Genomic DNA, 230,686 nt, shown 5'->3' on the forward strand with positions numbered 1-230,686 from the left:
GTCGAGGCCGCCGGGTTGCGCTGCCCGGTCCCGCCCGCACCCTCGTCGAACAAGGTCGACCCCGACCCCGCCGCACCCGCCCTCGTCCGCATGCGAGAAGTCCACCACCGGCCACTGACACGACGACCGGGAGCGCCCTGACGAGCCCTGACGTCCGAGCACGACCGGTCGGCGTCGCGCCGCGTGCTACTGGAGGCACGGTCACGCCGATCGAGCCGACCGTCGGACCCGTCGGACCCGTCGGACCCGTCGGACCCGGTCAGCCCGCGCCGAACCCCGTCGTCCGCGCCCCGCCCGCCCGCGCGCGCAGCCGCTCGCCCTTCTGCTCGGCCTGCTCGCGCAGCCCGTCCTGGAAGGTGGCCATGGCCGCGGACAGACGACGCGCGTCCTCGTCCACACCCGATGCCAGGATCCGGACCGCCAGCAGCCCGGCGTTCCGCGCCCCGCCGACCGAGACCGTCGCCACGGGCACGCCCGCCGGCATCTGCACGATCGACAGCAGCGAGTCGAGGCCGTCCAGGTGCGTCAGCGGCACCGGCACCCCGACGACGGGCAGCGTCGTCACCGCGGCCAGCATCCCGGGCAGGTGCGCCGCACCCCCCGCACCGGCGACGACCACGCGCAACCCCCGGCCGCCGGCCTCACGCCCGTACGCGACCATCTTGTCGGGCTGCCGGTGCGCCGACACGACGTCGACCTCCACCGGCACGTCGAACTCCGCGAGGACGTCGGCGGCGGCCTGCATCACCGGCCAGTCCGAGTCCGACCCCATGACGATCCCGACGAGGGGCTGTGCTGCCATCGCTCTCTCTCCTCCGCATGGCTGTGGACCTCCGACGGCCCCCGTCGGCGGCGCTCGACGACGACCGACGACGAACCGACGACTACCCGTCCGCCACGACCTCGCCGCGCAGCAGGGCGGCCGCCGCACGGCCCCGCCGCAGCAGGTCCGGCAGGTCGTCGCCGACCACGTTCACGTGGCCGAGCTTGCGCCCCGGCCGCACGTCCTTGCCGTACAGGTGCACCTTGACCCCGGGGTCGGCCAGCACGTCCGGCAGGGCCGCCGCGAGGTCCGGCAGCGTGCTGCCCAGCACGTTCACCATGACGGTCCACGGTGCGCGCACATCCGTGGCGCCGAGCGGCAGGTCCAGCACGGCCCGCAGGTGCTGCTCGAACTGGCTCGTCACGGAGCCGTCGAGCGTCCAGTGCCCGGAGTTGTGCGGCCGCATCGCCAGCTCGTTGACGAGCACGCGCGGGGCGCCGCCGTCCGGATCGGCGACCTCGAACAGCTCCACCGCCAGCACGCCCGTGACGCCGAGCCCCTCGGCCACCTGCACCGCGAGCGCCTCCGCCGCGGCCCCGGTCTCGGGGTGCAGGTCCGGGGCCGGCGCCACGACCTCGGCGCACACGCCATCCACCTGCGTGGACGCGACGACCGGCCACACCCGCACCTCCCCGGAGGGCCGCCGTGCGACGAGCACCGCCAGCTCCCGGGTGAACGGCACCTTCTCCTCGACGAGGAGCGCGGCGCCGCTGCCGTCGGCCGCCGCGGCGAGCCAGTCCGCGACGTCCGACGAGCGGCCGACGACCCGCACGCCCTTGCCGTCGTAGCCGCCGCGCGCGGTCTTGACGACGGCCGTGCCACCGTGCGCCGCCAGGAACGCGTCCAGCGCGGCGGCGTCCGGCACCGGCGCCCAGTCCGGGCACGGGACCCCGAGGGCACCCAGCCGGCGCCGCATGACGACCTTGTCCTGCGCGTGCGCCAGCGCCGCCCGGCCCGGGTGCACCGGGAGGCCCTCGTCGGCCAGGGCGTCCAGCAGCGCCCCCGGCACGTGCTCGTGCTCCACGGTGAGCACGTCGGCCCCGGCGACGAGGGACCGCACCGCCGCCTCGTCCGCGGCGGCACCCACCGGGGCGTCGGCGACGGCCTGCGCCGCGCTCGAGCCGGGTGCCTCGACGAGCACCCGCAGGTGCACCCCCAGGCCCACCGCGGCCGGCGCCATCATCCGGGCCAGCTGTCCTCCGCCGACCACCGCCACCACGGGCTGGGCGCTCCTCGTCACGGCGCAGGAGCCTAACCCGGTCGCCTACGATCCTCGGGTGCCGTCCGACCCCACGACGCGGGCCACGTCCGGACCCGACAGGGCCGGCGCCGCCCCCACCGCCACGCAGCCCCCCGCGCACGCCCACGCCCCGCACGACCACCCCGAGCACCTGCGCACGGCGCCGGTGCCGTGGCGGGTCCGGCTCGCGGAGCTCGCGCGCTTCGGGGCTGTCGGGGCGCTCGCGTTCGTGGTCGACCTCGGCCTGTTCAACCTGCTCCGCTTCGGCCCGGGCGAGCTGCTGATCCACAAGCCCCTGAGCGCGAAGATCATCTCCGTGCTCGCGGCGACCGCGGTCTCCTGGGTGGGCAACCGCTGGTGGACCTTCGCCGAGCACAAGACGGAGCGGCACGGGCGGGAGCTGCTCGCGTTCGTCGCGATCAACGTCGTCGGCATGCTCGTGCCGGTGCTGACGCTCGCGTTCTCGCACTACGTGCTGCACCGCACGTCGCCGCTGGCCGACAACGTCGCCACGGTCGTCGGCATCGGCCTCGCGACGATCGTGCGCTACCTCGGCTACAAGCGCTTCGTCTTCACCGGCAGCCGCTGACGCCGCACGAGGCGCGCCGCCACCGCGCGGCGTCGGCCCACGCCCTGCCCGTCCGGGCCGGGCGCCGGCAGACCAGGCGCGACGAGGTCGGACGCGACCAGGCCGGGTCCGACCAGGCCGGGTCCGACCAGGCCGGGTCCGACCAGGCCGGGTCCGACCGGGCCGAGGTCGGCGAGACCCGGCCGGTCGGGCCCCCGGCGGACGTCAGGGCACGTCCGCCTGGACGAGCACCCCGGCGCCCTGCGCGCACAGCATCCCGGCCGACGCCGGCACGAACGCCGACTGCCCGCGCACGAGCTCGAGCACGTGCCCGTCCCCCGTGGACACGACGACGTCGCCCTCGAGGCACAGCAGCACGCGCGGCCCGCGGCCCGGCACGCGGACCTGGCCCTCGTCGGTCAGCCGCGTCACCGACAGCTCGAAGTCGTCGACGGGCGCGTAGAAGATCTCCGTCGAGGTGAACACGCGCTCCGGGGCGATCCGGATGGGCGGCGCGGCGACGCAGTCGACGTTGTGCAGCAGCTCCACCGTGTCGACGTGCTTGGCGGTGAGCCCCGCGCGCAGCACGTTGTCCGAGTTGGCCATGAGCTCGACGCCGAGGCCCGACAGGTAGGCGTGCACCGCGCCCGCCGGCACGAACAGCGCCTCGCCCGGCTCGAGCGTCACGGGGTTGAGCAGCACCGACGTCACGGCACCGGGGTCCCCGGGGTACGCCTGCGCCAGGCGGAGCACGGTGCGGTCCGTGCGCGGCGACGGCGACCCATCGGCCAGGCGGCGGCCGCACGCCTCGACGAACGCGCTCACGTCGTCGGCACCCGGGCGCGTCGTCGGGGACAGCAGCCACTCGAAGGCCGCGCGCACGCCCGTGGGGTTCGGGTCGGCGACGAGGATCCGGTGCAGGTCGCGGGCGAGGTCGCAGTCGAGGTCGGCGAGCAGCTCGGCGACGCGGCGCGGCGCGCGGAACCCGACCATCGCCTCGAACCGCGTGAGGGCGTACACGAGCTCGGGCTTGTGGTTCTCGTCCCGGTAGCTGCGGTCGGGGGCGTCGCGCGCGACGCCGCGCGCGTCCTCCTCCGCGAAGCCCTCGCGCGCCCGCTCGATGGAGGGGTGCACCTGCAGCGACAGCGGCGCGTCGGCGGCGATGAGCTTGAGCAGGTAGGGCAGGCGCGCGCCGAAGCGCTGCACGACGTCCTGCCCGAGGTGGCCCGTCGGGTCCTGCTCCAGCAGCGCGTCCAGTGCCACGCCGCCGGCGCCGTCCTCGACGACCGCCGGGGCCGACGGGTGCGCACCCAGCCACAGCTCGGCGACCGGGCGCCCGTCCGGGACCGTGCCCAGGACGCTCGGGATCGCCGTCGTCGAGCCCCAGGCGTAGTGCTGCACGGCCGGGGTCAGACGGAACATGGGGGCGCCTCCGGTGTCGGTCCTGCCCGCATCGGCGGGGGCCGCACCCGGACGGGCGGCCGCGCGCGGGGTCGTGGTCGTCATCGTGGTCGTCCTCCTGCCGGTCGTCGAGCACCCGACGGGCGGACACGCCGGGGTGGGCCGGTCGTGGCACCGTGCCCGTCCCGGGACCCTGCCGGGCGCCGCGACGGACAGGTCCTACCGTAGAGGTCATTCGTCCGGTTCCTCCGGTGAGTCCCCTCACGTTCCCCCGGACGGCCGTCCCCCGACGACGAACGAGCCGCGACTCCCGGCCGGCTCAGCCCCGCCGCTTCCAGGGCGCGACCGCCGCACCGCGCGGCAGCACCACGTCCGGCCGCAGCGACGCCGGCACCCCCGCGAGGAACACCGCGAACACCGCCGGCCGTCGCTGCGCCAGCTCCAGCCGGCCCCCGTCGGCCGCCGCGAGGTCCCGCGCGAGCGCCAGCCCCAGGCCCGTCCCGCGCCCCGAGGTCACCTCCCGCTCGAAGATCCTCCCGGCGAGCTCGTCGGGCACGCCGGCACCCTCGTCGCCCACCTCCAGCACGACGGTCCTGCCCTGCCCCGCCCGCGAGCGCACGGTCGTCGTCCCCGCGCCGTGCCGCAGGGAGTTCTCGATGAGCGTGGCCAGCACCTGCGCGAGCGCTCCCGGCGTCGCCAGCACCTGCCGGGTGGGCTCCACCTCGACGACGAGGCGCCGGCCCGCCGCGGCGAACGTCGGCCCCCACTCCTCCTCCTGCTGGTGCACGACGTCGACGAGCCGGATCGCCTCCGTCGTCCCGCCCTGCGCCCGGCGGGAGCGCGACAGCAGGTCGTCCACGACGCCCACCAGCCGCTCCACCTGCTCGAGGCTGATCCGCGCCTCCTCGCGCACCGTCTCCTCGCCGGAGGTGAGCATGATCTCCTCCAGCCGCATCGACAGCGCCGTCAGCGGCGTGCGGAGCTGGTGGGAGGCGTCGGACGCGAACTGCCGCTCCGCCGCCAGCCGCCCTGCCATGCGGTCCGCGCTGCGCGCCAGCTCGGAGGTGACGAGGTCGATCTCCTCCACGCCCGACGGCTCCAGGCTCGGCCGCACCTGGCCCGAGCCGAGCTGCTCGGCCGACGCCGCGAGGTAGACGAGCGGGGCCGCGAGCCGGTTCGCCTGCCAGATGGCCATCGCGATGCCCGCGGCGAAGGCCACGACCGCCGCCCCGACGACCAGCAGGATCAGCCGCGCCCCCGCGAAGAACACGTCCCACCACGAGACCTGCAGGACGACGCCCGCCCCGTTGTCGGACACCGTCCGGACGGACTCCACGCGCCCGCCCGGCAGCTCCCCCGCCGTGTGCACGGTGCCGTCGACGTCGACCACCTGCACGTACGCGTCGAGCCCGCCCCCGCGCGTGTAGAACTCGAGCATCTCGTCGGTGATGGGCACGCCCTGGTCGATGCGGAAGTCGACGGCCCGGGCCAGGGACTCGGCCCGCGTCGAGAGCCCCTGCAGCGCGCCCTCGCGCACGAGCTGCGCGCCGAGGAACGCCAGGGGGAAGCCCAGGAGCACCACCGCCACCGTGACGGCGGCGACGGTGGCCTGCAGGACGCGGCGCCGCACGGGGTGGGCCGGTGGTGCACCGGGACGCGGGTCAGACCCGCGCCGGCCCCGTCTCGAAGCGGAAGCCCATGCCGCGCACGGTGGAGATGTAGCGCGGGGCGTTGGCGTCGTCGCCGAGCTTGCGGCGCAGCCACGACACGTGCATGTCGAGCGTCTTCGTCGAGCTCACGGGCTCGGAGCCCCACACCTCGCGCATGAGCACCTCGCGCCCGACGACGGTGCCGGCCGCGCCGACCAGCGTCCGCAGCAGGTCGAACTCCTTGGCGGTCAGGTGCAGCTCGCGCTCGCCCTGGAAGGCCCGGTGGGCCGCCACGTCGACGCGCACGTTCTGGGCGGCCAGCTCGTCCTCGTCGCCCGCCTCCCCGACGGACCGCCGCAGCAGGGCCCGCACGCGCGCCAGCAGCTCGGCCAGGCGGAAGGGCTTGGTCACGTAGTCGTCCGCCCCCGCGTCGAGCCCGACGACGAGGTCCACCTCGTCCGCGCGCGCGGTCAGCACGAGCACCGGCGTGGTCAGCCCCTGCGCGCGGATGGCGCGCGCCACGTCGAGGCCGTCCATGTCCGGCAGCCCGAGGTCGAGGACGACGAGGTCGGCGGCACCCGCGGCGGCGATGGCGCCCGCCCCGGTGCCTTGCACCTGCACCTCGTACCCCTCGCGGCCGAACGCCCGGGCCAGCGGTTCGGCGATGGCCGGGTCGTCCTCGGCGAGCAGCACCTGCGTCATGGCGGTCATGGTAGGGGATCCGCGCCACCATGGGAGACCCTCCCGTCACCCTCAGCGGACCAACAGCGGGTAAAGGTCCGCCCGGCCAGCGGGGGCGTGCGGACCTCGCGATGCACCACCACCGGCGAACCGGCGTGCCGCCGTCCTCCCCCGGTCGGGCACGCCGGCCGCCGACGTCGTCCCCCGGGCGGACGCCCCCGGGCGGTGCGGCGACCTAGCCTCGCGGCGTGAGGACCTCCGACGACCGCGGCACGACGACCCGGTGGCGTCGCTCCGCCGTGGACGCCGCCGTCGCGGCGGTCCTCCTGCTCGTGAGCCTGGCCACCGCCGCCCTGCCCTACGGCGGCTCCACCTGGCCCGTCCCCGTGGCGACCGTCGGGCTCGTGGCGCCGCTGGCCTGGCGCCGGACCCGCCCGGTGGCCTCCGCGGTCACCGTCTACGCGGTGGCGCTGCTGCACGTGCTGGTCGGGGTGCCCGTCCTCGTCCCGGCGGACTTCGCGGTGCTCGTGGCCCTGTACTCGGTGACGGCGCACGGCCCCGTGTGGGCGCACCGGACGGCGGCCGGCGGCGCGCTCGTCGGCGCCGTGGTGCTCGGCGGCGGGACCTACGGCTCGACCGACCCGTTCGGGGCGCTCATCGCGATGACGTTCACGGCGACGGTCGTGCTCGGGACCTGGGCGTTCGGCCTCGTGCGGCGCTCGCGCCGCGAGACCCTCGCCGCGCTCGTCGACCGCGCGGAGCGGCTGGAGGTGGAACGCGACCAGCAGGGCCGCATCGCCGCCGCCGCCGAGCGCGCCCGCATCGCCCGGGAGATGCACGACATCGTCGCCCACTCCCTCACCGTCATCATCGCCCAGGCCGACGGCGGCCGGTACGCCGCGGCCGCCGACCCGCCGGCCGCCACCCGCGCGCTCGAGACCGTCGCGGAGACCGGTCGCGCGGCCCTCGCGGACATGCGGCGCCTGCTCGGCGTGCTGCGGACCGACGACGAGGAGCCCGCGCCCGGGCCGGCCGTCCCGGGGACGGGCGCCGGCGCGACGAGCGCCGGCGCGACGGGCCCCGGCTCGACGGGGGCGCGTCCCGGCACCGCGCAGCCCGCCTCCGGCGACCCGGTCGGCCCCGGCCGGCGCAGCACGGGCGCACCCGGGGCCGCCGCGTTCTCCCCCGTCGCCCCCGTCGCGCCGCTGCCCGGCACGGAGGACCTCGAGGCGCTCGTCGGCCGCGTCCGCGCCGGCGGCCTGCGCGTGTCGCTCGCGCGCGTCGGGACGCCGCGCGCCCTGCCGCCGGGCGCCGGACTCACCGTCCACCGGATCGTGCAGGAGGCGCTGACCAACGTCCTCAAGCACGCCGGCCCCGACCCCCGCGTCACCGTGCAGCTGGCCTGGCGGCCCGCCGAGGTCCTCGTCGAGGTCAGCGATGACGGCCGGGGCGCGGCGGCCGACCTCGCCGACGCGGTCGTCGGCGACCCGACGACGAGCACCGCGTCCGGCGGCCCCGCCACCCCCGACGCCCCCGCCGAGCTCCCCGTCGCCGCCGACGGGCGCGGCCTGGGGCTGCGGGGCATGCAGGAACGCGCCGCCATGTTCGGCGGCACGGTCACCGCCGGCCCCCGCCCGGGCGGCGGCTTCCGCGTCGTCGCCGTCCTGCCCGCCCCGCCGATCGGGGGCGGCGCGGCCTGAGCGGGGGCTCGCGCCGGGCAGCGCGAGGACCCGACCTGCGCGGACGGTGCCGCTCGCGGTGGCACCCTGGTGCCCGTGAGCCAGCCCCCCGCCGACGGCCTCCCCCCGGTCCGCGTCGCCCTCGTCGACGACCAGGCGCTCGTGCGCGCCGGGTTCCGCATGGTCATCGACTCCCAGCCGGACCTGACGGTGGTGCTCGAGGCCGGCGACGGCGCACAGGCGGTGCGCGCGCTCGCGCCCGGGACCGGCCCGGCCGTCGACGTCGTCCTCATGGACGTGCGCATGCCCGTCCTCGACGGCATCGCCGCCACCGCGCAGGTCGTCGCCGCCGGCACGGAGGCCCACCCCGCCCCGCGCGTGGTCGTCCTGACGACCTTCGACCTCGACGAGTACGTCGTCGCCGCCATCCGCGCCGGCGCGAGCGGCTTCCTCCTGAAGGACGCACCGCCGGAGGTCATGCTCGACGCCATCCGCACCGTCCACCACGGCGACGCCGTCATCGCGCCGTCCAGCACGCGCCGGCTGCTGGAGCACCTCGTCCACGCCCTGCCGGAGGACGCCCCCGAGGCCGGTCCGGCCCACGCCGCGGTCGGCACCCTCACCGACCGCGAGCGCGAGGTGCTCGTCCTCATGGCCCGGGGCCGGTCCAACACGGAGATCGGCCAGGACCTCTTCGTCGCCGAGGCGACGGTGAAGACGCACGTCGGCCGCGTGCTGGCCAAGCTCGGCGCCCGCGACCGGGTGCAGGCCGTCGTGACGGCCTACGAGACGGGCCTCGTCCGGCCCGGCTCCTGAGCCCGGCCGGGCCTCACGAGCCCTGCCTCGTCCCGCGGCCGCACGACCTCGGGCCGCGGGTCCTCCCGGGGGATGACACAGCCGACGCACGGTCGGCACCGGGGACCGACGCGGCCCGGCACGGTGCCTCCGTAGCGTCGTCGACGTCCCGCCGACCTCGAGGAGAGCCACCGTGCACCCCACCGCCGCCGTCACCGACGGCCCCGCCCCGCAGCCGCCCGCCCCCGGCACGACCGCCGGCCCCGCCGCCTCCGCCCGGGCCCTGACGAAGGTCTACGGCCAGGGCGCGGGTGAGGTCCGCGCGCTCGACGGCGTCGACGTCGACTTCGCCGCCGGCCGCTTCACCGCGATCATGGGCCCCTCGGGCTCCGGCAAGTCCACGCTCCTGCACCTGCTGGCCGGCCTGGACCAGGCCACCTCGGGCTCGGTGCGCCTGGGCGGCACGGAGCTGACCGGCCTCGACGACGACGCCCTCACGCTCCTGCGCCGCGAGCGCCTCGGCTTCGTCTTCCAGTCCTTCAATCTGCTGCCCATGTTCACGGCGGAGCAGAACATCGTCCTGCCGCTGGGCCTCGCCGGCGCCCGACCGGACCCGGCGTGGCTCGACACCCTCGTGCGCACCCTGGGCATCGCCGAGCGCCTCGGGCACCGGCCGAGCGAGATGTCCGGCGGCCAGCAGCAGCGCGTGGCGATCGCCCGCGCCCTCGTCGCGCGGCCCGAGATCGTGTTCGCCGACGAGCCCACCGGCAACCTCGACTCGCGCTCGGGGGCGCAGGTGCTCAGCTTCCTGCGCCGCTCCGTGCGCGAGCTGGGCGGCACGGTCGTGATGGTGACGCACGACCCCGCGGCCGCCGCCTACGCCGACCGCGTCGTGCTGCTCGCCGACGGCAGGGTCGCCGGCGAGATCGCGGACCCGACGCCGGACTCCGTGCTGTCGGCGCTCGACGCCCTGCGCCAGCTCGACGGGTCGCCCGCGCTGCCGACGGGCGGTGCCCGCTGATGCTGCGCCTCACCTTCGCGCAGATGCGCCGCAGCCTGCCGCGGCTCGTGGCCGCGGGCCTGGCGGTCGCGCTCGGCACGGCCTTCGTCGCCGCGACGCTGCTCGCGGGCGACGTCCTCACCCGCACCACCTACGACTCCGTCACCGCCTCCTTCGGGCGGGCGGACCTCGTCGTCACGCGGGCGGAGCTGGAGCCGGCCGCCGTCGACGCCGCCGGCGACGTCCCGGGCGTGGACGCCGTCGCACCCCTGGACCAGGCGGTGCTCTCGGTCGCGGCGGGCGGCCGGACCGCCTACCCGCTCGTCCTGCCCGCCCCCGGCGACGAGCGCCTCGCCTCCGTCCGGGCCACCGCGGGCGTCCTGCCGCAGGCGCCCGGGCAGATCGCCCTGCCGGCGACCACGGCGACGCAGCTCGACGTCGGCGTCGGCGACCGCGTGCAGGTCGCCTTCTCCACGCCCGGCCCGGACGACACCTGGGTGGAGAGCACCGCCGACGTGGCCGTCACCGGCATCACCGCCGACGTGGCAGGCGCCTGGCAGCGCTACGGCGGCGCCGGTCTCGCGGACCCCGCCGACCTCGCGACGTGGGTCGGTGTCGGCACGGTGCCGACCCTGCTCGTCGCGGTCGACCCCGGCGCCGACGTCACCGCCGTCCAGGCCGCACTCCGGTCCGAGGTCGCCCCGGCCACGGGGGCCACGCCCCAGGTGCTCACCCGCGACGAGGCCGCCCGCGCCGCGGTGGCCGAGCTGTCCGGCGACGCCGACGTGCTCGTCGCCGTCGCGCTGGCCTTCGCCGCCGTGGCCCTCGTGGTCGCCGCGCTCGTCATCGCCAACACGTTCGCCGTGCTCGTCGCGCAGCGGACCCGGACCCTGGCGCTGCTGCGCTGCGTCGGCGCACGCCGCTCGCAGCTGGCCGCGTCGGTCGTCACCGAGGCGGCCGTCCTCGGCCTGGCCGCGTCCGTCGCCGGGCTGCTGGGCGGCACGGCGCTCGTGCAGGTCGTGCTGCTCGTGCTGGCCCGCACCTCCCCCGACGTGCCGCTGCCGACCACCGTCGCGCCGGGCCTCGCGGCGGTCGTCGCGCCGCTCGTCGTCGGGACGGTCGTCACGGTGCTCGCCGCGCTCGTCCCGGCGCGCGAGGCGACCCGCGTCAGCCCCGTCGCCGCGCTGCGCCCGCTCGACGCGCCCGTGCTCGGCGCGGCGGCCGGCCGCGTGCGCGCCGCCGTGTCGCTCGTCTCCGTCGTGCTGGGCGGACTGACCCTGGCCGCCGCCGTCGCCACGGGCCTCGTGCTCGGCGGCGGGGCGCTGCCGGCCCTCGCCCTGGGGATCCTGGGCGGCACGGTGTCGTTCGTCGGCGTGCTCGTCGGCGCCGTGCTGTGGGTGCCGCGCCTCGTCGCCGGGGTCGGTGCGCTCCTGGCGCGGACAGGCCCGTCGGCCCGGCTCGCCGCCGCCAACACGCTGCGCAACCCGCGACGCACCACGGCCACCTCGGCCGCGCTGCTCATCGGCGTCACCCTCGTGGCGATGATGAGCACGGGCGCCGCCACGGCCCGCACGACGCTGGCCGCGGAGCTCGACGAGCAGTACGCCGTCGACCTCGCGGTCACCTCCCTCGCCGGTCCCGGCGAGGCGGCGCTGCCGGCGTCCGCCGCCGACGACGTCGACCGCGTCGACGGCGTGGCCCGGGTCGCCGCCCTGGCCGGTGCGCCCGTGCTCGAGCTCGGCGGGCAGGAGCTCGGCGGCGGCACGACGGTCCTCGGCCTCGACCCGGCCGACGCCGGGGTCCTGCGGGCGCCGGACCTCGTCGCCCCGCTCGAGGACGGCACCGTGCTCGTGCCGGAGCGGCTCACGGAGAGCTACCTCGTCGTGCGTGACGGCGACACGGTCACCCTCACCGCCGGCAGCACGGCGGCCGGCAGCACCGCGGAGGACGGATCGGTCGTCGACCCCGCCGTGGGCGGCCAGACGCTCACGCTGCGCGCGGTGGTCGGCGACGTGCCGTCCGACGGCCTCCTCGTCACGGCGGCGACGCTCGCGCGCCTCGCCCCGGAGGCGGGCACGACGTCGGTCTGGGCGGCCCTGTCGGACGACGCGACGCCCTCCGCCGTCCTCGCGGCGGTCCAGGAGGCCCTGCCGACCGACGTCCCGCTGCAGGCCGTGTCCGGCGCGGCCGAGCGGGAGTCCTACGACCAGGTCATCGACACGATGCTGCTCGTCGTCGTCGGGCTGCTGGCCGTCGCGGTGGTCATCGCCCTCGTCGGCGTGGCCAACACGCTCAGCCTCTCGGTCATCGAGCGGCGACGGGAGTCGGCGACCCTGCGGGCCATCGGCCTCACCCGGGGCCAGCTCCGCCGGACGCTCGCGGTGGAGGGGGTGCTCGTCGCCGGGGTCGGCACGCTGGCCGGGACCGTGCTGGGCCTGCTCTACGGCTGGGCCGGGGCGGCGGCCGTGCTCGGCCCGGCCGGGCAGGTGCGGCTCGGGTGGCCCCTGCGGGACCTGGCGATCGTGCTGGTCGTGGCCCTCGTCGCCGGGCTGGCCGCCTCGGTGCTGCCGGCGCGCTCCGCGACGCGCACGCCCCCCGTCGCGGCGCTCGCCGTCGACTGACGGCGGTCCGCGGACCCTGTCACGGGCGCGGCCGGGCGACGAGGGGTCGGTGCCCCTCAGCGCCCGCCGCGCCCGTCGTCGTCGGTGGTCGCCGCGACCACCGACGGCGTGAGCAGGCCGGCGCCGACCACGAGGGCGAGCGCCGTCAGCAGCAGGACGGCCGGCGGGGCGCCGCTCGTCGCCCAGCCGGTGCTGACGATCACGAGCAGCACCTGGATCATCAGGACGGGACCGCGCGGCCACCGCTGCCCGTCCGCGAGGGCGAGCGAGCCCCGCCACAGCAGCGCCGCCACCCCCAGCGCCAGCACGACGAGGAACACCACAGCACCGATCGACCCCTGCCCCTGCCCCGCCGCCAGGCCGCGCCCGAGGTCGACGACGAGCAGCACCGCCAGCCCGGCGAGCAGCACGGCCTCGAGCAGCACCCCCGTGGCCACGACGGCCAGCGCTCGCGGGCGCACCTGGCGGAGGTCGACGAGGAGCCGGCGCCCCGGCGCGCGGTCTGCACCACCCGGACCGCTCGGACCGCCCGGCGCGGCGGGCGGCGGGGGCGGCGGCGCGGCGCGAGGAGGCACGCGGGCAGCCTACGGCGGGACACGACGAGCGGATCGTCGCATCGACCCGGCCCGGCCCGGCTCCGCCCGGTGACTTGTGCTCCTCCTGGACGGATCCCGAGAGGGACCGGTGGTGTACCACGCCGGGCTGCGTGCTCGTGACAGCCGTGCGACGATGGACGGGCCGTCCCCGACCGGGACGGCGTGCAGCACCCCCGTCGCCGGGGCCGCGCCACCGGGCCGGCCCCGCCCCGGGCAGCCCCTGACCACCCAGCTGACCAGCAGCTCCACCGGACGTCCCCGACAGACGGGACGTGCGGAACGGTCCGGCGCGGCGACAGCGACCGGTGTGACGCAGTCCTCACTCGTCATCGGCTCGAAACCTCCGCGTAACCCTTGTGCCGCGGCCCCGCGGGTGTGAACCTAGTACCAGCAAGTCATCCCACCCCTCGGCCCTCGGGCCGCCGCACGCCCTGGACCGGGCGTTGCCCCAGCATGCTGTGAGGAGATGTCCCATGGATTGGCGCCACCGCGCAGCCTGTCTCGACGAGGACCCGGAGCTCTTCTTCCCGATCGGGAACACGGGCCCCGCGCTGTCCCAGATCGAGGAGGCGAAGGCCGTCTGCCGTCGGTGCGACGTCGCCGACACGTGCCTGAAGTGGGCGCTCGAGACCGGGCAGGACGCCGGCGTCTGGGGCGGCCTCTCCGAGGACGAGCGCCGCGCGCTCAAGCGCCGCACGGCGCGCCAGCGCCGCGCGAGCTGACCTCGCCGCCAGGACCGCCGGCACGCACGACCAGCAGGACCTCACGGGAGGGCCGGTGCCCAGGGCACCGGCCCTCCTGTCGTCCCCGCCGACGAGGGCCCGGGGACGAGCGGCTCAGCAGACGGACCGCTGGGGGCGCGCGCCGCTCAGGAGACGAGCGACCCCGTCTCACGCCCCTGCCGCAGCACGGCGTCCATGGCGACGAGCGTGCCGCCGTCGGGCCGCGGCGACCACGCGATGGCCCCGCGCAGCTCGTTGACGACGAGCGTCGAGACGATCTGCGTCCCGAGCCCGGTGCCGGCGCCCTTGCCCTCCGGCAGGCCGGCGCCGTCGTCGGCCACCTCCACGTGCAGGGCGTCGCCGGACCGCTCGGCCGTGACCGTGACGCTCCCCGTCTCCCGCCCCTCGAACCCGTGCTCGACGGCGTTCGTCACGAGCTCGGTGAGCACGAGCGCGAGGGCCGTCGCGTCGGCCGCCGGCACGGACCCGAAGGTCCCCTGCACGACCGTGCGCACGTGCGCGCCACGGCTGGCCACGTCCGCCGCCAGGCGCAGGCTCCGCCCGACGAGGTCGTCGAACGGGACCGCCTCGTCGATCGTCTGCGACAGCGTCTCGTGCACGAGCGCGATCGTCGCCACCCGGCGCGTGGCCTCCCCCAGCGCCTCGCGCGCCTCGGGGCTGCCCACCCGCCGCGCCTGCAGCCGCAGCAGCGCGGCCACGGTCTGCAGGTTGTTCTTCACGCGGTGGTGGATCTCGCGGATCGTCGCGTCCTTCGTGATGAGCTCGCGCTCCCGGCGCCGCAGCTCGGTCACGTCGCGGCACAGCAGCACCGCGCCGAGCCGCTCCCCCGCCTCGAGCAGCGGCACCGACCGCACCGACAGCGCGACGCCGTGCGCCTCGATGTCCGTGCGCCAGGGCGCGCGCCCCATGAGGACGAGCGGCATGGCCTCGTCGAGCGCCTCGGCCTGCGCGAGCAGCTCCGTGACCGTCTCGACGAGGGACCGCCCGACGAGGTCGCCCAGCGCGCCGAGCCGGTGGAAGCACGACAGCGCGTTGGGGCTGGCGTAGAGGACGTCGCCCTCGCCGTTGAGCCGCAGCAGGCCGTCGCCGACGCGCGGGGCGCCCCGGCGCGGGCCGCTCGTGCCGTCCGGCGCGGGGAACTCGCCCCGGCTGATCATCCCGACGAGGTCGTCGGCCGCCTCGACGTAGTTCAGCTCGAGCCGGCTGGGGGTGCGCGCGCCGCCGAGGTTCGTCTGCCGCGCCAGCACGGCCAACGGCCGGCCGTTGCGCACCACCGGCACCGCCTCCTCGCGCACCGCGTAGGGCCCGTACCAGCGCGGCTCGCGCGAGCGCAGCGGGCGCAGCTCGGCGAGGCTGCGCTGGAGCTGGGCGCGCTGCCCCTCGGCCGGGTGCGTGCCGACGACGTCGTCGTAGTGCACCGTGGCGCCCGTCGAGGGGCGGCAGTGCGCCAGCGCGACGAAGTCCCCGTCCCGCGTCGGCAGCCACAGCACGAGGTCGGCGAACGCGAGGTCGGACACGAGCTGCCAGTCCCCGACCAGCAGGTGCAGCCACTCGAGGTCCGAGGGGTCCACCTCGGCGTGCCGGGCGGCCAGGGCGCTCATCGTGGACACGGGCCCAGCGTAGGGCTCGGGGCCGTGCGTCCCGGGCGGCGGCGGTCGCGGTGGCGGTGGCGGTACGGTCGGCTGCGACGGCGACCGGTCGGGACCACGACGGGCCCGTCGAGGCGAGAGGGAGTCCGATGCACCTGACCGTGGCGCTCGACGTGCCGGCCGACGCGCACCGCGCGGGCCGCATGCTCGCCGACCCCTCCTACGTCGCCGCCAAGGTCGCCGCGACGGGTGCGACGGAGCAGCACGTCGACGTGACCGGCTCGGCCGCGGGCTCCTTCACGGTCACCACCCGCCGCTCCCTGCCCACCGACCAGATCCCCGCGCAGATGCGGTCGCTCGTCGGGAACGCCCTCGACGTGCGCCAGGCCGAGGCGTGGGAGGCGGCGGCCGACGACGGCACCCGCACCGGCACCGTCGCGCTCGAGATCCACGGCGCACCGCTGCGCCTGACGGGCACCGTCCGGCTGGAGCCGACCGGCCCGGCGGCGAGCCGGCTCGTCTACGACGGGGAGCTCAAGGCCTCGGTGCCGCTCTTCGCCGCGGCCGTGGAGCAGGCGGCGTCCGGTGCGGTGCGCCAGGCGCTGTCCGTCGAGCGCGGCGTGGCCGCCCGCTGGCTCGCGGAGAACCCCGAGCCCTGAGGACGGATCGCCCATCCGAACACCGATCGGACGGTCGGTTTCACCCTGCGGCGCGCTGACCTGCGACGACGTGCGGCAGGCCGCGCCGCCCCGCATAACGATGACGTCACGGTCCGCGGGAGGCTTGACAGTCCCGACGGGCGGAGGGAACAGTTCCACCCAGCGCGTGGGAGCGCTCCCGCAGAACCGCGGGAGCGCTCCCAGGACCGGTACCCGGTCCCCGTCGCCCGGCCGGTGGAGTGCCCGGACGGCGGTGCCGACCACGGGTGGGGGCGAGGACGCCCCCACGAGACGAAGGAGTCAACAGTGCGCACCAGGACACGGACCAGTGCTCGGACCGCGTGGCAGGTCACGGCCGGCGCGGCCGGCCTCAGCCTCCTCGTGGCGGCGTGCTCCAGCGGCGGCTCCGGCAGCTCGGACGACGCGACGAGCGAGGGCACGGACGGCGAGCAGATCACGCTGACCGTCGCCACGTTCAACGACTTCGGCTACACCGACGAGCTGCTGGCGGAGTACACGGCGGAGAACCCGAACATCACGGTCGAGCACGTGAAGGCCGCCCGCTCGGAGGACGCCCGCGCCAACCTCACGACGAAGCTCGCCGCGGGCGGCGCCGGCCTCGCCGACATCGAGGGCGTCGAGGTCGACTGGCTGCCCGAGCTCATGCAGAGCTCCAACCTGTTCCTCGACATGTCCGACCCGGCGGTCGAGGGCCGCTGGTCCGACTGGAAGGTCAAGCAGGCCACGACGCCCGAGGGCACGCTCTTCGGCTACGCGACCGACACCGGCCCCGAGGCCATCTGCTACCGCTCGGACCTGTTCGAGGCCGCCGGCCTGCCGACGGACCGCGAGGAGGTCGCCGAGCTCCTCGGTGGCGACGACGCGACGTGGGAGGACTACTTCGAGGTCGGCCGCACGTTCACCGCGGCGTCCGACTCGGCGTGGTTCGACTCGGCCAACGCCATCTACCAGGGCCTCGTCAACCAGATGGAGGCGGCGTACGAGGACACGGACGGCACGCCGAAGGACCTCGCCGAGAACGAGGAGGTCAAGGCGATCTACGAGCAGACGCTCGCCGCCGCCGTCGACGACGACCTCTCGGCGCACGTCAACCAGTGGACCCCCGACTGGGAGGCCGCGTTCCAGGCCGACGGCTTCGCCACGATGCTGTGCCCGGCGTGGATGACCGGCCCCATCGAGGAGCGCGCCGGCGGCGTCACCGGCTGGGACGTCGCGGACGTCTTCCCCGGCGGCGGCGGCAACTGGGGCGGGTCGTTCCTGTCGGTGCCCGCCTCCGGTGAGCACACGGAGGAGGCCAAGAAGCTGGCCGAGTGGCTGAGCCGCCCGGAGACGCAGATCAAGGCCTTCACCAACGCGGGCACCTTCCCGAGCCAGGTCGAGGCGTACGAGGACGAGACCCTCCTGTCGTCGACCAACGAGTTCTTCAACGACGCGCCCGTGGGTCAGATCTTCTCGGAGCGCGCGCTGAACATCGACGTCGCGCCGTACAAGGGCCCGAACTACTTCGCCATCCACACGACGGTGAACGACGCCATCACCAAGGTGGACGTCGAGCAGTCGGCCGACGCGGACTCCGCGTGGGACGGCGCCGTCCAGGCCGCCAAGGACCTCGGCATCTACTGACCGGACCGGCCGGGCGGCGGGGCTCCTCCCCCGCCGCCCGGCACCCCGGGGCGCGACCGCCGCGCACCCGCACCCCGCCCGGCTCCTGCCACGCCCGCCCCGGCCCCGACGACGCGAGGACCCCATGGCCGTCCAGACCCCCGCCCGCCCCGCCCGCCCGCAGGACGACGGGGCCCCGGCGCCCCGGCCCGCGCGCCGCGTCGGGTTCTCCCAGACCCTGTCCCGCTGGGACGTGAAGGTCTCGCCCTACCTCTACATCTCCCCGTTCTTCATCCTGTTCGCCATCACCGGGCTGTTCCCGCTGCTCTACACGGCCTACGTGTCGGTGCACCGGTGGAACCTGCTCGGCGGCCAGGGTGAGTACGTCGGCTTCCAGAACTACCTCGACGTCTTCGCGCAGCCCAACTTCTGGCTCTCGCTGCGCAACACGTTCTCGATCTTCGTCCTGTCGTCCGTGCCGCAGGTGCTCATGGCGATCGTCATCGCCGCCCTGCTGGACCAGAACCTGCGCGCGAAGACGTTCTGGCGCATGGGCGTGCTGCTGCCCTACGTCGTGGCCCCCGTCGCCGTGGGTCTCATCTTCGGCCGGCTCTTCGCCGACAAGTCCGGCCTCATCAACGCGATGCTCGGCGTCGTGGGGATGGACCCCGTGCGGTGGCACGTCGACGCGCTGGCCAGCCACATCGCCATCGCGTCGATGGTGAACTTCCGCTGGACCGGCTACAACGCGCTCATCTTCCTCGCGGCCATGCAGGCCGTCCCGCGCGAGCTCTACGAGGCCGCGATCATGGACGGCGCCTCGCGCGTGCGGCAGTTCTTCTCCATCACCGTCCCGCAGATCCGCGCGACGATCATCTTCGTCGTCATCACCGCCACCATCGGCGGCCTGCAGATCTTCGACGAGGCGCGGGTGTTCGACGAGCAGGGCCTCGGTGGCGCGTCGCGCCAGTGGATGACCACGACGCTGTACCTGTACGACGTCGGCTGGGGCAACCAGAAGAACTTCGGCCGTGCGGCCGCGGTCGCCTGGCTGCTGTTCATCCTCGTCCTGGTGATCGGGATGGTGAACTTCCTCATCACGCAGCGGATCGCCTCCGACGGCTCCGGCGGGCCCACCCGCCGCGAGCGCCGCGCGGCCCACCGTCGGGCTCGTGCCGCCCTCGCGACGTCCACGGGGGCCCCGACGATCGCCGCCGGCCCCTCCACCCCCGCGCCGACCACGGCCGGCGTGTCCGGGCCGGTCGCCCTGCCCCACGCCGGCGTGAGCACCCTGCTCGCGGACCCCGCGGACCCGACGGCGGCGCCGCACCCCGCCGGCACCGACGCCACCGGCACCACCGGCATCCACGACCCCGGCACCGACTCCCCCGACACCACCGACAGGAGGCCGTGATGAGCTCCGTGCCCGTCGTCGCCCAGACCGCCGGCCCCGGTGCCGCGAAGGCCGCCCAGCGCCGTGGCGGCGCGTCCCGCCCCGGCAGCAGCAGCCGACGCCGCGGCGGGGGCGACGGCAGCGCCGCCCTGCGTCCCGGCCCGATCACGTACGCGCTGCTCGGGCTGGCGGTGCTGGTCGGGCTCGCGCCGCTGTACTACACGCTCGTCATCGGGTCCTCCGACCCGACCTCGATCGCGCAGAGCCCGCTGCCGCAGCTGATCCCGGACGGGTCCCTGCTCGACCAGATCAACGCCGTCATCACGTCCACGGCGTTCTCGTTCTGGAAGGCCTTCGCCAACTCGGTCATCATCTCGACCGTCTGCGCCATCGCGACCGTGCTGTTCTCGACGATGGCCGGCTTCTCCTTCGCCAAGCTGCGGTTCCGCGGCCGCCGCGGGCTGCTGCTGTTCGTCGTCGCGACGATGGCCGTGCCCACCCAGCTCGGCGTCGTGCCGCTCTACATCGTCATGACGGACCTGGGCTGGATCGGCAGCCTCAAGGCCGTCATCGTGCCGGCGCTCGTGACCGCCTTCGGCGTGTTCTGGATGACCCAGTACCTGTCCGAGGCCCTGCCCTACGAGCTCATCGAGGCCGCCCGCGTCGACGGCGCCTCCATGCTGCGCACGTTCTGGTCCATCGCGATGCCGGCCGCCCGGCCCGCGGCGGCGATGCTCGCGCTGTTCACGTTCGTCTCCCAGTGGACCAACTTCTTCTGGCCCTCGATCGTGCTCAACCAGAACAACCCGACGCTGCCGCTGGCGGTGCGGCTGCTGCAGGCGAACTACTTCGTGGACTACTCGCTCGTGATGGCCGGCGTGTTCCTCGTGACCCTGCCGCTGCTGATCCTGTTCTTCCTCGCCGGCCGGCACCTCGTCGCCGGGATCATGGCGGGCGCGGTCAAGGGCTGACAGCCCCCGCGGTGCAGAACGCGGCACAGGACGCGGTGCAGACCGCGGTGCAGACCGCGGCGGGACGGCCGGGCCCAGGGGGCGGCCGTCCCGTCGCGCTCCCCGCGCGCCGCAGCAGGACCCCGAGGGACCCCGTGCGGGCCACCGTGCGCCCGCCCCGACCGGCGGAACCCGGTCCCCGCCCGTGCGTGTAGCGTCCGGCGCCAGGCCGGCAGGAGGAGGTGGACCGTGACGAGCGAGCTGAGCGCACCACGGACGGTGCCGACGCTGGAGTCCGTGGCGGAGCGTGCCGGGGTGTCCCGGTCCACCGCCTCCCGGGCGATCAACGGGGACGCGCGCGTGTCGCCCCAGGCGCGCAGCGCGGTCGAGGAGGCGGTGGCCGCCCTCGGCTACTCCCCCAACCGCGCGGCCCGCTCGCTCGTGCTGCGGCGGACGGACTCCGTGGCGCTCGTCATCCCGGAGCCCGACGAGCGCGTCCTCAACGACCCGTTCTTCGCGGGGACCCTGCGCGGCCTGACGGCGGCCCTCGAGGACGACGACATCCAGCTCGTCCTCATGATCACCCGCCCCGGGCAGGCCGACCGCAGCATGCGGTACCTGCGCAACGGCCACGTGGACGGCGCGGTCGTCGTGTCCCACCACCTCGAGGACGCGCTCGACCGCGCCCTCGTGGACTCCCACGTGCCGAACGTCTTCGTCGGGCGTCCGCTGTCCGCGGTCGCCACCGGGCTGCAGTACGTCGACATCGACAACGTCGCCGGCGGGCGCCTGGCGACGGAGCACCTCGTCGCCCGCGGGTGCCGGCGGATCGGGACCATCGCCGGCCCCGCGGACATGTCGGCGGGCATCGACCGCCTCGCCGGCTTCCGCCGCGCGCTGGCGGCCGCCGGGCTGCCGGTCGACGCGGTGGAGCACGGCGACTTCACGCTGGACTCCGGCGCCGCCGCCGCGCGCCGGCTGCTGGCGGCGCACCCCGACCTCGACGGCATCTTCGTCGCCTCGGACCTCATGGCCGCCGGTGCCCTGCCCGTCCTGGCCGCGGCGGGCCGGCGCGTGCCGGACGACGTCGCGGTCGTCGGGTACGACAACCTCGGCGTCTCCGCGTCCACGCAGCCGCCGCTGACCACCGTCGTGCAGCCCGTGCCCGCCATGGCGCAGGCCGCGGGGCGCCGCCTGCTCGACCTGCTGCGCGGCGGCCCGGCGCAGGAGCCGCTCATCTTCTCCCCCGAGCTCGTCGTCCGCGCCTCCGCCTGACCCCGGGTGCTCGTCGGGCTCTCGTCGCGTGCCCGACGAGCGCCGGCTCCCGTCGAGCACCCGCCCACCGCGACCCGTCCGGGGGACACGCCGCCGGCACGGATGCCCGTCGTCGCGGGCGGTGGCACAGTGGGCGCGGCCGCCCACCGGCGGCACCTGACCCCCTCGCGGAAGGGCACCCCCGGCATGGTCGACGACGTCGTCACCGGCCCGGGTGCGGCGGGCGACCCCCGCCGTCCCGGCACCGGCAGCGCACCGGCACCCACCCAACCCCTCACGCCGCCGACCCCGCTGACGGCACCGCCGCCGCACGCCGGGCCGCTGGAGACGGCCCGCGCACAGCTCGCGTCGGCCGTGCAGATCCTCGGGCTGTCGGACGGGGTGGCCGAGATGCTGGCCTCCCCCCGTCGGGAGATCAACGTGTCGGTGCCCCTGCGCCGGGACGACGGCACGGTCCAGCTCTTCCGCGGCTACCGCGTCCAGCACAACATCTCCCGCGGCCCGGGCAAGGGCGGCCTGCGGTACGCGCCGTCCGTCGACCTCGACGAGGTGCGTGCACTCGCCATGTGGATGACGTGGAAGTGCGCCGTCGTCGAGCTGCCCTACGGCGGTGCCAAGGGCGGCGTCACCATCGACCCGCGGCACTACTCGTCGGCCGAGCTCGAGCGCGTCACGCGCCGCTACACCAGCGAGATCATGCCGGTCATCGGGCCGGAGCGGGACATCATGGCGCCCGACGTCGGCACGGACGCGCAGACCATGGCGTGGATCATGGACACGTACTCCGTCAACCAGGGGTACACGATCCCGGCGGTCGTCACGGGCAAGCCCATCGACATCGGCGGCTCCCTCGGCCGCCCGACGGCCACGTCCCGCGGCGTCGTGCACGCCGCGCGCGCGGCGCTGGCCGACGCCGGCACGGACCTGCGGGAGGTGAGCGCGGTCGTGCAGGGCTTCGGCAAGGTCGGCTCGCACGCGGCCCGGTTCCTCGCGGAGGCCGGCACTCGCGTCGTCGCCGTCTCCGACCAGTACGGCGGCGTGCGCTCCGACGACGGCCTCGACGTGCCGGCGCTCCTGCGGCACGCGCAGGCCACGGGCTCGGTCGTCGGCTTCGAGGGTGGCGAGCCCCTCGGGGACACGGACATCCTCACCCTCGACGCGGACCTGCTGGTCCCCGCCGCCGTGGAGGGCGTGCTCGACGAGGCCACGGCCCGCCAGGTCAAGGCCCGCTGGGTGGTCGAGGGCGCCAACGGCCCGACGACGGCCGGCGGCGACCGCGTCCTCGCGGAGCGGGGCATCACCGTCGTGCCGGACATCCTCGCCAACGCCGGCGGGGTCGTCGTCTCCTACTTCGAGTGGGTGCAGGCGAACCAGGCGTACTGGTGGACGGAGAACGAGATCGAGGAGCGCCTCGAGCGCCGGATGCTGGAGGCCTACGCCGCCGTCGCGCGCACGGCCCGTGCCGAGGGCATCACGCTGCGCGACGCGGCGCTGACCATCGGGGTCCGGCGCGTGGCGGAGGCGCACCAGATCCGCGGGCTGTACCCCTGACGGTCGGGCGGCTCGGGCCGCTCAGGTCCGGGCCGGCCCCAGGTCCGGCCCGGGCAGGCCGCTACGCCCCGACCTCGCGCACCAGCTCCGCCTCGGTCCCGTCGACGCCGTGCAGCACCGCGTGGTCGGGGCCGCCCTGCAGGGTGAGCCGCGCCGGCCGCGCGAGCAGGGCCAGGAGGGCGGTCTCCGTCGCGGTCACGTCGTCCGGACCGGCCATCCGCGTGGCCACGACCGGGCCGAACGCCAGCCGGTCGACGTCCAGGGTCCACGTGCCCCGCAGCCGGTTGACGCCGCCGTAGCCGAACACCTGGCCGTCGCCCTCGAACGTCAGGGACGGCCGGCCCTGCGCACCCTCCGCGGTGGCGGCCGTGCCGATCCGCACGACGGTCCAGGTCCCCGCGAGGCCGCTCATGCGACCGATCGTGGCAGCCCTGCCCGCGGGACGTCCATCCCGCGGGCAGGGGCGCCGGGCAGGGGCGGGACAGGAGGCCGGGCCCACCCGCCGCCGCTTCCGCGCGTCACGCGCGCGGACGGGCCTCCAGCCAGTCGGCCAGCTCCACGCGCGGGCCGGTGTAGAACGGCACCTCCTCGCGGACGTGCCGGCGCGCCTGCGTCGCCCGCAGCTCGCGCATGAGGTCGACGATGCGGTACAGCTCCCCGGCCTCGAACGCGAGGATGAACTCGTAGTCCGACAGCGCGAACGAGGCGACCGTGTTGGCGCGCACGTCCTTGTAGTCGCGGGCGGCGGCGCCGTGCTCGCGCAGCATCTCCCGCCGCTCGTCCTCGGGGAGGATGTACCACTCGTAGGAGCGGACGAACGGGTAGACGCAGACGTACGCGCCGGGGTCCTCCCCCGCCAGGAACGCCGGGACGTGGCTGCGGTTGAACTCCGCGGGCCGGTGCAGGCCCACCACGGACCAGACGGGCTCGAGCTGGGCGCCGAGCTCCGTGGACCGCAGCCGGGCGTAGGCGCCCTGCACCTCCTCGACCGTCTCCGCGTGCCACCAGACCATGAGGTCGGCGTCGGCGCGCAGGCCGGACACGTCGTACCAGCCGCGGACCGTCAGCCCGGGGTCGGCGACCGCCGCGAGCGCGTCCGCCGCCTCCGCCCGCCGGGCCAACGCGTCCTCGGGCGCGGCGCCGGTGAAGGAGAAGACGGACCACATCGTGTAGGCGATGCGGGCGTTGATGGCCTCGTGGTCGGGCGCGTGCTCGGCGGTGTGCTCGGTGGCGTGCTCGGCGGGGGTGGCGGTGGTCACGGGTGCTCCCTGGGGTCGTGCGGCTGGGTGCTCACTGCAGCGGGTCCACAGAGCAGGCGGCGGGCCGGCCCGACGGCTCCCCGTCGCGCATGAGGCAGCAGCCCGGCGCGCAGATCTCGCGGAACGGCGGCAGCCCGCCCACGGTGACGCCCGGCCCGGGCTCGCCGCCGGCGTCGCGCACGCGCGCGTGCTCCGCCCGCTCGAGGATGAGGTCCACCAGGCCCTCGACGAAGGGCGCCCGCGTCCCGACCGTCCCCGCGCGGACCGCGGTCATGCCGAGCTCGGCCGCCGTCTCCAGCGCCTCGGTGTCGAGGTCGTAGACGACCTCCATGTGGTCCGAGACGAACCCGATCGGCGCGATGACGACGTTCGTCGTGCCCGCGGCCTTGAGCGCCTCGAGGTGGTCGTTGACGTCGGGCTCCAGCCACGGCTGGCTGGGCGGGCCCGAGCGCGAGCAGTACGCGAGGTCCCACTCCGGCGCGGTGCCGGTCCGCTCCCCCACGGCCTGCGCGACGAGGCGCGCGACCTCGAGGTGCTGCTCGGAGTAGCGCGCCTGCGACACGACGGAGGCGGCCTCCATCGTCGTCGGGATGGAGTGCGTGACAAAGACGATGCGGTAGGGCGCGCCGCCGGTGCGCGCGGTGAGCTCGGCCACCGCGTCGGTCACCGCGTCGACATTGCCCTGGACGAAGCCGGGGGTGTTGAAGTACGAGCGGATCTTGTCCACGGCGAGCGGGTGCTCGGCCGTGCCCACGGACGCCGCGACCTGCTCCAGCGAGGCCCACAGGTCCTCGCGGTACTGGCGGCAGCCCGAGTAGGAGGAGTAGGCGCTGGTGACGAGGGCGACCACCCGGCGCGCGCCCCGCTCGTACGCCTCTGTCAGCGCGTCACGCGTGTAGGGCGTCCAGTTGCGGTTGCCCCACAGCACGGGGACCTCGACCCCGCGGCGGCGCAGCTCGTCGGACAGCGCGGCCTGCAGGGCGAGGTTCTGCCCGTTGATGGGGCTGGCGCCGCCGAAGTGCATGTAGTGCTCGCCGACCTGCGCGAGCCGCTCGTCCGGGATGTTCTTGCCCGCGGTGACGTTGCGCAGGAACGGCAGCACGTCGTCGGGGCCGTCGGGGCCGCCGAAGGAGTAGAGCATGACGGCGTCGTAGGGCCGCACGTCGGGGGGCGTCGTGGGCGCCTCGGCGCCCGTCGGGAGCACGTCGGTGGACATGGCCACCATGGTCCCATCCCCGCCGACGCGGCCCCCGCCCGGGAGCGGGCGTCCTCTCAGTGACGTCGATCCGGACCGGGCGTCAGGTCCCGTGGCCTCGGCGCGGGCAGGCGCCGACGCCCGTGACCGGGCCCGTGAGACGGCCGGTCAGAGCGCCGCGTGCGAACGCGCGCCCACGCCAGCGGCGTGCCGCCGGCGCTCCAGGTCCGACAGCTCGTCGGCGATCCCGGCCGCCCACGCCTCCACCGCCGCGAAGTCGCGGTGGTCGCCCTCCCGGGCCCGGCCGCCGGCGATGACGGCGCGCTCGGCGAAGCTCAGCAGCGAGCGGTCCAGCCGCCCCCGGAAGGACCGGTGCCCGCGGGCGCCGATGCGCTCCCGCAGCTCGGCCAGCTCGTGCGGGGAGTTGGCGGACGCCGCCGGCTGCGTGGCCAGCCCGGACGAGAACAGCCACACGGGCCGCTCCCGCAGCTCGTCGGCCAGCCGTGCCGCGAGCTCGCGCGCCACCGGCACCCAGTGCGCCAGGTACACAGCCGACCCGAGCACGACGGCGTCGTACCCCTCGAGCGTGCCGACGGCTCCCGGCTCGACGACCTCGGCCTCGTGCCCCGCACGTCCCAGGACGCGCGCGACGGCCTCCCCGATCTCCCACGTCGCCCCGTGCCTCGACGCGACCGCAACCAGCACCCTCATGACGCCCTCCTCGCGCGGCCCGGTGCCGCACCCCCTCAGTCGACCAGCGACCCGGGGTGCGCTCATGGGCCCGAGGTCCCGACAGGTTGTCAGCAACCTCCCGACGAGCGTGGCGACGGCCACATCGAGCCGGCCCGGGCGCCCGCGGCCACGCTCAGGCGTCCGGCAGGTCCGCCTGCGCCGCCCGCAGCCGCTGGGTGAGGTCCTGGAGCTGCAGGAGCTCGTCGCGGTCCAGCGCGCCGCCGACGAGCCGCTGGATCGAGCGCACGTGCCGCCGGCCGACCTCCCGCTGCAGCTCGAGCCCGGCGTCCGTGAGCGTCACCGCCACGCCGCGCGCATCGCCGGCGACGGGGCCCCGCGTCACCCACCCGCGCCGCTCCAGCCGGTCGACGAGCCGCGACACCGACGGCTGCGTCAGCAGGCCGTGCTCGTGGATGTCGCGCAGCCGCAGCGTCCGGCCCTCCGCCCGGGACAGCGCGAAGAGCACGTCGTACTCCTGCACGGACAGCGGCCCCCACACGTCCTCGCGGGTGAACCGCCGCATGAGCGCCACCTGCGCGCGGAACAGCGACTCCCACGCGGCGGCCGCGACCGCGGCGGACGGCGCCGCCGGCGAGCCACCCTCCGACCCCGGCGTCGTCGCCGCGCTCTGCTCGCTCACGGCGACACCTTCTCACCCCCGCCCCTGATCTCCGCCACGCATCACCGCTTTCCTCCCGTGCAGGTCCGCCCGCTGCCCGGTGTCACTAGGCTCGCGGCATGAGCACCGGGGCCGTGGACACGCGCCAGACCTACGTCCTCGTCGACGGGGAGAACATCGACGCCACGCTGGGCAGCTCGATCCTCAACGCCCGGCCGACGCCGGACCAGCGCCCGCGCTGGGAGCGCGTCCTGGGCTTCGCCGAGCAGCGCTGGGGCCAGCCCGCGCGCGGCCTGTTCTTCCTCAACGCCTCGAGCGGGTCGCTGCCCATGCCGTTCGTGCAGGCGCTCATGGCCATCGGCTTCCGGCCCATCCCGCTCGCCGGCTCCTCGACGGAGAAGGTCGTCGACATCGGCATCAAGCGCACCCTGGCCGCGCTGGCCGAGCGCGACGGCGACGTGCTGCTGGCCAGCCACGACGGCGACTTCTTCCCGGAGATGGAGCGGCTCGTCGACGAGGGCGGGCGCCGGGTCGGGCTGCTGGCCTTCCGCGAGTTCACGAATCACTCGCTGTCCGGCCTGGTGACGCGCGGGCTGCAGACGTTCGACCTCGAGCACGACGTGGCGGCGTTCAACGTCGTCCTGCCGCGCATCCGGATCATCCCGGTCGACGAGTTCGACCCGGCCGCCTACCTCTGACCGGCGTCGCGGGCGTGGTCGCGCAGGAGCGGGCGGCGCGCGTCGTCGGGCTGCTGCGGGCGGTCAACGTCGGGGGTCGGACCGTGCGCTCCGCCGACCTGCGGCGGATCACCGAGGCAGCGGGCCACACCGACGTGCGCACGTACGCGGCCAGCGGGAACGTCGTGCTGACGACGGCCGACCCCGAGGCGGCGCCGGCTGACGTGGCGGCGGGCCTGTCCGCCGCGCTGGCCGCGGACCTCGGCCTCGACGTCCCCGTCGTCGTCCGGACCGCGACGGAGCTCGACGCCCTCGTCCAGGGCTGCCCCTTCCCGGACGTGGCGAGGCAGGAACCCACGCACCTCGCGGTCGCGTTCTGGGACGGCGACGTCGTCCCCGGCGCGGCGGGGACCGACCTGTCCCGCTACGGCGGCGAGGCCGTGGTGTGGACCGCGCGCGAGGCCTACCTGCACTACCCGGACGGCCAGGGCCGATCGCGGCTCACGCTCGACGTGCTGTCGCGGGTCGCGGGGCGGATCGGGACGGCGCGGAACTGGCGGACCGTGCTGGCGCTGCAGGAGCTCGCGCGCACCTGAGGGCGTCGCGGGCACCGGGCGACGGTCGTAGGTTGGCGGCCATGGCCACCCTGTTCACGCGCATCATCGACGGCGAGATCCCGGGCCGGTTCGTCTGGTCCGACGACCGCTGCGTCGCCTTCCTCACCATCGCGCCGATCACGGACGGGCACGTGCTCGTCGTGCCGCACGAGGAGGTGGAGCAGCTCACGGACGCCGACGACGACCTGCTCGCGCACCTCGTCGTCGTCGCCAAGCGCATCGGCGCCGCCCAGCAGCGGGCGTTCGGGGCACCGCGGGCGGCGCTGCTCGTCGCGGGCTTCGAGGTCCCGCACCTCCACCTGCACGTGCTGCCCGCCTGGGACGAGAGCAGCCTGACGTTCGCGAACGCCCGCACCGACGAGCCCGCGGAGCGCCTCGACGCGGCGGCCGAGCGACTCCGCGCGCACCTGCCCCAGGTTCAGCCCCCGCTCCCGGGCTGACCTGCGGACGCACGAGGACCCGGCCAGGTCCGCCCGGCCGGGTCCTCGTCGTGCGTGCGGCCCGAGGGCCGGGTGGGGTCAGCGGGCGCCGTCCCCCGTCACCATGACCTTGGCGGTCCGGGCGAGGATCGCCAGGTCGCCGAACATGGTCCAGTTCTCCGCGTAGGTCACGTCGAGGCGGATGGCCTCGTCGGCCTCGAGCGCGGAGCGCCCGGACACCTGCCACAGACCGGTCAGGCCGGGCTTGACCAGGAGGCGGCGGGCAGCCTGCTCGTCGTACAGCGCGACCTCGGCGTGGATCTGCGGGCGCGGGCCCACGAGGCTCATCTCGCCGCGCAGCACGTTGAACAGCTGCGGCAGCTCGTCGAGCGAGTACTTGCGGATGACCTTGCCCACCGGCGTGATGCGGGGGTCGTTCTTGGGCTTGTAGAACATGCCCGTCTCGGTGATGCCCTCGGCGGCCAGCACCTCGGCGAGGCGCTCGTGCGCGTTGGGGTACATCGAGCGGAACTTGATCATCCCGAACGGCATGCCGTGCCGGCCGATGCGCTCCTGCCGGTAGAAGACCGGGCCGGGGCTGGTGAACTTCACCAGCAGGCCGACGACGAGCATCACCGGGGACAGCGCGATCGTGATGAGCAGCGCCGCGACCCAGTCGAAGACCGACTTCACGACGTAGCGGGCCCCGCGGAACGTGGGCTCGTCGACGTAGAGCAACGGCAGGCCGTTGACCGGCTTGAGCATCATGCGCGGGCCGGCCACGTCGAGCAGGCCGGGCGAGAGCGCCAGGTCGATGCCCGTGCCCTCGAGCTCCCAGCCCAGGCGCCGGACCGTCGACATGGTGATCGCGTCCGCGCCGGTCACGGCGACGGCATCGACGGCGAGCATCTGCGCGACCTCGGCCGCGTCCGCCATCGAGCCCAGGACGGGCACGCCGCGGACCGACTCGTCCTCGCGCACCTCGCCCGAGGGGATGCACACCCCGACGACGGCGTAGCCGGCGCGCGGGTTGTGGTGCAGGACGTCGATGAGCTCCGCGGCCCGCTCCCGGTGGCCGACGACCACGACGGAGGACACGGCGGTCCCGGCGGCGCGCTGGCGGTGCAGCGCCTGGCGCCGGGCGAACCGGCCGACGAGCAGGAGCAGCACGCCGAGCGGGAACGTGATGGCGAGGTACCCGCGCGCCATGTCGATGCCGCCCATGAAGGCGACGACGGCCATCGCGGCGAAGAGCCGCCACGACACGGCGAAGACCCGCGTGTACTCCGCGGGGCCGGTGCCGATGAGGCGGCGGTCGCGGGTGCGACCGGCGGCCAGGGCGGTGAGCCAGGCGACGAGCAGGACCGCGGAGAACGCGGCCTGCGGGGCCGCGAAGCCACCCGAGAGCACCGGCGTGGCGCCTTCGAGGTGGAAGAAGTAGCCCGCGGCTGCGGCGGCCGCGACGGCCACCGTGTCGCTGATCCAGAGGAGCACCCGGTAGTCGGTGCTCCACTGCTCGGGGGAGCGGGTGCTGCCCCACTCCCGTCGCCGTTGTCCCTGAGCCTGCTGCAGGCCCTTCACGTCATGCTCGATCGTCAAGCGTCACCTCCGTGCGTCGTGCCCCCGCCGGACTGGCGCCTCGTTGCGTCGGCGCTGTGTGCGCCTCACCGACGGTAACGAGGTACCCCGGAGGAACGCACCCTTTCGACGGATCGTCCGATTCGACCAGATGTGTCCCCCGTCGCTCTGACGGAGCGTTGGCGCAGGTGGCGGCGTCGCGCAGCCGCACAGAGGCCGAACGTGGCGAGCATCACGTTGACGTAGGGAGAGGGGGTCAGTCGCCGCAGGTGCGACGCGCGTCACCCCTCCGGGGTCGCGACGGGCAGGTCGCTCGCAGGCGGCTCGTGCACCATGGACGGCGATGTCGACGACCCTTCCGCCCGCCCCGGCCCCTGCTGAGCACCGGCCGACCCGCACCCGGTGGGGACGCATGGTCGGTCTGGTGCTGGCGGCGCTCGCCGTCGTCGCCCTGCTGACGACCCTGGTGCCGCGCACTCCCGCTCCGGCCCCCGAGGACCTGGCCGCGGCCGCGACGCCCTCGCCCCCGGGTGACGAGGCAGGCGGGGCCGGCGAGGCGGAGCCCGAGGTCCTCTCGGGCGTGTACGGGCGGGGCGGGCGGACGGACACGGTTGAGTCCTTCGCCGCCTGGCGCGGACGGGACGTGCCGGTCGTGGCCGACTTCCTCGCCGACGCGACCTGGGAGGACATCACCGACTCCTGGGTGGTCGAGCAGTGGGCGGGCACGGGCTACCGGATGGCGTGGTCCGTCCCCCTGCTGCCCCGGTCGGGCGGCACGCTCGCGGACGGCGCCACCGGCGCGTACGACGAGCACTTCGTCGCGCTCGGGGAGCACCTCGTCGAGAACGACCAGGCCGACGCGGTGCTGCGCCTGGGCTGGGAGATGAACGGGCCCTGGTTCCGCTGGTCGGCGGTGGAGGACCCGGAGGCGTACGTGTCGTTCTGGCGCCACGCCGTCGACGCCCTGCGCTCGGTGCCCGGCGCCGACTTCCTCGTCGAGTGGGCGCCGCAGCCCGGCCGCGGCGCCGCCGGCTTCGACCCGCTGTCCGCCTACCCGGGCGACGCCTGGGTCGACGTCGTCGGCATGTCGCTGCACGACCAGAGCTGGCAGCACGACGAGGACGAGGCCGTCTCGCGGTGGGAGGACGTCGTCGGGCGGGACTACGGCCTGGCGTGGAACGTCGCCTTCGCGGCCGAGCGCGGGAAGCGCAGCAGCCTGCCGGAGTGGAGCCTGGCGTACCGCTGCGACGGCAACGGCGGCGGCGACAACGCGTTCTTCATCGACGCGGTCGCCGACTGGGTCGACGCGCACGACTACCTCTACGAGGCCTACTTCGACTACACGGGCGAGGACTCCTGCGACCAGGTCCACCGGGTGTCCGGGGACGTCGGGGAGAGGCAGTTCCCGGAGGCGGCGGAGGCGTACCGCGACCGGTTCGGCGGCGACGGGGGGACCGACGCCGCCGCCGGCGCGGACGACGCCTCCGGCGACGACTCCGGTGACGCCTCCGACGAGGGCACGCCCCTGCGCGTGAGCTGGTCGCCGTCACGGGCCGGGGCGCGCGAGCTCGCGTGGGCGGGCCTCGAGGGGGACGTGTACGTCTTCGCCCGGGTGGGCGCCGACGCAGTCCGGGTGCGCTGGTACCTCGACGACCCCGACGCGTCCTCCCCGCCGCTCGCCGTGCGCGACGAGGCGCCCTTCGACCTCGGCGGCCGGGACGGGCAGAGGCCGCTGCCGTGGACCGTCCCCGACCTCGAGCCGGGCGAGCACACCCTCACCGTGGTCGTCGAGACCGCGAGCGGCGAGGAGCGCACCGAGACGGTCCCGTTCCTGTTCTGACCAGGCGCGACGCCCCCGACGGACGCCCTGGCCGGGCCACCGCCGACCCGTCCCCCATCGCCGTCGGCGCTTGTACCACAGAGTGCTGAATGTTGCGCGCGTCACGTCCCAGGACCCTGGGTGAATCGAAATTTCACCCGTACTGTCGTCGCCGGGCACCGCCGTCGCAGGTGGTGCACCGGGCGCATTGGGGGCAGTGCAGCCCCTGTCCTGATGCCGGCGCGGCCCTCCTGCCGTGGGTCGTGCCGGTGCGCCCTGCCCCGGGTCCGCCCGGCATGGCACCCGAAGAACAACCAAGGAGAGCCGATGCGACGCACCTCCATGCCCGCAGCAGCCCGACGGTGGAGGCCCCGCGCCCTCGCCGCCACCCTGACGACAGTCGCCCTGCTGGCGGTCGGCCTGGCGGTGCCCGCCGCCGCCTCGGCCGCGGACGACGGACCCCTGTCCGGCGTCTACGGTCGCGGCGGACGCGTCGCCAGCGTCACCGAGTTCGGCGACTGGCGCGGCCGCGACGTCGACGTGGTCCAGGACTTCGTCGACGGCACGTCGTGGCGGACGCTCAGCGACCCGTGGATCGTCGAGCAGTGGGCCGGCCGCGGCTACGAGATGTCGTACTCCGTGCCGATGCTGCCCGCCAGCGGCGGTTCCATGAGCCGCGGCGCGGCCGGCGAGTACAACACCTACTTCCGCCAGCTCGCCCAGCACCTCGTGGACAACGGCCAGCGCGACGCGATCCTGCGCCTGGGCTGGGAGATGAACGGCGACTGGTTCCGCTGGTCGGCCGTGCCGGACGCCGACACCTACGTCGCCTACTGGCGCCAGATCGTGCGCGCCATGCGGTCCGTCGACGGCGAGGCCTTCCGCTTCGAGTGGGCGCCGAACCCCGGCGCCGGTACCTCGGGCTTCGACAAGGTGAGCGCCTACCCCGGCGACTCGTACGTCGACCTCATCGGCACCTCCCTGTACAACCAGAGCTGGTCGTACAGCCCCGACCAGCGCGAGGAGCGCTGGAACCGCTTCGTCACCATGCCCTACGGCCTGCAGTGGAGCGTCGACTTCGCCAAGGCGCACGGCAAGCGCAACTCCATGCCGGAGTGGGGCCTGACCTACCGGTGCGACGGCAACGGCGGCAACGACGACCCGTACTTCATCGAGCAGCTCTCGAAGTGGTTCACGACGCACGACTACTACTACGAGACCTACTTCAACTACACCGGTGGCACGCTCTGCGAGCAGACGCACTCCCTCTACAGCTCGCGGTTCCCGAAGGCGGCGGCGGCGTACAAGACAATCTTCGGCACAGGCGCGACGAACACCCCCGACGAGTCCGACCCCGTTACGGATCCGGACCCGGCGCCGTCGGCCGGCGGCACGGTCGACGGCCGCGTGCTGAAGGTCTCCTGGCTCTCGACCCGCCTCGGCGCCCTGCCGCTGTCCTGGATGGGCGTGTCCTCCTCGCGGGTGTACATCCACGCCAAGCCGACCTTCGACGTCGAGCGCGTCCGCTTCTACCTCGACGACACCGACGCCAGCGGCACCCCGATCGGCACGGACTCCACCGCGCCGTACGACATGCGCGGCGGGACGTCCACGAACGCCGTCCCGTGGGACGCCCGGCCCCTGTCCCCCGGCAAGCACACGATGACCGCGGTCTTCGACCTGCCCGGCGGCGGGACGCGCACCGCCACGGTGACGTTCCTCAGCAGCTGATCCGCTGACTCCAGCGCGGCCCCCGACCACCAGCGGTCGGGGGCCGCGCTGCGTGAGTCCCGCCACCATCGACCCCGCGGGGGTGACGCGCGGGCCCCCGGCACGCCACGCTGGTGCCGCACCTCCCCCCGCCGGACCACCGCCCGCCGGCGGTCCCCCAGCCCGAGAGGTCCCATGGCCCAGCAGACCGGCCGACCCGCGCCCGATGTCGCGGGCCCCTCCGCCCCCGCCTCGAGCGGCTCGTCGGGCGCGGCGCGTCCGAAGCCGCGGCTGCTGTGGGTCGACGCCGCCCGCGGCTACGCCGTGCTGGCCGTGGTCCTCTTCCACTTCGTCCAGTGGTCCTTCCAGCACTGGAGCATCGACGGCCCGCTGGGCCAGGGGTGGGAGCTCGTCGGCTTCGTGCTGTCCGCGGTGCGGATGCCGCTGCTCCTGGGCGTGTCCGGCCTCCTGCTCGCACGGCAGGTGCGCGAGGGGCTGCACCGCTCGACGACGGTCTACCGCTCGGTGACCACGTACTGGCTCTTCGCGGTCTGGACGGGGGTCTACCTCCTCGTCGCCGTGCTGACCCCCGCGAGCACGTGGCGTCCGCGCTGGGCGCTCGAGGCGTCGCCGGAGCAGCTCGTCGTGCCGGACAGCCCGCTGTGGTACCTGCTCGCGCTCGCGCTGTACGTGCTGGTGCTGGCGGCGCTGCGCCGCGTCCCGCCGGCGGTGGTGCTCGGCGTGCTGGCGGTGGTCTCCGTGGTGTGCGCCGCCGTGCAGGTCGACACGTTCCGCACGTGGGTGAGCATCCCGCAGTACGCGCTCTTCTTCGCGCTGGGCGTGTACGGCCGGGACACCATCATGCGCTGGACGTCGACGGCCCGGTGGCTGCCCGTGCTCGGTCTCGGCGCCGGCGCGATGGTCCTGCTGGCCGCCTCGCGCATCCCGACCGTGCACCCCGTGCGCGGCCTGCTGCTCACCCTCAGCAGTGCGGTGGCCCTCGCCTTCGCGGCGGGCTTCGTCGCCAGGGCGGTCGCGTGGCGGCCGTTCGCGGCGGTGGGGCGGTACGTGGGCCAGCGCACCCTGGCCGTGTACGTCACGCACCCCATCGTCTTCCAGCTCGTGCTGTGGGGCGGCGACGAGGCGCCGGCCCTGCGGCACGCGGCCGTGGCGGCGGTGGTGGTCCTGCCGCTGCTGGCCGTGGCGCTCGCGGTGGGGGTCGGCCTCGTCGTCGACGCCGTCGCCCGGCGTGTCGGGCTGTCGTTCCTGCTCGAGCTGCCGCGCCCCCTGCGCACGCGCTTCGGGCGCTGACGCCGCGGCACCCACGACCGAGGGCACGGCGTGCGCCGCAGGCGTGGCACGAACCGCGTCAGCGGCCGTGGACCTCGCGGTAGTCGTCGTAGGTGACACCGACGAGCCCCAGCACCAGCCCGACGCCCGAGGCGACGACCCGCGCGGCGGCGACGCGCCGGACGGGGTCGGCGACCCCGACGACGAGGCGTGCGAGGCCCCAGGCCGCCGTCCCGGCCCCGGCGAGGGCGCGGCGCACGTGCCGCGCGCGCGAGGGCACCGTCGCGCGCAGCACCGCGCTGCGCACGAGGCCGTAGCGGTACTGGCGCAGCACCAGCCACCGCGCGGACACCCGCTCCGCCGGCACCTCCTCGTACGCGACGGCCTCGTCGCACCAGACGATCCGCCGGCCGCGCAGCCGCGCCCGCTCGAAGAAGAAGGTGTCCGACCCGCCAGGCATGCCGACGGAGGCGAAGCGCAGGCCGTCGGCGGTGAAGACGCGCCCGTCGACGAGCACGTTGCTCGTGCGGGCGTAGTCCAGCGACGTGCCCGTCGGGTAGCGGTCGCGCTCGTAGAACCTGCCCGCGACGGCCCAGGCGGGCGGCGTCCCGACGAACACGGGCTCCACCGTCGCCGTCACCACGTCGGCCCCGGTCGCGGCGCGGGTGCCCAGGAGCTCCCGCAGCCACCCGGGCACGACCCACTCGTCGTCGTCGACGACGCACACCGCGTCGAGGGGGTGCTCGGGGTCGGCGCCCGGCTGGGCACGCGCCCAGGACAGCGACGCCCGCAGCGCCGCGTTGCGGGCCGCGGGGATGCCGGGCCGCGGGGCGTGCGTGTAGACGAGGGCGTGCGGGAACCCGTCCGCCCGCGCCTCGACCATCGCGCGTGCGGACGCCTCGGGGTCGTTGTCCGCGACCACGACGACGACGCGGACGTCCGCGCCCGGGCTCTCGAGCGCCGCGAGGCTGTCGAGGAGACGGGCCAGACCGACCGGCCGGCGCTTGGTGCAGACGTCGACGGCGACGAGGCGCGCGGGTGCGGCAGCTGCGTTCAGCCCGTCACCTCGTCGCTCCGCCGCCCGGTCAGCACCGCGAGGACCTTGGCCTCGAACCGCTCGGCCGTGGGCAGCACGGGTCGCGGCGCCGGCAGCGGCTCGGTGAGGGCGCGCGTGATCGCGTCCGCGAGGGCGGCGGCGTCGCCGGGAGGTGCGGTCAGCACCCAGCCAGGGTAGAGGTCGGCGAAGCCCGCCATGGCCCGGGTGGCGGTCATGACCACCCGGCTGCCGCTGGCCAGCGCCTCCACCAGCGCGGTGGAGCCGTTGAGGCTCGGGTCCTCGACGAGCGGCAGCACGAGCACGCGGGCGTCGCGGTACAGCGCGAGCACCTCGTCGAGCGGCAGGGCCTCCCCCGTGCCCGGGGACGGCTGGTGCACCGCGACGCGCGGCGACGGCTCGACCTCGCACCGCGGACCGGCGACGACGACGAGCGGGAAACCGGCCAGCCGCTGGGCGGCGGCGAGGGTGGCCCAGTCCCGCTTGCTCTTGCCGATGGCGAAGACGAAGGGCTCGTCGGGCGCGCCGGACGGGCGCAGGTGGGCCGAGGAGACGTCCGCGTCCACGTGCCCCCACTCCTCGCTCGGCCCCCAGGGGGCGAGGAACGCATCCTGGCCGGGACGCAGGCCGGGCCGCACCGCGGCGAGGTCGGTGGGGCTGAGGAACACGAGCGCGTCGTGCGCACCGAACACCTGGCCGAACAGGCCCGGCCGCGACCGCACGGACCCGGGCAGCCCGTGGACGATGGTGACGAGCCGGCGCGGCCGGCCGGTGAGGCGCTTGACCAGCCCCGGCAGCACGGCGGTCCAGGTGTGGGTCGCATAGACGACGTCCGCCCGGCCCGGCCCCGGCAGGCACGCCGCGAGCGCGCGGAGGTTCGTCGCGAGCGCGCGCAGGCGGCGGTCCGCGCCGAGCCGTCCCGGCAGGCGCTCGCCGACGAACCGCACGGCGAACTCCGGCCCGACGAGGCGCTGGACGCCGAACAGCAGGTGGCGCGCGTACCGCCCCTCGTGGAAGCGCGGCACGTTGTCGCGCAGGTTGTACTCGTTGGCGACGGCGACCTTGATCACGCGACCCCCTCCGCCCGCCCGGCGACGATCGCGTCGCGCATCGGCCGCAGCGTCGCCTCCCAGGACCACGACTCCTGCACGGCCGCACGGCCCTCACGGCCCAGGCGGGCCAGCTCGGCCGGGTCGGCCAGCAGGTCCGCGACGGCCCGGGCGAAGGCGGCGGGCTCGTCGGCGATGACGACCCCGCGGCCCCACAGGTCCTCCATGCCCTCGGCCCCGAGGGACGTGCTGACCACGGGCCGGCCGTGCGCGAGCGCCTCGACGATCTTCAGGCGCGAGCCGCCGCCGGTGAGCAGCGGGCAGATCGCCAGCGCAGCCTCGGAGTAGACGGGCGCGACGGCGGGCACGTCCCCGGCCACGCGCACGCCCGTCACGTCCAGCGACGTCAGCTCCGGGCCGGGCGACCGGCCCGCGACCGTCACCGTGACCGCCGGGTCCGCCGCGCGCAGCGCCGGCCACACCTGCCGGGTGAACCACAGCACGCCCTCGACGTTGGGCTCCCAGTCCAGGGAGCCGACGAAGGCCAGGCCGTGCCCGGTCGGCGGCGTCACGTCGGCCGGCAGGGTCGTGCCGTTGGGGGCGACGACGGCCGGCACCCCGAGGGTCGCCAGGCGCTGCCGGTCGTTCTCGGAGACGCAGGTGATGACGGGGACGCCGGCCAGCGACCGCTCCCAGGCGCGCATGCGCACGACCTCGGCGGCCAGGAGGCGGCGCTGGACGGCCCCGCGGCGCGCCGCCCGCTGGGCCAGCAGGTCGCTCTCGACGTTGTGCAGGTCGAGGGAGTCGATCCGGGCGGGCGAGGGCGCGGCCACCGCCATGTGCGGGAAGCCGACGTGCAGGTGCGCGCCCGGCAGCAGCAGCGACGTGATGCGCTTGGCCATGGCGGCCGAGTACCAGCGGCCGATCACCAGGGAGCGCGCCGCGAGCACGCCGCGGGCGTCGTCGGAGCCCTCGAAGGCGTGCACGGTGACGCCGTCAGGGACGAGCGCCGGGTCCGGCTCGGGGCCGAAGCCGACCACGTGCACGTCGTCGAAGACGGTGCGCAGCATCGCCGCGACGCCGGCCTCGCGCAGCGCGCCGCCGCTCGTCGACGGGTAGGGCACGTGCTTGCTCACCAGGACCGCGCGGTTCATCCCGCCACCTCCGCCCACCACTGGCGCGTGACCGTCGCGGGGTCGCAGAGCGCCCCGAGCTCGGCCCGCGCGGCCGCTCCCATGCTCGTCAGCGCCGCCCGGTCGGCCGCCGCGCGGGCCAGGCCCGCGGCGACCTCGTCCGGGCCGGTGCCGGTGGCCAGCAGGCCGGTCCGGCCGTCGCGCACGTTCTCCGCCGGTCCTCCGCCGACGACGAGGGACGGCACGCCCAGCAGCGCCGCCTCGACGACGGTCCGGCCGAAGGCCTCCCCGGTGGCGGTACTGACCAGCAGGTCCGCGCCGGTGAGCTCCGTCAGCACGGCATCGTGCGGGAGGCGCCCGGTGAAGCGCGCGTCGGGCCAGCGCGCGCGCAGGTGGTCCAGGCCCGGCTCGCCGTTGTGCGGCGCCCCGACGACGGTCAGCTCGACCGGCACGCCGGCCGCCCGCGCCCGGCGCTGCGCCTCGAGGGCCACGTCCACGCGCTTCTCGGGGTCGAGCCGCCCGACGATGACGGCCCGCAGCGGCGTCGTGCCGTCCGCGACGGTCTCGTCGCCCGTGGTCTCCCCGGCAGCCCCGAGCCCCGCCGGCAGCTCCACGGGCCGCGGGACGACCGCGGCCCTCCGATGAGGCCAGCGCCCCACGTGGTCCAGCGCCGTCCGGCTGGTGGCGACCACGCGCGTCGCCGCGAACGCCGCCGCCGACTGCACCGCCGCGCCCGCGGCGGTGAACGGCCCGTCGTGCAGGTCCAGGACGACGCGCGCCCCGCGCGCCCGCCCGGCGAGCGCGAGCGGCAGGTGCAGCCACATGGAGAAGCTCACGACCGGGCCCTTCCCCCACAGCGGCTGCCCCGCGAGCGCCGCAGCCGCCCCGAGCAGCGCGGGCCCCGTCCCGGCGGCCCCGATGCCCTTGCCGATGTCCCCGAGCCGCCGGACGGCGGGGTCCGTGAGCGTGAGCGTCGCGTGCCCGGCGGCGCGGGCCGCGTCGACGAGCTCCCCCGCCGGGGCGGCCACCCGCGCGGGGACGTCGAGGTGGCCGAGCAGCGTGAGCATGCTCTCCTCCGCCCCCCAGCAGGACGTGCTCAACGAGACGACGGTCAGCGGGGTGGGCACCCGGTTCCTTCCGGTGGGGGGCGGGGGGACGGCTCGCGTCACCCTAGCGAGGGCATCCGCGGCCGCGGGCGGGCGCCGGGTGTGACGTCCCGTACGCGCTCAGCGCGCGATCTTCTCCCACCCGGTGGTGGCCGGGGCGGGGCGTGGGCGCAGCCGGCGGACGAGCGTGGTCCACAGGGCCGCCGGCGGGACGGCCTGCATGCCCAGCGCCGCGACGGGCGCCGGGAGCGTGGCGTCGGGCGCGAGCCGGCCGGCGTACGCCGCGCCCGCTGCGACGGCGGCCGGCAGCGCGACGAGCGTCACGGGCGGAGCCACGACCGAGGCCGCGGCGGCGCCGACCCAGAAGCCGGCGGCACCGACCGTCGCCCGGTAGAGCTTGTGCGCGACGAACATCCGGCCGGCGGGCCGGGTCACGAGCTCGGGAACGCGGGGCACCATCTCCTCGAGCAGGCCGCGCATGATGCGCAGGCGCCGACCCCACTGCTCCCGGTTGCCCGCGCTGTCCTCGAGCGTGTGGAGCTCCGGATCGACGAGGACGACGCGGTCGCGCAGCAGGTACTCGACCGCGAGCCAGAGGTCGTCGAGGATCGCGCCGGCGGGGGCGGGCAGGAAGTCGGTGCGGCGGGTGGCGATGAACTCGCCCACGACGCTGATGCTGCCGCCGCCGGCGACGAGCTGCTCCTTCGCGCGCTGCTCGTAGCGCCAGAAGGCGCCCTCCCCGCGACCCCGCTCCTGCTTGTTGGCGGACACCAGGTGCGCGCGGCGCAGGTCGTCGACGACCCGCTGCGGCCAGTCGGCGGGGCCGACGACGCAGTTCGCGTCGGTGAAGACGAGGACGTCGGCGGTCGAGCGCGCGGCCCCGAGGTTGGCGGCGGCCGGCTTGCCGGTGCGCCCGGTCTCGACGACCTCGTCCGCCCCCGCCTCGCGCGCCGCGGCGGCGGTGCCCGGGTCGCTCGCGACGACGGTCACCGACGACGGCCCCTCGTAGCCCTTGAGCGCCTCGTGGAGCGTGCGCACGCACTCCCCCACCGTCGACGCCTCCAGGTAGGCAGGCACGACGACCTCGATCGACGGACGCGCGCCGAGGTCCGTCAGCGGGGCGGCCGGGGCCGGGGCCGCCAGGCGCCGCTCGAGCGCGGCCGCGAGGGTCGGCATGACCAGACCGGCCAGGAAGGTGGCTCCTCCGGCGGCCGCGACGACCAGGGCGGGCTTGTGCATCGGGACCTCGCACGGCTCGGGGGACGGGGTGGGGGACGCCCGAACCTACCCGGACCTCGCATCGGGCCGTGCCCACGATGCGGTCACCTCGCGGGCGCCGCCGGCCGGCCGGGAGCGCCCGGCGCCGGGGACCGCGTCGCGTGCCACGGCTCCGACCAGGGGTGGGACGCCTCGCGCGCGTGGTCGTCATCGTCCCGGACCTCATGAGCTGTGCGCCTCATGGCCTTCCTCACACCCGGCCGGGCTCAGGACGACCGCGAATTCACCCGTACCCAGGTTGACAGGCTCGACATCGGAGGTCGGGCCCGACGCCCGCCGGCCCGCAGGGATACCGGCAGGCACGAGGAGAACCCGCCATGCAGACCCTCCCGAGCACGAGGCTCCGGGCGGCCCTGACCAGGCTCGCGCCCCCCGTCGCCCTCACCATCGCCCTCGCGGCCGGCCTCACCGGGGTCGTCACCGGCCCCGCCGCCGTCACCGCCGAGGCGGCCTCCACCCCCGTGCTGTCGGGTGCGTACCGCGGCTCCGGCGTCCCGGACCTCGTCCAGCAGTTCGGCACCTGGCGCGGGCGCCCAGCCGGCGTCGTCACCGACTTCGTCGACGGCTCGAGCTGGGAGGCGATGGAGAACGCGAGCTGGGTGGCCGGCAAGTACAAGGGCCTGAACCTGCCCGTGGCGCTCGGCGTCCCGATGCTGCCCGCCACCGGCGGCACCCTGCAGCAGGGCGCGACCGGCGCCTTCGACGGCCACTTCGCCGCGCTGGGCCGCTCGCTCGTCGCCAACGGCGCCGAGGACGCGATCCTGCGCGTGGGCTGGGAGATGAACGGCACGTGGTTCCGCTGGTCCGCCGTGCCGGACCCGGCCGCGTACCGCAACTACTGGATCAAGATCGTCAAGGCCATGCGCGCCGTGCCCGGCCAGGCGTTCCGGTTCGAGTGGGCGCCGCAGCCCGGCGCCGGCACGAAGGGCTTCGACAAGACGCTGGCCTACCCCGGTGACGCGTACGTCGACGTCATCGGCATGAGCCTCTACGACCAGAGCTGGGGCGTGACCTCCGCCCAGCACGTCGAGCGCTGGAACGGCATGGTCACCATGGCCGGCGGCCTGCAGTGGAGCGTCGACTTCGCCGCCGCGCACGGCAAGCGCAACAGCCTGCCCGAGTGGGGCCTGAGCAAGCGCTGCGACGGCCGCGGCGGCAACGACAACCCCTACTTCGTCGCCAAGGTCTCGGAGTGGGTCAACACCCACGACTACCTGTACGAGAGCTACTTCGACAAGGACATGGGCTCCTGCGAGGTGCACAAGCTCGTGACGGGTCCGTTCACGGCGGCCAAGGCCGAGTACATCAAGCACTTCGGCCCGACCCACCCGGTCTACCCCAGCCCCGACGCGTCGGTGGTCAAGGTCTCGACGAAGGCCGACCGCTCCGGTGCCGTCGCCCTGTCGGGCCGCACGGTCACGGGCAAGGTCTACGTCTTCGCCCAGCCGACGTTCGCCACGACGAAGGTCCGCTTCTACCTCGACGACCTCATGGGCGTCCGCACCCCGCTCCAGGTCGAGGGCCAGGCGCCGTACGACCTGCGGGGCGGCACGGCGACGGCCGCGACGGCCTGGGACGTGACGGCGCTGCCGGCCGGCCCGCACACGATGACCGTCGTCTTCGAGACGAGCACGGGCACGCGCAGCGTGGCGGTCGCCTTCAGGCGCTGACCGAGGGCCGGGCCCGCCCGGCACGGAGCGCCCGCCCGACGACGACGGCGCCGGTCCCCCGCAGCGGGGGCCGGCGCCGTCGTCGTGCGCGTCAGACGTCGGTCTGCTTGCGGACCATCTGGGTGCCGATGCTCGTCACCGCGCGGAAGGTGCGCGGGAAGAGGAACCGCACGAGGGCGGCGTAGAACGCGAGGGCGGCGAGCGTCACGCCGAGGACCGGCAGGAGGCCGTGCGCCTCGTCGCCGGAGGGGCGGAAGGGCAGGTACGCCAGCCACCACAGCCCCACGGCCAGCAGCGTGCACACCACGGGCGGCACGAGCTTGGTCACGTACGGCCCGAGCCCCAGGCCCGTCGACCGCCGCAGCACCTGCGCCACGTTGGGCAGCCAGGTGAGGTAGGTGACGATCGCGACCGAGGCGGCGACGCCGACGATCCCGGCGACCTGCAGGCCGACGACCATCCCGGCGATGCCGAGCGTCACGTTGATGAGCGTCCAGCGCAGCACCAGGCCGGCGTGCCCGCGGGCGGTGGCCAGCGCGGGCAGCAGCATCCGGACGATCATGGGCGCGCCGGCCAGCGCCAGGAGCTGCAGCGGCACCACGGCCCCGTCCCACTCCGTCCCGAAGCCCACCTCGACGCCCGCCTCGGCGGCGATCACCATGAGGCCGAACAGCGGGAACGCGACGACGGCGACGGCCTGCGTGGCGACGAGGAGCCAGGAGGCGGTGCGCTCGTCGTCGTCCTGCAGCCGGGAGAAGATCGGCAGGGCCACGCCGTTGACCACGGAGCCGATCATCTGCAGCGGCATGCGCAGCAGCCGGTAGGACAGCGCGTAGAACGCGAGCTGCGTGGGGTTGAGGAACCGGCCGATGAGGATGTTGTCCGCGTTGCCGCCCACGTAGAGCAGCAGGTTCGACGCCAGCATCTTGCTGGAGAAGCCGGCCATGGAGCGCAACGAGGCCCAGGAGGCGGCCCAGCTCACGGAGCGGAACATCACCAGCAGCGAGACGAGGATGACGAGGTCGTTGACCAGCGTCTGCACCACCAGCGCCCAGTACTCCGCGCCGAGCAGCGCGGCGACGATGCCCGCCACCCCGCCGCCGATCACGGCGCCGGTCTGGATGAGCGCGAACTGCCGGAAGCGCAGGTAGCGGCGGACCAGGTTCTCGCGGACCAGCGTCAGGCCGCGGATCAGCAGCGTGATCGACAGCACCTGCAGCACGCCCTCGAGCTCCGGGGTGCTGAAGAAGTCGGCCATCGCCGGGGCCAGGAGGATCGTCGCCACGCACAGCAGCGCGCCCATCGCCAGGTTGAGCCAGGCCACCGAGCCGATGTCCTTGGGGCCCAGCTCCTTGCGCTGCACGAGCGCGAGCCCGAACCCCTGGTCGAGCACGACGACGGCGAAGGTCGTGTAGAGCGTCGCCAGCGACACGATGCCGAAGTTCTCCGGCCCGATGAGGCGGGCCAGCGCGAAGGTGAAGACGAGACGGCCGACGAGCGAGGCCAGCGTCGACAGGAAGTTCCACTTCACGCCGCTGATGGCGGAGGTCTTGAGCCGGGCGGCGTTGGCGGCGCCGTCGGCCGCGGCCGTTGCCGGCCCGGCCGCCCCGGGGTCGGCACCCGGGCTCGCGTCGGTGGTCACGTCCGCGGCGGGATCACTCTGCCCGGGTCGGGCCGCGGCCGCGTCGGATGCGCCGGGAGGGGGGGTGGGCATGCAGGCAGGGTACGTGCGCGGTGTCGGCGGGCCGAGGGGCGGCTGCGCAGGTCACGCTGTGACGCTCGCCTCCCGGGCCGCTGACCTGCGCCTCCGCCGACGACGACGGCGCCCGCCCCGGTGCGGGGACGGGCGCCGTCGTCATCGGGCGGTCGCGGGGGTCAGCGCGTGAACGTGACCTGCGTGAGCTGCGACGGGGCGTTCGCGTAGTCCAGGCGGACGGTCAGCGTGTGGGTCCCGGCGGTCAGGGTGCTGGTGTCGAAGGGGTTGGCGGCCCAGGACGCCCCGCCCATGAGGTCCCACGGCGCGCCCTTCTCGACGATCTTCGGCGCGCCGGCCATCGTCGGGTCGTCGAGCCAGAAGGTCACGACGGTGGGCGTGGTGGGCGGCGCGACGAAGATGTAGGCCTTGCCGGTCCTGACGGTCTGGCCCTGGAGCTGCACCGCGTTCGAGCGGTTGGACGAGTAGCTGAGCTTGACGATCGGGCAGAGCGTGGAGTCGACGGTCAGGACGGGCTCGGGGGCCGGGGGCGTCCAGACGACGACGGGACGCGGCTGGTACATGCCCTGGTAGGCGGTGCGCGCGGCCTCGAACGGGCCGTTCGTGATCTGGTGCACCTCGCACTCGCTCATGTTCCGGTTGAAGTACGACTCGTAGTAGTAGTCGTTGGCGTCGGCGAACTTGAGGATCTGCTCGACGAAGTACGGGTCGTCGCCGCCGCCGTTGCCGTCGCACCGCTGAGACAGGCCCCACTCGGACAGGGACGCGCGCTTGCCGTGGGCGCGGGCGAAGTCGGCCTGCCACTGCATGCCGCCGCTCATCGTCACCATGGACGTCCAGCGCTTGACCTCGTCGCCGGGCTTGTTGAGCGACCAGCTCTGGTCGTAGACGCTGGCGCCGACGAGGTCGACGTAGGCGTCGCCCGGGTAGGCCGACTCCTTGTTGAAGCCGGCGGCGCCCTGGCCGAGGTTCGGCGCCCACTCGAAGACGAAGTCCTGGCCAGGCACCGAGCGCATCGTGTCGACGATCTGGCGCCAGTAGGCGACGTAGGCGGCCGGGTCGTCGACGGCGGACCAGCGCATCCACGTGCCGTTCATCTCCCAGCCGATGCGGACGATGGCGTCCTGCTCGGAGTAGGCGACGAGGTTGGTGGCCAGCGTCTTCCACGAGGCGTTGTAGGCGCCGGTCGCGCCCTCCTGGATGGAGCCGCCGGTGGCCGGCAGCATCGGGACGGCGTAGGCCACGTGGTAGCCCGTGTTGCGCCAACCGCTCATGAGCCACGTCGGGTTGGCGATGGTGCTCCACGTGGAGCCGTCTACGAAGTCCGTCGCGATGGAGGCGGTGGCCCCGCGGAAGGTCTCGAAGTTCTTCAGACCGGTGAGGTTGCGGGCGCCGACGTAGGCACCGGACAGGGTCCGCGTGGCGATGGGCTCGGCGTCGTTCGCGGACGCCGCCGGGCTGGTGGCGACGGCCAGGCCGCCGAAGGCGACGGTGGCGGCCAGCCACGCGCCGATGCCGCGGCGGAGGGTGGACGGCAGTGCACGGAGGGTACGCACGGCGGGCTCCCGGGGGTGGGTGGGGTGGGCGACGACCCCGCGTCCTCCCTGGTCAGAGCCCCTCGTCGGGGTCCTGCGCACCGGGTGGGCCGCGTGGCCTGATGCCCGGTACGTCGTCGCACCCCGCCCCCGCCTTGACCGCGGGCGCGGCCCATCGGGTGACCGGAGGTACCGCTTTCCCGCGTTCGGGGGCCCGCGTCCACCCGCCGGTAACCCGATAGGACCGCCGCTCTCACCCGCTCTTCACCCGGTCCTCACCCGGTTCTCACCCGCCCTGCTCGCTCACGTCCGACGACCTCCGGACGCACGGACGCCGCCGCCCCCGGGTGGGGACGACGGCGTCGGGACCGGCGGTCGGCGTTCTACAGGACCGTCTGGTCCGTCAGGCCCGCCCGGCGCGCCCGGCCGGCCGCGGCCACGTTCGGCGCCAGGAACAGCACGAGCGCCAGCACGGGCGCGCCCAGGAGCGCCTCGGACGGGATGAGCCACACGCCGAGCGCGGCCAGGGTGAGGCCGAGGCAGCGCGGCCCGCCGACGAACGCCCGCAGCAGGGCCACGCCCAGCAGCGCGACGACGAACGGCCAGCCGTACTCGAGCGCCGCCTTGACGATCGTCGTCGTCTGCAGGCCCGAGAGCCCGAACTGCCCCGCGAGCCGGTCGGCCGTGCCCGGCCCGTGCCCCCACAGCGGCGAGTCCGCCGTGAGCGGGGCCAGGAGCTGGTACGGCGCGACGAGCCGCAGGTTCGTCGAGGTGTCCCCCGACGTGCCCTCGAGCAGCTTCGCGGTGATCGGCCCGAGGAACCCGGACGCGAACGCCCCGGCGATGACGACCGCGGCGCCGAGGATGACCAGGGGCCGGTCGCGGTAGCGCCACAGCAGCGGCAGGGCCGCCACGCCGAGGACGACGAAGCCGCTGGCGCTGATGGAGACGGCGACGGCCGCGGCGAGCACGAGGACCCACACCAGCCGGCCGAGCCCGGCGCCGCCGGTGCTGCGCCGCTCGTGCCACCGGTACGCCTCGAGCACGAGCCCGAAGCAGCACCACAGGGACACGAACGAGGGCTCGAGGAAGATCACGCCGTTCGGCTTCGTCTCGAAGCCGAAGTTCGACGCCACGTACGTGGTGTCGTACGCCGAGTTGAAGTTCGAGGCGACGATCGCGTCCGGGAGCGAGGCGAACGGGTCCCAGAACCCGAGGCCGGACCACATGAGCACGGCCTGGACGAGCGCGAGCGCCGCGCCGATCCGCACGGCCCACAGCAGCCCGCGGGCGTACACCCGCCCGGCCCCCTCGACCCCCGACGGCCGCACCACCAGCAGCAGCGGCAGGTACGCCGTGACGATGAGCAGCAGGCTCGGCACCGAGATCGGCAGCGACGGGTCGGAGCCCGCGTTGAGCACGGCGGTCGTCGCCGCGATGGCCAGGATGAGGAAGTACCCGACGAGCCCGCCGGCGGAGACCGGCCAGCGGAAGACCGCCAGCAGCACCACCCAGGTCAGCAGCAGCACGAGGCTGGCGGCCGAGATCTGGCCGCCGCCGATCGTGAAGGAGATGCGCTGGAGCGCGATGCTGGCGAAGCCGGCGACGGCCAGCCAGACCAGCGCGCCCGGGGCGACCCGGGGCAGGGCCGGCGCGCTGGGCGCCGGCGCCTGCGTCCCCAGGACGGTGGCCATCAGGCCTGCTCCGCCACCCGGCGGCCTGCCACGCGGCCCACGGCCGAGACGGCGACGAGCAGCAGGCCGACGACGAGGCCGGCCAGCGCGCCGAGCGCGAGGTTGAGCTCCCAGTTGGGCGTCACGGGCGAGCCCGAGGACTGGCCCGGCTGGATCACCGTGAACTGCAGCGCGGCGGCGCTGGTGGGCGCGGTGCCCGCGAGCTCCTGCGCGGTGGCGATGAGGTTCTCGGTCGTGAGGTCCACGACCTGCACCGCCTCGTCGGCGGAGGGCGCCAGGGCCGAGACGACGATGATGGGGCTGCCGTCGGAGGCGGAGCCGGCGACGGTGCCGCGCAGCTCGTCCGCCGTGCGCGACCCGCCGAGCCCGGCCGAGACGCCCTCGAGCACCGCGGTGCTGCCGACGAGCGACGCGAACGCCGGCGCCTGCTGGCGGGCGTACGTGCTCGCGGTGGCCAGCTCCGACGCGGTGGTCGCGCCGCTGACCGACACGTACAGCTGCGAGGACGCGCGGTAGCGCTGCGGCGTCGTGGCGGCCAGGATGCTGGCGACGACGAGGCCTACCACCAGGCAGGCCGCCACGACCCACCAGCGTCGCCTCACGGCCTGGAAGAAGTCCTGCAGGGTCACTCGGAGTCCTCGATTCGCTGTCGGTCGCGGGCGCCCGCGGTCGTCGCAGGCCCTCCCCCGGCAGCGCCGGGAGCACGGACCCGGCGACGGACATACCGGGGCAACCCGGCGGCGGGTGCGAGGTCAGCGTAGCGGCGGCCGTTCTAGGACTTGTCGGCTGGCTACGTGACCTTGCTCGCTGAACTCGTGCGAAGCCACGCCGTTGCGGTTGTCAGGACCAGCACCGCACTCCCGGAGGTCTCAAGCGCCTCCTCCACGAGCATCATGGCCGCGTAGTGCGGCATCTGGACCGCACCGCGCCACTCGAAGGCCTCCAGAACCTGCGAGAACAGCCAACAACTCCCGACCGCCAGGAGACCTGGCAGCGTCCGCCGGTCGCGTCGCCACAGGGTCGTAACGAGTCGAAGCGCGAGAACGAGCGCGCCAAGGGCGAGTGGCGCGTACAGGACTTGCCAATCGACGCCCAGCGCCCGCTCGATCCCCTCGTGCACCGCCAGCGTCTCGTCGATCGCCATGACCAGAAGCCCAACCGCAAGCCAGACGTACAGACGCGTCACTCGCCGGCTCAGCAGCGCTGAGAACCCTGCCGCGACGATCAACAGGAGTGCGTTCCAGGCCGCGGGCACAGCGAACTCGGCGTCCGGGTTTAGCAAGCGTGAATAATGGCCCCAACGGCCGTCAGCTGCCACGTACATCGCCGAGGATGCACCCACGACGATCGCTGTGCCGACGAGAACGCCCGGTCTCAGCCACCTGGTGACCGGGCCTCGACGGCCCTGCGACCTCGTTGTGGACAGCTCCGGCACCGAAATCATGGCGGATGATAGCGCGGCGCACTCAGCCAGCAACGCTCTCAACCCAAATTCACCCGATAGGGTGGCCCTGACGTCGACCTGTGCCGATACGCCGTGGCGTCGAGCACACCACCGCCTGCAATCCTCCCCCACATCTTCACGTATCATACCGCTACACGGTCTTAAGGGGGCGGGAGTATGGTGCGGGTTGCGCTGGCGCACGACTATTTGACCCAACGGGGAGGCGCTGAGCGAGTCGCGCTAGCCCTCACTTCCGCGTTTCCGGGGTCTCCCCTATATACCAGCGTCTACGCCCCCGAGCAGACTTTTGACGGATTCCAAGATGTCCAGGTCCGCACTTCATTCCTGCAGCATTTTGGCCACTTCCGACGCGATCCTCGCCTGGCCTTGCCGCTTTTGCCGCTCGCGTGGAGCCAGACAAAAATTCGCGGCGCCGACGTAGTCATCGCTAGCAGCACAGGATGGGCACACGCCGTTGATGCCGGTGGCGCGAAAACAATCGTGTACTGCCACAACCCCGCTAGGTGGCTTTACCAGCCCGCGGATTACCACGCTTCGAAACTCCAGCGGGCCGCACTATCCCCGTTTATGCACGGCCTACGACGGTGGGATGCGAGAGCCGCGAAAAATGCTACATGCTATGTAGCAAATTCCACCGTCGTAGCTGCGAGGATCAAGCGAACATACGGCATTCATGCAGAGGTCGTGCACCCTCCCGTCGCCGTTGATACCGCGGCGAGAGCGGAAGCCATTGAAGGGCTCGAGCCAGGCTTTTGGTTGACCATCGCCAGGGGGCGCGGTTACAAGAACACGCAATCCATCATTGACGCAGTGGAACGTCTTCCCGGACACGAACTCGTCGTTGTCGGGGCGACTTCGGATACACCGCGCCGCTCGGGGAGCGTTCGCGCTCTGGGAGTAGTCTCCGATGCGCAGCTCCGCTGGTTGTACAAGAACGCACGCGCCCTCGTCTCGGTCTCCTACGAGGACTTCGGGTTGACGCCGATCGAGGCAAACGCCTTCGGTACACCAGTGGCGGTGCTTCGCGCTGGAGGCTTCCTCGACTCGACGGCGGAAGGCTCCTCAGGCGTCTTCATTGAAGACGAGTCGCCCATCGCTATCGTACAGGCACTCACGCGCTTCCCGGAGTTCGATCGGGAGCAAGTCGCACAGAACGCGCAGCGATTCTCAGTCTCAAAATACAACGCCACTATGAGAGACTTCGCGCAAGCTGTGGCATCTTCCAAGAGCCTCGATTGCGCATCAAAACATCGACGCTTGGTGCGGTGAACGCCACGACCGAACCGACAGGCGGCGGAAGAAACCCTCAAGACATTCAACGCCTAAGTGGGCGGAAAGAGGCTATAAGCGTTCGACTTAGGCGTCGAAGGACCCGAAGACTGCCTCGGGTGCCTTGCACCAACCGGTAGCAGTCGAGCAGCGTCGGCACTACCGCCTCAGGTTGGAACCGAGCTGCTTGTAGAGGACCCGCCGCCCCGATTCTCGTACGAAGGTCATCTGCGCTTGCCACAAGTTCGAGACATCGCCGCAATTCTTCGACATTCCCTGTCGCATAAAGCAGGCCATTCACGCCGTGCTCGATGTTTTCCGCGGGCCCTCCGCTGTCCGCAGCGACGACAGCAAGACCCGCCGACATTCCCTCAATGACCACTTGCCCGAAGGGCTCGGGCAGGATCGACGAATGAACCAGGACGTCGAGGGAGCCGAGAACAGACCCCACATCCTGGACGAAACCCAGAAATTGCACCTGGTCGGCGACACCGAGCTCGACGGCTAGTAGCTTGATACTCTCGAAGTACGCGTCTTCCCCAAACAAGGGCGCTCCGCAGATCACGAGCCGCTCCCCGCCTCCTCGGAACGCTCCTGCGAACGCCTCAATGAGCTCAGCCTGCCCCTTCCAAGGCGCTATCCGACCGATGCAGCCGAAATGTAGATCGTGATCGATACCATCAACACGTTGACCGACGCCGACCGCCGGCACAGCCGGTGGCACCACCCTGACGCGGGTCGAGGGCAAGAGCGTCGAGGCTGAAGACTGCGAGTTTGCCACGACCAAGTCCGGGACGACAGCACACCAAAAGCGCATCGTGCGAGCAAACACGCGTGCGAAATACCGCTCATCGACGCGATCGTGGAGTCTCAAGATCAGCGGACGGCCAACGAGAATGGCGGCGATTCCGCCATACACGTGCGACTTCATGGAACCCGTCTCTACGACGTCCACCCGCAACCGCCGAAACAAGACCGCATGTCGCCAGACCATGCGAACGATCCCACTCGAAGATTGAAGCACCGAGACGAAGCCGCCCTCCCGGCGCAATTGCGAGAGTGCTCGAAGTGAATCGACGATTATGACGTCGACGCCCCGCACCCTCAATGCGTCGGCTAATGGCCCGTCTTCGCCCAGCATGACCACGACGTCGACATCGTTCGTCAACCACGGCACGATGTTGGCGAGCGCGATCTCCGCGCCGCTGAGTTTTGCTGAGTGCGTAAGGAACGCAATCTTCCCCTTGCTGCCCCGACGACGGACCGCCGTGGGACTGTGCGGGCGAACAGGCATGCTACCGACCATCTGAATCCAACCCCCGCACCGAAGTCGGGACGGAAATTCCCCACACTTGCTCGGCCAGGATGCGCGCCTCCGTGGCAACATTGAAGCGTTCCTGCACCATCGCTCTGCCTCGACGAGCCGCCTCTGCGCGCAGCGCTGCCTCTTGAGTTAGAGCAGCTCTGATTGCGCGAGAGAGCTCCTGCTTGTCGAACGGAGGCACCAGATACCCCACGTCGGGTGTCACCAACTCGGGGATACCCGCGAACGCGGTAGAGACAACGGCAGTCTCCAACGCCAGGGCCTCCATCAGCACCACTGGGAGGCCATCGCCGTGGTGATCATCGGACGGTAGCGCAGGCAGTACAAAACAGGAGGATCTAGCAATCGCCGACAGCACGGCTTCGTTAGTCACCGACCCATGAAGGATCACGCGATCCCTGAAGGCGGTCGACGAAAAGAAGTTTTGGACCTGGGTGTAGAGGGGGCCGTCACCATAGATGTGCCACTCGAGCGTTGGGTGCTCATCCATCACGGCTGGAAGTACGTCCAACAACTCAAGGTAGCCCTTGGTGGGAACCATCCGTCCTACCGTGATGAGCCCTCGCCTCTCCTTCTGCGGCACGACCGACGGGAGCTCCCTGAAATCTATGCCACAGTGCACTACCGCAACCCTCTTGTCCGCGTGCCTGGCGAGAAGCGTAGCGGCAACATGCCCGCTGGCGGCGACTATCGCGGATGCCGACGCGATTCGTTCGCTATAGAGAAGCGGTTCCCAGGGCATGTACGCGTCGCCGGCATGGGCGGTTACGCTGAAGTTGGCGCCGGTAGCACGCGCGATGATGCGCCCGACATCTGCTGGTCTAGCCAGAAAATGCGCGTGCACATGCGTAGGCGGGTGTTTCGCCAGCGCCGCCATCGCTCCACCGGCCCGAAGAACAGCATAAGCCAGCCGGGACAACTCCCTCCATGACCTATTCCTGAGGAGTTCTGTCGTAAGGCGTATCTCGCCGGCACCAAGGCGCAGAGCCCACGCAAGACCCTTCACTGCGGCCTTCTTGGGTATGACAGCTGCAATCGCAGGCCGATCGCGCGCTGGCTCACCAAGGGGAAATACGCGCACATTGACACCCATAGCTATCATGGCCGCAATTTCTCGGGTTACGAAGGTCTCCGACACGCTCGGATAGTTGCTGACTACATACAGCACCCGCGAGCCCGCTCGTTTAGTGCGATCCGTTAGGTTTTTGTTCTCGCTACGCAATGACTGTCCCCTCCGGTCGCTCCTGTCGCAGCGCTGCACCGCGACGGACCACAAGATCACTGAACAGGTATCCTACCGAGGGCCAAAAGAAGTAGCCTATGCTACCGCTGACTGCCGCTCCACTGAGCTCGAACACCGCGCCGAGTACGACGACAGAAAGAGCCAAACCGGCCGCTGCGTCGGTGGGAGCGGCACGCAAACCCTCCCTAACAGCGAGTAGTACAATCGCCAGGAAGATCACGAGCCCGAACATGCCGAGCTCAAGGCCTCTTGCAAGGTATCCGTTATCGAGCGGCGTCACGGTCCCCGGACCAGAACCAAAGGGCGAGCGCAACACGCTGGCGAATTGCGCGAGCAACTCAGTACGTTCCTGGAAACTTCCGTCCTCACCGAGGGCGGACAACGAGTAGCGAGCTGCGGAGACGGACGACTCGCTCCCGCCGCGGTCCAACCACACCGGTAAGGTCGACACGATTGCGACGCTCGCGCCTGCCAGGACGACGGCCCCCGGAGCGCCCAATCTGCGCGAAGCGACCAGCGCTACGATCAATGCGATCGGAACGGCAAATATTGCGGCGCGGACAGATGACAGACACATCGCCACGAACAAGATGAGTGCGACTGCGACGAATATGGCGCGTCGACCGTCGCTGTACGCCGCCCTGACGGCGCAGAGGGTCACTGCGATCGCCAGGAAGAGCGCGTATGGCCCAGGACTCTCCATGGTACTGAAGACACGGAATTGACCCTGTATCGGTGGTCCGATGCTCACAAGGACTTCCTGGCGATCGCGAAGCCACGCCAAGTCCCACGACGGTGCATAAAATCGTTGCATGATGCCATACACGGCGACCACGACGCCTGTCGCGACCGCAACCCGTAGTACCTTCAGGTGCAGGCCGACGAACAGGCCGCATGCAATCCCGACACCGGCGACCAAGGGCACCAACTGAAGGATTGCACCGTAGAGCACTGCCGATTGCCCTTGGACTAGCCCGACAGCTGCACTGACGAGGATCGAACCACAACAAGCGAGCAGCAGTAGTGCTCCCCCGCGCCGAACCGCGACGCGGGACCTGAGGATCGAGATCAGGACCGGGGCCGCCACCATCACCGGCAGCAGCACGAGTGGGTCATTCTCGACGTACCCGCGTTCGCCAGCGGATATCCGACGAATGCCTGCTATAAAAGGCACAAGCGCGATCGCGGCAAGGTATACGCGTTCCTCGTCAGCGATGTAGACGATTGACGAAATACATGCGAAGACCACCACCGCTGCCCACCGCCCACCAACACTCACGGCAACAAGTGACGCGGGCAGTGCAGCGAACAGCGGCAGAAAGTAAGCCGCCTTGAGACGGCGCACGGACCGGTGACGTCTCATGCCTGCTGGGATCGACGCCACAAGAGGTAGCAGATCGCCGCCGCGATCGAGCCCGCTGCGACTCCGCCATAGAGCACCGTGATCGCGGCGGATCGGGTAGTTCGGGGCTCGCCAGCGGGCTCCGCTACCGTCAGCACGTATGGCAGCGGAGACGCAGGAGCACCGCCGAGCGATGTTTGAAGCTGCCCGTTCACTGCGTCTTCCAATGCCGCAATAACTTCCGCGGCCGAGTCGATCGTCCGCGCCTCGACCTCTACATCGATCAATGTCGTGTCGGGGACCCACTGCGCTGATATCTCGGCCGCGGAACCCTCCCCGACGTCGCTCTCGAGTGCCGACCGCATGGCTCGCCCAGAAATGATCTGCGCGTAGGTCTGGCCCCAGACCTCGAGCGAGTCGCGTGACAGCGTGGTAGCGGTCGTAGGCTCCGAAGGGACGGCCACAAGATTGAACGTCGTGCTCGCACTCACCGCACTAGGCACGACAGCTGCAAAGCCCGCTCCAGTTAGGGCCCCCAGGGCTGCCGCCGCAGCTACCAGCAAACACGCGATGCGAAGCCTCATGCTCGTACTTTATCCGACTGCGGACCAGCGGTGTGTAGGGGGGACGAGACGTCGACCACTCAGTACGGCAACGAGGGCGGCCACAGATGTCAGCTCTTGGGCGCCACGGATCTCTCCGTCCTTGAGAAGTAACCGCCCTCGGTCGAGCCTTTGAGGCGCGCCGGCACGCCAGCGTAAAGCCCTGCGGGCACAACCGCTCGGTCCGACACGCGGACCAGGACGGCCCCTGCGGCCAGAACACTGCGTGCGGGGAGCGCTGCGCCCGCGAGTATCGTGCAGTTGCTGCCGACCAGGCAGTAGTCACCGATCGTCACGGGGAGCGCGCGCTGCTCGTTCTCTGTGACGTCGATTCCGTGGCTCAGAATGGTGGAGCGCAGCCCCGCAATTGTGCTGAAGGCACCGATCGAGACGCCACCTGAGCAGTCGAAATAGTGACGCCCAGTGATGGACGCCGATGCGCGGACCGTCAACTTGGCGGGCCCGCACGTCGAGGCAAACTCGGCACCCGCTGTGAAGAAGTTCCAACTGCCGATATACGCGTGCTCGCCGATCGACAACTGGTCGACGCCTTTGAAGACATTACCCGAGCGAATCACAGATCCGCGCGCCACCGTCATCTGCGAGCACCGAAGGACTAGATTGGGCCCAAAGACGGCGTCCTTCGCAACGGCTGCGCCGGCTGCCCGGAGCAACCGATTCTTCGTCGTACTGGCCGGGAGAAGGCAAAGGACAGCCCAGACCATTTGGCGTGCCGTCACGCCGCTTTCTCCTCAACTGTCAATGAGCTCGATACGCGTAGCTCGTTCTCTAGCAGTTTGGCGTACCGGATGAAGTCGCTCAGTGCTTTAATTCCCGCATGAGCCGCTCCGCGGCGCCCCAACCGCCACTCACCCTTGATCAAGAAGTGCCAGACGAAGCGAGCAATGGGTCGAGCGGTCAGGTCTAATACCGTCGCCCGGCGGCCAGCGGCCACTAGTGCTGCGGCCTCGGCTGTCGCATACCGGTTGAATAGCGCCACCAATCCGTCAACAGATAAGTCATTGATGTGCAAGAGTTGCCCACGGATCGGTTGCGGCTTCTCCGGTGTTTTGACGAGTTCGTGCACCTCAACCGACTCATCCCAAGACGCCGTAGTCCGGTTGTATACCCGGACGTAATTCAATCGATTTGCGCTTCTCGCACTATTTGGAAGCATCTTGCCCAGGAAGTCGTTGCGTCGATCAACCGAGAAGGACTGAGTGCTTCGAGGAACTCCGTCGATGACCTCCCGAATAGCTCCCGCCAACTGAGGAGTGACAACTTCGTCGGCGTCGATGCTGAGGATCCAGTCGTTGCGAGCCAAAGAGGCTGCGAAATTCTTCTGTGCGGAGAACCCTAGCCACTCGTGCTCAAAGACGCGTGCGCCCGCGCCGCGCGCAATCTCCACAGTCCCGTCCGTGCTGCCAGAATCTACGACCACTACCTCAGCCGTCCAGGCGAGTGAACGTAGAGCCCGACCAATTTTCTCGGCTTCATTCAACGTGCAGATCACCGCAGAGATTGGGACCAATTCGTCCGTCATTTCGATTCACCGCCTCCTCTTCTCTTGCATGGCAAACGCACGTGTCAACTCCTGCGCAGACGACCTGCCGACGGCGTCAGGTGCATATGTCGACGACCACGCCCTTAGGCATTGCTCGTGAAGACCCTGACCGTATCCCTGCGCATGAAGACCCTCGACCGGCAGCAGGTAGTCGATGATCCGTGGGAGTTCCGCCCAGTTCTTCAGGCGAACATGAGGCCCAGAACTATAGTATCTGTGGCGCGGGAGCGGCTCAACAATCGGTACTGCTCCTGCCCCGATCGCCTCGAAGAAGCGAAATGTCTCAAGATGAGTACCCCTGGGGACCAGCGCCACTCGCGCGTTTCCCATCGCGCGGCTATAGGCGTTTTGATCGCTCGCGATCGACTCGACGAAACCTCCCGTCTCCCCGAGACGGAATTTCAGGTCAGGTCTCCGTAGTTTCACATCATTGACAGCTGCGAGCATGTCCCGGCGGGCGTACTCCTTCGGTCCGGCGACACGACGCGAGCCTTCTTGCCCGTGAGCGATGCTGCCTAAGAAGATTACATCGACGGTCCGCTCTTCCCAAGGCACCGCCTGCGTTGGAGGCGGACTCAAGGCGCCAAGGGGAATCACGATCACCGGTGTCCGCGCGCACATCCGTGTGAGCCGCCAGCGAAGGTGGCGGGGACGTCCCGGCAAGGTTTTGAGTGTCACGCGAATCCACTGCAGGACGCTCATGGCCTGTAGACCGACCGATGCACGGACACCGGGCCAGCCAAGCGCAGGGAACGTCCCGTTGGTCTTGAGCACGGCAGCTACATCGTCGACGTACCTCGGCCACCGACACCATTCGTCGGCTACCTGCAGGACGATCACATCCTTGCCGGAGAACGGCAACGTGTCTGTCGACCAAGTAAGGACGAACCGAAACCTTGGTTCGCATAGTTCCGCGTCCAAGGCCGAGAGGAGAGCTCCGTAATACGCGCAGTCCTTCGGCAAGCCGGCGGTGTCGTCGAGATCCGTCCATGGCATGATGCGGCCATCCGGCAGGACCACCGTGAACCTGCTCGCCATCACTCACCCCTGGGTCTCGCCTGTGGTCGCGGTACTTACCGCGGGGAGGATCTCACGCGAGCAAGGCGGACGACGGGGCACACGAGCTGTCCAGGCACAACTCCGTTGTGTCGTCGCCCACACTGCGGAGGGTTGAGCACCATGGTCAAGCGCGAGATGAGCGCGGGACGCGCGATGCTTGCCACAGGCGCGTCTTCGCTCGTGTTGCCCATGGCAGCTCTCATCACATCCCCACTTCTCGCTAGGGCTCTCAACCCCGAAGGCCGGGGGTCGATGTCCGCCGTGCTGAGTCCTGCCATGTTAGTCGCCGGCTTAGCTGGCCTAGGGCTGCCCGCGGCCACACTGTTTCACACGGCACGTGGCGGCATGTCGCACAGGGCGTTCTTGCGAGTTTGCGCAGCGGCGGTAGCTGCAGGTGTCGTGGCAGCGCTTCTGCTGACGCTCTTTCGGCCGCCCGCTATAGACGCCCAAGGAGGGATCCGCTCAGTCTACGAATGTGTCGCATGGACGCTGCCGGCAGTACTTCTTGTCGACGTCCTTCGAGCGCGAGCACTCGGCTATGGCAAGTATGGCGTCGCCGTGGCCGAGCGATGGACGGCCGGTATAGTGAGATTCATAGCGGTGGTCGTGTGCTTTCTCGCAGGTTGGCTCGAGAGCGTAGTAGTGGCCGTTCTCGCATCGTGGCTTCCGGGACTCGTCGTGGGGCTTGTTCTACATCTCGCATCTGGGCGGCGCTCAACGGACGGCGCCGCACTCGCCGAGGCTGACGCTGGCAAAATTGCTTCGTACGCAGCACGGTCCTGGGCGAGCAGCGTCGTCGGCCTGGCCCTCATTCGCGCGACCGAGGTATACATGGCCGCGAACTCGACCGCGACGCAACTCGGACTGTTTGTCATTGCAGCCGCAGTCGCGGACGTTCCGATACTCGCACTGAGTGCCGTAAGAGACATCGTCGTCCGGACACTTTCGCGACCCGAGGTCGACTTCGCCGCTCGCCTTGGTTTGATGCTTCGCGTCGTTGGCGGCCTTAGCGTCGGATCTTCCATCGCCATCGTCCTGGCGGCACCCGTACTGGTTCCGCTTGTCTTCGGTCGCGATTACGGCCCTGCCGTTGCGGTAGTTCAGGTCCTGGTGGTCGCGACCATCGGGAACTCGTTGTCATCGGTCCTCTTTGCAGGACTCGCCGCACGGGACCGCCCACAAGCGCAGGTCGTCGCGCAACTTTTCGGTCTCGCCGCCATGATTCCCGGCCTCGTGCTATCCGTCCCAACATTCGGTGCGCTGGGGGCTGCGGCTACCGTAGCCGTGGCCCAGTTGGTGACAGCGTTTGCAGCGTTCGTCATCACCGCGAGGTCGATGGCGTTCCCTATGATGGCGCTGCTGGTCCCCAATCGAGGAGACGTACGAGCTGTCATCTACGTGCTGAAACCGGGCAAAACAACCTAAAGCCGTGAAGCTCCATACCAGTGGCGGCGCCCGAGCCCTCAAGGGCGTCCGTTCCCATGCCGACATAGCGGAGCATGGGCATCCCTCATCGGAGCTTCCGCGGACTCGTCGCTCTCGCACTCACGGCTGCAACCGCTGCCGCTGGTGTCGTATGCGTCGCTACCAGCTCGGCGGCCAATGCGGCTGACACGGTCTGGGCGGCACCAACGGGCGACCAGCTCGTGGATTCGATTGGCGTCGGAACCCACTGGGACTACCTGGATACGCCCTACGGGGCGGCATATCCCTCGATAAGGAGACTCCTGGTAGCGAGCGGAGTTCGCCACGTCCGTGGGGACGCTTCGAGGGCCCCCGATCTGTTCTCGTCCGGGATCAAGACGACCGTGGGTGTCGATTCGGCGATGGACGGGTCCGGCGATCCTGCACTTCAGATCGCCCAACTCGCACCTCTGGCCGCCTCTGGCGCTATCGCGGGCTTTGAGGGCCCTAACGAGCCTGATCTGTACTGGACTCAAGGTCACCGCGTGTACAAGGGACGCACCTTTCCTGATGCCGCGATGGAGTGGCAGAAGGACCTGTACCGCGCCGCAAAGGCCGACAGTCGTACGGCCGGCATTCCAGTCATCGGCCCCAGCCTGGGAGGCACGTACTGGGGCGGTGGAAATCCCTTCCCAGCGAATAGCCTCGCGCCATACGTCGATTGGGGGAATTTTCATCCATACCCTGGGGGCAACTCGTTTTCCTACCCGTCCGACTATGCGGGGATCTCGCGGTACTACTGGAATGCAGATTTCCCAAGTGTCGCTCTTGATCGCTACCCAACGAATTTCGACACGTACCGCCCGCCATTTGGCTTGCGGCCCATGGCGGCGACGGAGACGGGATATTCGACGTTTCGATTCGGGCAGTCTGAGAAGATGCAGGGGCGGTACGTGCCGCGCATCTTCCTAGAAAACTTCCGCCTCGGCATTCGCCGGACTTTCCTGTACGAGTTGGTAGACTCCTTCGACGACCCGACAGGCTATAACCGCGAAGCGCATTTTGGTCTCCTACGGCACGATCTCACGCCGAAGCCAGCGTTCTACGCGCTCCAGTCTCTAATCTCGGCGGTAAGCGCTCCGAAGCCGTCCGCATTGACTAAGCCAAACCCACCCTCGCCACAGCTGACGCTACAGGTGAATGCACCTGCTGGATACGATGCCTCAGGGCTGCATCACCTCCAATTCGCGAGAGCGGACGGCTCGACTGTGTTAGCGCTGTGGCATGAAATTAGCGGAGACGACCTCTCGCCATTGCAGTCGACACCGCAGCAGCCGATCCGGGAGGTCTACCACCCCTGTCTCGCGGTTACGGTCTCGGGAGTGGACCTGTCTGCTGCCAGGACGACAGCGATCGGGGACGATGGCCGATTGGTTCCCATACCCAGCCGAGCCGCCACCACTGGCCTTAAAGTCCAAGTGGGAGAGCAAGTCACGTTCGTCACCGTGCCGTGACAACCGTCTTCGTTCATCTCCCACCTCGACCGCAAGCGAGCGATAGCTCGATCGTTCGCCTACCCCTGTGCCCAGCGCATCCCAAGTTTCAGTACCGAGGCACAGAGAGAACCCCTTGCAACGTGGCGAGGACGGCGGGGTTGCTGGTCGCGCGCCAGTCGACGACGCCGTAGCCCTCCTGCTCCGACTTCAGGTGCTCGAACCAGTTGACCATCTTCAGGCGGGGGAACTCGTCGCCCAGGCCGAGGACCTGGTCCATCCATGCGCTCTTGATGCTCAGCTCGTCGGCGCCGCCCGTGGCGTCGGTGTTGTAGAGCGCGCCGGTCTCGGACAGGGCCATCGGCTTGCGGGTGGCGTAGGTGGCGTAGAAGTCGGGGACGGCGGTCTCGTCGGGCGCGAAGCCCATGGTCGGGTCCGTGCCGCCGGCGTAGGTGCCGGTGAGCTGGGCGGCGAAGCGGCCGGCGTCGGGGACCTCGTTCTCGCCCCACGGCCAGGTGTAGCCGAACCAGTAGAGGGTCAGGCCCACCCAGTCCACGGCGTCGTCGCCCGGGTAGAACGGGGCGTACATGTCGTCGGCCATCGTCAGCGCGCCGTCGCCGTCGGTGTCCATCGCGGACCAGTCGGCCGTGCCCGGCTTCGCGGTCCAGCCGCCGCCGTCGAAGGGGAAGCCGCCGCCGTAGTTCGGCGACCACACCATGGCGTTGCCGGGGGCGTCGGTGTGCACGGCCTGCGCGACGACGCGGAACGCCGCGACGTAGGCCGCCGGCTGCTGGCCCCACGGGTACCAGCCGCCGTTCATCTCGTGCGCGAACCGCACGTAGACCTGCGGGCCGATCGCGTTGACCTGCCGCAGGACGCCGGCCAGCGCCTCGGCCGCCGCGGTGTCGCTGGTCAGGCCGTCCATGGGCTCGAGCGTGAGGAAGACGTCGCCGTCCTGCGCCTGCGCGCCGCGCGCGGCGGACAGGAGCTGATCCGTGCGCTCCGCGGTGAGCGGGTAGTCGAGGAAGATGCCGTACTGCGCGGGCTGCAGGCCCAGCCGCCCGACGAGCGAGGTCGGGTCGTCCTCGGTCCACGCGAGCTGCACGCCGAAGCGGGTGGTGCCGTCGGCGGGCTCGAGGTCCGCCAGGTCGGGGGCGTCGGCCGCGGCCGGGACGGGCGGGGCGTCGGCGGCGGACGTGCCGGCCGACGCCGGGCCGGCGCCCGGCCCCACCGCGCCGACGTACACGGCGACGACGGCGACCAGTGCGAGGACGGCGGCCAGCGCGGCGACGAGGGTGACGCCCGCGCGCCGGGCGGTGGTGGACCGGGTCATCGGTGCCTCAGCGCCCCTCGGGGCCGACGGCGTCGAGGCGGACCGCGCGGTCGGCCTCCGCCGCGAGGGTCCGGGTGGCCGCTCCCCCGCCGGTGCCCGCGGTGCGGCGGGCGCCACGGCGGCGGCCGCTCGTCGGGAGGGCGGGGTGGTGGGTGCCGTGCAGGATCCGCACGACGAGCGCGGCGAACGCCACGGCGACGACCAGCGCGAGCGCCGCGGCGGCGGCCAGGCCGCCGGTGAGGAACCGCGCGGCGTGGACCAGGGGGATGCCGATGTAGACGGCCAGGACCGTGAGGGCGGCCAGGCCCAGCCCGAAGGCGACCACGGGCGAGCCGCGGCGGGCGGACGTCGCGGCGAGCGTCGGCATGAGGGCCGGCTGCGGGGCGTCCGGCGCGGGACGCAGGGCGGTCGGGGCGACGGTCGTGCTGACGGCCGGGGTGGTGCCGGCGGCGGTGGTGCTGGTGGTCGTGCTCTCGGACAGGGGCATGGCGGTGTCACCTCGGGGCGTGGGGCCGGCGTCGGCCGGCGGGAGGAGCGGGAGGGGTGCGGCGCGGGCGGGCCGCGCTGCCGGGGGCTCAGTCCGCGAGCGCGGCGAGCTCCTCCTCGGCGGACCAGACGGCGGTCGCGTCGGCGGACTTCGTCTTGGGGGTGGGCTGCCAGAACACCTCGCGGCGGCCCATGCCCCACTCGGTGACGGCCCACAGGCCGGCGGCGCTCTCGATGAGGCCTGCCACCGGGGCGATGGCCACGGCGCGGGCGATCTCCGTCAGGCGGTGCCCGCGGCTCATGCCGGCCTCGGCCACGTTGTACCAGGCGCCGATGCCGACGGACCCGAGCCACAGGGCGCCGAGCACGGCCAGCCACGTCATGGCGGGCCACGGCAGCGGCGACGTCTCGTCGTGCAGCAGGGCGGCCACGGACCGGGTGAGCAGGACGGGCAGGAGCAGCAGCGACAGGGAGCCGACGACCGCGCCGAGCGCGAACGTGCCGATGCGGAAGCGGGTGCCCCACACGATGCCGGCGCGGGTGCGGGCGGGCAGCGCGCGGAACTCCGGCAGGCGGCGGTTGAGCGCCATGCCCTGCAGGACGCCGAAGATCCAGCGGTGGCGCTGCTTGAAGGCGCTGCGCACGGAGAACGGCGGCTGCTCGAGCATCGCGCAGCCGTGCCAGCCGAAGACCTCGCTGCCGGCGGCGGTGAACGCCTTCATGCCGAAGACGTAGTCCTCCGCGATGAGCGGCTGGCCGTCCAGCGCCCCGATGTCCCAGCCGATCTCGTTCTCGAAGGCCTCGTCGACCACGAGGTTGGAGCCGTGCAGGTGCAGCGGGACGCCGTCCTCCATGACCTGACGGCACTCGAAGCAGCCGACGGGGCGGTTGGCCTCCATCGCACGGCACAGGGCGCTCGCGTCCAGGTACTCCAGCGGGTAGTAGATGGGCCCCTCGAGGACCTTCTTGTCCGTCGTCGCCAGGTGCGCCAGCAGCTTGCGGAACTCCGAGGGCGTCAGGACGCTCTCCTCGTCGTAGTGCACGACGAAGGTGCGGCCCGGCTTGGCGTTCCAGCCGGCCCGGCGGCGCTCCACGGCGTAGTGCAGGCCGCGCGCCTTGAGCTGGGTGCCGCCCGGCGTCTGGTAGTCGGCGGGCAGGAGCAGCACGGACACGTCGACCGGGGCCGGCGCGTAGCGGTCGTGCAGCAGCGTGGCCTGGTCGAGGGACTCCGTGACCACCTCGACGGACAGGATCTCGCCGTAGAACTCGGGGTCCTCCGCCGCGAGCGCCATGACGTTGTCGATGCCGCGCTGGATGACCTCGCTGCTGCCGGCCGAGCCGCGCGTGGTGATCTGCACCTTCACGAACGGCACCGGTGTCAGGCGCAGCTGGGCGGTCGAGACGACGTCGCGGTGGCGGTAGCGCCGCCAGGAGAACAGGAAGCTGCGCCAGTAGGACAGCATGCGGACGCCGATGACGGAGATGCCGACGAACAGCACCCAGCCGAGGGCGGTGGTGGCGTGCGCGAGCACGGCGGACATGGGGACTCCTGACGGTCGAGGGAGGGGTCTCACGCCGTCGTGAGGCAGCACGGTGGTTCGTCCGGAACCGTAGGGATGTCCGTTTCGCCCGGGCAGGGCCGGGCGGGTGAGGTCGGTGTGCAGGTCAGGAGCAGGTCACACCGTCGGCTGACGTCGCCACCCGATCGCGCGAGGCCGCCGCCCGGTGGTCGATGGGGCGGGCGTGGTGGAATCGGGTCGCCGGCGGTGGACGGCGCTCGTCGTCGGGGTGCTGGTGACGGGGCTCGTCGGACCTGTCGGGGTGGCGCAGGCGGGGGTGGACGTGACGGCGGCGGGGACGACGAGCGGTGCGGCCGGCGCCATCGTCGCGGAGGGGTCGCTGTGCCCGCCCGGGACCGTGGCCGTGCGCACGGCGGCGCGGCCGGCGTTTGGCACGACCGTGCCGTGGGGGCCGCTCGACGCGCGGGCGCTAGGAGCGACGGAGACCCTCGTCGGGCGGCACGTGCAGTACGTGCACTGGTACACCGGCCTCGGTGAGCTGCCGGACCCCGCGAAGCTGCAGGCGGTCGTCGACCACGGCTCGGTGCCCGTCATCACCTGGGAGCCGTGGGTGTGGACGGGCGGCGTCGACCAGCCGGCGTACCGGCTGACGGAGATCGCCGGCGGGCGCTGGGACGCGCAGCTCGCCGCGTTCGCGGACGTGCTGGCGCGGTGGGGCGGACCGGTGCAGGTGCGCTGGGGGCACGAGATGAACGGCGACTGGTACCCGTGGGGCACGGGCGTCAACGCCAACGCGGCCGGGGACTACGTGCGCGCCTACCGGCACGTGCACGACGTCCTGACCGCCCGGGGCGCGCGGCAGGTGACGTGGGTGTGGTCGCCGAACGTCGTCTACCCCGGCTCGACACCGCTGGCCGGCCTGTACCCCGGGGACGCGTACGTCGACGTCGTGGCCGTGGACGGCTACAACTGGGGCACGAGCGCGCCCGGCAAGCGCTGGCAGACGCCGGCGGAGGTCTTCGACGAGACGCTCGCGCAGGTCCGGGCCGTGGCGCCGACGAAGCCGCTCATGATCGCCGAGACCGCCTCGACCGAGCTCGGCGGGGACAAGGCCGCCTGGGTGCGGGCGCTGTTCGCCTGGGCGGACGCGCAGCCCGGCCTGCTCGCCGTCGCGTGGTTCGACGAGGACAAGGAGACGGACTGGCGGATCGCCAGCTCACGGGCGTCCGTGGCCGCCTTCCGGGAGGCGCTCGCGCCGCGGTGACGCCCACGGCTGCAGCAGGCCCAGCGGTCGGACCTGGCGCGGTTCCGGCATTGGGTCTTTCGTCCGGATATGACCAGTGCCACAGTGGACCGGGCCCGCCGGCCCCGCCACTTCGGCAGCATGGGAGGCGGGCGGCCGCGCGGCAACCCGGGGGGAGAGCAGCGATGCCGACCGACGGGAGCACGCTCCTCGAGCGACCCGTGCTGGACAAGGCGCTCGGCGCGCTGTCCGACGCACGTCGTCGCGGGCTCGTCGTCGTCGGGGCGCCCGGGGTGGGCACCTCGACGCTCGCGCACCAGGTGCTCGAGCGAGCGGCAGGGGTCGCGCTCACGCTGCGCGCGTCCGCCGCCTCGCGCGACGTCCCCTACGCGGCCCTGCTGCCGTTGCTGCACGAGGAGCCCGAGGCGTTGCAGGGACCGGCGCACGCCCTGGGTGCGGTCGCGCGCCGGCTCCACGCGCTCGGCGCGGGGCAGGCCGTCGTGCTCGCCGTGCACGCCGCCCAGCACCTGGACTCTGCCAGCAGCCTGCTCCTGCTCGCCCTGACGGCCGAGGACGCGTGCCGGCTGGTGCTGCTCACCGACGAGGTGGAGCACCTGCCCCCCGACCTGCGCGCAGCCGCTCTCGACGGGGTGCTCGGCGTCGTGCGGGTCCGGCCGCTCGGACGTGCGGCCCTGGGGCGGCTGGTCGAGGCCCGGTGGGGCCAGGTGCTGCCCGCACGGTCCCTGCAGACGTTGCACCGGGTGACCCGGGGGCACCTGCGCTCGGTGGCCGCCGTCCTCGACATGGCCGACGACGCCGCCCCGGGCGCCGACCCGGCGGTCCGCCTCGAGACCGCACTGGACTCGCTGGTGTGGGGCGCCCGTCCGCTGCCGGCGCTGCTCTCGGCCGTTCCCACGGCGGTGGCCTCCCTGTCCTTGACCGAGCGGTCGCTGCTGGACGCGCTCGCCCTGTCCGGTGGGCTCGCCGTGGGCACGCTGCGGCGAGCCGTCGACCAGGACGCCCTGGACGTCCTGCTGCGGAGCGGCCTCGTGCGCCTCGTCGAGCAGGACGACACCGTGGTCGCACCGATGGACGAGGTCGTCGCCGCCGCGGTACGCGCGCAGGCGGGGCCCACCCGGCGCTCCCGACTGCTGGAGGCGTGCTACCCCGACGGCCCGCCGGCACCGGGGACCGCGTGCGGTGCGGGCTGGACCCGCTGGGCTGCGGCGTGCCGCGTCCCCGTCCCCGTGCGCCTGGCGGCGTCCGCCGTCGTCGCCGCCGTCGAGGCGGGCAACCTCGTGGCGGCACGGGCGACGCTGGCAGCCGCTGCACCCCACGAGAGCCCGGAGGTGCTCTCCCTGCTGCGTGCCGTGGTGCTGGCGCGCGAAGAGGGGTGGACCGCGGCCGCGCTGGAGGCGCTGGTGCAGCTCCCCGCGCTCGACCTCGCGGACGCGGACCTGTGCCACCTGGTCGCCTGGTCGTTGCAGCAGACGCTCGACGTCGTGCCCGAGGGCGGCGGGCAGTCCTGGGCGGAGCACCTCTTCGAGTCGCTGACCACCGGGGACCGCCTCCGCACGGGTGCCACTCCCCACGGGCTCCGGGCCTGCCGCGAGCTGCACCAGGGCCGAGCCCTCGGAGCGGTCGCGCTGCTGCGCGAGGAGCTCGTCCGACCGGCCGACGGGACGGCGGACCCTGCGCTGGTCGCCCGGTGGCGGCGGCTGCTCGCCGCCCGCCTCGACGTCGCCGCGGCGCTGAGCGGCGGGGCCACGGGCATGACGGAGCCCGACCCGCACCACGACGCGGGCGACCAGTACCTGGTCCCGCTCCTGCTGCGCTTCCTCACCGGCGAGGCGGTCGCGGCGGCCACCGTGGAGGACGGGGTGCCGCAGCCCGCGCCCGCGCCGTGGCCGCTGCTCGGCGACCTGCGGCCTGCCACGGCGACGTACCACCACGACCTCGTCGTAGGGCTCGGCCTGCTGGTGCGCGGTGACGTCGAGGCGGCCCGGCGATGGCTCCGACCGGTCGCCGCGGCCCAGCGACCGTCCGAGCTGCTCGCGTCCCGCCTGGCGTCCGTCGCCCTGGTCGCCGCGGACGCGCTCGAGGGGACTCGCCCTCCGGTGGCGGAGGCCGAGCCCGTGATGGCACGCGCGCCGTGGGTGGTACGCCGGTGCTGGACCCTGCTGCACCTGTGGGCGCGTGGCGCCGCGGGCGACACGGGGGCGACGGAGCTCCTGCTCGACGAGGGGACGGCGGACCTCGCCGCGGGACGGCACCTGACAGCCCTGCGGTTCCTGCTCGCCGCGCTCGTCCTCGGCCGGGAGGGTGCAGCGGCTCCCCTGCTCGGCGCGGCCCGGCAGGTGCGGGGGCCCGTGGCCGCTGGCGCCCTGCCCCTCGCGACGGCCGTCCGGGACGGGGACGGGGACGCCCTCGCGCGGATCGCGCTCATGGCGGAGGACGAGGGCCATCGGATCCTCGCCCTCGGGGTCGCCCGCCTGGCGCACGTCCACCACGCCGTCCCAGCCGACGTCGAGCACGCTCGACGCATGCGCTCCATCCGCGCCCGCAGCGTCCGCGTCCCGGGCGTCGGCGAGCCGGCACGGGTCCGCGGTCTCACGCCACGGGAGGGCGAGATCGCGGCCCTCGTCGCGCGCGGGCTGCCCAACGCGGAGGTGGCGCGGCTGCTCCAGCTCTCCGTGCGGACCGTCGAGGGTCACGTCTCCAACGTCTTCGCGAAGCTCGCCGTCTCCACGCGCGGTGAGCTGGCGGACGTGCTACGCACCATGGGGACGGTCGCCGAAGGCGGTACGCAGGTGGCACTTCGCTCCATCGGGTGACACCTGGTGCAGCTGTACGCGGGTGAAAACGGACGAAACGGGTAGTCCTCGCTCTGCCGTCACCGGCCTCCCCCCTCCTAGCGTCCAGGCATCCGGACGGCGACCGCCCCGCGGCCGCCCCCCTCCCACCAGCCGAGGACTGCTGATGCCGTTCACCGCGCAGCTCCTGCCCGACCAGTGGTTCGTGGTCGGCGAGATCACCCCTCAGGACCTGTGGAAGGCGTTCCCCCTCGCCTTCGCCGGCCTGGTCGTCTGGGGCCTGTGGCTCTACCGGGTCGTCTTGTCGCGTCGCGCTCGGCCCGTCGTCAACGACTTCCGCACGAGCACATCAGTCGTCGTGCCTTCGTTCCACGAGGACCCCGACATCCTCATGGAGTGCCTGGCGACGTGGCTCGAGCAGAACCCCACCGAGATCATCATCGTGCTCGACGTCGCGGACACCGAGGCGGAGCAGCGCATCCTCGCCCTCGGCGACCCCCGGGTCGTGCCGGTCATGTTCAAGCACGCCGGCAAGCGGTCCGCACTCGGTGTCGGGATGAGGCTGGCCACGAGCGAGCTGCTCGTGCTGGTCGACTCCGACACCCAGTGGCGGCCGGGGCTCCTGGACGCGGTGCAGATGCCATTCGTCGATTCTGCCGTTGGAGGCGTCGGCACGCAGCAAAACGTCTTCGCGCGCGAGACGAGCGTCTGGCGGCGTATCGCGGACTGGCTCGTCAACCTCCGCTACTACGACTACGTCCCGGCGATGGGAGCCGCAGGCGCGGTCGCGTGCCTCTCGGGACGGACCGCTGCCTACCGCAGGGCCGCGGTCGTCCCCGTGCTCGACAACCTAGAGAACGAGTTCTTCATGGGTCGCCGCTGCATCGCGGGGGACGACGGCCGGCTGACGTGGCTCGTGCTGGCCTCCGGCTACCGCACGGTCCACCAGTCGAGCGCCCTGGCTCTGTCAATGTTCCCGTCGTCATTCCGGGCGTTCGTCAAGCAGCGCATCCGGTGGAGCCGCAACTCCTACCGCTGCTACCTGACCGCCGCAGGGAAGGGATGGTTGTGGAGGACGCCGTTCGTGACGAAGGTGACCGTCCTGCAGATCCTGCTGACACCAGTGACCATGGGCATCACGCTCGGCTACCTCTTCTTCGCCCGCATCGAGGGAACCGTCGTGAGCGTGCTGCTCGCGATCGCATGGGTGCTGCTGGGCCGCGGCATCCGGGGGTTCTCCCACCTGCGCAGGCACCCCCGCGACCTCGTCCTGCTGCCGCTGCTCACCCTGGTCGTCATCCTCGTCGCCCTGCCCATCAAGCTGTACGCCTTCGTGACCATGAACAAGCAGGGATGGCTGACGCGTCACGCGGACCAGACGGGTGGCGACGGGCAGACATCGGCGTCCCTGCAGGGTCGCGAAGCACCGGCGCCACGCCCCGCCGACGTGCTCGTCGAGGCCGGCGCCGCTCTGGCCCCGGCACCGACCCGCCGCAGCGGGCGCACCGGAACGGACGTGCTCGCGTGAGCCGGCAGACGACGCGTGCGGTGGTCGCGACGGCGGCCCTTGTGGTGGGTGCCCTCCTCAGCCCAGCAGGTCCGGCGCACGCGCACGCCGGCGAGGCACCCGACGAGGTGACGAGCGAGGTCGCCTACCCCGGCAACACGATCACCGAACCGGCACTCGTCGCGGACGAGGAAGCCCGGCTGTCCGAGGTGCGCACGGTCGGCAGCATGATCCGGTGGCGAGATCTGGACGTCCCTGGGCCGTACCGCCTGAGCACCGGTTCGACGTACACGTTGGTGCTCGCCAAGCGCGAAGAGCCGTACACACTCGCCGACCTCCTCACGCTCGCGCCGCAGACGTTCGTCCGCGAGCCCGACGGCGCGTACCTGCTCAGCGAGAACATCGTCATCCAGACGGGCGCCACGCTCGACCTGAGCGCCGCCGGTCCCTTGGAGGTGAGGCTGGCGAGCGATGCGGACCGGTTCGTCTCGATCGTCAACCTTGGCGGCAACCTCTTGACGCGTGGCACGGAGGCAGCGCCGGTGAGCATCACGAGCTGGGACCGCGATGCCGGTGCCCCCGACGTGGAGACGGCCGACGGCCGCGCATACATCCGCTCGATCGGTGGCCAGGTCGAGCTGACGGGGACCGAGTTCCGGTACCTCGGCTTCTGGAGCGGCAGGACCGGTGGCGTCGCCCTGACCGGCACCGACCTGCCGGTGAACGGCACCCTGGACGCGTACGGCAGGTTGCTGCGCGACGCCGTCAAGGCGCAGCAGGAGGCGACCGAGCCGGGGGAGACCGACGCAGCGGGCGCGGGTGCCGCAGGCGAGGAGGTCGCTGATCCCGTCGACCCGGTCGACGGCCTGCTACCCGCCGGCGAGCTCCCCGTGCCGGAGCAGGACGACGAGGACCTCGGCTACAGCTACGTCTCCGCGAAGATCGACGACTGCACCTTCGAGGGCAACGCGTTCGGCCTGTTCGTCTCGAGCGCCAACGGCGTCGACATCGACCGTTCCGTCATCAGCGGCAGCCTCGTCGACGGTCTCGTCATGCACCGCTTCGTCGTGAACGCAGCTGTAAGCCGCACGCGCGCAGTCGACAACGCGGGCGACGGCATCGTCCTCGCACGCGCCACGACGGGCATCGTTCTGACCGAGGACCACAGCAGCGGGAACGGCGGCAGCGGCATCGTCGTCCGGGGCACACCACTGGCGGACGGTCCGAACGCGAGTGGCATGCCTGTCGGGGATTACGGCAACAACTCCGTGTCGAACAGCGTGTCGTCGGACAACGGTCGCTACGGGATCGAGATCGTCGGCGGGAGGAACGTCGACGTCAACGCGAACGATGTCATCGGCAACGACATGGGCATCGTGGTGCGAGAGGCGGCGCACAAGGTCACGCTCGTCGGGAACCGCCTGGAGCAGAACGAGCGGCACGCGATCGCCGTCCGAGACGGGGTCACGGGCACGGTGCTAACCGGCAACATCATCGCCGGCGGTCCCGACGGCATCTACGTGCGCGACTCGGCTGCCACCATCCAGCGCAACACCTTCAGCGAGCACTCCCTGCACGCGGTGACGCTGGTGGGGACGGTGGCCGGGACGGTCGTCTCGGAGAACACGATGGGCGGCCGGGGGCCGAGCGCGATCGACCGCAAGCGCAGCGAGGGTGCGGAGATCGGGGAGAACGACACGTCCGGATGGGCGAGCACCAAGCCGTTCTGGACGGTCGTGCGCAACGCGATGCAGCCTCTTACTGTCATGTGGACCCTGCTGGCGTTGCTGCTGGTCGGCACCGCGGTCGCCGGCAGCCGCAAGCGACGGCAGCGCGGTTTCCGCCACCCCTACGAGTCGCAGCGGCGCCTGGCCGAGCTGGTCGAGCCGCCGGTGCGGGTGGGCGTCGTCCCGTCCCGCGACCTCGTCGGCGCAGGGCGGCACGCCGGTGACGAGGGCCAGGGGTGAGCCGTGCACCCGCGCGGCGCGCGCTCGCGCTCCTCGCCCTCGTGGTCGTCCTGACGGCCTGCTCCGAGGGGGGGCCGGACGCCGCACCGGCCGTGACGACCGCGGCCGGCGAGGTGCCCGGCGAGGTGGTGGCGACGACGACCGGGGCACCGAGCGGCGCACCGCTGGTGTCCGGCTCGGGAGCCGCAGACGACCAGCCGTCCGGTGACGACGACGAACAAGCCGAGGACGACGACGAGAAGGAGGAGGACGAGGACGGCATGTCGCTCAGCTCCCCGTCGCCGCTCCCGGGCTGGATGGTCGCCCCGAAGCCGGACACCGGTCTCTGCAGGGCCGCGACGACCGAGGTGGCGGACGGCGACGAGCTGCGCGCCGCGCTGTCCGCCGCCGGACCGGGCAGCACGATCCGGCTGCGCCCGGGCCTGTACGAGGGGCGCTTCGTCATCACCGCATCGGGCACGTCGGAGGCGCCCGCGACCCTGTGCGGCCCTGCGGACGCCGTCCTGGACGGCGGCGGGGTAGAGGGCGGCTACGTCCTGCACCTGGACGGCGCGCAGCACTGGCTGCTGCACGGCTTCACCGTCCGCAACGGGCAGAAGGGCGTCATGGCCGACGGCACGGTCGGCACGACGATCAGCGGCCTGACCGTCTACGGGATCGGCGACGAGGCGGTCCACCTGCGCCGGCACAGCACGGACAACCGCGTCGTGGACAACGTCATCAGCGACACGGGCCACCGCCGGGGCAAGTTCGGCGAGGGGGTCTACATCGGCACCGCCACCAGCAACTGGGAGAGCATCACCGACGGCGAGCCGGACCGCAGCGACCGCAACGAGGTCGCCCGCAACGCGATCTACGCCACCACCAGCGAGGCGGTCGACATCAAGGAGGGCACCTCCGAGGGGGTGCTGCACGACAACCAGTTCGACGGCTCCGGCATCACCGACGCCGACTCCTGGGTCGACGTCAAGGGCAACGACTGGGAGATCCGGGACAACGTCGGCCGGTTCAGCCCGCTGGACGGGTTCCAGACGCACGACGTCGCCGACGGCTGGGGCACGCGCAACGTCTTCACCGGCAACAGCGGCGCCATCGACGCGGACGAGGGGCACCTCGTCGCCCTGCGGCCGGTGAACGAGAACGTCGTGCGCTGCGACAACCGCCTCGAGGGCGACGGCCGCTCCGCCGGTCTCAGCAACGTCGACTGCCGTTGACCGTCGCCCCGCCTCGCACGCCCGCACCGGCGCCACGGCACCACCGCACCTGCACCACCGCACCTGCACGGCAGCACCGCACCGTCCCCTATCCGCTCGGGCCCGAGGAGCACCGATGAACAACCAGACCCACAGCACCGTCCGGCTCGTGGAGCCCGTGGTGGACCGACCTCGCATGACCGTCATCGGCACCGGCTACCTCGGCGCGACGCACGCCGTGTGCATGGCGGCGCTGGGCTTCGAGGTGCTCGGCGTGGACGTGGACGCCCGCAAGATCGAGGCGCTCGCGGCCGGCCGCGTGCCCTTCTTCGAGCCCGGGCTGGAGGACCTGCTGCGCGAGACGCTCGCGACCGGGCGTCTGCGGTTCACGCAGGACTTCGCGCAGGCGGCGGCGTTCGGCGACGTCCACTTCGTCTGCGTCGGGACGCCCCAGACGAAGGGCTCGCAGGCCGCCGACCTCACGTACGTGCACGCGGCGGTCGACGCCCTCGCGCGGCACCTCACGCGCAAGTCCCTCGTCGTCGGGAAGTCGACCGTGCCGATCGGGACGGCGGCCGCCCTCACCCAGCGCCTGCAGGCCGCGGCGCCGGCGGGCGCGGCGGTAGAGCTCGCCTGGAACCCCGAGTTCCTGCGCGAGGGCTACGCGGTGGCCGACACGCTGACGCCGGACCGCCTCGTGTTCGGCGTGACATCGGCGTGGGCGTCCGCCCAGCTCCGGGCGGCGTTCGCGCCCGTGCTCGACAAGGGCACGCCGCTCGTGGAGTGCGACCTGCCCACGGCAGAGCTGGTCAAGGTCGCCGCCAACTCGTTCCTCGCCACGAAGATCTCGTACATCAACGCCATGGCGGAGGTGTGCGAGGCGACCGGCGCCGACGTCAACCTGTTGGCCAGGGCGCTGTCCTACGACGCACGCATCGGCGGGCGCTTCCTCAAGCCGGGCCTCGGCTTCGGCGGCGGCTGCCTGCCCAAGGACATCCGCGCCTTCGCCGCGCGGGCCGACGAGCTCGGTGTGGGTCAGGCCGTGGCGTTCCTGCACGAGGTCGACGCGATCAACAACCGGCGGCGGCGGCGCACGGTCGACCTGGTGCGCGAGCTGGCGGGCGGCGCCCTGCAGGGGGTCCGCGTCGCGGCTCTCGGCGCCGCGTTCAAGCCGAACTCCGACGACGTGCGCGACGCGCCGGCGCTCGACGTCGCACGCATGCTGCACGAGGAGGGCGCGGTCGTGCGGGTGTACGACCCGCAGGCCATGGGCAACGCACGGCGTGCCTACCCCGAGCTGGCCTACGTCGACTCCCTGCCGGCGGCGGTGCACTTGGCGGACGTGGTCGTGCTGCTCACCGAGTGGGACCAGTTCCGGCACGCCGACCCGGAGATGATGGGCTGGCTCGTCGCCCAGCGGAAGGTGGTCGACGGGCGCCACGCGCTGGACGCGGACGCCTACCGCGCGGCCGGCTGGGACTACCGGGCGCTCGGCCGCCCGCTCATGTCGAGCACCGTCGACCTCGGCACCGCTGACGCGGACTCGCTCGAATTCGCCCTCCGTCAGGTGGGGGCCGCCCCCGCTCCCGCCTGACGCGCACGCGGCGCCGGCCCGGACCTGCGATCCGTGCCGGCGCCGCCTGCTGCCGGTCCGTCAGCTCGTGGGGCTGATGGCCCGGCCGTTGGAGCCGACGAGGCCCATCACCGCGCCGGCGGCGCTGTTCGTGGCGTCGGCGACGTTGCCTGAGACCGGGTAGAGGCCGATGCCGAAGCCCTTCACGGTGCCCTCGACGACGTTGCCGCGGAACACGTTGCCCGTCCCGTAGCCGCTGTAGACGGTGTGGGTCTGGAAGCCGTCGAGGAACGCGCCCGAGGCGCCGCGCACCACGTTGCCCTCGATGAGCCAGCCGTTGCCCTTGGCGTCGACCGCGGAATCCGCGGAGTTCTCGCCCGAGAAGCCCACGTTGACGAACACGTTGCCGCGCAGCGTGCCGGACTCCGTGCCCTCCTTGAGGTCAGCCCCCTCGGCCGGGACGTCCGTGAAGACGTTGTTCTCGACGAGGACGCGCTCGGAGTTGTCGCGACCGTCCGTGCAGCTGTACTTCGACCAGTTCGAGTTGGCCGAGCCGACGTACACGCCCTCGCCGTAGCGCGGCGCGCGCAGGCCGGTGTCGTGCACCGACGAGTTCCGCAGCACGCCGTCGGAGGAGCAGGCGCGGAAGTGCACGCCCTCGTCGCCGATGGTGCCGACGTCGACGCCGTCGAGCACCGTGCCCACGCTGCCGTCCAGCACGATGCCCTTCGTCGCGTCCCGGACCGAGAGGCCGAGCACCCGCCAGTGGTCACCCGTGATGTGCAGGCCGTAGTCGCCGGTCACACCGCTGGAGGTCAGCACGGCGGTGCGGGGACCGCGCAGCGTGATCGGCTGCGCCGACGTGCCGTTCGCCGCCGCCACCCACCGGGAACCGCCGGCGCGCACGTACCGGCCCGGCGCGAGGTCGATGACGCTGCCGGGCCCGGCGGTGGCGAGCGCGCGCTCGAGCTGGGCGACGGTGCTCACCGTGACGGCGGCGCCGGGGGTCGGGGCCGGTGTCGTCGGCTGCGGGGTGGGGGTCGGGGTCGGCGCGGGGGTCGTGGGGGTGGGCGTCGGGGTGGGCGTGGGCGTGGGGATCGGGGTGGGGGTCGCCGTCGGCGGGGTGGTCGGGGCCGCCGCGGTCGCGCTGACCGTGAAGGACACCTCCACGCGGCCGAGCGAGGCCTTCTGGCCGTCGTAGAGCCGCACCTCGAGCTCGTGCGCGCCAGGCGCCAGCGAGAGGGGCCAGGTGAAGGGCGCCGTGGAGTCCGCACCGAGGTAGGTGCCGTCGACGACGAACTTCGCCTTGGCCGTCCCGGCGACGGGCGGCGCGCTGACCGTGGTCTGCGGCGCGACGACCGCACCCGCGAGCGGGAGCCCGTCGACGGTCGGCCCGAGGGGGGCGGCACCGGCGCTCGGTGCCAGGAGCAGGGCGAGGGGCAGCACGGCCGCCGCCGTGACGCACCGTCGGAGCGTGGTCGTGGTCATGCCCTTTCGTCGGCTGGTGCCGTCCCTCACTTGACACGTGCGGCACCGGGAGCACACGCGTGGCCCGTCCCCGCAGGTGGCGCGGGTAACGTCCGTCGGGTGAGCGAGCACCCGACCGCCGCACCGGTCCGCTGGGGGATCCTCGGTGCCGGCGCCGTGACGGAGCGCAAGAGCGGTCCCGCGTTCCAGCAGGCGCGTGGCTCCCAGCTCGTCGCCGTCATGCGACGCGACGGCGCGAAGGCAGCAGACTACGCGAGGCGCCACGGCGTCCCGTCCTGGTACGACGACGCCGACGCGCTCCTCGCCGACCCCGCGGTCGACGCCGTGTACGTGGCGACCCCGCCCGACACGCACGCCGAGCTCACCCTGCGCGCCGCCGCCGCGGGCAAGCCGGTGTACGTCGAGAAGCCCATGGCGCGGACGGCCCAGGAGTGCGAGGGCATGCTCGCGGCGTGCGCGGCCGCGGGTGTCCCGCTGTTCGTCGCCTACTACCGCCGCGCCCTCCCCCGCTTCCTGGCCGTGCGCGACCTGCTCGCGGACGGGACCATCGGCGAGGCGCGGACGGTGGTCGTCCGGACCCAGAAGCCGACGGGGCACTGGCCGACCGACCCGCCGCCGTGGCGGGTGCGTCCCGAGGTGGCCGGTGGCGGGCTGTTCGTCGACCTGGGGTCGCACACGCTGGACGTGCTGGACATGCTGCTCGGCCCTGTCACGGGCGTCGCCTCCCACGTCGCCAACCTCGGGGGCAGGTTCGCCGCCGAGGACACCGTGGCGGCGTCCTTCACCTTCGCCTCCGGCGTGCACGGCGTCGGCCTGTGGTCCTACGACGTGCAGGAGTCCCTCGACGTGGTGGAGATCGCCGGGACGGCCGGCACCCTCCGGTTCCCCTGCTTCGAGGACGGCTCGGTCACCGTGGTGACGGCCCATGGCACGCGCGAGGTCCTGGCGCCGGACCCCGAGGCCGTGCAGCTCCCGCTCGTGCAGGCCGTCGTCGACGCACTCCGCGGCACGGGGACGTGCCCGAGCACGGGCGAGAGCGCACTCCGGACGGCGCGGGTCGTGGACGCCGTGCTCGAGGGGTACCGGGCGCGTCGGTAGCGGTGCGTACCCCTGCGGGTCCGACTGGTGACGGGAACGGCCCGGACCGAGGCTCTCACTCAGCTCCGCGGCGGCCGCGTCGGATGCGCTCGCGCCGCGGTGACGCCCACGGCTGCAGCAGGCCCGCCGGCCGCAGCAGCGCGATGGCCAGGACGAGGCTGCCCGTCGTCTCGAGCGCCTCCTCCACCAGCATCTTGCCGACGTAGCCGGCACGCTGGACGTCGCCGTCCCACTCGAAGGCCTCGAGCACCTGGGACGTACCCCACAGCGCGGCGACGACGACGAGCAGCGCGAGCGTGCGCCGGTCCGTGCGCCACAGCCGCCGCAGCAGCAGCACGGCGAGCACCACGGCGACCACCCCGAGCGGCGCGTAGAGCACCTGCCAGTCGACGCCGAGGTCCCGCTCGAGGGTCTCGTGCAGCGCGGCCCACTCGTCGGCGGCCATGAGCAGCGCCCCCGCCGCGACCCACGCGTACAGCCGGCTGGACCGGACCGCGGCCGGCACGGCCACCGCCGCGGCGGCCAGCAGCATCATCGCGCTCCACGCCGCCGGGATGGTCCGCTCGTCGTCGGGCGACAGGCGGTACGGGACCGTCCACGGGCCCGAGGCGGTCAGGTACGCGACGGTCGAGGCGGCGATGACGGCCATCGTGCCCGCCACGGCCGCGAGGACGAGCAGCCCGACGAGCGCCTGCCGGCGCGAGGACGCGGCGGCCAGGCCACGGGCGCCGTCCGGGTCACGGGCGTCGGTGCGGGCGGGGGCGTGCGCGTGCGCGTGAGCATGGGCGTCGGCGGCCATGCCCGACCGTAGCGGGCGCGGGCGCCCCTACGGCAGGCTCGCGCGCAGGGCCCACCCGTCCGGGGTGTTCTTCAGCGGGTGCACGGCGAACGGGCGGCGCACCGCGACCTCGTCGGGCGTCAGCGGGACGGGCGGCTTGTACTGCACCCACCAGGAGTCCAGGACGTCCCACAGCTCGTGCAGCTCGTGCCCGACGGACTTCGTCCCCAGCGCCAGCAGGTAGTCCTCCTCGTAGGTGAGGAACGGGTAGGGCGCGTCCATCCCGGCCAGGAAGCCGGAGTCGCGCAGCGCGCGGACGGTGTCGAGGGACATGGCGAAGACGCCGGCCTGCACGCCGGTGCCGGGGCGGTAGCCGTTCGCGACGGCCGCGCGGTACGCGCCGCGCCACCAGGGGTAGCCGACGCGCAGGCCCTTCTCCGTCTTCTTCGGGCCGATCGGCCAGCGGACGTCCTGGAGCATGCGCTCGCGGGACCACCGGTGGTCGCGCGGCTGGCCGCTGGGCGCCACGTCGACCGCGCCGACGATGCCCGGGCGCGCTGCAAGGTGCGCCGCGAGGCGGTGGGCGTCGGCGGTGGCGACGACCCCGTCCGGGTCGCACTTGACGACGATGCCGGGGCCCGTGGTGGCGTCCGCGACCTCGCGCAGGACGGAGAACAGCGTGCGGCTGATGCCGTGGTAGCCGTTCTTGGTCGGGTTGCTGCTGAGGTCGAGGCCCAGCTCGTCGCGCACCGCCTCCAGCTCCTCGCGCGTGCCGTCGGTGGTCGCGTCCTCGCGCAGGAAGATCCGGCTGTCGGGGTACAGCCGGCGGATGCGCCGGAGGCTGTCGATCGCCATGGCCGCCTCCCCCGGGCCGGCCACCATCGCGAAGTGCACCTGCTGCTCGCTCACGCTGCTCCTGCCGGTCGTCGGGATCTACGCCCATCGTCCCGGCTGGGCCCGGCCCGTGGTGCCCGACGAGGTGTGCCGTCGACCACGGCCGGCGACGGCCGCCGGGACGCTCGTGCGGCGGCCGGTCGGCGGAAGCGCGTGGATCGGGCGGCGTTACGGCAGGCGGAGGGTCCGCAGGTCCTGGGCGACGATCTCGTCGACCTGCGCGAGCAGCGTGTCGGGGGTGTCCGCGCCGGCGCGGACGAAGCGGCCGGACAGCGCGTCGAGCTGCCCGTCCGCGAACGCGACGACGAGCGCCGACACCTCGTCGAGCGAGGTCCACTCCGTGCGGTCGTCGTGCACGGGCATGCCCGCCGTCATGTCCGTGCGGACGACGCCGGGGGCCAGGTCCAGGGCGCGGATGCCGCGGTCGCGGAGCTGGTGGTCGAGCATCGTCGTGAGGCGGGCGAGCGCGCCCTTGCTGATGCCGTAGCCCGTGTACGCGCTCATGGGGCGGTGGCCCGAGCCGGAGTTGATGTTGAGCACCCGGCCGGCGCCGCGGGCGAGCATGGCCGGCAGCACCGCGTGGGTGACGAGGACGGGGCCGCGGACGTTCGTCTCGACGACGCGCCAGACGTCCTCGACGTCGTCCTGGTCGAAGGGCAGCTCCGCCGCCTCGATGACGCCCGCGTTGTTGACGAGCAGGCCGATGCCGCCCTGCTCGGCCAGGCCGACCTCGGCGCGGGCCACCGCGTCCGCGACGGCCGTGCCGTCGACGAGGTCCGCCGCCGCGACGACCGCTCGTCGCCCGGCCGCCCGGACCTCCTCCGCCACCGCCTCGAGGTGCGCGCGCGTGCGCCCGACGAGCGCCAGGTCGTAGCCGGCGGCCGCCAGCCCGAGCGCGATGCCGCGGCCGATGCCCCGGCCGGCGCCGGTGACGAGGGCTGTGCGGGGGGTCGTGCGGGGGGTGGTGACGTCGCTCATGCGCCGCAGGCTGTCACAGCTCGGCGCTCAGAGCTTGCGCGGGCGCAGCGGCGGGGAGGCGTGGCCGGCGCCGTCGGCCATGCCCTGCAGCGCCTCAGTCACCGCCTCGAGGCCGGTGTGCGCCGGGCGGAAGTCGAGCTCGCGGACGGCGCGGGTCGTGTCCATGAGCGGCACCCCGAGCGCCATGTCGAGCCAGCCGGGGCCGGCGGGGACGACGCGCGCGTGCCAGCCCAGCGACATGGCCGTGCGGGCGACGTGCGGCTCGACGTCCCTGAGCTCGCCCTTCGACACGACCGCGGCGACGTCCTTGCCGTGCACGATGCCCGAGCCGGCGATGTTGAACGCCCCGCGCGCCTGCCGGACGACCGCCTCGCGCAGCGCGTCGGCGAGGTCGTCGGCGTGCACGGCCTGCAGGCGCAGCCCCGTCGGCCACGGCAGCACCGGCGCCTTGCCGGCCAGCCAGCGCTTCGGCACGAACGGGCCCAGGAAGTAGCGCACCTGCTCGTGCGCGGCCGCCCGCTGGAACACCAGCGCCGGCCGCACCCGCGCCACGCGCAGCCAGGGGTGGGCGGCCTCCGCCTCGTCGAGCAGCCGCTCCACGGCCGCCTTGTCCACGCTGTACGACGACGAGCGGATGCCGTCGGTGGGCCACTGCTCGTCGCGCAGCACGTCCCCGGGACCAGGGCTGTACGCGCCGACGGACGAGGCCACCACGAGGTGCGGGACGCGTGCGGCCGCGACCGCGGCGATGACCCGGCGCGTGCCGACGACGTTGACGCGGCGCAGGTAGCCGCGGTCGTGGCTCGGCTGGATGGCCCAGGCGAGGTGCACGACGGCGTCGGCCCCGCGGATGACGCGGGCGAGGTCCTCGACGACGGGCGCGTCGGCACCGTCGGCGGCGAGGTCGAGCGCCGTCCAGCGGACCGTGTCGTAGGGGCGCGGGACCCGGCCGCGCGGGACGCGTCGGACGACGCCGTCCACCACGGGGACCGAGGCGTCGTCGCGCAGGCGCCGCAGGAGCGCCGTGCCGACGTTGCCGCTTGCTCCGACCACGACGACTCTCATGGCGCACACGCTGGCATCCCGCGGGCGTCGGCGCATCCGTTCGGGGGCGGAAGGCCTGGTAGTCCCGTCACAGGCGGCGCGGCGGTGCCGATGGTGGCCGTGTGCCTGCTCTCACCGTCCCTCGCCGCCGGACCGGGCCCGTGGCGGCGCCGGCACCTGGGATGATTCCGGCCGTGACTGCCGGAGGTGGCGCGCGCGTCGGATGGGTCGACGTGGCGAAGGGTGCGTCGGTGGTGCTCGTCGTGCTGCACCACGTGCTGGCGCAGCTCGTCGCGCTCGGGCTGGCGCCGGCGGTGCTCGTCGAGACGAGCCGGCTGCTCGGCACCGTGCGGATGCCGTTGTTCTTCCTGGCGTCGGGGCTGTTCGTCGGGCGGGCGCTGGCGGGGCCCTGGGGCCGGCTGCTGCGGCGGCGGGTGGCGCCGCTGCTGTGGATCTACGTCGTGTGGGTGCTCGTGCGGTACGTGGTGTTCTCGCTGCTGGCGCACGGGGTCGGCGTGGCGGCGTGGCCGCCGGTGGGCGTGGTGGCGGCGCAGCTGGTGCAGCCGGCGTCGGCGCTGTGGTTCGTGTACGCGCTGGCGCTGTTCACGGTGGTGGCGCGGGCGCTGCGGCGGGTGCCGGCGGGGGTGCGGCTGGCGCTGGCGGCGGGGCTGTCCGCGGTGGTGGGTAGCGGCGTGGTGGAGGTGGAGTCGTACGCGTGGCGGTCGATGGCGACCTACGCGGTGTTCTTCCTGGTGGGGGCGGACCTGTCCGAGGGCGTGCGGCGGGCCGCCGCCGCACTCGACGCCCGCGGCACGGTGGTGGCGGCCGCGGTGGGGGCGGTCCTCGGCGGGGGTGCGCTGGTGCTGGCGGACCTCGTGCGGGACTCCGACCTCGCGCTCGACGAGGTGCCGGGCGTGCGGCTGGGCGTCTCCGTGCTGGCGGTCGCCGGCGGCGTGGCGCTCGCGGTGGCGGCGGCGCGGACGCGCGCGGGCGGGCGGCTGCAGGCCTTCGGGACGCGGACCCTCGACGTGTACCTCGTGCACGGGCTGGTCGTCGGGGTCGTGCTGCACGCGGCGGGTCCGTGGCTGGGTCAGGTGGTGTCCGGAGGATCGGTGGCTGCCGGGCTGGCGCTCGCGGTGCTGGTGACGGCGGGGGCGGTGCTGGCGTCGCTGTCCGCCGGGCGCGGCCTGCGGCGATGCGGTGCGGGGTGGCTGTTCCGGCTGCCGGAGCACGTGGCGGTGCCCGCGGTGCTGCGGGTGCGGCGCGGTGCCGGGCGCGTGGCGGCGGCCGGTAGCGCGGAGGTGTCGCTCGCGACGATCCGGTGATCGCGCGGCCCGTCCGTCGCTCCTGGTGACTCGTCGGCCTTCGTGTTGGGCGTGTCCACAACGAGAGCCGGCCAGCGGTGGCTGCTGGAGAAGCGGGCGTGTCGGTGGGCTGCGGCACGCTGTCCCGGAGCAGGCGTGCGCACTGTCGGCACTTCTCTTTCTGTCGGGTGACCTGCGAGAACACCCGATCGTGGCATCGCGGTCGGAGCACGCATCCCTCTAGGCTCTAGTACAAGAGTTCTACCGCCGCCGCTGAGGGAGGTGCCCGCTCGTGTATCAAGACCTGCTGTCGTCCTTCGAGGCGGTGCGTGCCGCCCTGGGTGCGGTGAGTGCGCAAGCCGGTCAGGCGGGGGCGTTGAGCGGCCCGCAGCGGGCGCACGTGCTCTCGCTGTTCCAGGCGGTGTCCGGTGCGGTGGCGGGGGCGCGGTCGGCGTGGATCGCCGCGGACTCCAGGCTGCGCGTGCCGCGCGACGGGGACAAGGGCCCGGCGGAGGGCATCGCCGGGCGTGACGGGGTCGGGCTGCCCGAGGCGCGCCGACAGGTGCGGCAGGCCGAGGCCGTGGAGGTGGTGTCCTCCTTCGCGGAGGCGGTGGCGGCGGGGTCGCGGTCCGAGGCGCACCTGGACGCGCTGGCCGGGGTGCTGGCCGAATCCTCGGCCAAGGTGCGGAACGAGTTCGGGTCGCCTCTGGTCCAGGCCGAGCTGACCGATCTGGCCGGGCGGGTCGACCCTGGCACGTTCCGCACCAAGGTGCGGCAGAAGGCCGCCGAGATCGACCCGCCCGCGGTGGAGTCCCGGTTCGAGGCCCAGCGGCGGGGCCGGCACCTGCACCTGAGCGACACCGAGATGGGCACGCGGATCCAGGGATGCCTGGACCCCTCGGCGGGGGTGGCGCTGCGGCGGGCGTTGGAGCTGACCCGGCAGATCCCGGGCGAGGACCGCACCCCCGGGCAGGCGCAGGCCGACGCCCTCGAAGCCCTCGCGCGGGGCGCGCTGGCGGAGAAGAAGGGCGGGGTGACCGGTGCGTCGGTACGCCCGCACCTGACCCTGGTGACGGACCTGGACACGTACACGTCGATCGTCGACGCCCTGTGCGAGCACGAGACCGCGCGCCTCGACGTCGACTGCGTCCCGAAGGGCGACGAGCACGCCTCGGCCGGCGCCAGCACCGACACCCACGCCGCCTCTGTTGGTGGTGGGTCGGCTTCCGCGGTCGCCTGCACCGAGGACCTGCCCGACGTGGACGTCCTCGGCGCGGCGCTGACCGGGCGCACGCCCGTGGTCGACGAGGACGGCCACGTGCTCGCCGCCACCGCGGTCGCACGGACGCTGTGCGACGTGGGCACCGCCGCCCTGGTGATCGGGCCGGACGGGCAGCCCACCGACCTGGGGCGCGAGGAGCGGCTGTTCACCGGGCACCAGCGCCGCGCGGTCATCCTGCGCGACCAGGGGTGCGCGTTCCCCGGGTGCGAGACACCGGCCCGCTGGTCCGAGGTCCACCACATCCGCTGGTGGGCTCGCGACGACGGGGAGACCAGCGTCGACAACGGCGTCGTCCTCTGCGGACGGCACCACCACGAGGTGCACCGCGCCGACCTGACCATCCGACGACTCGTCAACCCCCACAGGCGACCACGGTCAGGACGCGTGAGGGCGACCGAGCTGCAACCGGCCCGGTACGAGTTCCGCGCACCCGACGGACGGATCGTCGGCCACCAGCGGAGCCATGTCAGGCCGACGCTCGTCGCGCCGCCGCCTGTCGCGGGCGTGCTCCACGTCGCCGCGTCAGGGGACGAGGAGGCGGACCTCGACGGCTCGTGGGCACCCGCACGAGCGCACGCCGTCGGTTAGCGGCCGGACCGCCACCTCGAGGCCGCTACGTGTGTCCCGGCTCCGGCGTCACCAGATGAGGAGCGCGCCGGCGAGGGCCATGCACAGGCCGAGGACGCCGACGCCGGCCGTGACCCAGAGCGGTGGGCGGAGGGCGACGTCCTCGTCGTGCACCAGCTCGGGACGGGCGAGCCGGAACAGCAGCGTCAGCGCCGTCACGAACGCCACGGCGCCGCTGCCGAGCAGGAGCCATCCCAGGACCGTCACGCACCCCAGCCTGCCGGATCGACCGACCTGCCCGGAACACCCGTGGCCGGGACCGGACGGGGGCCGTGCCGGTCGGTCGACGCGCTCGTCAGGCAGGGGGGCAGGCGACGACCAGGGGGAAGGGGGCCGGGTCGCGGCCGGCGGCGGTGGCGACGAGGTCGCGGGCCTGGTCCGGCCACCAGGTGCCGGCCGGGGGGCCGCCGTTGCAGGTGCCGTCGGAGTGGCCCGGGTGCTTGATCCAGAGGAGGGCGTCGAGGGCGACGTCGGGGACCCGCTGCGTGGGGGCGCCGATCGCGCGGCCCGGCGGGTTGCACCACTGGCCGTTGTGGCCGGCGCCGTTGCGGGAGGTGTCGACGACGAAGTGCCCGCCGCCGAGCAGCTCGACGACGCGACGGCCGTAGGTGACGTTGTCGGCCGTCGGGTAGAAGTTCGAGGTGTTGAGGGCGAATCCGGCCAGGTTCTCGACGCCGACCGCGCGCAGGCGGGCGGCGGCCGTGGCCGCCGGCATCCAGCGCGCGTGGCCGGCGTCGACGTAGACGCGGGCGCCGGCGGCGGTGAGGTCGGCGGCGGCCTGGCGGAGCAGGCGGAGGCGGGTCTCGCCGTCGCCGCAGCGGTCGACCATGGCCAGGGCGTCCGGCTCGAGGACCACCCACACGTCGCCGACGAGGCCGGTCGCGACGGTGCGCACCCACGCGCCGTAGGCCTCCGCGCTCGTGCCGCCGGCGGAGTAGGACCCGCAGTCGCGGTCGGGGATGGCGTAGAGGACGACGAGGGCGGTGCGACCCGCGTCGCGGGCGGCGGTGGTGTAGCGGAGGGCGTCGGCGCGGGCGACGGCGGGGTCCTTCTGCGTGAGCCAGCGCGCGGTCGGGGTGAGCGCGAGGGGCGCGAGCTGCTCCTTGGCGGCCCCCGTCGCGGCGCGCCAGGCGGCGTAGGCGCTCGTGGCGGTGTCGACGGCGAAGGTGCCGTCGTCCTGCGCGCGGGGGCGGACCTCCACGGTGACCTGCCGGGCGGCCACGGACCCGTCCGTCACGGAAGTGCCGGTCGACGTGCGGGCTGACGCGCCGGTCGCGGCGGCGGCGGGGGCGACGAGCGTCGTCGAGGCCGCCACGAGCGCGGCGGCGAGGGCCACTCCCCCGCGTCCGGGCCGGGACCGGCCGGCCAGGGGTCGGGTGCGTCGCACCGGGCGACCGGGTCGGGCGAGGCGCACGGGGGACCACCGTCGTCGAGGGCTGCGGGCGGCGTCGTCGGGACGCCGGGGACGCCCCTCCCGATCGTCCGGCGCCCGGTCGGGGTGAGGTGCGGAGGTCGCCGGACCGCTGACGGCAGGACGGGGGGCGACGAGCGGCGGACGTCCGGCACGCCGTGACCCCGTCAGGGGGCCGTGGCGGCGGTGACGGCCTCGTCGGACGGCGGGACGAGCGGCGTGAGCAGCGGCGCGAGCCACCGGCTCCACGCCGCCGTGATGTGCGAGGCGTCGCGGTAGACCAGGAGGTTGCCGACCACCGCGGGGCAGGTGCGGTCGGTGCAGAGCCACTCGAGGGGGTCGACCGTGGGCACCCCGAGGCCCGCCGCGGCCGCGGCGACGGCCTCGCGGCGCTGCTCGTAGGGCACGACGTCCTCGCGCGGGACCGCGCACGCGCCGACGTCCGCCAGGTGCCCCGCCAGGCACTCGGGGACGTCGATGCCCGGGTACGGGGTGTCGAGGAGGAGGACGACGGGCAGGCCGGCGTCGGTGAGCCGCGCGAGGGTGCGACCGGTCGCCTCGCCCCACTGGCCGGAGCCGACCTGGTCGCCGGGGACGGTGTCGGACTGGGAGACGACGACGAGGTCGGGCGCCAGGGCCACCACCCGGTCGACGGTGGCCTGCCGCCACGCGTCGCACTCGGTGTAGTCGCGGCGCAGGTCGGTGTTGAACAGGGGCACGTCGGCGACCGGGCACGCGGCCTTCGTCCACGCGCGGACCTGCCAGCCCGAGCCGGCGGCGGCGGTGTCGAGGGCGGGCAGCCACTGCTGGGCGTGGGAGTCGCCGAGCAGCACGACCGTGCGGTCGCCCACGACGGCGCCGTACACGCAGGCGGGCTGGTCGACCTGGTCGTAGGCGGCGTGGCAGCCGTCGGACGACGAGACCGGCTGGTCACCGCGCGCGACCGCGAGCGCCGGCGTGAGGTTGGAGGGCAGGTCGGTGACGCCGGTCGCGGTGGCGATCGTCGCGCGGACGGCCCGGACGTCGGCCGCCGCGACGGGTGCGGCCTGCGCGGCGGCTCCGCGACCGACGACGGTGGGCAGGGTGAGGTGCACGGCCAGCCCGGCGACGAGGGTCGTCGCCAGCAGCGCGGCCCCCGCGGCCAGCCAGCGGCGCGGGCTCACGTGCAGGGTGCGCAGCGGACGCTCGACGAGCCAGTACGACAGCACCGCGAGCCAGAGCGTGAGGACCGCGAGCTGCAGGTTCGTCGTCCAGCCGAGGGTGCGGCTGAAGAGCTGCGGCACGAGGACGAGGGCCGGCCAGTGCCACAGGTACCAGCCGTAGGACACGGCCCCGATCCCCTGCAGCGGCCGCAGCGCGAGCAGACGCTCGACGGCGAGCCGGGGACCGGTCCCCCGCACGCCGACCGTGCCGGCGGCGATGACCGCCGCGGTGGCGAGGACCGGCAGGAGGGCGGCGGTGCCCGGGAAGGGCGTGCGGTCGGTGTAGGTGACGCCCGCGGCGACCACGCCGACGAGGCCCGCCCAGCCGAGGACGGTCGACGCGAGCGCGGTCGCCGCCGCGACGCGGCCGTCGGACGTCCCGGCGCGGGTGCCGGCGCGGGCCAGGGCCCCGGCGCCCAGCGCGAGGAGGCCGCCGACGCCGAGCTCCCACGCGCGAGTGTGGAGGGAGAAGTAGGCCAACGGGCTGCCCGACCCGACCGCGCGGACGGACGCCAGGAACGAGGCGACGACCACCGCGGCGAGGACGACCCCGAGCGCCAGGGGGAAGACCGTGCGGCGTGCCGACGTCGCGCGGGCGGACCTCGTCGCGAGGAGGGCGCAGGCCGCGACGAGCAGCGGCCACAGGACGTAGAACTGCTCCTCCACGCCGAGGGACCAGTAGTGCTGCAGCGGCGACTCGGGGCTGCCCACCTGGCCGTAGTCGACGCCGTCGGCGGCGAGCGCGTAGTTGAGCACGTGCACGCCCGCGAGCGCCGCGTACCGGGCGAGCTCCGGCAGGCCGAACACCGGCCCCCACAGGCGCGCGACGACGAGCGTGACCAGCACGACGAGGGTCGCCATCGGCGCCAGCCGTCGCACCCGCCCTGTCCAGAAGCGCGCGAACCGCACGCGGCCGTGCGTCCGCACGTCGCGCAGGAGGTGACCGGTGATGAGGAAGCCCGAGACGACGAAGAAGACGTCGACGCCGACGTAGCCGCCCGCGAAGCCCGGCACGCCCGCGTGATAGAGCACGACGAGCAGCACCGCGACGGCGCGCAGCCCCTGCACGTCCCGGCGCCACGTGCCCGCGGGGGTGGGGGCGGTGCGACCGGCGGTGGCGGGGGTGGGAGCGGTCGTCGGCGCCGGGCCGGTCCTGCTGGTGGCCGCGCGGGCGAGCGGCGGGGTGAGCGTCTCGGCGGGGGCGGTCACGCGGTCTCCTCCAGGCGGGTGTCGACGACCTCGCCGAGGACGGGGGCGAGCAGCGCGCTGTAGGTGGCGGTGACGTGCGAGGAGTCGCGGTAGGTCATGACGTCGCCGACGACGGGCGGGCAGGCGACGTCGGTGCAGAGCCAGGGCGTCGGGTCGACGGTGGCGACGCCGCCCGTCGCCAGGGCCTGCGCGAGGGCGCCGTGGCGGTCGCCGAACGGCGTGGAGCCCTTGACCGTCTGGATGCAGGCGCGGGCGTCGTCGAGGTGGCGGCCGAGGCAGTCCGGCACGGACTGGGCGCGGTAGGGGGTGTCGAGCACGTAGAGGACGCGCTCACGCTCGACGCCGATCGCGGCGAGCCCGGCCAGGGTCCGCTCGGACCACGTGTCGTTGTCGACGTCGTCGCCGACGACCGCGTCGCTCTGGGAGACGACGACGAGGTCGGGGTCGAGCGCCGCGACGCGGGCGCGGGTCTCGTCGCGCCAGGTCGTGCACTCGGTGTAGGCGCGGCCGAGCGGTCCGGCCCACGCGTCGAGCTCGGCCACGGGGCACGCGGACTTCGTCCAGGCGACGAGGCGCCAGCCGCGCTCCTGCGCGCTGCGGTCCAGCGCCGGCAGCCACTGCTGGGCGTGCGAGTCGCCGATGAGCACGACCGTCCGGTAGCCCGCCGGGTCGCCGTACCGGCAGTCGGGCTGGTCGACGACGAGCCAGTCCGCGTGGCACCCGTCGGTGGTCGACGCCGGCTGGTCGGTGACGGCCTCCGCGAGCGTGGGCGTGAGGTTGGCGGGCACGGCCCGGGTGTCCAGGGCCTGCTCCAACGTGGCGGCCAGGCCGCCGGCAGCGGCCTCGTCGAGCCGCAGGGGCGCCACGGGAATCCCGGGCCCGACGAGGGACGGCAGCGTCACGAGCGCGACGCCGGCGGCTGCCACGGAGGACGCGACGAGCGCGCCGCCCGTGGCGAGCCACCGGCGCACGGGCCAGCGGGTGCGCTGCAGCGGGCGCTCGACCAGCCAGTACGTCATCGTCGCGAGCCAGAGCGTCACGGCCGCGAGCTCGAGCAGCACCCACCACGGCAGGTCCCGGCCGTAGACGGTGGGGACGAGGACCATCGCCGGCCAGTGCCACAGGTACCAGCCGTAGGAGGCGGCGCCCAGGCCCTGCAGGGGGCGCAGGCCGAGGAGGCGGCCGGCGCCGTGCCCGCCGGCGGCGATGACCGCGGCCGCACCGAGCACGGGGACGAGCGCGGCCGAGCCCGGGAAGGGGGTCGTCGCGTCGAAGAGCAGCGCGCCGGCGAGCACCGCCGCGAGCCCCGCCCACGCCAGCACGCGCGCCGCCGCCACCGGCAGGCGCGCGACCCGCCCGGCGCCGACCGCCAGCAGCGCGCCGACGCCCAGCTCCCACGCCCGGGTCTGCAGGGAGAAGTAGGCCAGCGGCGCGTTCGTCGCCGTCGTGCGGACGGAGACCAGCAGGGACACCGCGACCACGAGGACGAGCCCCACGGCGGCCGCGCGCCGGCGGTGGCGGCGCGGCACGAGCGCGAGCAGCCCCAGCAGCAGCGGCCACACGAGGTAGAACTGCTCCTCCACCGCCAGCGACCAGAAGTGCTGCAGCGGCGACTCCGGGCCGTCGACGTGCTGGTAGTCCACGCCCTGCGCGGCCAGCCGGTAGTTGAGCCCGTTGACCCCGGCCAGCAGCGCGTCCCACGCGATGGACGCGATGCGGAACGGCGAGCCCCACAGCCGGGCGACGACGAGCGTCGTCACCACGACGAGCGTCGCCAGCGGCAGCAGGCGGCGGGCGCGGGCCGCCCAGAACCGCGCGAACCGGATGCGGCCGTGCTCGTCGAGGTCGCGCAGCAGGTGGCCGGTGATGAGGAAGCCGGAGATGACGAAGAAGACGTCGACGCCGACGTAGCCGCCCTCCAGCCCCGGCACGCCCGCGTGGTAGAGCACGACGACGAGCACCGCCAGCGCGCGCAGGCCCTGGACGTCCGTGCGCCAGCCGGGGCGGGTGCGGCGGTGCGGGGTCGGGTCCGCCGGTCCTGCGGGGTCGGCGTCCGCGCCGGGGGGCGCGGGGGCGCCGGCCGGGCGCTCGCCGGCGGGGGCGCGGGTGTCGAGCGCGAGCGTCACGCCGGGCTCACGGGGTCACCGCGACGGGTGCGGCCGCCGGGACCGCCGGGGTGACCGGCTCGGCGAGCGTGACCGGCGCGGCGAGCGTGACCGGCTCGGCGCCGGCGGCCGTCAGGGCCGTGACGGGTGCGGGCGCGAGCGCTGGGGCTGCTCGTCGGGCGGCGCCGTCGCGGAGGCCCGCAGCGACGAGCGGCCACTGGACGTACGCGCTCAGCGCGGCGAGCAGCAGCATCGCCCACAGCGGGCCGAGGCCGTAGGTGAGCACGCCGTGCACGAGGCCCGTCCAGAGCAGCGCCTGCGTGACGGCGACGGTGAGGGTGGCGGTGCGCACGATCGTCGTCGCCAGGGGCGTGCGCCGGCCGACGCCGCCCGCGGTGCCGGTCGCCACCCACTCCTTCGTGCGGCCGCTGAGCACGTGCGCGATCGCGACGGCGTGCGCGAAGGAGTACAGGATCTGCACGCGCAGCACGTCGATGCGCCAGCGCCCGCGCATGACCAGCGGGTTCACGACGAGCCAGAGCGCGACCGCGCCCAGGAGCCAGACGGAGTTCATCGGCTCGATCCAGGCGGGGAACGCCCAGAGCATGACGAGCGCCGGCAGCGGCGCGACGAACGCGTTCACCCCGGTGGAGATGTAGTAGAGGAAGCCGGCCCAGAAGCACAGGCGCTGGCGCAGGGACAGCGGCGTGCGGTCGTGGAAGGCCGGGTCGGCGAGCAGGGACATCGAGCCGGTGCACCAGCGGTACTGCTGGGTGACGAAGCTGCGCACGTCCTCCGGGCACAGGCCCTTGGACACGACGACCGGCACGTACCGCACGACGTAGCCGGCGCGCAGGAGGCCGATGCCGGTGTGCACGTCCTCCGAGTGGCCGATCTGGGCGAACCCGCCGGCGTCGCGCAGGGCCGAGCGGCGGTACAGCGCGCAGGTGCCGACGCAGATGGCGGCGTCGGAGGCGTCGCGGGCGGGCTGGATCCAGCGGTAGAACATCTCCTGCGTGGCGCCGGCGCAGCGCTGCAGCCAGCCCATGCCGCGGACGGCGTCGAAGAACTGCGGCGACTGGACGATGCCGACGCGGGCGTCGTCGAGGTAGGGCACGAGGTCGTGGAGGTAGTCCGGCCGCGGCACGAAGTCGGCGTCGAGGACGGCGATGACGTCGCCGTCGCTGTGCTCGTACCCGTAGCGCAGGTTGCCGGCCTTCTTCAGCCGGCCGCGGTCGGGTCGCACGTGGTACTCGAAGCCGTGGGCCTCGGCGAGCGTGCGGACCTCCGGCCGTGCGGCGTCGTCGAGCACGAGGACCCGCAGCGGGCCGTCCCAGACCAGCGCCGCGACGTGGCGGTAGGTGTTGGCGAGGACGTCGAGCGGCTCCCCCGCCGTCGGGAGGAACACGTCCACCGACGGCACCACCGCCGGCGACCAGGACCGCACGAGCGCCTCGTGCGAGGCCAGCGACACGCGGCGGCGCCGGCTGCCGGAGACGAAGGAGACCGCCATCGTCACGCCGAACAGCGACAGGGGGACGAGGAAGAGCAGCAGCCGCTGGTCCGCGACGGAGAACTGCGTCGCCGACACGGCGATGAGCAGGAACGACACGCTCTGCAGCACGAGGAGCCAGCGGTGCTGCCGGCCCAGGTACCAGGTGCGCTCGGCGTCGGTCGGCGGGCTCGGCAGCCGCCACGCCGCCTCGGTCGCGTCGATCGCGTCGATGGCGTCGGGCACCGAGCCCGTCGCGGTCGCGACGGGCGTCGCGCCCGTCGTGGTGCCCTCGAGCGTCGCGGTCATGCGGTCGGCCTCCCTGGCGTGCAGATGCCGGCCCGTCATCCGGACGGAGGCACGACGTCACCTGTCGGCGCCGCGCCTACACCCGTTCGGATGCCGCCGCGACCCGTGAGCACGCTAGGGGGACCCCCTCTCCCGGGGGAAGAGCGGTCGGCGTGACGTTCCCGACGACCTGCGTGAACGCCCGGTGACCGCCGTCCGACGACCAGCTCCCCGGACGCGCCGCACCCCCGCTCCGGCAGGCCGGGCGGGGGTGCGGTCGGGCGTGCGGTCGGGCGTGCGGTCGGGCCTGCAGCCGGTGCTGCTGCTGCAGACCGGGCTCAGCGGGAGGTGCCGACGATGTCGACGACGAAGACGAGCGTGTCGCCGCCCTTGATGCCGGCCTGCGGCACGCCGCGGTCCCCGTAGCCGAGGTGCGACGGGATGGACAGCAGCACCCGGCTGCCGACCTGCTGGCCGACGAGCCCCTCGTCCCAGCCGCCGATGACGGCGCCGACGCCGATCGGGAAGCTGATGGAGGAGCCGCGGTCGTAGGAGTTGTCGAACACGGACCCGTTCCAGGACTGGCCCAGGTAGTGCACCTCGAGGTCGTCACCGGCCTCGACGAGCTCGCCGTCGCCGCGGCTGAGCACCACGACCTCGAGCTCGCTCGGCGCGTCGGCGGCCGGGAACGTCAGCGTCGGCTTCTCGCCGAACTGGCCGGTGGCCTCGGGCAGGCTGGCTGCGGACATGGGGGCTCCTCGCTGCGAACTGGATTAGGTACGGCCATCCCGGCCGCTCAAGAAAGTTACCCTCTTTTGAGCAGCCCTGCTACACCACCCGCGACTATAGCCGCCAGACCAAGTACCACCGCCCGCGCAACCCCGAAGATCAGCTGCAAGCGTTGCCCCGTAGTGGTGTCGTCGATGCGCCAATATTCGGCCTGGCGGCCTCCGATGGCCGGGACAGTTGCGTCCACAGCGTAAAAGAACGCGTTGAAGCATGGGTAAGAATCCGAGCATCGCTCGGAACTGACTATCGGAGTTTGCCCGGCGACTAAAACAGGGTCTGCTGCACCCGCGTCCACCGCCGAAGTGATGACATTTGTTGGGACGAAGTGGCTGCGACCCACGAACGCGACGCCCGACATCAATGCGAGGAGCAGAACAGTAAGCAGTGCCGCCCGAAACGGGTAATGACCAAAACCAGTCGTCACGCGAAGAACGACCGCCCACAAACTTCTGCCCCGACGCCTGGCCTCCGAGACTTCTAGGAGGCGGCGAGCTTGTTCAGGCCGACCGCCGGATGTGAATAGACGCGCGAAGGTCTCGGACACCTCAAGCGCGCCGTTCGGTTGCTGGGTCGACCGGATAAAATTTATCGCACTGTTCCAGTCGCGCATCAGGAAGCCGAACACGTCCTGCGTCGAGACACCGGTAAGGTCGATAGCGTATGGCGCTCCACCTGGCGCAGCCAACTCCGAGTCGAAGATGAGCGTCTTGGCGGAGCCATGACGAAAGTCAACCATGCCCAATGCGATGCCATCGCCCGTGCCGAAGTTCCTCCACGCAGGGTCGAGCGACTCCTTTGCAGGACTCCGCCATACGGTCGTCACGGAAACGAAAGCTACACTCCCAACCACGACCGACTCCCGAAGGCTTACACGCTCGCCCGCCGTGCGAAGACCAGACAAGTCGAGGTCCCCCTGCACATGGCAGCGATCCGCGCTTACAGCGTCGTCATTCTCGTTACGGGACCAGATCTTGGCATCCCGCAGAACTATAGATCCTTCGACCCGCATTGCACGTAGCGACAGACCTTCTAGACAGCGCACCTCGTTGAGAAGCACGTCCCCCCCAGCCACGCAACCGTCGAGAAGGAGACGACCGTAGTGGCCCCCCTCTAGGTGCATCGGACCCATGACCTCGGCGTGACCGAGGTCAGACGTCCCCCCTTCGGCTCTCAAGCCCGAGAAGAAGATGCCACCGCCGACGACGCACCTATTCAATAGGATCGACAAGTCGCTATTGTCTGCCGCCTTGATTATGGTTTCTGAGTCGCCGCTGATCTGGCCACCGACACGGGTGGCGGTCAGCCTCAGTGCACCCCAAATGACACGACAAGCCGCGAGGAGAATGCTCCCCTCGATGGCCGCGCCTTCGATCCTGATGCCCTGCCTCGACTCTGATCCAACGAGCCCAATGGTCGCGCCTTGCAGATCAAAATCTCCGTCCAACCGTGCGCCGTCTGCGACCAGACCACCTTCGCAAACTATATGCCGAGCCGCAAAATCGCCCTGCAGCCGAAGGCCTGAGCACTCAATCGCCACGCCATTCGGACCCGCCCCGAACCGCGTCCACGGGCTGAATTGCATCAGCGCGCCAATACTTGCGTTTCGCGCCCGAAGAGGGCCAGTTAGATTGCAACTGGCGCCAAAATATGCTCCGCCCACGATGGATGCTTGTTCCATATCCATGCTCGGCCCGCCCGCCCCGCCTTTGCCGAGATGCAGGTCCTCCGCCTGAAGCAGCGCGCCGATTTTTGCTCGGCCGAACTGCACGGCGCCAGAGGATTTCAGCGAGGACAGTACGACGCGTCCGATGACGTCGATGTGACGGGCATCTACGCTGTCGCCTGCAAGATTCTGGTGCAAGTCTCCACCGATGGCGAGAGTCGGACCGACGTGCGCATAGGATGCGTCGAGGTGGCCCTTAGGCAGGCTAACTTTCTGTGCCTCAAGTGTCCCGGCGAAACGCCCTCCCGACACACTGATCGACCCGTGAGCAAGCGCTATAGAGTTGAATAGAGCCTTGCCCTCTACGCGGCAGCTCTCGGCGGTGACGGAGCCCATGCCACGGATGCCGGTCAGATCGAGATCGCCTCCCACCCTTGCCCGATCTAGGGCGACCGAGAAGGCTTGGTCCTCAGGGCCGTTAACAATCATCCTGTCTAGGCGAACTTGCCTAGAACATTCCACCCCGGTTAGGTCGACCGGGCCGTGCTCCGAGCGAAGATCGGACGCCACTAAGTGCCCGTCTACTTTCAGCCCATCGCCAATAATTGCCGCGGTTGCATCTCCCCGCGAATTTATCCAACTGCCACTGAAATCGGCGGCCCTAGAAAAATGGGCTTCCTGAATTCTTAGCGCGCCTCCGACCAAAGTGGTTTTGCGCATGAAGAACCCGTCCTGTACGCGCGACCCCTGCAAGTCGACGGCGACGCCTTCATCACTACTTCCCCAGATTGCGGCGTCATTGAGTGCAAGCTGACCCGATATCTCACTATACCCTAAAAGAAGCGCTCCACGGTGGACAAAAATGTTGTCGAGCCGAAGCGAACCAGCGACCTCAACCGCCTCTGCTAACAGAGCGAATGGATGCCCGTTTTGAGCTAATAGACGGGACTGACGAAGGTGCAGGTCTCCGTCGAAGCGCGCGCCTTCGATTGTGATCGAGTCGCTAAATATACAGCCGTGCAATCGGACGGGATGTGCCACGCGGCGATTCGCCAAATTGAAGCTGCCCTGAATGACTGCTCCAACCAGCGTGAGCCCGAACGGCGACGGCTGTGTCCCCGGTTCGGTCAGCACGCGCTGCAGGAGATCGGCGCTGAGTATCCGGCTTCCCTCAGAGAGACCTCGGACATCGACGGCTTCGCCGCTTCGCAGAGCATGCTCCAAGACGTGACTTGTCAGTCCTGCACGAATTGTCATTCTGCGTCGCTCCCAACCGGCGGCAGCGCGGGTCGCTCGCCGAGCGCGGCGTTCCGCGATCCGGTCAGCAGCCTATCGGGCCGCGATCGGGGGAGCCTGATCGGCGGAACACGGCGCATGCAACACGCGCGCTCGCCCTGATATTGGCAGGGCGAGCGCGCGTCGCTGATCAGATTGTCAGTCGTCGCCGCGGAGGATGGCGATGAGGCGCAGCAGCTCCAGGTAGAGCCAGATCAGCGTGACGAGCAGGCCGAACGCCGCGGACCACGAGTACTTGGCCGGGACGCCCTTGCGCACGCCGCGCTGGATGGAGTCGAAGTCGACGATGAGGCTCATGGCGCCCAGCACGACGGCGATGAGGCCGACCACGAGACCGAGAGCGCCGGTGCGCAGGTTGCCCACGCCCGTGAGCGAGAGCACCACGTTCACGACGGCGAACAGCAGGTAGCCGACGAGGCCGACGAGCAGGACCTTCTGGAACTTCGGCGTCACGCGCACGCGGCCCGAGGAGAACAGGAACAGCGAGGCCGCGAAGACGCAGAACGTCGCGAGGACGGCCTGCACCACGATGCCCTGCCACTGCGCGTTGAACAGCGAGCTGATCCCACCGAGGAACAGGCCCTGCGCGACCGCGTAGATGCTGATGAGCGCCGGGCTCGGCTCGCGCTTGAACGCGTTGACGAGGCCGAGCACCAGCCCGACGACGGCACCGCCGAGCCACAGCAGCACGCTGCCGGACAGCCACGAGACGGCGGCCGCGGCGACGAGGACGGCCAGGAGGCCGCCCGTCTTCACCAGCACGTCGTCGTAGGTCATGCGGCCCGTGTCACGGGTCGTGGCGGTGGGCGCCTCGTACATCGCGTCGAGCGTGCGCGCGTCCGCGGCCTGGGCGCCCTGCGCGCCCAGCGTCGCGGTGCCGCCCCCGCCGAAGGGGTTGGCGCCGCCGAACGGGCCGGCGCCGCGGACGGAGGAGTCGCGACCGGGCCGCTGCTGGGCCGGGTCGCGGAAGATCGGCGAGTTGCTGAAGACGGGGTTGCTCATCGGTGCTCCTGGTCATGCGGCCGGGAAGGGGTCGTGCTCCGGTGTCAACGTACGGGACCCCGCGCGCGTTCCCCATCGGGGACGCCCCTGAGAGCGACCCTCAGCACCCGTCCGGGTGCGCTCGGACGCCCGCCGACCCCGGTCGGGGTCCGTCTCGGGGATGAGCCCTGGTCTTACCCTGACCTGCGCGGATCCGTCCTCGGACGGGTCCACCGGCACCCCGCCAGGCCCTAGGTTCGCAGACGACCACGCACCGACGCCCCCAGGAGAGCGACATGATCGAAGCCCAGGGCCTCACGAAGGTCTACGGCAGCAAGAAGGCCGTCGACGGCATCTCCTTCTCCGTCCAGCCGGGACGCGTGACCGGCTTCCTCGGTCCGAACGGCGCCGGCAAGTCGACGACGATGCGCATGATCGTCGGGCTCGACCGGCCGACCGCCGGGACCGTGACGGTCGACGGCCGTCCCTACGCGTCGCTGCGGTCCCCGCTGGCCGAGGTCGGCGCGCTGCTCGACGCGAAGGCCGTGCACACCGGGCGCAGCGCCCGTCAGCACCTGCGCGCCATGGCCGCCACGCACGGGATCGCGACCACCCGCGTCGACGAGGTCATCGAGATGACGGGCCTGCAGACCGTGGCGGGCAAGCGGGTCGGCGGGTTCTCGCTCGGCATGGGCCAGCGGCTCGGCATCGCCGCGGCCCTGCTCGGCGACCCGCGCACCCTCATCCTCGACGAGCCCGTCAACGGCCTGGACCCCGAGGGCGTGCTGTGGGTCCGCAACCTCGTCCGGTACCTGGCCGCCGAGGGACGCACGGTGTTCCTGTCCTCGCACCTCATGAGCGAGATGGCGCAGACCGCCGACCACCTGCTCGTCATCGGGCGCGGGCGGATCCTCGCCGACGCGCCCATCGCCGACGTCGTCGCCGCCGCCACCCGGCAGACCGTGCGCGTGCGGTCCCCGCAGGCGACCGCGCTCGCCGAGGGGCTGGCCGCCGCCGATGTGCAGGTCCGAGCCGTATCGCCGGGCCTGCTCGAGGTCGAGGGCCGCACCGCCGAGCAGGTGGGCGAGCTCGCGGCCGCCCGCGGCCTCGTCCTGCACGAGCTGACGCCCGTCACCGGGTCGCTCGAGGACGCCTACATGAACCTCACGGCCGACGCCGTCGAGTACGCCACCCACGGCACGCCCGACGGCGGCACCGGTGCGGATCGCGCCCCCGAGCTGGTGGACGTCCTGTCCGCCACCGCCGGCAGCACCACCACGAGCAGCACCACCACGAGCAGCACCACCAGCACGGACGGAGAGGCCCGATGAGCACCGCCACCGCCACCGCGACGACCGGGGCGCTGCCGCCGCGCACGGTCACCGCACGTCCCGTCACCTTCGGCCGCGTCCTGCGGTCGGAGTGGATCAAGCTCTGGTCCCTGCGCTCGACGTGGTGGACGGTCGTGCTGACCGTCGTCGCGTTCGTCGGGCTCGTCGCCGCGATGAGCGGGATCGTGCGCCAGATCGGCGGCGACGGACCCGCCGACCCGGCCACGGGCGCGGAGCTCAGCGCCTCCTTCGTCTACTCCATCGCCGTGCAGCCGGCCTCGCTGGCCGCCGTGACGCTGGGCGTGCTGGCGATCACCGGCGAGTACACGACGGGGATGATCCGCTCGACGTTCGCCGCCGTGCCGCGCCGTCTGCCGGCGCTGTGGGCCAAGGCCGTCGTCGTCTTCCTCGTCATGGCGGTGACGGCCCTCGTCGCCGTGGCGCTCGGGTACGCCGTGTCGACGCTCATCCTGTCCGGGCCGGGCCTGGCGCTGGACCTGGACCTCGCGGAGTCGTGGCGGGTGCTGCTGGGGTCCGTGCTCTACCTGGCGACCGTCGCCCTGTTCGCCTTCGCCATCGGCGCGATCATCCGGCACTCCGCGGGGGCGCTGGCGACGATCTTCGGCCTGCTGCTCGTCGTCGAGAACGTCGTGGCCGCCATCCCGTGGGAGCCGCTGCGCTACGTGCGGCCGTTCCTGCCGGCGAGCTCCGGGGCGCGGATCACGCTGCCCGACGCGGCGCAGGGCATCTACGCCAACCCCGACGCGTACTGGCTGGACCTCAGCATCGCCGAGTCGTTCGGGATCCTCGTCGCCTGGACCGTCGTCCTCCTGGCGATCGCCGCCGTCCTCATGCGCCGCCGCGACGCCTGACCGGCCGCTCCTCCCCGACGCCCTCCCCTCGTCCTCCTGCGCCACCGCCCGTCACCGCCCGTCACCGCCCGTCACCGCCCGGTGAGATGCCACTCCCGGACGCGGTGGCGGGCGGTGCCGCGTCCGGAAGCGGCATCTCGGTGAGGGGTGGGCCGGACGCCGGGGCTCATGGGCGGGCGGGTTAGGGTCGGGCGCCGTGACCTCCTCGACGACCGGCTCCGCCACGCCCGGTTCGACCTCGCGCAGCTCGGCCTCGTCCGGTCCCGCCTCGTCGGGTCCTGCCTCGTCCGGTCCTGCCTCAGCCGGTCCCGCCTCGCCCGGTACGCCGCCCGGTGGCGGTGCGGCACCCGGCGCAGGAGGGGTGCGACGGCGGCAGGCGGCGCTGCCCGGGACCGTGCTGCAGGCGCACCGGGTCACCGAGCACCTCGTGCGGGTCGTGCTGGGCGGGCCCGGGCTCGCGGCGTTCGAGCCGTCGGTGCACGCCGACTCCTACGTCAAGCTCGCCTTCTGCGCGCCGGGGCCGCGGCCGCTCGACGAGGACGGGCGCGTCGACCTGACCGCCGTGCGCGACGCGCTCGGGCCGGACGCGGTGCGGCTGCGCGCGTACACCGTGCGGGACGCCCGCGACGGCGAGGTCACCCTCGACGTCGTCGTGCACGGCGACGAGGGCCTGGCCGGGCCCTGGGCGGCGCGACTCGCGGACGGGCGCCCGCGCGAGGAGGACCTCGAGGCGCTGGTGCTCGGGCCCGGCGGCGCCTGGTCGCCGGTCGGCACGGGTCCGCGCGCCGGCGCCGGCACGAGTGCTGACACCGCCGCCGCCGAGGACGCGCCCGTCGCGACGGTGCTGGTCGGCGACGCCTCGGCACTGCCCGCGGTGGCCGTGTGCCTCGAGCGGATGCCGGCGGACGCCACCGGTGTGGCCCTCGTCGAGGTCGCGGGGCCGGCCGACAGGCTGCCGCTGACCGCGCCCGCCGGAGTCGAGGTGCGCTGGGTCGAGGCGGCAGGGGCACCCGGTGACGCCCTCGTCGCCGCCGTGCGGGAGCTGGCCTGGCCCGCCGGGCGCGTCGAGGCGTTCGTGCACGGCGAGGCGCAGGCCGTCCGCGCGCTGCGCCGGCACGTGCGGGCCGAGCGCGGCGTGCGCCGGGAGGACCTGTCGGCGTCGGGGTACTGGCGCCAGGGCGTCGACGACGAGGGCTGGCGCGCGCAGAAGCGCGACTGGGTCGCCGCGGTCGAGGCCGACGACGCGGGCTGAGGAACCGGAGGACCCGGACCACCCCCAGCCGGACCGCCCACCGGAGCCCGCACCTGCGCTCCACCCGCGCGCCCACCTGCAGCGCTCGCCGCGGCAGCCCGCCCGACGTACCGTCGAGGCCTCCGTCCGAAAGAGGTCCGTCCGTGCCCGAGCAGCAGGAGCGCGCAGCCGACACGCGCTCGGAGGCCGACCAGGGATTGCGCGCCAGCACGCCGCCGGACTCGTTCTCCCTCGTGCACGAGTGGGTCATCGACTCCCTCACGGAGCTCGCCGGGCTGCGGCGCTCGCTGCAGCAGGCGCTCGTGACCTCTCGACGCGCTGCGGTCGACGGCCTGTCCCGGACCCCCGACCTCATGGTGCTGGTGGCCTCGGAGCTGGCGACGAACGCCCTGCGGCACGGCCGGCCGCCGACGATCGTCCGGCTGCTCGCCGACGGCGACGGCTGGCTGCTCGACGTCGCCGACCACGGCGTCGACACCGCTCCCGTCCTCGCCGGGGTGCGCGAGCCGGGCGAGGGCGGCTTCGGGCTGGCGATCGCCCGGAAGCTCGCCCTCGACGTCGGGTGGTACGCCACCGGGACGACGAAGCACGTGTGGGCGGTCTTCGCCGACACCTCCCCCGCCGACGGCGACGCCGAGCCGGCGGACCCCGCGCCGACCGCGTAGTCGCGCGCGAGCTCGCGGTCCGAAGCGGTCCGACGGCCGGGACACGGGTGCCCCCGCCGGGGCTCGAACCCGGACTGGGCCGGGTTTAAGCCGGCTGCCTCTGCCGATTGGGCTACGGGGGCGGTGCGGGCGCTCGCGCCGGTGGCCACGGGGGCATGCCCGCACACGCGGGCGCGAGCAGCCGGGCGCCGCGGGGCTCGCACCCACGACACCCGGCTGGACCGAGGGGCGGCCGCGGCACGCGCCGCCCGGGATGACGGACGGCCCGGCGCGTCGGGGACGCGCCGGGCCGTCGGCGTCAGCTCTTGCTGGCGTTCTGCTTCTCGGACTCGGCCGGCGAGCCGGACTCCTCCTTGATCGCGGGGATGGACGGCGCCGGCTTGGCCGAGGCGAGCTCGGGTTCCCGCGGCGGCGCCTCCTGCGTCTTCGGCTTGGCCGGCTGCGACGCGGCGCGGAACTCGGCGCGCGGGTCGTGGATCGCGCCGAGGGCGACGACCTCGCGGCGGAGCAGGAGCGAGCCGGTCCAGCCGGCCATGATCCGGACCTTGCGGTTGAAGGTCGGCATGGCGCCCACGTGGTAAGTGCGGTGCAGGACCCAGGCGAGGAACCCGCGGACCTTGAGCCTGCCGAACATCTGCGCGACGCCCTTGTAGACGCCGAGCGACGCGACGGCGCCGACGTTCTTGTGGCTGTACTCCGTCGGCTCCGCGGAGCGGAGGACGCGCGCCAGGTTGTCGCCGAGGTGGTTGCCCTCGCGGACGGCGTGCTGGGCGTTCGGCGGGCAGGTCTTGCCGGGCTGCGTCAGGTCCGGCACGGCGGCGCAGTCACCCGCGGCGTAGGCGTCGGGCACGACGGTGCCGTCCTCCTGCGTGACCTGCAGCTTCGCGTTGCAGATGACGCGCCCGAGCTTGTCCAGCGGCAGGTCGGAGTCCTGCAGCACCGGGTTGGCCTTCACCCCGGCGGTCCAGATGATCGTCTCGGCGTCGAACTCCGTCTTGTTCGACAGCACGACGTGGCCGTCGACGCAGGAGGACAGGAAGGTGGAGAGGTAGATCTCGATGTTGCGCTTGCGCAGCTGCTCGAGCGTGTAGCCGCCGAGCTCCTCGCTCACCTCGGGGAGGATGCGCGGCGATCCCTCGACGAGGACGAACCGCAGCTCCTCCTCCTCGATCGCCTTGTAGTACTTCACCGCGGCGCGGGCCATGTCCTCGACCTCTGCCAGCGCCTCGATGCCGGCGAACCCGCCGCCGACGAAGACGAACGTGAGCATCTTGCGGCGCAGCCCGGGGTCCCACGTGCTCGACGCGACGTCGATGCGGTTGAGGACCTGGTTGCGCAGGGCGATGGCCTCCTCGACCTGCTTGAAGCCGATGGCCTGCTCCGCGAGGCCCGGGATGGGCAGCGTGCGGGCGACCGAGCCGAGGCCGACCACGAGGTGGTCGTAGGTGACCCAGTAGGGCTCACCCTCCTCCGGCGTGATCTGCACGGTGCGATCCGCGTGCTTGATCTGGCTGACCTTGCCCTGCAGCACGTCGACGCCCTTGAGCGCGCGGCGGTGCGGGGCGACGGCCCAGCGGGGGTCGATGGACCCGGCCGCCACCTCGGGCAGGAAGGGGTAGTACGTCATGTACGGGCGCGGGTCGACGACGACGATCGCCGCCTCGCGGTTGCCGAGCCGCTTGCGCAGCCGCTTGGCGGTGTACAGGCCCACCGTGCCGCCCCCGAGGACGAGGACGCGGGGGACCTTGCGGGACTTCGTGGAGGCGACCGGCTCGGACATGCGGTCAACGCTACCCGCCCCCACGCGGGCCCGCCGTCCCGGCCGCCGGGTGCAGGGCTCCGGCCAGCGCTGATACCGCTTCCCGGGCCCCGGCTGTGAGGACCCTCACCCCCTGTCGGCCCACGCGCCCGTGCCCCACGAGGCCGTCGGCGCGCCCCGGCTGCCGCGCGCGTCAGGCCCGGGCGGCGCGATCGACGACGCTGAGGGCGATGCCGTCGAGGATGTCGTGCTCCGAGGTGACGACCGCGCTCAGCGCGCCGCCAGCCGCACGCACGTCCGCGTCCACCCGTGCGACGACGTCGTGCCAGACGAGCGCCCCCGCCCCGATGACGTCCACCCGGCCCGGGTGCATGAAGGGCAGCGCGGCCCGCGACGCGCGGTCCCGGCGCAGCAGGTCGTCGCAGGCGGCGAGCACCGCGTCCACCGCGAGGGCGGACCCGTCGATCCGCTCGGGCTGGTAGGCCGGCAGGCCGAGCGCGTGGGCGGTTACGGTCGTGACGGTCCCCGCCAGCCCGACGAGGGTGCGCGCCCGCGACCAGTCGACGTGCCCGGCCGCCTCGTCGAGCGCCGCGGCCACGTCGGCACGGGCGGCGGCGACCTCGTCGGCCGCCGGGGGGTCCGAGCGCAGGTGCCGCTCGGTCAGCCGCACGCAGCCGACGTCCATGGACCACGCGGCGTCGGGGGTGCCCGTGCCGACGACGAGCTCCGTCGACCCGCCCCCGAGGTCGACGACGACGTACGGGCCCGGGTGCGCCGCGAGCCCGCCGACGGCCCCCCGGAAGGACAGGGCGGCCTCCTCGTGCCCGGCCACGACCTCGGGCTCCACGCCGATGGCGTCCCGCACCCCGGCGACGAACTCGTCGCGGTTCTCCGCGTCCCGCGTGGCGGAGGTCGCGACGAACCGCACGGCCGCCGCGCCCGGCTCGACCCCGAGCTCGACGCACCGGTCGGCGTAGCGCCGCGTCGCATCCAGCGTCCGCGCGAGCGCCTCCGGCGCGAGGCGACCCGTGCGGTCCACGCCCTGCCCCAGGCGGACGACCTCCATGCGTCGGTCGACGTCGGTGAGGGTCCCGCCCTCGACGTCGGCGACGAGCAGCCGGATGGAGTTGGTCCCGCAGTCGATGGCAGCCACACGCGTCACGGGCGTCATCGTGCCACCCGCACGCGGGTCGGCACGCGGGTCAGCAGGTGCAGCGATCGGGCCGCCACTGGTCGGCGACGAGCGCGAGGGCCTCGTCGCCCAGGGGGTTGACCCCGGGGCCGGCTGCGAGCGCGTGCCCGACGAGCACGTGCAGGCACTTGACGCGCGTGGGCATGCCGCCGGCCGACACCCCCGCGATCTCGGGCACGTGCCCGAGCGCCTCGCGGTCGGCGAGGTAGGCCGCGTGCGCGCGGGCGTGGCCCTCGGCGAGCACGGGGTCCTCCGCCAGGCGCTGCGTCCAGGTCCGCATGATCCCCGAGGCCTCGAGCGTGCTGACCGCCGACACCGCCGGCGGGCAGGTGAGGTAGTACGTCGTCGGGAAGGGGGTGCCGTCGTCGAGCCTCGGCGCGGTGCGGACCACGGTCGGCCGCCCGCAGACGCACCGGGCCGCGATCCCGACGAGCCCGCGCGGCGGCCGGCCGAGCTGCTCGGCGAGCACGGCCCGGTCGGCGTCGGTGACGACCGCGGGGTCGACGGCCTCGTCGGGCACGAGGGCGTCCGGCACGGCGGCGGGCACAGTGGTGGAGGCCGACGCGTCGGGGGCGGCGAGGGGGAGGTCGTGCTGCGTCACGCGGGGTCCTGGGGGTCGTGGACGGGGACGTCCCATCATCCCCGACCGCGAGCGCGCTCCCGGGCCGTCGCGAGCGAGCCCGTCGCTCGCGTGACCTCAGGAAGTCGCGGGCGGCGCCTCGGGCGTCGGCGCGGGCGGGGTCACGGGGGCCGCGCCCGCCTCCTCGACGGAGGTCCACACCGACTGGTACCAGGGCCGCGTCGTGCCGTCCGCGAGGGTCGAGGAGTCGGTGCTCGGACCGGCCGGCACGGCGGCCTCGGGGACCGTGCCGGGGTCGACGACGCGGTAGGCCCGCTCCCCCGGCAGGACGAAGGCGAGGCGGTCGCGCGCCTGGGCGCGGACGTAGGCCGGGTCGTCCCAGCGGTCGAGGTCGGCCTGGAGCTCGGAGTTCGTCGCCTGCGCCTGCTCCACCTGCTGCTCCAGCGCCCGCAGCTCGGCCTGCTGCTGCAGGTAGGAGCCCAGTGTCGGGTAGACGAGCACGAACGCGACGACGACGACGAGCGCCAGCACGAGCACCCGCGCGGAGAACAGCCGTGGCACGGTGGCCTGCACGACGGGCACGGGACCGCGGGGACGGCGGCCGGCACCCCCGGGACGCGCGCCGGGGCGCGGTGCGGGCCGCTCGCCGAGCCGCTGACCGGACCGCTCGCCGTGCTTGTCGCCCGGCGCGGCCGCGCCGCGCGGGGCGCGCGGGTGGCCGGGACGGCGGGACGAGGGCATGGCCTCGATTGTGCCCCGCACCTGCGGCCCCGGCGGCACCGACCCGCCGCAGCACGAGGTCGGCACGGGATCAGCACGGGCCAGCACGTGGTCACCACGGGACGGGACGCCGCAGGGCCGGCGACCCGGAGGTCGTCGGCCCTGCGTCGTGCTGCTGGGTGCTGCTGGGTGTGCTGCGGGTGCTCAGCCCTGCGAGAACCGCGGGAAGGCGGAGCGACCGGCGTAGACACCGGCGTCGTCCAGCTCCTCCTCGATGCGCAGGAGCTGGTTGTACTTGTTGATGCGCTCGCCACGGGCGGGGGCACCGGTCTTGATCTGGCCGGCGTTCGTCGCCACCGACAGGTCGGCGATGGTGGTGTCCTCGGTCTCGCCGGAGCGGTGCGAGGTCATCGTCGTGAAGCCGCTGCGCTGCGCGAGCGTGACGGCGTCGAGCGTCTCGGACAGCGTGCCGATCTGGTTGAGCTTGACCAGCAGGGAGTTCGCCGACTTGAGCGAGATGCCCTTGGCCAGGCGCTCGGGGTTGGTGACGAACAGGTCGTCGCCGACGATCTGCACCTTGTCGCCCACGCGGCGCACGAGCTCGGACCAGGAGTCCCACTCGTCCTCGGACAGCGGGTCCTCGATGGAGACCAGCGGGTAGTCCGCGACGAGCTGCTCGTAGAACGCGAGCATCTCCTCGGGGCTCTTGGCGGAGCCCTCGAACTGGTAGGCGCCGTCCTTGAAGAACTCGGTCGCGGCGACGTCGAGGGCCAGGGCCACGTCGACGCCCGGCGTGAAGCCGGCCTTCTCCACGGCGGAGAGGATGAGGTCCAGCGCGGCGCGGTTGCTCGAGAGGTTCGGCGCGAAGCCGCCCTCGTCGCCCAGGCCGGTGCTCAGGCCCTGGGCCTTGAGCACGGACTTGAGGGAGTGGTAGACCTCCGCGCCGGTGCGCAGCGCCTCGCGGAAGCTCGCGGCGCCGATGGGGGCGACCATGAACTCCTGGATGTCGACGTTGGAGTCCGCGTGCGACCCGCCGTTGAGGATGTTCATCATCGGGACCGGCAGGACGTGCGCGTTCGGGCCGCCGACGTAGCGGAACAGCGGCAGGTCGACCGAGTCGGCCGCCGCCTTGGCCACGGCGAGCGAGACGCCGAGGATCGCGTTGGCGCCGAGCTTGCCCTTGTTGGGGGTGCCGTCCAGGTCGATGAGGGCCTGGTCGACGAGGCGCTGCTCCGTGGCCTCGTAGCCGATGAGCTCGGGGGCGATGTCGTCGATGACCGCGTTGACGGCCTGCTCGACGCCCTTGCCCAGGTAGCGGCCCTTGTCGCCGTCACGGCGCTCGACGGCCTCGAAGGCGCCGGTCGAGGCGCCCGACGGGACACCGGCCCGGGCGATGGTGCCGTCGTCGAGCGCGACCTCGACCTCGACGGTGGGGTTGCCGCGCGAGTCCAGGATCTCGCGTGCGCCGACGGCCTCGATGCTGGCCATGGGTCTCCTTCAGGCGGGGGGTCCTCGGTGCGAGGCGTGCAGTGGTCAGCGTAGACCGCGGGGGACGCCCACCCGCGGGACCTCCGTCGGGCGCGGGGGACGCGGGCGCGCGGTACCGTCCCGCCCATGCGCGTCGAGGCACCCGTCCCGCTGACCGTCGCCGGGGCGCCGGCGCAGGGCCCCGAGCCCATCGAGGCGCCCCTCTCGTGGGACGGGCCCGGCGCCCCGCGCCACGTGCGCAACGTCAGCGTGCCGACGCTCACCGCCTACCTCCCCGACGCCGACGTGGCCACGGGTGCCGGGGTCGTCGTGTGCCCGGGCGGCGCCATGCACTTCCTGTCGGTGGAGAACGAGGGCGAGTGGGTGGCGCGGCTCCTCGTCCAGCGCGGGGTCGCGGCCTTCGTCCTGCACTACCGGACGGTCCCCACCCCGCCCGACGAGGTCGAGTGGGCGGCGCTCGCCGAGCGGTCGATGTCGGACCGCGCGTACATGCTCGACGTCGGCGAGCGTTACCGGCCCGTCGCGGCCGCGGACGGCGGGGCGGCGGTCGGCCACGTGCGCGCGCACGCCGAGCGGTACGGCGTGCGGCCGGACCGCGTGGGCATGCTCGGGTTCTCCGCGGGCGGGTTCGTCGTCGCGGCGACCACCCTGGACGCGCCCGACGAGCACCGGCCCGACTTCGTCGCGCCGGTCTACCCGGCGCTGTGGGGGCCGGCCGTCGTGCCGCAGCCCGCGCCGCCGATGTTCCTGGCCTGGGCGTCCGACGACGACCTCGGCGACGCCATCGTGGACTCGTCCCTCACCCTCTACCGGGCGTGGTGGGCGGCCGGCGGCAGCGTCGAGGCGCACGCGTACGCGACCGGCGGCCACGGGTTCGGCGCGACGCCGCGCGGCACGCGCTCGGACCGGTGGTTCGCGGACTTCTCCGCGTGGCTCGACGCGGTCGTGCTCGCGACGGCGGACGTCCGGCGCGCCTGACGGTCGGCCCTGCGGGTCAGCCCGCCGCCGGGGCCGCCGCCTCGGGCGCCACGAGCCACGGCAGGGCCGTGGGCGCGGTGACGGTGCCGCGCTCGTCGACGGCGCCGAAGCGCGGGTTGACCTCGAGGTCCTGCTCGGCGACGCGGGCGAGGAGCTCCTCCTGCGCCTCGGCACCGCCGTCCGGCAGGCCCTGCAGCGCGGTCGCGGCGGCCAGGTAGCGCCCCACGGACAGCGACGCGGGGCTCAGCTCGTCGACCGTCACGCCGGCGGAGGCGAGCGCCGCCTCCAGCGCGCTGCGCGCCTGGTCGTCCGACACCCCGACGCCGTTCTCCGCGGCGAGCTGCGTGACCACCGGCTCCTGCACGAGCACCGCGAGGACCTGGGCGGTCGTCGCGCTGCCGAGCAGCGGCCCGATCTCCGTGATGACGTCCTGCAGGTCGGAGGTGGGGATCTCCCGTCCGTCGACGACCGCCGCCGCCCCCGGCGCCCCGGCGCACGCGGTCAGACCCGCCGCGAGGACCAGCCCCGCCAGCGCCGTCGCCGCCGTCCTGCCCGTCCGCGTCCTCACAGGTCCCTCCCCGTCATCGGGTCGTCCCGGCCGTCCCGTCGTGCGTCGTCGCACCCCCGGCCGCCGCTCATCCTAGGGTCCGGCGGGCGCCGCCTCGCGCCTCCGCAGGCCGTCCTCCCACGTCCGGGCGGCGGCCCGCAGCGCGGCCTCGGCGTCGACGCCCGTCGCCTCCGCCTCGAGGACCAGTGCCAGCAGCCGCTCCCCCACGTCGATGCCCACGCCCGCGCCGACGGGCGTCCGGTCCGGCCCCTCGTCGAGCAGGCCGGCACGGCGGGCCCGGGAGGCGACCTTCTGCGTCCGGGCCAGCGCGCCCAGGGACCCGGGCACCCCGTCGAGCGCGGAGGCGCGCGCGGGCTTCTCGGCGCGCTTGAGGTCGTCCCACCGCGCGAGCACGCCGTCGGCTCCGAGGCCCGGCTCGGCCGGGGAGCCGTCGGCGCCGCCGAACACGTGCGGGTGCCGCCGGACGAGCTTGTCGGCCAGGCCCTCGGCGACGTCGCCGACGTCGAAGGGGTCGTCGGGGTCCTCGGCCGCGATCCGCGCGTGGAAGAGCACCTGCAGCAGCACGTCGCCGAGCTCCTCGCGCAGCCCGGCGCGGTCGACGCCGCCCGGCCGCTCGACGGCCTCGACCACCTCGTGCGCCTCCTCGACGAGGTAGGTCAGCAGCGACGCGTGCGTCTGCTGCGCGTCCCAGGGGCAGCCGCCCGGCGAGCGCAGGCGGTCCATGACGGCCACCGCCCGGGCCAGCGCCCGCACGACGCGCGCCTCGTCGGGCAGGTCGTCCCCGGGCGCACCGCCGACCCCCACCGTCACCGGCGCGCCCCGGCCCCGACGCCCACCCCGGCCGCCGCGGAGACGTCCCCGCGGACCACCGCGTCGACGAAGGCGCGCGCCCACTCCAGCAGCGCCCCGCCGGACAGCGCCTTGCCGCCGATGCGGGCCGTCATCGGGAACGGCACGAGCACGGTCCGCGTGGCGGGCTTGAGCACCGCGCCGGGGAAGAGCCGCTTGAGCCGCAGCTGCGCCGACTCCGCCAGCTCCACCGGCGCGAACCGGATCATCCGGCCCTGCGCGGTGACGTCCGTCAGCCCCGCGCCGCGCACGTGGTTGCGGAACGCGGCGACGGCGAAGAGGTTCTCCACCGCCGTCGGGACCGCGCCGTACCGGTCGACGAGCTCGGCCCGCACCTCCGCGAGCGCCGCGTCGTCGGCGGCCACCGCGATCTTGCGGTAGGCCTCCAGGCGCAGCCGCTCGTGGGCGACGTAGTCGTGCGGGATGTGCGCGTCGACGGGCAGCTCGAGCGTGACGTCCGGCAGCTCCTCGGGCTGGTCGCCGCGGAAGGACGCGACGGCCTCCCCCACCATGCGGATGTAGAGGTCGAAGCCGACGCCCTCGATGTGGCCGGACTGCTCCCCGCCGAGCAGGTTGCCCGCGCCGCGGATCTCGAGGTCCTTCATGGCGATCGCGATGCCCGCGCCGAGGTCGGTGTGGGCGGCCATCGTCTGGAGCCGGTCGTGCGCGGTCTCCGTGAGCGGGACCTCCGGCGGGTAGAGGAAGTAGGCGTAGGCCCGCTCGCGCCCGCGGCCGACGCGCCCGCGCAGCTGGTGGAGCTGGGACAGGCCCAGCCGGTCGGCACGCTCGAGGATGAGCGTGTTGGCGTTGGAGATGTCCAGACCGGTCTCGACGATCGTCGTGCAGACGAGGACGTCGAACTTCTTCTCCCAGAAATCGGCGATGACCTGCTCGAGCCGGTGCTCGCCCATCTTGCCGTGGGCGACGGCGATGCGGGCCTCGGGGACGAGCTCCTGCAGGCGCCCGGCGGTCCGCTCGATCGACTCCACGCGGTTGTGCACGTAGAAGACCTGGCCCTCGCGCAGGAGCTCGCGCCGGATGGCCGCGCCGATCTGCTTCTCCTCGTACGGCCCGACGAAGGTGAGCACGGGGTGACGCTCCTCCGGCGGCGTGGCCAGCGTCGACATCTCGCGGATGCCCGTGACGGCCATCTCCAGGGTGCGCGGGATGGGGGTGGCGGACATCGACAGCACGTCGACGTTGGTCCGCAGCGCCTTGAGCGTCTCCTTGTGCTCGACGCCGAAGCGCTGCTCCTCGTCGATGATCACCAGGCCCAGGTCCTTGAACCGCACCCCGCCCGTGATGAGCCGGTGGGTGCCGATGACGACGTCCACCGAGCCGTCCCGCAGCCCCTCGACGACGGCCTCGGACTCGGCGGGCGTCGAGAACCGCGACAGCGCCTTGACGGTCACCGGGAACGGCGCGTACCGCTCGGTGAACGTGTCGAGGTGCTGCTGGACGAGCAGGGTCGTCGGCACGAGGACCGCCACCTGCTTGCCGTCCTGCACGGCCTTGAACGCCGCGCGGATGGCGATCTCCGTCTTGCCGTAGCCGACGTCGCCGCAGACGAGCCGGTCCATGGGGACCGGCTTCTCCATGTCGGCCTTGACCTCGTCGATCGTCGCGAGCTGGTCCGGCGTCTCGACGTAGGCGAACGCGTCCTCGAGCTCGCGCTGCCACGGGGTGTCGGGGCCGAAGGCGTGCCCCTCCGTCGCCATCCGCGCCGAGTACAGCCGGATGAGCTCGGCCGCGATCTCCTTGACGGCCTTGCGCGCGCGGCCCTTCGTCTTGGCCCAGTCGGCGCCGCCCATCTTGTTGAGCGTCGGCGACTCCCCGCCCACGTACTTCGTCACCTGGTCGAGCGCGTCCGACGGCACGAAGAGCCGGTCCCCGGGCTGCCCGCGCTTGCTGGAGGCGTACTCGATGACGAGGTACTCGCGCGTCGTGGCGGTGGCGCCCGCGCCGATGGTCCGCTGCACGAGCTCGACGAACCGGCCCACGCCGTGCTGCTCGTGCACGACGAGGTCGCCGGGACGCAGCTGCAGCGGGTCGACGACGTTGCGCCGGCGGCTCGGCATGCGGCGCATGTCCTTCGTCGTCGACCCGCCGCGACCCGTGAGGTCGGACTCGGAGAACACGGCCAGGCGCAGGCCCTCCGCGACGAACCCCGGCCCGACGAGGCCCGGCGTCACCAGGACGATGCCGCCCTCGGGCTCCGCGTCGACGGTCGGGACCAGCCGCGCCGGCACCTCCGAGGCGTTGAGCTGCTCGACCATGCGCTGGGCGGACCCGTGGCCCTCCGTCGCGAGGACGAGCCGCCAGCCGTCGCGCTGCAGGCGGCGCACGTCGTCGACGGCCCGCTCGACCTCGCCGCGGTACCGCTCGACGTCCCGCGCGGCGACGACGTACGTGTCCACGCCGCCCACCGGCCCCGCGCCGCCGAGCGTCGTGCCGTCCTCGTCGTCGGTCTCCTCGAGCGTGAACGGGCTGAGCGTCCACCAGCCCAGGCCGCGGGCGGCGGCGCGCTCGCGCACGTCGGCGAAGGTGAGGAACGACGCCGCGGACAGGTCCAGCGGGGTGCGGGCGCCCGCCGCGGCCGAGGTCCAGGCGGCGGCGAGGAACTCCTCCGTGGTGGCGACGAGGTCGTGGGCGCGGCGGCGCACCCGCTCGGGGTCGACGAGGACGAGCAGGGACTCGGGGTCCACGAGCTCGGTCACCGGGACCATGCCCTCGACGAGCACCGGCGCGAGGGACTCCATGCCCTCCACGGCGATGCCCTCCGCGAGGCGGTCGAGCATGTCCGTGGCGCCAGGGAGCTGCTCGACGAGCGCGCGGGCCCGGGCGCGGACGGCGTCGGTGAGGAGGATCTCCCGGCACGGGGGCGCCCACACGTGGTCGGCGACCTCGAGGCTGCGCTGGTCGGCGACGGAGAACCAGCGGATCTCCGACACCTCGTCGCCCCACAGCTCCACGCGCAGCGGGTGGTCCTCGGTCGGGGGGAACACGTCGAGGATGCCGCCGCGCACGGCGAACTCCCCGCGTCGCTCGACCATGTCGACGCGGCTGTAGGCGGCGTCGACGAGGCGACCCGCGAGCGCGTCGAGGTCCACCGTGTCGCCCTGCCGCACCTCCACGGGCTCGAGCTCCCCCAGCCCCGTCACGACGGGCTGCAGCAGCGCGCGCACCGGCATGACGAGCACGCGGACCGGGCCGGTGTGCGTGCCCGCGGGTCCCGGGTGCGCGAGGCGGCGGAAGACGCCCAGGCGACGGGCGACGGTGTCGCTGCGCGGGCTGAGCCGCTCGTGCGGCAGGGTCTCCCACGCGGGCAGCACCGCGACGTCGTGGTCCGGCAGGTAGCAGCGCAGGGCGGCCGCGAGCTCGTCGGCGTCGCGGCCCGTCGCGGTCACGACCGTGAGCGGCCGCCCGCCGGCCGCCCGGTCCGCCGGGGCGGCGCCGGCGCGCGCGCCCGCCATCGCGGCGAGCAGCGGCGCGCGGACGCCCGCCGGGCCGACGACGTCCGCCTGGCCGCGGGCGCGCACGTGCTCGAGCGCGGCCGTCGCGGCGCCGTCCTCCAGCAGGGCGGCGAGCAGACCGGTGAGGTTCATGAAGGGGGCTCCTGCGGGGCACGGCGGACGTCGCGCACCGCCGCCCGGGCAGCACGCGCACCCCGCCTCGGGAGGAGGACGGGGTGGGTCCCCAGTCTACGGAGCGGTGTCCAGCCGGGCGCGCGCGGGGGCGGGCACGGAGGCGGGCGCGGAAGTGGGCGCGGGGTCGGGCGTGGCGTGCGGCGCGCTCCCGGGTGGCGTCACGGCCCCGGACGCCGCCAGCACCCGCCCCGCCGGCCCCGGGCCGCGCGCCGGGCGCCGCAGCGACCGCGCGACGAGCACCAGGCCCGCCAGCGTCCCGCGCACGACCGCCGAGACCGGCCGCCAGGGGCGCAGGAGCTGGCGACGTCCGCCGCGCAGCAGCACCTCGACGGCATAGGACCCCGTCGTCAGCGCCCACCGCAGACGGGTGCGCCGGGACAGGTGCTGCGTCGCGAACAGCAGACGGTTGCGGCAGTTCCAGTAGTAGTAGGTCGGGGACTTCGCGGGCGACGACGACGCGCCGCCCCGCTGCGTGCCCCCGACGGCGTGCCCGGCGCGGGCCTCGTCGAGCACGGCGACCGTGCCGCCCGCGCGGCGCACGCGCCAGCACAGGTCGACGTCCTCCCAGTAGAGGAAGTAGTCGTCGTCGTACCCGCCGACGGCCTCCCACAGGCGCCGGTGCACGACGAGGGCCGTGCCGACGAGCCAGGGCTCGGCCGGGGTGCGACCGTCGCGGACGATCGTCGCGTGGCCCGTGCGCAGGTCCAGGTCGGCGCCGGCGAACCACAGGTCCCCGTCCGCCTTGTCGATGCGCGGGCTGAGCAGCGCCATCGGGTCGGCCCGGACCCGCCGCTCGAGGGCGTGGAGGTCCGCGGCGCCCATCCAGGCGTCGGGGTTGAGCAGCAGGAAGACGTCGTGGCCGTCCGCGGTCGCCCGGCGGACGCCCGCGTTCATGCCCGCGCCGAACCCGGGGTTGCCGTCCATCTCGAGGACCTGCCAGCCCTCGCGCGCGGCCAGGCCCCGCAGCCCGGCGCGCTCGGCGGACGTCGTCCGGTTGTCGACGACGTACACGGCGCCCGCCACCGCGGCCAGCTCGGAGCCGGCCAGGTGCTGCTCGAGCAGGCGCGAGGACGCGTAGTTGACGACGACGACGGCGACGCCGCGGTCGCGTCCCCCGTGCGGGCGGTCCTCGTCCTCCCGGTCCCCCGGGGGGTGCACCTCGGTGCGCACGCTCATGGGCCGTCCCCTCTGCACGACGTCACTGCTTGGCGCCGGCGTCGGGAACATACCCGGCACAGGGGAGGGACCGGCCGCCACGTGACGGAGCCGACGCGTCACCCGCCCGGCGTCACCCGTCCGTGGTGCCTCACCGGCCCGGGGGACGCCCCTAGAGTCGGCGCCGTCCCCGGGTGCGCCGCCTCTCCGCGCGCCCGTCCCCGAGCAGACGGGAACCCTGGCATGCGCGTCCTCACCCTCTGGGCCGACGACCGGTCGACGAACCTGGGCGTGCGCGCGCTGGCCCACGGCACGGCGGCCCTCGTCGAGCGGGCCCTGCCCGGGGCGGAGGTCGTGCACCTCGCGTGGGGCGACGGCCCGGCGCCCGTGCCGGTCGACGACTGGCGCGCCGTGCTCAAGGGCCAGGCGAAGCCCGGCTCGGAGCTGCGGCGGTGGCTGGCGGGGTTCGACCTGGCGGTGGACACGCGCGCCGGCGACAGCTTCGCCGACATCTACGGCAGGCACCGCCTGCACACCATGAGCACGCTGGCCGAGCTCGTCACGGAGTCGGGCGTGCCGCTGGTGCTGGGGCCGCAGACCATCGGCCCGTTCCGCAGCCGTTGGTCCCGGGCGGTCGGGGCGTGGTCGCTGCGCCGGGCCGCCGTCGTCATGGCGCGCGACTCCATCAGCGCCGCGTACGCCGACGGCCTGGGCCACCCGGTCGACGTGCTCACCACCGACGTGGTGTTCGCGCTGCCGCGCCCGGTCGTCGAGCGCACGCGCGACGTGCTGCTCAACGTGTCGGGCCTGCTGTGGGCGCCGAACCCGCACGTGGACCACGAGGCCTACCGGCGCACGGTCCTGGCGGTGGCCCGCGGCCTGCGGGCGGAGGGCCGGACGGTCGGCCTGCTGGCGCACGTCCTCGACAGCCCGCTGTCCGACAACGACGTCCCCGCCGTGCAGGCGGTGGCGGCCGAGCTGGGCGACGCCGAGGTGGTCGTGCCCACGTCGCTGGAGGACGTGCGGGAGGCCACGGCGTCGGCACGCCTCGTCGTCGGGTCCCGGATGCACGCGTGCCTCAACGCGCTGTCCACCGGCACGCCGGCCCTGCCGCTCGCGTACTCCCGCAAGTTCGACCCGCTGCTGCGCGACCTCGGGTGGCGGCACTCCGTCGACCTGCGCCAGGTGGCCGACCCTGCGCCGCTCGTCGTGCGGCTGGCGGGGACGGACCTGGGCGCGGAGGTGGAGGAGGCGCGCGAGCGCGCCGACGCCCTGCTCGAGCCGGCCGTCGCGGCGCTGGCCGGGGCGGTGCGCACCCGGGGCTGAGGCGGTCCGGTCGGCTCAGGCGGCGGGGACGACCGCCGGCTGCGGCGGCGTGCCGGCCACGCGGGCCCGCAGGCCGGCCGGCACGGCGAACAGGACGCGCGCCGGCGTCCGCTCGGCGAGGTGCTGCAGCCCGATCGCGGTGGCGACGAGCACGGCCGTCACCGCGAGCGGGTAGAGCGCGCCGCCCAGCGGCGTGCGGACGACCGCCGCGAACGCGCCGGACAGCGGGCCGAGCTGCAGCACGAGCAGCAGCGCGATGAGCAGCGGGTGCAGCACGTAGACGCCCAGCGTCCGCCGCCCCAGCCACTGCCCGAGGTCCCGCACGGGGGCCCAGCGGCACGCCCACGCGACGGCGGTCAGGGAGAACACGAGGAACACCACGCCGCGCAGGTCGTACAGCGCGGCGCCCCACGCGGCCGGCACGAAGCGCCCCACCTCCATGAGACCGAGCGAGAGCACGCCGCCGATCACGACGACGGGCAGCGTCGAGCGCTCCGCCAGCCGGCGCAGGTGCGGCGCGGCGTGCACGCCGAGGGCGAAGAAGAGGAACAGGCTCGGGACCTTGAGGCCCAGGGGCTCCCCCAGCCGGCCGTCGAGCCGGTCGAGGACCTGGGACCCGGTGGAGAGCACGACGAGCGCGGTGAGCACGACCGGGGCCGGCACGCGCTGGAGGGCCGGGAGCACGAGGACGTAGACCGCGAGCGCCAGGACGTACCAGAGGGGCGTCGTCGGCACGACGAGCTCGGCCGGCAGGTCGGCCAGGTCGAGGCGGTGCGGCAGCGTCGGCTCGCGGACGAGCAGGTAGAACAGCACGTAGACGGCCACCCACACCAGGTAGAGGTAGTACGAGCCCGCCGCGCGCGTCACCGTGCCGGCCCGGGAGGCGCCCGCCCGCACCGCGCGCGACAGGACGAGACCGGACACGGCCAGCAGGACCGGCATGCGCAGGTTGCCCAGGACCATGTTGACGTCGTCCCACACGCCGGCCGGCAGGCCCGCGACGGGCAGCCGACGGGCGCTCCAGGCGATCACGTGGAAGAGCACCACGGCCACCACGCACCAGCCGCGGGCGGCGTCGACCCAGGCGAGCCGCGGACGCGGTGCCGTCGGGCCGGCGGCGGGGTCCGCGGGTGCGGTGACGGGAGCTGTCGGGTCGGCCTGCATGGACGCCTCCGGGGCGGGCGCGCGTCGACCCCGGTGGGCTGCGGTGGTCGGACGGGCGCCGCACGGCGGTCACCCGCCGCCAGTCTGTCCTGGGAGCGCGCTGGACGGGACCTGGGGGCGACGTGTCGCTGCTCACCCGCGGGCTCGTCGCCGCGACGGGCGGGGCGGCGCGGGGTCAGACCGGCGGGCGCCCCGCGACGGCGCGGCGGAGCGCGGGCGGCATCGCGAAGAGCACCCGCGGCGACGCGCCCGGGCAACCGTCCCGACACGACGTGCGCGGCGAGGCGGCCAGCACCGTGACAGCGACGGCGGGCCATGTGACGCGGCCGGCCGCGCGCCGCAGCAGTGGTGCGCCGTACACGCCCCCGGGGTGCCGACCACCAGGTGGTAGGGGTGCGCGGGAACGCTGCCGCTGCGGGACGAGGTCGCGGGCCCGAGGTGACAGGTGTTCACCTCCGCGCCCGCACGCGTCGGGCGGCGGTCAGGAGGTCAGGCCCGGCAGCGTCGCGACGCGACGGGTGCCACCGCCCGAGACCGTGGTCGGCGTGTTGTTCGTGACGACCCGCACCTGCTTGATGATCTTCTTGAAGTCGTTGTGGATGTTCGACGCCTGCGTCGGGTCGCACGCCGCCTCGCAGTAGAGCGCGACCGTGCTCGACCGGATGAGCACGTGCGCGCCGTAGTTCTGCAGCGCCTTGGCCAGCGCCAGCCCGTCCGCGGTCAGGCCGAGCTTGGTGACGTCGACCGACGGCGGGATCGCGACCATCGTCCCCATGGGGACGCTGCCGGAGTAGGTCGTCGCCGCGCTGGAGTCCTGGGTCCGCGCCGGCCACACCTGCCCGTACTTGAGCATGCTGTCGGGGATCCCGAGCGCGAGCGTGTGCCGGATCGACCGGGCACGCAGCTCGTCGGCGCGGATGAGCCCGGCGAAGATGGACACGCCCGAGGCGCGCGCGCCGTCCGCCATGCCGTTGACGCGCAGGTCGGTCTTGACGACCCGCGTGGTGGTCCACGTGTTCGTGGCCACCTTCGTCATCTTGTAGAACTCCCAGCCGGTGTAGCCGTTCACGTCCACGACCGCCACGTGCTTGTCGGTGCCGTAGGTCGGGGCCGTGCCGCTGGGCATCTTGAGCCAGTACACGGCACCGGTCTTGGTGTTGGTGACCTTCTGCGTCGGGTCGGTGCTCTTGGCCCGGAAGACGGCGATGGACCAGCGGGAGGAGTTGACGACGGGCACGCCGGACAGGATCTGCGCGGTGCGCGTCGAGGTGGAGGACTCGAACTTCGCCCCCGACCCCATCGAGGTGTTCCACACGGCGCTGGACGCGAACGGGTGCATCCCGGGGTTGCGCAGCGCGGTCGTCGAGGCCGGCAGGGCGGCCGTGGTCGCGGCGGCCGGGGCGGCGGCCTGCACGGCGGCCGCTCCGCCGGTCCCGACGAGCGTGACGACGAGGGCGGCGACGGCGACGCCGCGGGCGACGAGGGGACGACGGGGCACGGTGACCTCCTTGGCCCTCCCGCCGGAGAGGACAGGACGGGGGGCACGACGACGGACGGACCCGGCCGGCGCACCGGACGGGGGCCCAGGGGGGCGGGCGCGAGAGACCCTAGGGCGCTCCTGGTAGGGGCTGGGGTGACCGTCGTCACAGGAGCGGCGCGTCCAGCAGATGGACGGACCGGGTGAAGTTCTCCGCCAGCAGTGGTGCCCCTCTCGTTCCCCTGCTAGGGCCCGCAGCGGCAGAAGGCGTATCAGCGCAGGTGGCGGGCCCTGCCACAGCACGACGGACGGTCCGTGCGACCGCGCCGCGACGTCGCGGTGACGCCGGTCGTCACCTCGCCGTCGCCTCGTCGTGACCACCTCGTGATGTGGTCCACATCACGGACCGAGCGTTCGGCGGTTCCCACATCGTGGATGGCGCTCTGCCCGGGGAGGGCGCACGACCGCCGCGCGACCGGTCGCGCCGGCTCCCCTAGCGCGTGCCGTCGTCCTCCGCGCGGCGACGCTCCGCTCGTCGGGAGCGCACCTCGGCCTCGACGAGAGCCGTCCCGCGCAGGGCGGCGAGCCGGGCCGTCTCGAGCAGGCGGACCGACCGGGTCGGCGCGCTCACCCGACGGATCGAGGCGATCTGAGCCGCGAGGTGGCGACGGTCGGCGCCGGACAGGAGGGCCCGGTGCTTGTCGCGGTAGCGCCGGACCGCGGCGGCACGGCGCTCGGTCTTGTCCGTGAGCTGCCCGTCGCCGTGCACCCGGTTCGTGACCAGCACCTCGGGGACGACCGCGTACGTCAACCCGCCCAGCAGGGCGCGGACCAGCAGGTCCTTGTCGTTCGAGACCGGCAGGGCCGGGTCGAACCCGCCGATGCCGTCGAAGGCGGCGCGACGGATGACGAAGTTGGACCCGACAAAACCGGGGTTGCGGGCGACGACGTCGGCGGCCCGCAGCCCGGGCACCATCCGAGCCATCTCGAAACCGGGGCGGTCGGCCGCCGTCCAGGCGACGACCACGTCCGTGCCCTCCTGCTCGAGCAGGCCGACCACCCGCTCGAGGTACTCGGGCGACCAGACGTCGTCGTCGTCGAGGAACGCCAGGACCTGGTCGGGACCGGCCGGCACGGCAGCAGCCCCGGCGTTGCGCGACGCGCCGGCCGTGCCGGCGCCCGCGCCGGAGGCGTCGACCCAGACCACCGGCACCGACCAGCGCCCCTCCCAGGAGGCCACCAGGGCGCGGCACCGGTCCGCACCGGTGTCGTCACTGACCACGATCCGGTCCGGCGGCCGCGTCTGGGTCGCGGCGCTGGTCACCGCGTCGACGAGCATCTCGTCGCGGTCGTGCGTCGGGATGACGCACGCGACCTCAGGCACGGCGCGCCTCGACCCACTCCCACTGTCGACGCAGGCCCTCCTCGATCCCGACCTGCGGGACCCAGCCGAGCAGCTCCCTCGCGCGCGTCGCGTCGCCGCCCGTCCGGAAGACGTCCCCGTCGGACTTCGGGAACCGGTCGATGGCGAGCGGCCGGCCCGAGACCTCGCGGATGATGTCGAAGACGGCGAGGACCGACACGTTCGTCCCGCCCGCGATGTTGAGGACCGTGCCGGCCGGCACGTCCTGCGTCGCGGCGAGCACGTTCGCGCTGACGACGTCCTCGACGAACGTGAAGTCCCGGATCTGCTCGCCGGTGCCGTACAGGCGCAGGGAGCCCCCGGTGCGCGCCGCCGTCAGGAAGCGCGTGAACGCCATGTCGGGCCGCTGCCGGGGTCCGTAGACCGTGAAGTAGCGCAGCGAGACCGTCGGGACACCGAAGTTCACCGCGTAGAGCGAGCACAGGTGCTCTCCGGCCAGCTTCGTCACGCCGTACGGGCTGACCGGTGCGGGCCGGTCCGTCTCGACGGTCGGGTACCGCTGCGCGTCCCCGTACACCGAGGACGACGAGGCGTACACGAGCCGTCGCAGCCGCGGAGCCGATCGCGCCGCCTCGAGGAGCTGCTGCGTCGCCTCGATGTTGTGCTCCGTGTACACGGAGAACTCCTGCCCCCAGGACGCGCGCACGCCCGGCTGGCCGGCCTGGTGGAACACGACGTCGACGTCCGCGAGCAGCTCCTCGAGGTCGAGGTCCTGCAACCGGGCCTTGTGCAGCGTGAAGTCGCCCGTGAGCCCGTCGAGGTTCTCGAGCTTGAGCGCGGGGTCGTAGTACGGCGTCAGGGCGTCCACGCCCACGACCGACCAGCCGTCGGCGAGCAGCCTGCCGGACAGCGTGCTGCCGACGAACCCGGCCGCACCGGTGACGAGCGCCTTCATGACGACCTCCTGCTCGTGGGCACGACCGCCCGGGGTGTCGCGGGGGCTTCGGGGGGCGTCGCCGTCGGCGCGCCGTCGCGGGTCGCCGGGCTCACGCGGCACCGCCGAGGACGGCGGAGACGACGGCGGGTGCGCCGTAGTGGTCGACGGAGGCACGGACGTCCGCGCGCTCGAGCCCCCGGGACTTGGCGAGGGCGACGGCGAGCCCGCTCGCCGAGCGGTCGGTGATCGTGAACCCGTTGCGCCCGTCGACGACGAGCTGCCCCGTGTCGGCGCCGAGCGTCACGACGGCGGGCAGCCCGGAGGCCATCGCCTCGAGCAGGACGCGCGGGAACCCCTCGTACCCCGGGTGCGACGTCATGAGGAAGACGCCGGAGCCGGCCATGGTGTCGGCGACCTCCTGCGGCGTCAGCCGGCCGCGCAGCCGGACGCGCTCCCGGGTGCCGACGGGCAGGGCCGCCACCGCCGCCTCGACCTGCGGCAGCAGGGACCCGGAGCCGACGAGGTCCAGCGTCCACGGCGCGGTCGGCTCGGCAGCGACCAGCTCGGCCAGCGCCGACACCGCGAGCAACGGGTCCTTCGGCTCCTCGACCCGGCCGACCCACACCACGCGGTACGGGTGCTCGGGGGCGGGCTCGAAACGCACCACCTGCGGGTCGTACCAGGTCGGCGAGAACCGGGCCGCCGGGTTGATGCGGGCCGCCGTCGCCGCGAAGTCCGGGTTGAAGACGGTGGTGCTGGCCGCCGTGCGGATGAGCCAGTGCTCGATGCGGGCGTGCAGCCCTGCCGCGCCGCGCCAGAAGGAGTCCGACGTCGAGCCGGTCAGCCCGTGCTCCTGCGTGTGCACGAAGTAGGCGAGCGGGCGGCGGAAGAGCAGGTGCACGGCGGCGGCGACGTCGACGCGGTGCGCCTGCACGAGCCCGGAGGCCGGGAGCGCCGGGAGGTGCCGGACGAGCCCGGCGACGAGCCGCAGCGCGTGCGGGACGCGGCGGACCTGGTCCGCCGGGTCGAACCGCGCCACGGGCAGGAACCACACCGTGTTGTCGCCCGCGCGGTGTCGCTCCCACCGGCCCAGTCGCCGGCCCGGGACCTGCCCGCCCGCGTCCACGCCGACCACGGCGAAGGTGGTCGGGCGCGGCGCGTACCGCAGCAGGCCGCGGATGCACGTGTCGATGCCGCCCGGGACCGGGCGGGCGAGGTCGGTCTGGTGCACGATGAGCCGGTCCACGCGTCGCGGGCGGCGCTCACCCGACCCGTCAGGTCCCGCGGTCCGGGTGGTGGGGGTCACGTGGGTCTCCTCGGCGGGGCGGGGGCTGACGGGCGGACCGCGGTCCGGGCGCGGTGCACGCGGCCGGCAGCGGTGCGACGACCCGGTCGCGGAATGCGGTGAGACTAGTCCTGCGCCCCGCACCGCCGGGGGGCCTCTGGGTGTTTTCACCCGGGTGGACGCAGGGGGATGCCGAGCAGGACCCGCAGGGGTGAGCCGTGGCCGACGTCACCCGCCGGACGGACGATTCCACCCGCCACGGGCCCTCCGTCGCCGGCGCCCCCGCGGGTAGCGTCCGACCCCGAACCTGCTCACCTGGTCCCCGCCCGTCCCGTCGCGGCTCGGACCGCACCGCCTGGAGGAACGACGTGAAGGTCGGCTACGCGCCCGGCGCCTGGGACCTGTTCCACATCGGGCACCTCAACATCCTCCGGCACGCCCGCGCCCACTGCGACTACCTCGTGGCCGGCGTCGTCGACGACGAGCAGCTCGAGCTGGCGAAGGGCCGTCGCCCGGTCATCCCGACCGCGGAGCGCGCCGAGATCGTGCGGCACATCTCCTACGTCGACGAGGTCTTCATCGAGGACCAGCCCGACAAGCTCGTGACGTGGCAGCGCCGGCCCTTCGACGTGTTCCTCAAGGGCGACGACTGGCGCGGGACGCCGAAGGGCCTCGAGCTCGAGCGTCGCTTCGCCGAGGTCGGCGTCGAGGTCGTGTACTTCCCCTACACGGTGAGCACGTCCAGCACGGTCCTGCGCAGCGCCCTCGCGGCGCTCGACGCGCCGACGGGGCCGGTCGCCCGGGCGGACTGAGCAGGCTCAGGCCTCGCCCGCGGCGCCCGTCCGGCGGATCTCCCGGTACCACTTGGGCAGCGCCAGGGCGAGGAACCCCGCGCAGGCCACCAGCAGGAGCCCGTACAGCGCCAGGAACGCGCTCGTCCACGCCAGCGCGACGAAGACGAGGCACAGCAGGCCGTAGTCCGTCGGCGAGACCGCCAGGGAGTACAGCAGGCTGGAGCTGCCGTCCTTCGCCATGAACTGGCCCGACCGCCCGCGCGCCGCACGCCGCAGCTGGTCCGTCAGCGTCATCGCGAAGAAGGACACGACGGCGACCACGGACCAGACGAGCGGCACGAGCAGCCACGCGTCGTCGAGGTCCGTGAACCGGTGCAGCGAGACGGCCACGGCCAGGTGCATCGTGGCGGTCTTCACCACGTCGACCACGTGGTCGAGCCACTCCCCCGCGGGCGACCCCGTCCCCGTCAGCCGGGCGAGCTGCCCGTCCGCGGAGTCCAGCGCGTACCCCACGACGAGGCCCAGCGCGACGAGCACGCCGACCACGGGCGTCGGGCGGACGAGGGCCACGGCGGCGATCGCGGCGAACGAGCACAGCGCGGACAGCCCCGTCACCGCGTTCGGGGTGAGCCCGACGACGTGCGCGGCCGCCGCGAGGCGCCGGCCCAGCCACCGGTTGACGTACCGGGAGTACGCCGGCGCACCCTTCGACGTCTTCTGCAGGCCGGCGAGCGTGCGCACGCCGTCGCGGTAGCGGGCGGCCCGCGTACCCGTGGGCGCTGCGGTGCGCGCGTCGGTGGGCGGCGCGGTCGGCGAGGTCGGCACAGGGTCCCCCGGTCGGTCGTGGGTGCTGGTCGGCGTGGACGTCACATCATCCTCCGGTCGTCGCCCCGGTCGGGGTCCCGACGTCGAGGGCGTCGGCGAGGCGCTCCCGGAACGCGTCACGGGTGAAGAGAAAGCGGAAGCGACGGGCGGCTGCCGTTCCCTGCTCCCGGGCGCGCGACCGGTCCAGCGCACGCAGTGCGTCGGTCCACGCGTCGACGTCCCCGGTCGGCACGAGCGAGCCCGTCACGCCGTCCTCGACGATGTCGGGCAGCCCTCCGCTGTCGGCGGCCAGGACCGCGCGGCCGAGGGCGGCCGCCTCGATGGCGATGGTGGGCAGCGGGTCCGGCCGCGTGCTCGGGACCGCGACCACGTCGGCCGCCAGGACCCAGGCGGGCACCTCCGTGCTCTCGCCGACCACGTGGACCCGGCCGGGGTCGGGCAGCGCGCTCGCGAGCGCCGCGACGTCGACGCGCTGCCCCGAGGGCGGGGGCGCTCCGAGGACGACCAGGTGGGCGTCCTCGCGGCCGGCGCGCCCCCAGGCCTCGAGCAGCAGCTCGTGCCCCTTCCACGCGTTCCACCGGCTGGCGACGAGCACGACGAGGTCGTCGGGCCGCGCGCCCACGCGGTCCCGGAGCGCGGCCGCGCGCCGGTCGTCCGCGCGCGGCACGTCGAAGCCGTTGTGCACGACCGTCACCCGCGTCCCGGGCAGGGGCAGCCCCGACGCCACCGCATCGCTCACGGCGACCACCGTGTGGCACAGCCGGAGCAGGGGTCCGAGCAGCACCCGCTCCTGGCGGGACCAGGTCTCGTGCACGTGCACGACGACGTGGGCGCGCAGCAGCCGCGCCAGCGGGGCCACGAGGAGGGCTGCCGAGGTGCTCAGGTAGACGACGTCGGGACGCTCCCGACGCAGCTCGACGAAGCCACGGGCCGTGCGCACCAGGAGCGCGGGCAGCGCCCGCGGGTGCAGGTAGTCCCGGCGCAGCACGGGCACGTCGGTCGTACGGACGGGCACGCCCCTCCGGCGCAGCTCGTTCGTCAGCCGCTGCTCCGGGTAGGTCACGTCCCGGGGCAGCAGGACCCGCACCTCGGCCCCGCGGGACGGACCGCCGCCCGCCTCCTCCAGCACCGAGACGGCCTCGACGAGCACGCGGTCCGCGCCGTAGAGCTCGTCGGAGGGGTGGACCACCACGATCCGCGTGGCCGATCCCGTTGACGTCGCGCCCGTCGCCGCGGACCCCGGGCGTCGCCCCGCTTCTCGGTCCGTCCGTCGCCCTGCTCGCACCGCGCTCCCATCTCCGCGCCGGGGACGGTCCCCGTGCGCCGCGGCCCGCCCCGGGCTCCCCGGGACGGGCCGCGTCCTCGCCGCCTCGCTCGTGCACGGGCACCCGGTGTCCGGGCGCCGCCGCCTCACTCCGTGCGGTCGGTCACCCGGACGTCGTCGAGCGCGACCACGACCGGCCCGTTCGTCGTCGAGGAGGACAGCTGCGCGTAGAAGCCGATGTGGCCGCTGGTCTGCAGCGTGGCCTGGTTGTCGGTGGCCGTCAGCGTCCACCCCGTCGGCTGCGTCTGGCCGTCGAGCCAGATGCGCGCCTGCAGCGTGGTCGGGCTGGTGCCCGTGACCGCCATCGTCGCCCAGAGCTTCTGACCCGCCGCGAGGGTGCCCGGGACCGTGGCGGTGCTGCTCACCGCGGTCTCGACGCCGCTCACCGACCGCACGAGGAACGCGGTCACGGTGCCGCCGCTGCTGACGTTCAGCTTGAGCCGGTAGGCGTCGTCGTTGGCTGCGATGCGGCCGCGCACCAGGAAGTAGCTCCCGGACCCGTTCGCCCGCTTGTCGACCGTGAACGACGCGGTGGTCACGAGGTCGGTCCCGGCGGCACCGGGCAGACGGGCCCCCGCGGCCGAGCTCTTCGTCGCGAGCGACAGCCGACCCGCGCCGCCGGCGACGCTGGTCACGTTGGCGGTCGTCACCCAGGCGCCACCGGTCTCGGCCGTGCCGAAGCCGCTGGCGACGCTCCGCTCGAACGCGTCGGCCCCGAGCACGGCCACCGTGGGCACCGCCGTGACCGCGACCGACCGGGTGGCGGAGGCGGTCATGCCGTCGTCGTCCGTGACGGTCAGCGTCACGTCGTACGTGCCGGCGGAGGCGTACGTGTGCGTCGCCGTCGCGCCGGTCCCCGTGCTGCCGTCACCCCAGGACCAGGCGTACGAGGCGATGCTCCCGTCCGGGTCCGACGACCCCGTGCCGTCGGCCGTCACGGCCAGGCGGTCCGTCGTCGTCGTGAGGACCGCCTCCGGCGGCGCGAGCGCCACGGTGACCTGGCGCGTGGTCGTCGAGGTGAGCCCCCAGTCGTCCGTGACCGTGAGGGTCACGGGGTAGGTGCCGGCGCTGCGGTAGGTGTGCGACGCGGTGGTACCCGTGCTCGTCGCCCCGTCGCCCCACGTCCACGCCCAGCTCCGGACCGTGCCGTCGCTGTCCGTCGACGAGCTGCCGTCGACGCTCGCGGTGAGCTTCGCGGTGCTCGCCGTGAACGCGGCGACCGGCGCCACCGCCGCGACCGCGGCGGTGTTGGTCACCTGCACGTCGTCGAGCGCGACCACGACCGGACCGTTCGTCGTGGAGGAGGACAGGGCGGCGTACACGCCCGCGTGCCCGGACCCCTGCAGCGACGGCGTCGAGTCGGTCGCCTGCACCGTCCACCCCGTCGGCTCGGCCTGCGCGGCCAGCCAGACCTTGCCCTGCACGGAGCTGGGGCCGGACCCGGTGACCGACAGGGTCGCCCGCAGCCCCGCTCCCGCGCCCAGGGTGCCGGGGACCGTGACGGCGGAGCCGAGGGCGGTCTCGGTGCTGCCGACCCCCTTGGCGAGCTGGGCGGTGACGGTGCCGGCGCTGCCGACCGTGATCTTCAGCCGGTAGGCGTCGCCGTTGTCCGCTATGCGTCCGCGCACCATGAGGTAGGTGCCCGAGCCGTTCGCACGCTTGTCGAGGGCGAACGTCGCGCTCGTCACCAGGTCGGTGCCCGAGGCACCGGGGAGCCGGCCGCTGGCGGCGGAGCTCTTCGTCGCCAGCGCCAGCCGTCCGGCGCCACCGGAGACCGAGGCCACGCCCGAGGTCGTCGTCCAGGCACCGCCCGTGTCCGCGGTGCCGAGGCCGCTCGTCACGGTCCGTCCGAACGTGTCCGCCCCCACGACCGTGGTCACCGGCGCACCGATCTCGACCTGCGCCGTCCGCGTGCCGGTGACGCCGTCGTCGTCCGTGACGGTGAGCGTCACGTCGTAGGTGCCCGGCTTCGCGAAGGTGTGCGAGATGGTGCGGCCCGTCCCGGTCGCGCCGTCGCCGAACGTCCACGCGTGGTCACGGACGGTGCCGTCCGCGTCGGTGGACCCGGAGCCGTCGAGGGCGACCGTCAGGCCCGACACCGAGGACGTGAAGGACGCCACGGGTGCGGCGAGCCCGACCGTCACGCCGGCGGAGGTCGTCGCGGTCTGGCCGTCGGAGTCCGTGGCGGTCAGCACGACGGTGTAGGTGCCCGGCGCGGCGTAGGTGTGCGTGGCGGTGGCCCCCTCACCGGTCGCGCCGTCGCCCCAGGCCCAGCGCCAGCCCGTGACGGTGCCGTCCGTGTCGGTGGAGCCCGAGCCGTCGGCCGTCACCGTGAGCTTGTTCGTCGTGGTCGTCATGACCGCCGTCGGTGCGACCAGGGCGACCGTCACGTCCTGCTGCGACGTGCCGACGGCGCCGCCGTCGTCCGTCACCGTGAGCGTGACCCCGTACGTCCCGGGCTCCGCGTACGTGTGCGTCGCGGTCGCGCCGCTGCTCGTCGTGCCGTCGCCCCAGCTCCACGTCCAGTCCGCGACCGAGCCGTCCCGGTCCGTCGAGGCCGTGCCGTCCGTGCTCACCGTGAGCTTGGACGTCGAGGCGGTGAAGGACGCGGTCGGCGGCAGGACCGGGGCCTTGCCCGTGGTGCCGAACGACTGGTGCCGGGCCACCTCGAGGGCGGTCAGCTGCTTGTTGTACGTCGCGACCTCGTCGATGGCGCCCGCGAAGTACGCGGAGCTCGGCAGCGGGGCCCACGGCGCGGCGAGCGTGTCGCCGCCGATCCGCCAGTAGCCCACGAAGCCGCCCGTCGGGACCTGCGCCGTCACGGTGCCGGTGTCGGACCCGACGAGGACGCCGTCGACGTACAGGTGCTGGCCGTCCTGGCCGAGCGTGCCGACGACGTGGTGCCAGCGGTCGTCGTTGAGGGCGCCCGGGGAGGTGAGCACCTTGGTCTCCTGCGGGAAGACGCCCCACGAGACGCGGCCGTCGTCGCCCATCCAGATCATCCGGTCGTAGGACGTGCTGGGCGTCGACGCGTTGCGGCCGAACCCGACGATCTTGCCGCCGGAGGTGGTGCTCGTCCGGAACCACGCCTCGACCGAGACGGTGTCCGTGGCCGTCTCCGCCTGCGTGGAGCGGGCGATGGAGGACGAGGTGCCGGCGAACCGCAGCGCCCCGTCGGTACTGCCCACGACGGCACCGTCGGTCGACGTCGCACCGCTCTGCGTGGCCGGGTTGTAGTTGCCGGTCCAGCTGTTCTGGGTCGCACCCGCGTCACCCAGGCGCCAGTAGCTGGACGGGTTGTCCCCGAGCACCTCGGCGCTGTAGGGGCTGAGCGCGGCCGTCTGCGAGGACACCGTCGTCGCGTTGACCACCCCGGAGGTGAAGGTGCTGCCGCCGGAGTCGACGACCTGGACCTTGTACCCGTACGTGCGCCCGTCCGCCAGGCCGGTGTCGACGTAGGAGACGCGGCCGCGGTCCCAGTAGAACGCGGAGTGCTCGACGGTGCCGACCACCACGTTGTCGCGGATGACCCGGTAGGTCAGCGTCTTGTCGTCCTGGTCCCAGGCCGCGGGCCACGACAGCGACACCGAGCCGCGGGCACGGGAGACGACCGACGGGGTGATGCCGGACAGCTGCGGGCCGCGCGCGTTCGGGGCGATGGTCTTGCGTGCGAAGCGCACGAGGCCGGCCTGCCCGGTGCCGTTGACCGACGGGAACTCGCCGCCGTAGACCACGTAGTCCGCGTTGCCGGTGACGCTCCAGCCGGCCTGGCTCTGGCCGGACCAGGTGCCCGAGGTGAACGTCGGGAACCAGTTGCGGATGGCGGGCGCGGGCGTGCCGCCCCAGTCCGGGTCGGCCGTCGAGGTCTTCTTCGTCAGGAAGGCGGCGTCCTGCGAGAACGACAGGCCGTACTTCCAGGAGCGCTGCGAGGTCTCGTAGAAGGCGTTCGCGTTCGCGCAGTTGTGCGGGTGCCCGGCGAGGTAGACGTTCCCGTCCGGCGAGGCGAACGACGAGTACGTGTCGCCCTTGCAGTCCTCGACCCACACGAGCTCGCCGGTGGTCACGTCCGCGGCGAACAGGCCCTCGAGGTTGGCCACGCTGCCGTCGTTGGCACTGAGGAACCCGAAGCCGGAGCCGATGATGTAGCGGCCCGTCACCGTGAGGCTGTAGATGGCCGCCGAGTAGCCGTAGTTGACGACGCGCTTGTTGGCGGGGAACGGCAGGACCTTGCCGGTCGTGGCGTCGACCCAGCCGACACCCGGGTTGGCCACCTCGTTGAGCTTGGAGAACCGGCCCGCGATGACGAGCTTCGTGCCGTCCGGCGTGAGGCGGACCGACTCGACCTGCGCCGACTGCGCGGAGACGTAGAAGGAGGTGAGCCTGCCGTCGCTCGCGTTCGTCGCGGCCACGCGGGGCCGGCTGGTCCCGCCGACGGAGGTGAAGTTCCCGCCGAAGTACACGGTGCTCGCCGTCGTCGTGATGCTGCGCACCGGCGCGTTGGGCGCCGGCGCCCACGTGTTCACGAGGGCGCCCGTCGTCGCGTTGAACGCAGCCAGCCGCGTCCTGTTCGTCGTGCCCGCCTGCGTGAAGTCGCCGCCGACGTAGATGGTGCGCCCGTCGGGCGACGCGGCGATGGCCCGGCCCACGGCGTTGATGGAGGGCGCCCAGCCCGGGACGAGCTCACCGGTCCGGATGTCGTACGCCAGGAGCCGCGTGCGCGGCACCTCGTTCGTGCCCGCCGGCGACCCGGCCGGGCGCGCGCTCGTGAAGTCGCCCGTCACGTAGACGGTGTTCCCGACGACGACCTGCGCCCAGACGATCCCGTTCGTCTGCACGGTGGGCAGCGCGTCGGCGCTGACCGTGTCGCCCGCCGAGGCGGGGACGGCCGTGGGGACCGCGGCACGCGCGGCCGGGACGTCGAGCGCCACGAGACCGACGGCCGCGAGGACGAGGGCGAGGAGAGCCGCTCCGAGCCGGGCCGGCGCGCTGCCGACGAGGGAGGAGGACATGGTCAGCCTGCTTCCGGGGTGATGACGACGAGCACGACGGGTGAGGTGGGCGTGACGGAGACGGACAGCACGTAGGAGTCCCCGGTCACCTGCGGGAGGGTGAGCACGTACGTCCCCGTGGCCGACGCGCCGGGCGCGAGCTCCCCCGCGAGGGGCGCGGAGCGGTCGTCGCCCAGGTTCTGGCTGCCCGGGACGCCGTCGGCGCCGTAGAGGTTGAGGACGACGTCGTCGAGGACGACGGCGGAAGCGGTCGCGTTCGTGACCGTCAGGGTCACGGCCAGCGCCGGCCCGGCGACCTCCCCCGGGCCGCGCGCCGTCGCCTCGACGCGGTCGGCCGAGTCGACGACGACCTGCACGCCCTCGACCGGGGCGACCGCCGTGCCCGGCGCGACGGGATCCGTGTGCTGCGCGCTGCTCTCGATCTCGCGGACGTCGTCGACGACGGCCGCCTCGGCCGGGGCGAGGTCCAACGGCGCGGCCGCACCCGGCGCGGCGCTCGCGCCGGCGCCCGGGGTCTCGGTCGGCACCGACGCCTCGGGCGCGGGGGTGGGCGTGGCCGACGCCGTGGGCGACGCCGAGGGCTCGGGCGACTCCGTCGCCGTCGCCGTCGCGCTCGTCGTGGCACCGGTGCCGCCGGTCGGCGCGGCCGCGGGCCCGCCGCCGCGACCGGCGAGCACGGCCACGAGCACGACGACGGCGACGAGCAGGAGGCCGGCCACCAGGAGGACGGCGCGTCGGCGTGTGATCGACGAGCGCACGACACGCCTCCGTTCCCTGGTCTGGTCCTTGCCCGGCCGAGGTGTGCAGCGGTACGTTCCGCGCGCACCGCTCCTCAGCGGCATTTCGGACACAGTAGTCGTGGGTTCCGCGGGTCTCCCGGGGCTGTGGACGCACTTCACCCGTCGCCGTGCGCGATATCACCCGGGAGCGGGAACGCCCGTGCCGGCGACCCCTCGGGGGCCGCCGGCACGGGCGTCGTCGTCACCCGGCCGGCCGCGCGGGCCGGCACCGCGCCGAGCGGCACGGGTGGGTGGGTCAGGGCGTCGTCAGGGCGTGAGGTCGAGGTCCGGCAGCGGCGCGACCCGCCGCGTACCCCCGCCGGAGACGTTGTCGGCGGTGTTGTTCGTCAGCACGCGCATGAGCGGGTACAGCTTGCGCCAGTCCGTGCTGAGGTTCGCGGCCTGCGCCGGGTCGACCGCCGCCTCGCCGTACAGCGCGATCGTCGAGGACCGGATGAGCACGTGGGCGCCGTAGTCCTGCAGCGCACGCGCCAGCGCCAGGCCCTCGGGCGTCAGCCCGAGCTTCGTGACGTCCACCGTCCCGGGGATCGCGAGCATCGTCCCCATGGGGATCTGGCCGCTGTAGTACAGCGACGCGTCGCCGTCCTGCGTGCGAGCCGGCCACACCGGACCCATCTTCAGCATCTCGTTGGGGATGCCGACGGCGAGCGTGTGCCGGATCGACAGGGAGCGCAGCTCCTCCTTGCGGATGAGCCCGCCGTAGAAGGAGATGCTCGAGGCCCGGGACCCGTCCTTCATCCCGTCGCCGGTCAGGTCCGTGCGCACGACGCGCGTCGTGGTCCACGTGAGCGGACCGGTCTGCGTCATCTTGTAGAACTCCCAGCCCCAGAGCCCGTCGGGGTCGATGACGCCCACGTGCTTGTCGGTGCCGTACGTGGGCGCCGTGCCGGCCGGGATCCGGACCTGGTAGACCTTGCCGTCCTTGAGGTTCGTGACGGTCGCCAGCGGGTCCGTCGCCTTCGCACGGAACACGGCGATCGACCAGCGCGTGGAGTTGATGACCGGCGTGCCCGACAGGAACATGCGGGTCCGCGTGTCCGCGGCGGACTCGAAGATCGCGCCGGAGCCGATGGAGGTGTTCCAGAAGGCGGTGCTCGCGAAGGGCTGCAGCGCCGCGACGCGCGTCCCGGCCGGCTTGGTCACCGTGACGGTGCGGGTCGCGCGGGCGGTGGCCCCGCGGTCGTCGGTCACCGTCAGGCCGACGGTGTAGGTCCCGGCGGACGCGTACGCGTGCTGGGCGGTCGCGCCGGAGCCGGTCGACCCGTCGCCGAAGGTCCACGCGTAGGAGGCGAGGGACCCGTCGGCGTCGCGCGAACCGCCGGCGTCGAGGGCGACGCCGAGGTCCTTGGCGACCGCGGTGAAGGCGGCCGTGGGGGCGACGTTGGGCGCGACCACGACGACGTCGCGGCGCACCTGCGCGGTGGCCCCGTCGTCGTCCACGACCGTGAGGGTCACCGGGTACGTGCCACCGGTGGTGTAGGTGTGCGTCCCCGTCGGGCCGGTCGAGGTGGCGCCGTCGCCGAAGGACCAGGACCAGCTCGAGATCGTCCCGTCGACGTCGGCGGACGCGCTGCCGTCGACCGCCACGGCCAGGTCGCGCACCGCCGGCGTGAAGGCGGCGGTCGGGGCCACGTTGGGCGCGACGACCGACGTGGACGTCAGCCCGGACCAGCTCGCCACGAGCTCCTTGGCCGCGGACCCGGCCACGTAGGTGCTCAGGCCCACCCGGCCGGCGGTCTGCAGCCCGGCCGTGGCGTCCTGCGCCGTCACGGTCCACGCGCCCGGCTCGGCCGAGCCCGCCGCCCACACCTTCGCGCGCAGGGTGGTCGGCGCGGTGCCGGTCACCTGCAGCCGCACCGCGAGCTTCGTCCCCGGGGCGTAGGCCACGCCGGGCACGTCGACCGTCCGCAGCGCCGTCGCCGACCGGCTGAGCTGCAGCTGCAGGGCGCCGGACCAGGTGACGACCACCCGGGCGCGGTAGTCGCCGGCGCCGGCGACGCTGCGGCCCAGCACCGAGGCGTACGCGGCGGGCCCGGACCCGGCAGGACGGTCGAGCGCCACCGTCACACGCGTGTCGGCGTCCGTCACGGCCGCGGCGCTGCCCAGGATGGACGCCGCCGTGGCGCCGGGGCGCGCGGTCTGGCGTCCCGTCCCGCCCGACACGGCGTAGGCGACGTCGCCGCCGCAGCTCACCCACGAGCCACCGGTCGTCGCGGAGCCCCAGCCACCGGTGAGGGTGCGTGCGAAGCTGTCGGCCACCAGCGTCACGGGCGCAGTGGCTGCCGGCAGCACCGACGCTGCGGGGACGGGTGCGGCGGCGTGGACGGGGGCGACGGCGCCGGCGCCGGCGACGAGCGCCAGCGCGAGCGTCGTGGTGCCGATCAGGCGGACCGGGTGCCGGGCGGGGGTGCCCCCGGGCGCGGTCGAGGACGGTCGGGTGCGGATCACCGGTGCTCCATCTCGTTCGGTAGCCAGGCTGACCACGGGGGTCCCTCGGCTTTGCGTCCCCGCCTCGCGACGGGTTTGCCGTTGTCGTGTGGTGGCTCCCCGTCTCCTTCGGCAGCGGCAGCGGCGGACTTCACCCACGGCCCGTCACTCGTCCGGGGGTTCCTCGGGTTGACGGCGGCCCGCGGCGACCCCGCTGACGCGTCCACATGGTGGACACCATCGGCCGCCACCCGCGTGTGTTGGGTCACAGGAAGGTCACGGCCGGGGGTGCGGATGCCCGAGAGCGCCCTCGGGTACTCGTGGAGCGGTGGGTCGAGGGCGCGCGACGACGACCTCGGTGCGTGAGCAGGGGTGACGCACCGGCCGAACCCCCGACCGCCGCCGCCCCGTATAGCACCACGGACCCGTTCCGGCGTGCGCGCGGGCCGACTTTCACCCGCTGACCGCCGGTGCGCCCGGTGGCACGGCGGGGTTCTCGGCGCGCCGGAGCCCCCGTACGGTCGACCCGCCCCGCCCCGGCGGCGGCACCACCATGACCCTGCCCCGTCTCCGGCGCGCACCGCTGCGCCGCTCGAGGAGTTGCTCGTGCCCTTCGGCCTACCCACGACGAACCCTTCCGTCGCCTCCGTCCCGCCCGGTCCTGCCGATCGACGGGCGTCCCGCCGGTCGGCGACCGTCCGCGCCGGCGGGCTGTCCCTCGCGGCCGTCCTGCTCGCCAGCGGCGCCACGACGGCCGCCGCGTCCTCCGCCGTCGCCGCCGACACCGAGGCGGTGGCGCAGGACGCCTTCTCCCGGGAGCTGGGCGACGGCTGGGGCCCGGCCCAGCAGGGAGGCACCTGGAGCGACGACGAGAGCGGCGCCTGGTACTACGTCACCGGTGGTGCCGGTCGTCACACGGTCGGCAGCGGCGTCACGGCCGCCTCGCTCCTGCACGACGTGTCGCGGACGGCCACCGACACCCGGACCACCGTCCGGACGAACCGTGCGGCCGGCGCCGGTCCCGCCGTCTACGCCTCGGTCCTGGGCCGGGCCGTCCCCGGCGCCGGCGACTACCGCGCCCGTCTCGTGGTGACGTGGGAGGGCGGCCTCGAGCTGCGGCTGGCGCAGGCCGGCACGACGCTCGCGAGCGTGCCGCTCGACGCGGGCTACGCGCCGGACGCGAACTACGAGGTGCGGCTCGCGGTGACCGGCACCTCACCGACGACCCTGCGCGCGAAGGCCTGGCCCGCGGGCAGCGCCGAGCCGGACGACTGGCAGGTCGAGACGACCGACGGGACCCCTGGCCTGCAGACGGCGGGCGAGGTCGGCCTCAGCACGTACGTGTCGAAGGCCGACGGGGACGTCACCGTGACCTACGACGACTTCGACGCCGACGCGGCGTCCCCGGAGAGCGAGGCCCCGGCGCCCGCGCCTGCCCCGGCCCCTGCCCCGGCGCCCGCCCCTGCCCCTGCGCCTGCCCCTGCGCCTGCCCCTGCGCTCGGAGAGCTGCGCGACCCGGCGGAGCACCCCTTCGCGTCGTCGGCGGTCTGGAACACGGCCGTCGGCTCGGGTGCGCGCTTCGAGCAGACCTGGGACACGCGCACGCGGACGTTCCTGTCCGGCACGCCGGTGGTGAACTCCACCCGTTGGTCGATCGCCGTCTTCCAGGCCCGCAGCAGCGACCCGGTCGCCACGGTCACGAACACGAAGACCGGCGACGTGCACAAGGTGCGCATCCCGTCCGGGACCACCGCCACCTACGGCACGGACAAGCACGTGGGGATCATCGAGCCCGACGGCCGTACGGCCTGGGAGTTCTACAAGATGACCAAGGTCGGCTCGACGAGCTGGACCACGACCCGGGTGGTGAAGACCGACCTGACCGGCGACGGCATGAAGGACGGCTCCCGCGCGTCCGGGGTGTCGTTCTTCGCGGGTCTCATCCGCGCGGAGGAGCTCCAGGACCGCTCCATCGACCACACGCTCGCGGTCGGCATCCCCAACTGGATGCTCAAGGAGGGCCAGGTGTGGCCGGCCCGTACCGAGGACGGGGACTCCTCGTGGGCGTACTCGGGCACGATCCCCATGGGCACGATGCTGGCCATCCCCGCGTCGGTGGACGTCGACGCGCTGGACCTGTCCCCCGAGGGCCGCGCCCTCGCCCGGGCGCTGCAGGACTACGGCGCCCACGTGCTCATCCGGTCCTCGACCGTCGCGCTGTACGCGGAGTCCGGCGTCGACCCGGCGCAGGCGGCCGCCCTGCACGCGGACTTCCGCAAGCTCTACCCGCTCATGCGCGTGCTGACCAACAACACGCCCGAGACGGTCGCGGGCGGCGGACAGCGCCGCGCCGGCACCCTGCCCGGGCTGCAGCCCTGAGCTGAGGGCCGCCAGGGGGGGCGGACGACGGAGGGGCGGGACCGTGGCGGTCCCGCCCCTCCGTCGTCCGCGACCGTCGTCCGTCGCGGCCGCGGTCAGCCCGTCATCCGCGGGCGACGGTGGGCTCGGGCGCCGCCTCGAGCACCGTCCCCAGCAGGCGCGCACCCGCCAGGTCGAGCGCGCCGACGGCGGCGGCGACCTGGTCCCGGGTCACGCGGGACCGCTCGACGACGAGGACGACGCCCTCGGCCACGGCCCCGAGCGCCGCGGCGTCGGTGACCTGCGGCAGCGGCGGCGCGTCGGCGACCACGAGGTCGTAGGACGCGGTCAGCTCCGCCAGCAGGCGGGCCATGTCGGGCGACGTCACCACGTCGGCGGGGCTCAGCGTCGTGACGCCGGCCGGCATGACGGCGACGCCGTCGACCTGGTGCAACGCGCCGGAGATGACGGCCGTCCCCGCCAGGACGTCCCCCAGGCCCGGCTGCTCGGGCAGGTTGAAGCTCTGCGCGAGCGAAGGGCGGCGCAGGTCTGCCTCGACCAGGCACACCTTGAGCCCGCCCTCGGCCGCCGCCCGCGCCAGGTTGAAGGCGACGGCCGCCGTGCCGCTCGTCCCCGACGAGGACGCGACCACCACGCTGCGCGGGCGCTGGGCCTCGTTGAGCAGACGCAGGTTCGTGCGCAGACGGCGGTAGTCCTCGCCCCAGGTCCGCCCACCGGCCATCCCGGCGCGCTCCCGGGACGAGAGCACGCCGACGACCGGGGCCGGCGTCAGGCGACGCAGGTCGGCCTCGGTCCGCACCCGCGTGTCGAGCGCGGCGCGCAGCAGCACGAACCCGAGCCCGACGATGAAGCCCAGCACGGCGCCGAACGCCGTGGTGACGGGGATGTCCGGGGAGGACGCCGTCGACGGCACCGTCGCCTGCGCCACGGTGCTGACGCTCACCGCGGACACGCCGTCCTGGGCCGGGGCGACGTCGAGGATCGCCTCGCCGAGCTGGTCCGCCAGCGCGTCGGCCAGGGCGGCAGCGGCTGCCGGGTCCTGCTGCTCGGCGTAGACGGTGATGAACGTCGTCCCGGAGTCGACGGACGCCGTGACGCTGCCCAGCAGGGCGTCGCCGCCGGGGTACCCGAGCTCCTCCGCGACGGGCTCCAGGACGACCGGCGTCCGCACCAGCGCCGCGTACGTGACGACCACACGCTCGACGAAGCTGGCCCCGCCGTTGAGGTCGGAGCTCGACGCGTTGGGTGCGACGAGCACGCGGGCGGAGGCGGAGTACGTCTTCGGCTGGTTGGCGACGAAACCGAAGGCCACCGCCCCCCCCAGGAGGGTCAGCAGCGCGACGGGCGCCCAGCTCCGCTTGAGGTGCGCCACCAGGTCACGCAGGTCCATGGATTCCCTACTCTCGGCCAGGCCGGGCGCTCTGCCCGGTCGAGGTCATGACGGTCGGTCGGCGACGCGGGTCCGGCCGCGGCGTGCGCCGCGCGGTCGTCGCTCGTGGAGGAGGTGGAACAGGGCGGCGTGCCGGGCGCCGACGGTCGCCTCGTCCCGGTCGACGAGGCGGGGCTCCCCCGGAGGCACCCCCGCCGCGAGGGCCTCACGCAGGTGCCGCGTCGTCAGGTCGCCGTCGTACAGGTGCAGCCACCCGGGCCCGACCTCGCGGACGAGCTCCTCGTTGACGGCGGACCGGGGCGCCAGCACCGGCCGCGCGAGGGACAGCGCGACGAGCACCGCGCCCGAGTTGTTCATCTCCCGGTACGGCAGCACCACCAGCGCGCTCTCGCACACCTCGCGGACGAGGACGTCGTCGCCCACGAAGTCGAGGGTGGCCCGCACCCGGGGGTCCCGCGCGGCCGCCTCGACCACGCCCCGCCGCACCTCGTCGTCCGCAGCACGTCCAACCACGTGCAGGCTCACGTCACCGTCCAGGCCGGCGAAGGCGGCGAGCAGCGCGGGCACGTTCTTGTAGGGCCGGATGATCCCGAAGGACAGGAGGCGCCCGGGCACCGACGGGGGCTGCGGGTGGCGGGCGAACGCCTGGCGGTAGTGCCCCAGGCCCACGAGCACGTCCACGGTGCCCGGCTGCGGCGGCGTGGACGCGTTGAGCCTGACCACGGCCGACAGGTGCCGGCGGTACCACCGCAGGAGGTGCTCCTCGACGCCCGGCCGCGGCTCGTGGGGCCGGACGTTGTGCGCCGTCTGGACCATCGGCACGCCGAGGAGCCGGCAGCGCAGGACGAGCACGACGAAGGCGGCCCGGTTGGCCCACGTGGACACGCGGTTCCCGCCCCGGAGGAGCTGCTCCGGCCAGTGCAGGTGCAGCACGTCGTAGCGCGTCGTCAGGCCGCGGCGCCAGGAGAACCAGCGCACGTCCACGGAAGGGCCCATGCCGGCGGTCACCTGGTCGGCGTACTGCGCGGTGCGCCCGTCCGGGGGGTCCAGCACCTCCATGACGCGGACCCGCCGCTCGGCGACGCGGTCGTGGCCCGGCTGCGGGGCCGCCGTCACGCCGCCACCTGCGCGCCGACGGTGCGCGCAGCGGCACGTGCCTCCTGCGCCGCCACGCGCAGGGCGGCTGCGAGCAGGGTGACGACGAGGAACAGGGACGGCGTCGCGTGGAACGTGTTGCTCGCGCTCGCGTGGACGGCGACGCCGACGACGAGCGCGACGACGAGCGCGACGTTGAGCCGGGAGGCGCCGCGCCGGTGCAGGACCGCGACGGCGACGAGCACGAGGACGACGCCGGTCAGGAACAGCAGCAGCCCGATGAGGCCGGTCTCCGCGAGCGCCTGGAGGTACTCGTTGTGGGGGATGTTGTCCGTGAGGATGCCTCCCGGCTGCGCCGCGCCGAGGCCCAGCCCCTCCACCGGCCGCTCCCGCCAGGCGGCGATCACGCGGTTCCACGCGTTGAAGCGCCACGCCAGCGAGCTCTCCTCCTGCACCGGCCCCTGGGTCGCCGTGTACTCGGCGATGCGCCCCTGCCCCAGCGGCGACAGCAGCGCCGCGACCACGAGCACCGCGACGCCGCCCATCGCCGCCCAGGAGAACCGCGAGGACAGCCCGTGCGCGACGACGGTGTGGACCGTCAGCAGGAGCACGAGCGCGAGCAGGCCCGTGATGCTCCCGGTGGTGACCACGGCGACCGAGAAGTATCCGACGGCGGCGAGGTCGAGCCGCCGGTGCGGGCCGCCCTCGAGGACGAGGACGGCCGAGGCGAAGGCGCACACCGCGAAGACGAACGCGGCCGGGTTGGCCTGCGAGAGGGTGCCCTGCGAGCGCACCACGTCCCCGATGGTGGTGCCCGTGCCCGTGACGGCCTGGAGCAGCGCGACCGCGGCGGGCACGACGCCGGCCACCTGGACCAGCCGCGCGGCACGCGCCCGCGTCATGCGGACCGGCGCCACGAGCACGACCGCGGCCACGGCCACGGCGCTGAAGCGGCGGACCCCCTCCTCGATCGCCACGGCGCCGTAGGCCTGCTGCCCGTTCCAGGTCGCGAGCGCCAACGGGACGGCCAGGGCGACGAGCAGGAGCAGCGCGCGGGCGTCGTGCAGGGCCACGACCAGCGCGACGAGGACGACGGCCAGGCCGAGGGCCGGGTTCACCCCGGGCAGCCCCGCGCCGTCGACGAGCGGACGGAGCACGACCACGGCGGCGAGGGCCCCGAAGGCGTAGCGGTAGCCCAGCGCCAGCACGGCCGGGACGGCGGCGACGCCGAGCAGCACGACGACCGGGACGCCCTGCGTCAGACCCCACGCAGCGACGACCACCACCGCGACGGCGGCCGCGAGGAGGACCCGGCTGTCGCGGACCACCCGGTCGGCGGGCGACGTCGTCGGGCGCCCGCGGACGCCGGACAGGCTCAGCACGCTCATGGGTCTCCGCTCGGGGGGTCGTGCCGTCGGCGTCACTCCTGGCTCGGACGGCCCGTCCAGGGTACAAGCGGGCTCGTCGTGGAGGGCCGTGACCAGGAGCATTCACCCGGTCACCGCAGCGCCGCGGCGCCGGCGGTGGCGACGCCCGTGCAGGGTGCGGTACCGGTACCGGTACCGGTACCGGGCAGGTGGCGGTGTCAGCCCCGGCGGCGCAGCAGGAGGGCGGTCCTGACCAGTCCCTGCAGGTCGCGCCGCACCGGGCGCACGACGAGGGCGACCAGGGCGACGGTCGCCGCAGCAGCGGCCACCCCGAGGAGGACCGCCACGACGGAGCCGTCCACGGACCGCTGGACGAGGTGCGCAGCGGCCGCGGCGGGCAGCGCCACACCCACCAGGGCGCGGGCGCCCGTGGCGTAGAGCCCCCGGACGGGGGTACGGGTGGCACGGCCGAAGGCGGCGATCGAGGCGACCCAGTAGCCGACGGAGCCGACGAGGTAGCCGACGGCGACGCCCACGCCGCCCCAGGGCAGGCCCGCGAGCAGCAGGAGCACCATGAGGGGCTGCGCCCACAGCTGCAGGCGCAGGAGCGCCCCCGTCGAGGAGGTGGCGAGGAAGCCCCAGTAGGCGATCTGCGAGATCGCGCGGAAGGAGCTGCCCACCGCGAGGACGGCGAAGATCGGGGCGACGGCGTCCCAGCCAGGACCGAGCAGGATCGCCACCGCCGGCACCGCCAGCGCTCCCGCAACCGCCAGGAGCGGCGCGGTGACGTAGCAGCCGACGAGCTGCGCACGCCGCATGCCCCGCTCGAGCGCGGCCCGGTCGTCGGCCACGCGGGCGAGCACGGGGACCGCGACCTTCGTCAGCGGTGCGTTGATCTGGTTGATCGGCACGACGGCGAGCTGGTAGCCGCGGGTGTAGACGCCCAGGGGCGCGGCGCCCCACACCGCGCCGAGGGCGACGGTGTCGGCGTTGCGGGTCACGTAGTCGAGCAGCTGGGCACCGAGGACGTGCCCGCCGAACCGGAAGAAGCGGCCCAGCGGCACGTCGCGGCGGTACCAGCGCGGCAGCCAGCCGGCCAGCACGACGGCGACCACCAGCGTGACGGCCGCCGCGGTCAGCTGCTGCGCGACGAGTGCCTCGACCTCCGCGCCGCGGGCGGCGAGCACGATCGCGACGGCGATCCCCACGGCGGGACCGAGGATGTCCGTCACGGCGAGGGCGCCGAACCGGAACCGGCGCGCGAGGTCGGCGCGGAACTGCGTCGTCATGCCGGACAGCACGAACGCACCGGCCAGGGGCGGCACGACCGCGCTCAACGTCGGCTCGTCGTAGACGGCGACGATCAGCGGCGTGACCGCCCACGCGGCCGCGGCGCACAGCAGACCGAGGCCCGCGTTGACCCAGAAGAGGTTGCTGCGCTCGGCGTCGGTGAGCTGCCTGCTCTGCATCGACGCGAGCGAGAGCCCGAAGTCGCGCAGCAGCTCTGCGACGCCGATCACCGCGGTCACCATGGCCACGAGGCCGAACGTCTCCGGCAGGAGCAGCCGCCCGAGCACCGTCACCGAGCCGACCTGCAGGAGCATCTTCGCGACCTGCATGAGCACCGTGACGGCGGTCCCGCGGGCCGCCACGCCCGCGAGCTGCGTCACCGGGCACCCCCGGGCCGCCGGACGGAACCGCGCGTCATCGCCGAGGGCCGCGCCGGCGCCGGCCCGACGGCCGGCGCCCGAGGCGGCGCCGGCCGGGCAGGTCCTCGGCCAGCCGCGCGTAGCGCCGTGCCACGTCGTCCCAGTCGTAGTCCTTCGACCGCACGAGCGCGTCGGCCGCCCGGGCTGCCGTCCCGGGTTCGTCGGCCTCCGTGCGCTCGAGCGCGCGGGCGACGCCGTCGGGGTCGCGGAAGTACAGCCCCGCGTCCCCGACGACGTCGCGGTTGAAGTCGACGTCCCACGCGATGACGGAGGTCCCACCGGCCATCGCCCGCAGCAGCGAGGGATTGGTCCCGCCCACCGAGTGGCCGTGGAGGTAGGAGAGGCTGCCGCCGTACAGCGCGCCGAGCAGCTCCGCGTCCCAGACGCCGCCGAGGAAGCGCACGCGATCGTCGGCCAGCCGGTGCACACGGTCGGTGTACTGCTGCCCGTACGGCGCGGACCCGACGACGACGAGCGGGAGCGCGGCGCGGGAGCGCACGTACCCCTCCACGATGACGTCGACGTGGTTCTCCGGCTCGAAGCGCGCGACGACCACGTGGAAGCGCTTGGGCTCGAGACCGAGCTCCCGCACCCGCACCACCGCGGCGTCGTCGACCTCGGGGGTGCCGTACGCGATCTGGACCGTGGGCGCGTCGAACTCCCGCCGGTAGTACGACTCGATCCCCGGCGAGTCGGAGATGAGCGCGTCCGACCACCGCACGGCCCAGGACTCCGCGAACCGGTAGAAGCGGCGGCCGAGCCCCGACCACTTGGCGCGCTTCCACTCCAGGCCGTCGACGTGCGTCGCCACCGGCAGCCCCGCGACGCGCAGCAGCGGCAGGAACGGGGAGTTGGCGGCGTTGAACAGCAGCACCACGTCGGAGCGGTGGCGCAGGAGGTGCAGGACCGACAGAGCCGTGTGCGACAGGGTCTCCAGCGCGCGGTGCCGCAGCGCCGGCAGGTGCACGAGGCGCATGCCGAGGAAGGTCTCGGGACGCTCCGCCCCGGGTTCTCCCGTACGGCAGTACACCGTCACCTCGTGCCCGAGCCCGACGAGCCGCGCGCCGACCTCCTCGACGCAGGTCTCGAAGCCCCCGTAGCGTGCCGGGACACCGCGCGTGCCGACCATCGCGATGTGCAAGGCACGCTCCTTCCCGGCTCGGCTCCACGGACCACCCGCTCGCGACCGGCTGCGGACGCACCGGTTCCGCGCATTCGGGTGTTTTGGACACACTAACCGCTGCCCCCCGGGCGGCCTCGGGCCGGTTGTGATGATCACCCGGCTGCGGCGCGGTTTCATCCGCCCGCGTCCCGCACCGGGGCCGACCGGGCGAAATCCGGACAGGACCCCCGAGGGGCCCGGACCCCCGCTGGTACGGTCGGTCCGATCGACGGCCGGCGGTGTGGACGACCACGCGGCGAGGCCGTCCCGACCCGCGGCCGGCGCACCGGCCGGGGCCCATCCACCTCGGAGGACACCATGGCGGCAGCCCCGGCGCGGCGGACGTCCGCGCGGCAGCCGCGCCCGGGACGGGACCCCCGGTGGCCGTCGTGACCGTCCCCGCACGGGCGCCGCACGTCCTGCTGACCGTGGACGACGAGGGCTGCGCCCGCATCGACGGGACCGAGCTGTTCTCCGGGGGGGTCGACGACCTCATCGCCCGGCTGGACGCGGCCGGCCCCGGCACGGCGCCGCTGCACCTCATCACGCCGAACGTCGACCAGCTCGTCATGCTCGAGCGCGACCCCCTCCTCCGGGACGCGTTCCGCCACGCCGAGCTGCTCATCCCGGACGGCTCCCCCCTCGTCCTGCTCGGTCGCGCCCTGGGTGCGCACCGCCTGCACCGCCTGACGGGCGCCGACCTGCTGCCCGAGGTGGCGGCGCGCGCCCCGGGGCGGGGCTGGCGCATCGCCATGACGGGCGGCGCGCCGGGCGTGGCCGAGGAGGCCGCGCGCCGTCTGCGCCAGCAGTACGGCGCCGACGTCGTCACGGTGCCCTTCCCCCTCATCAGCGGCGTCGACGACCCCGCCGGCCGCGAGGTCGTCGACGGGCTCGCGGCGCTGCGGGCCGACTGGGTGTTCGTCTGCCTCGGCTCGCCCAAGCAGGACGTGTGGGTGCACCGCTGGCGCTCAGAGCTGCCCCCGGGTATCTACGTCGGCGCCGGCGCGGCGGTCGACTTCGCCGCCGGCATCAAGCGCCGCGCCCCGCGGGTCATGCAGGCCGTGGGGGCCGAGTGGCTCTTCCGGCTGGCGCAGGAGCCCCGGCGGCTCGCCCGTCGCTACCTGCTGCGCGGCCCCCTGTTCCTGGGTGTCGCGGCACGGTCGACGCTGGTCCGGCTGCGGGGGCGCCGGTGAGGGAGGACGGCTCGGTGCTCACGTCCCTGCGCGCGCTCGGGGGGCGCGTGCACCCGTACCTCGAGGTCGGCTTCGTCCTGGCCGTCGTGGTCGGCTACGTGGTCCCGCTCCTCACCGACTCGCTCACGGGCGGGCAGAAGTCCTTCGTCCCGATCACCGGCACGCCGGAGCCGGACGCGCGCCTCGCGCTGCTGGCCGGCACGGCCGGGGACGGCCTGGTGCTGGTGGCCTGCCTCGTCGTGGCGCTCGTGCACCTGCGGCGCTGGCGGGACCTCGTCGGGCCGGCACTGCTGCTCCTCCTCGCGTGGGCCGTGCAGCTGGCGACGCTGGCGGCCGGCGGCGGGACCCTGCTCAAGGACATGGTGCTGTTCGCGGGGATCGTCGTGGCCGTGACGCTCCTGCGGCCCGGTCGGGCCGCCGTGCACGCGCTCGGCTGGTCGACCCTCGCACTGGCCGTGCTGAGCCTGCTCATGGGCGTGCTCACCCCGTACGCGGGCACGCAGGTGCGCCCGGAGTCCGTCGCCGACGAGAAGTTCGTCAGCGGCTTCGGCATCCTCGCCGGGCCGTACCCCTCCGGCAACAACCTGGGCCTCGTGCTGGCGGTGGGCCTGCCCGCCGTGCTCGCCCTGCCACGACCCCGCGTGCGGTGGGCCGGCGTCGTGGTCGTGGCCGTCGCGCTGTTCCTCACGTCCTCGCGCACGTCCTGGGCGGCCGCCGTGGTCGCCGTCGGCGTGTGGGCGCTGCTCGTCCTGGTCCGGCCGGGTCTGCGCACCCGTGCGGCCGCCGCGGTGCTCGCCGCGGCCGGCGTCGTGTGGGTCGTGCTCCCGCTCGTGACCCGCTCCCCGACGGCCTTCACCAACCGCGGCTGGTACTGGGTCGAGGGGCTGGCGGCCTGGCGGGAGCGGCCGTGGCTCGGCTGGGGCTCCGACTACTACCTGCGGGTGGCCCAGTCAGACGGCGCGTTGGGCGGGTTCGCGTTCCACGCCCACAACCAGGTGGTCCAGCTCCTCGTCACCGGGGGCCTCGTCGTGGCACTGCTGGTCGGATCGGCACTCGTGTGGGCGGGCGTCCGCGCCGCGCGCCTGGCACCAGCGACCCCCTGGGCGGCGGCGTTCCTCGTCGCCCTGCTCGTCACCGCGTCGTTCGAGGTGCCCCTCGGCACGGTCGACCGGCAGATGTTCTACCCGTTCGCGGCCCTCCCGCTCGCGCTCGTGCTGGCACTCGGCCGCCGCGGGGCGTCCGCGGACGACGCGCGGAAGGGCACCGGCGACGCCGCCGCGAGCCCCGCGCGAGGTCGACGCGTGGCCGGCCGGCGCGCCTGACGGGCCGCTGGACCGTGCCGCCGCAGGACGGCCGGCGCGCTACCTCCCCGTCCCGGTCGAGCGACGGGCGCCGCGCGCCGCGGTGACCGCCGCCCGGAAGACCTCGGCGTGGCGGGCGCCGACGGACGGCCAGTCGCGGCCGGTCAGGTCCGGCTCCCCGGGGAGGCCGCCGCGCACCGCGTCGAGCTCGGCGCGCACCAGCTCGGCGGTGAGCGGGCCCTCGTAGAGCCGGACCCAGTCCGCGCCGACCTCCGCCTGCAGCTCTCGCGGCGCCGGCCCGGCCGGGGCGAGCACCGGCCGACCCAACGAGAGCGCGACGAGCAGCGTGCCCGAGTTGTGCAGCTGCGCGTAGGGCAGCACGACGAGCTCCGCCTCCGTGACCTCGGCGACGAGCTCGTCGTCGGGCACGAACGTCAGCCGCGCGGACACGCGGGGGTCCGCTGCCACGGCGGCCTCGACCAGCGCGCGCCAGCGGGCGTCGGCGGGGCGGCCCACGACCCGGAGCGTGAGGTCCGGGTCGTCGAGACGGGCGAACTCCGCGAGCAGACGGTCCACCCCCTTGTACTCGCGGATGATGCCGACGTAGGCCAGGCGACCGGGCACGGCGTCGTGCCGCGGGAGGCCCGCGAAGGGCTCGCGGTAGTCCCCGTGCGGGACCAGGTGGTCCTGGGCACCGGGCCGCGGGGGCGTCGACCGGTTCAGCCGGATGCTCGCCGTCACCTGGCGCCCCAGCCAGCCCATGACCGCCCGCTCCAGCGGGCCGCCCCGCTCGTGCGGGGCCAGGTTGTGCTCCGTCTGCACGACCGCGACGCGCAGCAGCCGCGCCCGCAGCCCCAGGGCGAGGACGAGCGCGTAGTTGACGAGCGTCCGCGGGCGCTTGTAGCCGCGCACGAGCCGCTCCGGCCAGTGCAGGTGCAGCACGTCGTAGCGCGACAGCAGGCCCTTGCGCCAGGTGAAGTAGTCGACCTCGACGTCGTCGTCGAGGTGGCGCGTCACCTGGTCGACGAAGCGCGTCGTGCCGTCCGGCGGGTCGAGCTCCTCGAGCACGCGGATGCGGCGGCGGCGGTCGTCGGGGACCGGAGCGGGCGTCTGGGCGGGCATCGCGTCCTCTCGCCCGTGGCGCGGCCGGGTGCCGCGAGGGCGGTGCTACCTTACGCAGCGCCGCGTCCCGGGCAGGCCCGCGACGGTGTGGCGTCCGACCCCGCGGCGTCCGCGGTGCGGCGCCCGACGGCGGGGGCGGCCCGCGGGTCGGCCGCCGCCTCCCGACCGACCCGGAGGGAGACCGGTGAAGCGCCAGTTCCTCGTGCTGCTCGTGTCCCGCGGGCTCGCCTCGGTCCTGCAGGCCGTGCTGTTCGCCGTCTTGGCGCGCTCCGTCAGCGCGCACGACTTCGGCCTCGTCACGGCGCTGCAGGGGATCCTCGCGGTGGTGCTCGTCCTCACCGGGCTGGGCATGCCGGGCCTGGTCTCCCGGGCGCGTGCGCGCGGGGAGGACGCCACGGTCGCCGGGGCCCTCCGGCTCACGTGGACGACCGGCCTGGTCACCGTGGTGCTGACCGCCGGCGTCCTGGCCGTCGCCGCGGCGCTCGGCGCGCTGCCGCTGGCGCTCGTGCTCGTCGCGGCGACCCTGACGGTGGAGCGCACGACCGACGCCGCGCTCAACGTGCCGGTCGCGGACGGCGAGGTGACGTCCTCCGGCCTGCCCGTGGTGCTGCGGCGGGCGCTGGCGATCGCGCTCCTCCTGCCGGCGACCGCGTGGGGCGCCGACCCGCTGTGGGCGTACGGCGCCGCCGGGCTCGTCGGGGCGCTCGCGGCGCAGCTGTGGACGCAGCGGCTCGTGCGCGTGGAGGCGCCGGGGCGGACGCCGGTGCGCGCGCTCGTGGCGGAGGGGGCGCCGTACATGTGGAACACGGCCGCGGCCCAGACCCGCCAGCTCGACGTCACGGTCGTCGCCGCGGTCCTGTCCCCCGGCGCCGCCGGCGCCTACGCCGCCGCCTCGAAGCTCGTGGCGCCCGCGCTCCTCGTGCCGCAGACCATCGCGTCCCTCGTGCTGCCGCGCGCCTCCCGCGGCACGGCCCACCAGGCGCGGCGGCTCGTGCGGCCGCTGCTGCTCGCCGGTGCCGCCTCGCTCGTCGTCGTCGTGCCGCTGGCGCTGCTGGCCGAGCCCGTCGTCACGCTGGTCATGGGCGAGCGCTACGCCGGGTCGGCGGGCACGTTCCGCTGGCTGCTCGTCGGGATGCCCTTCGCCGCGCTCTCCGCCCCCCTCGCCGCGGTGCTGCAGGGGCAGGGTCGCGCGCGGGAGGCCGCGACGAACGGCCTGCTCTTCGCCGTCGTGCTGCTGGGCGGGGTGGCCGCGGGGGCCGTGCTGGCCGGCGGCGAGGGCGCTGCCATCGGGCTGTCGCTCAGCTTCGTCGTGCGCACGGTCGCGCTGCTCGCGCAGATCCGCCGCGGCCCCGCGGACGGCGCGCGGCCGGGCGTCACCGGCGACGGGACGCCTCCCGCGACCTGATCCGCCCCTCCGCCCGACACGTCGACGCGCCGGCACGCGGGCGGTGCCCGCGCTCCGGGCAGCAGCACCGGGTCCGCGTCCGTCCTGCGGGCGCCGGCGGGACGGGAACAGCACGGGGCCCGGACGGCATCACAGCCGTCCGGGCCTCGTGACGTCACCGGCTCGTGCCGCCGGCCCGTGGATCAGTACGCGCCCGAGCCCCCCAGCACAGCGCGACCCGTCTTCCACAGGATCATGAGGTCCATGGCCACGGACCAGTTGTCGACGTAGCGCAGGTCCAGGCGGACCGACGACTCCCAGTCGAGGTTGGAGCGGCCACTGACCTGCCAGAGGCCGGTCAGGCCCGGGCGGACGTGCAGCCGGCGGCCGACGGGGTCGCTGTACTCGGCGACCTCCTCCAGCAGCGGCGGCCGCGGCCCGACGAGCGACATGTCCCCGCGCACGACGTTCCACAGCTGCGGCAGCTCGTCGATGGAGAACCGGCGCAGGTGCTTGCCCACCGCGGTGACCCGGGGGTCGGCCTTCATCTTGAACAGCAGGCCGTTGCCGTCCGACGAGGCGAGCAGCGCCAGGCGGCGCTCCTCGGCGTCCTGGTACATCGTCCGCAGCTTCCACATGGTGAAGGTGGTGCCGTCGAGCCCGACGCGCTGCTGGCGGAAGAACGCCCCGCCCGGCGACGTGAGCGCCACGGCCACCGCGGAGACGAGGACCACGGGCGACGCGGCCAGCAGGATGAGGCTGCCCAGCGTGCGGTCGAGGACCGCCTTGGCCAGCAGGCGCCGGCGCGGCGCACCGACCTCGACCTCGAGCAGCGACAGGCTCGACGTGGCCCGGACGGTCAGGCGCGGCCCGGCCACCTCGACGAGGTCCGGGGCGACGACGAGCTGCGCGCCCACGCGCTCCAGCGCCCACGACAGCCGCCGCAGCGCCTCCCCGCGCAGCGCACCGCCGGTGACGACGACGACGTCGGCCGCGTGGTCCACCACGACCTGGACGACGTCCCCGTAGCCGCCGACCACGGGGTACCCCGCGACCTGCAGGGCCGCCTCCGGGTCCGGCACGCACACGCCGACGGCGCCGTAGCCGTGGTGGGCGTTGAGCTCGAGCTCGGCCAGCACGCGGCCGGCCGTCGTCTCGTCGCCCACGACGACCGTGCGGAGCAGGTCCGTGCCGGCGCGGCGCCCGCGGTGCAGGCCGCGGCGCCGGCGGTAGCGGTCGACCGCCGACAGGCCGGCGAGCAGCGGCACGCCGACGAGGACCAGCAGCCGCGGCACGTCCACCTGGGCGACGTAGGCCACGGCCATGAGCGCGACCAGGACGGCCAGGGCCGCGCGCAGCACGGCCTGGAACTCCGCCGGCCCCGCACCCAGCTCCTTGCGGGAATACCCGCGGACCGCCGCCACGACGGCCGGCCAGACGAGGCCGCCCGCCGCCGCCGAGACCGCCACCGGCATGCCCCAGCCCAGCGACGGCTCGAGGGCCGCCGCGGTGACCACGGCGGCGAGCACGGCGTCGGCCACGACGGTCGCCCGCACGTAGCCGGCGCTCGTCCGGCGCCACGAGTCGGGACCGGCACCGGTCGCGTTGTCGTAGGTGCTGCGCGGCACGTACGGCTGGGGCGAGGCCCAGGACCGCCGCGGCTCACGGACGCGCTGGCGCCGATCGGGTCCTGCTCCCGCCGCGTACGCGGCGTCCCCGTCAACGGCCAGTGTCATCGTGATCCCCCCACGGGCTCGGCTCTTCGGACCCGCTGAGGCTATAGTCCGGCTCCGCCGGGCTGGGGGGGTTGTGCCCGATTTCACCCTGGTTGGCCCCCTGTTCACCCGATGGTGGGCGACGCCCTCGTGAGCGGCCCGCGAGGGGCCCTCACGGCTTGGTGTGGAACCGCCCCTGCGCCCGCTCGAGCCCCTCGAGGACGACGGCCTCGACGGCGTCCGCCGCCCGGTCGACCAGCCAGCCGAGGTCCCCGCGCTCCGCGGTGGCGAAGTCCCGCAGGACGTAGTCGGCGGGGTCCATCCGGCCCGGCGGGCGCCCGATGCCCACCCGCACGCGCACGTAGTCCTTGGTGCCGAGGGCGCGGGAGGTGTCGCGCAGGCCGTTGTGCCCGCCCTCGCCGCCGCCCTTCTTCAGCCGCACGTCCGCGAACGGGATGTCGAGCTCGTCGTGCACCATGACCACCCGCTCCGGCGGGATGTCGTGGTACCGCGCCAGCGCGACGACCGGGCCGCCCGAGACGTTCATGTACGTCGTCGGCTTGGCCAGCACGGCCCGCGGCCCGGGCGCCCCGCCGGGCAGCACCCCGAGGCGCACGTCGGCCACGACGGCCTGCGGGCGCCGGCCGCCCGCACCACCGGGGGACGTGAACGCCGTGCCCGCGCGGCGCGCCAGCTCGTCGAGCACCATCTGGCCGACGTTGTGCCGGTTGCCCGCGTACGGCGCCCCCGGGTTGCCGAGGCCGACGACGAGCCAGGGTCCGGTCGGTGCGCTCACGCTCGGTCCTCTCGTGGGTGGGTCGGCGCCCGGGACGGGTGCCGACGCGCCGACGCCCGGCACCTGGGGTCAGGTGCCGGGCGTCGCGGGTGGTGCCGGGTTCGTGCGAGATCCGTGCGAGGTCAGGACTCGTCGTCGGCGGCGGCGGGGGCCGTGTCCTCGGCGGTCGCCCCGGCCTCGGCCTGCGAGGCGGCGGACTGCTCCGCGGCCAGCTCGGCGGCGGCCTCCTCGGCGGCGACGTCCTCCGCGGACGCGCGCGGCACGGACACCGTCGCGACGATCGTCTCGGCGTCGCTGACCAGCGTCGCGCCCTCGGGCAGCGTCACGTCGGAGGCGTGCACGATGGCGCCGTCCTCGAGGCCGTCGATGCTCACGACCACCGCGTCGGGCACGTGCGTGGCCTCGACCTCGACCTCGAGCGCCTGCGTGTCGACGACGTGGATCGTGCCGGCGGCGGACTCGCCCTCGACCGTGACCGGGACGGTGACCGTGACCTTCTCGCCGCGGCGGACGATGAGCAGGTCGAGGTGCTCGATGACGTTCTTGACGACGTCGCGCTGCACGTCCTTCGCGAGCGCGAGGGTGCGGTTGCCGTCGAGCTCGATCTCGAACAGGGCGTTCGCGTGCTTGACCGCGAGCATCGTCTCGTGGCCCGGCAGCGCGACGTGCACGGGCTGCGTGCCGTGCCCGTACAGGACGGCGGGGATCTGGTGGGCGCGGCGCAGGCGGCGCGCGGCGCCCTTGCCGAACTCGGTGCGGGCGGTGGCGACGAGCTTGACCTCGGACACGGGTGCTCCTGACGACGTGGGGCCCGCGGTGCGGGCCGGGTGGCACGGGGGACGTCCCCGCCGGGCCGCGCACCCGCCGGGGCGGGCCCGGGGACGGCGGAACGGCGGCAGGACGGATCGGTTCGGTGGCGGCCTCGACGCGGGACGCCCGACGGGCACGCGGAGGCGCGTGGCCCTGTCGATCACGGACCGGCGGGCCGCGGTCCTCCCGCCCCGGGAGGCGGTGCACCGTGGCCGTCCGACGTCCCTCGCCGAGGCAGCCCCGACACCTTACCGTCCGCGCGCCCGTGCCCCAAGCCGGTCACGTCGGCCGGAACGGGACGCACCCGGACGGACCGGGCGTCCGCCGATCAGGTCTGGCCGTCGAAGAGCGAGGTGACGGACCCGTCGTCGAACACCTCGCGGATCGCGCGCGCGATGAGCGGCGCGATCGACAGGACGGTGAGGCTGCCGAACCGGCGCTCCTCCGGGATGGGCAGCGTGTCGGTGATGACGACCTCCCGCGCGCCGCACTGGGAGAGCCGGTCGACGGCCGGGTCGGACAGGATCCCGTGCGTGGCCACGACGATGACGTCCTTGGCGCCCGCGTCGAGCACGACGCGGACGGCGCCGGAGATCGTCCCGGCGGTGTCGATCATGTCGTCGACGAGCACGCACGAGCGCCCCTCGACGTCGCCGACCACACGGTTGGACACCGTGCGGTTGGGCGAGCGGATGTCACGGCTCTTGTGCACGAACGCCAGCGGGCCGCCGCCGAGCTTCGCGGCCCACTGCTCGGCCACGCGGATGCGGCCGGCGTCGGGCGAGACGACGGTGACCTGCGAGGTGTCGACGCGGGTGCGCACGTAGTCGACGAGGATCGGCATGGCCCACAGGTGGTCCACGGGCCCGTCGAAGAACCCCTGGATCTGCGCGGTGTGCATGTCCACGCTCATGAGCCGGTCCGCGCCGGCCGCCAGGAACAGGTCGCACATGAGCCGGGCGGAGATGGGCTCACGACCGCGGTGCTTCTTGTCCTGGCGCGCGTAGCCGAAGAACGGCGCCACGACGGTGATCGTCTTCGCGGACGCCCGCTTGAGGGCGTCGACCATGAGCAGCTGCTCCATGATCCACTGGTTGATCGGCGCCGCGTGCGACTGCAGGACGAAGGCGTCCGCGCCGCGGACGGACTCGCCGAACCGGGCGTAGATCTCCCCGTTGGCGAAGTCGTACGCCGTCGTCGGGACGAGGTCGATGCCCAGGCCCTTGGCGACCTCGACGGCCAGCTCGGTGTGCGCGCGGCCGGAGACGAGGACGAGCCGCTTCTCCCCCGCGTTGAGGATGGTCGCGCTCATCGGTCCTGGTCCTCCGGTCGGTCGGCCCGTGCCCGCTCGAGGCGCGCCTGGGGGGACAGCGTGTCGTCGGCGCCGGCACCCGTGAGGGCCCGGGCCGCCGCCTGGGCGGCCGGGGTGCCCGGGCGCGACCGCTGCACCCAGCCCTCGATGGTCCGCTGCGCGCCGGCGCTGACGGCGAGCGCGCCCGGCGGCACGTCCTGCCGTACGACGGTGCCGGCGCCGGTGTACGCGCCGTCGCCCACGGTGACGGGGGCGACGAACATGTTGTCGGAGCCCGTGCGGGCGTGCGCGCCGATCGTCGTGCGGTGCTTGTGCACGCCGTCGTAGTTGACGAAGACGCTGGAGGCGCCGATGTTCGTGCCCTCCCCGATCGTCGCGTCGCCGACGTACGTCAGGTGCGGCACCTTCGCGCCGGCGCCGATCTGCGCGTTCTTCGTCTCGACGAACGTGCCGATCTTCCCGCCCGTCCCGAGCTCGGTGCCGGGCCGCAGGTACGCGAAGGGCCCGACGACCGCGTCGGCGCCGACCACCGCGAGCTCCCCGTGCGTGCGGACCACCGTCGCGCGCTCCCCGACCTCGACGTCGGTGAGCGTCGTGTCCGGGCCGACGGTCGCGCCCGCGCCGACGCTCGTCGTGCCGCGCAGCTGCGTCCCCGGCAGGAGCGTGACGTCCGGCGCGAGCTCGACGTCCACGTCGACCCACGTCGTCGCGGGGTCCGCCACCGTCACCCCCGCCCGCATCCAGTCCTCGAGCAGCCGCCGGTTGAGCTCGGCCGCGAGCGCCGCGAGCTGCACGCGGTCGTTCACGCCCTCGACCGTGGCCGGGTCGTCCGTCCGCAGCGCCCGCACGCGGCCCCCGTCGCCGTGGGCGAGGGCGACGACGTCCGTGAGGTACAGCTCCCCCTGGGCGTTGTCCCGGCCGAGCCGGCCCAGCGCCCCACGCAGCACGGCCGCGTCGAAGACGTACACCGACGTGTTGATCTCGCGGACCGCGCGCTGCTCGTCGGTGGCGTCGCGCTCCTCGACGACGCCGACGACGTCGCCCGTCGCCGGCTCGCGCAGCACCCGCCCGTAGCCCGTCGGGTCGGCCACCTCGGTCGTCAGCACCGTCACGGCGTTGCCGTCCGCGTGGTGCGCCGCCAGGAGCTCGCCCAGCGTCCCGGCGTCGAGCAGCGGCACGTCCCCCGCCATGACGACGACCGCGCCCTCGACGACCGCCGCGCCCGCGTGCTCGCCCGCCGCCGCGGACCGGGCCTGCGCCGCCGCGTCGAGGACGCGCACGGCGGCCTGCACCGCCCGGCCCGTGCCGGGCACGTCGTCCTGCACGGCGACGAGGACGTCCGGGTCGTGCTCGCGCGCGTGCGCCTCGACCCGCTCCCGCTCGTGCCGGACGACGACGGTCACGCGCTCGGGGTCCAGCGCCCGGGCGGCGGCCAGCGCGTGACCGAGCATGCTCCGGCCGGCCAGCGCGTGCAGCACCTTGGGCGTCGCCGAGCGCATCCGGGTGCCCTCCCCTGCGGCGAGGACGACGACGGCGGCGGGCCGGGGGAAGGTCACCGGGGGGTGCTCCTCGTGGGTCGGCCCGGGCGGGGGCTGAGCGGCGGTGGGACGCCCGCACTCTACCGCCGCGGGCCGGGCGCCCGGCGCGGGGTCCGGCCCGTCCGGCCGGCGGGCCGGCCGGGCTCCGCCCCCAGGATTCGAACCCGGACCGCAAGGCTCCAAAGGCCTGCGTGCTGCCGTTACACCAGGGCGGACCGGCCGCCCCAGTGTGCCAGCCGGTCGTCACCGCCCGGTCACGGGCCGGGCATGATGGGTCCGTGACCGCCGAGGCCCGCCGCACGCCGCGCTCCCGCATGACGGCGGCCCAGCGGCGCGCGCAGCTCCTCGACGTGTCGCGCCGGCTGTTCGCCGAGAAGGGCTTCGACGGCACGAGCGTGGAGGAGATCGCGGCCCGCGCCGAGGTCTCCAAGCCCGTCGTGTACGAGCACTTCGGGGGCAAGGAGGGCGTCTACGCGGTCGTCGTCGACCGCGAGATCAGCGCCCTGACCGCGGCCCTCACCGGCGCCCTCGAGGCCGGCGGGCGGCCCCAGGTCCTCGTCGAGCGCACGACCCTGGCGCTGCTGGCCTACATCGAGCAGTCGGAGGACGGCTTCCGCATCCTCGTCCGCGACAGCCCCGTCGCGCAGGCCACCGGGACGTTCTCCAGCCTCATCGGCGACGTCGCGACGCAGGTGGAGCACCTGCTCGCGGCCCAGTTCCGCCGTCAGGGGCTCGACCCGCGCACGGCCCCCATGTACTCCCAGATGCTCGTCGGGATGGTGGCCCTCACCGGGCAGTGGTGGCTCGACGCGCGCCGGCCCGGCAAGGCGGAGGTCGCGGCGCACCTGGTCAACCTCGCGTGGAACGGGCTGTCGGGCCTCGAGCGGCGCCCGACCCTCAACGACCCGGCCTGACCCTCACGGGTCCGGGGAGCCGCGCCGTGCCGGGCGCACGGACCGCCCCGGTACCCTTCGCGCGTGGCGAGCGGGGACGGCGGCGGCGGCGTGCGGGCCTCCGTGCGCGACGAGGTCGACCGCATCGTCGCCGCGTGGGGGCGCGAGCGCCCGGACCTCGACGTCCGGCCGCTGGAGGTGCTCTCGCGCGTGTCACGGCTGGCCCGGCACCTCGACCTGGCCCGACGGTCGGCCTTCGCGCGGCACGGGCTGGAGGCCTGGGCGTTCGACGTGCTCAGCGCCCTGCGCCGCGCCGGCCGGCCCTACCGGCTCTCCCCCGGCGCCCTGCTGACGCAGACGCTCGTCACCAGCGGCACGATGACGAACCGCATCGACCGCCTCGCCGAGCAGGGCCTCGTGCGGCGCCTGCCCTCGCCCGACGACCGGCGCGGCGTCCTCGTGGAGCTGACCCCGGCGGGCCGCCTGCGCGTCGACGGCGCGATGGCCGACCTGCTCGACGTGGAGGAGAGCCTCCTCGCCGGCCTGGGCGACGAGGAGCGCGCCCGCCTGGCGGACCTGCTGCGCACGCTCGTCGCGCCGTTCGACGCACCCTGACGGCGCACCCCGACGGCGCACCCCGACGAAGCGCCCGACGACGAACCCGGCCCGCGTCCGCGCGCCTAGCCCGCGACCTCCGCGGCCTCCAGCCACGCCTCCTCGAGCTCCGCGCGCTCGGCGGCGAGGGCGCGCAGCTCCTCGTCGAGCGCCAGCACCGCGGCGTGGTCCGTGGCCTGCGCCGCCATCCGCGCGTGCAGGTCCGCCTCGAGCTCGCCGATCCGCGCGAGGCGGCGCTCGATGCGCTGCACCTCCTTGCGGGCGGCACGCACGTCGGCGCCGGACGCGGCGGGGGTGGCGGGCGCGGCCGGCGCGGCGGACCCGGGGGACGTCGCGGCCGCACCGGCCGCGCCCCTCGCTCCCCCGCCGGTGAGGGACGCGGGACCCGTCGCCGGCGCGTCGCCCGCGCCGGCCTCGCGCAGCGCGAGGTACTGCTCCACGCCGCCCGGCAGGTCGCGGACCGTGCCGTCGCCGAGCAGCGCGACCTGGCGGTCGCACACGCGCTCCAGCAGGTACCGGTCGTGGCTGACGACGACGAGCGTGCCCGGCCAGCCGTCGAGCAGGTCCTCCAGCGCCGCGAGCGTGTCGGTGTCGAGGTCGTTCGTCGGCTCGTCGAGCAGGAGCACGTTGGGTTCCCCGACGAGCAGCCGGAGGAGCTGCAGCCGCCGCCGCTCCCCGCCGGACAGGTCCTTCACGGGCGTGCGGGCCCGGTCGCGCGGGAAGCCGAGCCGCTCGACGAGCTGGGCCGCGGTGACCTCCTTGCCGCCGACGACGAGGTGCCGCCGCTCGCGCTCGACCACCTCGACGACGGTCAGGTGCCCGAGCGCGTCGAGGTCCTCCACGTCCTGCCGCAGCTCGGCGGCCACGACCGTCTTCCCGCGCTTCACGCGGCCGGCGGTCGGCGCGACCCGGTCCGCGAGCAGCCCGAGCAGCGTCGTCTTGCCGGCCCCGTTGACGCCGACGACGCCGATGCGGTCCCCCGGGCCCAGGCGCCAGGTGACGCCGTCGAGCAGCGTGCGCGCCGGGCGGGCGTCGCTCTCGTCTCCCCCGCCGACGACGAGCGTCACGTCCTCGAGGTCGAGCACGTCCTTGCCGAGCCGCGCGGTGGCCGTCCGCGCCAGCTCGAGCTGGTCGCGGGGCGGCGGCTCGTCGGCGACGAGGGCGGCGGCGGCGTCGAGCCGGAACTTGGGCTTGGAGGTGCGGGCCGGCGCGCCGCGGCGCAGCCAGGCCAGCTCCTTGCGCAGCACGTTCTGCCGCTTCTCCTCGGCCACGCCGGCCGCCCGCGCCCTCTCGGCGCGCGCGAGGACGTAGGCGGCGTACCCGCCCTCGTAGGGGTCGACGACGCCGTCGTGCACCTCCCACGTGCGGGTGCAGACCGCGTCGAGGAACCAGCGGTCGTGGGTGACGACGACGAGCGCCCCGCCGCGGCCGCCCCGCTCGACGAGGTGCCGCGCGAGCCACGCCACGCCCTCGACGTCGAGGTGGTTCGTCGGCTCGTCGAGGACGAGCACCTCGTCGTCGCGCACGAGCAGCGCGGCCAGCGCGACCCGGCGGCGCTGCCCGCCGGAGAGGGTGGAGACGTCGGCGGCCAGCTCGACGTCGGGCAGCAGCCCGGCGTGCACCGCGCGCACGCCGGCGTCGGAGGCCCACGTGTGCTCGTCGGCGCCGCCGTGCACGACCTCGAGGACGGTCCGGCCGGGCGTGAGGTCGTCGCGCTGGTCGAGCAGGGCGACGCGCGTGGAGCCGGCGCGCGTCACGCGGCCCGCGTCGGGCGCCTGCCGTCCGGTGAGCACCCGCAGCAGGGTCGACTTGCCGGCCCCGTTGGGCCCGACGACGCCGATGCGGGCACCCTCGTCGACCCCGAGGCTGACGCCGTCGAGGAGGGTGCGGGTGCCGAGGGTGAGGGAGACGCGATCCGCGCCGAGGAGGTGAGCCATGTCGGGGGCAGGCTACGTCAGGACGCCGGGCCCTCCGCGCCGCCGACGAGGCGGGCGCCGGCCACGGGACCGGTCGCGGTGAGCACGCGGTCCGCGACGCCCGCCGCAGTGAACGCCGCCGCGAGCACCAGCGCGTGCTGGCGGCTGCGGCCCAGCGCGGCCACGGTCGGGCCCGAGCCGGAGACGACCGCGCCGAGCGCCCCCGTGCGACGGGCGACGTCGAGCGTCTCCGCGAGCGCCGGGTCGAGCGCGACCGCGGCGTCCTGGAGGTCGTTGCGCAGGGCACGGCCGAGGGCGTGCGAGTCGCCCGCGCGCAGGGCCTGCATGAGCGCGAGGTCGTCGTCGTCGGGCACGGGGGGCGCGTGGGTGGTGGCACCGGTGCGTGCGGTGTCGTCGGCGTCGGTGCCGGCGGTCGTCGCGGCGCGCGCGTCGAAGGCGCGGTACACCGCGGCGGTCGCGAGCCCGCGGTCCTGGACGGCGAAGGCCCAGTGGAACTCCCCGCGCGCGAGGGCCGGGGTGAGGACGTCACCGCGGCCGGTGCCCACCGCGGTGTGCCCGACCAGGGAGAACGGGACGTCGGAGCCCAGCTCGGCCGCGACGGCCAGCATGTCCTCGCGGCTCAGCCCGGCGCGCCACAGCGCGTCGCAGGCGACGATCGCCGCCGCCGCGTCGGCCGAGCCGCCCGCCATGCCGCCCGCGACGGGCACGCCCTTGTGCAGGTGCAGGTGGATGCCCTCGTCGATGCCCGTGCGCGCCGCGACCAGCTCGACGGCGCGCAGCGCGAGGTTGGCCGCGTCGGTCGGCACCTGCTCGGCCTGCGGGCCGGAGACGGACAGCGTGCGGTCCGGCGCAGGGGTCGCCACGACCTCCTCGTACACCGACACCGCCTGGAACACGGTCGTCAGGGGGTGGTAGCCGTCGGGCCCCACCGGGCCGACGCGCAGCGACAGGTTGACCTTCCCCGGCGCGCGGACACGCACCTCGGCGGAGCCGGACGGGCCGCGGTCCCCGGACCCCGTCGACCGGCCGACCGTGGCCAGGGGCGTGGGGACGCCGACGAGGTCACGGGGGCGAGGGGCCACGGGGCCACTCAACCATCCCCGGCGGGGCGCGTCCTCGCGAGGACGTCGTCGGCGAGGAGGTCGGCGGGGAGGTCGGCGGGCGGGTCGGCGGAAAGGTCGACGGGGTCCGTCGCGGGCAGGTCGCCGCGGGCGCGCAGGTGCTCGGCGACGCGCGCGTAGGCGGCGACGTCCACCTGCTCGCCGCGGGTGCGGGGGTCGACGCCGGCCGCCTCGAGCGCGGCGGTCGCCGCCTCGGCCGACCCCGCGAGGCCCGCCAGCGCCGAGCGCAGCATCTTGCGGCGCTGCGCGAAGGCGGCGTCGACGACCGCGAAGACCTCCTCGCGGGTCGCGACGGTCGTCGGCGGCCGGCGCCGGTCGAGGCGGACGAGCGCGGAGTAAACGTTCGGCACCGGCCAGAAGACGGCGCGGCCGACGGTCGCGGTGCGGCGCGCGGCCGCCCACCACGCCGTCTTCACCGACGGGACGCCGTACGTGCGGCTGCCCGGCGGGGCCGCGAGCCGGTCCGCGACCTCCGCCTGCACCATGACGAGCGCGCGGTCGAGGCTCGCGAAGCGCTCGAGGAACGTGAGCAGCACCGGCACGGAGACGTTGTACGGCAGATTGGCGACGAGGGCCGTCGGCGCCGGACCGGGCAGTGCGCGCACGGCCAGGGCGTCGGCGCGCACGACCGTCAGGCGCGCGCGACCGGTCGCGTCGACGAGGCGGACGGGTGCGTCGGGGCCTGCCGGGACGCCGTCGGTCGCATCGTCGGGGTCGGCGCCCGCCACGTCGTCGGGCGAGCCGACGGCGGGGCCGTCGTCGGACGAGCCGGCGCCGGGACCCCCGGTCGACGGGGTCAGGCCGGGCACGTGACGCGCGACCGTGCCCGGCAGCAACCGGGCGAGGACCGGGTCGATCTCCACCGCGACGACGTCCGCGCCGGCCTCCAGGAGGCCGAGGGTCAGGGAGCCCAGGCCCGGGCCGACCTCGACGACGGTCTCCCCCGGCCGGACGTCGGCCTGCCGCACGATCTTGCGGACCGTTCCGGCGTCGAGGACGAAGTTCTGGCCGAGGGTCTTCGTCGGCCGGACGCCGGCCCTCGCGGCGAGCTCGCGGATGTCGGCGGGGCCGAGCAGCCGCACGCCGGCGGGGGCGTGCGGCTGCTCGGCCGGCCGGTCGTCCGGCTCCGTCGATCTCATGACCGCGAGCCTAGGCGTCGCGCGTGTCGCGTCCGCGCGACGGCCCTCGTCAGGCGCCGCCGACGAGGGCCTGCCGGGCGCGTCAGGAGAAGAGGCGCGGGCCGCAGTGCGGCCACTGACCGGCGCCGGACCGCTCGTAGAGCGCCTGCGCGCGGGCCGTCTGCTCCGCGGCGGAGGCCTGCGAGGGCAGCCCCGAGCCGCCGACGGCCTGCCAGGTCGCCACGGAGAACTGGTACAGCCCGTGGTACTTCCCGGACGCCGACACGATGGAGGGGTTCCCGCCGGACTCGCAGGCGGCCAGCGCCGCCCAGTTGAGGGAGCCCGTCGAGCCCGAGGACGCCGCCGGGGCGGAGCCGCCGCCGGTGGCCGCGGCGGGCGCCGGCTTCGGCGCGGGCTTGGGCTTCGGCTTGGTGCCGACCGCCACGACCTCGTCGACCGGCGCCTGCGTCACGGAGTCCTGCACCGTGCTGCGGGCCGTCTCCACGCCGTCCACCGTCGTCACGTGCTCGACGAGCGTGCGCACGCCCGGCACGCCGGCCGTGACCACGGCGCGAGTGCCCTCGAGGCGGTCCGGGTCCTCCACGGTCGAGCTGGCGAAGGGCACCTCGCTCGTCGTGGTGACGTCCTGCTCGACGACGCGGACGAGCACGACCTCCACGCGACCGGCGTCGGTGGTCCGCACCCGGACGCGGTCCAGCGGACCCACCTCGAGGCCCAGCCCGGCGAGCGCGGCCGCGGCCGTCGTGGCACCCTCCGGCGCGGGACGCGTGGCGCCGTCCGCGACGACGTCGACGGGCGTGCCCTCCGTGAGCGCCATGCCGACCTCGATGCGCCCGGCCGAGGACCGCGACGCGACGAGCGCACCGGCCTCGCCGCGCGCGGCCATGGCCTCCAGCGCGGCGTCGGCGGTGAGCGCGGTCGTCCACACCGTGCGCGTCGCGCCGTCCTGCTCGACGAGCACCGGCCGGGCGTGCCGGACGACGACCGTCGTCCCGTCCTGCAGGCCGCCCGTCGGCGTGACGGTGTCGCGGGCGCCCGTGGCGACGCCGCGGTCCTCGAGGAGGGCGTCGACGGAGCCGGCGAACGTCGAGACGCGCACCTCCTGGCCGTCCACGTCGAGCGTCACGGTCTTGTGCGCCTGGGCGTACCCGGCGGCGCCGCCGGTGAGGACGAGAGCGGTCACGGCCGCGGCGACCGGCAGGAGGCGACGGGGCCGGGCCGGGGCGGCGCTCGGCTCGGTGCTGGGCTCGGTGCTGGCCTCGGTGCTCGCGCTCGTCGGGAGGGCGGCGTCGGTCGGGGCGGGGCGCGCGGTGCGTCGAAGGGCAGGGAAGGGCACGGGGTTCCTCACGTCGTGCTGCCCGGGCACGAGGGGGACGGCCCCGCTGGGCAGGGCGCTCGGTGGCGGCAGGGAACCGTGGTGCGTGGCTGCCCGGGTGCCGGCGCCCGTGGCGCCCACCGGTCCCGGATCCTCGATCCGGCCGTCTGACCGGGCCCGACGGGCGCGGTCACGCCCTGCCGGGACGTTCCACCGGCCGCAGGCGACGGACGACGGTAACCGACGCGCTCCGACCCTGCCAAGACACGGACGGGTCGACGTGTCCAGCGACACGCCGACCCGTCCGGGGGTCACACCGCAGCTACAGGCCGCGGCTCAGTACCAGCCCTTCGCCTGCGAGTGCGACCACGCACCGCAGGGCGTGCCGTACCGACCCGCGACGTACCCCAGGCCCCAGGTGATCTGCGTGGCCGGGTTCGTGCGCCAGTCGGCACCGGCGGAGGCCATCTTGGAGCCGGGCAGGGCCTGCGGGATGCCGTACGCGCTGGACGAGGGGTTGTCGGCGGTGACGTTCCAGCCGCTCTCCTTCTTCCACAGGGCCACGAGGCAGGAGAACTGGTCCTCGCCCCAGCCGCGGGCGAGCACCATGCCGTGCGCGATCTCCTGCGCGGAGCCGGGGCTGACCGCGGTGACCGCCGGGGCCGATGCGGTGGCACCCCCGGTGGCACCCCCAGCGGCACCCGCGGCGGGCGCGGTCGTGACGACGGGGGCCTTGCGCGTGCCGACGTGCACGACCTCCGTGACGGGCGCGGTGGTGACGGCCGAGGCCAGCGGCGTGCGCGACGTCACGACGCCGCCCACCACCTCGCGCGTGTAGGTGGTCGTGCGGACGCCGGCCTTGCCCCTGGTGACGACCTTCGTCGTCCCCTCGAGCAGGTCCGGGTCCTCCACGCGCTGCGTCTCGAAGGGCACGGCCTCGGTGACCGTCTCGCCGTCCTGCTGCGCGCGGGTGACGACGACGACGAGCCCGTCGACGGTGGGCGCGTCGAGCGGGACGGAGACCACGTCGGCCTCGCCGAGCACCAGGCCCGTGGCTGCGAGGGCCTCGCGCACCGTGGTGGCGCTGCTGGTGGCGTCCAGCACCTGGCCGTCGACCGCGACGCGCACGCTCTTCGGCGTCGAGACGACGAGCGCCTCCCGGCCGAGCGCCGCCGACCGCGAGGCCGACGTGAGCACGTCCTGCCCGCGCAGCCCGAGGTCGTCCAGCGCCTCGTCCACGGTCGCGGCCGTCGTCCGCCAGGTCCGGGTGCGGCCGTCGATCTGCGCCGTGACCTCGCGCGTGTGCTGCAGCACGACGGTGCCGCCGTCGGCGACGGTGGCGTCGAGCGCCGGCGCCAGGAGGTCGCCCTCGCGCACCTCGATGCCGGCCGAGGCCAGCACCGCGGCGACCGTGCGGCCGTAGCCCTCGACCTGCACCGGCACGCCGTCGACCTCGACGGTGACCTCGCGGTGCGCGGTCGTGAAGCCGACCGTGGCGACCGTCACGGCGGCCAGCACGGCGGCCTGCCCGGCCAGACGGCGCCGGTTGCCGGGCCGCACCGCCGTCGCCGCGTGCGCCCGCGTCGCGGCGGCCGCGATCCGGGCCCGCTCGGCGGCGCGTCGGGCGGCCCGCGTCCGCAGGTCAGCCGTCCCCGTGGGGGCGACGGGCACGGCCAGGGGGGAAGCGACGGGCGCGGCGACGGCGCGCGCGGACGGGTGCGGCAGCGAGCGCGCCGGCGCGGCGGGCGCGAGGAGCAGGACCGGCGTCGGCAGGGCCGGCGCTGCCGCACCCGGTGCCTCGGCGGCAGCGACCGTGACGGGCTCGGCGGGAGGGCCGGCGGGAGGGGCGACGGCAGGGCCAGCAGCGGGGCTGCCAGCAGGGCCGACGAGCGCGCCGACGACGGACGCGACCGTGGCCGGCTCGTCCGCGACGTGCCGGCGACGACCGGAGGGACGGTCCGCGGGCCGCGTCCGGACGACCAGGGCGTCGACGGGTCCCGCCGCGTGCCGGCGGCGCCGGCGTTCGCCCGTGCCCGTCCCCGTGCCCGTCCCCGTGCCCGTCGCCACCGACGTGCCGGCGGGCGTGGCCGCCACGACTGGCGTCGGGTCGGAGACCGGTGCGGGACCGGCGGGGGCCGGCAGCATCCCGGCGAGGGTGGGGGCCGCACCGGCGGGGGCGACGAACCAGCTGGGCCGGGCGCCGGGGGCCGTCGTGGCCGCGGTGCCGTCGACCGGACGGGCGGGCCGCGCGTCGGCGCGCGGCGGAGCCACGGGGTCGGTCAGAGTCACAGGACGGGTCCTCACGGGGCGCTCAGGGAGGGACTGGGCTCTGCGACCGTAACCGATCCGTGACCCGGGCCGGAACCCCGGCGACGACCTCTCACCCGCACGGGACAGCGCCGGGGCTGGGGACGGCTCGGTGTCGGCGACGGCCTCAGGCCGGCTGCAGCGTCGCCGCGACGGCCGTCACCAGCCGCCGTAGACCTCCTCGGCCGTCGCGCTGACCTGCGCGCACACCTCGTCGAGCGGCGTGCCGAGCACCGCGGCGACGCCGCGCACCGTCGTCGGGAGCAGGTACGGCGCGTTCGGCCGGCCGCGGTCGGGGGCCGGTGTGAGGTAGGGCGCATCGGTCTCGGCCAGGAGGAGCCGCAGCGGCAGCTCGGCGACGGCGGCCCGCAGGTCGTCGTTGGCCCCGAAGGTGACGGGACCGGCGATGCTCGCGTACCACCCCTCGGCCGCGCAGACGCGCGCCAGCCCGGGCCCGCCGGAGAAGCAGTGGAAGACCGTGCGCTCGGGCGCGCCGTCGCGGCGCAGGACGTCGACGACCTCGTCGTGCGCGTCCCGGTCGTGGATCTGCAGGGCGAGGCCCAGCTCCTTGGCCAGGGCGACGTGGGCGCGGAAGGCTTCGCGCTGCACCTCGCGGCCGCGGGGGCCGGCGCGGAAGTGGTCCAGGCCCGTCTCGCCGATGGCCCGGATCCGCGGGTTGGCGCGGGCCAGGTCGGCGATGCGCGCGACCGCCTCGTCGAGCGGGACCGCGTGGCGCTCCTGCGGGTCCGGGTCGAGGCCGTCCGGCGCGACCTCGTGGACACCGGCGTGCAGCACGGCCTCGTTGGGGTGGATCGCCACCGCGCCGAGCAGGGCGGGGTGGGCGCGCACGGCGGCGTCGGTCCAGGCGGCGGCGTCGAGGTCGCAGCCGACCTGCACCATGCGGTCGACGCCCGCGGCGGCGGCGCGCGCCAGGTGCTCCTCGAGCGTCGGCGGCCCACCCGCGACCGGCGCACCCTCGTCGTCCCGGCGCCAGCCGTCCGCCTCCCACGCCAGCACGGACTCGAGGTGCGTGTGGTCGTCGACGACCGGGACCGGCAGCGGCTCGGGCGACCGCGGCCAGCCCCGGTCCCTCGACCGGGAGCGCGCCATCAGCGGGCCTGGTAGCGGGCCAGCTCCTCCTCGACGATGCCGTCGTCGAGCTTGGTGAACACGGGCGTCGGCTTGGCCACCGGCGTGCCGGGGACCACCGGGCGCGAGCGCCATGGGGCCACCGTCTCCCCGAGCCGGTAGTCGCCGGTGATGACCGGGTAGGACCGGCTCTCGTCGTCGAGGTCCGTGACCTCCTCGAGCCGCGGCATGGGCGAGAAGGTGCCGGTGCCGCCCATCGTCTCGTGCACGCGCTGCGCGGAGTGCGGCAGGAACGGCGCGAGCAGGGTGTTGGCGTCGCTGACGGCCTGGGACGCGGTGTGCAGGACGGTGCCGAGCCGCTCCCGGTCGGTCGTGAGCTTCCACGGCTCGGTCTCCGAGACGTAGCGGTTCGCCTCCTGCACGACGCGCATGGCCTCCGCGATGGCGGCCCGGTGCCGGTGCGTGCGGACGAGCTCGCCGACGCGGTCGAACGCCGCGCCGGTCTGCGCGAGCAGGGCCTCGTCGACGGGCTGGAGCGCGGCGGGCGCGGGGATCTCCCCGAAGTTCTTGGCGACCATGCTGGCCGTGCGGTTGACGAGGTTGCCCCACCCGGCGACGAGCTCGTCGTTCGTCCGGCGCAGGAAGTCCGCCCACGTGAAGTCGGCGTCCTGGTTCTCCGGGCCGGCGGTCGCGATGAAGTAGCGCAGCGCGTCGGGCTGGTAGCGGGCGAGCATGTCGCGGACGTAGATGACGATGCCGCGGCTGGAGGCGAACTTCTTGCCCTCCATCGTGAGGAACTCGCTGGAGACGACCTCCGTCGGCAGCTGCAGCTCCCCGTACGGGCCCGGGGTGCCGCCCTTGTCGCCGCGGCCGTCGTACCCCATGAGCTCGGCGGGCCAGATCTGGCTGTGGAACGTGATGTTGTCCTTGCCCATGAAGTAGTAGCTCAGGGCCTCGGGGTCGTTCCAGAACGGGCGCCACGCGTCGTCGTCGCCGGTGCGCCGTGCCCACTCGATCGACGCGGACAGGTACCCGATGACCGCGTCGAACCACACGTACAGGCGCTTGGACGGGTTGTCCTCCCAGCCCTCGAGCGGCACCGGGATGCCCCAGTCGATGTCGCGGGTCATGGCGCGCGGGCGCATGTCGTCGACGAGGTTGAGGGAGAAGTTCAGCACGTTGGGCCGCCACCCCTGCCGCCCCTTGAGCCACGTCTCGAGCGCGCCGGCGAACGCCGGCAGGTCGAGGAAGAAGTGCTGGCTCTCGACGAACTTCGGCACCTCGCCGTTGATGCGGCTGCGGGGGTTCTTGAGGTCGATGGCGTCGAGCTGGTTGCCGCAGTTGTCGCACTGGTCGCCGCGCGCGCCGTCGTAGCCGCAGATGGGGCAGGTGCCCTCGATGTAGCGGTCGGGCAGGGTGCGGCCCGTGCTGGGCGAGATGGCGCCCATGGTCGTCTGCTCGACCATGTAGCCGTTGCGGTGCACGGTCCGGAACATCTCCTGGACCACGGCGTAGTGGTTGCGCGTCGTGGTGCGCGTGAACAGGTCGTACGTCAGCCCGAGCTGGGAGAGGTCCTCCGCGATGACGCGGTTGTACCGGTCCGCCAGCGCCTGCGGGCTCAGCCCCTCCTGCTCGGCCTGCACCAGGATGGGCGTCCCGTGCTCGTCCGTGCCGGAGACCATGAGCACCTCGTGCCCCGCCATCCGCATGTACCGGGAGAACACGTCCGAGGGGACGCCGAACCCGGCGACGTGACCGATGTGGCGGGGGCCGTTCGCGTAGGGCCACGCGACGGCGGACAGGATGCGGGCCATGCGGCGATCCTAGGCGCGCCCACCCCACCCTCCGCCCCCTCCAGCCTGCACGTCCGCCCCGCTGCTGCCGCCACCTCCTCAGCAGCGCGCGCCGGCATGGCGACCCGGTGCGGAGCGGACGCGCGGATCCTCATGACCGCGGCGTGTCCCCCGCGACACGCCGCCTCGCCCGCCGCACTCCGCACCGAGCCGCCACGTCCTGCCCGCGGGGGTCACCGGCGGGCCAGCCACGCGGTGTGGGCGAGCACCTCGGCCACCAGCGCCTGCGTGCCGTGGACCGCCTCGTCGAAGGTGTAGCGCAGCACGATGAGCCCCTGGGCGCGGGCGGCCCGGTCCCGCCGGCGGTCCTCCGCGAAGGCCCGGCGGTCGGAGTGGAAGGCGTACCCGTCGACCTCCACCACGACGCACCCCTCGACGAGCAGGTCCACCCGGCCGACGCCGGGGACCTTCGCCTGCGGCTGCACGCGCAGGCCCGCAGCCGCCAGGGCCAGCCGGACGAACGTCTCGGGCAGGGAGCCGGCCGACCCGTCGACCAGCGCCAGCACGTCGTCCACGGGGCGCCGGCTTCGGACCGGTCGTGCCGCGAGGACCTCGGCGCGGCTCACGAGGCGCAGGCGCAGCGCCGCGTCGACCGCCGCGACGGCCTCCCTCTGCGGCAGGCAGGCCACCGCGTGCACGAGGGCGACGGCCGGCGCCACGTGCGGCACGCCGTCGGCGTCCCCCGCGACCGGGGACCTCGCCGACGTCGACGCCCAGTGCAGGGCGACACCGGACCTCGCTCCTCGTCGCGAGCCACGGTGGGGAGCGAGCTCCACGTGCGGGACGAGCGTCCGGGACAGGAGCGGCACCCCTGAGGCCGCCAGCACCGTCAGACAGGTCAGCCTTCCACCCAACGCCCGGGCCGCGACCACCTCCCGGGCGGCGTCGGGCAGCGCGTACAGCCCCCTGCCGACCCGTCGCACGGCACCCGCCGCCGCAGCAGCAGCCAGCGCGCGCTCGCCGGTGCGGCCGCGGACGAGGTCAGCGGTGCGGGCGCACCCGCCGCGCTCGGCGAGCCGTGCCAGCAGGTCGTCCGTGCTCACGGGGTCGACCCTCGTCGCGTCCGCCGGGCCCACCACCGCCGACGGGGTCGGCCTGTGGACGATCCGAGCGGGGCAGAGACGGGGGACGGCTCGATGCCGCTCGAGAACCGCACGGCGCAGGGGCGAGGGCGGAGGCGAGGGCCGGGCCTCCGACGGTGCGACGCGCGCAGTCGGGCTGGCGGGTCGGTGCGGAGCGGAGAAAGACAGAGCCGACCCTGCGGCGTGTCAGCGGCGTGTCGGCGCCTTCAGAACGCACTCCGCATCCAGCCGCCACCGCCGCTCGCCTTCGGGCGAGGGACGAACCTGCAGACGGGCCGGCGGACGAGCGAGGGGCGGGTGGGGGCAGGCAGGATGGGGGTGAGGAGAGGAGGCGTCGTGCGGGCGCTGGTGGTGGTGGACGTGCAGCCGACGTTCTGCGAGGGCGGGGCGCTCGCGGTGCAGGGTGGGAACGCGGTGGCAGAGGCGATCGCGCGGTACGCCGCCGCGCACCGGGACCGGTACGGGCTGGTGGTGACGACGCAGGACTGGCACGTGGACCCGGGGGCGCACTTCTCGGCGACGCCGGACTACGTCGACACCTGGCCGCCGCACGGCGTGGCCGGCACGGCGGAGGCCGAGCTGCACCCCGCGCTGGCCGACCTGGCGCCCGACGCCTCGGTCCGCAAGGGCGCCTACGCCGCCGCCTACTCGGGCTTCGAGGGCGTGGACGACGAGGGCCGCCCGCTCGCCGACCTCCTGCGGCACGCCGGGGTCACCGACGTCGACGTCGTCGGCATCGCCGAGTCGCACTGCGTCCGCTCGACGGCCCTCGACGCGCTCGCCCTCGGCCTGCGCACCCGCGTGCTCACGGACCTCACCGTGCCGGTCACGCCCGAGCAGGGCGAGGCGGCCCGCGCCGCGATGGCCGGCGCCGGCGCACAGCTCGTGACCTCGGCGGACCTGGCGTCCTGACCGGCTGTCCCGTCCCGTCGGCCGCGGCCTCACCCAGCGGACGTCGTACGGGCGGGCGTGGCGTCAGCGCGCCCGAGCCGCGAGGGCGGCGGCGTAGAGGTCGCGCTTCGGCACGCCCGCGGTGACCGCGACGTCGGCGACGGCGTCCTTGAGCCGCTCCCCGCCGTCGGCGCGCGCGAGCACCTCGGCGACGAGGTCCGTCGTGCTGGCCGGGGCCGGCACGGGCGCCCCGCCGACGACGAGGACGACCTCGCCCCGCACGCCGTCCGCCGCCCAGGCCGCGAGCTCGGCCAACGGTCCCCGCACGACCTCCTCGTACGTCTTCGTCAGCTCCCGGCACACGGCCGCCGGACGCTCCGGCCCGAACGCCTCGACGAGCGCGAGCAGCACGTCGTGCGTCCGGTGCGGGGCCTCGAAGAGCACGATCGTCCGGCGCTCGGACGCCAGCGCCGCCAGCGCCCGGGCACGCTCGCCCGGCCGGCGCGGCAGGAAGCCCTCGAAGCAGAAGCGGTCCGTCGGCAGCCCCGACAGCGCGAGCGCGGTCAGCACCGCGCTCGGTCCCGGCGCCGCCGTGACCGGCAGGTCCGCGGCGACGGCCGCCGTCACGACGCGGTAGCCGGGGTCCGACACCGCCGGCATCCCCGCGTCCGTGACGACGAGGACCGTCCCGCCGCCGGCCACCACGTCGAGGAGCTCGGCGGCGCGGTCGCCCTCGTTGTGCTCGTGGTGGCTGACGAGGCGGCCGCCGATGGTCACGCCCAGCCGCGCCGCCAGGGCCCGCGTGCGCCGCGTGTCCTCCGCCGCCACCACGTCGGCCTCGGCCAGCAGCCGTCGCAGCCGTCCGGAGGCGTCCTCCGCGTTGCCGATGGGCGTGGCGGCGAGCACGAGGGCACCCCGGCCGTCGCGGCCGGGGACGACGAGGTCGTCGTCCCCCGCGTCGTCGGGATCGGCGTGGAGGTCGTTGCGGAGGTCACTGCCGAGGTCACCACCGACGTCGGTCTCGAGGTCGGCGGCGACGCCGGTGTCGAGGTCGGCGGCGACGCCGGTGTCGAGGTCGGCATCGCGCTCGTCGTCGTCGGGCCTCACCCCCGCAGCCTGTCACGCCCCGCCACGGGCCCGACGGGCCGCCCGCCCCGCCCGCCTACCATGACCGCGTGCCGGACGAGACGCCGGGCCCCGCCGGCCCCTGGGAACCGACGCCCGCCCGTGCCTCGGCGCCCACGGACCCCGACGAGCGCGCGGCCGAGCACGACGGCGCCGCGGTCGGCACCGCCGTCGAGGCGACCGGCTCGGGCGCGGACACGCCCGTCGAGCCCGACCCCGTCCCCACGCGCGACCGGCTCCTCCTGCGCCTGCTGGGCCCCGCGACCCTCGCCCTGGGCAGCACCCACCGGGACCGCGTCCTGGGTTGGGTCGGGCCGCTCGCCGTCACGGCGCTCGCCGCGGTCCTGCGGCTGTGGCACCTCGGGACGCCGGACTCGCTCGTGTTCGACGAGACGTACTACGTGAAGGACGGGTACGCCCTCACGCAGCTCGGCTACGAGGGCCAGTGGGGCGAGGACCCGAACCCGTCCTTCGAGGCCGGCGACACGTCCGGCCTGTCGACGGCCGGCGAGTACGTCGTGCACCCGCCGGTGGGCAAGTGGCTCATCGGCCTGGGGATCCGGCTCGGCGGGGTCGAGCACCCGTGGGCGTGGCGGTTGTCCGCGGCGGTCGCCGGCGTGCTCGCGGTGCTCGTGCTGGCGCGCGTGGCGCGGCGGCTGCTGGCCTCGACGGCGCTCGGCACGCTGGCGGGCCTGCTCCTGGCGGTCGACGGCATGGCCATCGTCTTCTCCCGCACGAGCCTGCTCGACGGGTTCCTCATGCTGTTCCTGCTGTGCGGCTTCGGCTGCCTCGTCGTCGACCGCGAGGTGGCGCGACGGCGGCTCGCCGACCGCGCGGACGCCGTGCTCGACGCGGGCGGTCGCCTGGGCCTGGGGCCGCGGCTCGGGTTCCGCGGCTGGCGCCTGGCCGCGGCCGTGCTGCTGGGCCTGGCCGTCGCGACGAAGTGGTCGGCGCTGTGGTTCGTCGCGCTGTTCGGGCTGATGACGGTGCTGTGGGACGCCCTCGCCCGGCGGGCGGTCGGCGTGCGGGCGTGGGCGTGGGCCGGGGTCTGGCGGGACGGCGTCGTCGCGAGCCTCGTCGTCGTCGGCACGACCGTCGCCGTCTACGTCGCCTCCTGGTCCGGCTGGCTCCTCACGGCCGGCGGCTACGGGCGGCAGTGGGCGGCGGACCACCCGGGCGAGGGGCTGACGTGGCTTCCCGAGGGGCTGCGCTCGCTCGTGCAGTACCACGTGCAGATGTGGTCGTTCCACACCGGCCTCACGACGCCGCACACCTACCAGGCGCACCCGCTCGGCTGGCTCGTGCAGTGGCGGCCGACGCTGTTCTTCTACGACCAGGACCTCGTCGCGCTGAGCCCGCAGGACGCGCTCGCGGCCTGCGGGGCGGAGCGGTGCACCTCGGCGGTGACGTCGCTGGGGAACCCGCTGACGTGGTGGCTCGGCACCGCGGCGTGCGTCGTCGCCCTCGTCCTGCTGCTGCGCTGGCGGGACTGGCGGGCCGGGGCTGCGCTGGCGGGGGTCGCGGCCGGCTGGCTGCCGTGGTTCGCCTACTCCCACCGCACGATCTTCGCCTTCTACGCCATCGCCCTCCTGCCGTTCCTCGTGCTCGTGCTCGTGCACGTCCTCGGCGTGGCGGTCGGTCCGCGCCCCGCGCCCGACGAGACCGCCGCCGCACGGTCGCGCCGCCTCGTCGTGCGGGTCGTGGCCGGGCTCGTCGTCCTCGTCGTCGCCGTCAGCGCGTTCTTCTACCCGGTCTGGACGGCGTGGACCGTGCCGTTCTCGTTCTGGCACTGGCACGTCTGGATGCCGGGCTGGACCTGACGGGGGCCTGACGCGGCCCGGAGCGAGCTGACGTCAGCGCGCGGGCCGCCCCGGCTCGGCGCGGCCGACCAGCGCCGCCACGGGCAGGCCCAGCCGCCGCCACAGCGGGGGCTGCGCGGCGAGCCGGCGCCGCACGCCCTCGGGGTCGCGCACGACGGCCGGGTCCCAGGCCAGGGCCGCGAGCACCGGCAGGGCCGGCAGCAGGGCAGCCGTCAGCCCGTGCAGGTCGCGCGGGGCGGGCCCGGGCAGCGCGCCGACGACGCCGACGACCCGGTCCGCCGCCGCCCCCGCCGCCGCGAGCGGGTCGAACGCCAGGAGGTCCTCCCAACGGGCGCGGTCCAGCGGCACCCGCAGGAGGACCCCGGCGGCGTCGGCCGGCACCGCCGCCAGGTCGACGGCCGCCGAGAACCCCGGGCCGACCGGCACCTCGACGAGAGCACCCGGCGGCAGCGGCCCGGGCACGACACCGGGCACGGCCCGCACCACCGGCTCCACCCCTGCGGCGGCCAGCCGGTGCAGGCGCGGCGCCAGACCCGGCCCGCTCTCGCCCGCGTGCCCCCAGCCGCCCGCGGCGGCGAGGGCCTCGGGCCCGGCGGGTCCTCCGTGCCGGGCGTCGTCCCCGGGCGCGTCGGTGCCGGCGGGCGCGGCGGGACGGCCGGACGCGGCGCCGTCGTCGGGCCCGTCCACCTCCGGCAGCACGCTGATGCCGCGGGCGTCGGCCAATGCGACGAGCGTCGCCCACTCCCCCGCCGCCGGGCCCCTCGGCCACACCGCCAGTCGCAGGTGGAGGACGTCGAGCTTGTGCAGCGCCAGCAGCTCGACGAGGTGCTGCATCGTCGCGAGGTCCGGCACGCCGGCGCGCACGTCGAGGGCCAGCGCCCGCCACCCGAGCACCGGCCGGTCCTCGACCTCGACGGCCGGCACCACCGCCGTCCCCGCCGGCCCGCGCCGCAGCAGCTGCCGCACCGTCGCGAGGGCGTGCACAAGGCCGTCCCGCGACGCCGCCGCCACGCGCACCCGCCGGGCGTCCGTCACCAGCCGGTAGGACCCGTCGGCGGGCAGGTCGTCCACGAGCTCGAGCACCACCGCACCGGCCGCCGGGACCCGGCTGCCGGGGCCGTGACCTGCCACGTCCAGCCCCACGTCCCTGCCGCCCGCGGCGACCAGCGCACCGGCCCACAGCGTCCCCACGGCCACCGTGCCGGGGTCGTCCGCGACGACCACCCGCGTCGCCGACGAGAGCGCGAAACCGGCGCCCGCCAGGGGGCGCACCATCGCCGGCACCGGCAGCACCCCCGGTGCCCCGGCGCCGCCTCCACCCGCCGCGCTCGCCGCGCCAGCCGCCGTCCCCGTCACGACGTCACCTTCCCCCGTGCGGGGGCAGGCCGCCCGCTCGACGCGCGGACCGGCGCGGCTGGCCGTAATGTCCGATTCCAGCAGGACCCACCCGGGTTCGGCGGACAGGCAGTCGGACCCCGCACCGGAGGAGCACCACCATGACCGTCAGCGGCATCATCAGTGCCATCATCGTCGGCGCCATCATCGGCGCCCTCGGCCGGCTCGTCATCCGCGGTCGTCAGAACATCTCGATCCTCTGGACGATCGTCATCGGCATCGTGGCCGCCCTCATCGGCACCGCGATCGTCGGCCCGATGAGCGACACCAACGGCTTCGACTGGATCGAGCTCATCGTGCAGGTCGCGCTCGCCGCGATCGGCGTGCTCATCTTCTCGAGCCTGCGCGGGCGCGGCGCCACGCGCTGACCCGCCACCACCCGCCGGACCCCTGTCCGGCACCCCGAGGACCCCGGCCGCGGCACCCGCCGCCCGGGGTCCTCGCACGTCCGGGGCCCTCGAGGCTCTGCGCGCGCCGGGCGTGACCGGCGTCGCCGTGCTCCCGGCCGCCCTCCCCGGCGCCGGTCGGGCAGGCTCTGCGGCATGACGCCCGACGAGGACCGCCGGCCGCCCGTCCCGCACCACGGCCGACCACCCGCGACGCCCACCACGCTCGCCCGGCGACTGGGGACCGGGGACGCTGTCGTCCTCGGCCTGGCGTCCATGCTGGGGGCCGGGGTCTTCGGCGCCTTCGGCCCCGCGACCGCCGCGGCCGGCGGCGGGCTGCTGGTCGCGCTGGCCGTGGCAGGGCTCGTCGCGACCGCCAACGCGACCTCGTCGGCGCAGCTCGCCGCGCAGTACCCCACCTCCGGCGGGACGTACGTGTACGGTCGCGAGCGGCTCGGCCCGACCGCCGGCTTCGTCGCGGGGTGGTCCTTCGTCGTCGGCAAGACGGCGTCGTGCGCGGCGATGGCGCTGACCGTGGCGGCCTACCTCGTGCCCGCGCCGGCGCAGCGGCCGGTCGCCGCCCTGCTCGTCGCCGCCCTCACCGGCCTCACCTGCGCCGGCATCACGCGGACGGCCCGCGCGAGCCGCCTGCTCGTGACCCTCGTCCTGCTGGCGCTGGTGGCCGTCGTCGTCACCGCCCTCGCCGGGCCGGCCGCGCACGGGCCTGTCCTCGACGTCACCGGGTCCGGCGCGCTCGGCGTCCTCCAGGGCGCCGGCCTGCTGTTCTTCGCGTTCGCCGGCTTCGCCCGGCTGGCGACGATGGGCGAGGAGGTCCGCGACCCGGAACGCACCATCCCGCGGGCCGTGGTCACGGCGCTGGCGCTGGTCCTCGCGGTGTACGCCGTCGTCGCCCTGGCCCTGCTGCACGCGCTCGGCGTCGACGGGCTCGCCGGCGCGCCCGCACCGCTGCTGACGGTCGCCGCGGAGGGGTCGGCGGGCCTGCCCGTGCTCGTGCGCATCGGCGCTGCGGCCGGCGCGCTCGGCGCGCTGCTGGCGCTCATGACGGGGATCGGCCGCACGACGCTGGCGATGGCGCGCGGCGCCGACCTGCCGCGGACGCTGGCCGCCGTGCACCCGCGGTCGCAGGTGCCCGTGCGGGCGCAGCTCGTGCTCGGCGGCCTCGTGGTCGTCCTCGTGCTCGTCACGGACCTGCGCGGGGCGCTGGGCGCCTCCTCGGCGGGCGTGCTGCTGTACTACGCGGTCGCCAACGCGGCCGCGCTGACGCAGGACCGCGCGCACCGGCGCTTCCCGCGACCGCTGGCCGCCGTCGGCCTCGTCGGGTGCCTGGTGCTCGTCGCGACCCTGCCCGCATACGCGCTCCTCGTCGCCCTGGCCGTGGTCCTCGCAGGCCTCGGCGGGCGCGCCCTCGTCGGGCGCGCCCGCTCCCGGACCCCCTAGCCGAGCGCGCGCAGGCGCGGGGCCAGGTCCTCCTCGAACGCCGTCAGGAACCGGCGCTGGTCGTCCCCGGGCGCGTGGAAGACGAGGTGCGTGAAGCCCGCGTCGACGTAGGGCTTGACCAGCTCCACCGTCTCGTCCGGGTCGCTGGAGACGATCCAGCGCTTCGTCACCTCCTCCAGCGGCAGGGCGTCGGCGGCCTGCTCCATGGCCACCGGGTCGGTCAGCGAGTGCTTCTGCTCCGGGGACAGGGACAGCGGCGCCCAGAACCGCGTGTTCTCGCGGGCGAGCTCGGGGTCCCGGTCGTAGGACAGCTTGATCTCGATGGTGCGGTCGATGCCCGCCACGTCCCGGCCGGCCGCCTCGGCGCCCTCGGCCAGGGCCGGCAGCAGCTTCTCGGTGTAGAGCTCCATGCCCTTGCCCGACGTGCAGATGAACCCGTCCCCGGCACGGCCGACGTACTTGGCGACGACCGGGCCGCCCGCCGCGATGTAGACGGGGATGCCGCCCTCGGGCTTGTCGTACACCGAGGCGTCGTGCGTCGAGTAGTACTCGCCCTCGAACGACACCCGCTCCCCGGCCCACAGCGCGCGCATGAGCGCCACGGCCTCCCGCAGCCGCGCGAACCGCTCCTTGAACTCCGGCCACGTCTGCTCGCCCGCGCCCTGGTACCCGGTTGCGATCTCGTTGAGCGCCTCCCCCGTGCCCACGCCCAGCATGACGCGGCCCGGGTAGAGCACCCCGAGCGTGCCGAACGCCTGCGCGATCACCGCCGGGTTGTAGCGGTAGTGCGGCGTCATGACCGAGGTGCCGAGCTGGATCGTCGACGTCCGCTCGCCCACCGCCGCCAGCCACGCGAGCGAGAACGGCGCGTGCCCGCCGGTGTGCCGCCAGGGCTGGAAGTGGTCGGACACGACGACGGACTCCATGCCGTGCCGCTCGGCCTCCACGCCGAGCTCGACGAGCTCCCGGGCGCCGAACTGCTCCGCCGACGCCTTGAACCCCAGCCTGACCGCCATCGCCCGTCCCTCTCGTCGTCCCTCGTGGTGCGGGCACATCCTCACACCGCGCACCGACACGTGCGGCACGACATCAGCCCGGGACGACCGGAGGCCGGACCCTGACGGGCCCGGCCTCCGGTGCTACGGGTGGAGCTGAGGGGATTCGAACCCCTGACCTTCTCATTGCGAACGAGACGCGCTACCAACTGCGCCACAGCCCCGCGAGCGAGGAAAACCATAGCACCCGACGAGGGGCCGGACGCACACCGGGCGGGCAGCCGTCAGAGCCCCGACGCCCGGCGACGCGCCAGGACGGCGTCCAGGTCGATGCCCCCGGTGGTGCGCGCCGCCGGCTCCGCCTCGACGACCGCACCAGCGCCCGCGCCGGACGCGTCCGCCGACGCACCGGACGTCGCGGCGACGGCCGGCACGGCGTCCGTCAGGGGCTTGGGTTCGCGACGCGGGGCGGCGGCCTTCTGCGTGTAGGTCGGTCGCGGGACGGGGACCGGCTGCCACGCGTCCGCGCCCCCGGCGGACGCGGGAGCGGCTCCGGGGTCGACGAGGCGCCCGCCGACGACGGACTCCCCGCCCGCGACGGGACCAACCGCGGCGGAGGTGACGTCCTCCCCGTCGGGGACCGACCGGGCGCCCGTCGACGAGGCCGCGGCCGTCCCCAGCTCGTCCCCGCTCCGCACGGCGGTGCTGCCGGTCCGGCGGGGACGCTCCACGCCCTCCGCGGGCCGCCCCTCCGCACGCTGCCCCTCCCCGCGCACCGGTGCGAAGACCTCGGTGTCCGCCTGCGAGGGGTGGACGGCCCGCCCGACGACCGTCGCCCCGCGGCCGTCCCGACGCGCGGGGACGCCCTCGTCGCCGGGCGCTCCGAGCGGCTCCGCGGCCGCACCCGCGAGGCGCAGCTGCCACGCCGCCTCGGCGGCACGGCCCGCCACGACGGCCCGCCGGCCGAGCACGAGGACCCCGCCCAGCAGGGCGCCCGGCACCGCGCCGGCCGGCCACGGGACCACCGCGGAGAGCGCGGCGACCAGCGTGCCCACGACGGTGAGCAGCAGCAGCGCACCCGCGAGAACGCCGCGCCGACGGGCGGCGGCGGCACGGCGGGCGCGGGCGGCGGCGTGCGCGGCCCGGGTCTGGGCGGTGCGACGCGCGGCGAGCGCGGTCGCGCGGTCGGCGGTGGCGTAGGGACGGTCCACGCTCGTCGCTCCTGTCGGGCCGGTGGCCCTGCTGGTCGATGTGCTGGTCGATGTGCTGGTCGATGTGCTGGTCGACGTGCTCGTCGGAGTGCTCGCCGAGGTGCTCGTCGGGCTGCCTGTCGGTCTGCTCGTCGGCGCCGAGGTGGCGGGCGTCAGGAGGAGCGGCGCCGCGCCGTGCCCGAGCAGCACCGGGACCGTCGGCCCCGACCCCGCGCCGGGGGCGGTCCCGCGCGCGGGCGTCAGGAGCCCCGCGTGCGGACGTCCGGTGCCCCGGGCGCCCCGCCGCACCGCCGGCAGCTCGGGGGCCCGCCGACCGCCGCGCCGCGGTGCGAGCCGCCGACGGCGGGCCGAGACCGCGACGACCCGGAGGCCGTCGGAGAAGCGGTCGTCGGACCGCGCCTCCAGGAGCTGCTGACGGTGCCGCAGCACGTGCGGCACCGCGTAGGCCAGCCACAGGCCGACGACGCCGAGCGTCGCCAGGCCCGCGATCCCACCCACGCACCGACGGTAGGGGCGCGGCACGCGCCGGTCGGGGACGAGGGCGGCGTGTCGGTCCGCCCGCGCCACGACCAGCCCGACGAACCGCCCGACGACCAGCCCGACGACCCGCGCGACGCAAGGCCGTCAGGCCCCGGCCGCCCGCACCCGCCGCCACCGCTCGAGCAGCCCGCCGGGCACGTCCTCTACGGTGAGGGCGAAGGTCCGGTGGTCGCACCACGCGCCCTGGATGTGCAGGTAGCGCTCGCGCAGGCCCTCGTCGCGGAAGCCGAGCTTCTCCACGACGCGCAGGGACGGGCCGTTCTCCGGGCGGATGTTGATCTCGACGCGGTGCAGGCCCAGGACGTCGAAGCAGTGGTCGGTGACCATGGCGACCGCGGTGGGGATCGTGCCGCGCCCGGCCACGTGCTCGGAGACCCAGTAGCCGATGGACCCCGAGCGCAGCGACCCGTACTGGATGGAGGAGACCGTCAGCTGCCCGACGAGCTCGCCGTCGAGGTCGACCGCGAACGGCAGCGTCGTCCCGGCGCGGGCCTGCGCGGACAGCGACCGCACGAACTGCCCGAACGTCGGCCGCGGTCCCTGGACGAGCACGGGGCTCGTCGCGTCCCACCGCAGCAGCCAGTCGGCGTTGCGCGCGCGCAGCGCCATCCACGCGTGCTGGTCCCGCCACCGCAGCGGGCGCAGCCGCACCCCGCCCTCGACGAGGACCGCCGGCCACCCGGTCGCCATCAGCCCTCCAGCACGAGGCAGTGGACGACCTGGCCCACGCGCACGTCGGTGTCGAGCTCGTTGACGACCGCGAGCGCGTTGGCCTGCGCCAGGGCCGTGGTCGACGGGCGGCCGGGGTCGCCGATCGGCGTGACGACGTAGCCCTCGTCGGGCGTGCCGAGCAGCGTGGCGGGCACGAACTGGCGCAGCCCGGCCGGGGACGGCCACGCCGCCGTGGCCCGCGCCGCGACGGACGGGCGGAACAGCTCCGTGTGCCCGCCCGCCGCCAGCAGGGCGGGCCGCACGAACACCTCGAAGGCGACCTGCGCCGCGACGGGGTGCCCCGGCAGCGCGAACACCGGCACGGGGTCGCCACGGCCCACGTCGGCGCCCAGCGTCCCGAAGCCGTGCCGGCCGCCGGGCGTCATGGCGACCTGGTCCAGGCGCACGGTGCCGTACCCGCCCAGCACGTCCTTGACGGTGTCCTCGGCCAGCTCCGACAGGCCGCCGGTGGTGATGACGACGTCGGCGCGCACGAGCTGGTCCTCGAGGGCCTCGCGCAGCCGGGCGCGGTCGTCGGGGACGACGCCCACGCGGACCGCCGCCGCCCCCGCGTCCCGGACCGCCGCCTGCAGGCCGTGGCCGTCGGCCTCGAAGACGGCGCCGGCGGGGGCATGCGGGCCGAGGACCGGCTCGACGAGCTCGTCGCCCACGGACAGCAGCACCACCCGGGGCGTGGGGTGCACGCGCACGCGCCCCAGCCCGGCCGCCGCCGCCAGCGCGATCGCCCGCGCGCCGAGCCGCGTGCCGGCGGGCAGCACGACCTCCCCCGCGCGCACGTCCGCGCCCGCGGGCCGCACGTGCCGCCCGACGTCGGACGGGCCCTGCAGGGCCACCCGCGCGGCGCCCCGGTCGGTCTCCTCGACGGGGACGACCGTGTCGGCGCCGACGGGCAGCGGCGCACCGCTCGCCACGCGCACCGCCTGGCCGGGCGCCAGGCGCGAGGGCGCGGAGCCGGGACGGGCGTCGTGGGCCACGGGCAGCGTCGCCGCCCCGGTGTCGTGCGCCGCGACCGCGTACCCGTCCCGGCCCGCGGCGGCCAGGGGCGGGACGTCGACGGCCGCGACGAGGTCGGCGGCGAGGATGCAGCCCGACGCGTCGGCGAGCACCACGTCGAGGGGCGCGACGGGTCCGACGGCCGCGAGGACCGTCGTGAGGTGGTCCTGCACCGATCGCATGCGGAGCATCATCGCCGACGGCGGCCGCACCCGCCCGGACGCCGCGCGCGGGGCGGGCGGCGGGTGCGCGGGGCCGAGCGTCCCGCGCCGGTTCTCGACCGCCCTGCGAGACTGGGGCCATGAGCAGAGGGGCCCAGCCGCACCCGGTCGTCCTCGACGGGGACGAGATCGAGGACGTCAAGGACCGGTGGCGCGAGGCGGTCCGGGAGACGCGCCGGCAGCGGTCGCCGCGGGCGCGGCAGGAGGCGGCGCGGGCCCTGGCCGCGGTGGTCAGGGGGATCCCGGCGGTCGCCGACGCCCGCTGCGTGGCCTGCTACGCCGCGCGCCCGGGCGAGCCGGACACCGTCCCCCTGCTCGAGGCCCTCGCGGCCCGCGGCGTGCGCGTGCTCCTGCCGGTGCTGGGGACGAACCTGCGCCGCGACTGGGCCGAGTACCAGGGCGCGGAGGACCTGCGCGAACGCGCGCCGGGACGTCCGCCCGAACCGTCGGGGCCCTCGCTGGGACCGGCCGCCCTCGCCGACGCCGACGTCGTGCTCGCCCCCGCGCTGGCCGTGGACTCGCGCGGGTCGCGGCTCGGGCAGGGCGGCGGGTGGTACGACCGCGTGCTGGCCGACGCCCGGCCGGGCGTCCCGGTCATCGCGCTCGTGCACGACGAGGAGGTCTACGACGCCACCGTCCACCCGGTGCCGGTGCAGCCGCACGACCGCGGGGTCGACGCGGTGGCGACGCCGTCGGGGTGGCGCCCGCTCGGGCAGGAGGGCGCGACGGTCGACGGCGAGGTCGACGGGAACGGCGACGGGGAGGGTGAGGGCACCGGCGGGCGTTAGCATTGGCACTCGGACCGTGCGAGTGCCAACGGGCGCGGCCCGGCGGGCGCCCCGCCGGCCGGTGCGACCGGGGCGCGCACGCCCCAGGCCCGACGACCCCGCAGGAGACACAGTGCCCACCTACGCCTACCGCTGCACGGAGTGCGGTCATGCGTTCGAGATCCAGCAGGCCTTCACCGACGAGTCGCTGACGGAGTGCCCTACGTGCGCGGGCCGCCTGCGCAAGGTGTTCTCCGCCGTCGGCGTCGTCTTCAAGGGGTCGGGCTTCTACCGCAACGACGCGCGGTCCGGCGCCTCGAAGGGCACGGGCTCGTCGTCCGGCGGCTCCTCCGGGGGCTCCTCCGGCAACGGGTCGTCCGGGTCCGGGTCCGACTCGTCCGGGTCGTCGTCGGGCGCGGGGTCCTCGGGGTCCGGCGCGTCGGGCTCGGGATCCTCCGGCTCGACGAGCGCGTCGTCCTCGTCCGGCTCCTCGTCCGGGGGCGGGTCGGGGTCCTCCGGCGGCGCGTCGTCCTCGTCGGGCGCCGCGAAGAAGCCCGCCTGACCCGTCGGGCCGCCGGGTCCGCCGGCTGCGTCCTGCCGACGGGCGGCTCACGCACGGGCGCGTCGAGCCGTCCCCAGCCCTCGCCACGAGTGCTCACCGCACGAGACGTGCGGGCAGCGCCGGGACCCGTCGGTCCGCCGCCCTAGCGTCCGCCGCGTGCAGCGGACCAGGGACCAGCAGACCGGTGGCGACGGGCCGACCAGCGACCGCGGCCACGGGAGGCGGCGCCCGCGGTCGGCGCCGGTGCGGCTGCCCGTCGTGCCGCCGCACCGCGCGAGCACCCGCAGCCGGGTCCGTGTGCTGCTGTGGCGGGCGCGGGTGCCGGCCGCTGCTCTGCTCGCGGGCGTCGCGGTGGCGTCCGCGCTCGCCGCGGTGCGCCCCGCGGACCCGCCGACGGTGCCGGTCGTCGTGGCGGCCCGCGCGCTGCCGCGCGGCGCGGTGGTCGCCGCCGCGGACGTCCGGGTCGCCGCACTGCCCCGGGGCACCGCACCGTCGGGCGCCTGGGCACGTCCCGATGACGTCGTCGGCCGGATCGGCGCGGTGGCGGTGCCCGTCGGCCTGCCCCTCGTGCCGGACCTGCTGCTCGACGGGGCCGCCGCCCCGCCGGGCACCGTCGTGGCGGCCGTCCCCGTCGCCGACGCCGCCATGGCGGCCTACCTGGTGCCGGGCATGAGGGTCGACGTGCTCGCTCCGGCCGCGCCGACGACCGACGCCGTCGGCACGGCGGGCAGCTCGGTCCCGTCCGCGACGGTCGAGGACGGCGGCACGTCCGGCCCCGCGGTCGCGGCCGACACGGAGGCTGAGGCGGAGGCTGAGGCGGAGGCTGAGGCCGATGCGGCGGCAGCGCTGCCGGACCCGGCGGACGTCGTCACCCCGGGTGGGACGGGTCCCGGCCCGCGTGACGCCACCTCCTCCGGCCCGGCCGGCGCCCGCCTGGCCACGGCGGCGTTCGTGCTGCCGCCTCCCGCCGGGTCGGGGGGCGGCACCGCGGGCGCCGCGGGCTCGGGAGGCGGCCTGGTCGCCGGGCTCGCCGGTCCCGATGCCGGCGGGGGCGGCGGCAGCGCCGTCGTGGGCGGGTCCGTGCTGCTCGCGGTGGCACCGGCGGAGGCCGAGGTGCTCGTCGCCGCCGCCGCGACCGGCGGCCTGACGGTGCTCGTCGTGCCATGATCGCCGCCGTCGTCACCCGTCCGGGTGCGGACGCCCACCGGGGGGCCGGCGTGCGTCCTGCCCCCGGTCGCGGCCGACCCGCCATTCGAGCACAGGAGGACACCCCATGACCGCTCCCGCCACCCGCGGCTACGAGGCGGCGCGCGAGTCGCTCGGCGCCGTCGGCAAGGTGCTGCAGGGCTTCCGCGAGTTCATCGCGCGCGGCAACGCGATCGAGCTCGCGGTCGGCGTCGTCATCGGCAGCGCGTTCACCGCGATCGTCACCGTGCTGACGACCGCGTTCGTCAGCCCGCTGATCGGCTGGGTCTTCGGCACCCCGAGCCTGGCCACCGGCTGGAAGATCGGGCCCTACAGCTGGTCGGACGACGCGGACCCGATCGACGCGGGCGCCATCGTCAACGCCCTCATCAGCTTCCTCCTGACGGCCGCCGCCGTGTACTTCCTCATCGTGCTGCCGCTCAACGCGCTCGCCGCCCGCCGCAAGAGCGGTCAGGCCGACGAGCCGAAGGCCCCGGCGGAGGACGTCTTGCTGCTCCAGGAGATCCGTGACCTGCTCGCCGCGCAGGCCACCCCGGCCCTGCGCAACGACACCGCGGCGGCCCCGGGGACGGTCGCCGGCGGCCCGGCGGCCCCGCCGACGCCGCGAGCCACCCCGCCGCAGGCCTGACGGACGCCTCGACCTTCGACGGCCGTGCCGCGAGGGGGTGGACCGCGCCGTGCCGGCCCGTACCTCGCGTGCCTCGTCGTGCCTCGTCGTCGGCCGACGTCACCAGTGGGGCGGCCGCTCCCGCGTGATGCGCTCGTCGTCGGCCGTGTCCGGCGCGCCCCAGCCGACGTCCGAGTCGTCCGGGCTGTGCGGCAGCCCGGACGACGACCTCGGCGGCGTGAGGGCGTCCCGCGGGGGCCGGTGCCCCTCGTCGGGGTCCGGTGCAGGTGCAGGTGCAGGTGCAGGTGCAGGGAGGCTCGCGCGGAGCACGGACTCGTCGTCGCCGACCGTGCCGGCCGGGCGCACGGCCCGGCGCGACCCGCGCCGCGTGGGGCGCGACGGGCCGTGATCGGACGCCGGACCCTGCCCGGTCAGGACAGCGCCCGCACGATCGCGGCGCGCACGGCCTGGTCGATGCGGAAGCTGCGGCGGGTGACGCCGAGCTCGGCCCGCAGCGCGTCGGCGAGCTCCTCCCGCGAGCGGTCGAGCCCGTCGGACCGCAGCCAGGCGAGCAGGTCGTCGAGCTGGTCGTCCGAGTAGGCGCTGATGGGCAGGCCGGGACGGACGTCCGGTCGGGGCAGGACCGGGACGGCCAGCGTCGGCTGCTCGACGAGCACCAGCCGCGCCGCGGCGGGACGTCGGGCCGACGCCGGCTCAGCGCCCGGCCCGCCACCCGCCGGCCCGTCACCCGCCGGCGCCGCGGCCGCGGTCGCCGCCGCCGCCTCCCGGGTCGCCGGAGCCGCGTCGACGACCGCCGCGGCCGCGGCCGTGGTCGCGGGGGCCTCGCCAGTGGTCGTCGCGTCCGCCTCGGCGGTCGTCCGGTGCGCGTCCTCCGACCCCACCGTCGCCGACCCGGCGCTCGACGAGCCGGGCTCGACACCCTCGGGCTCGACGCCCTCCGGCTCGACGTGCTCGGGCTCGGCGCCCTCCGGCTCGACGCCCTCCCCATCGACGTCCGTCGGTGCCGTCGGGGGCGCCAGCGGGTCCAGCACCTCGTCGGGCTCGTCGTCGACCGGGACGGGCACGACGGCCACGGTGCCGGTCTGCGCCGCGCGTTGCGCCGTCGGCGCGGGGACCAGCGCGTGCACGGCGCGGCGGATGCGGTCCACCTCGGCCGCGGGGTCGAGGAACGCCGCCGCCGACCACACCCGCACGACGGACCAGCCGAGCCGCTCGAGCCGCTCGGGCACCTGCCGGTCGCGGACGCGCACGCTCGGCTCGGCGACGTAGGCGGCGTCGTCGGTGAGCACGGCGACCAGCAGGCGGTCCGGCACGTCCGGGTGCCCCACCGCCAGCGGGATGCGCGTGCCCCCGGGGATCCCGTGGTCGACGACCACCGTGAGCCCGTGCCGCCAGAGCCGGTCCGCCAGGTCGAGGACCAGGCGGTCCGGCACGCCGGGGACGTCCTCGCGCGGGGCAGCACCGGCAGGGCCAGCCGTCGCGTCGTCGCCGCCCGCCCGGGCCCGGGACCCGCCTGACGCCGCCGCGTGCTCGCCCCGGGGCGCGGAGGCGTCGGCGACGGCCTCGTCGGACGCGGCGCGGCTGACGGACCCCACGACCGCCGCGGCCGCCGCGATGGCGGACCCCGCCGGGGCGGTCGCGTCGGCGACGTCGGGCAGCGGCTCCCACGTCCGGGTGCTGCCGCCCGCACGGTCGCGGGCGAACGCGAGCAGGTCGCGCAGGAGGTGCGCCCCGGGGCCGCGGGTCCGGTGCGGGTCGAGGTCGTCGGCGCCGAAGCAGCTGACCACCGTCAGCCGGCGGCGGGTGGCGGCGAGGGTGTCGAGCAGCAGCCGCTCGCCCCCCGGCGCGCTGACGGGGCCGAAGCGGTGCAGGACCCGGCGGTGCGGGGTGCGGCCCAGGCCCAGCGACAGCACGACGGCCTCGCGCCGCAGCCCGGCGACGTTCGTGACGTCCGTGACGAGGAACGGCTCGGGCCGGGCCGCGTCGAAGAACGCGCCCAGCGCGGGGTTGTCGCGCACCTCGGACAGCACCGCCTCGGCCACGCGCTCCGCGTGCACCGGGGACACCGTGACCACCGCGAGGGACTCCGCCGGCCGCGTCAGCGCGTGCGAGATGACGAGGTCGACGACCCGCTCGACCTCCTCGCGCGTCGACTCCACCGTGCCCGTGGCCTCCGACGGCATGCCGGTGCCGTCGACGACCTCGTGGTGCACGAGCGGCTCCGTCGTCGGCAAGGGTGTCGCGCGCAGGACGCCGCCGTACCCGTGCCGGGCCAGGAAGTCGGTGAGGTAGGGGTCGCGCCGCGAGGCGTCGGCGGGGATGGACACGGACGGCAGGACCTCCGCCAGCTCCGCCACCGCGGACCCCGGCGCGCACCGCGCGTCCCCGACGACGACGACCTGCCGCCCCCGCGCCAGCGCCGACAGCGTCACCTCGACGTGCAGGTCCGCGGCGGCGTCGAGCACGACGAGGTCGACGCACCGCGCCGCGGGCAGCACCTGCGGCACGAGCATGGGACTCGCCGCCACGACCGGCCGCAGCCGCGGCGCCACGTCGGGGTGCGCCGCCACCGTCTCGCGCAGGGAGTGCAGCCGCTCCTCCACCAGCTCGGCGAAGAGGCTCTCGACCTGCTGGGGGTGCGCGGCCACGGCCGCGCGCACCCCGCGGACGACCGCGCCGAGCACGGGCCCGGACAGCGACGCCACGTGCGAGCGGTCCAGCGCCGCGTACCGCGCCGCGAGCGCCCCGAGCGCGACCCCGTCCTGCCCGGCGAGCGCAGGGTCGTCGCCGAGCACGCCCTCGAAGACGGTGGACCACCACGCGAGGTCGAGCTCCGCCGCGGCCAGCCCCGCCCCCACCCGGCGGTCGGTGAGGTCGGCGACGAGGTCGCCGAGCCCCGCGGCCCGCAGGCGGTGCAGCACGACCGTGCGCTCCGGCAGCCCGACGAGCCCGGCCGCACCGGCCCGCAGCCGCTCCAGGCGCGCGACGAGGTCGGGCAGCGGCGTGCGCGCCAGGTCACCGCCCTCGGGCGTGCCGGCCAGCACGTGCGCGAGCGCCTGGACGTCCGCGCGGACGCCGGCGTGCTCCTCGACGACCTGCTGCAGGGCCTCGGGCAGCCGCGGCCACCCGCCGGACGGGCAGCGCGCCTGCCACGCGTCGCGCTGCTCCTGCACGCGCACGAGCGCGGCGTGCAGGTCCGCGACCGGCCGGCCGAGCCGCACCATGTCGCGCGCCTGGCGGCGCAGCCGGCGGCGGGTCCAGAAGCCGAGCGTCACGCCGTGGCTCTCGCGCCACGCGCGGTCGGCGGTGGCGGCGACGAGGTCGGCGGCCGTCCGCTCGAACACGAGCGGCACGAACGTGTCGAGCGAGGTGCGGATGTCCTCGAGCAGCGCGAGCTGCTCGGCCCAGCCGGCCAGCGTCGTCGCGGGCGCGAGCCCCGTCTCGGCCGCCACGGCCGCGACGTGCCCGCGCAGCGCGGGCAGCCCGGTGTCCAGCAGCCGGTCCAGGCGGTGCCGGGCGACGTCGGCCTCGTCGTCGGTCCGCAGGTCGGCGCCGTACCAGGGGCTCGCCGCGGCGCGCGGCGTGAAGGCGTCCAGAGCGGCGGCCCGGGCCAGGTCGGCACCCAGGGCGGCCCGGCGCTCGGCACCGAGCGCCGCGGCGACCGCGCGCGGCAGCCGGACGCGCGTCCGGGGGGCCGGCCGGGCGGCCGTGAGGCGCGCGAGCTCCTGCAGCGCGTCGTAGGCCGACACGCCCCACGGCTCCCGGACCGCGTGCAACCCGACGACCCCGGCCCGCAGCCGCTCGCGGTGCGCGACGAGCTCCGTGCGCAGGGAGGCGAGCCCGGCCTCGTCGACGACGGGCTCCTCGAGCGTGAGGGCGCCGAGCAGGCGGCGGGAGGCGGTGGCGCGCCAGCCGGCGTCCGGCGCGACGTCGAGCAGCAGGTCGCCGACACCCAGCGCGTCGAGCCGCGCGGCCAGCGCCGCCGCGGCCCGCCGGTGCCCGGGCACGTAGAGCACGGTGCGGCCGGAGGCGGCGGCGTCCGTGACGAGCGCGGCGACCGTGCCCGTGGTGTCGGCGCCGGCGGGGGCGTCGACGAAGAGGTGGGCGCCCGTCGCCACGACGTCGAGCACGTGCTGCTGCGCCGGGTCGAGGTCGCCGACGCCGCGCTCCGCCCCCGGGTCGCGGTCACCCCGCACGGGCTCCGGCAGCGGCCGGCGGACCGCGGCGGCGGCGTCCTCCACACCGGCGAGGGCGGCGAGCACCTCGTGCCCGGGGACGAGGTCGGTCAGCGCGTCGAGGTCGTCGACGAGCACCTGGCCCGGGTGCACGAAGGCCCCGACGACCACGCGCTCGGCCAGCGCGAAGCCCGGGAGCACGGCCGCCCCCAGCGCCTCGACGCGGGCGAGCGCGGGCCCGGCGTCGAACCGGCCGCCGTCGAAGGTGCCGCGCGCCAGCGCGGCGGGGTCCAGCAGCGCACCGCGCGAGCGCAGCGCCCGGGCGAGCACCGGGTTGAGCTCGACGGCGGGCTCGAGCTCGAGCTCGTGGTCGCTCTCCGCCGTGCCCCGGGGGCGCAGCGTCACCGGTCGGAGCAGCACGGGGGCGCGCACGGTCCGCGGCGCCGGGGTCGCCGCAGCCGGCGCCCCCGTCCCCTCTGCGCCCGGCAGGGGCGCGGCGTCCGCCCCGCTCGCGTCCGCCGGGGCGGCCGCGGCCCCGTCCCCGACCGCGGACGCCAGGACGTCGAGGTCGTCACCGGGAGCGCCCGTCGCGCCGTCGTCGGTCCAGGTCGCCACGCCGATCGCCAGGTAGGTCGGCGCGATGCCCCACCGCTGCGCGAACGCGGCCGCACGCGTGCTGACCGCGCGCGCCCGTCGCCGGGCCGTCGCGGCCGCACCGCCCTCGCGGACGAGGCTCGACAGCCGGGTCGGCCGGCCCGCGAACAGCTGCGCCATGCCCGACGGGTGGGCGGAGGACAGGTCGAGCGCCGCGTCGCCGAGGAGGTCGACATCGGCCAGCGTCGACCCGCCGGCGAGCTCGACGAGCCCGGCGCGCCACGTGGCGACCGCGCCCTCGACGAGCTCCGCGTCGGAGGGCGGCGCCACGAGCGCGACGACCGCGTCACCCGCCCGGTCCGTGGACGTGGTCGTCGACGCGGCGGCGGCGTCCGTGCCGACGGCGCTGTCCGACGACGGTGCGGCCTCGTCGGCAGCGGGGTGGGGGAGGGTGCCGTCGGCGGCCGGACGGGCCCCGCCGGACGGCCCGCCGTCCTGCGGACCCGGGCGCGGGGTGCGGGCGGGGACGATCATGGCTGCACGCTACGGGCGGACGTGGCCCGCGCCGGGGAAGCACGCCGTGGTGCCCGGGCACGAGCCCGTCCGCGCGACCGGCCCCCGAGCGCGAGTCCGCCCCGCACGACGACGGCCCGCCCGCGGGGCAGCGGGACGGGCCGGAGATGAGAGACGGTGCGCACCGCGCAGGGGGCAGGCGATGCGCACCGTCCGGAGAGATGGTGCCCTCCCCAGGGGCACCCTGTCCAACCCCTGCCGGGGCCGAGGTCCATGTCGTCGCATGAGACCTGCCTCACACCGCGGCTCGCGCGCCTACCGAAACGGTTCTGCGACGGTGTCATCCGTTGCCGGACACCCGTGTCCGCCTGACGTGCGCAGACGTCCCCACGGCGGCCGCGAGGAGGGCCACCGGCACGCGCGCCGCACGGCCCCTGCGACGACCCCCTCGCACCACGCCCTCCCTCCCGGGGGACCCCGGCGCGACGAGGGGCCCGCGCCGCACTCCCGAGCCGCTGGAGCGGACCTTGTTTCTCCCGTCGGAGAGATGCCCGTGCGTACGCACCGTGGATCGAGTCCTCCGCGTGACCCGGCGCGGCGGACTCCTCGCCTGCGGGCGGGGCGCGCCGCGCCGACCCTGCCGCGTGCCGGGTCGTCAGGCGCCGTCGCGCGGCTCCCAGTCGGGGTCCGGCTCGGTGAAGCGCTCGACGAGGGCCACCACGGCCAGCGCCACGACGTGCCACTCCTCGTCGCCGTCCGGCCCCGGCAGCGTCGTCACGACGTCCAGCTCGGCGCTGACGGACCGCCGCAGCGCGAACCCCTCGACCACGGCCGCACCCGCCGTCGCCAGGGTGCGGCAGGAGGGGACGTGCGCGCGGAGCCGGAAGCCCGCGGTCCCGAGCAGCAGCTCGTAGAACTGCGCGGTGCGCCCGATGAAGGCGTCCTCGGCCGCCTCGAGCGCCGTCTGCACACGAGCCCGCGCGGCGGCGTCGCGCAGTCCGGTGCCCGTGGCGGTCAGGGCGACGAAGGTGTCCCACTGCGCGGCCGCCGTGAGGTCCTCGTACGTCCGTCTCGTCGCGTCCCGCAGGACGGCGTGCAGCAGGGCGCGGCGCCCGTCCACGTCCCGCCGCACGGGTGCGGCCGAGGCGAGCCGCGCCCGCGTGGCCGCGCCGACGTCGTCGAAGAAGGACGCGGCCCCCTGCCACGCCGGCCCCGCGAGCTCGCACAGCAGGTCGAGCGCGAACGCCTCCTTCGTCGGCCACGCGCGGTAGGCGGTGGTCCGCGCCACGCCCGCGGCCCGGACGACGTGGTCCAGCGGCGGCAGGCCGGGCACGACCGCGAGCCCGCCGGCCTCGACGACCATGCGCGTGGCGGCGTCGAGCATGCGCCGCCGCACCGGCAGGTCGACGTCGTCCGCCCTCTCGGGGTCCGGTGGTACGGCCTGTCCCACGTCGGGGCCCGTTGTCGCATCCGGCGCCGGTTCTCGGTAGGGTCCCGCCAGGTCCTCCCGCGCAGGGGGCGGCGGGGACCCGGCCGCGGGGGCGGGGCCGGGCACGCCCGAGCCCGCCCCCGCGGCCCTCTCCGTCACCGGTCCCACGGTCAGCCCCGCCGTCGGCCCCGCGTCCGTCACCGCACGGCCTCCCGCTCGGCGAGGTGGACGAGGTAGTCCGCCAGCGCGACGTCCGGGTCGTAGTCCGGCACCGGCTCGGTCAGCCCCTCGACGACGGACAGCATGGTCAGCGCGACGAGGTGCCACTCCTGCGGCCCGTCGGGCCCGTCGACGACGACCACCCGGTCCGAGGAGTCCGGCGACAGCAGACGCCGGACGCCGAACCCCTCGACCACGGAGGCAGCGGCCGTGGCGACCGTCGCCCACCCGCGCACGTGCGGGCGCAGCCGGCGGCCGAGCACGACCCCGAGGCCCGCCCACATCGCGGCCATGTGCTCGACCAGCGCCGCCTCCGAGGCCCGCAGCACGCGCTCGACGCGCACCCGGTCGGCCGCCCGGGGCAGGTGCTGCACCGCGGCGACGACGGCCACCCACGAGCGCCACTGCACGGACCGCACGAGCCCCTGGTAGTCGACGAGGGCGGCCCGGCGCACGAGCTCCTCGAGCACCGCGGACCGCCCCTCCGCGGTCCCCAGGTCCCGCAGGCGCCCTGCCACGACGCGCCGCGCCAGGAGCACGGCGTCCTCGTCGTAGGGCGAGGGGCCCTGCCACCCCGGCCCGGCCAGCTCCCGCAGCAGGTCGACGTAGAACGCCTCCCGGCCGGACCACTCCCGGTACACGGACGTGCGCGCGACGCCGGCCTCGCGGACCACCGCGTCGAGCGCGAGCGTGTCGGCGGTGACGGCCAGCCCGCCGGCCTCCTCGACCAGCCGCAGCGCCGCGTCGAGCAGCCGTCGTCGCAGCGCGGCCCCGCGCTCCTCGTCGGGCACGTCTCCACCTCCTCGACGGGTGAACCTACTCGCCGCCCGGCGGGGGACGGCACACTCGTCCCGTGCCGACCACACCTCCCGCCGACCGACACCTCCCCTCCCCCGACCCCGGGCACCGGGACCCGATCCGTGACCCGATCCGCCTCGGGCAGCTCCTCAAGCGCGAGGACGTGGTCGAGACCGGCGGGGACGTCCGCGCCCTGCTCGCCGACGACGCCGTCCGCGTCAACGGAGAGGTCGAGGTCCGGCGGGGGCGGCAGCTCGCGCCGGGCGACGTCGTCGAGGTCGACCTGCCCGCCGGCGTCCGGCGCCTCGTCGTGCCCTGACGCGTCGCCCACCGAGCAGCACGGCGCTGGACACGCGCCCGGCCGCGCCCCCAGGATGCTCGGCGCCGCCACCCCTGCCGGAAGGACCCGCATGTACCTCGCCGCCGAGGACCGCTACGACTCCATGACCTCCCGGCGCTGCGGCCGCAGCGGGCTGGACCTGCCCGCGGTCTCGCTGGGGCTGTGGCACAACTTCGGCGACGACAAGGCGTTCGAGACCCAGCGCGCGGTGCTGCGCCGGGCGTTCGACCTCGGGGTGACGCACGTCGACCTGGCCAACAACTACGGCCCGCCCCCCGGCTCGGCGGAGAGCAACTTCGGCCGGCACCTCCTCGAGGACCTGGCCCCGTACCGGGACGAGCTCGTCATCTCGACGAAGGCCGGCTACGACATGTGGCCGGGGCCGTACGGGCAGGGCGGGTCCCGCAAGTACCTGCTGGCCAGCCTGGACCAGTCGCTGGCGCGGATGGGCCTGGACTACGTGGACGTCTTCTACTCCCACCGCCCGGACCCGACGACGCCCCTCGAGGAGACGATGGGCGCCCTCCACACCGCCGTGCAGCAGGGCAAGGCCCTGTACGCGGGGATCTCCAACTACGGCCCCGAGGAGACCCGGCGCGCGGCGGCGATCCTGGCCGGGCTGGGCACGCCGCTGCTGCTCCACCAGCCCTCGTACTCCATGCTCAACCGCTGGATCGAGAACGACGGCCTGCTCGACGTGCTCGACGAGGTCGGCGCCGGCTGCATCGTCTTCTCGCCGCTGGCGCAGGGCGTCCTCACCGGCAAGTACCTCGACGGCGTCCCCGAGGGGTCCCGGGCCACGCAGGGCCGGTTCCTCACCGAGCGGCAGCTCACACCCCAGACGCTCGGCTTCGTCCGGCGGCTCGCCGCCGTCGCCGCCGGGCGGGGGCAGACCCCGGCGCAGACCGCGCTGGCCTGGGCGCTGCGCGACCCGCGCGTGACGTCCGTGCTCATCGGCGCCAGCAGCGTCGCCCAGCTCGAGCAGAACCTCGGCGCGCTGGGCAACCTGCACTTCGACGACGACGAGCTCGAGGCGATCGACGCGGACGCCGTGGCCGCCGGGGTCGAGGTCGCCCGGAGGCCCACGCAGCCGTCCGCGCGCGCCTAGCCGGCCACCCGCGCGGGCTCGGGCAGGGGCGCCGGCCGCCCGAGGTGGTACCCCTGACCGAGCTGCACGCCCATCGCGCGCAGGTGCTCGAGCTCGTCGGCGGTCTCGATGCCCTCCGCGACGACGACGGCACCCGTCGACCCCGCGAAGGCGAGCATGCTCGCCGCGAGCGCCTGCCGCGCCGGGTCGGTGGCGATGTTCCGCACGAGGCTGATGTCGAGCTTGAGCACGTCGGGGACCAGCTCCAGGACGTGCCGCATGCTCGCGAAGCCGGCGCCGACGTCGTCGACGGCCAGCCGCACGCCGCGGTCCCGCAGGGGTCGGACGGCCGCGCGCAGGGCGTCGTAGTCGTCCACCGGGGTGTGCTCGGTCAGCTCCAGCACCACCCGCGCCGGGTCCACGGCGTCCAGCGCACGCGCCATCGCCGGCAGGCACGCCGTGCGGGCTGAGACGTTGACCGCGAGGAACCCGGGCAGGTCCGCGTGCCGGGCCAGCGCCGACCGCACGGCGCTCAGCTCGAGCTCCTCCTCCACCCCGGCGCACCGGGCGGAGGCGAACCACTCCCCCGGGTCCCCGCTGGGGAACCGGCTGAGCGCCTCGTGCCCGACGACGGTGCCGTCCGCCAGGGCGACGACGGGCTGGAACACCATCGAGGGCCCTCCGCGGGACTGCAGCCCGTCGAGCCGCTCGAGCAGCGCGTGCCGCGCGGTGTCCTCGGCGTCGTGCCGCTCGAGGATGTTCATCACCAGGCCGCCGACGACGCGCAGGACTCCGGCGTCGCGCTCGCCGAGCCCGGGCTCCGCGGAGCGCGAGTAGGCGCAGAGCGTGCCGTAGAGCCGGCCGTCGCTGCGGTGCAGCGGCGTGCCGACCCACGCGCCGATGCCCAGCGCCGCCGTCGTGGGCAGCGCGAGCAGCTCCGGCACCTGCGCGACGTCCGGTACCGCGACCGGCAGCCGCCCCTGCACCATGAGCTCGCAGAAGGAGTCGGTCACCTCCGACTCGGCGCCGGGCACGAGGCCGGCGTCCGGCTCTGCGTGCGCGTTCCGGATCCGCCACCGGTTCCCGCGCCGCTCGTTGACGTAGGCGACCTCGAGGCCGAGCTGCGCGGACACGAGCTCGAGCAGCGCGTCCACGTCCCGGGCCGGCGCGCCGGCGCCGACGAGCGGGAGCCCGTCGGGCGGCACGGTGGGGAGCGCACCCCCGGCGGCGACCCTGTCGTCCGCCCGCTCCAGCCGGCGGCGTCCCTTGTCGAGGTACATCGCCGTGTCGGCACGCCGCCAGGCGTCCCGCAGCCCGGTGGCCGCGTGCCGCAGCGCCCAGCCCGCGGACACCTCGACCCCTCGCGAGGCCCACGCCGCCCGTGCCGCGCCGAGCAGGTCCGCCATCGTGCGCTCGTCCGCGTCGGGCACCAGCACGCCGAGCTCGTCGCCACCGAGCCGGGCGACGAGGTCCTCGGGCCGGACGACGGTCCGCAGCGCCTCCGCGGCGGCGGCCAGGACGTCGTCCCCCGCGGCGTGCCCCGCCTCGTCGTTGACCGCCTTCAGCCCGTCGACGTCCGCGACGAGCACGCCCACCGACGAGGCGACGAGCGCCGCGCGCGCCTCCTCCGCCGCGAGCCCCGCGTCCCACGCCCGACGGTTCCCGAGCCCCGTGAGAGGGTCCGTGTGCGCCGCCAGCTCGGCGTGCTCGGCGCGACGGCGCTCGCGGATGAGGTGCACCTCGCAGGCGAGCAGGGAGCCGAGCAGCGCGGCCTGCAGCTCCACGGCCGCGAGCTGGCGCTCCACGCCGGGGTCGACCTCCGTGCCGAGCCCGCAGAGGTGCCCCAGCCACTCCCCGTCGGGGGCGAGCACCGGCACGGTCACGACCGCCCGCACCCGCGGCGAGTGCTGCTCGACGAGGCGCCGGTACTGCGGGACCGCCCGGGCGTCCGCCGCCACCGCCGGCGCGCCGTGGTCCTCGCGCTGCGCGCAGAAGGTGTCGTCCCAGGCGACGACCCGCGCGTCACCCGGGCGCCCGATCGCCTCGCCGACGGCCCCGAGGACCACGTAGTCCTCGCCGTCGCGCCGGGCCAGCGCCCAGCTCTCCAGCCCGCTACGGCTGCGCAGGTCCTCCAGCGCCGCCTGCACGAGCCGGACCAGGTGCTCGGCCTGCTGCTGCTCGGTGACGGAGGCCGTCCCCGACGACCGCCCGCCGGCGCCGCCCGGGGCACCGACCGTCCCGCCGACCGCCCCGCCGACCGCTCCGGACACCACGCCGCCACCGTCGGCGGCGCCCGACGGACCGGCCGAGGGCGCGCCGGTCACGCTGCGCACGGTGCTCATCCCCTGACTCCTCCCGCGTGCTGTGCACCGATCATGCCCCCTCGCCCCCGGTCCGTCCCGCTGCCCGGGCACGGTGTCCGTTTCCGGACGCCCTGCTCCCCGGGGGCCCTGCGCCGTTCGGGGCACGCGGGGCCGGACCGCTCACTCCCGCCCGGGTCGCGGCGATGGGCCTCCCGACGACGTGGAGGGGTGGACGATGGGGACGACGCAGGGTGGCGCACGGGTGCGCGGGGGCAGGTCGGCGGCCGCGACCGTGGTGACGGCCGTGGCGGCGGGCACGGTCCTGGCGCTGCTCGGCGGGTGCGCCGACGCGGCGACGGCGGGCTCGACGACGGGCTCGTCGGCCGGCTCGTCGACCGGCTCGTCGGTGGGCTCGACGACGGGTGGCGCCGACGCCGCGGGCACGACGTGCACGGTGCAGGCGCCCGACGCCGCGCTCCCGGCCGACGGCGTCGCGCTCGGCGTGAACCCCGACTGGGGCGCCGGCACGCTGGCGGACTTCGCGTCGGCGACCGGCGTGGTCCCGGCGGCGGCGGTCTCGTTCACCGCGCTGCCGGTGCCCCAGGCGTCGGTGGAGGCGGTCCACCAGGCCGCGGAGCAGGTGCGCACGCAGGGCGGCGTCCTCGTGCTCACCCTGGAGCCGACGGACGGGCTGGCGGCCGTGACGCCGGACGTCGTGGCGGACCTCGTCGCCCTGCTCGAGGACGTCACCAGCGGCGGGGTGCCCGTGCTCGTGCGCCTGGCGCACGAGATGAACGGCTCCTGGTACGCCTGGGGCCAGCAGCCGATCGCCTACACGGCCACCTTCCGCGCGGTCGCCGAGGCCGTGCACGCGCAGGTGCCGGGCGCGCAGATGCTGTGGGCGCCCAACTACGGCGGCGGCTACCCGTTCACCGGCGGCGCGCACGCCGCGGTCCCGGGCAGCGCCGACGCGGCGGCGCTCGACACGGACGGCGACGGCGCCGTCACCGGCGCCGACGACCCCTACGCCCCCTACTGGCCCGGCGACGACGCGGTCGACTGGGTGGGCATGTCCCTCTACCACTGGGGCTCGGCGTACCCCTGGGGTGAGGACGAGCTGCCCGAGGACGGCAAGCTCGTCGCCCAGCTCACCGGCACCTACGCCGGGCTGGGGGGCGACGACAGCGCCCTGCCCGACTTCGCCGGGACGTACGGCACCGGCCACGGCAAGCCGCTGGCGCTCGTGGAGACCGCCGCGCTGGTGAGCGAGGGCGCCGACGCCGCGACCGGCCTGGCCATCCGCCGGGCGTGGTGGCGGCAGGTGCTCGGCCCCGCGCTGCCGGCAGCGGTGCCGTCGCTGCGCCTCGTCAACTGGTTCGACTGGGACAAGCAGGAGCCCGAGGTCGGTGGAGTGGTGCGCTGGGCCGTGAGCACGGACCCGGCCGTCGCGGCCGCGTTCCGCGCGGACCTGCCCGCCTGGGCACGCCAGGCCGACGCCGTCATCCCCTGCGCGGAGGCCGGCGAGGGCTGAGCCCGAGCAGCGGCGCTCTCCGCGGGCGGCACCTCGGGGCGCGGTCGGCCACGGCCCCTGCGAGGGTGGCCGCCATGAGCCCCGACGACCGTGCCGTCACCCCGCCCGCGGCTCGCCCGCACGCCCGCGCGACCCCGGCGGTCAGGGCGCGTCGGCTCGTCGGCGACGGGCTCGCGCTCGCCGTGGTCGTCGTCGCGCTGCTGGCGGGGCAGGCGGTGCACGGCGCGGTCGACGCCGTCGCCGAGCCCGCGCGGGACGTGCGAGCAGCGGCCGGCGGCCTGGCCGACGACCTGCGGGCCGGGGCCGACCGCGTCGACGGCGCGCCCCTCGTCGGCGACGCGCTGGCCGAGCCGCTGACGGGCGCGGCCTCGCGGGCGGACGCCGTCGCCACGGCCTCGGGCGACGGTGTGGCCCGCATCGAGCGGCTCGCCGACGTGCTGCGCGCCGCCGTGGTCGGCGTCCCGCTCGTCGGGGCCGTCGCGGCACGCGTTCTCCCCCGGCTGCGTCGTCGTCGGCAGCGGGCCGCCGTCGACGCGCTCGCGGCACGGCCGGGCGGCGACCGGCTGCTGGCGCTGCGGGCCCTCGTCGCCGGTGCGCCCGACGAGGTCCTGGCCCTGCACCCCGACCCGGTCGGCGCCTGGGCCGCGGGCGACCCGGTCCTCGTGCGCGCGCTGGTCGACCTCGAGCGCCGCGCGCACGCCTGAAGCGTCGCGAAGCGGACGACGACCGGGACGCGGTCCCGCGACGACGACGACGGGGTGGCCCACCGGCTGCCCGGTGGACCACCCCGTCGGATGACGCTCGTCGAGGGCCTGACGGCCGCCGACGCGGTCAGGTGCCGGTCAGTTGACCTGGACCTGCATGAACGTGTCGCGGGCGCTGGTGCTCACGACGCGGATCGTCGTGCCGGTCTTCGGCACCTCGACCCCGCTCCAGCCGTCGGCGTCGGGCTGCTCGCCCTTCGCCACGTACCAGTCCTTGCGGTCGTCGAAGACCGGGACGGCGGGCAGGCCGCCGTAGGTCTTCGCGACGCCCGTGTCCGGGTCGTGCAGCGTCACGACGTCCGTGCGCTGCGTGCCGAACGTGGAGTCGTAGGACTGCACCCGCGGGCGCCAGCTCTCGCCGTTCGTGCGGTTCGTGCCCTCGTCGTCGGTCGGCTCGTAGAGCAGGCCGGGGTGGGCGTCGACGGGCAGGACGAGGCCCGCGCCCGGGTGGGAGCCGACGTTGTTGTCCGCGTACTGCTCGTTCCAGTAGCTGATGAGCAGGCCGTCCTGGTACGGCAGGCGCTCGGCCCAGTCGGGGCGGGTCGGGTCGCCGAAGTTGTACGGCCCGGTGCGCAGACCGGCGTCGTACCCGGTGTAGGTGCGGTTCTCGGCGATGTAGGCGTTGAAGAACGACTCGGTCGCGGTACCCGTGGAGACGACGAAGCCCTTCAGCGTCCACGTCGTCACCGGTGCGCCGCCGATCGTCACGGCGTCGACCTGCAGGCCGGGCTCGGTCGCCGCGCCGTCGGTCCAGTAGCGGAACCCGACGAGGGCGCCGGCGGGGACGCCCGCGAGGCTCGCGGTCAGGTCGACCCACTGGCCGCCGGTCGTGCCCGTGATGCCGGCACCGAAGTTCTGGCCGTTCGGGTCCGTGCTCGTGGAGCGGTTCGTCGCCAGCGAGGTGAAGGTCTTCCCGCCGTCCGTGGAGTACACGGCGTACGCGTAGTCCCAGTCCTGCTCGATCTGGTACTTCACCTTCGCGGTGAGCGAGGTGGCACCCGCGGGCACCGGGGTCAGCATCGTGTGGTCCAGGTCGTCCCCGGAACCGGAGTACCAGAAGTCGGAGCCCTCGAAGGGCGTGCCGATCGTCGTCGTCACCTGGCGGTCGGGCAGGAGCGCGATGAGGGCCTGCGCCTGCTTCGTGTTCGCGGTGGCCGGGCCGAGCTTCGTGCTGGCCTTGGCGCCCGGGGCGACCGTCTCGTAGTTCAACCAGCCGAGCTGCAGCTTCTCCCACGCGCCCATGTGCGTCGGCCGCGTGCCGATGCCCTCCTCGGGACGCCCGTTGTTGCCGTAGGAGCCCGAGCTCATGAGCGACCAGAAGGCCGTGGAGTTGTCGGCACCGGTGCCGGACGTGTCGTACAGGTCGGGCAGGCCGAGGTCGTGGCCGAACTCGTGCGCGAAGACGCCGACGCCGCCGTTCTCGGGCTCGACCGTGTAGTCGCCGACCCAGTACTTCGACTCGCCGACCCGGGCGCCGCCGAGCGCGTTGGCCGTGCCGTTCACCGTCGGGCCGCCGGCGCCGATGCGCGTGGACTGGTTGTACCAGCGGTGCGACCAGATGGCGTCCTCGCCGAGCACGCCGCCACCGACCTCCTCGCCCATGCCGGAGTGCACGGCCTGGAAGTGGTCGATGTACCCGTCGGCCTCGTCGAAGTTCCCGTCGGCGTCGAAGTCGTACCGGTCCCACACGTCGAACTGCGAGAGGTACCGGTCGATCTCCGCGACGCTCTTCCCGGCCGCCCGCTGCTCCGCGTACCACGCCGTGAGGGTGTCGTTGAGGAACTTCCAGGTGACGGCGTCGCCGAGGGCGTTGTCGCCGTAGGACGCCCCCTTGCCGGGGACCTGCACCCAGTCCTCGACCTCGCCTGTCACCGTGTAGCGGCCCGACGACAGCTCGTCGTAGAAGTTGGCGACGGAGTTGACGCCGTCCGCCTGGGAGTAGAGCAGCGTGTCGAAGTACGGCTGCGAGAAGTCCGGCGCCCAGATCGTCGTGTTGTCGACGGACCGGTCCGGCTCGGGGATGGTGTTGTGCGGCAGGTCGGAGAACTCGCCGAGGACCGTCCAGATCGCGTCGGTGTCCTGGCGCGCGAGCTCGACGTACTGGCCCTTGGCGACCTGCACGACCTTGTTGTCGCCGACCGGCTGGGCCTCCCCCGAGACGACCTTCTCGAGGGCCGCGGCCCGCAGCTCGCGCTGCTTGTCGCTGAGCGGGCTGGACAGGTCGTCCTCCCGCTGCGGGGTCGTGGTCGCCCCGACGGCCGGGGCGGCCGGTCGTGCCGCGCCGGCGGAGGCCGCGGTCGCGGCGACGGGGGTGACCACGACGAGGGTCGCGCCGAGGGTGAGCGCGAGGGTTCTTCTCACAGGCAGATCTCCTACTGATGAGGGACGTCGTCCGCCCGGGCACGATCTCCGGCGCGGCGGGTCACAGTAGGCACACACGAGCCGCCCAGCCCAGGGGTCCGGCCCCCTGAACCACACGGTTCATGCAGGTCAGCGCCTCGCCACCCCTGGCGTCGGGGCCCCGGGGCGGACGTCCCGGCCCGGACGGTCAGGCCCGGTTGGGGGGCGCGAGGTAGGCGTCGGCGGCGTGCCGGTCCTCGTCGCCCTCAGCCGGCGACCCGCGCAGGACGCCGCGCGAGGGGATACCCCTCGCGTCGGTCGGTGGCACCGGCGCCAGGGTCGACGCGCCCGCGGCGGCGAGCGTCCGGGCGACGTGCCCGCCTCCGGGCGCGCCGCGTCGCCCGCCACCGTGCAACGGCGCCAGGGCGAGCGCGAAGACCACCGTCGCCGCCAGCACGAGGAGGACCGCGACCAGCCACGGCGTCCGGTCGCCGACCGCCACGGTCGCGACCAGCACGACGGCGGGCATGAGGGTCAGCACGGCGGCACGCACCCAGCCGGGCAGGGGCGGCAGGACGGGCGGAACGGTCATACCGGGCACGCTAGGACCGCCGGCGGCCGCCCGTCGTGCCCGCGCGGTGGTTCTCCCCCGTCCGGCGCAGCGGCACCGACGCCGCGGGGGCCTCCGACCCCGGAGCCGGCGCCTCAGGGGCCGGCGCCTCCCGCTGCCCGCCAGCGCGCAGCACGTCGAGCTCCGCCGCGACGAGGCCGAGCACGAGCAGGTCCACGGCGAGCCCGAGCGTCGCGTCCCACTGCGAGATGCGGAAGAGGAAGACCTGCGTGACGGACAGGCTCAGCAGCACCGCCCGCCGGAACCACCGGTACCCGTCGACCCGGTCGGTGCGGCTGCGGACCAGGCCGACGGCGCACAGCGCGAAGGACACCAGGCCGGACACGATCATGCCGCCGACCACCCAGCCCGGCTCGTCCGCCCGCTCGCGCCACGCCAGCACCCCGCGCGTCACGGTCACCAGCGCCGCGACCGCGAAGACGGCCACCGCGAACGCCGGCACCGCCCGCGCCCGGACGAGGCGGCGCAGGGTCCGGTCGACGACGCGGCTCAGCGCCCCGACGGGGTCCGGCAGCTCGTCGTGGTCCTCCTCGAGCACGCCCAGCAGCGCGCGCGTCTCCGCCGCCCCGCGGACGTCGCCCGCGTCCTCCAGCGCCTCGTGGGCACGTCGTCGGGCGCGGGGCGTCATCCCGCCCGCGACCCCCGCGGTCGCCTGGTCGACGGCAGCGGCCAGCGCCTCGGTGCGGTGCGGCGCCCGTCGCGAGTGCACGGTGTCGGCGACGAGGGCCAGCCCGACCAGCGCGCCGTAGACCAGGGCGGCCGTCGGCTCGTAGAAGTAGTCGTTGTCGTCGGTGACGAACTTGCCGATCTCGTCGACGAAGAGCCCCAGCCCCACCCCGCCGACGAGCGCCGCGAGCGGCCGGACCGCGGGCCCGACGAAGGACAGCAGCAGCACGAACGACAGGGCCATGAGCAGCCCGCCCCAGAGCACGTGCGCGATGTGCAGCCCCGACCCGCCGAGCTGGGGGTAGCCGGTCAGCGCCAGCAGCCCGCGCGTCACCAGCACCGTCACCAGCGCCGCCGCGAGGAACGTGCCGATGTGCCGCTGCGCGCGGGGGTCCCGGGCGAGGCCGACCCTCAGGAGGGGCGGGCGGCGTCCCGGGTGCTGGGCGTCCATGCGCCCATCCTGCCGCGCCGGGCGGCACCGGCACCGCGGCCGCGGGCCCGTCCGGAGGGAACACGTGACCACCACCACAGCCGGATCGGGAACCGGACCGGGAATGTCACCGGGGCCTGCGACGCTGCCACGGCTGCGCCGCACCACGGCACGCCCCACCTCGTGACAGGACCCCCATGAGCACCTCGTCGAGCACCCCTGCCGACGCGCCCGCGTCCGCCCGCCCGCAGCGGGACCACCGCTGGCTGACCCTCGTCGTCATCGGCATCGCCCAGACGATGGTCGTCCTCGACGCCACCATCGTGAACATCGCGCTGCCGTCCGCCCAGGCGGACCTCGGCTTCGGCGACGACCAGCGCCAGTGGATGGTCACCGCCTACTCCCTCGCCTTCGGCAGCCTCCTGCTGCTCGGCGGGCGGCTGTCCGACCTCTTCGGCCGCCGGCGCACGTTCCTCGTCGGGCTCATCGGCTTCGCGGTGGCGTCCGCGCTCGGCGGCGCGGCCGGGAGCTTCGAGCTGCTGGTGGCGGCGCGCGCGCTGCAGGGCGTGTTCGGCGCGCTGCTGGCGCCCTCGGCGCTGTCGCTGCTGACGACGACGTTCACCGACCCGCGCGAGCGCGGCAAGGCCTTCGGCGTCTTCGGCGCGCTGTCCGGGTCCGGCGGCGCGATCGGCCTGCTGCTCGGCGGGGTGCTCACGGAGTACACGTCCTGGCGCTGGTGCCTCCTGGTCAACCTCGTCATCGCGGGCATCGCCGTCGTCGGCGCGCTCGTCTACGTGCCCGCCACCGCCCCGACGCACCGCCCGGCCATCGACTGGACCGGCGTCGTGACCGCGACAGCGGGCCTGTTCCTCGTCGTGTTCGGCTTCGCGCACGCGGAGACCGACGGCTGGGGCGACCCGCTCACGTGGGTGTACCTCGCCGCGGGCGCGGTGCTGCTGGCGGTGTTCGTCGTCGTCCAGCGCCGGGTGGCGCACCCGCTCCTGCCGCTGCGCGTCGTGCTCGACCGCGACCGCGGCGGCGCGTTCCTGGCGATCGCGCTCGTGGGCATCGGGATGTTCGGGATCTTCCTGTTCCTCACGTACTACCTCCAGCAGACGCTGGGCTACTCCTCGCTGCGCACCGGGTTCGCCTTCCTGGCCATGCCCGTGTCCATCTCGCTCGGCGCGGCGCTCGTCGGGGCGCGGCTGCTGCCGCGCGTCGGGCCGAAGGTGCAGATCTTCGTCGGCGGCCTCGTCGCCGCGACCGGCCTGCTCCTGCTGCAGCGCCTCGAGCTCGACTCGACGTACCTCGGGACGATCCTGCCCGCGCTCGCCGTCATCGGGTTCGGCATGGGCCTCGTCTTCTCCGCGGCGATGGCCACGGCGACGAGCGGCGTCGACCGCCAGGACGCCGGCGTCGCGTCGGCGACCGTCAACACGATGCAGCAGGTGGGCGGCTCGATCGGCACGGCCCTGCTGTCCTCGCTCTACGCCGGCGCCGTCACCCGTGCCCTCCCGGCGGGGCAGCCGTCGCCCGCCGACGTCGCCTCGGCGACGCTCTCGGGCTACCACACGGCCTTCGCCGTCTCCGCCGTCGCGCTCGTGGGCGTCGCGCTGGCCGGCGGCCTCGTCATCCGTCGCCGGCCCCGCGGTGCGGCGGCCGGGTCCGCCGCCGGCGTCGCCGGGCGGGACGACGAGGTGCCGACCGTCGCGCACTGAGACGGTCGGCCCGCGGCACCACGCCCGCGGGTCGGCACGGGGAACGGCGGAGGCCGGTCGGGACGTCCCGACCGGCCTCCGCCGTCTCGTGCTGCTGCCGCGGCGTGCCGCCTGCTGCGGGCGGGTGCGCCCGGCTACCCGCGGGCCGTCAGGACCGCCGGCGACGACGGGCAGTCGTCAGGCCGAGGCCCGCGGCGACGAGCCCACCTGCCAGCGCCAGGCCGGCGGCCACGGAGGCACCGGTCGCGGCGAGGACGCGGGTCGGTCGCACGACGGTGCCGGAGCCGCCCGTCGGGGGCGTCACCGGTGCGGGCGTGACGGACGGGCTCGGCGACGGGCTCGCGTCCGGCACGGGCGCGGGCACGTAGGTGATCGTCACGGTCGCCCGCACGGCCGCGCCCTCGGCGTCCGCCGCGACGTAGTCCACCGGCGTCGGGTTCCCGCCGAACCCGGCCTGCGGGGTGAAGGAGACGGCCCCGGTGCCGGGGTCGACGGTCCAGCTGCCCTCGCCGGGCACGACGAGGCTCGTCACCGGGTCACCCGTCGCCGGGTCGACCAGGCGCACGGTGGTCGGGTCGAGGCCCTCGGAGTCGTTGGCCAGCACGTCGACCGTCACGACCTCGCCGATCGTGTTGCCGAGGTCCTCGTCGTCGACCGCCGCCGGCGCGCCGGGCTCCACGTAGGTGATGGTGACGGTCGCCTGGGCCGGCTGGCCGTCCTCGTCCTCCGCGCGGTAGGTCACCGGCGTCGGGTCGCCCTCGAACCCGTCCTCGGGCGTGAAGGTCACGGCGCCCGTGGCGGGGTCGACCGTCCAGGTGCCCTCGCCCGGCACGACGAGGGTCGTCGTCGGGGTCCCGGTGCCCGGGGTCAGCAGCTCGACCGTGCCGGGCACCAGCGTGGTGGAGTCGTTCTCCAGGACGTCGACGGTCACCGGCGTGCCCGGCGCGTTGTCGAGGTCCTGGTCGTCGGCGGCGGTCGGGGCGTCCGGCAGCGGCGAGCCCGTCACGGGGACCGTCGTGGTCGCCGTGTCGTTGTCGTCGCCCTCGGTGCGGTCGGTGACCGTGGCCGTGTTCGTGACCTCGCCCGTCGCGGTCGCCGTCGTCGTGTAGGTGAGGGTGAGCGTCTCGCCGACGTCGAGCCCGCGCTCGCCGTCCGCCCCGCCCCCGCCGAGGACCTCGTACGGCCGGCTGCAGGTGAGCGTGTCCGGCAGGGCCTCGCCGACGGCGGCGTCGCACACGAGCGGGTCGCGGGCGAGCACCGCGTTGCTGCCGCCCGTCGTCGAGATGCCCGTGAGGGTCGCCTCCGCGTCGGGGCTGAGCGTGTCCGTCACGTCGACGAGGTCGCCGCGCGTCATGGCGTCGGGGCCGAGGTTCTCCACGACGACGGTCCACGTCACGGTGTCGCCGACGACGGCCGCCGTCGGGTCGGCGGACTTCGTCACCGCCAGGTCGTACGCGCAGGGCACCCAGTCGAGGGTCACGGCGCCGTCAGGACCGTCGCCCGGCCCCTGCCGGCGCTCGCCCGGCACCGCCGACAGCCCGGTCGGGGCGGTCGTCGAGGAGCCGAGCCGCACCGAGGGGGCGACGAACGACGAGCCACCACCACCACCGCCGCCGGTGATGCCCTGCGCGCCGTTGCGCCCGTTGAAGCCGACCGTGGAGGCGCCACCACCGCCGCCGAACAGCCCGCCGCCACCGCCGCCGCCGGCGTCGGGCGTCGCGTCGGTGCCCCCGGCGCCACCCGTCCCGCCGGACCCCGCGGAGCCGTTGCGCCCCGCGTCGGCGGCGTTCACGCCACCCGCGCCGGGTGCGTCCGTGCCGCCGCCCGCGCCGCCGCCGACGCTCGTCGCCGGCACGTCCTTGCCCGCCTGGCCGGCGGTGCCCGCCGCAGCGCCCGGCGCCGTCGGCAGGCCGCCGTCACCGCCGCGGCCCTCCGTCGTCTCCGAGTGCCAGCCACCCGCGCCGCCGCCGCCTCCCGCAAGGACCGCGAGGTCGCCGCCGAGCGAGAGGGAGCTGAGCCCGCCGCCGCCGGCGCCGTGGTGCCGCAGCAGCGTGTAGTTCGGGACGCTGTTGCCGCCCGCACCACCGCCGCCGGTGCCGCCGGCGCCGACCGTCGCGTCGGCGCCCTCCCCGACGGGGGCGCCGCCGCCACCGCCGACCGTGCCCGCGTAGTCCTGCCCGGGCAGGACCGCGAACGTCGCGGTGATCCGCGCGCCCGCCCCGCCGCTGCGCGACGCGTTGTCGGTGGCGACGCCGCCGGCACCGCCGAGGACCGTCGCCTCCACGGCGCAGACGCCGTCCGGCACGACGCCGGAGAAGGCGCCCGGCGTGGCGGCGGAGGTCGGGGACGCGTCGGGCGCCGGGGCGGCCACGGCTGCCGGCGCGGCCACCGGCAGGCCGACCCCGGCGGTGAGGAGGGCCAGCAGCGCGACCGGGGCCGCACGACGGGCGTCGCGGGGACGGGCGCCACGGCGGTCGTCGCCGCTGTGGGCGGGCGGGAAGGAGGGGGTGGGGTACGTGCGGTCCACGTGGACGACCTTGTCCTCAGCGCCCGGTGCGGTCCGACCGGACGGGCGGGTAGCGCTGGTAGCACTCACGCCGACGGGTGACGGCGCTCGACCGAGCATGGTCACGATGCGCGGATCGGGCAAACCGGGCGCACCCGGACGCGCTGGGCGATGCTGGGCCCGTGCCCCGACCCCCGCTCCCCGACGCCGTCCGCTCCCTGCTCGCCCGACCGAACCCCGCCGTCATGGCCACGCTGGCCGCCGACGGCCGTCCCGTCTCCGTCGCGACGTGGTACCTGCTCGAGGAGGACGGGACCGTCCTGCTGAACCTCGACGCCGGACGGGCGCGCCCCGCGCACCTGCGCCGCGACCCCCGCGTCTCGCTCACCGCGCTCGCCGACGACGACTGGTACACGCACGTCAGCCTCCAGGGCCGGGTGGACGCGCTGGTGGACGACGAGGGGCTCGTCGACATCGACCGGCTCTCGCGGCACTACACCGGACGTAACTACCCCGTGCGGGACCGGCCGCGGGTGAGCGCCCGCGTCGTCGTCGAGCGGTGGCACGGCTGGGGCGCGGCGCAGGCCGACTGAGCGGGCCGTGCCCGGCCTGCGCCCTCCCGGGCGGGGCCGGATCAGGGCGAGGTGACCGACCACCGCCCGGCCGCGAGGTCGACCAGCCGCGGCAGGACGACGTCCCCGGCGACCCGCAGCCCGTCGTGCAGGTGCTCGTTCGTGACCCAGACCTGCGTCGCCCCGACCCGGGCGGCCGTGCCCAGGGCGAGGTCGAGGTCGACGTAGGGGTCGTCGACGTACTGGACCGCCGCGACCGGCACGTCGTTGCGCGCCAACCGGTCGAGGTCGTACAGCGCCGGCCACTCCGTCCGCGCCGCCAGCAGCTCCGCCGCCCCGCGGAAGGGCCGCAGGGCGCGCACCTCGTCGAGCATCCACGGGAAGACCGCCTCCCCGGTCAGGCCCAGCGGCCGGGCGCCCTCGTCGAGACCGGGGTGGCGCTCCCGCTCGGCCTGCGCGGCCCAGCCCGGTGCGCGCGTGCCCTGGTGGTAGATGGTCTCCTGCAGGACCGCGTACAGCGGGTTCCCGACGAGGCCCGTCGCCGCCCCGACGGCCGCCAGGAACGCGTCGCCGGGCACGCCGTCGTCGTCGGCACCGATCGTGTCGAGCAGCCAGTGCAGCGCGTCGACCCCGGTGCTCATGCCCAGCCCCGACCCGAGCGTCTGCAGCCGGCGCACGGTGAGCACGTCGCCGTCCGGCAGCCGCACGTCGCCGACGGCCAACCGGTCCGCCAGTGCGTCCAGCATCGCCACGTCCTGCGGGTACCGGCGCGCGAACGCCCGCACCCGGGCGGCCTGCCGCGGGAAGGTCCGCGTGTAGACCTCCTCCGCCGTCGCCGTCAGGCCCGGCAGCCCGCCCGTGACGTAGCACGCGGTGAGGGCCTCGGGGTGCCGGGACAGGTAGGTGAGCGTGACGAACCCGCCGTACGACTGCCCGAGCGTGGCCCAGCGGCGCCCGCCGTAGACGCGGTGCCGCAGCGCCTCCGCGTCGGCGACGACCGCGTCGGCACGCAGGCACGCCAGGTGGTCCGCCAGCGCCTGCGCCGACGGGAACCGGGCCGCGACCCGGGCGTCCACCGGCGACGACCGACCGGTCCCGCGCTGGTCGAGCAGCACGACGCGGTGCGTGCGCAGCGCGGTCGTCCACCACCCGCTGCCGAGCGGCCGCGGGCTCGCCCCGCCCGGACCGCCCTGCAGGAAGAGCAGCAGCGGCAGGTCCTCGGCGTCGCGGGCGGGGTCGACGAGCTCGCGCGCGAAGACCTCGAGCGTGCCGAGACGGTCCGGTGCGTCGTGGTCGACGGGCACCGTCAGCCGGTGCTCGCGCACCCGCACCGGCGGCACGTCGTACTCCTCCCCCGACGGCGTCATCCGCGGACGCCTTCGTCGGCGCCCGCACCTGGGGGTGTCTCCCGAGCAGCGCCACCCGCGCCCGCGGGGGCACCGCCCGTGCTCGTCGTGCTCGTCATGCACCCATCACACCCGCTGCGCCCGGCGCAGCGCACCCCGTCGAGTCCTGGCGCCGCCGGCGTTCCGCTCGTGAGGACCTCCGTCGTGCGCGCTAAACATTCCTCGAGAGTTCATCGGCGACGCACGAACAATGTCGTCCGGGCACGACGGAGAGCGCCCGGGGAAGAGGCGCTGAGCATTTCCGATAGACGTCGCGAGTGTCGGTCTCGGGTCGAGGATTCGCTCCCCGCGCTGGCGCCGGCGACGGGCGAGGCGCCGCGCCGCAGGGGGCCGGGCGCGGGGCGGGTCAGGACGCGGGTGGCCGCCCGTGGGATGGACGGCGTGAGGGCTCGGCTGAAGGTCGGCAGGTCGTGGCTCGGCTGGACGTCGTGCCTGCTCGCAGCGCTCCCGACGTGCTCGGGCGACCGTGTGGGTGGATGCACCAGGACTCTCCGTTCTCGACCAGCGTCGCACGTCACCGCCCCGGTGCAACTCGGGCGACGTCCCCACAGGAGCGCCGGCCGGACGTGTGGCCGGACATGTCGCCGCACGCGCGGCCCACGCGCACGGGTCCTCGACGGAACGGGACCGGCCGTCGGCGACGGTCGTCGGACCGCCGTGGCAGCCGGCGGTCGTGACATCTCGGGTCGCGGTGCCCGAAATGCCGTCGTAACGTCGTCGGCAAGCACCACCGCACCACGACCACGATCCCGAACCCGAGGAGCGACATGATTGCCACGAGCGAGATCCAGAACCTCATGACGTCCGGCGCCACCGTCGTCGGCACCGACGGGGACAAGATCGGCAAGCTGGGCCAGGTCTTCCTGGACGACCAGACCGGCGAGCCCCAGTGGATCACCGTCTCGACGGGCTTCTTCGGCACCAGCGAGTCCTTCATCCCGCTGGACCAGGCCAACGTCAGCGGCGACCAGATCGTCGTGCCGTTCGACAAGGACAAGGTCAAGGGCGCGCCGCGCATCGACGCGGACGGCCACCTGTCCGAGGCCGAGGAGGACGAGCTCTACACGTACTACGGCGTCGGCGGCACCTCGGCCGGCTACGGCACCGCGGACTACGCGACGACGGGCACCGCCGGCTACGGCACGACGGGGACCTCGGACCTCGACGCCGCCGGCACGGTGGGCCACGACACCAGCGGCCCGACGACGGACGACGCCATGACCCGTTCGGAGGAGCGCCTCAACGTGGGCACCGAGCGCGTCGCCACCGGCCGCGCCCGCCTGCGCAAGTACATCGTCTCGGAGCAGCAGAACGTCACCGTGCCGGTCTCGCGCGAGGAGGTCCGCCTCGAGCGCGAGCCGATCACCGACGCCAACGTCGGCGACGCGCTCGCCGGCCCGGACCTGTCGGAGGAGGAGCACGAGGTCGTCCTCACCGAGGAGCGTGCCGTCGTGACCAAGGAGACCGTCCCGGTCGAGCGCGTGCGCCTCGACAAGGACGTCGTCACCGACACCGAGACGGTGAACGAGACCACGCGCAAGGAGCAGATCGAGCTCGAGGGCGACGCGTCCACGGGCACCACGGGCACCCGCGGGATCTGATCCGCAGCACCCCTGCACCACCGACGGGGCCGCACCCACCCGGGTGCGGCCCCGTCGTCGTCCCACCTCCGGCCCGGTCCCCTCGGCGACAGCGCGACCCGGTGGTCTCGCCGCATCGCCGGCGCCGCCCTCCCTCGCCCTCTTGCCCCGGGCCCGACCGCGGTGCTGGGGTTGGCATGGCGGCTCGTGACCCGGGGTCGCCTCGACGAGGGGCGCTCTGGTGCGGTCGCTGCGGATCCTGCTGGCGCTGGTGCTGACCGCGGTCGGCGCCGTCGTCGTCCTGCGGCCGTCGGCACCCGACGACCGCACCGGCGTCGGCTCGGCGGTGCTCGCGTCCACGTTCCCGCCGCAGTACGCGATGGGCCGACCTCGCGCCGCGGACGGCGTGCCCATGGCCGCCACCGTGCGCGACAGCACCTGGGACCTCGCCGTGGGCGGTCCTGACCCATGGACCCTCTCGATCACGCCCCCGGTCGGCCGCGACGTCGAGGTCGGTCGGTACGCCGGTGTGGGCACCGTGCCGACCGCCGGTCGCGCGGGCGCTCGGCTCGTCGTCGACGACCAGGAGGTGCCGTTCGCGGGCGACCTCGACGTGCTCGCCTGGGACGTCGACCCGGCAGGACGCCTCGTGCGGTGGGACGTGGTCCTGCGCACCCCCGACACCACCACGGTCGGCGCGTTCTTCGGCCAGCAGCGCGCCGGCCCGGCAGGCCCGCAGGCGGAGCGCGCCGACGCCGAGGAGCACGCGGCGGCGTCCCCCGTGAGCCTGGCCGGCACGCACCTGCACTGGCCGTCGACCCCCGTCGGGTCGGTGCCCGTGGTCGCCCCCGAGCTCGTCCGCAACGTCTCGTCGGCACCCGTGGCCCTCGGCGCGGCGACCCTCACCGGACCGCACCGCGACGACTGGCAGGTCACCGAGGACGGGTGCTCCGGACGCGTCCTCCCGGCCGGCGGGACGTGCGTGCTCCTGCTCGGCTTCTCCCCGACCACGGCAGGCCCCCGCACCGCCGCGCTCACGGTCACGGCCCCGACGGGACCCGTCACGGCCGACCTGGCCGGCGAGGCCCCGCCCGGCGTCACGACCCTCGTCGTCACCCGGGACGACGGCCTGGGCCAGGGCCGCCTGCACCGCTGGGTCGAGGGCGGCACGACGGCCCTGGTCGCCCGGCGCCCCGCGCCCGGCGTGGTCGCCTTCAGCACCGGCTCCCCCTACCGGCTGTCGCCGGAGGCCGGTGCCGCGACGCTGACCGTCGGCGGCGGCCGCCCGCGCCTCGGGCCGTCGCACACCGGGACCGACCTCACCCAGCGGTGGGCCCGGGTGACGCTGGACGGCCGCGGCTGGCCGCTCGTCGTCGGGCGGCAGACGGTCCGGCGGTTCGACGTCGACCGTGCCGGGACGGTGCTCGCCGCGGACCTCGACGTCGTCCTGCACGACCCCGCCGCCCCGCACCGCACCCTGCACGCGCAGCTCCGGTTCCGGGACCGCGACGACCTGCGCGCGCCGGCGCCACCCACGGGCCTGACCCTCGTCGAGGTCGGCGGCACCCGCACGGTCACCTGGGCGCCCTCGGCGTCCGGCGACCTCGCCGCCACCGTCGCGCGGCTCGTCCCCGGCGACGGCGACGACGCCGCCCCGACGAGCGGCCTGCCCCTCGCGGCCGGTCGCACGCCGTCCACGGTGCTGCCCGCGCTCCCCGCCGACGAGCAGTGGACGGTCGTCGTCTTCGCCGTCGACACCGCCGGCAACGTCAGCCCCGGCTCCCGCCTCCCGGTCGGCTGACGACGCCTCCTGGCCCTCGGCCACCCACGCACGGGGTCGTGAGCCGGTCGTGGTGGCACCATCGACGCATGGCGCACGCGGCGGGATCCCCCACGGACTGGACCAGCGGCGAGCGCGTGTTCGCACCGCCGTCCGGCACGCTCGACCCCGCCTGGCTCGTGCCGGCCGTCCTCGAGCGGGTGCCCGCGGCGACGCCGCAGGACGCGCTGGCGGCGCTCACCTCGGCGTGGCGGTCGGCCCGCGCACGCCACCCCGGCACGACGACGAGCACGACGACGAGCACGGCGACGACGAGCACGGCGACGACGAGCACGACGACGACGAGCACGACGACCGGCGCCACCGCCGGCGACACCGCCGACGAACTCGCCCGGGCAGCGAGGGACGTGGTGGCGGCCGCGCTCGACCAGTTCGCCGTGCCACCGGGGCGTGGCTGATGCCGGAGGAGACCTCGGCCACCACCTCGTCGACCACCGCCGCCACCACCGCGTCCACCACCGTGGGACGACCGGTGACGACGACCACCGCGCGGATCGAGCAGCTGCTCGTCTCCCCCGTGCACCGGTACGAGGGCCGACCCTCCGACGGCCCGGCACCCGGCACGTCCGACGAGCTCGTCGACGGGTAGGTCCGGGCCGGGCTGGGCCTCGTCGGGGACCGGTACTTCGGCCACCGCGCGCACCGCGACGCCGCCGTCACCCTCATCGCCGCCGAGCACCTCCCACCGGGGACCGGGCTGGCCGAGGTCCGGCGCAACGTCCTGGTGCGCGGCCTCGCCGTGGACGACCTCGTCGGCTCGGTCGTCGTCCTCGACTCCGGCGACGGCCCCGTCCGCCTCGACGTCCGTCGCCCGGCCCGTCCGTGCGCCTGGATGGACGTCGTCGTCGGCCCCGGGGCCTTCCGCGCGATGCGGCGCACGGGCGGCGTCCGCTGCGTCCCCCTCGACGACGGCGTCCTGCGCACCGGCCACGTCACCGTCACCGTCCTGACGCCCGCGCCCTCGGAGCCCTGACGCCCCGCCCCGGCACTGCGGTGCAGGGGCCACGGGGCCCGCCGACCCCCGGCACCCCGCCGCCCGACCTTGAGCCGGCACAGCCCTTTCACCCCGCCGTTCACCCGTTCGGCCGCAGCCACCCGCACGGACGGGCGACATGATCGTCGCGCACCACACGGACCGGTGACGGCCCGCGCGGTGCACGCACGACGCCCGGCCGACCAGGGCCGGGACGACGACGACGTCCAGGGGGCACACCATGACGACTCGTACGCACCTCCGCAGCAGCACCGGCGCCACCGCCGCCCGCCGCACCCGCCGCACCGCCCGCCGCACCGCCGCGGCCGGCCTCGCCGCCGGTCTCCTCCTCGGCCTCGCACCCGTCGCGGCGCAGGCGGCCCCGTCCGCGGGGACGTCCTCCGGATCGTCCGCGGCCGCCACGCCGCTGACGACGCACGGCTCGCTCGCCCAGGACGGCTTCGCCGGCCCGCGCCCGGTCACCTCCGTCACCATCCGACGCGACCTCACGGACGAGTACGACGTCGAGTGGAACGGCTACGTCGCCGACGCCAAGGTCCGCGTCCGCTGCACGCCCCAGGACGGCACGTTCGTCGCGGTCGACCTCCGCGTCGGCTCCGCCGCGGCCGTCGTGGACGCCCACACGTGGCCCGGCACGGTCGTCGCCTGCACCGGCCGCACCCAGACCGTCACCGTGCGCGTGTGGTCCCGCCTCCCCGGCGGGTACCACGGCGACGCCCTCGTCGCAGGCACCTACGCGGCCAGCGCCACGATGACCCGCTACGACGGCTACGACCCTTTCAGCGGCCCCTCCGAGGTCCTCGCGCAGGTGCGCACGACGGCGCGCATGTCCTGACGGCCTTGCGCGCGCGCCTCCTATGCTCGCCGCGTGGGCGAGGACTGGGTGGAGCACCGACGCACCGGCGACCGCGAGCTGCTCGGGTGGATCCGGCCCGAGGGCGACGAGGTCGTCGCCGTCGACCGGCTCGGCCGCGACCTCACCGCCCCCACGGGCTGGTCCGAGGCCGAGGAGGCCCTGGACGCCCGCGGGCTGGGGTGGCTCGCGGGGGTCTGGGAGCTCCGGCGCGACGACGGCCGCGTCGAGCGCGTGCGTCTGACCGAGGTCGGCACCGACCGCGTCGTGGTCTCCACGGACGACCACGGCGCGGTCGACGTGCCGACGCGCCGCACCGTCCTGCCCCTCCCGGCGCCGCCGTCCCTGCGTCCCTTCACCGGCGACGCCCAGGTCGTGGACGCGCTCGGCCGGCACGCCCATGACTGAGCGCGCGACCGTCGTCGCCGTCAGCCGGTCCGCCCGGCACGGCTTCAGCAAGCCCACGACGGGCAGCATCGACCTCGTCGAGGGCTGGGGCGTCGAGGGCGACGCGCACGCCGGCGTGACGGTCCAGCACCGGCACGACAAGCGTTACCACCCCGAGCGCCCCAACCTCCGCCAGGTGCACCTCCTGGCCCAGGAGCTGCTCGCCGAGGTCGCCGCCGAGGGCTGGGCCGTCGACCCGGGCGGGCTCGGCGAGAACGTGACCACCCGCGGCGTCGACCTCCTGGCCCTGCCCACGGGCACGGTGCTGCACCTCGGCGGCACGGCGGCGGTCCGGCTGACCGGTCTGCGGTCCCCCTGCCGGCAGATCGACGGCCTCGCGCCCGGCCTCATGGCGCGCCTCGTCGGACGCGACGCGGACGGGGGCGTGGTCCGCCGCGCCGGTGTGATGGCGGTGGTCGTCGCCGGCGGCCCCGTGCAGGCGGACGACACGATCGTCGTCGAGCGCCCGCCCGGGACCCCCGTGCCGCTCGGACCCGTCTGACAGCCGCGCCCGCCGCCCGACGAGCGCGACGCCGCGACGAGCGGGGTCCCCGACGAGCGCGGCGGCCCTCAGCCCCCCGCCGCCGCCTGCACCGGGTCGAGCTGCACCTGCAACGCCGTGAGGTCCGCGGCCAGCGCCTCGACGCGCGCCCGCTCGGCCGCCGTCGCCGCCTCCGCCGCCTCCAGGGCCGCGAGGCGCGGCGGCAGCGCGGCGTCGTCGCGTGCGAGCAGATCCGCCGCGGTGGCGAGCGTGTCCTCGGCCGGCGCCATCGGCAGCTCCGTGCCGTCCCACCACGTCCAGGACAGCAGCAGCCCGTCCCGCTCGGCCGCTCCCATCGCCGCCACCTCCGCGGACTTCGCGGTCCAGGCCTCGCGGTACACGTCGCGCGACGCCGCGTCCCGCTCGTACAGCGCCCGCGCCTGCGCGTCCGCGCCCTCCCGTGCGACGAGGGCGTCCGACGCCGAGCGGATCTCCGCGGCCGTCGCGTCCAACGCCCCGCGCCACGCCGCGTGCACCCCGACGAGCGCGGCCCGGTCCTCGACGAACCGCCCCCAGGCCGCCTCGAGCGCGGGGTCGAGGCCGCCCTCGCGCCACGCCTGCATGCCGAGGTAGGCGAACAGCTCCGTCGGCCGGCTCTCGGGACGGTCCCCGACCGAGCCGGCGAGCTGCGCGTGCAGGCGGTCCTCCGCCGGCACGGCGGCGAGCGCCGCCTCCAGCAGCGGCACCAGGCGCGCACGCTCCTCGTCGCCGAGCCGTTCCCAGCCCGCGTGCAGCGTCTCGTGGGCAGCGGTCTCGACGACGGACCCCCGCAGCCGCTCGTCCGCCGGCCGGTACAGCACGATCGAGTCCTGCGCGCCGCGCTGGTAGCAGCCGACCGCCACCCCGCTCGGGGCCCCGGGATCCGCGCCCGGATCCGTCCCGGTGCCGTCGCTGCGCCGCCCGACGAAGGTCGCCGCGTCCAGCAGCTCCGGTCGCGCGGCGACGAACAGCTCGCGCCCCTCGGTCGACAGGTGCGCCTCGTCGGCCAGCGCCGCGACCTCCGCGGAGGGCGCGGGGACCGCGACGGCCCCCGTCGGCACCAGGTCCTCGACGAGGTCCCGCACCGCGCCCGACGGCAGCGCCTGGACGAGCCCGTCCGTGCCGGCGCCACCCGCGCCGGTGAGCCACACCGCCGCCCCCAGCGCCCCCGCGGCGACGACGAGTCCCGCCATCGCGCCCGCCCCGCGACGCCGACGAGGCCGCCCGGGACCACCCGTGGCCGCGCCTGTGACGGGGTCTGCCGACCACACGTCGGCGCCCGTCGTGGGCGGGGACGACGGGTGGGGCGGCAGCACGGTCACCATCAGATCATCGGCCGGGTGCCGGAGGGTGTGACCGCAGCGGGTGAAGCCTGGCGCGGGACCACCCGTCCGCGCGCTGCGACGCGGGCCCACGAGCCCCACCGACGGCCGATGACTCCGGGCCCGTCTCCGGGTCTGCACCCCTGAAGCACCCGCACCCGGCGGACGCGACCGTCCGAGGAGGACCTGCGTGGCCACGATCGTCAGCACCCTGTTCAGCGCCCTCGACGGGGTCGTCGAGATCGACCCCGCCTGGCACTTCCCCTACTTCGACGACCGCATGGGCGCGGCGGTCGGCGAGGACTACGAGGACGTCGACGTCCTGCTCCTCGGCCGCGTCACCTACGACAGCTTCGCCGGCGCCTGGCCGGAACGGGAGGCCGCCGGCGGTGAGGACGCGGGGTTCGCCACCCAGCTCGGCGACACCCGGAAGGTCGTGGCGACCCGCGGCAGCGGCGACCTCGGCTGGCGCAACGTCGAGGCCGCCCCCGACGTCGTCGCCGCGGCCCGCGCGCTCAAGGACGACCCCGCGGTCGGCAAGGTCCTCGTCCCCGGGTCGATCTCCGTGGTCCGGCAGCTGCTCGCCGCCGGCCTGCTCGACGAGCTGCGCCTGCTCGTCCACCCCGTCGCCGCACGGCACGGTGAGCGCCTGTTCGACGAGGGCGAGGACATCCAGCCGCTCCGCCTGCTGCGGTCCGACGTCTTCCCCACCGGCGTCGTCCGTCTCTGCTACGCCCCCGCGGAGCTCCCCGGCGCGCAGGCCTACGAGGACGTGACCGACAAGGTGCCGGGCGCCGGCGACGACCCCCGCTGACGGGTCACGACCGCCCCACGGGGCGCCAGGGAGGAGCGGCAGTCCGCCGGGTCTGCCGCTCTGCTCACGAGCACCGGGGCGTGCGTTCGGCGGTGGCGATCCGCTACGGTCGGCGCACCCCCGGGGAGCGCTGAGGAGCGCTGAGAGTGCGGACGGTCCGCAGACCCGTGAACCTGATCCGGTTCGTACCGGCGTAGGGAGCAGGGCACCACCTCGACGCGCGTCGAGGTGGTCTCGACGTACCCACGGGCCCGAAGGGGACCGCCATGAGCACCACCACGACCGAGCGCCGGCCCGTGCCGGACGCCACGGGCGCGACCAGCACGACCACCGGCACCGCCAGCACCGACGCCACCCCGCAGACCCTCGGCATCGGGATGCGGTTCAGCCTGCACCCGCACACCGACCGGTTCGTCGAGGTCATCCTTGGCGCGCTCGACGACGCGGCCGCCGCCGGCCTCACCGACGGTCTCGTCCTGGAGACCGACGATGTCAGCACCTACGTCGGCGCCCGCGAGACGCCCGCCGAGGAGCGCCTCGTCGCCTACCTCGCCGGCATCCTCACCGCCGCTCACCGGCGCACCGGCGGCGGGCACGTCGTCGCGCACGCGCTGCTCTCTCGCGGCTGCCCCGGCGAGGTGACGTGCGACCTGACGGTCACCGGCCTGCCCACCACGCCGCCCGTGCGGCTCGCCCCGACCGGAGTGCCCGCCGTCGCGCAGTGGTCGCTCTACCCGCTGCTCGACGAGGGCGGCGTCCACAGCGGCAGCGCCGACGGACCCGTCGGCGACCACATGGTCCACATCGAGGCCGCCATCGCCGCCGCCCGCGACCGCGGCACCGCGACCGGTGCGGCGCACTACGCCACCCGCCTCTCGGGCGACCTCGCCGACGTCCTCGCCACCGCCGCCGACGCGTGGGCGCAGGTCGGCGCGCACGTCCCGCACGTCGTCACGCACCTCACGGTCTCCCTCGGCTCGCCGACGACGACCGCCGCCAGCACGACGGCCACCACCACGACCACCACCACGACGGGGGCCGACCGGTGACCGCCACCTCCGCCCCCACCCCGACCGGCGCCCGCCGCGGGTCCTGGTCGCTGCGCGAGCTCGTGCTCGTCGTCGTCCTCGGCGTCGTCTTCGGGTTCGCCTACTGGGCGCTCGTCCAGGGCTGGAACGGCCTGAGCATCGCCATGGGCCCGGCCGGCGACCTCGCGCAGCACCTGCTGCTCGGCGGCTGGCTGCTCGCGGCGCCGCTCGCCGTGGCGATCGTGCGGCGGCCCGGTGCCGGCGTCCTGGCCGAGGTGCTCGCCTCCGTCGTCGAGGTCGTCTTCCTCGGCTCGCCGGTCGGGCCGCTGCTCGTCGTGTCCGCGCTGCTGCAGGGCGTGGGCAGCGAGCTGCCGTTCGCGCTCACCCGCTACCGGCGGTTCGGCTGGGCCACCTTCGCGCTGTCGGGGCTGTGCGGCGCCGGGCTCGTGTTCTTCTTCTCGGCCTTCCGCGCCGGATGGTACGGGCAGGACCTGCTGCTCCTGCGGTTCGGCCTGCAGGTGGCCAGCGGCCTCGTGCTCGGCGGGCTGCTGGCCAAGGTGCTCGTCGACGCGCTCGCCCGCACCGGCGTCGTCGACAACTACGCCATCGGCCGGGACGCCCTGCGCCCCGGCGGCCGGTGAGCACGCCCGCGCTCGCGCTCGACGACGTCACGGTCCGGTTCGCACGCTGGCCCCGGCCCGCCCTGCAGGGGGTCGGCGTGCGGCTGGACCCCGGCGAGCACCTCGTCGTCCTCGGCCCGTCCGGGTCGGGCAAGTCGACGCTGCTCGGCGTGCTCACCGGCGCCGTCCCGCACGCCGTGCACGCCGAGCTCACGGGGCAGGTGGCCCTGGCCGGCGGGGCGACGGCGGCGACGGGCGTCGTCGAGCGCTCCCGCCACCTCGGCGTCGTCGCGCAGGACCCGGGTGCGGCGGTCTGCCTGCCGTCGGTGGAGGCCGAGCTCGCGCTGCCGCTGGAGAACCGGGCGGTCCCGCCGTCCGCGATCGGCCCGCGCGTGGCCGCGGCGCTCGCGCGGGCCGGCGTGGCGCACCTGCAGGACCGGGCGACGACGACGCTCTCCGGCGGGGAGCTGCAGCGCGTGGCGCTCGCCGCGGCGCTCGTGACCGACCCCGCGCTGCTCCTGCTCGACGAGCCGACGTCGATGCTCGATCCGGCCGCCCTCGCCGCCGTGCGCGGGGCGGTCCGGTCGGGCGCCGGCACGGGGGACGGCGCCCGGCCCGGTCCGGCCGTCGTCCTCGTCGAGCACCGCCTGGACGAGTGGGCCGGGCCCGAGGGCGTCGCCGGCCTGCCCGCCCGAGCCCTCGCGCTCGACGCCGACGGCCGCGTCCTGGCCGGCGGCCCGACCGCCACCGTCCTGCACGCCCACGCCGCGGAGCTGCACGCCGCCGGCTGCTGGCTGCCGCTCGAGGCGGAGCTGCTGGCCGTCACGGGGCACCACGGCGGGCTGGGCAACCCCGCGGTCCAGGCCTGGCTCACCGCGGCGTCCGGCTCCGACGCCCCTCCAGGGCCCCGGGACCAGGGTGACGAGGTGCTCGTCGCCCGCGGTCTGGCCGTCGGCCGCAGGGCCACCCGCCGCCGCCCGTGGCGCCGCCGTCGCGACGCCCCGACCCCACCACCGGGCCCGCCGCCCGGTGCCGTCCTCAATGACGTCGACCTCGTGCTGCGCCGCGGCGAGGTCGTCGCGGTCCTCGGCGCCAACGGCGTCGGCAAGTCGACGCTGCTCCTCACGCTCGCGGGCCTGCTGCCCCCGCTGGCCGGGACCCTCGACGCGGCGCCCGCGGGCCTCGTCCCGCAGGACCCCGAGCACGGGTTCGTCGCGCACACCGTCACACGCGAGCTCGCGCACGGCCTCCCGCCGGACCGCGCCGCGGTCGCCGTCCCCGAGCGCCTGCGGCGGCACCGGCTCGAGCACCTCGCCGACGCTGACCCGTTCCGCCTGTCCGGCGGCGAGAAGCGGCGCCTGGCCCTGGCCGCGATGCTCGCGCACGGGCGTCCGCTGCTCCTGGCCGACGAGCCCACCCTCGGCCTCGACCACCGCGACACCACCGCGACGCTGACCACCCTGCGCGCCGCGGCCGACGAGGGCACCGCCGTCGTGCTGACCAGCCACGACCTGCGCAGCGTCGTCGCCGTCGCCGACCGGGTGCTCGTCCTGGCCGACGGGCGCCTCCTGGCCGACGGCCCCACCGCCGCCGTGCTGCGCGACCGGTCCGTGCTCGCGCGCGCCGGCCTCGCGCTGCCGCCGCTCGTCGCCTGGCTGCTGGCGCACACCACGGACGGCGAGACCCCCGCCCGCACCCTGCGCCGCCTCGACGGGGAGCACCACGCATGACCGCGACCACCGTGCCGGCCGTGGACGGGACGGGCACCGGGGCCGCGACCGCCCCCTGGCGGCGCGACGTCACGCCGTCCGTGCTCGCGCGCCGCAACCCGACGGTCAAGCTCGTCCTGCTCACGGTCGTGTCGGCCGCGGTGCTCCTGGTGCTCGACCCGGTGACGCCGCTCGTGCTCTACGCGCTCGCGCTGGTGGGCGTCGCGGCGGCCGCACGCGTGCCGGCGCGCACGCTCCTCGTCGCGCACGGGCCGCTGCTGGCGTTCGCGGGCGGCGTGCTCGTCGTCAACGCGGTCTCGCGGCCGGGGCCGGTCGTCTGGTCCGGGCCCGGGCTCGAGGTGACGGCGCCCGGGCTGTCGGTGGGCACCGCCCTGGCCGCGCGGTCCCTGCTCATCGGCGTGCTCGCGCTGGGCTTCGTCCGGTCGACCGATGGCCCGACCCTGCTGGCCAGCCTCCAGGCCGACGCGCGCCTGCCCGCGCGCCCGGCGCACGCCCTCCTGGCCGGCTACCGGCTGCTGGAGGAGATGCCCCGCACGTGGGCCCAGGTCCGCCACGCGCACGCCGTGCGCGCTCCGCGCCGCCGCGGCGGGCGGCCCGCGCTGGGCGTGCGCGCGCACGGCCGGATGGTGTTCGGGCTGCTCGTGTCGTCCCTGCGCACCGGCGAGCGGCTGGCCGCCACCCTCGAGCAGCGCGGGCTGGGGCTCGGTCCGCGGACCGTGTGGCGACCCGTCCGGCGCGACCGCGGCGACGTCGTGCTGGCCCTCGTCGTCCTCGGCACGCTGGCCGCCGTCCTGCTGGTCAGCGCTCGGCTGGGGCTGCTCGCCGGGCCCGGCGCCCTCACGGGCTGACCCCGGCCGGCCGGCGTGGCCCGCCGACAGGGCCGCTCAGACCAGCAGCTGGTGCTCCGCGAGCTCGCGGTACAGCGGGCTGGTGCCCAGCAGCTCGGCGTGCGTGCCCGTGGCGACGACGCGGCCGGCCTCCATGACGACGATCTGGTCGGCGTCGGCGACCGTCGCCAGGCGGTGGGCGACGATGAGGACCGTGCGCTGCTCGGCGGCGGACCGGATCGCCTCGCGCATCGCCTGCTCGTTGCGGCCGTCGAGGCTGGCGGTCGGCTCGTCGAGCAGGAGCAGCGGTGCGCCGCCGATGAGGGCCCGCGCGATGGCCAGCCGCTGACGCTCCCCGCCCGACAGGCCGACGCCGTCGTCGCCGAGCACGGCGTCCAGGCCAGCCGGGTGCTGGTCGACGCGGTCGAGCAGGTTCACCGCGTCCAGGGCACGCCGGCACGCCGCGTCGTCGGCGCCGGGGGCCGCGAGCAGCAGGTTGTCGCGGATGCTGCCCGCGAGCGCCGGGGCGTCCTGCTCGACGTACCCGATCCGGCTGCGCAGCACCGCGCGCGGCAGGGCCCGCACGTCCGCACCCTCGAACCGGATGACGCCGGCGTCGGGCTCGTAGAAGCGCTCGAGCAGCGCCAGCAGCGTCGTCTTGCCGGCGCCCGACGGCCCGACGACCGCCGTGATCGACCCCCGCGGCACCGTGAGGGTGACGTCCCGCAGCACGGGCTCGTCGCCGTAGGAGAAGGAGACGCCGGCGAGCTCCACGGCCGGCGCGTGCACGGTCGCCACCGGCGCGCGGACGCCGTCCAGGTCGCCCTCGTCGTCGTCCTCCGACGGGAGCGCGAGCACCTCCTGGATGCGCGCCAGCGCCCCGAGGGCGGAGCGGACCGTGACCACTGCGCTGAAGCCCTGCCCGAGCGGCATGAGCATCATGAACAGGAACAGGATGAACGTCACCAGGTCCGCGACGGTCAGCGTCCCCGCCGCCACCCGGTACCCGCCGACGCCGAGCACCGCCAGGAACGCGCCCTGCACGGCCAGCCCGCTGACCGGCCAGAGGATCGCGCCGATCCGCGCGACGCGGACGCCCAGCACGTAGGCCGCCTGCGCGTCCTCCTCGAGGCGCCGACCCTCGCGCTCGGTGGCGCCCGAGGCGCGGACGGTCCGGAGGCCGGACAGCGCCCGCTCGACGCCCGCCGCGACGCGGCCCACCGCCTCCTGGGACTGCTTCGTCAACGTCTGGATGCGCCCGCTGGCGACGACGACCGCCGCCACCGCGACGAGGATGACGCCCAGCGTGATGCCGAGCAGCACCAGGTCGAGCAGCGCCATCGCCACGATCGCGCCGACGAAGACGATGGACCCGCCGAGCGCGTCGACGAGCCCGCCCGTCAGCGCCGAGCGCACGAGCGTGGTGTCCGACCCGACGCGGGAGACGAGGTCGCCGGTCCGCCGCACGTCGTACTCGCGCACCGGCAGCCGCAGGAGCTTGGCCAGCAGCCGCCGCCGCGCACCGAGCACCACGCCCTCGGCCGTGCGCTCCAGCAGGTACTGCTGCACGGCCCCGACGAGCCCCGCGGCGACGACGAGCGCGACGAGCAGCCCCACCGCCGACCGGTCGAGCGCCCCGGAGCCGACGCTGCCGATGGCCCGGTTGACCATGAGTGGCTGCGCGAGGCTCAGCCCGGCGCCGAGGAAGGACACCACCACGACGACGCCGAGCACGGCCCGGTGCTCGCCGAGGTAGGACAGCAGGTCCCGCAGCCGGGCCGGCGGCGTGGTGTCGGGCGCGGGCGACGTCGGGTCTGGCGCGGGCGACGAGGCGGCCGTCGGCGACGAGACCGACGCCTGCGAGGACGCCGACGCAGCGGCCGGCGCCTCAGCCACGGCCGAACCTCGATCCCCCGTAGCGCTTGTGCACGGCCTGCCGTGTGACGCCCAGGGCCGCGGCGATCTGCTCCCACGTCGCCCCGCCGACGCGCGCCCGTCGCACGACCGTCGCCTCCGTGCGGTGCACCTCGCGCTGCAGCTCGGCCACGGCGGCCAGGGCTCGCAGCGGGTCCTCGTCGCCGGCCTGCGCCACGAGTGCGCTCATGGTCTCCACCCCCATCGTCGCCTCCTCCGCTCGTCGTCAACGTAGGTTGCCGGAGGGCGGCTGTCAACGGTGGTTGACCGCTGCACCCGTAGCGCGCCCGCCTTGCCCTCCCGCCCCGAGCGCGGTGAGGTGGCCCCATGACCGACGACGACCTGGTCCAGCACCTGCTCACCACGCCCGGTCGGTGGGCCGTCGTCGGGCTGGGCGACAACCCCTCCCGGCCGGCGTACGGCGTCGCCCGGTACCTGCAGGAGCTGGGCCACGAGATCGTCCCGGTGCACCCGCGGGCAGAGACCGTGCACGGCGCGCAGGGCTACCCGACGCTGGCGGACGTACCGGGACGGATCGACGTCGTCGACGTCTTCGTCGCGAACGAGCGGGTGGGCGGCGTGGTGGACGCCGCGATCGAGGTCGGCGCGCCGGCCGTGTGGCTGCAGCTCGACGTGCACGACGCGGAGGCCGAGGAGCGCGCCCGCGCGGCCGGCCTCGACCTCGTCACCGACCGCTGCCCGGCCATCGAGGGCCGCCGCCTGGGCCTGCCGCGCGCCTGACACCCACCGGTCGGCGCGCGGCAGGCCCGCTTCTGCCAGCCGTCGGCGTCCGCCTCAACGTCCTGATGTCGTCTTCGCCCATGCAGGAGGCGGATCGCGTCGCTCACGGCGCCCACCTGCCGGGTCCCCGCCGAGGTACCACGACACGCCGTCAGCACAGCCTCCGGTGCGGTATCTCGACGTAGCGCCGCGACCGAGGTCGCGCCCGCGACTGCTCGGAACCAATCGACGGCGGCCCGTCCCGCCACAGCAGGCCGCCACCCGCCGTGGGGAGGACGTCACTCCCGACGGCCCCCCAGCAGCACTGCCGTGCACTCCCGCTGCAGCTTCGCGTCGGCCCACATGGCGTGGTGCGGGGCCGCGTTGGAGCACACCACCGACCCCCAGGCCCCGACGCGGTCCGCGAGCGCGACGGCATCGCGGCACAGCTCCGCGCCGACCGGCCCCTCCTCGAACCGGCAGTCGCGCGGCGTGTAGCCGACCCAGCCCTCCCCCAGCACCAGCGGCACGGCGAGCCGGGCGGCGTGGTCCGCGGCGACGCCGATCCACTCGCGCAGCCGCTGCGCCATCGCCAGCCGGTGGGCGCCGTACCGCTCGTGGAGCCAGCGGTCGACGGCCTCCGGGTCGCACCAGTCGTGCACGTAGACCTCCGCGTGCCCGACGATCGACGCCTGCCGCTTCCACTCCTCGTCGGCGGGCGGCCGCCAGTCCGCCAGCCGGGGCGCCCCCGGACGCAGCAGCTCGGCGTCCGCGCGCGCCTGCGGGAAGTCCGCGGGGTCGCCGCGCAGCGCGAACTCGGCCACGAGGTCGTCGAGCACGCCGTGGACGTACGGGTGCACGACGAGCGCGGTCGCGTTGCGCGGGATCCCCCGCATCGCGGTGACCGGCACGGCCGCGTAGTTCGGCCCGCACAGCACGTCCGGGTGCCGAGCGGCGAACGCGGCGATGCCCTCCTCGTGGCGCTCGCGCAGCTCGACGACGGGGTCCTCGAGCCCCGGCAGCCCGGCCGTCAGGTGCCCGGCCTGGACCTCGTTGTGCAGCTCGACGAGAGCCAGCGTATGACCGAGCCCCTCCGCCACGAGCAGGTCGACGAGGTCGGCCATCGCCTCCCCCAGCTCGACGAGCCGCCGCTCTGGCGGGACGGCCTGCAGCGCGTCGTGCCACGCGCGGTCGGCGGCGAAGGCCGGGCTCTGCTGGTACTCCCACGACGAGGCGATGACGACCACCCCGTGCCGGTCGGCCGCCCGGAAGAAGGCCAGGAGGTGCGCGCGGACGTCGAGCGTCGTGGGCGCGGCCACGTCGTACCAGCGCACCCGGCCCGCGTAGCCCCCGCCGATCGGCCCCAGCCGCAGCGCGGACGTGTCGAGCCCGGAGCGGAACAGCAGGAACGGCATCGCGCAGATGCGCACGGCGTTGTAGCCGAGCTCCCGGGCGCGGGCGAAGGCGGCGTCGAGGTCCTCGAACGGCTCGCCCGATCCCGTGCGCACGTACCAGGAGAAGTCCCACAGCGTGATCGCCAGCCGCGGCGGCAGGTGGTCGGGCACGCCGGGCGGGTGCGCGACGAGCCCGTGGCCGCGGCTGTCGTCACCCGTCGTCACCATCGTCGGCCTCATGCGTCCGTCCCCTCGTCGTCACGGCCGTCTCCCACCTCGAGCACCACGCGGGCCACCCGCACGACGTCGACGCTCTCGACGTGCACCCCGTCCGGCACGTCCCGGACCGACGGGTGCACCCACACGCCGGTGGTGCGGCGCCACGGCAGGAGCTCCAGCGTGACACCGCGCGCGGCGACGGCCTCCCGGTGCCGCGTGAGGTCGACGTCCCACGGGCGACCGTGCCAGAAGTGGTCGCCCACGACCTCGTCGTCGACGAGCGCCCGACCCACGTCCCCGGTCCAGGTGACCCGCAGCAGGGCGCGGTCGACGCCGTCGAGCGCCTCCGGCGGGAGGGTGAGCGGCAGGCGCGCCGCGCCGGACAGGTCCTCCGGCGCCGCGAGGCGACCGGCGGGCCCGCCGCGGCGCGGCGCGGGTGCGGTGGCGTGCGGGTGCAGGTCCGCGGCGACCGGGCGGGTCCCGGCGGCGTCGGTCCGCAGGCGCCACGTCGTCCACGGCCCGTCCGTCGTCGGCTCGTCGAGGACCGCGACATCGCCTCCCGCGACCGCGAGCCCGCCCGGCGCCGGCAGGACCGCCAGACGCACCTCCGGCTCGGACGTGTGCACGACGAGCCGCCCGTCCTCGACCCGCACCGGCGCGTCGGCGAGGACCAGCCGCTCGCGACCCGCCAGGGGCAGCCGGTACAGCCCGTTCGCGGCGGTCTCGTCGAGCACGAGGACGCGGACCCCGGGCAGGCAGAGCAGCGTCCCGGTGCCGCCGGCGGGCAGCGGAGCGGTCCCGGGCTGCCGCACGCGCACGACCGTCACGCCGTCGCCGCGTTCGACGACAAGGCCCTCGTCGCCCGTCGCGGGCACCGGCCCGCGGGGGTCCACCCGCACGTCGCCCTCGAGGACGAGCTGGACCGGCACCCCTGCGACGGCGACGAGCACGACGAGCGGCCCCTCGTCGTCACGGATGCGGGTGAGGAGCTCGGCGGTGGCCGATCGCAGGACGAGGTCGTCGGTGAGCGGCAGGCGCAGGGGCCAGACCGTGGAGACGCCGGCCGGCAGGTCGACGGGCCGCGTGGGTACGACGAGGTCGTCGCCCCCCGCCACCGGCACCGTGAGCCGGACGCCGGGCTGCGCCGGCAGCGGGTCGACGGCGGGAGCGTACGTCGTGAGGAACAGGTACCCGCGGCCGCCGCCCGAACGGACCGACCAGCGCAGCTCCGTCGGCTCGGTGGACCCGCCGCCGATGTGCACGCCCATCGTCGCCAGCGCCTCGCCGTCGTCGGCCAGCCACAGGTGCTGCCGCCGCAGGAGGTGGTGGTGCTCGCGGACCTGGCCGTGCTCGCCGACGGGCGCGTGGAAGTCGTAGGAGCGGGTCGGCACGTCGTTGGGGTAGCCGGTGGCCTGCGACTCCTGCTCGGTGCCGTGCGGGCCGGTGCGCTGCGTCCCGCCGGCGTACAGGTAGTAGCCCTGCCAGGCCGAGCCGCTGCCGATCTTCGCCAGCGCGAGCGCGGCGACGTCGCGCGGGGCCACGAGCGGCCGCCGGTGGTAGGCCACGTGCATCCCGCCGCCGAGCTCGCAGGTGGCGAAGGGGGTCGTGGGCGAGGTGGCGGTCGCGCCCCCCGGCGCGCCGCCGCCGGCCGGGGCCTCGCCGTCGGCCCCCGTGCCGTCCAGGGCCGCGCGGACGTCGGCTCCCACGCCGAGGTCGTCGCGCACGGTGCTGTAGCGGAAGTGCACGGGCGCGAACGCCGGCTGCTCGACGTCGTCCTCCTCCCAGAAGCCGTCGACGTAGGCGCTGTACACGGGCAGCACGGTCGACGGGAGCCGCGCCCCGCCCCAGCCCGTGGCGGTCCAGAGCGGCACCCGCAGGCCGAGGTCCTCGGCAATGCGGCGCAGCTCGGCGAGGTGCTCGGGCGCGTCGTAGAGCTCGTTGTCGACCTGCGCCGCGACGACCGGGCCGCCGTCGGGATGCGTCAGGCCGCGCACCTGCGCGACGACCTCCCCGTACAGCCGGCGGACCAGCGCGAGGTACGCGGGATCGTTGGTGCGGGCGGGGACGCCGGACTCGACGACCCAGTCCGGGAACCCGCCGTACCGGGCCTCGCCGTGCGCCCACGGGCCGAGCCGGAGCACGACGTCGAGCCCGTGCCGGCCCGCCAGCTCGACGAACGCCCGCAGGTCCCGGTCCCCGTCCCAGCGGAACCGGCCGGGCTCGGGCTCGTGCGCCTGCCAGAGCACGTAGGTCGCGACGGAGGTGAGGCCGCCGGCGCGCGCGTGCCCGAGCACCTCGGCCCACCGCTCGCGCGGCACCCGGCAGTAGTGCACCTCCCCGGTGACGGGGAACCACGGCCGCCCGCCCCGCGTGAACCAGCCCGCGGTGACCCCGATCGCGTCACCGCCCACGGCTGCCGACCTCCTCCTCGTCGAGGGCCGACAGGGCGGCCCGCAGGGCTGCCACGCGGCGGTCGTGGGTCGTCTGCGGGTCCTCGGCGAAGAGCAGCAGCTCCGGCAGGGACGTCGCGAAGTAGTCGACGCGTGCGACCACGCCCGCCTGCGCCTGGACGTACGCGGCGAGGGCGTCGCGGCGGTGCCGGGCCTCGTCGTGGCGGTCGAGCCGATGCAGGGCCGCGATCCCCGCCGCGGAGTCGGTCGACCAGGCCTGCACGGCCATGCCCTGGAAGTCGCCCTCCTGCTCGGCCGCCTCGTTCCAGGCCGCGCGGGCCTCGTCATCGCGCCCGGCGGCGGACAGCGCGTCGCCGAGCAGGAGGTGCTCCCCGGCCGTGGCGGCCAGCGGGTGCTGGGCCTCCCCCAACGAGGGGACGGGCTCGAGCGCCGCACGGGCGTGCGCCACCGCCGACGACGCGGCGCCCGCCGCCAGCGCCGCACGGGCCAGCGCCGCGTGCGCGTCCTCCCATGCCGCCAGCACCCGGCCCTCGCCGCCCTCCCAGGGCTGGAACGACCGCGACGCGAGCACCGCCAGCGCGTCGGCGGCCCGACCGGTGGCGGTCAGCAGCTCGGCGAGACCGACGGACAGGTCGTCCCGCTGCTCGACGAGGTCCGGCCGGGCCTCCAGGGCCGCGACCCGCACCGCCGGGTCGGTGCCGCGGCGCCCCTCGAGCTGGTCGGCCTCGTACAGCAGGCGCGCGTCGTCGGGCGCGGCACGGCGTGCCCGCGCGTAGAGGTCCGCGGCGCGGTCGGCGTCGCCCTGCACCTCCTGCGCCGCCAGGGCCAGGTTGCGCAGCACGACGGGGTCGTCGCCGTCTGCGACGAGCGCGGCCTCCCACGCCGCCACCGCCTCCGGGCGGCGGCCGGCCGCGTAGAGCCGGTGCCCGTGCAGCGCGGCGAGCAGCCCGTCGGCCGGACGCGCCGCCCGCAGCCGCGTGAGCGCGTCGTCCTCCAGGTGCGACGGGAAGCACCACGTGCGGTCGAGCGCCCGGGCGGCCGCGAGCGCGGCGTCGACGGCCGCCCCGTCCCCGCGGGCCAGCGCGAGGTCCGCGCGGTGCACCCACGCGAGCGGCGCGACGTTGCGCTGCCCCGACGGCGTCGGCAGCTCCGCGGCTCGCGCCAGCACCCGCTCCGCGGCCGCGACCTCGCCGGCCGAGGCGTGCTCGAGCGCGACGTCGAGGAGGATCGTGGCGTCCGTGCAGCGGGGCGGCCCGTCCGGCCCTGCGACCCCGAGCCGGTCCGCCAGGTCCCGGGCCCACGCGTCGAGGGGGTCCCGCGCGAGCGTGCCGGCGACGAGGGCGCGGGCGCGGTCCTCGTCGCCCCGCCGGAGCGCCGCCACCGCCGCCAGGTCGCGGCCCTGGACGTGCCACGGGCTGCGGTCGAGCAGCGCCGCCAGCGCCTCGTCGGCCTCCGCGTCCCGCCCCTCGGCGAGGTCGAGGCGCGCGGTCGCCACCACGGACGCGTCCGCCCACCCGGCGTCCCACGACGCCGTGCCGAACGCCGCCCGCGCCTCGGCGGTCCGCCCGAGCCGGGCGAGCACGACGCCGAGCCGGTGGTGCGCCTCCCCGTCGCGGGGGTTCGGGTTGCGGGCGGTGAGGCGGGTGACGGCGGCCCGCAGGTGGGCCTCCGCCTCGTCGAGCCGGCCGTCGCGCTGCCGGCGGGCGGCCAGGGCGGTGCGGCAGCGGGCGTCCCCGGGGTCGCGGCGCAGGGCCTCCTCCCAGTACGGCTCCGGCGAGCGCGTCGCGTGCCGGTACTGCTCGAGGTGCAGGCCCGTCAGGTACAGCTCGTCGACGAATCCGAGCTCGGCGGGTGCCGACGGCTCGGTCGCGGCTGCGGGGAGGTCCGCCGCATCGAGGACCTCCGCCGGCGCGGGACGCGGACGCCACCGCACCAGGACCTCGTCGCCGTGCTCGACGAGCACCTCGCACGCGGTCGGGTCGACGCGCCCCGGCAGCACCACCTCGGCGACGAGCGGGGCGCCCGGCGCCAGGTCGCGCACGAGCGTCTCCGCCACCGCGTCGCCGTGCCGCAGCGTCACGCGCGTGCCGGGCCGCTCGCCCGTGACGACCACGCCGATCCGCACCCGCGTCGTCGCCCCGGCGGCATCGGCGTCGTCGGTCGGGCCCGGCCCGCCCGGGCCGCCCGGCCCGTCCGGCTCGTCCGGCTCGTCCGGCTCGTCCGGCTCGTCCGGCTCCAGGTCCAGCCGGACCGCCGCCTCCCGCGTCGCCTGGTGCACCGGCCCCACGTCCTGGATCGGGTACCAGTACTGCGAGAAGCGCCGCACCTCCCCGGGACGCAGGAACGAGAAGTCGGGCTGGTTGTCGGTGAAGACCCCCGCCATGAGCTCGACGTACGGCCCGTTGGTGTCGGTGAGGTGCGCGTCCCAGGCCTGCCCGAAGGGCGCGTCGCCCCACGTCCACTGCTTCTTGCCCGGTGCGATGCGGCGGTCCGCCCAGTGCACGAACCCCGCGCGGCGGCCGTGGTCGTACCCGCCGAAGAAGTCGTCCTGCGTGCCCACGCACATGTACGACGTCGGGACCGGGATGTTCCGGTAGCGGTCGAGGTGGTCGCCGTCGGGGCGGTCCGGCGTCCGACGGGCCGGGTAGTCGACGCCGTAGTACCGGCCACGCGCCGCGGGGAAGGTCGTCATCGCGCGCCTGGCGTGGTCCGCCACGACCGTGACGTCCGTCGGGAAGAACGACTGGTAGTCCGGCCCGACGGCCGCCGCCACGTTCGCCCACCACAGGAACGTCTGCACGTCCGTCGAGCGGTTGACGAGCACGACCCGCAGCTCCACCAGCGCACTGCCCGGCCGCAGCCGCACGCCGTGCATGCCCTGCATCCGCGCGAAGGGGTCGTGGTCGGAGCACCAGACCGTCACGGCCCCGTCCGACTCCTCCTCCACGACCGTCTCCGTCGGCAGGGACGTCCCGGGCCGGTGGTGCTGCGGCCAATTGAGCTCCACCCCGCCGGAGACCCAGGGGCCCGTGAGCCCGACGAGGGCCGGCTTGATGACGTCGTTGCGGTAGAAGACGTCGTACCCGCGGGTCCGGTCGAGGAGCACGTGGATCCGCCCACCGAGCTCGGGCAGCACCATGAGGCGGACGTAGGCGTTCTCCAGGTGCACCGCGTCCCACGTCCGCGGGGCCTTGGTGCGCGACACGCTCTCGACGAACGGCAGCGGGTACACCGCCCCCGACGAGCCCTGGTACACCCGGCGGTCGAGGTAGGCCGGGTAGCGGCCGGGCTCGCCGACCGCGTAGGTGTCGATGACGACGGGCTCGCGCCAGCCCCGCACCGGCCGGTCGGCCAGGGACGGCGGGGCAGGCGGCAGGTCGATCCGGGACTCCTCGGTGAGCACGCCCCCGACGTTAGGCCCGCTGGACACCCGTGCCGATGGGCGATTGGCTGCCGCGCATGGACGAAGCGACGGTGCATCAGGCCGACAGCACCGCCCGGCGCGACGGCTTCAACGGCCAGCGCATGCTCGTCGTCCCGCGCCCGGTCGTGCGCCGTGCGCTGGCCCGGCCGGTCACGCGGCGGCTCGTCGTCACGGACGCCGGGCTGTTCCCGCACGCTGCCCGGCACGGCCGCTCGCGGCCCGGGGGCGCCGCTGAGCACGTCCTGCTCGTGTGCGCGGGCGGCGCGGGCTGGGTGGAGGCGGCCGGCGCCCGGCGCGTCGTCCCACGCGGCGGCGTGGTCGTCCTGCCGGCCGGTGCGCCGCACGCGTACGGCGCCGCCGACGACGACCCGTGGACGCTCTGGTGGCTGCACGTCACGGGCCCGGACGCCGACGAGCTCGTCGCCGCGGCCGTCGGCGCGGCGGGCGACCGGCCCCTGACCCACCTGCGCGACCCCGCGCCCGTGGCCGGTCTCGTCGCGCAGGCCCTCGACGGGCTCGACGAGGGCACCACCGCCGGTGCCGTGCGCGCCGCCGGGGCGGCCTGGCACGCGCTGGCCCTCGTCGCCGCCACGGGCCACCGCGGCCCGGGCACCGACGCCACCACCGACCCGGTCGAGCGGGCCGTGGCCCACCTGCGGGCGACGACGCCGCGGCGGACCTCGGTGGCGGCGCTCGCGGCCCTGGTCGCCCTCAGCCCCTCGCAGCTCACGGCGCGCTTCCGCCGCGACCTCGGCGTCTCCCCGCTGCGGTACCAGACCGACCTGCGCATGGCCCGCGCGCGGGAGCTGCTCGACACGACCGACCTGCCCGTCCTCGCGGTGGCGCGCGCCACCGGCTACGAGGACGCGCTGTACTTCTCGCGCCAGTTCACGCGGACCCACGGCCAGTCGCCGACCGCGTACCGGGCGCGGCCCCGCTGACGCCGGTCGTGCCGCCGACCGGCCGGAGGTGCGGGAGGGCCGGCACCCGCACGGGTGCCGGCCCTCCCGTCACGCGCCGTCCGGCCCGTGCCCGTCCTGCGACGCCGACGAGGACGACGACCCCGATCCTGATCCCGACCCGGACCCCACGCCGGCGGGCTGCGCCGACGAGCCACCGGCGGACCCGTTGCTCGACCCCCGGCCCTGCACGAGACCCATGAGGTCGATGCCGGTCTGCGCCTTGAGCATCGCCGTCAGCTCCTGCACGCCCGTCGACACCTGGTCGGTCACGCGGCTCGCGCCGTTCTTGTCGATGATCGTGATGCCGTCGATGGCGCCCAGGGCGTCCGCGTACGGCTGGGCGACCTTCGGCAGCGCGTCGAGCACCATCTGCAGCCGCGCCGACTCGGGGAAGGTCTGGTACGCGTCCGCCTCCGCCTTGATGGCGGCCGCCCGTGCCTCGCCCTTCGCCCGCTCGGACGCCGCCTCGGCCTCACCGCGGGCGCGCACGCCGTCGGCCTCGGCCTTGGCCAGCGCCAGCGCACCCTCGGCCCGCCGCTGCTGCTCGACGAGCGCCGCCTCGGCCCGCGCCCGGGACGCCGCCGCCTCGGCCTCGGCCTGCGCGGTCGTGCGCTGCGCCTCCGCCTCGTACTTGCGGATGGCGGCCGTCTTGGCCGCCTCGGCCTCCTGCTCGGCGGCGTACTTGCGCGCCTCGGCCTCCTGCGCCTGCTCGTACTTGCGCGCCTCGGCGGGCTTGCGGACCTCGGTCTGCAGCTCCTGCTCGCGCAGGGCCGCGCGGCGCACGGCCACCTGCTCCTGCTGGATGAGGACCGCCTGCGCCGCCTCGGCCTCGGCCCGCTCCTTGGCCGCCTCGGCCTCCGCCCGCGCCGTGGCCGTCTCCTGCTCGATCTGGCTGTTGCGCAGCGCCAGCGCCTTGTTCGACTCCGCGATCTGCACCGCCGCCTCGTTGGAGCGCTGCGTGCTCTCCTGGCTGGCCAGGGCCTCGGCGATCTCGGCGTCGCGGGCGACCGCGGCCGCGCGCGGACGGCCGAGGTTCCGGATGTAGTTGCCCGAGTCCTCGACCGTCTGGATCTCGAAGTTCTCCAGGATGAGCCCGCGCTCGGCCAGCATCGGCACGGCGATGTCCTTGACCTCCTTGGAGAAGTCCTGGCGCTCGTAGAGGATCGACTCGACCGTCAGCGTGCCGGCGATCGTGCGCAGCACACCCACGAGGACCTCGCTGGTCTGCTGCTCGATGACCTGCTCCTGGTTGCGGCCCGCGAACCGCTGGGCGGCGGCGCGCACCATGCGCTCGGTGCCGCCGACCTTGACGACCGCGATCGAGCGCAGCGTCACGCCGACGCCGCTCTTCGTCGTCGCGTCCTCCGCCGTGACGGGGAAGCTCTGCGAGGCCAGCGACAGGCGGGCGACCTGCTCGAAGATCGGCTTGACGAACGTGCCGCCGCCGATGACCACGCGCTGGCCCGACAGGTCGGTGCTCTCGTCGCCCGTCTCGGGGTTGATGACCGGGGTGCCGCTCTTGCGGCCGGTGATGATGAGCGCCTCGTCGGGCGTCGCGATCTTGAAGCGGACCTTGGCGTAGGTGAACCCGACGATGGCCAGGACCACCACGGCCACGACCACCACCGTCACGACCAGGAGGGTGCCGGCGATCTCCATCGAACTCCTCGTGCTCGACCCCCGTCGTCGGGGGTGGTGCGGTACGGCGGCCCCCTGCGGACCGCACGCGACGACGACGAGCAGGACCGGGCACGCCCGCCCGCCCCTCGACGGCGTGCCTGCACCCTAGGGCCCGGCGGCTGCCCGTCGTAGGGCCTCGTGCACAGGCGATCCCCCACCTCGCCCGGATGCCCGTGCCTCCGGTCGCACCGTCGCGCGGGAGGGGGCCGCAGCACCCTTAACCCGGCTGTGCGACGGCTGAGAAATTCCTCGCAGACCGGTCGGCGGCAGGCGCCCCGCCGGCACACCGGGCGCAGGCGCCGCGATCGGGGTCCCCGTGGCCGACGACCGTCCTGCTCCGCGCCCGTACCCCTCGGACCACACGCTCCCCGCGCTCCCCGCGCACCGCCCTCGCCGTGGTCGCGCTCGTCCTGGCTGCGCTCCTGCTGCTCGATGCAGTGCGGGATCGTCGCCTCGGCGTTGCGCCGCTGCCACACGCCGAGCGGGCTGCGCGGGTCGAGGCGCACCGACCGCAGGTCCAGCGGGCGGTGCCGGGCGACGGCCGCGAGCGGCACGGCGGGGGCTGCGGCCACGGGGGCGGCCATGAGGTCGGTCAACGCTGACTCCTTCACGGGGCGACGGCCACGATCCCGGCGGCGCGTGTTCAGCGTTGTCAAGCACCGAACAGCAGAGGGCGGCACGCGCTTTCCGCGCACCGTGCGACCCGTCGGCAGCTCCGCGCCCGCGGGGCGGGACGGCCGGCCTGAGCGCGGCGCCGTGGAGGCGCGCACGACGAGGTGCGCGTGCGTGCGCACGTGGCGCGCCGGCCCGTCGTCGCCCGCGAGCCGCCCGACGAGCATCCCGACGGCCGCCTCCACCATCGACCCCTGCTCCGGGCTCACCGACGTGAGCGCCGGCACGGTGAAGCCGGCCTCGTCGGTGTCGTCGAACCCCGAGACGGCCACGTCCTGCGGGACCCGCAGCCCGTGCGCGCGCAGCGCCCCGAGCACCCCGACCGCGATCGCGTCGTTCACGCACAGCGCCGCGTCGAAGGACCGGCCGGTGCGCAGCAGGCCCGTCATGGCCTCGTACCCCGAGGCCCGCCGGTCCCAGTCCGACCCCGCCACGACGAGGTCCGGGTCCACCGCGAGCCCGCGCTCGGCCAGCCCCTCGACGTAGCCCTCGTACCGGTCGCCCGACGGCGTCGTGCCGGGCGCGTGGTTCCAGACCAGCGCGATCCGCCGCCGGCCGCCGTTGAGCAGGTGCCGCGTCATCGCGAGCGTGCCCTCCCGCTCGCCCATGGCCACGCCGTCGACCCCCGGTGTGGGGCTGCTGCCGAGCTGCACGAGCGGGCGCAGGGCCGCGGCGTCGGCGAGGGGCTGCCCGACGAGCGCGTGCGGGCAGAGGATGATCCCGTCGACGTCCCGGGTGCCCGGGCCGAGGACCGCGTCGCGCTCGGCGGCGCCGTCGTGGGCCACCCGCAGCGTCGCGGTCAGGTCGTGCGCCGCCAGGGCGTGGATGAGCCGCTCGGCGAGCTCGGCGAAGTACGGCTGGTAGAGGTTGGGCACGACGACGGCCACCCGCCCGGTACGGCCCGAGGCCAGGCCGCGGCCCGCGAGGTCGACGCTGTAGCCCACCTGCTCGACGGCGGCCAGGACGGCCTCGCGCGTGGCGGCGGACACCCCCGGCCGCCCGAGCAGCACGTTGGACACGCTCTTGGCCGACACCCCGG

General features: G+C 75.1%; 179 protein-coding genes, 3 tRNA genes, 1 pseudogene and 2 riboswitches (1 of these 185 cut by a window edge). Of the genes and pseudogenes, 73 read left to right on the forward strand and 110 right to left on the reverse strand.

Going from position 1 to position 230,686, the window contains the following annotated elements:
- Positions 1-259: 259 nt before the first annotated feature.
- Both purE and BM048_RS05410 read right to left on the reverse strand, forming a co-directional pair.
- Positions 260-802: a 5-(carboxyamino)imidazole ribonucleotide mutase gene (gene purE / locus BM048_RS05405; RefSeq protein WP_090031355.1), complete on the reverse strand. Its 543-nt coding sequence runs from the start codon at positions 800-802 to the stop codon at positions 260-262.
- An 82-nt stretch (positions 803-884) separates the two neighbouring features.
- Positions 885-2,063 (reverse strand): 5-(carboxyamino)imidazole ribonucleotide synthase, encoded by a 1,179-nt coding sequence (locus BM048_RS05410; protein ID WP_090031356.1) that lies wholly within the window; start codon positions 2,061-2,063, stop codon positions 885-887.
- 37 nt (positions 2,064-2,100) lie between these two features.
- Here BM048_RS05410 and BM048_RS05415 point away from each other — a divergent pair, with 37 nt between their 5' ends.
- Positions 2,101-2,652, forward strand: coding sequence for a GtrA family protein (locus tag BM048_RS05415; protein ID WP_239078855.1), 552 nt, complete (start codon positions 2,101-2,103; stop codon positions 2,650-2,652).
- A 204-nt stretch (positions 2,653-2,856) separates the two neighbouring features.
- On the opposite strand, the gene manA is transcribed toward BM048_RS05415, so the two are convergent.
- From manA to BM048_RS05430, 3 genes are all read right to left on the reverse strand, one after another.
- Positions 2,857-4,053, reverse strand: coding sequence for a mannose-6-phosphate isomerase, class I (gene manA, locus BM048_RS05420; RefSeq protein ID WP_090031660.1), 1,197 nt, complete (start codon positions 4,051-4,053; stop codon positions 2,857-2,859).
- Between the two features lie 298 nt (positions 4,054-4,351).
- Complete coding sequence (locus BM048_RS05425) at positions 4,352-5,662, reverse strand: ATP-binding protein (RefSeq protein WP_090031358.1); 1,311 nt, start codon at positions 5,660-5,662, stop codon at positions 4,352-4,354.
- Between the two features lie 31 nt (positions 5,663-5,693).
- Positions 5,694-6,383 carry a response regulator transcription factor gene (locus BM048_RS05430; protein ID WP_090031661.1) on the reverse strand — a complete coding sequence of 230 codons (690 nt, stop codon included), beginning with the start codon at positions 6,381-6,383 and terminating at the stop codon, positions 5,694-5,696.
- Positions 6,384-6,610: 227 nt separating this feature from the next.
- On the opposite strand from BM048_RS05430, the gene BM048_RS05435 reads away from it, so the two are divergent.
- The 4 genes from BM048_RS05435 to BM048_RS05450 all read left to right on the forward strand — a co-directional run bounded on the left by BM048_RS05435 (position 6,611) and on the right by BM048_RS05450 (position 12,457).
- Positions 6,611-8,062: a sensor histidine kinase gene (locus BM048_RS05435; protein WP_090031360.1), complete on the forward strand. Its 1,452-nt coding sequence runs from the start codon at positions 6,611-6,613 to the stop codon at positions 8,060-8,062.
- 75 nt (positions 8,063-8,137) lie between these two features.
- Positions 8,138-8,857 (forward strand): response regulator, encoded by a 720-nt coding sequence (locus BM048_RS05440; RefSeq protein ID WP_239078856.1) that lies wholly within the window; start codon positions 8,138-8,140, stop codon positions 8,855-8,857.
- A gap of 172 nt (positions 8,858-9,029) precedes the next feature.
- Positions 9,030-9,857: an ABC transporter ATP-binding protein gene (locus tag BM048_RS05445; RefSeq protein WP_090031362.1), complete on the forward strand. Its 828-nt coding sequence runs from the start codon at positions 9,030-9,032 to the stop codon at positions 9,855-9,857.
- Positions 9,857-12,457, forward strand: coding sequence for an ABC transporter permease (locus BM048_RS05450; RefSeq protein ID WP_090031363.1), 2,601 nt, complete (start codon positions 9,857-9,859; stop codon positions 12,455-12,457). The genes BM048_RS05445 and BM048_RS05450 overlap by 1 nt, the downstream gene beginning before the upstream one ends.
- A gap of 56 nt (positions 12,458-12,513) precedes the next feature.
- Here the strand turns inward: BM048_RS05450 and BM048_RS05455 are convergent, their stop codons facing one another.
- Positions 12,514-13,032: a hypothetical protein gene (locus BM048_RS05455; protein ID WP_139224307.1), complete on the reverse strand. Its 519-nt coding sequence runs from the start codon at positions 13,030-13,032 to the stop codon at positions 12,514-12,516.
- A 494-nt stretch (positions 13,033-13,526) separates the two neighbouring features.
- Between BM048_RS05455 and BM048_RS05460 the strand changes: the two genes are divergently transcribed.
- On the forward strand, positions 13,527-13,775 hold the full coding sequence (locus BM048_RS05460; RefSeq protein ID WP_090031367.1) for a WhiB family transcriptional regulator: 249 nt from the start codon (positions 13,527-13,529) through the stop codon (positions 13,773-13,775).
- Between the two features lie 146 nt (positions 13,776-13,921).
- Here the strand turns inward: BM048_RS05460 and BM048_RS05465 are convergent, their stop codons facing one another.
- A complete protein-coding gene (locus BM048_RS05465; protein WP_090031369.1) occupies positions 13,922-15,397 on the reverse strand; it encodes a sensor histidine kinase in 1,476 nt (491 codons plus the stop codon).
- A gap of 137 nt (positions 15,398-15,534) precedes the next feature.
- Here BM048_RS05465 and BM048_RS05470 point away from each other — a divergent pair, with 137 nt between their 5' ends.
- From BM048_RS05470 to BM048_RS05495, 6 genes and pseudogenes are all read left to right on the forward strand, one after another.
- Complete coding sequence (locus BM048_RS05470; RefSeq protein ID WP_090031371.1) at positions 15,535-16,044, forward strand: DUF2505 domain-containing protein; 510 nt, start codon at positions 15,535-15,537, stop codon at positions 16,042-16,044.
- A gap of 306 nt (positions 16,045-16,350) precedes the next feature.
- Positions 16,351-17,688 carry an ABC transporter substrate-binding protein gene (locus BM048_RS05475; RefSeq protein ID WP_090031372.1) on the forward strand — a complete coding sequence of 446 codons (1,338 nt, stop codon included), beginning with the start codon at positions 16,351-16,353 and terminating at the stop codon, positions 17,686-17,688.
- A gap of 124 nt (positions 17,689-17,812) precedes the next feature.
- Positions 17,813-18,820: pseudogene (locus BM048_RS05480) on the forward strand (carbohydrate ABC transporter permease); the annotation flags it as partial.
- Between the two features lie 260 nt (positions 18,821-19,080).
- On the forward strand, positions 19,081-20,031 hold the full coding sequence (locus tag BM048_RS05485) for a carbohydrate ABC transporter permease (RefSeq protein ID WP_090031375.1): 951 nt from the start codon (positions 19,081-19,083) through the stop codon (positions 20,029-20,031).
- Positions 20,032-20,259: 228 nt separating this feature from the next.
- A complete protein-coding gene (locus tag BM048_RS05490; RefSeq protein WP_090031377.1) occupies positions 20,260-21,285 on the forward strand; it encodes a LacI family DNA-binding transcriptional regulator in 1,026 nt (341 codons plus the stop codon).
- Positions 21,286-21,471: 186 nt separating this feature from the next.
- Positions 21,472-22,836 carry a Glu/Leu/Phe/Val family dehydrogenase gene (locus tag BM048_RS05495; protein ID WP_090031665.1) on the forward strand — a complete coding sequence of 455 codons (1,365 nt, stop codon included), beginning with the start codon at positions 21,472-21,474 and terminating at the stop codon, positions 22,834-22,836.
- Positions 22,837-22,897: 61 nt separating this feature from the next.
- Here the strand turns inward: BM048_RS05495 and BM048_RS05500 are convergent, their stop codons facing one another.
- The 5 genes from BM048_RS05500 to BM048_RS05520 form a co-directional block, all read right to left on the reverse strand.
- Complete coding sequence (locus BM048_RS05500) at positions 22,898-23,248, reverse strand: META domain-containing protein (RefSeq protein ID WP_090031379.1); 351 nt, start codon at positions 23,246-23,248, stop codon at positions 22,898-22,900.
- Positions 23,249-23,354: 106 nt separating this feature from the next.
- Positions 23,355-24,095, reverse strand: coding sequence for a hydrogen peroxide-dependent heme synthase (gene hemQ, locus BM048_RS05505; RefSeq protein ID WP_373308429.1), 741 nt, complete (start codon positions 24,093-24,095; stop codon positions 23,355-23,357).
- Between the two features lie 31 nt (positions 24,096-24,126).
- Complete coding sequence (locus tag BM048_RS05510) at positions 24,127-25,311, reverse strand: ferrochelatase (protein ID WP_090031668.1); 1,185 nt, start codon at positions 25,309-25,311, stop codon at positions 24,127-24,129.
- Between the two features lie 147 nt (positions 25,312-25,458).
- Positions 25,459-26,001: a flavodoxin domain-containing protein gene (locus BM048_RS05515; protein WP_090031381.1), complete on the reverse strand. Its 543-nt coding sequence runs from the start codon at positions 25,999-26,001 to the stop codon at positions 25,459-25,461.
- A gap of 154 nt (positions 26,002-26,155) precedes the next feature.
- Positions 26,156-26,662: a MarR family winged helix-turn-helix transcriptional regulator gene (locus BM048_RS05520; protein ID WP_239078857.1), complete on the reverse strand. Its 507-nt coding sequence runs from the start codon at positions 26,660-26,662 to the stop codon at positions 26,156-26,158.
- 98 nt (positions 26,663-26,760) lie between these two features.
- Between BM048_RS05520 and BM048_RS05525 the strand changes: the two genes are divergently transcribed.
- Genes BM048_RS05525 through BM048_RS05535 form a run of 3 tightly spaced genes read left to right on the forward strand, consistent with a single transcriptional unit; the run spans position 26,761 to position 28,375 of the window.
- Entirely contained in the window at positions 26,761-27,339 is a 579-nt protein-coding gene (locus BM048_RS05525; RefSeq protein WP_090031382.1) for an NYN domain-containing protein, read from the forward strand.
- Positions 27,340-27,353: 14 nt separating this feature from the next.
- The gene (locus tag BM048_RS05530) at positions 27,354-27,914 is read left to right on the forward strand and encodes a DUF1697 domain-containing protein (RefSeq protein ID WP_090031384.1); all 561 of its coding nucleotides are present in this window, start codon (positions 27,354-27,356) and stop codon (positions 27,912-27,914) included.
- A 41-nt stretch (positions 27,915-27,955) separates the two neighbouring features.
- A complete protein-coding gene (locus BM048_RS05535) occupies positions 27,956-28,375 on the forward strand; it encodes an HIT family protein (RefSeq protein ID WP_090031385.1) in 420 nt (139 codons plus the stop codon).
- A gap of 78 nt (positions 28,376-28,453) precedes the next feature.
- Here BM048_RS05535 and BM048_RS05540 read toward each other — a convergent pair whose 3' ends face one another.
- Positions 28,454-29,953, reverse strand: coding sequence for a sugar transferase (locus BM048_RS05540; RefSeq protein WP_239078858.1), 1,500 nt, complete (start codon positions 29,951-29,953; stop codon positions 28,454-28,456).
- A gap of 391 nt (positions 29,954-30,344) precedes the next feature.
- On the opposite strand from BM048_RS05540, the gene BM048_RS05545 reads away from it, so the two are divergent.
- From BM048_RS05545 to BM048_RS05555, 3 genes are all read left to right on the forward strand, one after another.
- Positions 30,345-31,772 (forward strand): glycoside hydrolase family 26 protein, encoded by a 1,428-nt coding sequence (locus BM048_RS05545; protein ID WP_175499319.1) that lies wholly within the window; start codon positions 30,345-30,347, stop codon positions 31,770-31,772.
- Between the two features lie 306 nt (positions 31,773-32,078).
- Positions 32,079-33,482, forward strand: a complete 1,404-nt coding sequence (locus BM048_RS05550; protein WP_090031388.1) for a glycosyl hydrolase — start codon at positions 32,079-32,081, stop codon at positions 33,480-33,482.
- 174 nt (positions 33,483-33,656) lie between these two features.
- A complete protein-coding gene (locus tag BM048_RS05555; RefSeq protein ID WP_090031390.1) occupies positions 33,657-34,772 on the forward strand; it encodes an acyltransferase family protein in 1,116 nt (371 codons plus the stop codon).
- A 58-nt stretch (positions 34,773-34,830) separates the two neighbouring features.
- Here the strand turns inward: BM048_RS05555 and BM048_RS18080 are convergent, their stop codons facing one another.
- The 5 genes from BM048_RS18080 to BM048_RS05580 all read right to left on the reverse strand — a co-directional run bounded on the left by BM048_RS18080 (position 34,831) and on the right by BM048_RS05580 (position 40,332).
- Positions 34,831-35,808 (reverse strand): glycosyltransferase family 2 protein, encoded by a 978-nt coding sequence (locus tag BM048_RS18080; RefSeq protein ID WP_239078862.1) that lies wholly within the window; start codon positions 35,806-35,808, stop codon positions 34,831-34,833.
- Positions 35,805-36,875 (reverse strand): glycosyltransferase, encoded by a 1,071-nt coding sequence (locus BM048_RS05565; RefSeq protein ID WP_175499321.1) that lies wholly within the window; start codon positions 36,873-36,875, stop codon positions 35,805-35,807. Before BM048_RS05565 ends, BM048_RS18080 begins: the two co-directional genes overlap by 4 nt.
- Positions 36,872-38,008, reverse strand: a complete 1,137-nt coding sequence (locus BM048_RS05570) for a glycosyltransferase family 4 protein (protein WP_090031395.1) — start codon at positions 38,006-38,008, stop codon at positions 36,872-36,874. Before BM048_RS05570 ends, BM048_RS05565 begins: the two co-directional genes overlap by 4 nt.
- Positions 38,005-39,114, reverse strand: coding sequence for a glycosyltransferase family 4 protein (locus BM048_RS05575; protein ID WP_139224308.1), 1,110 nt, complete (start codon positions 39,112-39,114; stop codon positions 38,005-38,007). The genes BM048_RS05570 and BM048_RS05575 overlap by 4 nt, the downstream gene beginning before the upstream one ends.
- A gap of 99 nt (positions 39,115-39,213) precedes the next feature.
- Positions 39,214-40,332, reverse strand: coding sequence for a glycosyltransferase (locus BM048_RS05580; RefSeq protein ID WP_090031398.1), 1,119 nt, complete (start codon positions 40,330-40,332; stop codon positions 39,214-39,216).
- Positions 40,333-40,688: 356 nt separating this feature from the next.
- Here BM048_RS05580 and BM048_RS05585 point away from each other — a divergent pair, with 356 nt between their 5' ends.
- A complete protein-coding gene (locus tag BM048_RS05585; RefSeq protein ID WP_090031399.1) occupies positions 40,689-42,041 on the forward strand; it encodes a glycosyl hydrolase in 1,353 nt (450 codons plus the stop codon).
- Between the two features lie 91 nt (positions 42,042-42,132).
- Here BM048_RS05585 and BM048_RS05590 read toward each other — a convergent pair whose 3' ends face one another.
- From BM048_RS05590 to BM048_RS05610, 5 genes are all read right to left on the reverse strand, one after another.
- Positions 42,133-43,755 carry a lipopolysaccharide biosynthesis protein gene (locus BM048_RS05590; protein ID WP_090031401.1) on the reverse strand — a complete coding sequence of 541 codons (1,623 nt, stop codon included), beginning with the start codon at positions 43,753-43,755 and terminating at the stop codon, positions 42,133-42,135.
- A gap of 161 nt (positions 43,756-43,916) precedes the next feature.
- The gene (locus BM048_RS05595) at positions 43,917-45,311 is read right to left on the reverse strand and encodes a glycoside hydrolase family 26 protein (protein ID WP_090031403.1); all 1,395 of its coding nucleotides are present in this window, start codon (positions 45,309-45,311) and stop codon (positions 43,917-43,919) included.
- 362 nt (positions 45,312-45,673) lie between these two features.
- Entirely contained in the window at positions 45,674-46,984 is a 1,311-nt protein-coding gene (locus BM048_RS05600) for a hypothetical protein (protein WP_090031405.1), read from the reverse strand.
- Positions 46,984-47,613 carry a YveK family protein gene (locus BM048_RS05605; protein ID WP_090031407.1) on the reverse strand — a complete coding sequence of 210 codons (630 nt, stop codon included), beginning with the start codon at positions 47,611-47,613 and terminating at the stop codon, positions 46,984-46,986. Before BM048_RS05605 ends, BM048_RS05600 begins: the two co-directional genes overlap by 1 nt.
- Before the next feature lie 161 nt (positions 47,614-47,774).
- Positions 47,775-48,428, reverse strand: a complete 654-nt coding sequence (locus tag BM048_RS05610) for a hypothetical protein (RefSeq protein WP_139224309.1) — start codon at positions 48,426-48,428, stop codon at positions 47,775-47,777.
- 177 nt (positions 48,429-48,605) lie between these two features.
- On the opposite strand from BM048_RS05610, the gene BM048_RS18920 reads away from it, so the two are divergent.
- Positions 48,606-49,718, forward strand: coding sequence for a glycosyltransferase (locus BM048_RS18920; protein ID WP_090031411.1), 1,113 nt, complete (start codon positions 48,606-48,608; stop codon positions 49,716-49,718).
- A gap of 46 nt (positions 49,719-49,764) precedes the next feature.
- Here BM048_RS18920 and BM048_RS05620 read toward each other — a convergent pair whose 3' ends face one another.
- From BM048_RS05620 to BM048_RS17705, 7 genes are all read right to left on the reverse strand, one after another.
- Complete coding sequence (locus tag BM048_RS05620) at positions 49,765-51,012, reverse strand: glycosyltransferase family 4 protein (RefSeq protein WP_175499323.1); 1,248 nt, start codon at positions 51,010-51,012, stop codon at positions 49,765-49,767.
- A 1-nt stretch (position 51,013) separates the two neighbouring features.
- Positions 51,014-52,180: a glycosyltransferase family 4 protein gene (locus BM048_RS05625; protein WP_139224310.1), complete on the reverse strand. Its 1,167-nt coding sequence runs from the start codon at positions 52,178-52,180 to the stop codon at positions 51,014-51,016.
- A gap of 76 nt (positions 52,181-52,256) precedes the next feature.
- Positions 52,257-53,630, reverse strand: coding sequence for an O-antigen ligase family protein (locus BM048_RS05630; RefSeq protein WP_139224311.1), 1,374 nt, complete (start codon positions 53,628-53,630; stop codon positions 52,257-52,259).
- A gap of 14 nt (positions 53,631-53,644) precedes the next feature.
- A complete protein-coding gene (locus BM048_RS05635) occupies positions 53,645-54,118 on the reverse strand; it encodes a hypothetical protein (protein ID WP_139224312.1) in 474 nt (157 codons plus the stop codon).
- Positions 54,119-54,300: 182 nt separating this feature from the next.
- The gene (locus BM048_RS05640; RefSeq protein WP_175499325.1) at positions 54,301-54,828 is read right to left on the reverse strand and encodes an acyltransferase; all 528 of its coding nucleotides are present in this window, start codon (positions 54,826-54,828) and stop codon (positions 54,301-54,303) included.
- Positions 54,829-54,965: 137 nt separating this feature from the next.
- Positions 54,966-55,772: a glycosyltransferase family 2 protein gene (locus tag BM048_RS05645; protein WP_090031420.1), complete on the reverse strand. Its 807-nt coding sequence runs from the start codon at positions 55,770-55,772 to the stop codon at positions 54,966-54,968.
- 6 nt (positions 55,773-55,778) lie between these two features.
- Positions 55,779-56,831, reverse strand: coding sequence for an exostosin family protein (locus BM048_RS17705; protein ID WP_139224313.1), 1,053 nt, complete (start codon positions 56,829-56,831; stop codon positions 55,779-55,781).
- A gap of 420 nt (positions 56,832-57,251) precedes the next feature.
- On the opposite strand from BM048_RS17705, the gene BM048_RS17710 reads away from it, so the two are divergent.
- Complete coding sequence (locus BM048_RS17710; protein ID WP_139224314.1) at positions 57,252-58,277, forward strand: lipopolysaccharide biosynthesis protein; 1,026 nt, start codon at positions 57,252-57,254, stop codon at positions 58,275-58,277.
- Positions 58,278-58,801: 524 nt separating this feature from the next.
- On the forward strand, positions 58,802-59,770 hold the full coding sequence (locus BM048_RS17715) for a hypothetical protein (protein WP_139224315.1): 969 nt from the start codon (positions 58,802-58,804) through the stop codon (positions 59,768-59,770).
- A gap of 88 nt (positions 59,771-59,858) precedes the next feature.
- Here BM048_RS17715 and BM048_RS05655 read toward each other — a convergent pair whose 3' ends face one another.
- The 3 genes from BM048_RS05655 to BM048_RS05665 all read right to left on the reverse strand — a co-directional run bounded on the left by BM048_RS05655 (position 59,859) and on the right by BM048_RS05665 (position 63,109).
- Entirely contained in the window at positions 59,859-61,082 is a 1,224-nt protein-coding gene (locus BM048_RS05655) for a glycoside hydrolase family 26 protein (RefSeq protein ID WP_090031423.1), read from the reverse strand.
- A 7-nt stretch (positions 61,083-61,089) separates the two neighbouring features.
- Positions 61,090-61,569, reverse strand: coding sequence for a hypothetical protein (locus tag BM048_RS05660; protein ID WP_090031425.1), 480 nt, complete (start codon positions 61,567-61,569; stop codon positions 61,090-61,092).
- A gap of 88 nt (positions 61,570-61,657) precedes the next feature.
- Positions 61,658-63,109: a glycosyltransferase family 2 protein gene (locus BM048_RS05665; protein ID WP_090031426.1), complete on the reverse strand. Its 1,452-nt coding sequence runs from the start codon at positions 63,107-63,109 to the stop codon at positions 61,658-61,660.
- 202 nt (positions 63,110-63,311) lie between these two features.
- Between BM048_RS05665 and BM048_RS05670 the strand changes: the two genes are divergently transcribed.
- The 6 genes from BM048_RS05670 to BM048_RS05695 all read left to right on the forward strand — a co-directional run bounded on the left by BM048_RS05670 (position 63,312) and on the right by BM048_RS05695 (position 73,405).
- Positions 63,312-64,352 carry a glycoside hydrolase family 26 protein gene (locus tag BM048_RS05670; protein WP_175499326.1) on the forward strand — a complete coding sequence of 347 codons (1,041 nt, stop codon included), beginning with the start codon at positions 63,312-63,314 and terminating at the stop codon, positions 64,350-64,352.
- Between the two features lie 164 nt (positions 64,353-64,516).
- Positions 64,517-67,165: a helix-turn-helix transcriptional regulator gene (locus tag BM048_RS05675; RefSeq protein WP_090031428.1), complete on the forward strand. Its 2,649-nt coding sequence runs from the start codon at positions 64,517-64,519 to the stop codon at positions 67,163-67,165.
- A 145-nt stretch (positions 67,166-67,310) separates the two neighbouring features.
- Positions 67,311-68,672 carry a glycosyltransferase gene (locus BM048_RS05680; protein ID WP_090031430.1) on the forward strand — a complete coding sequence of 454 codons (1,362 nt, stop codon included), beginning with the start codon at positions 67,311-67,313 and terminating at the stop codon, positions 68,670-68,672.
- Positions 68,669-70,618, forward strand: coding sequence for a right-handed parallel beta-helix repeat-containing protein (locus tag BM048_RS05685; RefSeq protein ID WP_175499328.1), 1,950 nt, complete (start codon positions 68,669-68,671; stop codon positions 70,616-70,618). The genes BM048_RS05680 and BM048_RS05685 overlap by 4 nt, the downstream gene beginning before the upstream one ends.
- Positions 70,615-71,832 (forward strand): right-handed parallel beta-helix repeat-containing protein, encoded by a 1,218-nt coding sequence (locus BM048_RS18085; RefSeq protein WP_175499330.1) that lies wholly within the window; start codon positions 70,615-70,617, stop codon positions 71,830-71,832. The genes BM048_RS05685 and BM048_RS18085 overlap by 4 nt, the downstream gene beginning before the upstream one ends.
- Positions 71,833-71,947: 115 nt before the next feature.
- Complete coding sequence (locus BM048_RS05695) at positions 71,948-73,405, forward strand: UDP-glucose dehydrogenase family protein (RefSeq protein WP_090031433.1); 1,458 nt, start codon at positions 71,948-71,950, stop codon at positions 73,403-73,405.
- 60 nt (positions 73,406-73,465) lie between these two features.
- Here BM048_RS05695 and BM048_RS18090 read toward each other — a convergent pair whose 3' ends face one another.
- Positions 73,466-74,872 (reverse strand): right-handed parallel beta-helix repeat-containing protein, encoded by a 1,407-nt coding sequence (locus tag BM048_RS18090; RefSeq protein ID WP_175499332.1) that lies wholly within the window; start codon positions 74,870-74,872, stop codon positions 73,466-73,468.
- Between the two features lie 99 nt (positions 74,873-74,971).
- Between BM048_RS18090 and BM048_RS05715 the strand changes: the two genes are divergently transcribed.
- Entirely contained in the window at positions 74,972-75,970 is a 999-nt protein-coding gene (locus BM048_RS05715) for a Gfo/Idh/MocA family protein (RefSeq protein ID WP_090031439.1), read from the forward strand.
- 55 nt (positions 75,971-76,025) lie between these two features.
- Here BM048_RS05715 and BM048_RS05720 read toward each other — a convergent pair whose 3' ends face one another.
- The 4 genes from BM048_RS05720 to BM048_RS05735 all read right to left on the reverse strand — a co-directional run bounded on the left by BM048_RS05720 (position 76,026) and on the right by BM048_RS05735 (position 79,685).
- The gene (locus BM048_RS05720) at positions 76,026-76,769 is read right to left on the reverse strand and encodes a hypothetical protein (protein WP_090031441.1); all 744 of its coding nucleotides are present in this window, start codon (positions 76,767-76,769) and stop codon (positions 76,026-76,028) included.
- A gap of 27 nt (positions 76,770-76,796) precedes the next feature.
- Positions 76,797-77,657: a glycosyltransferase gene (locus BM048_RS05725; protein WP_090031442.1), complete on the reverse strand. Its 861-nt coding sequence runs from the start codon at positions 77,655-77,657 to the stop codon at positions 76,797-76,799.
- A gap of 153 nt (positions 77,658-77,810) precedes the next feature.
- Positions 77,811-78,620 carry an SDR family NAD(P)-dependent oxidoreductase gene (locus BM048_RS05730; protein WP_090031443.1) on the reverse strand — a complete coding sequence of 270 codons (810 nt, stop codon included), beginning with the start codon at positions 78,618-78,620 and terminating at the stop codon, positions 77,811-77,813.
- A 27-nt stretch (positions 78,621-78,647) separates the two neighbouring features.
- Positions 78,648-79,685, reverse strand: a complete 1,038-nt coding sequence (locus tag BM048_RS05735; protein ID WP_090031444.1) for an NAD-dependent epimerase/dehydratase family protein — start codon at positions 79,683-79,685, stop codon at positions 78,648-78,650.
- Between the two features lie 173 nt (positions 79,686-79,858).
- On the opposite strand from BM048_RS05735, the gene BM048_RS05740 reads away from it, so the two are divergent.
- Together BM048_RS05740 and BM048_RS05745 are read left to right on the forward strand one after the other, a co-directional pair.
- Complete coding sequence (locus BM048_RS05740; protein WP_175499334.1) at positions 79,859-80,989, forward strand: acyltransferase family protein; 1,131 nt, start codon at positions 79,859-79,861, stop codon at positions 80,987-80,989.
- 271 nt (positions 80,990-81,260) lie between these two features.
- A complete protein-coding gene (locus tag BM048_RS05745) occupies positions 81,261-82,838 on the forward strand; it encodes an HNH endonuclease signature motif containing protein (protein WP_090031448.1) in 1,578 nt (525 codons plus the stop codon).
- 48 nt (positions 82,839-82,886) lie between these two features.
- Here BM048_RS05745 and BM048_RS05750 read toward each other — a convergent pair whose 3' ends face one another.
- The 8 genes from BM048_RS05750 to BM048_RS05780 form a co-directional block, all read right to left on the reverse strand.
- Complete coding sequence (locus BM048_RS05750; protein WP_090031450.1) at positions 82,887-83,084, reverse strand: hypothetical protein; 198 nt, start codon at positions 83,082-83,084, stop codon at positions 82,887-82,889.
- 88 nt (positions 83,085-83,172) lie between these two features.
- Positions 83,173-84,213 (reverse strand): glycoside hydrolase family 6 protein, encoded by a 1,041-nt coding sequence (locus BM048_RS05755; protein WP_175499336.1) that lies wholly within the window; start codon positions 84,211-84,213, stop codon positions 83,173-83,175.
- Positions 84,214-84,455: 242 nt separating this feature from the next.
- Positions 84,456-86,699, reverse strand: coding sequence for an acyltransferase family protein (locus BM048_RS18415; protein ID WP_090031453.1), 2,244 nt, complete (start codon positions 86,697-86,699; stop codon positions 84,456-84,458).
- Entirely contained in the window at positions 86,696-88,825 is a 2,130-nt protein-coding gene (locus tag BM048_RS18420; protein WP_090031455.1) for an acyltransferase family protein, read from the reverse strand. Before BM048_RS18420 ends, BM048_RS18415 begins: the two co-directional genes overlap by 4 nt.
- 7 nt (positions 88,826-88,832) lie before the next feature.
- Positions 88,833-90,605, reverse strand: a complete 1,773-nt coding sequence (locus tag BM048_RS05770) for a glycosyltransferase family 2 protein (RefSeq protein WP_175499338.1) — start codon at positions 90,603-90,605, stop codon at positions 88,833-88,835.
- Between the two features lie 317 nt (positions 90,606-90,922).
- Positions 90,923-91,333, reverse strand: a complete 411-nt coding sequence (locus BM048_RS05775; protein ID WP_090031458.1) for an FKBP-type peptidyl-prolyl cis-trans isomerase — start codon at positions 91,331-91,333, stop codon at positions 90,923-90,925.
- Between the two features lie 56 nt (positions 91,334-91,389).
- Positions 91,390-94,170: a hypothetical protein gene (locus tag BM048_RS17720; protein WP_139224320.1), complete on the reverse strand. Its 2,781-nt coding sequence runs from the start codon at positions 94,168-94,170 to the stop codon at positions 91,390-91,392.
- Between the two features lie 300 nt (positions 94,171-94,470).
- Positions 94,471-95,334, reverse strand: coding sequence for a Bax inhibitor-1/YccA family protein (locus BM048_RS05780; protein ID WP_090031459.1), 864 nt, complete (start codon positions 95,332-95,334; stop codon positions 94,471-94,473).
- A 275-nt stretch (positions 95,335-95,609) separates the two neighbouring features.
- Between BM048_RS05780 and BM048_RS05785 the strand changes: the two genes are divergently transcribed.
- From BM048_RS05785 to BM048_RS05800, 4 genes are all read left to right on the forward strand, one after another.
- Positions 95,610-96,644: an ABC transporter ATP-binding protein gene (locus BM048_RS05785; RefSeq protein ID WP_090031461.1), complete on the forward strand. Its 1,035-nt coding sequence runs from the start codon at positions 95,610-95,612 to the stop codon at positions 96,642-96,644.
- Positions 96,641-97,516 (forward strand): ABC-2 transporter permease, encoded by an 876-nt coding sequence (locus tag BM048_RS05790; protein ID WP_090031463.1) that lies wholly within the window; start codon positions 96,641-96,643, stop codon positions 97,514-97,516. The genes BM048_RS05785 and BM048_RS05790 overlap by 4 nt, the downstream gene beginning before the upstream one ends.
- A gap of 361 nt (positions 97,517-97,877) precedes the next feature.
- Positions 97,878-98,768: a siderophore-interacting protein gene (locus tag BM048_RS05795; protein ID WP_239078800.1), complete on the forward strand. Its 891-nt coding sequence runs from the start codon at positions 97,878-97,880 to the stop codon at positions 98,766-98,768.
- Positions 98,769-98,911: 143 nt separating this feature from the next.
- Complete coding sequence (locus BM048_RS05800) at positions 98,912-99,433, forward strand: ATP-binding protein (protein WP_090031464.1); 522 nt, start codon at positions 98,912-98,914, stop codon at positions 99,431-99,433.
- Positions 99,434-99,481: 48 nt separating this feature from the next.
- Here the strand turns inward: BM048_RS05800 and BM048_RS05805 are convergent.
- The 6 genes from BM048_RS05805 to eno all read right to left on the reverse strand — a co-directional run bounded on the left by BM048_RS05805 (position 99,482) and on the right by eno (position 105,172).
- Positions 99,482-99,555: transfer RNA gene (locus BM048_RS05805), tRNA-Leu, on the reverse strand.
- A gap of 176 nt (positions 99,556-99,731) precedes the next feature.
- A complete protein-coding gene (locus BM048_RS05810) occupies positions 99,732-101,213 on the reverse strand; it encodes an NAD(P)/FAD-dependent oxidoreductase (protein ID WP_090031466.1) in 1,482 nt (493 codons plus the stop codon).
- Between the two features lie 172 nt (positions 101,214-101,385).
- The gene (locus BM048_RS05815) at positions 101,386-102,354 is read right to left on the reverse strand and encodes a Ppx/GppA phosphatase family protein (RefSeq protein WP_090031674.1); all 969 of its coding nucleotides are present in this window, start codon (positions 102,352-102,354) and stop codon (positions 101,386-101,388) included.
- Positions 102,355-102,394: 40 nt separating this feature from the next.
- Positions 102,395-102,904 (reverse strand): DUF501 domain-containing protein, encoded by a 510-nt coding sequence (locus tag BM048_RS05820; protein ID WP_239078807.1) that lies wholly within the window; start codon positions 102,902-102,904, stop codon positions 102,395-102,397.
- A 177-nt stretch (positions 102,905-103,081) separates the two neighbouring features.
- On the reverse strand, positions 103,082-103,705 hold the full coding sequence (locus BM048_RS05825; RefSeq protein WP_239078801.1) for an FtsB family cell division protein: 624 nt from the start codon (positions 103,703-103,705) through the stop codon (positions 103,082-103,084).
- A 183-nt stretch (positions 103,706-103,888) separates the two neighbouring features.
- On the reverse strand, positions 103,889-105,172 hold the full coding sequence (gene eno / locus BM048_RS05830) for a phosphopyruvate hydratase (RefSeq protein WP_090031469.1): 1,284 nt from the start codon (positions 105,170-105,172) through the stop codon (positions 103,889-103,891).
- Positions 105,173-105,298: 126 nt separating this feature from the next.
- Between eno and BM048_RS05835 the strand changes: the two genes are divergently transcribed.
- Positions 105,299-106,150, forward strand: a complete 852-nt coding sequence (locus tag BM048_RS05835) for an alpha/beta hydrolase (protein WP_090031471.1) — start codon at positions 105,299-105,301, stop codon at positions 106,148-106,150.
- A 16-nt stretch (positions 106,151-106,166) separates the two neighbouring features.
- Here BM048_RS05835 and BM048_RS05840 read toward each other — a convergent pair whose 3' ends face one another.
- From BM048_RS05840 to BM048_RS05855, 4 genes are all read right to left on the reverse strand, one after another.
- The gene (locus BM048_RS05840; protein ID WP_090031473.1) at positions 106,167-106,718 is read right to left on the reverse strand and encodes a hypothetical protein; all 552 of its coding nucleotides are present in this window, start codon (positions 106,716-106,718) and stop codon (positions 106,167-106,169) included.
- 72 nt (positions 106,719-106,790) lie between these two features.
- A complete protein-coding gene (locus tag BM048_RS05845) occupies positions 106,791-107,528 on the reverse strand; it encodes a nucleoside triphosphate pyrophosphohydrolase (RefSeq protein WP_239078802.1) in 738 nt (245 codons plus the stop codon).
- The gene (mfd, locus tag BM048_RS05850) at positions 107,525-111,172 is read right to left on the reverse strand and encodes a transcription-repair coupling factor (protein WP_090031474.1); all 3,648 of its coding nucleotides are present in this window, start codon (positions 111,170-111,172) and stop codon (positions 107,525-107,527) included. Before mfd ends, BM048_RS05845 begins: the two co-directional genes overlap by 4 nt.
- Before the next feature lie 96 nt (positions 111,173-111,268).
- Positions 111,269-112,390 (reverse strand): glycosyltransferase, encoded by a 1,122-nt coding sequence (locus tag BM048_RS05855; RefSeq protein ID WP_139224321.1) that lies wholly within the window; start codon positions 112,388-112,390, stop codon positions 111,269-111,271.
- Positions 112,391-112,612: 222 nt separating this feature from the next.
- On the opposite strand from BM048_RS05855, the gene BM048_RS05860 reads away from it, so the two are divergent.
- Complete coding sequence (locus BM048_RS05860; protein ID WP_090031476.1) at positions 112,613-113,695, forward strand: polysaccharide pyruvyl transferase family protein; 1,083 nt, start codon at positions 112,613-112,615, stop codon at positions 113,693-113,695.
- A 15-nt stretch (positions 113,696-113,710) separates the two neighbouring features.
- On the opposite strand, the gene BM048_RS05865 is transcribed toward BM048_RS05860, so the two are convergent.
- From BM048_RS05865 to BM048_RS05890, 5 genes are all read right to left on the reverse strand, one after another.
- Positions 113,711-114,859, reverse strand: a complete 1,149-nt coding sequence (locus BM048_RS05865) for an acyltransferase family protein (RefSeq protein ID WP_090031477.1) — start codon at positions 114,857-114,859, stop codon at positions 113,711-113,713.
- Between the two features lie 481 nt (positions 114,860-115,340).
- Positions 115,341-116,357: a hypothetical protein gene (locus tag BM048_RS05875; protein ID WP_090031480.1), complete on the reverse strand. Its 1,017-nt coding sequence runs from the start codon at positions 116,355-116,357 to the stop codon at positions 115,341-115,343.
- A gap of 472 nt (positions 116,358-116,829) precedes the next feature.
- Complete coding sequence (locus BM048_RS05880) at positions 116,830-117,720, reverse strand: glycosyltransferase family 2 protein (RefSeq protein ID WP_090031482.1); 891 nt, start codon at positions 117,718-117,720, stop codon at positions 116,830-116,832.
- On the reverse strand, positions 117,713-118,654 hold the full coding sequence (locus BM048_RS05885; protein ID WP_090031678.1) for an NAD-dependent epimerase/dehydratase family protein: 942 nt from the start codon (positions 118,652-118,654) through the stop codon (positions 117,713-117,715). Before BM048_RS05885 ends, BM048_RS05880 begins: the two co-directional genes overlap by 8 nt.
- Positions 118,655-118,745: 91 nt before the next feature.
- On the reverse strand, positions 118,746-119,942 hold the full coding sequence (locus BM048_RS05890; RefSeq protein WP_090031483.1) for a glycosyltransferase family 4 protein: 1,197 nt from the start codon (positions 119,940-119,942) through the stop codon (positions 118,746-118,748).
- 347 nt (positions 119,943-120,289) lie between these two features.
- Between BM048_RS05890 and BM048_RS05895 the strand changes: the two genes are divergently transcribed.
- The gene (locus BM048_RS05895; RefSeq protein WP_090031485.1) at positions 120,290-120,733 is read left to right on the forward strand and encodes an FAD synthase family protein; all 444 of its coding nucleotides are present in this window, start codon (positions 120,290-120,292) and stop codon (positions 120,731-120,733) included.
- Positions 120,734-120,739: 6 nt separating this feature from the next.
- Here BM048_RS05895 and BM048_RS05900 read toward each other — a convergent pair whose 3' ends face one another.
- From BM048_RS05900 to BM048_RS18100, 5 genes are all read right to left on the reverse strand, one after another.
- Positions 120,740-121,585, reverse strand: a complete 846-nt coding sequence (locus BM048_RS05900) for a CDP-alcohol phosphatidyltransferase family protein (protein WP_090031486.1) — start codon at positions 121,583-121,585, stop codon at positions 120,740-120,742.
- Between the two features lies 1 nt (position 121,586).
- Positions 121,587-122,729: a glycosyltransferase family 4 protein gene (locus BM048_RS17725; protein ID WP_139224323.1), complete on the reverse strand. Its 1,143-nt coding sequence runs from the start codon at positions 122,727-122,729 to the stop codon at positions 121,587-121,589.
- 221 nt (positions 122,730-122,950) lie between these two features.
- Complete coding sequence (locus tag BM048_RS05910; protein WP_090031489.1) at positions 122,951-127,873, reverse strand: PKD domain-containing protein; 4,923 nt, start codon at positions 127,871-127,873, stop codon at positions 122,951-122,953.
- 2 nt (positions 127,874-127,875) lie between these two features.
- Positions 127,876-128,592: a hypothetical protein gene (locus BM048_RS05915; protein ID WP_175499341.1), complete on the reverse strand. Its 717-nt coding sequence runs from the start codon at positions 128,590-128,592 to the stop codon at positions 127,876-127,878.
- A gap of 327 nt (positions 128,593-128,919) precedes the next feature.
- Positions 128,920-131,121 carry a PKD domain-containing protein gene (locus tag BM048_RS18100; protein WP_090031492.1) on the reverse strand — a complete coding sequence of 734 codons (2,202 nt, stop codon included), beginning with the start codon at positions 131,119-131,121 and terminating at the stop codon, positions 128,920-128,922.
- 15 nt (positions 131,122-131,136) lie between these two features.
- Positions 131,137-131,211, reverse strand: a riboswitch (cyclic di-GMP riboswitch).
- Positions 131,212-131,706: 495 nt separating this feature from the next.
- On the opposite strand from BM048_RS18100, the gene BM048_RS05925 reads away from it, so the two are divergent.
- The gene (locus tag BM048_RS05925; RefSeq protein WP_090031494.1) at positions 131,707-133,479 is read left to right on the forward strand and encodes a hypothetical protein; all 1,773 of its coding nucleotides are present in this window, start codon (positions 131,707-131,709) and stop codon (positions 133,477-133,479) included.
- Between the two features lie 103 nt (positions 133,480-133,582).
- Here BM048_RS05925 and BM048_RS05930 read toward each other — a convergent pair whose 3' ends face one another.
- The 5 genes from BM048_RS05930 to BM048_RS05950 form a co-directional block, all read right to left on the reverse strand.
- Positions 133,583-134,869 carry a tyrosine-protein kinase domain-containing protein gene (locus tag BM048_RS05930; RefSeq protein WP_090031495.1) on the reverse strand — a complete coding sequence of 429 codons (1,287 nt, stop codon included), beginning with the start codon at positions 134,867-134,869 and terminating at the stop codon, positions 133,583-133,585.
- A 45-nt stretch (positions 134,870-134,914) separates the two neighbouring features.
- Positions 134,915-135,985, reverse strand: coding sequence for a glycosyltransferase (locus tag BM048_RS05935; RefSeq protein ID WP_090031497.1), 1,071 nt, complete (start codon positions 135,983-135,985; stop codon positions 134,915-134,917).
- Positions 135,982-137,352 carry an O-antigen ligase family protein gene (locus BM048_RS05940; RefSeq protein WP_090031498.1) on the reverse strand — a complete coding sequence of 457 codons (1,371 nt, stop codon included), beginning with the start codon at positions 137,350-137,352 and terminating at the stop codon, positions 135,982-135,984. The genes BM048_RS05935 and BM048_RS05940 overlap by 4 nt, the downstream gene beginning before the upstream one ends.
- Positions 137,353-137,549: 197 nt before the next feature.
- A complete protein-coding gene (locus BM048_RS05945; RefSeq protein ID WP_090031500.1) occupies positions 137,550-139,001 on the reverse strand; it encodes a lipopolysaccharide biosynthesis protein in 1,452 nt (483 codons plus the stop codon).
- A gap of 34 nt (positions 139,002-139,035) precedes the next feature.
- On the reverse strand, positions 139,036-140,181 hold the full coding sequence (locus tag BM048_RS05950; protein ID WP_373308419.1) for a DUF1972 domain-containing protein: 1,146 nt from the start codon (positions 140,179-140,181) through the stop codon (positions 139,036-139,038).
- Between the two features lie 401 nt (positions 140,182-140,582).
- On the opposite strand from BM048_RS05950, the gene BM048_RS05955 reads away from it, so the two are divergent.
- Entirely contained in the window at positions 140,583-141,395 is an 813-nt protein-coding gene (locus tag BM048_RS05955; protein WP_090031503.1) for a WecB/TagA/CpsF family glycosyltransferase, read from the forward strand.
- Positions 141,396-141,409: 14 nt separating this feature from the next.
- A complete protein-coding gene (locus tag BM048_RS05960) occupies positions 141,410-142,717 on the forward strand; it encodes an O-antigen ligase family protein (RefSeq protein ID WP_090031504.1) in 1,308 nt (435 codons plus the stop codon).
- Between the two features lie 39 nt (positions 142,718-142,756).
- On the opposite strand, the gene BM048_RS05965 is transcribed toward BM048_RS05960, so the two are convergent.
- Entirely contained in the window at positions 142,757-143,818 is a 1,062-nt protein-coding gene (locus BM048_RS05965) for a glycosyltransferase (protein WP_090031506.1), read from the reverse strand.
- Positions 143,819-144,002: 184 nt separating this feature from the next.
- On the opposite strand from BM048_RS05965, the gene BM048_RS05970 reads away from it, so the two are divergent.
- Positions 144,003-145,223: a lipopolysaccharide biosynthesis protein gene (locus BM048_RS05970; RefSeq protein WP_175499343.1), complete on the forward strand. Its 1,221-nt coding sequence runs from the start codon at positions 144,003-144,005 to the stop codon at positions 145,221-145,223.
- A gap of 182 nt (positions 145,224-145,405) precedes the next feature.
- On the opposite strand, the gene BM048_RS05975 is transcribed toward BM048_RS05970, so the two are convergent.
- From BM048_RS05975 to BM048_RS06000, 6 genes are all read right to left on the reverse strand, one after another.
- Positions 145,406-146,938, reverse strand: a complete 1,533-nt coding sequence (locus tag BM048_RS05975; RefSeq protein WP_090031509.1) for a sugar transferase — start codon at positions 146,936-146,938, stop codon at positions 145,406-145,408.
- 151 nt (positions 146,939-147,089) lie between these two features.
- Entirely contained in the window at positions 147,090-147,713 is a 624-nt protein-coding gene (gene pth, locus BM048_RS05980) for an aminoacyl-tRNA hydrolase (RefSeq protein ID WP_090031511.1), read from the reverse strand.
- Between the two features lie 122 nt (positions 147,714-147,835).
- Positions 147,836-148,501, reverse strand: coding sequence for a 50S ribosomal protein L25/general stress protein Ctc (locus BM048_RS05985; protein WP_090031512.1), 666 nt, complete (start codon positions 148,499-148,501; stop codon positions 147,836-147,838).
- A 350-nt stretch (positions 148,502-148,851) separates the two neighbouring features.
- The gene (locus BM048_RS05990; protein WP_090031514.1) at positions 148,852-149,835 is read right to left on the reverse strand and encodes a ribose-phosphate diphosphokinase; all 984 of its coding nucleotides are present in this window, start codon (positions 149,833-149,835) and stop codon (positions 148,852-148,854) included.
- Positions 149,832-151,391 carry a bifunctional UDP-N-acetylglucosamine diphosphorylase/glucosamine-1-phosphate N-acetyltransferase GlmU gene (gene glmU / locus BM048_RS05995; protein ID WP_090031520.1) on the reverse strand — a complete coding sequence of 520 codons (1,560 nt, stop codon included), beginning with the start codon at positions 151,389-151,391 and terminating at the stop codon, positions 149,832-149,834. The genes BM048_RS05990 and glmU overlap by 4 nt, the downstream gene beginning before the upstream one ends.
- Before the next feature lie 125 nt (positions 151,392-151,516).
- Positions 151,517-151,588, reverse strand: a tRNA-Gln gene (locus tag BM048_RS06000).
- 99 nt (positions 151,589-151,687) lie between these two features.
- Here BM048_RS06000 and BM048_RS06005 point away from each other — a divergent pair.
- Entirely contained in the window at positions 151,688-152,287 is a 600-nt protein-coding gene (locus tag BM048_RS06005) for a TetR/AcrR family transcriptional regulator (protein WP_090031680.1), read from the forward strand.
- Between the two features lie 63 nt (positions 152,288-152,350).
- On the forward strand, positions 152,351-152,881 hold the full coding sequence (locus BM048_RS06010) for a MarR family winged helix-turn-helix transcriptional regulator (protein ID WP_275407339.1): 531 nt from the start codon (positions 152,351-152,353) through the stop codon (positions 152,879-152,881).
- A 65-nt stretch (positions 152,882-152,946) separates the two neighbouring features.
- On the opposite strand, the gene BM048_RS06015 is transcribed toward BM048_RS06010, so the two are convergent.
- The 8 genes from BM048_RS06015 to BM048_RS06050 form a co-directional block, all read right to left on the reverse strand.
- On the reverse strand, positions 152,947-154,818 hold the full coding sequence (locus BM048_RS06015) for an ABC-F family ATP-binding cassette domain-containing protein (RefSeq protein WP_090031522.1): 1,872 nt from the start codon (positions 154,816-154,818) through the stop codon (positions 152,947-152,949).
- A 17-nt stretch (positions 154,819-154,835) separates the two neighbouring features.
- A complete protein-coding gene (locus BM048_RS06020; RefSeq protein ID WP_090031683.1) occupies positions 154,836-155,858 on the reverse strand; it encodes a 4-(cytidine 5'-diphospho)-2-C-methyl-D-erythritol kinase in 1,023 nt (340 codons plus the stop codon).
- A gap of 50 nt (positions 155,859-155,908) precedes the next feature.
- Positions 155,909-157,078 carry a ribosomal RNA small subunit methyltransferase A gene (locus tag BM048_RS06025; protein ID WP_090031523.1) on the reverse strand — a complete coding sequence of 390 codons (1,170 nt, stop codon included), beginning with the start codon at positions 157,076-157,078 and terminating at the stop codon, positions 155,909-155,911.
- 82 nt (positions 157,079-157,160) lie between these two features.
- A complete protein-coding gene (locus BM048_RS18640) occupies positions 157,161-158,414 on the reverse strand; it encodes a resuscitation-promoting factor (protein ID WP_275407340.1) in 1,254 nt (417 codons plus the stop codon).
- A 315-nt stretch (positions 158,415-158,729) separates the two neighbouring features.
- Positions 158,730-160,682, reverse strand: a complete 1,953-nt coding sequence (locus BM048_RS06035; protein ID WP_239078803.1) for an aggregation-promoting factor C-terminal-like domain-containing protein — start codon at positions 160,680-160,682, stop codon at positions 158,730-158,732.
- 177 nt (positions 160,683-160,859) lie between these two features.
- Positions 160,860-161,810, reverse strand: a complete 951-nt coding sequence (locus BM048_RS06040; protein ID WP_090031525.1) for a TatD family hydrolase — start codon at positions 161,808-161,810, stop codon at positions 160,860-160,862.
- Complete coding sequence (metG, locus tag BM048_RS06045; RefSeq protein ID WP_090031527.1) at positions 161,810-163,603, reverse strand: methionine--tRNA ligase; 1,794 nt, start codon at positions 163,601-163,603, stop codon at positions 161,810-161,812. The genes BM048_RS06040 and metG overlap by 1 nt, the downstream gene beginning before the upstream one ends.
- Before the next feature lie 212 nt (positions 163,604-163,815).
- A complete protein-coding gene (locus tag BM048_RS06050; protein ID WP_139224326.1) occupies positions 163,816-164,685 on the reverse strand; it encodes a DUF559 domain-containing protein in 870 nt (289 codons plus the stop codon).
- Between the two features lie 357 nt (positions 164,686-165,042).
- Between BM048_RS06050 and BM048_RS06055 the strand changes: the two genes are divergently transcribed.
- Complete coding sequence (locus tag BM048_RS06055; protein WP_239078804.1) at positions 165,043-165,636, forward strand: isochorismatase family protein; 594 nt, start codon at positions 165,043-165,045, stop codon at positions 165,634-165,636.
- A gap of 63 nt (positions 165,637-165,699) precedes the next feature.
- Here the strand turns inward: BM048_RS06055 and rsmI are convergent, their stop codons facing one another.
- Positions 165,700-166,521, reverse strand: coding sequence for a 16S rRNA (cytidine(1402)-2'-O)-methyltransferase (gene rsmI / locus BM048_RS06060; RefSeq protein ID WP_090031687.1), 822 nt, complete (start codon positions 166,519-166,521; stop codon positions 165,700-165,702).
- Positions 166,522-166,790: 269 nt separating this feature from the next.
- Here rsmI and BM048_RS06065 point away from each other — a divergent pair, with 269 nt between their 5' ends.
- On the forward strand, positions 166,791-168,560 hold the full coding sequence (locus BM048_RS06065; protein ID WP_090031530.1) for a dolichyl-phosphate-mannose--protein mannosyltransferase: 1,770 nt from the start codon (positions 166,791-166,793) through the stop codon (positions 168,558-168,560).
- Between the two features lie 33 nt (positions 168,561-168,593).
- Here the strand turns inward: BM048_RS06065 and BM048_RS06070 are convergent, their stop codons facing one another.
- A complete protein-coding gene (locus BM048_RS06070; RefSeq protein ID WP_139224327.1) occupies positions 168,594-169,916 on the reverse strand; it encodes a glycoside hydrolase family 20 zincin-like fold domain-containing protein in 1,323 nt (440 codons plus the stop codon).
- Positions 169,917-170,056: 140 nt separating this feature from the next.
- Between BM048_RS06070 and BM048_RS06075 the strand changes: the two genes are divergently transcribed.
- Together BM048_RS06075 and BM048_RS06080 are read left to right on the forward strand one after the other, a co-directional pair.
- Entirely contained in the window at positions 170,057-170,323 is a 267-nt protein-coding gene (locus BM048_RS06075; RefSeq protein WP_090031533.1) for a GlsB/YeaQ/YmgE family stress response membrane protein, read from the forward strand.
- A 174-nt stretch (positions 170,324-170,497) separates the two neighbouring features.
- The gene (locus BM048_RS06080) at positions 170,498-171,799 is read left to right on the forward strand and encodes an APC family permease (protein WP_090031535.1); all 1,302 of its coding nucleotides are present in this window, start codon (positions 170,498-170,500) and stop codon (positions 171,797-171,799) included.
- Here BM048_RS06080 and fgd read toward each other — a convergent pair.
- The 5 genes from fgd to BM048_RS06105 all read right to left on the reverse strand — a co-directional run bounded on the left by fgd (position 171,796) and on the right by BM048_RS06105 (position 176,452).
- Positions 171,796-172,815: a glucose-6-phosphate dehydrogenase (coenzyme-F420) gene (gene fgd / locus BM048_RS06085; RefSeq protein WP_090031536.1), complete on the reverse strand. Its 1,020-nt coding sequence runs from the start codon at positions 172,813-172,815 to the stop codon at positions 171,796-171,798. The genes BM048_RS06080 and fgd overlap by 4 nt on opposite strands.
- Before the next feature lie 130 nt (positions 172,816-172,945).
- Positions 172,946-173,018: transfer RNA gene (locus BM048_RS06090), tRNA-Ala, on the reverse strand.
- 60 nt (positions 173,019-173,078) lie between these two features.
- Entirely contained in the window at positions 173,079-174,503 is a 1,425-nt protein-coding gene (locus BM048_RS06095) for a hypothetical protein (RefSeq protein ID WP_139224328.1), read from the reverse strand.
- 126 nt (positions 174,504-174,629) lie between these two features.
- On the reverse strand, positions 174,630-175,235 hold the full coding sequence (locus BM048_RS06100; RefSeq protein ID WP_090031539.1) for a GNAT family N-acetyltransferase: 606 nt from the start codon (positions 175,233-175,235) through the stop codon (positions 174,630-174,632).
- A complete protein-coding gene (locus BM048_RS06105) occupies positions 175,235-176,452 on the reverse strand; it encodes a molybdopterin molybdotransferase MoeA (RefSeq protein ID WP_090031689.1) in 1,218 nt (405 codons plus the stop codon). The genes BM048_RS06100 and BM048_RS06105 overlap by 1 nt, the downstream gene beginning before the upstream one ends.
- A gap of 119 nt (positions 176,453-176,571) precedes the next feature.
- Here BM048_RS06105 and BM048_RS06110 point away from each other — a divergent pair, with 119 nt between their 5' ends.
- The 4 genes from BM048_RS06110 to mscL all read left to right on the forward strand — a co-directional run bounded on the left by BM048_RS06110 (position 176,572) and on the right by mscL (position 179,654).
- Positions 176,572-177,279 carry a 5-formyltetrahydrofolate cyclo-ligase gene (locus tag BM048_RS06110; RefSeq protein ID WP_090031541.1) on the forward strand — a complete coding sequence of 236 codons (708 nt, stop codon included), beginning with the start codon at positions 176,572-176,574 and terminating at the stop codon, positions 177,277-177,279.
- A 112-nt stretch (positions 177,280-177,391) separates the two neighbouring features.
- Entirely contained in the window at positions 177,392-177,820 is a 429-nt protein-coding gene (locus tag BM048_RS06115; RefSeq protein ID WP_090031542.1) for an FmdB family zinc ribbon protein, read from the forward strand.
- A 156-nt stretch (positions 177,821-177,976) separates the two neighbouring features.
- A complete protein-coding gene (locus tag BM048_RS18425; protein ID WP_239078805.1) occupies positions 177,977-178,987 on the forward strand; it encodes an SAF domain-containing protein in 1,011 nt (336 codons plus the stop codon).
- A gap of 106 nt (positions 178,988-179,093) precedes the next feature.
- Entirely contained in the window at positions 179,094-179,654 is a 561-nt protein-coding gene (gene mscL, locus BM048_RS06125) for a large conductance mechanosensitive channel protein MscL (RefSeq protein WP_090031544.1), read from the forward strand.
- 410 nt (positions 179,655-180,064) lie between these two features.
- On the opposite strand, the gene BM048_RS18110 is transcribed toward mscL, so the two are convergent.
- The 3 genes from BM048_RS18110 to BM048_RS06145 all read right to left on the reverse strand — a co-directional run bounded on the left by BM048_RS18110 (position 180,065) and on the right by BM048_RS06145 (position 187,375).
- Positions 180,065-184,957 (reverse strand): ATP-binding protein, encoded by a 4,893-nt coding sequence (locus BM048_RS18110; RefSeq protein ID WP_090031548.1) that lies wholly within the window; start codon positions 184,955-184,957, stop codon positions 180,065-180,067.
- A 634-nt stretch (positions 184,958-185,591) separates the two neighbouring features.
- Complete coding sequence (locus BM048_RS06140; protein ID WP_090031550.1) at positions 185,592-186,386, reverse strand: hypothetical protein; 795 nt, start codon at positions 186,384-186,386, stop codon at positions 185,592-185,594.
- 176 nt (positions 186,387-186,562) lie between these two features.
- Positions 186,563-187,375, reverse strand: coding sequence for a TetR/AcrR family transcriptional regulator (locus tag BM048_RS06145; protein ID WP_090031552.1), 813 nt, complete (start codon positions 187,373-187,375; stop codon positions 186,563-186,565).
- Positions 187,376-187,437: 62 nt separating this feature from the next.
- Between BM048_RS06145 and BM048_RS06150 the strand changes: the two genes are divergently transcribed.
- Positions 187,438-187,701: an RNA-binding S4 domain-containing protein gene (locus BM048_RS06150; RefSeq protein ID WP_308439509.1), complete on the forward strand. Its 264-nt coding sequence runs from the start codon at positions 187,438-187,440 to the stop codon at positions 187,699-187,701.
- Positions 187,702-187,792: 91 nt separating this feature from the next.
- The gene (gene mgrA, locus BM048_RS06155) at positions 187,793-188,830 is read left to right on the forward strand and encodes an L-glyceraldehyde 3-phosphate reductase (protein ID WP_090031553.1); all 1,038 of its coding nucleotides are present in this window, start codon (positions 187,793-187,795) and stop codon (positions 188,828-188,830) included.
- Here the strand turns inward: mgrA and BM048_RS06160 are convergent.
- Entirely contained in the window at positions 188,827-191,151 is a 2,325-nt protein-coding gene (locus BM048_RS06160) for a sensor domain-containing protein (RefSeq protein ID WP_090031555.1), read from the reverse strand. The genes mgrA and BM048_RS06160 overlap by 4 nt on opposite strands.
- A gap of 196 nt (positions 191,152-191,347) precedes the next feature.
- On the opposite strand from BM048_RS06160, the gene BM048_RS06165 reads away from it, so the two are divergent.
- Both BM048_RS06165 and BM048_RS06170 read left to right on the forward strand, forming a co-directional pair.
- A complete protein-coding gene (locus BM048_RS06165) occupies positions 191,348-192,643 on the forward strand; it encodes a glycosyl hydrolase (protein WP_239078806.1) in 1,296 nt (431 codons plus the stop codon).
- A gap of 74 nt (positions 192,644-192,717) precedes the next feature.
- On the forward strand, positions 192,718-193,347 hold the full coding sequence (locus BM048_RS06170; RefSeq protein ID WP_139224331.1) for a hypothetical protein: 630 nt from the start codon (positions 192,718-192,720) through the stop codon (positions 193,345-193,347).
- A gap of 138 nt (positions 193,348-193,485) precedes the next feature.
- Here BM048_RS06170 and BM048_RS06175 read toward each other — a convergent pair whose 3' ends face one another.
- The 3 genes from BM048_RS06175 to BM048_RS06185 form a co-directional block, all read right to left on the reverse strand.
- The gene (locus tag BM048_RS06175; RefSeq protein ID WP_090031558.1) at positions 193,486-195,768 is read right to left on the reverse strand and encodes an immune inhibitor A domain-containing protein; all 2,283 of its coding nucleotides are present in this window, start codon (positions 195,766-195,768) and stop codon (positions 193,486-193,488) included.
- Positions 195,769-195,955: 187 nt separating this feature from the next.
- The gene (locus tag BM048_RS06180) at positions 195,956-196,339 is read right to left on the reverse strand and encodes a hypothetical protein (RefSeq protein ID WP_090031559.1); all 384 of its coding nucleotides are present in this window, start codon (positions 196,337-196,339) and stop codon (positions 195,956-195,958) included.
- 10 nt (positions 196,340-196,349) lie between these two features.
- A complete protein-coding gene (locus tag BM048_RS06185) occupies positions 196,350-197,495 on the reverse strand; it encodes a hypothetical protein (protein WP_175499345.1) in 1,146 nt (381 codons plus the stop codon).
- Positions 197,496-197,671: 176 nt separating this feature from the next.
- Between BM048_RS06185 and BM048_RS06190 the strand changes: the two genes are divergently transcribed.
- Positions 197,672-199,192 (forward strand): MFS transporter, encoded by a 1,521-nt coding sequence (locus BM048_RS06190; protein WP_090031561.1) that lies wholly within the window; start codon positions 197,672-197,674, stop codon positions 199,190-199,192.
- 148 nt (positions 199,193-199,340) lie between these two features.
- On the opposite strand, the gene BM048_RS06195 is transcribed toward BM048_RS06190, so the two are convergent.
- Entirely contained in the window at positions 199,341-201,719 is a 2,379-nt protein-coding gene (locus BM048_RS06195) for an Ig-like domain-containing protein (RefSeq protein WP_090031562.1), read from the reverse strand.
- A 161-nt stretch (positions 201,720-201,880) separates the two neighbouring features.
- On the opposite strand from BM048_RS06195, the gene BM048_RS06200 reads away from it, so the two are divergent.
- Entirely contained in the window at positions 201,881-202,291 is a 411-nt protein-coding gene (locus BM048_RS06200; protein ID WP_090031564.1) for a TIGR03618 family F420-dependent PPOX class oxidoreductase, read from the forward strand.
- A 41-nt stretch (positions 202,292-202,332) separates the two neighbouring features.
- Here BM048_RS06200 and BM048_RS06205 read toward each other — a convergent pair whose 3' ends face one another.
- Positions 202,333-203,637 carry an alpha/beta fold hydrolase gene (locus tag BM048_RS06205; RefSeq protein ID WP_090031565.1) on the reverse strand — a complete coding sequence of 435 codons (1,305 nt, stop codon included), beginning with the start codon at positions 203,635-203,637 and terminating at the stop codon, positions 202,333-202,335.
- An 806-nt stretch (positions 203,638-204,443) separates the two neighbouring features.
- Between BM048_RS06205 and BM048_RS06210 the strand changes: the two genes are divergently transcribed.
- The 8 genes from BM048_RS06210 to BM048_RS06240 all read left to right on the forward strand — a co-directional run bounded on the left by BM048_RS06210 (position 204,444) and on the right by BM048_RS06240 (position 209,892).
- Positions 204,444-205,277 (forward strand): DUF2382 domain-containing protein, encoded by an 834-nt coding sequence (locus BM048_RS06210; protein ID WP_090031567.1) that lies wholly within the window; start codon positions 204,444-204,446, stop codon positions 205,275-205,277.
- Positions 205,278-205,497: 220 nt separating this feature from the next.
- Positions 205,498-207,057 carry a hypothetical protein gene (locus BM048_RS06215; RefSeq protein WP_090031568.1) on the forward strand — a complete coding sequence of 520 codons (1,560 nt, stop codon included), beginning with the start codon at positions 205,498-205,500 and terminating at the stop codon, positions 207,055-207,057.
- 68 nt (positions 207,058-207,125) lie between these two features.
- The gene (locus BM048_RS18115) at positions 207,126-207,494 is read left to right on the forward strand and encodes a hypothetical protein (protein WP_090031570.1); all 369 of its coding nucleotides are present in this window, start codon (positions 207,126-207,128) and stop codon (positions 207,492-207,494) included.
- Positions 207,494-207,685 (forward strand): hypothetical protein, encoded by a 192-nt coding sequence (locus tag BM048_RS18430; RefSeq protein WP_203708877.1) that lies wholly within the window; start codon positions 207,494-207,496, stop codon positions 207,683-207,685. Before BM048_RS18115 ends, BM048_RS18430 begins: the two co-directional genes overlap by 1 nt.
- Positions 207,686-207,820: 135 nt before the next feature.
- Complete coding sequence (locus BM048_RS18435) at positions 207,821-208,069, forward strand: hypothetical protein (protein WP_203708879.1); 249 nt, start codon at positions 207,821-207,823, stop codon at positions 208,067-208,069.
- A gap of 241 nt (positions 208,070-208,310) precedes the next feature.
- Entirely contained in the window at positions 208,311-208,925 is a 615-nt protein-coding gene (locus BM048_RS06230; RefSeq protein WP_090031571.1) for a hypothetical protein, read from the forward strand.
- Between the two features lie 33 nt (positions 208,926-208,958).
- A complete protein-coding gene (locus BM048_RS06235; protein ID WP_090031573.1) occupies positions 208,959-209,351 on the forward strand; it encodes a hypothetical protein in 393 nt (130 codons plus the stop codon).
- On the forward strand, positions 209,344-209,892 hold the full coding sequence (locus BM048_RS06240; RefSeq protein ID WP_090031574.1) for an MOSC domain-containing protein: 549 nt from the start codon (positions 209,344-209,346) through the stop codon (positions 209,890-209,892). The genes BM048_RS06235 and BM048_RS06240 overlap by 8 nt, the downstream gene beginning before the upstream one ends.
- Positions 209,893-209,960: 68 nt before the next feature.
- On the opposite strand, the gene BM048_RS06245 is transcribed toward BM048_RS06240, so the two are convergent.
- Positions 209,961-211,103, reverse strand: coding sequence for a hypothetical protein (locus BM048_RS06245; protein WP_139224333.1), 1,143 nt, complete (start codon positions 211,101-211,103; stop codon positions 209,961-209,963).
- A 319-nt stretch (positions 211,104-211,422) separates the two neighbouring features.
- Between BM048_RS06245 and BM048_RS06250 the strand changes: the two genes are divergently transcribed.
- The 5 genes from BM048_RS06250 to BM048_RS06270 all read left to right on the forward strand — a co-directional run bounded on the left by BM048_RS06250 (position 211,423) and on the right by BM048_RS06270 (position 216,272).
- A complete protein-coding gene (locus tag BM048_RS06250) occupies positions 211,423-212,046 on the forward strand; it encodes a dihydrofolate reductase family protein (RefSeq protein WP_090031578.1) in 624 nt (207 codons plus the stop codon).
- 111 nt (positions 212,047-212,157) lie between these two features.
- Positions 212,158-212,263: riboswitch (TPP riboswitch) on the forward strand.
- Between the two features lie 49 nt (positions 212,264-212,312).
- Complete coding sequence (locus tag BM048_RS06255) at positions 212,313-213,095, forward strand: YkoF family thiamine/hydroxymethylpyrimidine-binding protein (protein WP_090031579.1); 783 nt, start codon at positions 212,313-212,315, stop codon at positions 213,093-213,095.
- On the forward strand, positions 213,092-213,715 hold the full coding sequence (locus BM048_RS06260) for an ECF transporter S component (RefSeq protein ID WP_090031581.1): 624 nt from the start codon (positions 213,092-213,094) through the stop codon (positions 213,713-213,715). Before BM048_RS06255 ends, BM048_RS06260 begins: the two co-directional genes overlap by 4 nt.
- Positions 213,712-215,424 carry an ATP-binding cassette domain-containing protein gene (locus tag BM048_RS06265; protein ID WP_090031582.1) on the forward strand — a complete coding sequence of 571 codons (1,713 nt, stop codon included), beginning with the start codon at positions 213,712-213,714 and terminating at the stop codon, positions 215,422-215,424. Before BM048_RS06260 ends, BM048_RS06265 begins: the two co-directional genes overlap by 4 nt.
- A complete protein-coding gene (locus BM048_RS06270) occupies positions 215,421-216,272 on the forward strand; it encodes an energy-coupling factor transporter transmembrane component T family protein (RefSeq protein WP_090031584.1) in 852 nt (283 codons plus the stop codon). The genes BM048_RS06265 and BM048_RS06270 overlap by 4 nt, the downstream gene beginning before the upstream one ends.
- Positions 216,273-216,308: 36 nt before the next feature.
- Here BM048_RS06270 and BM048_RS06275 read toward each other — a convergent pair whose 3' ends face one another.
- Together BM048_RS06275 and BM048_RS06280 are read right to left on the reverse strand one after the other, a co-directional pair.
- Positions 216,309-218,147, reverse strand: a complete 1,839-nt coding sequence (locus BM048_RS06275) for an ABC transporter ATP-binding protein (RefSeq protein ID WP_203708881.1) — start codon at positions 218,145-218,147, stop codon at positions 216,309-216,311.
- Entirely contained in the window at positions 218,140-218,370 is a 231-nt protein-coding gene (locus tag BM048_RS06280; RefSeq protein ID WP_090031586.1) for a hypothetical protein, read from the reverse strand. The genes BM048_RS06275 and BM048_RS06280 overlap by 8 nt, the downstream gene beginning before the upstream one ends.
- 122 nt (positions 218,371-218,492) lie before the next feature.
- Between BM048_RS06280 and BM048_RS06285 the strand changes: the two genes are divergently transcribed.
- A complete protein-coding gene (locus tag BM048_RS06285) occupies positions 218,493-218,906 on the forward strand; it encodes a CoA-binding protein (protein WP_090031587.1) in 414 nt (137 codons plus the stop codon).
- Between the two features lie 278 nt (positions 218,907-219,184).
- On the opposite strand, the gene BM048_RS06290 is transcribed toward BM048_RS06285, so the two are convergent.
- From BM048_RS06290 to BM048_RS18645, 3 genes are read right to left on the reverse strand one after another with little or no spacing between them, the layout of a single operon-like run.
- Positions 219,185-220,519, reverse strand: coding sequence for a cellulase-like family protein (locus BM048_RS06290; RefSeq protein WP_090031589.1), 1,335 nt, complete (start codon positions 220,517-220,519; stop codon positions 219,185-219,187).
- Positions 220,516-222,909, reverse strand: a complete 2,394-nt coding sequence (locus BM048_RS06295; RefSeq protein ID WP_090031591.1) for a beta-galactosidase — start codon at positions 222,907-222,909, stop codon at positions 220,516-220,518. Before BM048_RS06295 ends, BM048_RS06290 begins: the two co-directional genes overlap by 4 nt.
- Entirely contained in the window at positions 222,899-226,312 is a 3,414-nt protein-coding gene (locus tag BM048_RS18645; RefSeq protein ID WP_239078874.1) for a DUF5107 domain-containing protein, read from the reverse strand. Before BM048_RS18645 ends, BM048_RS06295 begins: the two co-directional genes overlap by 11 nt.
- 56 nt (positions 226,313-226,368) lie before the next feature.
- Between BM048_RS18645 and BM048_RS06310 the strand changes: the two genes are divergently transcribed.
- Entirely contained in the window at positions 226,369-227,274 is a 906-nt protein-coding gene (locus tag BM048_RS06310) for an AraC family transcriptional regulator (RefSeq protein WP_090031593.1), read from the forward strand.
- Positions 227,275-227,343: 69 nt separating this feature from the next.
- Here the strand turns inward: BM048_RS06310 and BM048_RS06315 are convergent, their stop codons facing one another.
- On the reverse strand, positions 227,344-228,954 hold the full coding sequence (locus BM048_RS06315; protein ID WP_090031594.1) for an SPFH domain-containing protein: 1,611 nt from the start codon (positions 228,952-228,954) through the stop codon (positions 227,344-227,346).
- Positions 228,924-230,686 carry the 3' portion of a LacI family DNA-binding transcriptional regulator gene (locus tag BM048_RS18650; protein ID WP_090031595.1) on the reverse strand. Its footprint extends 37 nt past the window's final position, so the window shows 1,763 of its 1,800 coding nt (coding positions 38-1,800); the start codon falls outside the window, past its right edge — the gene reads right to left on this strand; its stop codon occupies positions 228,924-228,926. Before BM048_RS18650 ends, BM048_RS06315 begins: the two co-directional genes overlap by 31 nt.

Origin of the sequence: Cellulomonas marina (assembly GCF_900111925.1) — a bacterium.
Taxonomy (GTDB): domain Bacteria; phylum Actinomycetota; class Actinomycetes; order Actinomycetales; family Cellulomonadaceae; genus Cellulomonas; species Cellulomonas marina.

What these genes read in the sequence shown, in the direction of transcription:
- purE (WP_090031355.1), bottom strand. Translation starts at nt 802, where the DNA reads ATGGCAGCACAGCCCCTCGTCGGGATCGTCATGGGGTCGGACTCGGAC.
- manA (WP_090031660.1), bottom strand. Translation starts at nt 4,053, where the DNA reads ATGTTCCGTCTGACCCCGGCCGTGCAGCACTACGCCTGGGGCTCGACG.
- BM048_RS05430 (WP_090031661.1), bottom strand. Translation starts at nt 6,383, where the DNA reads ATGACGCAGGTGCTGCTCGCCGAGGACGACCCGGCCATCGCCGAACCG.
- BM048_RS05450 (WP_090031363.1), top strand. Translation starts at nt 9,857, where the DNA reads ATGCTGCGCCTCACCTTCGCGCAGATGCGCCGCAGCCTGCCGCGGCTC.
- BM048_RS05460 (WP_090031367.1), top strand. Translation starts at nt 13,527, where the DNA reads ATGGATTGGCGCCACCGCGCAGCCTGTCTCGACGAGGACCCGGAGCTC.
- BM048_RS05465 (WP_090031369.1), bottom strand. Translation starts at nt 15,397, where the DNA reads ATGAGCGCCCTGGCCGCCCGGCACGCCGAGGTGGACCCCTCGGACCTC.
- BM048_RS05470 (WP_090031371.1), top strand. Translation starts at nt 15,535, where the DNA reads ATGCACCTGACCGTGGCGCTCGACGTGCCGGCCGACGCGCACCGCGCG.
- BM048_RS05485 (WP_090031375.1), top strand. Translation starts at nt 19,081, where the DNA reads ATGAGCTCCGTGCCCGTCGTCGCCCAGACCGCCGGCCCCGGTGCCGCG.
- BM048_RS05495 (WP_090031665.1), top strand. Translation starts at nt 21,472, where the DNA reads ATGGTCGACGACGTCGTCACCGGCCCGGGTGCGGCGGGCGACCCCCGC.
- BM048_RS05500 (WP_090031379.1), bottom strand. Translation starts at nt 23,248, where the DNA reads ATGAGCGGCCTCGCGGGGACCTGGACCGTCGTGCGGATCGGCACGGCC.
- BM048_RS05510 (WP_090031668.1), bottom strand. Translation starts at nt 25,311, where the DNA reads ATGTCCACCGACGTGCTCCCGACGGGCGCCGAGGCGCCCACGACGCCC.
- BM048_RS05515 (WP_090031381.1), bottom strand. Translation starts at nt 26,001, where the DNA reads ATGAGGGTGCTGGTTGCGGTCGCGTCGAGGCACGGGGCGACGTGGGAG.
- BM048_RS05525 (WP_090031382.1), top strand. Translation starts at nt 26,761, where the DNA reads ATGAGCACCGGGGCCGTGGACACGCGCCAGACCTACGTCCTCGTCGAC.
- BM048_RS05535 (WP_090031385.1), top strand. Translation starts at nt 27,956, where the DNA reads ATGGCCACCCTGTTCACGCGCATCATCGACGGCGAGATCCCGGGCCGG.
- BM048_RS05545 (WP_175499319.1), top strand. Translation starts at nt 30,345, where the DNA reads ATGGTCGGTCTGGTGCTGGCGGCGCTCGCCGTCGTCGCCCTGCTGACG.
- BM048_RS05550 (WP_090031388.1), top strand. Translation starts at nt 32,079, where the DNA reads ATGCGACGCACCTCCATGCCCGCAGCAGCCCGACGGTGGAGGCCCCGC.
- BM048_RS05555 (WP_090031390.1), top strand. Translation starts at nt 33,657, where the DNA reads ATGGCCCAGCAGACCGGCCGACCCGCGCCCGATGTCGCGGGCCCCTCC.
- BM048_RS05570 (WP_090031395.1), bottom strand. Translation starts at nt 38,008, where the DNA reads ATGAACCGCGCGGTCCTGGTGAGCAAGCACGTGCCCTACCCGTCGACG.
- BM048_RS05580 (WP_090031398.1), bottom strand. Translation starts at nt 40,332, where the DNA reads ATGCACAAGCCCGCCCTGGTCGTCGCGGCCGCCGGAGGAGCCACCTTC.
- BM048_RS05585 (WP_090031399.1), top strand. Translation starts at nt 40,689, where the DNA reads ATGCAGACCCTCCCGAGCACGAGGCTCCGGGCGGCCCTGACCAGGCTC.
- BM048_RS05590 (WP_090031401.1), bottom strand. Translation starts at nt 43,755, where the DNA reads ATGCCCACCCCCCCTCCCGGCGCATCCGACGCGGCCGCGGCCCGACCC.
- BM048_RS05600 (WP_090031405.1), bottom strand. Translation starts at nt 46,984, where the DNA reads ATGGCCACCGTCCTGGGGACGCAGGCGCCGGCGCCCAGCGCGCCGGCC.
- BM048_RS05610 (WP_139224309.1), bottom strand. Translation starts at nt 48,428, where the DNA reads ATGATTTCGGTGCCGGAGCTGTCCACAACGAGGTCGCAGGGCCGTCGA.
- BM048_RS18920 (WP_090031411.1), top strand. Translation starts at nt 48,606, where the DNA reads ATGGTGCGGGTTGCGCTGGCGCACGACTATTTGACCCAACGGGGAGGC.
- BM048_RS05620 (WP_175499323.1), bottom strand. Translation starts at nt 51,012, where the DNA reads ATGCCTGTTCGCCCGCACAGTCCCACGGCGGTCCGTCGTCGGGGCAGC.
- BM048_RS05640 (WP_175499325.1), bottom strand. Translation starts at nt 54,828, where the DNA reads ATGACGGTGGCGCGCGGATCTGTGATTCGCTCGGGTAATGTCTTCAAA.
- BM048_RS05645 (WP_090031420.1), bottom strand. Translation starts at nt 55,772, where the DNA reads ATGACGGACGAATTGGTCCCAATCTCTGCGGTGATCTGCACGTTGAAT.
- BM048_RS17705 (WP_139224313.1), bottom strand. Translation starts at nt 56,831, where the DNA reads ATGGCGAGCAGGTTCACGGTGGTCCTGCCGGATGGCCGCATCATGCCA.
- BM048_RS05655 (WP_090031423.1), bottom strand. Translation starts at nt 61,082, where the DNA reads ATGACCCGGTCCACCACCGCCCGGCGCGCGGGCGTCACCCTCGTCGCC.
- BM048_RS05660 (WP_090031425.1), bottom strand. Translation starts at nt 61,569, where the DNA reads ATGCCCCTGTCCGAGAGCACGACCACCAGCACCACCGCCGCCGGCACC.
- BM048_RS05665 (WP_090031426.1), bottom strand. Translation starts at nt 63,109, where the DNA reads ATGTCCGCCGTGCTCGCGCACGCCACCACCGCCCTCGGCTGGGTGCTG.
- BM048_RS05675 (WP_090031428.1), top strand. Translation starts at nt 64,517, where the DNA reads ATGCCGACCGACGGGAGCACGCTCCTCGAGCGACCCGTGCTGGACAAG.
- BM048_RS05680 (WP_090031430.1), top strand. Translation starts at nt 67,311, where the DNA reads ATGCCGTTCACCGCGCAGCTCCTGCCCGACCAGTGGTTCGTGGTCGGC.
- BM048_RS05695 (WP_090031433.1), top strand. Translation starts at nt 71,948, where the DNA reads ATGAACAACCAGACCCACAGCACCGTCCGGCTCGTGGAGCCCGTGGTG.
- BM048_RS18090 (WP_175499332.1), bottom strand. Translation starts at nt 74,872, where the DNA reads ATGACCACGACCACGCTCCGACGGTGCGTCACGGCGGCGGCCGTGCTG.
- BM048_RS05720 (WP_090031441.1), bottom strand. Translation starts at nt 76,769, where the DNA reads ATGGCCGCCGACGCCCATGCTCACGCGCACGCGCACGCCCCCGCCCGC.
- BM048_RS05730 (WP_090031443.1), bottom strand. Translation starts at nt 78,620, where the DNA reads ATGAGCGACGTCACCACCCCCCGCACGACCCCCCGCACAGCCCTCGTC.
- BM048_RS05735 (WP_090031444.1), bottom strand. Translation starts at nt 79,685, where the DNA reads ATGAGAGTCGTCGTGGTCGGAGCAAGCGGCAACGTCGGCACGGCGCTC.
- BM048_RS05770 (WP_175499338.1), bottom strand. Translation starts at nt 90,605, where the DNA reads ATGACCGCGACGCTCGAGGGCACCACGACGGGCGCGACGCCCGTCGCG.
- BM048_RS05775 (WP_090031458.1), bottom strand. Translation starts at nt 91,333, where the DNA reads ATGTCCGCAGCCAGCCTGCCCGAGGCCACCGGCCAGTTCGGCGAGAAG.
- BM048_RS05780 (WP_090031459.1), bottom strand. Translation starts at nt 95,334, where the DNA reads ATGAGCAACCCCGTCTTCAGCAACTCGCCGATCTTCCGCGACCCGGCC.
- BM048_RS05785 (WP_090031461.1), top strand. Translation starts at nt 95,610, where the DNA reads ATGATCGAAGCCCAGGGCCTCACGAAGGTCTACGGCAGCAAGAAGGCC.
- BM048_RS05790 (WP_090031463.1), top strand. Translation starts at nt 96,641, where the DNA reads ATGAGCACCGCCACCGCCACCGCGACGACCGGGGCGCTGCCGCCGCGC.
- BM048_RS05810 (WP_090031466.1), bottom strand. Translation starts at nt 101,213, where the DNA reads ATGTCCGAGCCGGTCGCCTCCACGAAGTCCCGCAAGGTCCCCCGCGTC.
- BM048_RS05825 (WP_239078801.1), bottom strand. Translation starts at nt 103,705, where the DNA reads ATGCCCTCGTCCCGCCGTCCCGGCCACCCGCGCGCCCCGCGCGGCGCG.
- eno (WP_090031469.1), bottom strand. Translation starts at nt 105,172, where the DNA reads ATGGCCAGCATCGAGGCCGTCGGCGCACGCGAGATCCTGGACTCGCGC.
- BM048_RS05835 (WP_090031471.1), top strand. Translation starts at nt 105,299, where the DNA reads ATGCGCGTCGAGGCACCCGTCCCGCTGACCGTCGCCGGGGCGCCGGCG.
- mfd (WP_090031474.1), bottom strand. Translation starts at nt 111,172, where the DNA reads ATGAACCTCACCGGTCTGCTCGCCGCCCTGCTGGAGGACGGCGCCGCG.
- BM048_RS05855 (WP_139224321.1), bottom strand. Translation starts at nt 112,390, where the DNA reads ATGAGCGTGCGCACCGAGGTGCACCCCCCGGGGGACCGGGAGGACGAG.
- BM048_RS05860 (WP_090031476.1), top strand. Translation starts at nt 112,613, where the DNA reads ATGCGCGTCCTCACCCTCTGGGCCGACGACCGGTCGACGAACCTGGGC.
- BM048_RS05865 (WP_090031477.1), bottom strand. Translation starts at nt 114,859, where the DNA reads ATGCAGGCCGACCCGACAGCTCCCGTCACCGCACCCGCGGACCCCGCC.
- BM048_RS05885 (WP_090031678.1), bottom strand. Translation starts at nt 118,654, where the DNA reads ATGAAGGCGCTCGTCACCGGTGCGGCCGGGTTCGTCGGCAGCACGCTG.
- BM048_RS05910 (WP_090031489.1), bottom strand. Translation starts at nt 127,873, where the DNA reads ATGTCCTCCTCCCTCGTCGGCAGCGCGCCGGCCCGGCTCGGAGCGGCT.
- BM048_RS05930 (WP_090031495.1), bottom strand. Translation starts at nt 134,869, where the DNA reads ATGGACCTGCGTGACCTGGTGGCGCACCTCAAGCGGAGCTGGGCGCCC.
- BM048_RS05940 (WP_090031498.1), bottom strand. Translation starts at nt 137,352, where the DNA reads ATGAGCGTGCTGAGCCTGTCCGGCGTCCGCGGGCGCCCGACGACGTCG.
- BM048_RS05965 (WP_090031506.1), bottom strand. Translation starts at nt 143,818, where the DNA reads ATGCCCGCCCAGACGCCCGCTCCGGTCCCCGACGACCGCCGCCGCCGC.
- BM048_RS05975 (WP_090031509.1), bottom strand. Translation starts at nt 146,938, where the DNA reads ATGACACTGGCCGTTGACGGGGACGCCGCGTACGCGGCGGGAGCAGGA.
- BM048_RS05990 (WP_090031514.1), bottom strand. Translation starts at nt 149,835, where the DNA reads ATGAGCGCGACCATCCTCAACGCGGGGGAGAAGCGGCTCGTCCTCGTC.
- BM048_RS06005 (WP_090031680.1), top strand. Translation starts at nt 151,688, where the DNA reads ATGACGGCGGCCCAGCGGCGCGCGCAGCTCCTCGACGTGTCGCGCCGG.
- BM048_RS06015 (WP_090031522.1), bottom strand. Translation starts at nt 154,818, where the DNA reads ATGGCTCACCTCCTCGGCGCGGATCGCGTCTCCCTCACCCTCGGCACC.
- BM048_RS06025 (WP_090031523.1), bottom strand. Translation starts at nt 157,078, where the DNA reads ATGAGATCGACGGAGCCGGACGACCGGCCGGCCGAGCAGCCGCACGCC.
- BM048_RS06040 (WP_090031525.1), bottom strand. Translation starts at nt 161,810, where the DNA reads ATGGCGCGCTCCCGGTCGAGGGACCGGGGCTGGCCGCGGTCGCCCGAG.
- metG (WP_090031527.1), bottom strand. Translation starts at nt 163,603, where the DNA reads ATGGCCCGCATCCTGTCCGCCGTCGCGTGGCCCTACGCGAACGGCCCC.
- BM048_RS06075 (WP_090031533.1), top strand. Translation starts at nt 170,057, where the DNA reads ATGACCGTCAGCGGCATCATCAGTGCCATCATCGTCGGCGCCATCATC.
- BM048_RS06080 (WP_090031535.1), top strand. Translation starts at nt 170,498, where the DNA reads ATGACGCCCGACGAGGACCGCCGGCCGCCCGTCCCGCACCACGGCCGA.
- fgd (WP_090031536.1), bottom strand. Translation starts at nt 172,815, where the DNA reads ATGGCGGTCAGGCTGGGGTTCAAGGCGTCGGCGGAGCAGTTCGGCGCC.
- BM048_RS06100 (WP_090031539.1), bottom strand. Translation starts at nt 175,235, where the DNA reads ATGGCGACCGGGTGGCCGGCGGTCCTCGTCGAGGGCGGGGTGCGGCTG.
- BM048_RS06105 (WP_090031689.1), bottom strand. Translation starts at nt 176,452, where the DNA reads ATGCGATCGGTGCAGGACCACCTCACGACGGTCCTCGCGGCCGTCGGA.
- BM048_RS06110 (WP_090031541.1), top strand. Translation starts at nt 176,572, where the DNA reads ATGAGCAGAGGGGCCCAGCCGCACCCGGTCGTCCTCGACGGGGACGAG.
- mscL (WP_090031544.1), top strand. Translation starts at nt 179,094, where the DNA reads ATGACCGCTCCCGCCACCCGCGGCTACGAGGCGGCGCGCGAGTCGCTC.
- BM048_RS18110 (WP_090031548.1), bottom strand. Translation starts at nt 184,957, where the DNA reads ATGATCGTCCCCGCCCGCACCCCGCGCCCGGGTCCGCAGGACGGCGGG.
- mgrA (WP_090031553.1), top strand. Translation starts at nt 187,793, where the DNA reads ATGTACCTCGCCGCCGAGGACCGCTACGACTCCATGACCTCCCGGCGC.
- BM048_RS06160 (WP_090031555.1), bottom strand. Translation starts at nt 191,151, where the DNA reads ATGAGCACCGTGCGCAGCGTGACCGGCGCGCCCTCGGCCGGTCCGTCG.
- BM048_RS06165 (WP_239078806.1), top strand. Translation starts at nt 191,348, where the DNA reads ATGGGGACGACGCAGGGTGGCGCACGGGTGCGCGGGGGCAGGTCGGCG.
- BM048_RS06170 (WP_139224331.1), top strand. Translation starts at nt 192,718, where the DNA reads ATGAGCCCCGACGACCGTGCCGTCACCCCGCCCGCGGCTCGCCCGCAC.
- BM048_RS06180 (WP_090031559.1), bottom strand. Translation starts at nt 196,339, where the DNA reads ATGACCGTTCCGCCCGTCCTGCCGCCCCTGCCCGGCTGGGTGCGTGCC.
- BM048_RS06185 (WP_175499345.1), bottom strand. Translation starts at nt 197,495, where the DNA reads ATGGACGCCCAGCACCCGGGACGCCGCCCGCCCCTCCTGAGGGTCGGC.
- BM048_RS06190 (WP_090031561.1), top strand. Translation starts at nt 197,672, where the DNA reads ATGAGCACCTCGTCGAGCACCCCTGCCGACGCGCCCGCGTCCGCCCGC.
- BM048_RS06205 (WP_090031565.1), bottom strand. Translation starts at nt 203,637, where the DNA reads ATGACGCCGTCGGGGGAGGAGTACGACGTGCCGCCGGTGCGGGTGCGC.
- BM048_RS06210 (WP_090031567.1), top strand. Translation starts at nt 204,444, where the DNA reads ATGATTGCCACGAGCGAGATCCAGAACCTCATGACGTCCGGCGCCACC.
- BM048_RS18115 (WP_090031570.1), top strand. Translation starts at nt 207,126, where the DNA reads ATGGCGCACGCGGCGGGATCCCCCACGGACTGGACCAGCGGCGAGCGC.
- BM048_RS18430 (WP_203708877.1), top strand. Translation starts at nt 207,494, where the DNA reads ATGCCGGAGGAGACCTCGGCCACCACCTCGTCGACCACCGCCGCCACC.
- BM048_RS06230 (WP_090031571.1), top strand. Translation starts at nt 208,311, where the DNA reads ATGACGACTCGTACGCACCTCCGCAGCAGCACCGGCGCCACCGCCGCC.
- BM048_RS06240 (WP_090031574.1), top strand. Translation starts at nt 209,344, where the DNA reads ATGACTGAGCGCGCGACCGTCGTCGCCGTCAGCCGGTCCGCCCGGCAC.
- BM048_RS06245 (WP_139224333.1), bottom strand. Translation starts at nt 211,103, where the DNA reads ATGGCGGGACTCGTCGTCGCCGCGGGGGCGCTGGGGGCGGCGGTGTGG.
- BM048_RS06255 (WP_090031579.1), top strand. Translation starts at nt 212,313, where the DNA reads ATGAGCACCACCACGACCGAGCGCCGGCCCGTGCCGGACGCCACGGGC.
- BM048_RS06270 (WP_090031584.1), top strand. Translation starts at nt 215,421, where the DNA reads ATGACCGCGACCACCGTGCCGGCCGTGGACGGGACGGGCACCGGGGCC.
- BM048_RS06280 (WP_090031586.1), bottom strand. Translation starts at nt 218,370, where the DNA reads ATGGGGGTGGAGACCATGAGCGCACTCGTGGCGCAGGCCGGCGACGAG.
- BM048_RS06285 (WP_090031587.1), top strand. Translation starts at nt 218,493, where the DNA reads ATGACCGACGACGACCTGGTCCAGCACCTGCTCACCACGCCCGGTCGG.
- BM048_RS06290 (WP_090031589.1), bottom strand. Translation starts at nt 220,519, where the DNA reads ATGAGGCCGACGATGGTGACGACGGGTGACGACAGCCGCGGCCACGGG.
- BM048_RS06310 (WP_090031593.1), top strand. Translation starts at nt 226,369, where the DNA reads ATGGACGAAGCGACGGTGCATCAGGCCGACAGCACCGCCCGGCGCGAC.
- BM048_RS06315 (WP_090031594.1), bottom strand. Translation starts at nt 228,954, where the DNA reads ATGGAGATCGCCGGCACCCTCCTGGTCGTGACGGTGGTGGTCGTGGCC.